Raw genomic sequence first — 217,748 nt, 5'->3', positions numbered from 1 at the left:
CGGCAGCATGTGACCGTGGCCGGACAGTTCGCGGATTGTCGCCCCGACATAGGGAGCGGCGGTCGCTTGCAAGGTGGCGGTGGAAAACACCCGGTCGTCGCTGCCGCCCAGGCACAGCACCGGACAGCGGACCGCCGCCACGTCAACCGCCGAGGCGGCCGTGGGGTCCAACATCCAAAAGAACAGTTCGAACAGGGCGCGCCCTGATTCCGGGCCGAAACGGTCGAACAGCGCACGTTGCTGCGCGGGCGGGATCTTGTTCAGCGAATCGTGGGCGGCGATTTCGAAATTGGGGTGGATGGCGTCTTGCCAGAACGCCCCCAGAGACATCAGCCCTTGTGCCGCCGCCTTTTCCGCCGTGCTGGTCGGCAGGATGCCGGCGCGCGGCGCCGGGCTGACCAGGACCAGCCCTCGCGCCAGTCCCTCGGCGGCCAGTTGTTGGGCCAGCACCGCCCCCATGGAATGACCGAGCAGCAGGGGAGGAGCCGGCAAGGCGCGGATAAACGTGGCCAGTTCGGCGCGATAATCGGCAAGGCCGACGCCGCGCAGGCCGTCCTTGGCGTCCCGGCGGCCGCCGTGGCCGATCAGGTCGGGGGTGTGGCAGGTCCAGTCTTGGGCCGCAAAGGTCTCGCGGAACACGTCGAAGCACCAGCCGCCGGCAAAGGCGCCGTGGATCATCACCACGATCGGTCGCGGCGCGGCCATGGCCTGTCCTTTCGTCCAAATGAACGCCGATGTCGCCGTCAGTGCCGTACGCCGGCTGATGCCGTTCCGTGCCATGGGCGGTCGCCGTTCCGGTGAAAACCCGGCCAGGGTAAGCGCCAGGGCGATCCGGTTCAATGCTCGAACGGTGCCAGCATCTCAGGGGGGATGCGGTGTGGGCGCAAGGTGGTGGCATCCACCAGACACCAGTCGGTCACCCCTTGGGCGCATAAATTGCCTTCGCCGTCCTCGATACGGACATAGCGTTTGAAGCGCGGGCCCTGGGGATCGCCGACCCAGGTCACCGCGCGGACACCGGCGGCGTCGGGGCGGATGGGGCGGAAATAGTCGATCTCGTGACGCAATGCCACCCACGACCACGGAGCCCGCTGGTCGGTCTCGAAATTGGCCGCCCAATGGGCGGTGCCGACCTCTTGCAGCCATCCCACATAGACTACGTTGTTGACGTGGCCGTTCTCGTCGATGTGTTCGGGGCGGATGGTCAAGGGCAAGACGAAAACCGCGCGGTCTTCGCGCGGTTCCAGAATGACGCGGGCCATGGCTTGCCATTCCCCTTTCCTGGCGATATGTGCAAACGCAACCATAGCGGCTTTAGCGCGCTTTGGCAGCACCGTCGTCTTACCCAGGGTGGAAGGGTTATTCGTCTTGGATGATGACGCCGTACCAGCCCAGGCCGGCATAGGTTTCGTAGCCGGGGGTCAGGGCATAGCCCACCGTCGAACCGAACCCGTCGATGTAATAGCCGCGCTCACCGCTCCGGGTGCTGAGCTGGAAGTGCTCGCTGAGATCGCCGCAACCGGCGGAATCGGCGATGATGCGATGGTTGCGGTCGATGATCAGACAGCGGCTCTTGGCCTTTTCCTCGGGGGACAGGCGCACGCCTTCGACGATGCTGCGGCCCTGGGCTTCCCAGTCGAAAAAGATGCCCAACGCGCCGATCGGGGCGCCGTTGGTTTCGCCGCCCTCGCGGATGGCGGTGGCGTAGGTGGCGACCACGGCGTTATCCAGGCTGCGGTTGCGGGTGATGTCGGCGACCGCGAACTCGCCGCCATCACGGGTGGCCATGGCGTCCTTGAACCATTGCTCGTCGGAAACATCGGTGCCGATGACGTTGGGATAACGCCCCGGCCGGCCGTTGGCGATGACCCGTCCCGAGGCATCGGCCACCCACAGGTCCAGATAAACGGTGTAGGAGGCGAGGATCACCCCCAGCCGCTTCGACGCGTGGCGGGAATGACCCTGATCGGCCGGGTTGGCGGCGCAATCCACCACCGCCTGGTCGGTGGCCCACCAGCGTACGTCGCACGACCGTTCGTAAAGGTTGCGGTCGGCGATCTCGACCGCGTTGTGGGCCAGATCGGCCAGACGTTCGCCACGCACGCGGGCGACTTCGTTGGCCAGCGAGCGTCCGAAATCGGACAAGGTGGCAAGCTTGCCCTTGAGTTCGCCGCGCAAGGAATCGGTGACTTGGGAAATTTCGGCCGAGATGGCCTTGACTTCGTCCGCGACAACGGCAAAACCGCGCCCCATCTGGCCGACGCGCTGGGCCTCGATCGAGGCGTTGAGCGCCAGCATACGCGACCGCCGGGTGATGCCGTGGATGCGGTCGATCTTTTGATCGGTCTCCACCGCGACGGTGTTGGTGATTTCCAAAAGGTGGGCGACGGAAGCCATTGGACCTCTCATAAGGTCGGTTAAAACTACGTTACCTACCGTATAGAGGGCTGTGCGTATGGGCACCATTGCGTTAGACGCATGGCTGCCTGCCTAAGAGGCATGCCATAAGAATGAAATGCGCTGCTTAATTTTTAGGCTGATCGCGGTCTCTTGGCGATGGCGACCCCGGAAGTCGGGGGGACGGGGACAGGGGGAGATGCCCGAGCAAACCGAGGTGCCAAACGCCAAGAGCGCCGCGATGATGGCATCGCGGCGCTCTTGCGCAATTGACTTTGGTCAGACCTTGTTGCTCTCTCGCCAAAAAAATGGCGGGGGAGGGTAGAGGAGTCTTTCCAAGGGCCGCCGACAATCGCGGGCGGCTGTCGCCTTAGAAGCCCTCACGCTCCAAGCGCTTGCGCTCCAGCTTGCGGGCGCGGCGCACGGCCTCGGCCTTTTCGCGGGCGCGGCGCTCCGAGGGCTTCTCGTAGTTGCGGCGCAGCTTCATCTCACGGAACACGCCCTCGCGCTGCATCTTCTTCTTGAGCGCCTTCAGGGCCTGGTCGACGTTGTTGTCACGAACGAGAACTTGCACGTTGTGTCTCAGCTCCTCTACGCTGAATAGAACCCCGTCGCACGACACGGGTGCCGTCCGGGAAGGACGCTCAGATAGCATACTCCCGCCGCCAGCTCAAGAGGAGTCGAACGGGGACATGGCGATTTTGAAAATTGCCCGCATGGGACACCCGATTCTGGCCCGCCCGGCCGAGGCGGTGGACGACCCGTCGGCCCCCGAGATACAGCGCCTGATCGACGACATGATCGAGACCATGCAAGACGCCAACGCCGCCGGTTTGGCCGCTCCCCAGGTACATGCGCCGTTGCGGGTGGTGGTGTTCCACGTCCCCGCCGCCCGTGCCGAAAGCGAGGAGGGAGTGGTACCGGTGTCGGTGTTGCTGAACCCGGTGATCCAGCCTCTCGACGCCGGCACCCAAGTCGGGTACGAAGGCTGCCTGTCGTTGCCGGGGTTGACCGGGGCGGTGCCGCGCTGGTGCCGCATCCGCTATGCCGGGCTTGACCGTGACGGCCGTCCGGTCGATTGCTTGGCCGAGGGGTTCCACGCCCGCGTGGTTCAGCATGAATGCGACCATCTGGACGGCATTTTGTATCCCCAGCGCATGCCCGATCTCGGCCGCTTCGGCTTTGTCGAGGAAATGCGGCGCGGCCTGGACCGGGAAGGATGAGGACGAACATGGATTTCCAAGAGATTCGCGACCGTCTGGTTTTGGCGGCCTTGCCCCATGTGGTGTTCGAGGGCTGGTCGCTGCGGGTTCTGGCTGAAGCCGCCGTCGCCGAAGGTCTGGACCCGTCGTTGGCCGAGCGCGCCTTCATGGGCGGCGCGGCCGAAGCGGTGGCCCATTTCGCCGCCTTGGCCGACCGCATGATGGAGGAAGACCTTGCCGGCCGGGATCTGGTGGCGTTGCGTGTGCCGGAACGGGTGTTGGCCGTGCTTGACGCCCGCTTCACCCGCTGGGCGCCGCACCGCGAGGCGATCCGCCGGGGATTGGCGGTGATGGCGCTTGATCCGGTGCGGGCGGCGCGTGCCACCGCCGCCACCGTCGAGGCGACATGGCGGCTGGCCGGCGAACGTTCGAACGATTTCTCCTGGTACACCAAGCGCCTGACTTTGGGGGCGATCTATTCGGCGACGATGCTGTTCTGGCTGGACGACCCGTCCGAGGATTGCGCCGACACCCGCGCCTTCCTGCGCCGCCGTCTGGCCGATGTCGGCCGTGTCACCGCCTTGCGCAAACAGGCCGGCGGCTGGTTGGGGAAGCTGCCGCGCGGTGTTGGGTTGCCGCGCGGGTTGTGATTACTCGCTGACCGAAGGGACGTCGGCCGAAGCGGCGGATGTGTCGCTCTCGGCCCGTTCCTTGGCCTCGAGCGCCCGCAGCTTGCGCTTTTGCTTGAGGTAGCCGATGGCGCCGACCAGCAATGCCAGGGCGAAGAACCCCAACAGCGCATACCACTTGTTCTCGCCTAGCCAGTGTTCCAGCGCCTTGCCCAGCCAATAGCCGCCCCAGGCGAAGCTGTGGGCCCACACCATGGCGGCGATGAAGTTCAGGACCATGTAGCGCAGCCGCGGCACGCCCGAGATGCCGATGACGAACGGGGCGATGTTGCGGATGCCGTAGATGAAGCGGAACGACAGGATGAATAGGGTCGGATGATCCTTGACCAGTTGGAACGCCCACTCGATCTTGTGCCCCAGGGTCGGCCAGCGATTCAGCAATGGCGCCCCGTAGCGCCGGCCGATCAGGTAGTAAAGCTGGTCGCCGCAGAAGCTGCCGGCAAAGGCGGCCAGGGCCAGAAGCTCCACGTTGATGGGCAATTCGCCCGCCGAACTGGCCGCACCCATCAAGATGACGATGGTCTCGCCTTCGATGAAGGTGGCCACCAGCACCAGCGGGTAGGTCAGGTAATGGTATTCGGCGGCAAGCCGAAGGATGAACTCTTCCAAAGGTCCCTGCCCGCTGAAGTCCCGACAAGGACGCGGCGGTCCCTTGGGAAGGGGCGGTGCGTCCGGCGATGATCTCGGTCAACGTCTTCCGTTTTTCAACGGCGGCCGTTTTGTTTTTTGCAAAATCCCGCATTGGCGGCGGGGGCGTCAATGACCAATCTTGCACGTCTCCGAACCGTCATGCCCGGAATGCGGCGGTTACAGCTTGCGCGGGCTCAAGTGGGTGACGTGTCCCATCTTGCGGCCTTCGCGCGCTTCGGCCTTGCCGTACAGGTGCAGTTTGGCCACCGGGTCGGTGAGGATGTTCGGCCAATCGTTCACGCTGTCGCCGATCAGGTTCTTCATAATGGCGTCGGAATGGCGCTCGGGGCTGCCCAGCGGCAGGCCACACACCGCGCGCACGAATTGCTCGAATTGGTCGGTGACGCAGGCGTCGATGGTCCAGTGGCCGGAATTGTGCGGCCTGGGCGCCATTTCGTTGGCCAACAGGTGGCCGTCCTTGGTCACGAACATCTCGACCGCCAACAGGCCGACCAGATCCAGCGCATCGGCCACCTTGTGGGCGGCGGCCATGGCCGCCTCGGCCTGGGAGCGGGGAATGGGGGCGGGGACGGTGGTGGTGTCGAGGATGTGGTTGGTGTGCACGTTCCACGCCGGGTCGAAGGTCGCGGACGTGCCGTCGAGACCGCGGGCCACGATCACCGATATCTCGCCGGCGAAGTCGATGAATCCTTCCACGATGGCCGGGGCGCCCTTGAGCGTCGCCCATGCCTGATCCAGGTCGGTGTCGGCGGTGATCTTGACCTGTCCCTTGCCGTCATAGCCGAAGCGCGTGGTCTTGAGGACGGCGGGGCGGCCCAGTCTGGCGACCGCGTCCTTCAATTCGGCGGCGCTGTTCACCTGGGCCCAGGGGGCGGTTTCGATGCCGATGGAATTGAAGAAGCTTTTTTCCGCCACCCGGTCCTGGGCGACCTCGAGAACTTTCCAGCCGGGGCGCACGGGAACGCGCTCGGACAGCACGCGCACGCTTTCGGCGGGGATGTTCTCGAATTCGAAGGTGACAACGTCGACGGCGCGGGCGAAGCCGTCAAGGGCGGCAAGGTCGGTGTATTCCGCCACGGTCGCCGCCGCCACCACCTGTTCGGTGGGGCTGTCGGCCTCGGGGCAGAAGACGTGGACGCGATAGCCCAGGCGGGCCGCCGCCAGCGCGGCCATGCGGCCCAACTGGCCGCCGCCGATGATGCCGATGGTGGATCCCGGAGGGAGCGGAGTGGGCGTGGTCATGGCCGGGCCTCAGACGATCAGGTCGGGATGTTCGGAATCGACGGGTTTTTCCGCCACGCTTTCGGTTTGGCGGGTGCGCCAAGCCTCGAGCCGTTCGGCCAGGGCCTCGTCGGAAAGCGCCAGGATCGACGCCGCCATCAGGCCGGCGTTGGTGGCCCCCGCCTTGCCGATGGCCAGGGTGCCGACCGGCACGCCGCCCGGCATCTGGACGATGGAATAAAGCGAGTCGATGCCCTTCATGGTGCGGCTTTCCACCGGCACGCCCAGCACCGGCAGCGCGGTCATCGAGGCGGTCATGCCCGGCAGGTGGGCGGCGCCGCCGGCGCCGGCGATCACCACCTTGAGCCCGCGTCCCTTGGCCGAACTGGCGTAATCCACCAGACGCTTGGGGGTGCGGTGGGCGGAAACCACGCGGGTTTCGTAGGCGACGCCCAATTCGGCCAGGACTTGCGCGGCATGGCGCATGGTTTCCCAGTCGGACTGGCTGCCCATGATGATGCCAACCTGCGGCACGGCGTTCGTCATCGTGTCTGTCCTCCCCCCGCCGGGGGCATTCGAGGAAAGGGCGGATTATAGGAATCACGCGCCACTGTGCAAGTGGCCTGTGGATCGTGCTATGATCCTTTTGGAAACACGGAAGAATTCCATGGCCAATGAATATCGCACAGAACGTGTCGAGCCGTCATTGCGCACCCAGGGCTACGCATCCGGGCGCGAGGGGGCTTCACGCCGCCACAACCAACCGTTCCACGCCTATGAACAGGCCGCCCGCGCCTCGCCGCCGCCCGAGGCGTCGGACGTCGCTTCGGTGCTGGGCCTGCCGGCCGAAGCGGTGACGCCGGCCCTGTTGACGGCGATCACGCCGATCCTGGCGGAAATCGAGCGTCTGCACTGGCTGTCCGATCAGGCCGAGCGCCGGTCGTCGTGGCTGGAACAGCAAAGCGACCGTCACTCGGTGGTGCCGTGCCTGACGCGCCGGGCCTTTGTCCGCGAGCTCGAATCGTTCCTTGTCTCGGGCGAAAGCTCCGGCACCGTCGCCCTGGTCCAGGTGGCGGGGATCGAGGCGTTGCGTCAAATTTACGGTCTGGCGGCGGGCGAGGGCGCCTTGCGTCATGTGGCGGCGGTGGTGGTGGGGGCGCTTCGGGCCAGCGACATGGTCGGGTGTCTGGGCGGTTCCGACTTCGCCATCTTGCTGCCCGGCACGTCCGAGGACCAGGCCCGCCCCAAGGTCGAGGCCATCTGCGCCCGCATTCCCGATCCGCCCTTCACCTGGCTGGGTCACCGTATCCCGCTGTTGCCGGCCATGGGAACCCACCAACTGGCGCCCGGCGAGAACGCCGAAGCAGCCATCGCCGCCGCCGATCGCCAGCGGCGGGGTTTGGAATAGGGCTTGCGGTAAACCGGGGCTTGACCGTGAACCGGGGGTTCGGACATGATCCGCGCCTCCCGCAGGAGAGAGAGGCCGTCAGACGGCCTCCGCCGAAGGCGCAAACTCCCATAATCGCTCAGGCTCATGGACTGCGGGATTGCAATGCCGACTGGAGAGCGGCCGCATGCGCGGCCCACCGAAGGGGCAGGTCCGCGCGTGCGGGTCGAACTCTCAGGTACAAAGGACAGGGGGAGAGGCGCCGCGACACCCGACATAAGGGGCCGCGTCTCGTGGGAGTCCCATCCGTGCTGCACACCATCTATCTGATCGCCATTGCCGCCGAGGCCATGTCCGGAGCCCTGGCCGCCGGCCGGCGCAATCTCGACGTGTTCGGCGTTGCCGTCATCGCCTTCGTCACCGCGCTGGGCGGCGGTACCATTCGCGACCTCATGCTGGGGCATTTCCCCATCGGCTGGACCCAGCATCCCGAATACGTCTATCTGGTGGTCGGCTGCGGTCTGGCGACCGTGGCTGTCGCCCGTTTCATGCACCGGCTGCGGCTGGTGTTCCTGGTGCTCGACGCCATGGGGCTGGTGGCGTTCTCGCTGATCGGCTGCGAGGTGGCGCTGTCCATGGGCTATGCCACCGCCATCGTGGTCATGGCCGGCATGGTCACCGGCATTTCGGGGGGCATCTTGCGCGACGTGCTGTGCAACCGGGTGCCCCTGGTGTTCCGCAAGGAAATCTATGCCAGCGTGTCGTTGGTGGTGTGCGGGCTTTACCTGGCCCTGCGCCAATGGGGGATCGACCACGATCTGGTGGTGCTGGCCGCCTTCGCCGCCGGTTTCGCGCTGCGTCTCCTGGCGATCTGGCGCGGCTGGGGCTTGCCGACCTTTTCCTATCAGCAGCGTTGGGACTGATCGCGCTTCCACGAATTTCCGACCACGGGTCGGAAATTTCTGAAACGGGCATGAACCGCGGGGATCAGGCGATGATGTCGGGGACCAGTTGGTTTTCGAGCGAGGATATCTGGTCCTTCAGCATCAGCTTGCGTTTCTTCAGGCGCTGAAGACGCAACTGATCCATGAACGGATCGTCCGCCATGCGGGCGATGACATCGTCCAGATCTCTGTGTTCGGTTGTCAGCTCCGCCAGTTTTCGGCGTATTTCTTCGATGGTGTCGTCGATCATGACGGAGTAAAGACACTTGGGCCGGTGTTCCTGGTTGACAGTAGCAGAACTCGGGCGGAAACGGTATGGGTAAGGTCGTCTTGCCCACAGGAGGTTTCATGGCGGAAAAGCGTATCGGCATTCTTACCAGCGGCGGCGATTGCGCCGGTTTGAATGCGGCCCTGCGTGCGGTTGTCCATCGGGCCATCCGTGGTTACGGCTGGCGTGTGTTTGGTATCCGTGACGGCAGCCTGGGCCTGATGAACCGGCCGCTGTCCTATGTGGAGTTCGACCTTTCCGTCGCCTCGGGCGAGATGCTGCGCCAGGGGGGGACCATCCTGGGCACCATCAACAAGGGCGATCCCTTCGCCTATCCCATGCCCGACGGCAGCAAGAAGGACCGTTCCCAGGACTTTGTCGAGGGATACAGGGAACTGGGGCTGGACGCCCTGATCGTCATCGGTGGCGACGGGTCCATGCGTATCCTCAACAAGCTGTGCAAGATGGGCTGCGTTCCCATGGTCGGCATTCCCAAGACCATCGACAACGACGTCGCCCACACCGACTATGCCATCGGCTATGTCACCGCCCTGGGCGTGGCGACCGAGGCCATCGACCGTTTGGCTCCGACCGCGGCCAGCCATCACCGCGTGATGATCCTCGAGGTCATGGGCCGCGACGTCGGCCACATCGCCTTGTCCTCGGGGATCGGCGGTGGTGCCGACGTCATCCTGATTCCCGAGATTCCTTATAATCTCGAAGGCATTGCCGCAAAGATCGAGGAAGTGCGCGAGGAAGGCCGCAACCACGCCCTGGTGGTGGTGGCCGAAGGCTGCAAGACCGAGGACGGCCGTCCGGTGTCGCAGGTGCAGACCGGCGGCGAGGTGCGCTACGGCGGCATCGGCCAGTATCTGGCGGCCAAGCTGGCGCCCATGGTGGACGCGGAAACCCGTGTCACCGTGTTGGGCCACGTTCAGCGCGGCGGTACGCCCAACATGCGCGACCGTCTGATCGCCTCGGCCTTCGGCGTGCACGCCGTGGACCTGATCGCCCAGGGCAAGATGGACCGCATGGTGGCGTGGCAGCATGGTTCGGTGGTCGACGTGCCGCTGGCCGAGATCGCCGGCATCACCCGCGCCGTCGATCCCTATGGCGCCCTGGCCCATACCGCGCGGGGTCTGGGCATCTATATCGGTGAGATGAACTCCTGCGCCGTGTGATCGACGCAGGTCCGGTCAAAGCCCCCTCGGTCGCCGAGGGGGCTTTTTCTTATTCCCCCCAGCGCCGGACCAAGTCGGTCTCGATGCCGAACAGGTCCAGCATGCGGCCGACGCTGTGGTCGATCATGGCCTCCAGGCTGTCGGGCCGGGCGTAGAAGGCGGGGACGGGGGGGGCCACCACCGCGCCCATTTCCGACAATTGCAGCATGGTGCGAAGGTGGCCGGTGTGCAGCGGCGTCTCGCGGACCATCAGCACCAGCCGGCGGCGTTCCTTGAGGCAGACGTCGGCGGCGCGGGTCAACAGGCTGGTGGTGACGCCGCTGGCGATCTCGCTCATGGAGCGCACCGAGCACGGCGCCACGATCATGCCCAGCGTGCGGAACGAGCCCGAGGCCGGGGCGGCGCCGATGTCCTCGGTCTTGTGCCAGACCGAGGCCAAGGCCCGCACCTCGGCCAGCTTCATGTGGCTTTCGTGGGCCAGGGTCACCTCGGCCGCCTTGCTCATCACCAGATGGGTCTCGATCCCCAGGGGGCGTAGCGCCTGGAGCGCCCGGATGCCGTAGACCACGCCAGAGGCGCCGCTGATGCCCACCACCAGGCGGCGGGGAGGGGTGGTCGTGCCGTCGTTCGTCAAAGTTCACCCATTCGCAAGAAATTATGTTGCTTTCGCGCCAGCAATAAGAGATACAAACCGATTTCCATGCTGACAGCGGGGGGCGGGCGGCATACACTTCCTTCCTCACCCCATTTCGTAGGGAGGATAGTAATGAGCCTTCAGGACCGGATCGAGTCTTTGAAAGCCAAGCATGCCGCCTTGGAAACCGCCATTGCCACGGAAACCCGGCGTCCCTATCCCAACGAGCCGCAAATCGCCGTGCTGAAGCGCCAGAAACTGGCGATCAAGGACGAGTTGGCGCGGCTTGGTCCTCCGTTGACACATTAGCGCCGAGCGTCAAATCCGGCGCATGGCACACCTGCGGCCGTTGAGGCCGCGGCCAAGCGTGCGGAGGCACGCGCCCGGTGAGGGCTGAACTAAAAACTAGACCGCGACGGTCCGCACGGGGCCGTCCGTCCTATCGCCGCCATGGCGGGCCAAAGGCCCCAGGCGCGACGGACGGGCGGCCCCGAAGCATTTGTCATCGGCATGAAACGAGTCATTTCCTGACCCGAGCGGGCTGTCAAGCGGCGAAAAGTTTCGTTTGCAACGATTGGCCCTTTGCAAAAATTTCCGGCTTGTTGCATCTTGGGCCCGCCATAAGGGGGAGGCTCTGCTCAACCCCCGGGATTCGCTGTTAGAAGAGGGAACGGCCGCAAATGACCAATGCTTATCAACAGGCCTACGACGCATCGTTGCAGGACCCCGAGGCTTTCTGGGGCGAGGCTGCCAAGGAAATCAGCTGGTACAAGACCTGGGACAAGGTCCTGGACGACTCGCGCAAGCCGTTCTACCGCTGGTTCGCCGGTGCCGAGGTCAACACCTGTTACAATGCCATCGACCGTCACGTCGAAGGGGGACGTGGTGATCAGGCCGCCATCATCTATGACAGCCCGGTCACCAACAGCAAGCGCACCATCACCTACGCCGAACTGAAGGACGAGGTGTCCAAGTTCGCCGGCGCGCTGCGGTCCTTGGGTGTGGAAAAGGGCGACCGCGTCATCGTCTACATGCCGATGGTGCCGGAAGCGGTGGTCGCCATGCTGGCTTGCGCGCGCTTGGGCGCGGTGCATTCGGTGGTGTTCGGCGGCTTCGCCTCGAACGAGCTGGCGACCCGCATCAACGACGCCCAGCCCAAGGTGATCGTCTCTGCCACCTGCGGCATCGAGACCACCAAGGTCATTCCCTACAAGCCGCTGCTGGATCACGCCATCGAACTGGCCGACCACAAGCCGGCGGCGACCATCATCCTGAAGCGTCCGCAGGCCGAGGCTGAACTGATCGCCGGCCGCGACCACGACTGGGCCGAGATCGCCGCCAAGGCTCAGCCGGCCGAATGCGTGCCGGTCGCCGCCACCGACCCGCTCTACATCCTTTACACGTCGGGCACCACCGGCCAGCCCAAGGGCGTGGTCCGTGACAATGGCGGCCATCTGGTCGCGCTCAAGTGGACCATGAAGAACGTCTACAACATCGAGCCGGGCCAGGTGTTCTGGGCCGCGTCCGACGTGGGTTGGGTGGTCGGCCATTCCTACATCTGCTATGCGCCGCTGTTCCATGGCGCGACCACCGTGGTCTACGAAGGCAAGCCGGTCGGCACTCCCGATGCCGGCGCCTTCTGGCGCATGATCTCGGAACACAACATCACCGCGCTGTTCACCGCGCCCACCGCCTTCCGCGCCATCAAGCGCGAGGACCCCGAGGGCGCGCTGCTCAAGAACTACGACCTGTCGTGCCTGAAGACCCTGTTCCTGGCCGGTGAACGTTCGGACCCCGACACCATCAAGTGGGCGCAGACCAATCTCGGCGTGCCGGTGGTCGACCACTGGTGGCAGACCGAGACCGGCTGGGCCATCGCCGCCAATTGCGTCGGCCTGCACCTGTTCCCGGTCAAACCCGGTTCGCCGACCAAGGCCGTTCCCGGCTGGGACCTTCAGGTCCTGGACGAAGGCCATCATCCGTGCAAGCCCGGCCAGACCGGCTCGCTGGTGGTCAAGCTGCCGTTGCCTCCCGGCACCTTCTACACCCTGTGGAACGCCGAGCAGCGCTTCTTCGACAGCTACATGGCCGAGTTCCCCGGCTACTACAAGACCGCCGACGCCGGCATGATCGACGAGGACGGCTATGCCTACGTCATGAGCCGCACCGACGACATCATTAACGTCGCCGGCCACCGTCTGTCCACCGGCCAGATGGAAGAAGTGCTGGCCAGCCACCCGGACGTGGCGGAATGCGCGGTGATCGGTGTCGCCGATCAGCTCAAGGGCCAGTTGCCGCTGGGCTTCGTCTGCCTCAAGGCCGGCGTGACCAAGCCGAATGACCAGATCCTCAAGGAAATCGTCGCCCTGGTGCGCGAAACCATCGGCCCGGTCGCCGCGTTCAAGAGCTGTACCATCGTCAAGCGTCTGCCCAAGACCCGCTCTGGCAAGATCCTGCGCGGCACCATGCAAAAGATCGCCGACAACCAGGATTACAAGATGCCGGCGACCATCGACGATCCCGCCATCCTGGAGGAAATCGACGAGTCGTTGCAGGAAATCGGCTATTCCAAGGCCCGCAAGGAAGCGGTGGAATAAGCGTTTTCCTTTGTTTCGGACAGGGAAAGGCCCCGGAGTGATCCGGGGCCTTTTTCGTTATTCAGGGTGAACCACGCTTGCCCGCCATTCGGTTGCCTGGGGCACGGGCAATTTGCCCCGTTCAATCCAACGGCCATCCCGGCCCAACTCGTAAGCATTTCCATCGGAAAACGCGAAACGTAGGGGAATGGTGCCCCCCTTGCTTACCAGATTCCACCATTTTTCCGCGATGTCGTGGGGGGCGTCCCGCAACAGGGAACGGAAGCTGTCGCCGCCGTCTGCTGCCAGCCAGCAAAGGAAGACGGCGATGGCGGCATCGGGACTGTTCAGCAACGTGGTGACCGTCTGCGCATCCTGTCGGGTTGCCAGCCATGGCTGTATTGTCGCGTCGATGTCGGGCGGAAGGGCCTGGACCAGGGGGTGGTTGACGTTGAGGTATTCTTCAGAGCCCGTCACGGTGATGACGTCATTCCATTCGGGGGGGAACGGAACCGCGTTCAGGGGGGAATGGTTCAGGGGAAGGCTTTCCCACAGGGGAATGACAGAGGTTATCTGTTCGCCGATGACGACGGCGAGCAGACGTGACGGGGGATAGCCGGACGCCCATGCGCGAGGAAAATCGGAAGCGTGGGTCGTGCTGGTGAGGTCCTGACCACACCACTGAAGTGTCCTCCAGTGTCCTTGCGGCTTTACAGGAAAGGGCAGGGTGTCGAAGCACACTTTACCTTTGCGATAATGTGGCCAGTGATCTCCGGGGGGCAGTGCCTGTACGAAGGGGGAGCGGAAGCCTCTTTCCTTCAGAAGGACACGGCTGATTTCGTGGTATTTGCGGCCCTGGATGGCGGATTGGAATAGCTGTTCCGTCAGGTCGCCGTATCGCGCCAGGATGGGGGCCAGGCATCGGATGGTTTCCCGCGACAGCAACACGGTGTTGCGGTCGACCATGACCTTGTTGCCGTTGTTGGTGGTCAGGTCGATTTCGATCAGACGGCCATAGCCGCCCCGTTGTGGCAAATCATCCGTGGCGTCGGGATGTGGCTTGGCCTGGAAGGCGATCCCTTTCCAGCAAAATTGCGCATGGTCCTTGAGCGTTGACACGGCGAAGTCGGTGTCTCTGAGGTGGAGTGAGACAAGACTGGCGCCGTCTGGAAACTGGAAATAGGGCATCAGGATGCGATAGCGGCCGACGATTGTGCCGGCCGCGGTGCGCAACAGGTCCTTTTCTTCGTGGAAAAGGGCGACATGCCGGCAATCCTCGGCATGCCAGCGTTCGACGCGCTCCTCCTCCTGCTGTTTTTTTCGGCTGTGTTCGTTTGAGATGAAATTGCTGGAAGGAGGGGAATGCGTGTCGATCTTGCCGACCAGATCCGGGACGTAATGCGACAGGGTCCGGGTCCATCCCGGTGCCATGCTCAGTCGGTCGCCGCCGGTTCCGGTGTAATCCAGGTGACAGGGGGAAAAGACCACTTCCTGGATCAGGGCGTCCCGGATGGCCGCCGACAGGGTGGTGACGTCGCGGTCCTTGAGGCGCAGGCGGATGGAGGTGCCTTCGTCGCAATGGGGATCCTTGCGCAATTCACCGAAGGTGCCGATGCCGTCGGTTTCGAAACGCCAGCCGCCGCCCTTGGCCGCCGGATCGCCGCCACGGCGCTTGGTGACGATCTCGACCCGGTCGGCCAGCATGAAATAGCTGAGCATGCCGATGCCGAATTGGGCGGTGACCTCGGAGGAAAAGCCGGCTTTCTGGCACCGCGCTTCCAGCATCTTCAATTCGCCGCGCTGGCTGTTGCCGCTGACCAGCACCTGGGTTTCGATCACCCGTTTGGTCATGCCGCGCCCGTCGTCGCGGCATTCCAGCCACCAGCGCTTTTCCCTGTCCTGTTCCAGGCGCAGGCTGACGCGGTGGGTGTCGCCGAAGCGCAGCCGCGCGCTTTCCGGGTCAAGGGCCGGGTCGCGCTCGTGCTCCTTCAACAGGCGGTCGGCGACGCACCAGCGGACGGCGTCGAACGCGTTCTGGATCAATTCGCGCACGGCGGCGAAGCGGTCGCCGTAAAGGTTGGTGCCCGACAGAAGCTCCAGCACCTTGCGGGTGTTGGGGCGGAAGCTGCCGTTGATGTATTCGTAGGTGTCGGGCAACGCCTCGATCAGCGAATGAACGCGATAGGGCAGGTCCCATTTGCACCGTTCCGTCTCGCCGATGTTGCCCTTGGCGAACCAGCCTTCGTCCGCCAGGGTGCGGGCCAGGGCCAGTTCGGCGTCGATCTGGGCGGCGGTTTGCTCGAGGGCATGGTGCAGCCGCGCCCGTGGCGGTGTCGCCTCGAAACGGATGATGCGGCCGCCCTGGGTCTGTTCGATGTTCACCGCCGGCCACAGGTCCTTCAGCCAGTAATCCATGCTGGTGCGTGACACCTCGCGATGTTCGCGGATGCATTCCGGGACCCGTTCCGGGTCGACCTCGATCACGTCGGCGACGCGCAACAGCATGGACAGATAGCGAAGGTTGACCGGCTCGCTGGTTCCGGGAACGTGGCGGAACACCAGCTTGTCCAGATCGTCCCGCGACCAGTGGTGGCTTTGGCACAAGGCGATGAGATCGGTGTTCCAAGCGGCGTAAGGCTGGTTTCCTGTCAGGTGGCGGGTGATCCAGTCGCCGCTCCAGTCGTTGTGGCGGTGGCGGCAGTAATAGGCCGTCAGATAGGCCGCGCAATCGGTGACCTGATCGTGTTCCTGAAGCTGGTCGGGGGTCAGCGGGATGGTGTAATTGGGGTCGAATTCGGCCAGCCATCCGCTCATGGCGGCGGCGTCCGTGTCGGAAATGCGATTGTCGCCGGTTTCACCATTCAGAAGATAGTTGAAATGGCGCCAGACCAAGCCGATGCTCGGCGACATGCCGATGTCGTGAAGATGGGCCGACAGCAGCAGCAGCCCCAGTTCATGGACGGAAAGTCTGGAAAACGTCTCTTCGGGCGGCAACCGCTCCATCCATTTGACCACGCGGGCGGAATGGTCCGCGTCGTGCAGGGTGAAGTCGCTCAGCCCATGCGGGGTGCCCCCGCTATTCAGGATATTGACGATGTCCGGCAGGGAGCCTTCGACAAAGGTCGCCACCTTCTCGGCGGCGGGATCGCCTGCGGCGCGTCTGGTCTCGATCTCTCGCCACAACCTGGATTGTTTCCATGCCTCGTCGCCCATCTGATTCCCCACCATTCATGCAGTGGGGACATCTTATACGAGAAGCGTGGTGTGGAAACAGCCGGCCGCTCACCCCTCTTGTGCCGCTTCGATCCAGCATTTGAATTCCTGGTCGTGGCGGATGATGTGTTCAACCAGCAACAGACGGGCGGTGGCGGCGGCAAGCGACGGCGTGTCGGCGATCGGGTGCAGCATCAGGCTTTCCAGGCCGGCCAGGATGCCCAGGTGTTGGCGCACATGGGTTTGGCGGTCAGTATAGCCGATCAGCGGGAACAGCGCTTCCTCGCTTTCGAAATGCACTTCGGCCAGGACGATCAGTTCGCGGCCGGCACGGCGCAACAGGGCGGTCGGAACCGATGCCGATGCCTGGGAACACAATTCGTTGGCGCATTCCACCAGGGCCCGGTGTTCGCCGTCGATGCGCGGGTCGCCCACGTCGAACGACGGGAACCACGGAAGGCTGTGCGCCGGAGTGAGCGAAGATAGATCGGACAGCATGGGGCCTCCGCGGAAAGTTCCGTTCTGGATGCAGCTTTCCCTTAAGCTGACGTTCAAGGGGGGGCTTTACAATCAGGTGACACCCCCATCCCTACCGAGGTCATAGCCGCCATTGCCGTTCGCCAGGGACAAGGTGTCACCCCTTCCAGAAGGGCTTGCGCGATTCCATTCGGGCGGTGGCATGGTCAACGCCGATGTCGGCCAGCATCCGTTCGTCCAGCGTCGCCAACATTCTTCGCCCGTGTGCGCGTTCCAGCCATGTCAGAAGGTGATCGGTCACCCGGATCAGCAGCGAGGTGGCAGAGGGGGCGTCACAGGTGCGGGATGAAATTGAACCCATCCAATTTTGCGATATCATGATTCAATCCCCGTAAAAAGGGTTCAATTGAATCAGTCATTGACGGGCCATAGGTGTCAATGACAACATTGACACCATGTCAAACTGGATTCCCGATCTGTCGCGCGGCGGCGTTCCCAAATATCGAGCCATTGTCGAGGCCATCGCCGCCGATCTGGCCGCCGGTCGGCTGGTGGCCGGCACGCGTCTTCCCACCCATCGCGACCTGGCGTGGCGGCTGGGAGTCACCGTCGGCACCGTGGCCCGCGCCTATGCCGAGGCCGAGCGTCAGGGGCTGTTGTCGGGCGAGGTGGGACGCGGCACTTTCGTCCGCGATCCAGACCATGGCGACCGCGCGCTGGCGCAATATCTGAACGAAGCGGCCGACCTGCGATCCGGCCTGATCAACATGGCGGTCAACCGCCCGGACGGCGACCAGGGGGCATGGGCGGTCGGTCCGGTGCTGGCCCGTCTGGCGCGACGAAACGACTTGTCCGCCTTGTTGTCCTATCGTTTCGAATCATTGAGCGTGCGCCAGCGCACCGCCGGTGCGGCATGGCTGTCGGGCATGGACGGGGTGCGGGTGGCCCCTGACTTTGTGGCGGTCACCGCCGGCAGCCAACAGGCGATCCTGGCGGCGTTGTCGGTGATGACCGTTCCCGGCGACGGCGTCGCGGTCGAGGAATACACCTATCCCGGCATCAAGTCGGCGGTCAGCCTGATGGCCCGGACGTTGATGCCGGTGTCCATGGACGAACAGGGATTGCTTCCCGACGAGGTCGAGCGCGCTTTCGCCAAGGGGGCCAAGGTCCTTTACACCACGGCGGCGGTGCAGAACCCGTTGACCATGACCTTGCCCGACGACCGCCGCCGCGCCATCGCCGCCGCCGCCCGCCGCCATGGCGCCTTCATCATCGAGGACGGGGTGCACCGCTTCCTTGATCCCGAGGCGCCGCCGCCGATCCTGGCCCACGCCCCGGAACGCTCGGTCTATCTCAGCACCTTGTCGAAAAGTGTCTGTCCCGGTCTGCGAACCGCCTTCGCCGCCGTGCCGCCGGCATTGCGCGGACATTTCGATTCCGCCGTTGGCGCCTTGACGCTGTCGCTGCCGGCGGTTCTGATTGAAGCCGCGTGTGTCCTGATCGAGGACGGACAAGCCTTCGAGATCGCCACCGGCCAGCGTGACGAGGCGCGTGCCCGCGCCGAATTGGCGGTGGCGGCTTTGGGGGAACAGGTTCGTCCCCATTCGCCGTCCTTCAATGTCTGGCTGCCTCTGGCGCCGCCGTGGCGCAGCGCCGACCTGATCGCCGAGGCCGCGCGACGCGGCGTCGCCATTGCCCCCACCGAAACCTTCGCCGTGGGCCGTCCGGCTCGCGACGGGGTGCGGCTGTCGGTGTCGTGCCCGCCCGACCGCGAGCAATTGCGGACGGGTCTTGCCATCGTCGCCGATATTTTGGCAACGCCGCCGGCTTTGCCGCGGTTGACCGTCTAAAGCGCGGTTCTTTGCCGGAACAGGTAGAACGCCGCCACCGCCATCAAGGCGGAAAGTCCGGTCATGACGAAGAAGGCGTGACCGTGCAGCGTCTCGTACAGATGGCCGGTGACGGGGCTCATCAGGCCGGGAACGACGCCCATCGCCACCGCCGCATAGATGCCCTGGGCGCGGGCGGCAAGGCCGGCCGGCACGGTGCGCAACAGATGCATGGCGCCAAGATGGGTGCAGCCGAAGGTCGCCGCGTGCAAAATCTGGGCGGCGGCCAGCGCCGGCACCTCGCAGGTCAGGCCAAGCACGCTCCAGCGTACGATCCCGGCGATGGCGGCGATCAGCAACAATCCGGTGGCGCCGAAGCGCCGAACCACCCGGCCCGACAATGCGAACAACATGATTTCGGCCACCACGCCTTCGGACCACAGCAAGCCGATGGTGTCGTCGGCGATGCCGGCGGCTTTCCAGTGGATGGTCGAGAAGGCGTAATAAACGGTGTGTCCGGCGGCATTCAGGCTGCCGGCGGCCAGGAACAGCAAAAACGCTGAACTGGTGATCAACGGTCGCAGGGGCGGCGCGGCGCCCCGTTCGGCCACGGCGACACGGGTGTCGGGCAAGGCGGCACAGGACAGGGCGGTCAACGCCAGCGCGGCGGCGATCATCCACACCAGCACATCCGGCGAATGCCCGACCAGCAAGCGTCCGCACAAGGTGGCGGTGGCGATGAAGGCCAGCGATCCCCACAGCCGCACGCGCCCGTAATCGATGCCGTGGCGGTGGGTGGTCATCAGCGCCAGGGCTTCGCCGACCGGCATGATGCCGCTCCACAATCCCACCGACACCATGGTCAACAGCAAAATCGGCCAGAAACCATCGGCGACGGTGAAGCCCAGCCATGTGACGGTGGCGGCAACCGCCAGCCACACCATCGGGCGGCGGCGCTCGCCGCGCCGGTCGACCAGATGGCCAACCAGCGGGTTGACGATGCATTTGACCAGATAGGTTGAGGCCAGCACCAAACCGATCTGCGACGGGTCGAGTCCGTGATGCTTGAGCCACAGCGGCCAGAATGGCAATTGAATGCCGACCGCCATGAACAGCGCGGAATAATAGGCCCCCAGGCGCAGCGCCGCGTTCCACGCCTCGGACCGGTTGACGGTCATGGAAACAATCGGCGAAGGGTGATCTTGCGCTCGGCCAGCGAGAAGGCGCAGGAATCCGAGGCCAGGAAGGCGAATTCCACCTCGCGCTGGCGGGTCAGGGTGTCGGCGGCGCGCAAGGCGTCGTCCACCTTGCCCGGATGGACCATCATCAGCGTCCGCTCGCCCGGTGCGTCGGTGAAGCGGCGGAACAATCGGTCAAAGGGAACGCGGCCGGAAAAATCGTAGACGCCGCGAAACGAGGTGTTGTGTGGGATGCCCAACGCCCGCAGCCGGCGGCGAAAGCCAAGCCCCAGCGAGGAGATCACCAAAGCACGCACGGGATCGACACCGCGACGCAGGATGGCCGGGAGCGGTTCGACACAGGATCGGATCCAGCCGCGTTCCCCCAATCGCCGTCGCCACAAATCCACCACCACCTCGCCGATGACGGGCAATTGGTGCACATGGTGGTGTCCGTCCAGGAAATCCGGGGGGCGTCCGAAATGCCGCTCGAAGCTGTCGATCTGGCGCTCCAGTTCGGCGGCGATTTCAGCGCGGTCAAGCCGCCGGGTGAGCGCGCGTTTCAACAAGACCGGCAATGACGGGAAACGGCCGTTGGGCGCCAGGTCGGGCATGGTTCCCAACGGCGTCTGATCGGTCAGCGTCAGGTGGACGCCCACGTCCGCCTTGTGTTCCAGGACGCGCAGCATGGGGGCCGCGCTGGGCCAGTATGGGCTGCCGGTCATGCAGCCGGTGGCTTGCAGCCGGCCGCGTTCGATCAGCGCCAGGATGGCTTGGGATACGCCGGGGGCCAGGCCGTAATCGTCGGCGCACAGGGTGATGGAGGACAGGGGGGCTGTCATGATGGGGCTTTCGTTGACCCGCTGGGGGCTTTCTTTCACACTGCCGACCAGTTCCGGTCCCCCCCCTCCGAGGCTGTCGCCATGACCAATTCGTCCGCTTCTCCGTTTTCCCCGCCGATTCTGTCCCTGGTGGTGCCCATGTTCAACGAAGCGGGCAATTTGGACGGGCTGTTCGACCGTCTGGCCCAGGTGTTGGGCGGGTTGGATGCAAGCTACGAAATCGTCTGCGTCGACGACGGCAGCAGCGACGACACTGTGGCGCGGGTGGTGGACCATCATGGCCGCGACCCCAGGATAAAGCTGGTGGAACTGTCGCGCAACTTCGGCAAGGAACTGGCGTTGACCGCCGGGCTCAAGCACGCGCGCGGCCGCTGTGTGGTGATGATCGACGCCGATTTACAGCATCCCCCCGAAGTGATCGGCGAAATGCTGGAAAAATGGCGCGAAGGCTATGAAATGGTCATCGCCGTGCGGCGTGGCCGCGACGACGAGAGTGCTTTCAAGCGCAGTGCCGCCAAAGTTTTCTACGAGTTGTTCGGGCGGGTGTCCGAGGTCCAGTTGCCGCGCGGGGCAGGTGATTTCCGTCTGTTGGACCGCAAGGTGGTGGACGTGTTGAACGCCATGCCCGAACACACCCGGTTCATGAAAGGGCTTTATGCCTGGGTGGGATTCCGCCAAGTCACCATTCCCTATGACGTGGCGCCGCGCGCCGCCGGACAGACCAAGTTCAACGCCTTCCGCCTGTGGCGGTTGGCCATCGACGGCATCACGTCGTTTACTTCGGTGCCGCTCAAGGTGTGGACGTTCGCCGGTATGCTGGTCGCGGCCTTCGCCCTTTTGTACGGTCTTTTGTTCATAGTGAAGACCTTGATCCTGGGCATTGATGTTCCCGGCTACCCGTCCTTGATCGTCGCCATCACCTTCTTTTCCGGCGTCCAACTGATCAGCCTGGGGGTCATCGGCGAGTATCTGGGGCGGGTGTTTTCCGAGGTCAAGCAGCGGCCGCTGTTCGTGGTCCGCCAAGCGGTCGGTTTCGAGGCCGAGACCAAGGACGAACCGCGCTGACGATGAAAGCCTGACCGGCGGCGCTTTATCGAAACACTGCCCAGGGTGCCTCTCCGTGCGGAGGGGGCATGGGCATGAATAACATAAAAAATGTGTTATTATATAAAATATCACGTTTTGTAGTGATGAAATTGTTGACCATTGCGCTTGCGCGGCGGTAAATGAGTGTTGTTTGTATCGGGTCAGGAGGGCATATGCCCAGTTTCATCGATGATGAGTGGTTGTATCTCGGCCGGGTGGTGTTGTTCGTGGTCGCTTTCGCGGCCTTCGCCGCCTCGTTGCTTCCCGGCGCCTGACGCCGTTGTCTGGAGTGTGTTTGCCATGAACATGATCTTGTCCGACCTTGCGCCGTCCTGGGTTTCGCCGGTCGCCGATAATTCCATGTCGGCCGATGCCTCGCCGATGATCGTGGCCGACGGGGTGAGTAAGCGCTTCGGCGCCTTCACCGCGCTGGATCATGTGTCGCTGTCGGTGCCGCGCGGCAAGTTGGTTGCCTTGCTGGGGCCATCGGGGTCGGGCAAGACCACGCTTTTGCGCATTCTGGCCGGGTTGGATTTCGCTGATCAGGGGCGGATCGTGCTGGATGGCGCCGACGCCACCACCTTGCCCACCCGCGACCGTGGTGTCGGTTTCGTCTTTCAGCATTACGCCCTGTTTCGCCACATGACCGTGGCGGAAAACGTCGCGTTCGGCCTGAGTGTGCGCAAGGGGCGGGCTCGCCCCTCCAAAACGGCCATCGCGGCCAAGGTCGAGGAATTGCTGGGGTTGGTGCAATTGTCCGGTCTGGGCAGGCGTTATCCCGCTCAATTGTCGGGTGGACAGCGCCAGCGCGTCGCCCTGGCCCGCGCCCTGGCGGTGGAACCGCGTCTGTTGTTGCTGGACGAACCGTTCGGTGCACTTGATGCCCAGGTGCGCAAGGATCTGCGGCGGTGGCTGCGCAGTCTGCACGAAGACATGGGGCTGACCGGCGTGTTCGTCACCCACGACCAGGAAGAGGCGTTGGAAGTCGCCGACGAGGTGGTGGTGATGAACAAGGGACGGATCGAGCAGGTGGGAACCCCTTCCGACATTTACGACCGGCCCGCCACCCCCTTCGTTTACCGCTTTCTGGGCAACGTCAACGCGTTGCCTGTCATCCTTGACCATGGCCGGGCCGAGATCGCGGGATTGGTTCTGACGTCGTCATGCGGGATGGGGCACAGCGGACCGGGAACCGCCTTCATCCGTCCCCACGACGTGGACGTTCGCCCGGCCTCTTCCGAAGGGGGCGTGGGACATGTTCGCCACTTGAATGTTCTGGGGCCGGTGGTCCGTGCCGAACTGGTCGTCGGGGGCGTCACCCTTGAGGCGGAATTGACCCGAGAGCAGCATGAACGTTTGGCGTTGGCGCCAGGTGCCGAGGTTCGGGTGATGGTCCGGGCCGCCAAACTGTTCCCCGTGGACGTGGAGTAGATATCTCTAATACTACTTTCGTCTTGCGATTCTCCCTCCATGGAACTATATCTTCTGGGTGTGTTTTTGTGTGCGCATTGTGCCGGGAGGGCGTATGCCCCGTGAAGTTCTCTCCTCGCCACTCCGGGTGTCGCAACGCTCGTTTCTTGAGTCTTTGCCGTTTCCTGCGTTCGTCCAGGACCGGTCGGGGCATTATGTCGCCTGCAACGGCTTGTTCGAAAGTTTGGTTGGCAAGCCCGTCGGCGAGATTGTGGGGGCAACCGTCGCCGACCTGATCGCTCCGGGGCATGCGGATTTGTGCCGGAACCAAAGCGCCGAGGTGTGGGCACAACAATTGCCGACCTGTCATGAGATGGAAGTGCGCCGCATCGACGGCGTGATGCGGCGGGTTCGCATCCACCGCTCCATCCTTCGCTCCGAAGCTGACGATGTCATTGAAATCCTGGGAATCGTCCAGGATGTTACGAAAGAGTACGCGGCCATCGCTTCGCTGACGGCCAGCGAGGAACGTTTCGCCCGGTTGGCGGAATTGTCCAGCGAGGGCATGGTGCTTCATGCCTATGGCACCATCGTTGACGTCAACGACGCCCTGTTGCGCATGGTCGGGCGCCGTCGTGACGAGGTGGTGGGGCAGCATTACCTGAGCTTGTTGCCGGCCGAAGAACACGGCGTTGTCAGCTTGCACGTCGAGGAACGCTGTTCCGAACGCTATCGCGTTTCGTTGAAACGGGCGGATGGCAGTACCTTTCCGGTGGAAATGCGCGGCAACGCCATTTCCATCGACGGCCAAGACATCCGTGTCACCACCGTGACCGACATTTCCGCGCGTATCGCCGCCGAACAGGCCATGCGCGAGCGTGAACTGCTTTATCGTCAGATGTTTGAAAACAACCGGGCGGTCAAGTTGCTGATTGATCCGCTCAACGGGCAGATCGTGGACGCCAATCCGGCGGCGGCGGCGTTCTATGGTTGGACGCTTGACGAATTGCGACGGATGAACATCGCCCAGATCAACGCGTTGCCGCCCGAGCAGATAAAATCCGAAATGGATCGGGCGCGAAGCGAAAGCCGACTGTTTTTCCGTTTTCCCCATCGCACCAAGCATGACGAGATCAAACAGGTCGAGGTCTATTCCGGCCCCTGTACCTTTCACGGGCGGGCCTTGCTGCATTCCATCATCGTCGATGTTACCGACCGTGACCGGGCCGTGGCCGAATTGCGCGACAAGACCGACGCGCTGGCACAATCCAACGCCGACCTTCAGCAATTCGCCTATGTCGCCTCGCACGACCTGCAAGAGCCGTTGCGGTCGGTGGTCAGCTATCTGCAATTGCTGGAAAAACGTTATCGCGGCCATTTGGACGAAGAAGCCGACACCTTCATCCGCTATGCGGTGGACGGTGCCAAACGCATGGGGGCGTTGATCCAGGATTTGCTGAGCTATTCCCGTGTCGACAGCCAAGGTGGCGACTTCGAGCCGTTGGATTGCGACCGGGTTCTGTCCAACAGCATGGCCAACCTGCATTCCTTGTTGGGCAGTCTTGACGCCAAGGTGACGATTGACCATTTGCCCTGGGTGTTGGGCGACGGGCCGCAATTGTCCAGCGTGTTCCAGAACCTGATCGGCAACGCGGTCAAATACCGCCACCGTGCACGGGCTCCCGAGATCCATATTTCCGCCCAGCCGGGACAGGGCGGGGAATGGGTCTTTTGTGTCCGCGACAACGGCATCGGCATCGGCGAGGAATTTCAGGAGCGCATTTTCGGCATCTTCCAACGCCTGCATACTCAAGCAGCCTATCCGGGAACCGGAATCGGCTTGGCCCTGGTCCGCCGCATCATCAATCGTCACGGCGGCCGCATCTGGGTGGAATCCAAGGAAGGAGAGGGCTGCGCTTTCTTCTTCACCCTGAGGGAGGCACCGCCGCTGGAACGTCGGGCCGCGGCAGCGTCCTAATCTCGCGGCAACGTCATGCGGAACAAGGCACCGCCGCCGGGGCGGTTCTCCGCCTCAAGCATGCCGCCGTGGTCGCGCACGATGCCGTAGGAAATCCACAATCCCAATCCGGTTCCCTGTCCCACCGGCTTGGTGGTGAAGAACGGGTCGAACACCTTGGACAAGTCGGCCTCGGCGATGCCGGAGCCGTTGTCGGCGACCTCGATTACCGCCATGGCTTTCGTTTGCTGCCCTCTGACCTCTACCCGGCCGGTGGGGAGGTCGGCCACCGCGTCCAGCGCGTTCTCCACCAGATTGACCAGGACTTGATGAATCTGGCCGGCTCGGCCCAAGGCCTCCAGATCGTCGGGAATCTCCTGGACGATGGTGGAGGCGCTGTTGCGTCCCTTGACGGCCCATTGCACCGCCTTGCGCGTCAGTTCCGCCAACGGTACCGGTTGGGCCGCCCCGGCGTCCGAGAAAGAAAGCCGCTTCAAGGATTTGACGATGTCGGCGACGCGCTGCGCGCCCTCTCGCGTGCCTTCGATCAGGTCGGGCAGGTCGTCCATCATGGCGTCGATGCGCAAGGTGCCGCGCGCCGCCTCGCGTTCGGCGGCGCTGGCGCCGCCATGCACAGCCGCCAGATAGGTTTCCAGGCGCTCACGATACTTGGACAACACATGGACATTGCCGACGATGAAGCTGATGGGGTTGTTGAGTTCGTGGGCGACCCCGGCGATCAGCCGGCCCAATGACGCCATCTTCTCTTGTTGCACCAACTGTGCCTGGGCACGTTTCAACGCCTCGTAGGCGCGGCGCAACTCGCCCACCGGCCGCCCGGTCAGCACCATGCCCGCCGGCAACCCGCGGTGGTCCAGAAGCGTGGCGCAGGTCAGCGCCACCGGCTCGGAAACGCCGCCGTCGCGAAGCTTGAAGCGGACTTCGCGGTCGTTGCCGGGACCGGCCTCCAGCCAATAGCTGAGGGGGCCGACCTCCTCGGCCAACAGGTCGTCCACCGGCTGGCCCAGCAGATCCACTTCGGCGATGTCGGTGAGCCGCAGGAAGGCCAGATTGACTTGCTGGATGGCGCCGCGCTGGTCGCAGACCACCAGGATGTCGGACACCGACGACAGTACCGAGGTGATGAAGCGTTGCGCCTCCTCAAGCGCCGAGTTCTTTTCTTCCAACTCGACTTCATAGGAGATGAGGTCGGAATAGACCTCCTCCATCTTCTTGATCACCTCGATCCAGGCGATCTCCTGGGCTGCGGCGAAGTCCTGGTCGCTCACCCGGTGCGCTCCAGTCCGTAGCGGTTCAGCTTGGCGCGCAAACCGACGCGCGACAGTCCCAATTCGTCGGCCACTCGGCTGATGTTCCAGCGATGCCGGGTCAGCGCGTCGCCCAAAATCTGGGCTTCCAGCGCTTCGACCTGATCCTTGAGCGTTCGGCGCTGGTGGGATTCGGCGATGGCGCGGCCTCCGGGACAAGCGCGGGCCCGGATACGTGGGCTGACCAGCTCCAGTTCCAGCATGTCGGTTTCGGCCAGGGCCACCATGCGCTGGATTTCGTTTTGCAACTCGCGCACGTTGCCCGGCCAGTCGTAGGATTTCAACACCGCCAGCGCGTCGTCGGAAAAGGCGCGGACGGGCTTGCCAAAACCCTTGCGGGTTTCCGCCAACAGCCGTTCCGCCAACAGGTGGATGTCCATGGGCCGTTCGCGCAACGGCGGGATATGCAGCGGAAAAGCCGCCAGACGGTAATAGAGGTCGCGGCGGAAATGCTTTTCGCGCACTTCGTCCTCAAGGGTGCGGTTGGTGGCGGCGATAACGCGCACGTCCACCTTGCGGGTCAGGCGGGCGCCCAAGGGGCGGATTTCACCTTCTTGCAGCACGCGCAACAGCTTGACCTGGAAGGCGGGCGAGGTCTCGCCGATCTCGTCCAGGAAGATGGTGCCGCCGTTGGCCTGTTCGAACAGGCCGATACGGTCTTCATAGGCGCCGGTGAAAGCCCCTTTCTTACAGCCGAAAAGCTCGGATTCCAGCAATTGGTCGGGCAGGGCGCCACAGTTTTCCACCACGAACGGCTTGTCGCCGCGCGGTGAGTTGTAGTGGATGGCGCGGGCCAGCAATTCCTTGCCGGTGCCCGATTCGCCGGTGATCAGCACCGAGATGTCGAAGGCCGCCACCCGCCCGGCCATGTCGATGATGTCGGCCAGCGGGCTTTTGGCATGGTGGACGATGCGGTCGAAATGATGGGCGCGCCTGAGCGAGGTGGTCTTGGTCGCGACGGCGGTTTCCAGGGCGGCCGGCGCCATCTTGAGGTCGAGCGAGGCGCTGGCGTTGGCCTGTTGCAGTTCAAGAAGGGTCAGGGCCTCCTTGATGGTGCGTACCAGATCGTCCGGTTCCCACGGCTTGGTGATGTATTGGTAGATGCCGGCTTCGTTGATGCCGGCGATGATGTCTTCGGATGCGGTGTAACCCGAGATGATCATGCGCACCGGGTCGGGCCAGCGTTCGCGCACCGATTTCAGGAACTCGACCCCCTGGGTGCCGGGCATGCGCTGGTCGCACAGGATGGCGTGCACCATCTCGCTGGACAGCACGGTTTCCGCCTCGCTGGCGTTGGACGCGGTCAGCACCCGGAATTCGTCGGAAAGAACGCGGCGAAGGGCCTCTTGCGACTGTCGTTCATCGTCGACGACCAAGATGATGGGCAGTGAGCTCACGGCGGTCCTTTGCGGCCGGAAGGGAATGCAAGGGTCCATTCTGGCCGCACAGATGGAAAGGAATCAACCACCGTGGAAGGAGGCTAAGCCGCTTGCCGCCCTGCCGCCGCCCGTGCCAGAAACGTGTCGAGCCGGTCGGCGCAGGGTTTGTCGAAGGACAGGTGGGTGTTTCCGTCATCCAGCGAACAGATTGTGGCTTGCAGGGGAGGTATTCCCTCAAGGATCAATTCGACCCGGCTGGCGATGGCGCAGTCGGCGAACAACCCCTGGATTTCGGCTCCGCCGGTTCCCAGGTTGATGGTCCGGCATGCCGTCTCGCCATGGGAATGGCGCAGACGGGCGGCAAGCTTGATTGCTTGGCGAGGGGCGGATCGTCGGTCGACGTCGTCGGTGGCGGTGCGTACGACGCGGATCAAGGTCTGGCTTAGGTCGGCGACGCTGGCGGCCACTTCGGTGGAATGGCCGTTGACTTCTTCGGCCTGTTGGCCGGCGATCGCCGCTTCGGACGACACGATTTCGATGCGCAAGGCCACTTCTCGGGCGGCGTCCGAGGTCTGCGCCACGTTGCGGGCGATTTCACCGGTGGCGGCCCCTTGCTGTTCGATGGCACCGGCGACCGCCGTCGAAACCACCTCCACGCCACGGATGGCATGGGCGATCTGGCGGACCGCGCCCACCGCCTGGGTGGTGGTGCTTTGAATCTCGGCGATCAGGGTGGAAATGTCTTCGGTGGCCCGTGCCGTTTGGGTGGCAAGGCTTTTGACTTCGCCGGCGACCACGGCGAAGCCCTTGCCGGCTTCGCCGGCACGGGCGGCCTCGATGGTGGCGTTCAGGGCCAACAAATTGGTTTGGCTGGCGATGGCGCGGATCAGTTCGGTGACCTCGCCGATCCGGCCGACGGTGGCGTTCAGCGCGCTGATGGTATTACCGGCCTGTTCGCTGGCTTCCACCGCTTCGGCGGTGGCCGCCTGGGCGGTGCCGATCTGACCCGCGATTTCGCCGATCGAGGCCGACAATTGTTCGGACGCGGCGGCCACGGCTTGGGCGTTGGCCAGGGCTTGGGCGGCGGCGGCGGCGACGCTTTGGCTGCTGCTGGTGACCGAGGCGGCGGCGCGGGCCATTCCGGCGGCGTTGGCGGCCATGGCGCGGCTGCGTTCGGCCACGTTCTCGACAGCGGCTCGGGTCTGGTGTTCGACCGTGTCGGCCATGGTCGCCAGTGCGGTGCGCTTGTCCCGTTCGGCGCGGGCGCGGTCATCTTCCTGTTGCCGGCGCATGGCTTCGGTTGCCAGGGCGTTGTCCTTGAACACCTGGATCGCGGCGGCCATGTCGCCGACCTCGTCGTGCCGGTTGGCGGCGGGAACGGCAATTTGGGTGTCGCCGGCCGCTAAGCGCTTCATGACCGCCGTCATGGTGGCCATGGGGCCGACGACACCGCGCAACAACAGCCCGACACCACCCGCCACCACCGCCAGGGCGGCCAAGACCACCACCCACATGGCGGCGACGAACTGGCGGTCGTCGCCGGCCGCTTGCTGTTCGATGTCTTGGTTCAAGGCGTTGGCTTCGGCGACGATGACGTCGATCACCGCCCGATGCGCGGCATAGGCGGCACTGATCTTGGCGTAGCTGGTGGCGGCGGCCTCGTGGTCGCCGGCGGCCAAGGCGGGCAGGAACCGTTTTTCCACTTCGTCATAAAAGCGGATGGCGGGGGCGTGTGCCTCCTGGACCAGCTTGTCGCGCAGTTGTTGGGGCAGCGGTGCCTCCAGCCAGAAGGCGTGGCGCTCGTCGTATTCCTTGCGCAGTTGGAGCAGACGGGCACGGCGGCTGGCGAAACCGGTGGGATCGTTCAGCGCCAGGGTCGCTTCCAGGTAGGATTCGATGATGTATTCCGGCGGCGGCAGGATGTCGGCCACCAGATCCTTGCCAAGAATGATGCGCTGATAAAGTGCCCCCCCTACCTTGAGTTGGGAGAGGGCCATGCCTCCCATGCCCCCGACCAGCAGCATGCAACCAATCACCGCTACGCCGAACACCGCAGCGAGCGTTGAAATCCGCAGGCGCGCCATATGCCCCTCTCCTTGCGTGCAACTTTTGTAATCATCCTATCATGAGTGCCTTTGATTTGTGCATAAGGAAAAGGCTGGGATGCGCACACATTTTGTTCGGGCCGGGGCGCAAGAGTGTTCCTGACTTCCGAAAGGGGGCGGCTTTAGAGCATCGCGCGCGAAACCTGAATCGAAAGGGATTCCCCAAACGCCTGAGATGTGATTCACCATTCTTGGAGGTGGATCATGGGCAAAGGCTTATCGGCCGACCTTCGGGTCCGGGTTTATGGGGAAATTGAGCGTGGTGAGACGCGGCGGGCGGCAGCCCGGCGTTTTGGGGTAAGCGCGGCCACCAGTGTGCGCCTCGCGCAACGAATGGCGGCAACTGGATCTCTGGAACCCTCACGGCAAGGCCGCCCTCCTGGGGGCGGCAAACTTGCGCCTTACGGTGACGATCTGATCCGGTGGGTCGAGGCGCAAGAGGACATTACCATGCCGGAACTGGCGGCGAAGCTGCGTGCCGAGCGGGGCGTCGAGGTCCATCCCGCATCGCTATCGCGTTTCTTGAAGGCCCGCGGTTTCACCGTCAAAAAAAACGCTGCTGGCCACCGAAGCCGCGCGCGCCGAAGTGGCGGATGAACGCCAGGTCTGGCGGAAGTGCCGTCAGCCCAGGATGCGCGAAAGCCCTCAGCGCTCTATGGGACGCCGTCGGCAGCATCTGCGATCTCGACACACCCGAGGAATGCCAGAACTATCTCAGGCACGCCGGACATGTTTCAGATTAAAGGCGCGATGATCTGGTCGGAAACCGCTTGGCCTTCCTTGCCGGGCGCGATCACTCGACCGCCGCCGCCGCGGCAAGAGAGCGGTCAACACGTCAATCGCAAGCTCGGCCGGGATCAGCAGGCCAGTTGGAAGCGCACCGGCTTGCCCGAGGGTTCGCCGTTCAATTGGCCGTCCATCATCACCGGATTGCCGCGCACGATGGTTCCCACCGGCCAGCCGGTGACGCGGGCGCCGTCGAACGGGGTCCAACCGCAGCGGCTGACGATCCACTGGTTGGTGATGGTGCGCTCGGCCTTCATGTCCACCAAGGTGAAGTCGGCGTCATAGCCCAGCGCGATGCGGCCCTTGCCCGCCAGATTGTAGATGCGGGCCGGTCCGGCCGAGGTCAGGTCGACGAAGCGTTCCAGGCTGAGCCGGCCGGAATTGACATGGTCCAGCATCAGCGGCACCAGGGTCTGCACCCCGGTCATGCCCGACGGCGACTGCGGATAGGGCTTGCTCTTTTCCTCGCGGGTGTGGGGGGCGTGGTCGCTGCCCAGCACATCGACGACGCCATCGGCGATGGCTTTCCACAACGCGGCGCGGTGGTGGGATTCGCGGATCGGCGGGTTCATCTGGGCATAGGTGCCCAGGCGTTCGTAGCATTCTGGCGCGGCCAGCGTCAGGTGTTGCGGCGTGGTTTCCACCGTCACCAGATCCTTGTGTTCGGAAAGGTACGCCATTTCCTCGGCGGTGGTGACGTGCAGGACGTGCACCCGGCGCTTGGCCGCCTCGGCCAGCCGCACCAGCCGCTGGGTGGCGCGCAGCGCGGTCTCGGCGTCGCGCCAGACATGGTGGGCACGGGGATGGCCGGCGTCCTCGGCGATCTGCTTGCGCTCGATCAGGCGGTATTCGTCCTCGCAATGGACGGCGACGCGGCGGAAACCTTGGGCCAGCACGCGGGCCAGGGTCTCGTCGTCGCTGACCAACAAATTGCCGGTGCTGGAGCCCATGAACACCTTGATGCCGGCACAGCCGGGGATGCGTTCCCATTCGGCCAGATGGTCGACATTGTCGGCGGCGGCGCCCAGGAAAAAGGCGTGATCGGTCCAGGTGCGGCCCTGGGCGCGCGTCAGCTTGTCCTTCAACTCGACGTCGGTGGTGGTGCCGGGCTTGGTGTTGGGCATCTCGAACACCGCGACCACGCCGCCCATGGCGGCGGCGGCGGTGCCGGTCGCCAGGTCTTCCTTGTGTTCAAGGCCGGGCTCGCGGAAATGCACCTGGGTGTCGATGACGCCGGGCAGGACGTGCAGACCGCCGGCGTCGATCTCGGTTTCGGCCGAGGCGCCGGACAGCCCGCCCAAGGCGGCGATACGGCCGTCCCGAACACCGATGTCGGTCTGTTCGCGGCCGTTGGGCGTGACGACGGTACCGCCCTTGAGGATCAGGTCATAGGTCTGGGACATGGAAATTCTCCGTCACGCCGACAGCATCTCGAACACATTGCCCTCGGGTGCGGTTCCGTCAACATGGATCCGATGCCACAGGGCATAGAACAGCAAGGTCCAACAGGCGAAGCCGGTTCGCTTGTCGCAGGATTGGAACAAGTTTCGCACCGCCGCCGGGTCGGCGACGGCCTCGACCGCCGGCTGGCGGGACACCAGTTCGGCCAGTTCGGGGCGGGTGGCGATCCATTCCGCCACCGGCACGGTGAAGCCGCGTTTCTTGTCGAACGGGCGGGCGGCGGGCAGGGCGCGTTCCAGCCAGCGCCGCAACAGCCATTTGCCGGTGTTTCCCCGCACCTTCCACTTGTCGGGCAAGGCGAAGGCGAAGCGGGCCATTTCCAGGTCGAGGAACGGCACGCGGCCTTCGACGCCGTTGTGCATCAGGCAGCGGTCGGCCTTGACCAGCAGGTCGTTGGGCAGCCAGTCGGCGCAATCGGTGGCCTGGGCGACCTGAAGGCGCGAGCGGTGGTGGGGGCGCCGCGCGGCGCGCTCGGCGGCGGCGAAACGGGTTCGCCAGCCGGCGGGGACCGGGCGCAGCACGTTCAGGCCGTCGAAGGTGCCGCTGCGCCGCATGGCCTTGGCGAACGGCCACGGCCGCATGGCGCCGCGATAGCGGCCATAGCCGCCGAACAATTCGTCGCCGCCTTCACCGGCCAGGATGACCTTGACCTCGGCCCGGGCCCGTTCGGCCAGAAGATAGGTGGGAAGACAGGCGTAATCGGCCGCCGGATCGTCCATGGCCGCAGCCACCTTCGGCAGCAATCGCCAGAAGTCGTCGTCGGCGAACTCCACCTCGACATGGCGGGCGCCCATCGCCTGGGCCAGCGTGCGGGCGTGTTCGCGTTCGTCATGCACCCCGGTTCCGGGAAAGCCGGCGGTGAAGGCCAGCACCGGACGGGGATTGAGTCGGGTCATCATGGCGAGCAGGGCCGAGGAATCGATGCCGCCGGAAAGAAACATGCCATAGGGCACGTCGGCCCGCTGGTGCAGGTCCACCGAATCCATCAGCACCCGATCCAGCCGCTCCAACAGACTTTCGCCGTCCCCGCGTTCGGCACCGTTCTCGGGCAAGGCCGGCAAGGTGCGCGATTCCACCACCCGTCCGTCCTCGACCACCAGGGTCTCGCCCGGCAGCACCCGGCGGATGCCGGCGAAGATGGTGTCGGCGCCACAGGTGAACTGAAGCTGGAGCAGTTCGCCCAGCGCCTGGGGATCGACCCGCGCGGTCACCAGCCCGGCGCGCACCAGCGCCGCCGGTTCCGAGGCGAAGGCCAGTCCGAAGGGGCCTTCGGCCACATAAAGCGGCTTGATGCCGAAGGGGTCGCGGGCCAGCACCACCCGGCCCTGTTCAGGGTCGTGGATGGCCATGGCGTACATGCCGCGCAGATGGCGGACGAAGGCCAGCCCCTCGCGGGCATAAAGGTGCAGCGGCGGCTCGCAATCCGATCCGGTGGCGAAGCGGATGTGCGCAAGCTCGGCACGCAGTTCCAGATAATTGTAGATTTCGCCGTTGGCGACGATGGCGCGGCCGCCGTCATCGACAATCGGTTGGCGACCACCCTCAAGGTCGATGATGGCCAGCCGGGTCTGGACCATGCCGACGTTGTCGCGCAGGTATTCGCCGCGCCCGTCGGGACCGCGATGGCCCAGCGCGTCGGCCAGCCGCGCCAGCAAGGCCGGGTCCGGGCTCTGGCCCTTGGGGGCGACGATGCCGGCGATGCCGCACATCAGCGGCGGACCCGTTCGAAGAACTCGACGTAGCGGGCGACCACGGCGGCTTCGGTGAACTGTTCCTCATAGGCCTGGCGTCCGGCGGCGCCCACATGGGCGGCCACCAGGCGGTCCTCGATCAGCCGGTTGATGGCGCAGGCCATGGCCGCCGAATCCTCGATGGGAACCAGCATGCCGTCGATGCCGTCCTCGATCAGTTGGCTGGGACCTTCCGAGGCGGCGGCGACCACCGGCAGACCCTGGGCCCAGGCTTCGATCACCACGTTGCCCAACGGTTCATGGCGAGACGGACAGACGAAGATGTCGGCGGCTCCGAACAGGCTGGCGACGTCCTCGCGCCAGCCGAGAAAGCGGACACGCGACACCACGCCGGCACGGGCCGCCAGGGTTTCCAATTCGGCGCGCAACGGTCCTTCGCCGGCCAGCCACAGATAGGCCTCGGGCACGCTGGCCAGGGCCTTGATCAGCACGTCGAACGCCTTGTTGGGATGCAGCCGGCCCAACGCCAGGATCAGCGGCGCCGCCTCGGGCGTGGAGAATGTCTTGCGGCTGACCGCCTTGGCCTTGGTCTCGGTGACGAAGTTGGGGACGTAATGCACCCTGTCCTCGGGCCATCCCTGGGCGGCGATCCAATCGACGATGTCCGGCGTGTTGCCGATCAGATGGTCGGCGCCGCGGTAATATTTCAGGTCGTAATAGCCGCCCAGCCGGCCGACGCGGACGAAGTCGCCGCGCGGGCAAAAGCGCGAGGCGCGGTTCATCCAGGTCAGCACGATGTTGGGCTTGAACTCGGCCACCGCCTTTCTGAAACCCAGATGGGTCCTGACGTCGAGAAGGCCGCCGAAGGGCAGTTCGGTCACCACCACGCCGGCCTCCCGCAGCATTTGGGCGCGGCGCGGGTTGGCCCGGATCAGCACGTGTTGTTCGATGCCGGCCCGTTGCAGGGCGGGCGCCAGGCGCTCGAAGAACGCTTCGGCGCCTCCCCGGTCGGCACCGGCCATGGCTTGCAGCAAACGTGTCATGACAGCAACGCCTCGAGTTCTTGGGCGGCCGCGTCCCACGAACGGCCGGTGTAAAGGGAACGCGCCTCGGCGCCCATGCTGGCGGCCATGGCGGAATCGGACAGCAACATGATGGTCAGGTTGGCGAAGGCGTCGTCGTCGGGCGCCACGAAGGCGGAACGGCCGTTGGCCACCCGCTCGGGCGCGGCCCCCAATGGCCGCAGCACCGCCGGTCGGCCGGCGGCCTGGGATTCCATCAAGGTGAAGGCGGTGGTGTCGCCGGCATGGCCGGGATAAAGGTGGACATGGGCCTCGCGGTAGGCCTGGGCCATGACCGGGTCGCCGCCGGGGCGCATGACGACCACGCCCGCGTCGCGCGCCGCCAGCACCCGTTCGGCCAGGGGGCGCAGGGGTTCCTCGACTTCCGCGCCTTCGACCGCCCGCGTCAGGGCGGCGGAATAAACGTGCAGTTCAGCCTCGGGCACCGCCGGGCGGATGCGCTCCAGCCACAGATCCAACAGCCGGTCCAGGCCGTGGCTGGGATGGGTGGTGACCACGGCGCGCGGCGGCACCGCCAGGGCGGTGGCGGCGTCGGCCAGGAAATCGGATCGCGCGGCCGGCGGCAGTACCGCCAGCGGCAGCCCACGCGGATTCCAGCCTTGCGCCTGGGCGGCCGAACACAACAGCATCAAGGGCTTGATGTCCTTGACCGGGCCGGCGGCGGCGGCGCGTTCCATCTGGCGGGCGGTGGCGGTGGTCCACAGCACCCGCCGCTTGGCCTGGCGGACGAATTCCAGCAACGCCGGCTTGCGGAACGCCACCAGCACGTCGGTCATCAACGGCTTGCCGGTTCCTTCGATCGGATGCCACTGGCAGCCTTCGATGAACAGGCTCCAGCGGCAGCGGTTGAAGACGGTGACCGTGTGGCCGCGCCGGGCCAGCGCGCCGGGAAGCGCGGCAAAGGCCTTTTCCGCGCCGCCAAGCGCGCGGGCCGAGGCGGTGAAGCCGTCGAAAGGAATGGAATCGTCGACCAGGGTGATATGCATCGCCTCCTTATAGTGCCCCGACGGCTTCTCGCCAAGGCGCGATGGAGATCGGGCGGGGTTGCCAAGTGGGGCGCCATGGCCCACCTTTGACGGGTCCGCCGCGCCCATGGAGTTGTTTTGGTCATGCCATCCCGTTTCATCCGTCTGGACCGTGCCGTGTTGTCGCTGTCTGGCGACGACCGTTTCAGCTTTCTTCAGGGGTTGGTTTCCAACGACGTCAACAAGGCGGCGGAGCGGGCCATCTGGGCGGCGTTCCTGACGCCCCAGGGCAAGTTCCTCTATGACCTGTTCGTGGTCGCCCAGGGCGACACCTTGCTGGTGGACGTCGAAGCCGGCCGGGCCGAGGAATTCCGCAAGAAACTTTCGCTCTATAAGCTGCGGGCCAAGGTGGCCATCGCGCCGACCGGGCTTTCGGTGTTCGCGGTGACCGACGCTGGCGCTTTGGGCCTTGCCGGAACGCCCGGCCTGTCGCAATCTTTCGGCGACGGGATCGCCTATGTCGATCCGCGTTTGACGGATTTGGGAGCGCGTGTTGTGCTTTCGTCCGACCAGGCGTTGGTTGCCGCCGGTTTGGAAGCCGGCGAACCTGCTCTTTGGGACGCGGCCCGCATCGCCGCCGGAATCCCGGACGGCAGCCGCGATATGGCGGTGGACAAGGCGTTGCTGCTGGAGAACGGTTTCGACGAACTGGGCGGCGTCGATTTCGAAAAAGGCTGCTACATGGGGCAGGAGCTGACCGCCCGCACCAAATATCGCGGTCTGGTCAAGAAGCGCCTGCTGCCGGTGACCGTCGAGGGGGCGGTGCCGCCGCCCGGCACGGTTCTGACGGTCGGCGGGGCCGAGGCGGGCGAAATGCGTTCGTCCTGCGGCCAGGAGGGGGTGGCGCTGGTGCGCCTTGAGCATCTGAACGACACGCTGCTCGCGGACGGCGCCACCATCAGGGCGCGGGTGCCGCATTGGGTCAAGCTGCCCGAGGGGTGACGCCGTCACCTCTTTAAAGGCGCCGGGAAGCTGGCCATGTGAAGAACCAACAAGACGAATTCGTCGCAAGGGGGGAACATGGCGTTCACGATATCCCGCAAGCTGTTCTTCAATGTCGGGTTGACGGTGGTCGGCTTCGCTTTGGTGCTGGCCGTGACCTACGCCAACCTTCAGTCGTTGCGCGTCACCCAGGATAACGGGGCGAAGATGGCGGAAGGCGCGACCTTCGCCGTCGAAGCGTCGTTGATGGGGTACAAGGCCTACGACGTCATCGCCGACGCCATCATCAACCGCGACCTCGACAACAGCCGCCAGGGTTGGGCGGACATGCGCCGCGAAATGGTCGCGGACATGACCAAGCTGGAACAGATGGCGGAAACCGCTGACGAACGTGCCGCCGCCGCCCAGGGACGTACCGCCCTGGAAGGGGTGATGAAGCTGTTCGAGGGCGAGTTGTTGCCGTTGCTGACCACCAAGGGCGAGCAGATCTCGTGGGAGGAAATCCGCGACATCGATGGTCGCATCGACGACCAGAAACGCATCGCCGCCACCGCCTATGGCCAACTGGCGGCATCGCTGCGCGACCGCGCCATGGCGGCGGACGGCGTCTTCGACACGCTGGCGGCGCGGCTGGTCAACCTGACGGCGTTGATCATGCTGGGGGCCATCGTGGTGTTGGCGCTGACGCAGACGTTGATTGGCCGCTCGATCCTGAAGCCGGTCAAGGCGCTGACCGCCACCATGAAGGAACTGGCGTCGGGATCGCGCGACATCCAGGTTCCCGCCACGACCCAGGCCGACGAAATCGGCGAGATGGCCCGCTCGGTCGAGTTCTTCAAGCAAAGCATCGTCGAGATGGATCGTCTTCAGGCCGAACAGGTCCGTCAGGAAGAGGTGGCGCGGACCCAGCGGCGCCAGGAAATGCTGGGCATGGCCGACACGCTGGAGACACGGCTGGGCGGGGTGATCGCCTCGATCGGGCGCTCGGCCGGGGAATTGGGAAGTGCGGCCAACACCTTGTCGGACAACGCCGAACAGACCAAGCAGCAAAGCACGGCGGTCGCCACCGCGTCGCAACAGGCGACAGCCAATGTCGAGACGGTGTCGGCCGCCAGCACCGAGTTGATGGCTTCGATCAACGAAATCTCGCGTCAGGTCCAGCAATCGGCCGAAGCGTCGGCGTCGGCCGTGCGTCAGGCCAACGACACCAGCGAGCGCATCACCCAATTGTCGGCCACGGCCAACAAGATCGGCGAGATCGTCGGACTGATCAATTCCATCGCCAGCCAAACCAACCTGCTGGCGTTGAACGCCACCATCGAATCGGCCCGCGCCGGCGAAGCGGGAAAGGGCTTTGCCGTGGTGGCGCACGAGGTCAAGAATCTGGCCGGACAGACGGCGCGGGCCACCGAGGAGATCGCCGCCCAGATCGCCGCGGTTCAGGACGGCACGCGCGAGGCGGTGGCGGCGATCCAGGCCATTTCGGGGGTCATTGACCGTCTGAACGAGATGTCGACCACCATCGCCAGCGCGGTCGAACAACAAGGGGCGGCCACCGCCGAGATCGCCCGTAACGTCGATCAGGCGGCGGCGGGCACGCGGGAGGTGTCGATCACCATCACCGGCGTCGCCCAGGCCGCGGCCGAAACCGGTGACATGGCGCACGGGTTGTTGCAGGTGTCGGTGGCGTTCAACCGGGAAAGCGACACCCTGCGTCACGAGATCGATACCTTCCTGGCCGAGATTCGCAAGGAATAGCGGGCAGGGTCATTCCAGCTCCGTGCCGATGCGGGCAAGGTCGTTCGACCAGAACAGGAACAGCGCCTTGCCGGTCAGGGCCTCCTCTGGGATGAAACCGACCTCGTCCAGGAAACGGCTGTCGGCCGAGTTCTCGCGGTTGTCGCCCAAGACGAAATAATGTCCGGCGGGCACTGTGTAGACCGGGGTGTTTTCTGAAAAATGCCCCCGGTTGTCGATCTGGACGCGATAGGACCGACCATTGGGCATGGTCTCGACGAAGACGTTTTCCGCGTCGGGGGTTTGGGGCAGCGCGAAATCGTTCAGGTACAGACGGCCGTCACGCAGTTGTATGCGGTCGCCGGGCAATCCGACCAGCCGTTTGACATAGGGGATGACGGGAGTTCCCTTCTTGTTGAAGACCACGATGTCGCCACGTTGCGGCGGGCTTTGCTCCCGAAAGGTTGTCCTGGACACCAGATAGTCGCCCGGCAACAGGGTGGGGGCCATGGAATTGGCTGGGATGCTGAAATTGGCCATCTGTTTCGCGTTTTCCTGGGCGAAGCCGGCGACCTGTGTGGCCACGCTCCAGGCCAGCACGATGCCAATATAGATTACGGCTCGGTTCCATGCCCCGAGAAATGCCTCCTTTTCGCGGCGGGCGCATAGGACGGCGTCGATGACGGCGAAAGCGTAGAAGCCAAGATACAAGGCCGCCACGGTCATCACCGCGACGAATAGCGGCTTGGTTGGCGATTGTACGCTTATCACCAGGCCGATTCCTTGCAGCACGGCGGCGACGGCCATGGTCTTGAGGCCCCGTGGCACCCGCGTCGCGTAAATTTGTCCCAAGCCTGGGCACAGCAGCGACCAGAGGGCGGCCCAGTACCATCGGCGCGGACTGGAATTCGGCAGGATGTCGGCAATGGCAGAGGACATGACGCGATGATCCGTTTCAACCGGAACGGATGCTAATCTTTGGCCTGTGTTCTGTAAATGGTGGGGCTTGAGGGCTTCAGTCCTCGAACCCTTCGACCGGATGGCCGTGGGCGGCGAAGAACGAGAAGCCGTTGCGGCCGGCGTGTTTGACCCGGTACATGGCGATGTCGGCGGCCTTGCACACCTCTTCCATGGTGTTGCCGTCGTCGGGGAAGACGGCGACGCCGATCGAGGCGCCGACCTGACAGGGATGGCCGTCGTAATCCACCGGCCGGGACAGGGATTCGACGATCTTGCGAGCCACCAGCGCCGCCTCGTTGGGGCGGGTGATTTCCTCGATCACCACCACGAATTCGTCGCCGCCGACGCGCGCCACGGTGTCCGAGGATCGCACGCAGGCGGCCAGACGGTCCGACACCGCCCGCAGGACGTGGTCGCCGGCCTCGTGCCCCAGGCTGTCGTTGACCGGCTTGAACTTGTCCAGATCCACATACAGCACCGCCATGCGGCCGCCATGGCGCTTGGCGCGAGCCAGGGCGTGGTTCATGCGGTCGTTGAGCAGGTTGCGGTTGGGCAGGCCAGTCAGCGTGTCGTGGTGGGCCAGACGGCGGATGCGGTCCTCGTTCTCCTTGCGCTCGGAAATGTCGCGCAAGATGGCGGTGAACAGCCGGTGCTTGCCGTGGCGCAGCTCGGATACCGAGATTTCCATGGGGAAGGTCGATCCGTCCACCCGCAACCCGACCCCTTCCACCAGCCGTCCCATCAGGGTGGGGAACAGGCCCGACATGTAGGCATCGAAAAAGCGCTGGTGATGGTCGCGCATGTCGGGGGGCATCAATTCGCCCAGTTCGATGCCTGCCATGCGGCCGCGCTTGTAGCCGAACATCAACTCGGCCGCCGGGTTGGCCGATTCCACCTTGCACGAATCGTTGATGGTGACGATGCCTTCGGCCACCGAGGCCAGGATGCCCTGAAGCCGTTCCTCGCGGTCGCGCAGCGCCTCGGCCGACTTGACGAATTTCGAGATGTCGCGGCCTTCGATGAAATAGACGTCGTCGGTGGGGACGCGGCGCACCCTCAGCTCGGCCTCGAACAGCGTGCCATCGGCACGCGCCAGCTTGAGCGGCAGGAAGTCCTCTTCGGCCAGCAAATCCCAGCCGGCTTCCATCAGGAAGCGGTAGTCGTCGACCACCCAATCCTCGAACGGACAGCCGATGGCGTCGTCGGACGAGGCGAGGCCCAACATGCGCACGCCGGCATTGTTGAGAAAGATGATCTGGTTGTCGCGCAACAGGCAAACCAATGACGACGCGAGTTCCAACAACTCACGGTCGAGAACGACGGTCGCGGTACGTGTGGCCACGGAAGCCGTCACCTCTTGTTTGCCCTCCACCGGTTTGCGCAATGGTCCGCCCAAAGATGGGCCAAAGTCAACCATGCAGTCAGTCTGGATATGGCGCTTAAAAAATGTGCAATCTTTCCCGCAATTGGGCCAGCCGGCCAAACGGCGATATGCCATCGGCCAGGGTCAGGTCGCCGGCCCGGCGCACTCCCTCGCGGCCCCAGCGTTCGCGCACCGCTTCCTCCAGCCAGTTCTCGGCCTGGGCGTGGCGGGCGGCGGCCAGCCGACCCTCCTGGGCGAGGAAGGCGCCGTGTTCGTCGATGGCCGTCACCAGGTCGTCGATGCCGTCGCGGCGCGCCGACGACACCATCAGCACCGGCACGGTCCAGCCGCCGCCATCGTCTCCGGCTCCACCCAGCGACAGCGCGCCCAACACGTCGGCCCGCGCGCGGCGGGCCTCTTTTTCCATGTCGGCCTTGGTCACCACCACCACATGGGGAATCTCGGCGATGCCGGCCTTCATGAACTGAAGCGAATCGCCCGATCCCGGCTGGACACAGAACAGCACGGTGTCGGCGACGCCGACCACGTCGGTCTCGCTTTGGCCGACGCCGACGGTCTCGATCAGCACCACGTCATAGAGTGCCCGCATCAGCACCATGGACGACACCGTCAGCGCCGCCAGCCCGCCCAAGCGGTCGCGTGCCGCCATGGAGCGGACGAAGATGCCCTGATCCTCGGGGTCGGTGGAAAGGCGGGTACGGTCGCCCAGAAGCGCGCCGCCCGACCGGCGCGACGACGGATCGACGGCGATGCAGGCCACGCGGCGCCCGCGGCCGCGCCAATTGGCGATCAGCGCGTTCATCAACGTCGACTTGCCGACGCCGGGCGGGCCGGTCATGCCCACCACCTGGGCGGTGGGGGCGTCGTAGGCGGCGTCCAACAGCGCCACCGTCTCGGGGGCGTCGGGGGATTGTTCCAACCGGGCCAGGGCGCGGGCCAGGGCGGCCTTGCCGCCGGCGCGGATGGAATCCAGGGTGATGGCACTATTCATGGCGGGATCATCACCGCCCCGGCCGATGTGGTCAAGGCGCCTGCCGTTTGCTATGGTTCGCAGCCATGACGACCATGCTTTCGCGGCTGTTGCCGCCTTTCGTGCTGGTGGTCAGCGCCCTGGCGCTGGCGGCCGCCTTCACCGCCCAGTACGGCTTCGGCCTCAAGCCGTGCGAATTGTGCATCACCCAGCGCGTGCCCTTCGCCGTGGCCGGTGCCTTGGCAATGCTGGCGCTGGTCGGGCGGCTGGCGCCGTGGCGGCGTGGGCTGATGGCATTGGCCGGGCTGGCCTTCCTGGTCAATTCCGCCATCGCCGTCTACCATGTCGGCGTGGAACAGAAATGGTGGCAGGCGTCGTGTGCTCCGGCGCGTTCGGACGCGGTGGCGGTCTCGGACCTTGCCGCCATGATGTCCACGCCGGCCGAGGCGCGTTGCGACGAACCGGCCTGGGAATGGCACGGCATCACCATGGCGACCATGAACATCGCCTTTTCCGGCGCCCTGGCCGTCGTGGTTCTGATGGTGGTGGCCCGGCGATGGGAGAACAAGGCATGAGCGTGCCCGGCAGCATGAGCAAGGACGACAGGGTCGCCCGCTTCCTCAGGGTCAACCAGGCCGGCGAACTGGGGGCGGTGCGCATCTATCAGGGCCAGCGGGCGGTGCTGGGCAAGGGGCGGCACGGTCCGCTTCTGGCTCATATGGCCAAACAGGAAGAACATCATCTGACGACCTTCGGCAAGATGATCGCCGAACGCCGGGTTCGTCCCACCGCGCTCAGTCCGTTGTGGCATGTGGCCGGCTTCGTGCTGGGGGCGGGAACCGCGTTGATGGGCGAGCGCGCCGCCATGGCCTGCACCGTGGCGGTCGAGGAAGCGATCGACGAACATTACGTCGCCCAGGCCGCCGCCCTGGACGGGGACGAGGCCGAGCTCAAGGCCACCATCGAACAGTTCCGCGCCGAGGAATTGGAGCACCGCGACATCGGTCTGGCCAACGGCGCCGAACAGGCGCCGGCCTATCCGCTGCTGTCCACCGCCATCAAGACCGGCTGCAAGATCGCCATCTGGCTGAGCGAGAGGGTGTGATGAAAAAGCCCGCGCTCGATCCCGCCACCGTCGAAGGCCGTTCCGGCAGCATCTATCCGGCGCCGTTCCAGGCGGCGGTGGCCGGGCGGGTCAAGCGGCGGCTGGGCGATGCCCTGGGGCTTTCCGATTTCGGCGTCAATCTGGTGGAGCTGGCACCCGGCGCCGCCTCGGCGCTCAGGCATTGGCACAGCGCCGAGGACGAGTTCATCCATGTTCTGTCGGGCGAGCTGACCCTGGTCACCGACGCCGGCGAACAGGTACTGTCGGCCGGGATGTGCGCTGGCTTCCCAAAGAATTCCGGCGACGGCCATTGTCTGGTGAACAGGACCGACGTTCCCGCCAGCTATCTTGAGATCGGCACCCGCGCCCCCGACACCGACCGCGTGGTCTATCCCGACGTGGATCTGCTGGTGGAGCCAGGGCGCAGGATCGTGCACCGCGACGGCAGCCCTTACTGACCGCAAATTCCCTTGATCGCCGCCCATTGTTCCGGTTCCAGCGCCGGGCGGGTGGCGGCTGGTGCCTGCCTTTCGCCCCCCTGCGTTTCGACCGCCTGGGCGCGCGCGCGGCTGTCGGGATGGGTGGACAACCAGCCCGTCAGCCCGGGCGGGCCGTCGTCCAGGCGGCGGAAAAAGGCGGCCAGCCCTTGGGTGCCGATACCGGCCTGGGTCAACAAGGTGACGGCGCCGGCGTCGGCCGCCGACTCGTCGTCGCGCGAATAGGCGCCGGCCATGGCCATGGCGGCGCCCGAGGCCGCCAGCCCCGAGGCGTCGCCGGTCACCAGCATCACCGCCATGCCGATGCCGGCGGCACGGATCATCGCCACGGTGGGATGACGCAGGCGCAGATGGGTGAACTCGTGCGCCAGGACCCCGGCCAGTTCGTCGCTGCTTTCCGCCTGGGCCAACAGGCCCGAGAACACCAGTACCGATCCGCCCGGCAGGGCCAGGGCGTTGTTTTCCGTCCGGCGCACCACCACCAGCCGGTTCAGGTGCAGGTCGGGGGCGATGCCGGCGCCCAGACGCGCGGCCAGCAATTGCAGGGCGGCGTCGCCCGCCGGCTGGCGGCAGGTCCCCCAGCGCCTCTCCAACTCGTCGGCCAGGGTGTCGCCCCAGCCTTTTTCCCACGCGGATGGCACCATTATCGCCAGGGCGCGGGCACCGGCCGGGATGCCCAGCCACAGTGCAGCCAGCACGCCAAGGGCGCCGGCGAAGGTTCCGGCCAGCTTCAGCCAGGGAAAACGCGGAGGCTTCGGCAGCAGCGGGCGGATGAACTCGGCCTGGGCCAAACTCAGGCGGGCGTCGGGATCGGCGGCACAGCGCAGCCGGACCCCGGCGCCATCGGGCAATTCGCCGTCGGCCCTCAGGTCGGCGGTCTTCCAGAACGCCACCATCAGTCCGTCCTCGCCGCGGATGTCGAGGCCGTTGGTGCCGGGGGTCACGGTCACCTGGCGGCTGGCGGCGGTGCGGCCGTCGTTGAAGCGGCCGGGCAGGGCGGTCATCAGAACTCTCCGGCGCCATCGAACACCGCCGCCAGACCTTCGCCCAGGCGGGGGGCGGCGGCGGCGGACTGACGGACCGAGGACCAGTCGGGTTCACAATCGGCGCTCAGGTTGGCGCAGACGAAGCGGAATTCCCGCAGCGCGGCCCACGGCCTGAGGATACCCAGGGACAAGACGCCGATCAGCCAGTTGCCCAGACCCAGCCGCAACAGCGGCGCGGTTCGCGCGTCAAGGTGAAAGGTGGTGCCGGCGAAACGGGTGGCGGCCACCAATTGCCGCAGCACGGCGGCACGATACCATGCGTAGGGCAGGGCCAGCACCAGGACTACCCCGCCGGCCAAAAGCAAGCCGATGATGAACAACAATGCGGGTTCGGCGCTTTCCAGAATCCCGTCGCCGGACAAATAGAGGCCAAGAACGGTGACCAGCGGCAGGCACAGCACCAGCGCCGCCACCCCCCACATCACCGCGAAGCGGCGGTAAAGGCCCCGCGCCCTGGCGGTGCAGACGAAGCGTTCGTCGCCGAAACGGGTGTTGCCCAGGCGATAGCGGGCCAGCGTCATCTCGGTCCACGGCCATGTCCAACCCAGGCTGAGAACGTTGACCAGCCCGCAGCCCAGCACCATCAGGCCATAGCGCCATGCCTCGCCATCCTGGCCGGCGCGGATGCCGCGCCACAGGGTGCGCGACAATTGATAGCGCCGCGCCCGGTACAAGCCGGCGAAGGCCAGGAAGACGGCCACCGCCTGGATCAGCAGGACGAAGGCGTTGCCCCACGGGTTGCCGGCCTCGACCGCCATCTGGGCGGCGGTCAGGGCGACCAGGATCGGCATGAACACCGACACCATCACCACCACGAAGCCCAGGAACAGTTCGCCGCCGCGTCCGGTATATTCGGCGTGGTCGCCCCAGGCGGCGGTGCCGCTCCACAACAGGCGGCGCACCCGTGTCTTGGCCCAGAACCGCCACAGGCTGAGGGTGAGGACGTTGAGCAGGAAGTTCAGCAACGCCAGCCGCAGCATGCTGCCGGTGCCCGCGACATGGGCGAAGGGACGCTCTCCGTGGCGGGCTCCGTGGCGGGTTGGAGAAAGATGCTCGGGCACGGGGATGCTCCTGCGGGCGGTTGTTCCGCCGCCAGCCTACGCGCGGGGGTGGTTTCTGGCAACGCCAGCACCTAAGTAAAGGGCGGACGGCACCGGCGCGGCCTCGACCGCGTCTGGCTCCCGGCGTAGGCTTGAACGACCATGGAACAGGGAAAGGAGACGGGACGTGGACGATTTCCGCGCGCTGCTGTTGAACGAGAACGAAGGCAAGGTCTCGGCGTCGGTGGAAACCCTGAGCGCGGATCGTCTGCCGCCGGGCGACGTCACCGTGCGGGTGGACTATTCCACCCTGAACTACAAGGACGGCATGGTTCTCAAAGGCTTGGGCCGTCTGGTGCGCTCCTATCCCCACGTTCCCGGCATCGACTTCGTCGGCACGGTCGAGGCGTCGGACCACCCAGACTGGAAGGCGGGCGACAAGGTCATCCTGACCGGCTGGCGGGTCGGCGAGGTGTGGTGGGGCGGTTACGCCCAATACGCGCGGGTCAGGGGGGAATGGCTGGTGCCGTTGCCCAAAGGACTGAGCGCGCGGCGGGCCATGGCCCTGGGCACCGCCGGACTGACCGCCATGTTGGCGGTGATGGCGCTTGAAGACCATGGCTTGACCCGCGAAAGCGAAGGCGAGGTCCTGGTCACCGGCGCCGCCGGCGGCCTGGGCTCGGTCGCCACCGCCATCCTGGCCCGTCGCGGCTATCGTGTCGCCGCGTCCACCGGCCGGCCGGAACAGCACGCCTATCTCAAGGATTTGGGCGCCTCGGTGCTGGTGGACCGCGCGGAACTGGCCGGCGGTGCCGCCAAGCCGTTGCTGGCCGAACGCTGGGCGGGCTGTGTCGACAGTGTCGGCGGCGCCACCTTGGCCCATGTGCTGGCGTCGTTGCGGCTGCATGGCGCGGTGGCCTCGTGCGGCAATGCCGGCGGGGTGGAGTTGAACACGACCGTCCTGCCGCTGTTGCTGCGCGGTATTTCCGTTCTGGGCATCGACAGCGCGCAATGTCCGACGCCGCGCCGCGTCGCCGCCTGGAACCGTCTGGCGGCCGAGATGCCGCTGGATCTGCTCGACGCCATGACGGTGGAGGCCGGGTTGTCCGACCTGCCGGCCCTGGGCGGCGACATCCTGAAGGGTCAGGTACGCGGCCGCGTGGTGGTCGACGTCAACCGCTGAACGATGGGAACGCCAACATGCTGATTCGCCCCGCCCCCGATTTGCGTGAATGCGACGTCACCGACCGCGCCCTGTATCTGGACCGCCGTCGTTTTCTTGCCTTGGCGGCGGCGGCATTGTTTCCGGTGGGGCGGGCCGGCGCGGCGCCCCTGGATTACGCCAGGGGGGTGGTGACCCTGGACGACAAGCCGACGTCGTTCGAGGCGGCCAGCACCTACAACAATTACTACGAATTCGGCACCGACAAGGCCGATCCGGCCCGCACCGCCCCCGGCCGGCTCAAGACGCGGCCATGGAGCGTGGTGGTCGAAGGCGAGTGCGCCCGTCCGGGAACAATCGCCTTCGAGGATCTGGTCAAGCCGCACCGGCTCGAGGAGCGGGTCTACCGCATGCGCTGCGTCGAGGGCTGGTCCATGGTGATCCCGTGGGTGGGGGTGCCGTTGGGCGAGCTTCTCAAGCGGTTTGAACCGACATCCAAGGCCAAATTCGTGGAATTCGTCTCGCTGGCCGACCGCGATCAGATGCCGGGGCTGCGCGTGCCCATCCTCAACTGGCCTTATACCGAGGGCTTGCGCATGGACGAAGCCATGCATCCCCTGACCATTCTGGCGGTGGGTATGTACGGCCAGGAACTGCCGGCCCAGAACGGTGCCCCCCTGCGGTTGGTGGTGCCGTGGAAATACGGCTTCAAATCCATCAAGTCGATCGTGCGCATCCGCTTCAGCGAAACCCGGCCGGCCACCGCCTGGAACGATTACGCACCCCGCGAATACGGCTTTTATTCCAACGTCAACCCCGAGGTCGACCACCCGCGCTGGAGCCAGGCCACCGAGCGCCGGATCGGCGAGTTTCGCCGCCGCCCCACCTTGCCCTTCAACGGCTATGCGGAACAGGTGGCGGGGTTGTATGCCGGCATGGACCTCAGGGTCGAATACTGATGGCGCGCTGGCTGAAACCGGGTGTCTTCGCCCTGTCGTTGATGCCGCTGGCGTGGTTGGCGTGGCGGGCCTTTTCCGACGACCTGGGGGTCAACCCGGTCGAGACCATTAACCGGACCACCGGCGACTGGGCGTTGCGTTTCCTGTTGCTGGCCCTGGCGGTGACGCCGCTACGCCGCGTGACCGGCTGGGCGCCGTTGGCGCGGCTGCGGCGGATGGTCGGGCTGTTCGCCTTTTTCTATGTCTGCCTGCACCTCGCCTCCTATGTGGGGCTGGACCTGTTCTTCGACTGGCAGGCGTTGTTGAAGGACGTGGCGAAGCGCACCTACATCACGCTGGGAATGGGCTGTTTCGTGCTGTTGCTGCCTTTGGCCGTCACTTCCACCGACGGCATGATCCGCCGCCTGGGCGGACGGGCATGGCGGCGGCTGCATCGGCTGGTGTTTCCGGCGTCGGTGCTGGCGGTGGCCCATTTCTGGCTGATGGTCAAGGCCGACATTCGCGAACCGCTTCTGTACGCGGTGATTTTGTCGCTGCTGCTGGGCTCTCGCCTGTGGCGGCGGGGGCGGGCATAATGGCCGAACCACGTTGTCGTCGCGGGAAACGCGCCATGAGGTTCTTGTCCGTCGCCGTTCTTGCCGCCTTGGCGCTGTCCGTGCCGGTTGGCGCCCTGGCGCAGGTGAAGTTCAAGCGCTGCCTGAGCTCGGCCGAAATCCAGACCGAGCAATTGGTGCGTCACGGCGTGTTCCTGCGCGAGGCCGGCAACCGCTGCGACGAGATGCTGCCCGGCACCGCCGCGAAATGGAAGAAGTTCGACGAACGCTTTGGTCCCCGCCTCAAGTCCCAGACCGACCGGCGGGCCAAGATGTTCACGCGCGAGTTCAAGAAGGACGCGCTCAAGGTGCGGACCTATTTTGACGGACGGTTGGTGACCTATCACCGCAACGTGCCGCTGACCACCGCCTATTGCGCCCAGGCCGACAAGATGCTGGACGACGTCAACCGCCGGGGCTGGGGCGGTTTCACCGAACAGGCCAAGGTGGTTCAGAACGAGGTGCTGTTGGACTACAAGGCCTGTTCCGGCGGTTGACCGGAAAAAAACAACGCCCCGATTTCCCAAGGAAACCGGGGCGTTCGTCTTTCGCGAACAGCGGAAACGATCAGGCTTCGTCGCCGCCGGTCGAGGCCAGGTACATGATGGTGCACAGGAACAAGGCGGTCAGCGCCAAGCCGATGTACACGAAGAAGCCGGTCGGGCTGGCGCTCGACGGAGCGGCATTGCCGCCAACCAATGCGCCGACGATCGACGGCAACAGGTACAGCACGATCACCAGCACGCCGGCCACGGTCAGGCCAAGAACCTTGGGAAGGACGCTCATCGAACACGCTCCTTGAATCTTCACTGCCGGTCACCTATCGACCGGTCCCCTCGGGGGAAACCTCTACCAGATTTGGGAATAGCGTGAAAGCCGAAAGCTGAAAACTTTGATTTGGATCAACTACAAATCGGCTTTTTTTGTTCGGAAGCGGGGACGTGGCCGTTTGGCAAGCCCCATCCCCTGGGACGGGGCGCGCGGGAGACCCGATGAAGGGTAATTTGTCTTTCCAAGGGAAGCTGGTACATGGTGCAGTGAAGGGTGAAACGCAAGGAAGAGATCCCATGGCTAAAACTTCATCCGCATTGGTGGCCGGGTCCGACGCCGAAACCATCGTCGCCGGCACCCATGGCGATCCCTTCGCCGTCCTAGGCCCGCATGGCGACAAGATCGTCGCCTTTCAGCCGCATGCCGCCCGCGTGTGGGCGACCGGCGCCGCCGGCGAGGTCGAGTTGGCGCGCATCCATCCGCACGGCCTGTTCGCGGCCAAGGTGCCGCAGGCCTTGGCCGGCGATTACCGTCTGAGGCTGGAAACCGCCGACGGCCAGGATCTGGTGGTCGAGGACCCCTATCGCTTCCCGCCGGTTCTGGGCGAGTTGGACATCCATCTGCTGGTCGAAGGCAATCACCTGCGCACCTTCGAAAAGATGGGATCGCATTGCGTCACCGTCGATGGCGTGGCCGGCGTTCAGTTCGCGGTGTGGGCGCCCAATGCCCGGCGTGTGTCGGTGGTCGGCGACTTCAACGGTTGGGACGGCCGCCGCCATCCCATGCGCAAGCGGGTCGAGGCCGGGGTGTGGGAAATCTTCATTCCCGGCCTGGGCAACGGCACCGTCTACAAATATGAACTGATCGGGCCGCACGGCAATCTGTTGCCGCTCAAGGCCGACCCCTACGGCCATTACGCCGAGGTGCCGCCCAAGACCGCCTCGATCGTGTGGGAACTGGCCGAGCGCGACTGGCAGGACGGCGACTGGATGGAGCGCCGCCACAGCCGCAACGACCGCCACGCGCCGGTGTCCATTTATGAAGTGCATCTGGGGTCGTGGCGCCGCGTGCCGGACGAGGACAGCCGTTCGCTCACCTATCTGGAACTGGCCGACCAATTGTCGGAATACGTGCGCGACCTGGGTTTCACCCATGTCGAACTGTTGCCGGTCAACGAGCATCCGTTCTCGGGGTCGTGGGGCTATCAGCCGGTGGGGCTGTTCGCTCCCACCTCGCGTTTCGGCAATCCCGAGGAGTTCCGCGCCTTCGTCGAACGCATGCACCAGAACGGCGTGGGCGTGCTGATCGACTGGGTGGCGGGGCATTTCCCCACCGACTCGCATGGCTTGGCCCAGTTCGACGGCACCTGCCTTTACGAGCACGAAGACCCGCGCCTGGGATTCCACAAGGACTGGAACACCCTGATCTACAATTACGGCCGCCGCGAGGTTCAGAATTATCTGGTGGCCAACGCCGTTTATTGGGTCGAGCAATACCACATCGACGGCCTGCGGGTGGACGCGGTTGCCTCCATGCTCTACCTGGATTACTCACGCGAAGAGGGCGAGTGGATTCCCAATTGCTATGGTGGCCGCGAGAACCTGGCGGCCATCGATTTCCTGCGCCGCATGAACGAAGTGGTGTTCGGCGAACATCCCGGCGCCACCACCATCGCCGAGGAATCCACCGCTTGGCCCATGGTGTCGCGGCCGGTCTATCTGGGCGGCTTGGGTTTTGGCTTCAAGTGGAACATGGGGTGGATGAACGACACCCTTCGCTATATTTCCAAGGAACCGATCCATCGCCGCTACCATCACGACGACCTGACGTTCGGCCTGCTTTACGCGTTCCACGAAAACTTCGTGCTGCCGCTGTCCCATGACGAGGTGGTGCACGGCAAGGGATCGCTGTTGGCCCGCATGCCGGGCGACGACTGGCAGCGTTTCGCCAATCTGCGCGCCTATTTCGCCTTCATGTGGACCCATCCCGGCAAGAAGCTGCTGTTCATGGGCTGTGAGTTCGCGCAAGGGCGTGAATGGAATTGCGAGGAATCGCTGGATTGGCACTTGCTGGAATATACCCCCCACCAGGGGGTGCAGCGGCTGATCCGCGATCTTAACCACCTGTACCGGGTCGAGCCGTGTTTCTATGAACTCGACACCGATCCGCACGGCTTTTCCTGGATCGACTGCAACGACCGCGACAATTCGGTGTTGACCTATCTGCGCCGGGCCAAGGTTCAGGACGACATCGCGGTGGTGGCGTGCAGCTTTACCCCGGTGGTGCGAGAGGGTTACCGGGTCGGCGTTCCCTATCCCGGCTTCTATCACGAGGTGCTGAACACCGATTCCGAATGGTACGGCGGCGGCAACGTCCACAACGGCGGCGGCCATCAGGCCGAGGAAGTGCCGTGGCACGGCCATCCCTATTCGCTGAACCTGACCTTGCCGCCCTTGGCGGTGGTGGTGTTCAAGCGCGAACGCTGAGCCGGCAGCAGGGGAGGGGGGCGATGGGCAGGATGGCGCGCATGTTGGCGACGATGGTGGCCCTGGTATGGCCGGCGGTCGCGGATGCGGTCGAGTTGCGTCTGCACACCGCCGACTTCCCGCCTTTCGCCATCGCCGATTCGGCGGAACGGCCGGGCATCGTGGTCGAATTGGGGCGAGAACTGGCCCGTCGCGCCGGGATCGGCTTTTCCGTGTCGTTCGAACCCTGGGCCCGTGCCCAGGCCGAGGTGCGTGACGGCCATGACGCGGCCATCATGCCGTTGGGACGGACGCCCGAACGCGAGGATCGCTATACCTGGGTGGCCGAGGTCCTGGTCTATGGCGTCAATTTCGTGTCGGCCGACGGTCGCCGCCATGATCTGGACGGCGCTCGCCGTCTGGGCTCGGTGCGGGTTCAGGACGGCACTTCGTTTCTCGAGGACCTGCGCGCCAAGGGCTTCGCCAACCTGAAAACCGCCACCGACACTGCCGACAACGCCCGTATCCTGGCCGCCGGCCGGGCAGACGCCTGGTATGTCCCCGAGATCGAGGCACGTTGGTTGTGGCATCGGCATGGACTTGCCGGAACGCCGACCATCGGCCCACGCGTCGGGGTCGAGCAGGCATGGCTGGCCTTGTCTCCGGGGGCCGACCCCGATCTGGTGGCCGCGCTGCGGCACCATTTCCAAACCATGGTCGATGACGGCACGCGGGATCGTGTCGTCGCGTCCTATTCCCCCCCGCTTTTCAAGTAAGAGGCCTTTCGTCATGACCTCGCGCCGCCGCATCTGGCCCGGATCGCCCTATCCCCTGGGAGCCACCTGGGATGGCCATGGCGTCAACTTCGCGCTGTTCTCGGCACATGCGGAAAAGGTCGAGTTGTGCCTGTTCGACCATCGTGGCCGCGAGATCGAGCGGGTCGTCCTGCCCGAATATACCGACGAGGTGTGGCACGGATATCTGCCCGACGTGCGGCCGGGACAGCTTTATGGGTACCGCGTGCACGGTCCTTACGACCCGCTGCACGGGCATCGCTTCAACGCTCACAAGCTGCTGATCGACCCTTACACCAAGGCGCTGTCCGGCAACATCATCTGGTCGGACACCCATTTCGGTTTCCGGCTGGGCAGTCCCAAGCAGGATCTGGTCATGGACAAGCGCGACAACGCGCGTTACCAGGCCAAGTGCAAGGTGGTGGACACCGCGTTCACCTGGGGGGACGACCGCCGGCCGAACGTGGCGTGGAACGACACCGTCGCCTACGAAATGCATGTGCGCGGCTTCACCATGCGTCATCCCGACGTGCCGCCGCAATATCGCGGCACCTTTCTCGGGTTGGCCCAACCCCAGGTGATCGACCACCTGGTCAAGCTGGGAATCACCTCGGTCGAACTGTTGCCGGTCCAGGCCTATGTGGACGAACGCCACCTGACGGAAAAGGGCCTGCGCAATTACTGGGGGTACAACCCCATCGCCTATTTCGCGCCCGACATCCGCTATTACGGCGCCAGTCCCCAAGGCGACTTCAAAAGCATGGTCCAGCGCCTGCACGAGGCGGGGATCGAGGTGATCCTGGACGTGGTCTACAACCACACCGCCGAGGGCAACCAGCTAGGCCCGACGCTGTCGTTCAAGGGCATCGACAACGTCAGCTACTACCGCCTGGTTTCCGGCTCGGAACGCTGGTACGAGAATTATTCCGGCTGCGGCAACACGCTCAAGCTCAGCCATCCGCGCGTGTTGCAGATGGTGATGGACAGCCTGCGCTATTGGGTCGAGGAAATGCACGTCGACGGCTTCCGCTTCGACCTGGCGGCCAGTCTGGCGCGTGAGAAATCGGGCTTCGACGGGGGCTCGGGCTTTCTCGACGCGGTGCGTCAGGACCCGGTGCTGTCCAAGGCCAAGATGATCGCCGAACCGTGGGACATCGGCGGCGACGGCTATCGCCTGGGCGGCTTTCCGCCCGGCTGGTCGGAATGGAACGGCCATTATCGCGACACCGTGCGCCGGTTCTGGCGCGGCGACGGCGGCTTGATCGGCGACCTTGCCTCGCGCATCACCGGTTCGTCGGACATGTTCGGCTGGGGCGGCCGGCGGCCGTGGGCCAGCTTGAACTTCGTCACCTGCCACGACGGCTTCACCCTGGCCGATCTGGTCAGCTACAACGCCAAGCACAACGATTCCAACGGCGAGAACAACCGCGACGGCACCGACGCCAATTATTCCTGGAATTGCGGACAGGAAGGCCCGTGTTCCAACCGGCGCATTCACGCCCTGCGTCGGCAACAGATGCGCAACCTGATGGCGACGTTGCTGCTCAGCCAGGGTGTTCCCATGCTGTTGGCCGGCGACGAATTCGGCCGCAGCCAGGGCGGCAACAACAACGCCTATTGCCAGGACAACGAGCTTAGCTGGATCGACTGGGAAAACCTGGATGCCGACATGCTGGCTTTTACCCAGGCGCTGATCCGGCTGAGGCGAGAGCATCCGGTATTCCGCCGGCCGCACTTCTTCCAGGGGCGGCGCATGGCCGGCGACCTGTTGAAGGACATTACTTGGGTGACGCCGGACGGCTTCGAGATGGCCCAGGCCGACTGGATGCTGCCTTACGCCCGGTCGCTGGGCTTCATCCTGGGCGGCGAATCCTGCGTGGTGGATTCGCGCACCGGGCACGAGGAGGCCGACGACACCTTCATGGTGCTGTGCAACGCCTATACCGAGATCATCTTCTACACCCTGCCGCCGCCCAAGGCCGGCAAGACGTGGGAGGTGGTGATCGATACCGCCCGGCCGGAATCGGTTCTGAAGGGCGAGTATTGCGCCGCCGGCACGCGGTTTCCGTTGAAGCCCCATTCCCTGGCCGTCCTGCGTCGCCGCAACGGAAACCATTGATGCGTCGCAGCCACGTCATGCCGTTCGGGGCCACGGTCGAAGGCGGCGGCGTCCGCTTCCGGCTGTGGGCGCCCGATTGCGGACCGGTGGCATTGCACCTGCCCGGCCGGCCGGACCTGCCCATGGACAAGTCCGGCGACGGTTGGGCCGAGGCGTTCGTGCCCGACCTGGGCGCCGGCGCCCGCTATGGTTTTCGTGTCGGTGGCCATGTGGTGCCCGATCCGGCGTCGCGCCATCAACCCGACGACGTGCACGGCCTTTCGGCGGTGGTCGATCCCCTGGGCTATGACTGGAACGACGGCGGTTGGATGGGGCGGCCGTGGGAACAGGCCGTCCTTTATGAGTTGCATGTGGGGGCCTTTACCCCCGAGGGCACTTTCTCCGCCGCGCGGGACAAGCTGGCGTATCTGGCGGATCTGGGCGTTACCGCGCTGTCGTTGATGCCGCTGGCCGATTTCGCCGGCGGGCGCGGCTGGGGCTATGACGGCGTGTTGCCCTATGCCCCCGATTCCGCTTATGGGACGCCGGACGAGTTCAAGGCGCTGGTGGACGAAGCCCATCGCTTGGGGCTGATGGTCCTGCTGGACGTGGTCTACAACCACCTTGGGCCAGAAGGGAACTACCTGCACGCCACCGCCAAGCGCTTCTTCACCCATCGTCACCACACGCCGTGGGGACAGGCGGTGAACTATGACGGCGACGACGCGGGGCCGGTGCGCGCCTTCTTCATCCATAACGCCCTTTACTGGCTGGTCGAATTCCATCTGGACGGGCTCAGGCTGGATGCCGTGCACACCATCCGCGACGACGGCGCCCGGCATGTCCTGGACGAACTGGCCGAGCGGGCGCGCAGCCTGTGCGCCGGGCGCGAGATCCATCTGGTGGTGGAGAACGACGCCAACGCCGCCCGGCTTCTGGAGCGGGGCCGAACCGGGCGTCCGCGTCTTTATTCCGCCCAATGGAACGACGATTTCCACCATGCCCTGCATCGGCTGCTGACCGGCGAGGCGGGGGGCTATTACCGCGACTATGCGCCCGATCCGTTGGACCACCTGTTGCGTTGTCTGGCCGAGGGATTTGCTTTTCAAGGTGAACAATCCGACCATCGCGGCGGCTTGGCGCGTGGCGAGCCGTCCTCCCATCTGCCGCCGGCCGCCTTCGTGTCGTTTTTGCAAAACCACGACCATGTGGGCAACCGGGCGTTGGGCGAACGCATCGACGCCTTGGCCGCGCCCGAGGCGGTGCGCGCCGCCTGCGCGCTGGTTCTGATGGCGCCGCAAGTGCCCATGCTGTTCCAGGGCGAGGAATGGGGGGCGACGACACCGTTCCTGTATTTCTGCGACCTTGCCCCCGAACTGGCGCGCAAGGTGCGCCAGGGACGGCTGCACGAATTCGTTCATTGCCCGGAATTCCATGGCGACGGCGTCCATCGCGTGCCGGACCCGGCGGCGGTGGACACTTTCGCCCGGTCCAAGCTGGATTGGGCCGAACCCGCGCGGGCGCCCCACGACCGGCGTCTGGCCGAGGTCCGGCATTTGCTGGCCTTGCGCCATCGCGAGGTGGTGCCGCGTCTGGCCGGGACGGCCGGTGGCGCCCAGGTTGAACGGCTGGGCGGCGGCGCTTTCGTCGCGCGTTGGCGGTTGGGTGACGACAGTGTTCTTTCAGTCGTCTCTAATCTATCATCCGTGCCCTACGCGGGAAGCGTTCCCGGCGGCGGCAGACTTTTGTACTCTACCCCGGCAACGGATAGTGACGCGCTTCCGGGGTGGGGATTGCTCTGGTACCTGGACGACGGGGGAAATCGATGAACGCGGCGGAAGCTCTCGACCGGTTGGCGCAACTGGCCGGTATCGAGGACGGATGGTGGGATTTCTTCGGCCAGTGGCGGCCGGTCTCGGTCGAGACGAAAAAGGCGTTCCTGGCCGCCATGGGGTTCGCCGTGGCCACCGACGACGACGTCGCGGCAAGTCTTGCCGAATTGGAAACCCGCCCGTGGCGTCGCTGGCTGGAACCGGTGGCGGTGTTCGACACCACCTGGGGCGAACCGGCGGTGACGCTGAGTGTTCCGGCGGCGCGCGACACACAGCTTCTGACCTGGGAGATCGAGGACGAACTGGGCGGCCGTCATGGCGGCTCGTTCCAGGTCGATAGCCTGACTTGGGTCGACGAACGTTGGCTGGATGGCGTGCTGGTCAAACGCTGGCGGTTGGTGCTGCCGGCCCTGCCAGCGGTCGGTTACCACACCTTGCGCGTCAGCGCGTCCGATGGCGAGAGCGCGTCCATGACCATCGCCGTCGCTCCCGCCCATGCCCATGTCCCGGCGGCGATAAGCCAAGGCGACGGGGTCTGGGGGCTGGCGACCCAGGTCTATGCCCTGCGGACTGAATCCGATTGGGGCGTGGGCACTTACAAGGCGTTGGAACAACTGGCGGCCGGCGCCGCCAAGATGGGCGCCGCCACCGTCGGCATCAACCCGCTGCATGCCTTGTTCCCGGCCCAGCCGCAGAAGTTCAGCCCCTATGCCCCGTCTTCGCGCCGGTTCCTCAACCTCGCTTATCTGGATGTTGAATCGGTGCCGGAATTCGCCGAATGCCGCGAGGCCAAGCGGATGTTCGCCTCGCCGGGGTTCCAGGCCAACCTGTCGCGGGTGCGCGGCTATCCCATGGTCGAATATGACGACGTGGCGCGTCTGGCGCTGCCCATGCTCGAGGTGCTGTACCGCTGGTTCCGGGCCGAGCATCTGGAACCGGGCGACGGGCGTGGCGCGGCGTTCCGCGCGTTCCAGCAAGAGGGTGGCCGGGCGGCCGAACTGTTCTTCACCTTCGAGGCGCTGCACGAACGTTTCGTCACCGAAGGCCGCCCCTATTGGCGCCATTGGCCCGAGGAATTCCGCCACCCGGCCAACCCGGCGGTGATGAAATGGGCCGATCTCAACCGCGAGCGGGTCGAATTCTTCTGGTGGCTGGAATTCCTGGCCGACCAGCAATTGGCGGCGGCGCATCGGGCGGCACTGGACAACGGCGCCAGCATCGGCCTTTACCGCGATTTGGGCGTCGGTATCGCCGGCGACGGTGCCGAAGCCTGGCTGGAACAGGACAATCTGTCGCTGGGCGTGTCGGTGGGGGCGCCGCCCGACCCGCTGGCCCTCAAGGGCCAGGATTGGGGGCTGATCCCGTTCAATCCGCTGGCCTTGAGCGAGGCGGCCTATGCTCCCTTCATCGGCGTCATGCGCGCCAACATGCGTCATGCCGGCGCGTTGCGTCTGGACCACGCCATGTCGCTCCAGCGGCTTTATTGGGTGCCGCCGGGCGCCAGTGCCGACCAGGGCGCCTATGTGCGCTATCCGGTGGACGACCTGTTCCGGCTTGTCGCCCTGGAATCCGTGCGCAACCGCTGCATGGTGATCGGCGAGGATTTGGGCACCGTGCCCGATGGGTTCCGTGAGCGCATGGCGCGGACCGCGCTGTTCGCCTATCGCGTGATGGTGTTCGAACAGCGTGACGGACGCTTCAAGCGGCCCGACGAATTCGACGAGAACGCGCTGGCCATTTTCGCCACGCACGATTTGCCCAGCGCGCGGGGCTGGTGGAACGGCACCGACATCGGCCGGCGGGAAAAGCTGGACCTCTACCCCCGTCCCGGCATGGCCGAGGAGGAGCGGGCGGCGCGTCAGGGCGACCGCGAGAAACTGGTCCGCGCCTTTGTCGAACAGGATTTGCTGCCGCCAGACTTCCCCAGCCACGGCCCCTTGTCCGATGCCGATGCCGAACGTCTGGCCGAGGCGGCGCATGCTTATCTGTCCCGTGCCCGCTCGCGGTTGATGATGGTGCAGATCGAGGACGTGCTGGCGCTCGACAGTCAGATGAACCTGCCCGGCACCACCGATCAGCACCCCAACTGGCGCCGTCGTTTCCCGGTGGACGTGCCCGGCGTGCTGGGTGATCCCAGGATGGCGGCGCTGGCCGCGTGGCTGGAACCGGAGCGGGGGAACCGCCCGGTGGAAAAGCTTCCGCCTGTGTGACGGCAAGACGTTGCGTGGTGTGTTTCCGAATTGTTGCGGGTCGGGGAAAGATGCGCACAATTCGGCGCACGCAGTGGCAATATTCCGTCAACGCATGGGCTTTACCTCCATTTCGTGCATGAAACGCCTTGACTTGGCGTCCGTGTCCGGGACACTCCCTACAAGGTATTCTTTAGGCGGAAGGACGAAGTATGCGCCGTGTCGGCCCCCCCGTGGTCAGGCTCCTCGACGACGATGTGGAGAGCATCCGCTACAGCCTCGCCAGCCATCTTTTGTATTCGGTGGGCAAGGATCCGGTGAACGCCACCGCCCGCGATTGGTTCATGGCTGCGGCCTACACCGTGCGCGACCGCGTTTCCGAACGCTGGATGCCGACGCTGAACCGCTATTACGACCAGGATCAGAAGCGCGTCTATTACATGTCCATGGAGTTCCTGATCGGGCGGACGCTGTCCAACGCCATGATCTCCCTGGGCATCTATGATCAGGTCAAGACCGCCATCGAGGAAATGAACCTCGATTTCGACGAAATCGTCGGTTGGGAGGTCGAGGCTGCGCTGGGCAACGGCGGCCTGGGCCGTCTGGCGGCCTGTCTTTTGGATTCCATGGCGTCGTTGGACGTGGCCGGTTTCGGGTACGGTATCCGCTACGATTACGGCATGTTCACCCAGCATGTGGAGCACGGCTGGCAGGTGGAAAGCCCGGAAAACTGGCTGCGCTACGGCAATCCGTGGGAATTCCCGCGTCCCGGCGTGATCTATCCGGTGCGGTTCGGCGGCCGCGTGGTTCATTACAAGGACGTGCTGGGCCAGACCCGCGCCCAATGGATGGACACCGAGGAAGTCATGGCCATGGCCTATGACGTGCCGGTGCCGGGCTATGGCGGCAAGACCGTCAACCATCTGCGCCTGTGGTCGGCCAAGTCCACCCGCGAATTCGACCTCAAGTACTTCAACGCCGGCAATTACATCGAGGCCGTGCGCGACAAGAACGAGTCCGAAACCCTGTCCAAGGTGCTGTATCCGTCCGACATCACCTCGCGCGGCAAGGAACTGCGCTTCAAACAGGAATATTTCTTCGTCGCCGCCTCGATCCAGGACATCCTGGCCCGCTTCCGCAAGGCGCACAGCGACTGGAACAAGCTTCCCGAGCGTGTGGCGGTCCAACTCAACGACACCCACCCGGCGCTGGTGGTGGCCGAATTGATGCGGGTGCTGGTGGACGAACACCACCTGGAATGGAACCACGCCTGGGACCTGACCCGGCGGTCGTGCGCCTACACCAACCACACGCTGTTGCCCGAGGCGCTGGAAACCTGGCCGGTGGACATGTTCGAGCGCATCCTGCCGCGCCATCTGGAAATCATCTTCCGCATCAATCATGAGTTCCTGCAAGAGGTCCGTCATCGCCACCCCGGCGATTCCGACCTGTTGCGACGGGTGTCGCTGGTCGGCGAGGATGGCGAACGCCGGGTGCGCATGGCCCATCTGGCGGTGGTCGGAAGCCACAAGGTCAATGGCGTCGCCGCCATCCATACCGGGCTGATGAAGTCGACCATCTTTTCCGACTTCGAGCATCTGAGCCCCGGCAAGATCAACAACAAGACCAACGGCGTCACCCCGCGCCGCTGGGTGCTGGCCGCCAATCCCGGTCTGTCCAAGTTGATCACCGAAGCGGTGGGAGAGGGCTGGGTGACCCATCTCGACCGTCTGAAGGGCCTGGAGAAGCTGGCCGACGACAAGGATTTCCACGCCCGTTTCGCCGCCGTCAAGCGTGCCAACAAACAGCACCTGGCCCAGGTGATCGGCCAGCGGCTGGGGGTGGACGTGTCGGTCGATTCCTTGTTCGACGTCCAGATCAAGCGCATTCACGAATACAAGCGCCAGCTTCTGAACGTGTTGCATGTGGTGACCCGCTACGCCCGTATCCGCGCCAACCCGACGGTGGACGTGGTGCCGCGCACGGTGATCATCGGCGGCAAGGCGGCGCCCGGCTACATCCTGGCCAAGCTGATCATCAAGCTGATCAACGACGTGGCCGACGTGGTCAACAACGACCCCTTGGTCGGCGACAAGCTGAAGGTGGTGTTCGTTCCCAACTACAACGTCTCGACCGCCGAATTGGTGATGCCGGCGGCCGAGCTGTCGGAACAGATTTCCACCGCCGGCACCGAGGCCTCGGGCACCGGCAACATGAAGATGAGCATGAACGGGGCGCTGACCATCGGCACCTGGGACGGCGCCAACGTGGAAATCTGCGAGGAGGTGGGAGAGGACAACATGTTCCTGTTCGGCCTGACCGCACAGGAGGTGGCGCGGCGGCGGATCGACGGCTACGACCCGCAGATCGCCATCAACGCCAACGACGAACTGAAGCGGGCGTTGGACATGATCGGGTCGGGCTATTTCTCGCCGGATCAGACCGACCGCTATCGCTCGCTGGTCGAGGCGCTGACCAATGGCGACACCTATTTGCTGACCGCCGATTATCCGCTCTACATCGCCGCTCAGGAACGGGTGGACGCCCTGTATCGCGATCCCGACGAATGGACCCGCAAGGCCATCTTGAACGTGGCGCGCATGGGCAAGTTCTCGTCCGACCGGACGGTCGCGGAATATGCCCGCGACATTTGGGGGGTGGCGACCAATAACTGAGACCCGCCTCAAGGCCAGCCTGTACTGGTGATGGGGTGTCTGGGGACGGGTGACGGCGCGTAACGCTTGAGGTTGAGGGAACAGCCACTTGTGCCCGTGCACAGGTGGCTGTTTTCGTTGGATGCTCAGGCGGTGCGAACCGCCCCCAGAAAGCGTGTCACCTCGTCACGCAGGTCGCCGGCTTGACGGCTCAGGGCACGGGCCGAGGCCAGGACCTGGGTCGCGGACGAGCCGGTTTCCCCCGCGGCCTGGGTCACCGAGGCGATGGTGACGCTGACTTCCTGGGTGCCGCGTGCCGCCTGTTGGACGTTGCGGGCGATTTCCTGGGTTGCGGCGCCTTGTTCCTCGACCGCGCTGGCGATGGCCGACGAGATTTGGTTGATCTCGTCAATGCGGCCGACGATGGTGGTGATGGCCTCGACCGCGTCCTTGGTGGCGCTTTGCACACCGCCGATCTGGTTGCCGATCTCCTCGGTGGCGCGGGCTGTCTGGTTGGCCAGATTCTTGACCTCCTGCGCCACCACGGCGAACCCCTTGCCGGCTTCGCCGGCCCGCGCCGCCTCGATGGTGGCATTCAGGGCCAACAGGTTGGTCTGGTTGGCGATGTCGTTGATCAACTGGATCACTTCGCCGATACGGGCCGACGAATCCGCCAGACCGAGGACGGTCTGGTTGCTGCGGGCGGCCTCTTCGGCGGCGCGGCGGGCGACGTCGCTGGATTGGGCGACCTGACGGGTGATCTCGGTGATCGAGGCCGACAATTCCTCGGCGGCGGTCGCCACCGTCTGGACGTTGCTGGAAGCCTGTTCGGTGGCGGTGGCGACGCTGGTCGCCTGTCGCGAGGTTTGTTCGGCATTGGCGGCCATGGATTGCGCGGTCTGTTCCATGTCGCCGGCCGCCGAGCTGACCGATTGCAGAACCGAACTGACGGTCTGGTCGAACTGGCCGGTCAAATGCTCGATGGCCTGGGCGCGGGCTTCGCGTTGTGCGCGTTCCGTCGCCTGTTCGGACGCCAGACGGTCGGCCCGAATCATGTTGTCCTTGAAGACCTGCACGGCCTTGCCCATGGCGCCCAGTTCGTCGCGGCGGTCCTGGGCGGGAATGGCGGTTGTCGTGTCGCCGTTGGCCAAGGTGGTCATGGCCAAGGTCATGCCCTTGATCGGCGTGGCGATCAACCGGCTCAGCCCCATCGCCATGGCGACAGCCACCACCACGGACAGCATGCCGCCCAGAATGGTGGCCCACAAGGCGACGCTGTAGGCGGCGTTGCGTTCGGCGTCGCGTGTGGCCAACAGCTCGGTTTCTGCCCCTTTGATTTCATTGGCCTTGGCGCGCAGGGCGTCCATGGCCTGCTTTCCCGCCTCGGTCGCCTCGAACGTACGGGCTTCCTCGATCCGGCCGGCCCGGACCATGGCGATTTCCTTTTCCGCCACGTCGTTCTTCCATGTGATGGCGAAACGGTGCAGTTCGTCCAGGCGGGCCTGTTGTGCCGGATTGTCCGAGGTCTGTTCCTTGGCCTTGGTCCAGGCCTCCGTGTAGGCGACCTCTCCCCGGCGATACGGGCCCAGGAAGGCGTCTTTGCCCGACACCAAAAGGCCGCGCAGGCCGGTCTCCTGGTTGACCATGGCGGCGACCACGGCGTCCATGGTCGCCAAGACCTCATATGTGTGGACGGTCCATTGATTGTTGGTCCGCATGTTTTGCACGCGGGTCAGGGTGATGACGGCCACCACGGTCATCAGCACCACCATGCACAGGAAACTGAGGGCAAGCTTCCGCGCGATCGGCAAATTTGCCATTGCAGACATTTTTCCCTCCGTAGATTGTGAGGGGTATCTGCGATTCTATTATCACTTTTGCGGTGTGATCAGGAATTCATATTAAGGTTATAATTTGGATGATTTGAAATATATGGCGTACGTATTTAGTGCGTTCTTTGAATTTTTTGTATTTATGTTTACGCTAGTATCATTTTAGTTGTTCATGGGGCTCGAAACTGTACGACTACCCTTACTCGAAAGGGTAAGGATATGTCACCAAAGAGTCCGTTGCGGTGCAGCATGAGGCGGGCCATAGTCGAGGCGATAGTTGGGAGCAATCGCCATGGACTACCGACTGCACGAAATCCATCAATTGGTCGAACTGCTGGAGCACGAGGCCTTGGGGCGGCCGTTCGACCGCGCCCATGCGCAACGTCTGGCGGCGACCTTGGCCGAGCATCAGCCGGAAATCGGCAATTCGATGCGCTTGATTTGCGAACGCCTGAAGAACGGCGACCTTCGTTCCTGAGCGTCGCCTCAGGACCGCGTGTCGGTCAGCGCCGAACCGGTGTCGGGGCCGGAACAAATCCGATCAGGCGGTCGTTGCCTTCGTTGTAGGGCTGGGCGTAGCAACTGGGCTTGGCCAGTGAGGCATAACAATAGACCTGTTGCGGCGGCGCCGGCGGCGCCGGCCAATCGACGCACCATGCCCCCTCGCGCTGGGCGCGGATGGTGGAGCAATCCTTGCCGGTGACCCAGGTCGCCACATGGTCCGGCAGCGTCTTCTTGGTGTTGACGACGCTCAGCACCTCAAGGATGGCGAGTTGCGTCGCCACGCGCCCTTCCGCACTCAGGCCATGGGTGGAATAGGGCAGATGGCCGCCGGAACCGTTGGAACATCCGGCTACCAGTGCACTGGACAGCAGGGCGGCAGCCATCAGAATTCTTGGCGCCAGGGGGGCGAGTTGCCTGATCATGTTCTATGACCCCTTGTGACGATGCGCTATATTGTCCGGCCAAAGCCGCCGCCGGGTCAAAAGAATTCTCTGCGACCGGGCGGCGCTTTCCTTCCTTGATACGAATGGGGACGGCGATGGCGGTCGAAACACCTCTGTGCAATTTCGGATGGCCGGCCCCGGACTTCCGCTTGCCGGGCATCGACGGCGTGACCCATGCCCTCAAGGACGTCCGGGGGCCGCGTGGCACCTTGGTCATGTTCATCTGCAACCATTGCCCCTATGTTCAGGCGGTGGCGGATCGTCTGGTCCGTGATGTCCGCGAGCTTCAGGGCATGGGGATCGGCGTCGCCGCCATCATGTCCAACGACACCGTGGCCTATCCCGAAGATTCCTTCGACAACATGAAGCTGTTCGCCGCCCGTCACGGCTTCACCTTTCCTTATCTGTTCGATGAAGGACAGGATGTGGCGCGGGCCTATGATGCGGTCTGTACGCCGGATTTCTTTGGTTTCGACGCGGACATGGGGTTGCAGTATCGTGGCCGTCTCGACGCGTCGCGGCGCGAGGCGGGGCCGGCGGATGCCCGCCGCGAGCTGTTCGAGGCCATGGTGCAGGTGGCCTTGACCGGCCGCGGACCGCTTGAGCAGGTTCCCTCGATGGGGTGCTCGATCAAGTGGAAAGAGCCATAGGTGAAGCGCGGGGTTTGCCTCTGCCCGCGCCTCGGACTATGTTACGCCCGTTCGATTTTCGGAGAACCTTTCCTTGACCACCAAGAATGACGACGCAGCCGCAGAGCTTCTGATCCGCGAGGTCGATGAAGAACTGAAGCAGGAACAACTCCAGGTGCTGTGGAAAAAGCACGGCAACCTGTTGGTGGCCGCCGTGACCGCGCTGGTTCTTGGCGTTGCCGGTTGGCAGGCATGGAAAGCCTGGGACACCAGCCAGCGGGCCAAGGCCGGCGATGCGTTCTCGGCTGCCATGACCTCCCTGCAACAGGGCAAGCGCGACGAAGCCTTGGCCCAACTCGGCAAGGTCGCCACGGAAGGGACCGCCGGTTATCAGGTGCTGGCGGACTTCAAGCTGGCCGACCTTAAGTTGGCGTCGGGCGACCGCGAGGGGGCGATCGCCTTGTTCGAGCGCGTGGCCGTGGGCAAGGGCGACGAAATCTATCGCGACATGGCCCGCCTCAAGGTGGCCTATCTGCAATTGGACGGTGGTGATCCGGCGGCGGTGTCGGCTTCGGTGGCGCAGCTGGCGGTGGAAACCAGCCCCTGGCGGCATTCGGCGCGCGAGATTCAGGCGTTGGCCGCGGTCAAGGCTGGCGATGTCGCCGCCGCCGAGGAATTGTTCCGCAAGCTGGCCGACGATCCGGCCGCGCCCCAAGGGGTGCGGGCGCGTGCCGCCGAAATGCTGAATGCCGGCGGCAAGGCCAAGGGCTAGTCTTCTCGATCTGGGGTGTTGTCCATGATGCGTCGTCTGGCTTTGGGGATGGTGGCCGTGCTGGGGCTGAGTGCTTGTTCCAGTTGGATGGGTGATAATGCCGCGCCGCCTTTGCCGGGCAAGCGCATCTCGGTTCTGTCGCGTGAAAAGGCGCTGGAGCCCGAGGTCAAGGACGCCGAGATCAAGCTGCCGCCGCCTGAACCCAACAGCGAATGGCCGCAGGCCGGCGGCTTCGCCAATCACGCCATGCACCACATGGAAGTGGGCGACCGCTTGGAACGGCAATGGCGGACCGGTATCGGCGAAGGCGCGGGCAAGCGTGCCCGCCTGCTGGCCCAGCCGGTGGTGGCCGAAGGCTTGGCCTTCACCATGGACGCCGAGGCTTCGGTGCGCGCCATCAACGCCAATACCGGCGACGTGGTGTGGGATCTGGACCTGACCCCGGACGACGAGGATTCCACCTTCGCCAGCGGCGGCGTCGCCTACGAGGATGGCCTGCTGTTCGCAACCACCGGCTTCGCCCAGGTGGTGGCCATCGAGGCCAAGACCGGCAAGGTGGTGTGGCGTCAAAGCCTGTCGGGTCCCATGCGTGGCGCGCCCACCGTGCGGGCCGGCCGCGTGTTCGTCGTCACGGTCGACAACCAGACCCATTGTCTGGCGGCCGAGGACGGTGCCGTGTTGTGGACCCACCAGGGCATCTCGGAAGGTGCCAGCCTGTTGGCCGGCACCAGCCCGGCGGTCGATGGCAACGTGGTGGTGGTTCCCTATTCCTCGGGCGAGCTGTTCGCGCTGCGCATCGACAACGGTTCGGTGCTGTGGCAGGACCAGTTGACCACCCTGCGCCGCACCGACAACGTCGCCACCCTGTCCGATATCCGCGGGCGGCCCATCATCGACCGTGGACGTGTCTACGCCATCGGCCATGCCGACATGCTGGTGGCCATCGACCTGCGGACCGGCCGCCGGCTGTGGGAACGCGAAGTGGGCGGCATCCAAAGCCCGTGGGTGGCCGGCGACTATCTGTTCCTGGTCACCAACAGCAACGAGGCGTTGGCGGTCGAGGCCAAGACCGGGCGTTTGTTGTGGGTGACCCAATTGCGCATCTGGGAAGACGAGGAAGACAAGGAGGGGCGGGTCATCTGGGCTGGTCCGGTGCTGGCTTCAGACCGTCTGATCGTCGGCAGCTCCGACGGGTATCTGGTGGCGCTGTCGCCCTATACCGGCGAGGTGCTGGGCAAGGTGTCGGTTTCCGATGGCGTGACCATCCAGCCGGCGGTGGCCAACGGCACCTTGTATTTCGTCACCAACGACGCCGACCTCGTGGCTTATCGCTGACATGGGATTCACCGTCGCCATCGTCGGCCGACCCAATGTCGGCAAGTCCACGCTCTTCAACCGTCTGGTCGGCAAGCGTGTCGCCATCGTGCACGACATGCCCGGCGTCACCCGTGACCGGCGTGCTGGTGCGGCCACGCTTCTGGGCATGGATTTCACCGTCATCGACACCGCCGGCTACGAGGACGCCACCGACGATTCGGTGGAGGCCCGCATGCGCCGCCAGACCGACCAGGCGGTCGAGGAAGCCGACGTCGCCCTGTTGCTGATCGATTCGCGGGCCGGGGTGACGCCGCTGGACCGCCACTTCGCCGACCTGTTGCGCAAGGCGAAGACGCCGGTGATCCTGGTGGCCAACAAATGCGAAGGCCGCGCCGGCGAGCCCGGTCTGTACGAAGCCTATGGCCTGGGGCTGGGCGAGCCGGTGCCGGTGTCGGCGGAACATGGCGAAGGGTTGTCCGACCTGTTCTTCGCGCTTCAGCCCTATGCCGAGGCGGCGGGGGCGTTGAACGACGACGAGGACGAGGACGCCGTCGAACAATCCGCCGAAGACCAGGACGAGGAAGCCGCCAACGCCGCCGAGGAAGCCAAGGCCGCGGCCCGGCCCCTGCAATTGGTGATCGCCGGCCGCCCCAATGTCGGCAAGTCCACGCTGGTCAACCGTCTGTTGGGCGAGGACCGCATGTTGACCGGTCCCGAGGCCGGCCTGACGCGCGACGCCATCACCAGCGAATGGGAACACAAGGAACGCCGGATCCGGCTGGTGGACACCGCCGGGCTTCGCAAACGGGCCAACATCGACGATCCGGTCGAGAAGCTGTCGGTGTCCAACACGCTCGAGGCCATCCGCATGGCCGAGGTGGTGGTGCTGGTGATGGATGCCGCCGCCATCCTCGACAAGCAGGATCTGACCATCGCCCGCATGGTGATCGAGGAAGGGCGTGCCCTGGTCATCGCCATCAACAAGTGGGACGTGGTGGAAAAGCCCGACGAGGCGATGGCCCGGCTGCGCGACCGGCTGGAAACCTCGATGCCGCAGGTGCGCGGCGTGCCCTGCGTCACCATGAGTGCCCTGGCCGGCAAAGGCCTGGGCAAGCTGATGGACGCGGTGATCGAACAGCACAAGACCTGGAACCGCCGCATTTCGACGGCCAAGCTGAACCAGTGGCTCGAGGAAGTGGTGGCGCACCATCCGCCGCCGGCGCTGGCCGGTGGCCGGCGGTTGAAGATCCGCTACATGACCCAGGCCAAGGCGCGGCCGCCGACCTTCATCATTTTCGCCTCCAAGCCCGAGGAATTGCCCGAGGCTTATACACGCTATCTGGTCAACGGTCTGCGCGAGGCGTTCAAGTTGCCCGGCGTGCCGCTCAGGCTGTTCGTGCGCGGCGGCAAGAATCCCTACGCCAAGAACAAGAAGAAGTGAATTCCGGGGTGCGCTTCGGCGACATCCCGTTTCACTTGTGTTTGGAAAACAGGTCGATGGTCTTGCAGATCAGCGACCCGATGGGGCGTGGCTTCGGGGGGATGGTGGTGTCGGCCAGCAAGGCCCGCACCGCCGTCACGGGGTCGCTTTCGGCGGTCAGAACCGGGCGGATGCCGCGCTGTTCCATGTTCTTGAGGAAGCCGTCCCCGGCCGATTGGGCGATCAGCGCGTCGACGCCGTCAAGCACATGCGGCCGCCCGTCCTCGGCGTAATGGAACACTTCGTCGCTGCTCAGTTCGACGCGGACCGGTTCGCCCAGGGTGCCGTCGGCTGCCACCTCGAACACCAGCCATTTGCGGGCACGGCCGGCATGGCCGGTGACGGTGGCAAAATCGGAGCTGGCAACGGCGACCTTCATTGCTTAAAAATCCCGCAATCGACATCTTTGCACATGAAACACTCATTTTCCGGTGAAGGGCAAGTGATTGCGTGGTCGATGGTGCCGGCTCTCGATTTTCGCGTGAAATTGAGGCATGGTGGCGCTGGCCCCTATTCATGCCGGTTGAGCAATCGTAGGAGGACATTCGCGTGCCCATTCGTATCCTGATCGCCGAGGACCAACAACTCGTGCGCCAGGGTCTGGCCGCCCTTTTAAAGGCGGAGGACGTGGAAGTCGTTGGAGAGGCCGAAGATGGCGAAGCGGCCGTAAGCATGGCCCGTTCGCTTCGGCCCGATATCGTGTTGATGGACCTGTCCATGCCTGTGCTGGACGGGGTCGAGGCGACACGCCGCATCAAGCGGATGGCGTCGCAGATCAAGGTTCTGATCCTGACCGTGGCCAATTGCGAACGCCGCGTGGCCGAGGCCCTGGCCGCCGGCGCCGACGGTTACGCACTCAAGAAACTGGGGCACGACGAATTGATGGCCGCCATCGGTTCGGTGCGATCCGGCCGCCATTATCTGGGGCCGGGCCTGAACGAGGAGGCCGTCCGCGAATATCTCGATGGCGCCGACACCGTGGCGGTGGCGCTGACCGCGCGTGAGCGCGAGGTGCTGCGTCTGATCGCCCAGGGGCTCAAGAACCGCGAGATCGCCGAAACCTTGTCCATCGCCATCAAGACGGTGGAAACCCATCGCACCAAGATCATGCAGAAGCTGGACCTGCATAATTCCGCGGAACTCGCCACTTACGCCATGCGGCGCGGATTGATCGAATAGTTCCTTGGAACTATCTGGATCGTTCCTGTGGTGGGCTCGCTTAACCCGACCGAGCCGTCTATAACCTCAAGTAGGGGGTGTGTGTCGCCAAGGATTGCCTTGGCGGCGAGGCTTGGCTGTGGGAGTGGTGCGGTTGGACGACGGGCGGTTGACCTCGGCGGTATCGACGCGACCGGTCATCGGGTCCGGCGCCGTGGCCGGGTTCGGTCTGCTTGGCGTGCTGCTGTGCGCTTTGTGGGCCGCCAATTTCGCGGTTTTCCACACCCTGGCGGAAACGTTCTCGATTGTCGTCGCCTTCGCCGCCGCCGTGGTGGCGTGGTCGTCACGCGACTGGATCGGCCGTAATTATCTGCTGCTCCTGGGGGTGGGCCAGCTTTTCGTTGGTGGATTCGACCTGCTGCACACCTTTTCCTACAAGGGTGTCGGTATCATCGACTCCCGTGGCGGCAACCTGCCGACCCAGTTCTGGTTGGCTGGGCGGTTGTTCGAGGCGGTATGTTTCCTGGTGGCGGTATGGGCACCGCAACGTCGCTATGGCGACCGCCTCCTGATGGTCGTGCTGGGGGGGGGATTCTGTCTCCTGGTCGGCGCCATCTTCGCCGATTGGCTGCCGGCCGCTTTCGTGCCGGGGGTGGGGGTCACCACCTTCAAGGTTTCCATCGAAGTGGTGGTGGTGGCGGTTTTCCTGGCGGTGCTGATGCTTTTCCGCCGCCGCTCGGGTGGTTTCGACCCTGCCATCTACACCTTGCTGACCCTGTCGGTGGGCGCCAAGCTTCTGACCGAGCTGTGCTTCCTTTGGTACACCGATGTCTTCGGCCTGACCCATCTGGTTGGCCATGCCCTCAAGATATTCAGTGCCTGGGCCTTTCTCAAGGCGGTGGTCGACAGTGGCCTCAAGCGGCCGCAATCCCTGATCTTCGGCGCCTTGGAGCGCGAGCGAGCCTTGTCCGGCGAGGTGGCGCAGCATGCCAGGATGCTGGATGCCGTGTTGGACGCCACGTTGGATCCGGTGTTGATGCTTGACGGGCCGGGGCGCGTCCTGTTCGCCAGCCGCGCCGCCCAGGCATTCCTGGAACGCGGAGCCCGCGAACTTGGGGGACGGACTTGGCGCGAGGCGGGAATGGATCCGGCGCTGATGGCTCCTGTCGAGGATCTGGCGCTTGAGGTTCTCGGGGACGGGGTCGCCCGAACCCGTGAAATCTGCCTGTCATGGCATGGTGACCGCTTATGTCTGGAACTACAGGTGTCGCCGGCCGGCAGCAGCAATTCGGTGGTGGTGGTATTGCGGGACATCACCGCGCGCACCGCCATGGAAGAAGACCTTAAGGCGTCGCTGACGGAAAACCGGCTGTTGGTGCAAGAGGTTCACCATCGGGTCAAAAACAATCTCCAGATCGTTTCGTCGATCCTTCAGATGCAGGGCTGGCAGATCACCGACTTGGCCTTGCGCGGGCATTTCGACGAAGCTTGCGGCAGAATTTTGTCGTTGGCCAAGGTTCACGAGCTGATTTACAAGCAAAAGAACTTGGCCGCCCTTGATTTCACCCAATACGCCCGGACCTTGTGCGGGGAACTGTTTCGGGCCTCGGCTCCGCGCGATGACCGGATCAAGCTCACGGTCGCGGGTGACGCCTTGGTGTTGGGCGTGGACAAGGCCGAGCCTTTGGCGCTGATCGTCCACGAATTGGTCGCCAACGCCTTGAAATCGGGCTTTGGCGAGGCTGGTGGCCATTTGTCGGTTCGCACCTTCGTTCCCCATCCGGGCGAGGGGATGCTGGTGGTCGCCGCCGATGGCGGCATCGCCGATCGTCCGTTGGATTTTGACGGAACCAGCACGGCGCTGGGCCTGCGCATGGTCGGCGCCCTGGTTCGCCAGATGCATGGCGACATCGCGGTCCGCCGGGCTGACGGCATCGCGGTGGAAATCCGCTTTCCCCTGACGGAAAACCAACTGGTCGAGGTCTGATCCCTATGGGGCAAGGCCGCTGATTGCCAGCGCCAGGATGCGTATGCCCTGGCCTTTCAGGTCGAAACCCTGTTTCGCTACCGCCCAGCGCAAGGCGGTTCCCTGGATCACCGCCAACACCAATTGGGCCGCGTCTTCGGGCGTTGTCCGGCCGCTCAGGCGGCCGGCGGTCTGGTCCAAACGGATCGCGCGGGACAGGGCGGCCATGAACGCCGCCATCAGGTGCTCCGTCTCCTCGGCCAGGGCGGCGCAGTCGCGGCGCAGTTCCGGCGACAATAGCACCAGCGGCAGGGCGGGAAGTCGTGACACGAAGTCCAGATGGGCGGCGACCACCGCGCCCAGGGCGTCGTGGGCGGGCGCGGTCAGTGCGTCTTCCCATCGTGCCGACAATTGTTCCCTCAGCCACGCCATGACCGCCAGCCACATGTCGTCCTTGCGTGGGAAATGGCGAAAAATGGCGGGTTGGGTCAGGCCGATGCGGGTGGCGACGGCTTCGGTGGTGACCTTGTGCGGCCCCATCTCGCCGGCCAGGGCCAACGCCGTGGCGACGATTTCGGCGCGACGGTCGGCGGCGCTTTTGCGGCGGGGGGTCACGTCCTCTCCTCGGGGGACTGCAAGACACCTTCGCGCAGCCGGTGGATGACGTCCAGGCGGTTCATGATCTTGTCGTCGTGGGTAACCACCACCACCGCCGCCCCTTGGTCGGCGGCGACCTTGCGCAACAGGTCCATGACGATGGCGGCGCGTTCGGAATCCAGGGCCGCCGTCGGTTCGTCGGCCAGGATGATGCGGGGATTATTGGCCAGGGCGCGGGCTATGGCGATCCGTTGGGCCTGGCCGCCGGACAATTGCGCCGGCTTGGCCTGGGCCTTGTCGCCGACCTGGAGATAGTCGAGCAGGGATTGAGCGCGTTCGCGTCGTTTGGCGGCGGGCCAGCCGGCAAGGTCCAGCACCACCTCGACATTCTCGCGTGCCGACAAGAACGGCATCAAATTGTGGAACTGGAAGATGAAGCCGATCTTTTCCAGCCGCAGCCGGCGCAGGTCGCGGCGCAGCCAGCGGCCGTCATAGACCGTTTCGCCATCCAGGATCATGTGCCCGCCGCTGGGGTCGGTGATGGCGCCGATCAGGTTGAGCAAGGTGCTCTTGCCCGACCCGGACGGTCCCAGCAAGCCGACCACGCTGCCGGCGTGGATGTCCATGTCCACCGCCCGCAAGGCATCGACGCGGGTGGCGCCCTCGCCGTAATGCTTCGCCATTCCGCGCAATCGGATCAAGGGATGTGTCATGGCTCAACCTCCCAGCGCGCGGGCGGGATCGACGCGCAAGGCGTAACGCACCCCGAACAGGCTGGCGACGACGCAGATCGTCAGGACGACCAAGGACAAGGCGGCCACGTCGGCGGGCAGGATCAGCACCCGGCGGGGAAAGACCCCGGCGGCCAGGGTGACAAGGGTCGTTCCGGTGACGAAGGCCAGCCCGCCCAGGGCCAGGGATTGCTGCAAGATCAGGCCGGCGATGGTGCGGTCTGGGGCGCCGATCAGCTTCAATGTCGCGATCTCGCGCATCTTGTCCATGGTCATGGTGTAGATGATCAAGGCGATGATCACCGTGGACACCGCCAACAAGACGGCGGTGAACAGGCCGATCTGGCGGCGGGCCTTTTCCACCACCGACGTCAGCAACAGGCTTTCCTGTTGATCCTGGGACAACGCGGCGAGGTGTTTCCAGCGGCGCACCGATTGCGCCAGTTCGTCGGGGTCATGGCCGGGTTTGACCCGCGCCACCACCGCGTTGACTTGTTGCCGGTTCGGACTTTCTCCTCGTGCCGCCTGGTTGCGGGCGGCGGCGCCTTCCAGCGTGAATTGCAGTTTCTGGGCATCGGACAAGGTCATATAGGCGACGGCGTTGCCGGCGGAATCCACCTGCCCCTTGGTGCGTCCGACCACGGTGAAGGTGTCGGTTCCCAGACGCAGCCGTTCCCCCAGCTTAAGCCCGGTGCGGCGGTCCACCACCAGTTCGAAATGGCTGCGCTCGATGGCGCGGCCATCGGCGATGGCGGTCGGGCCGCCGGGGCGGTCCAGTTCGTGTCCGACCACGAACAGGCGCAACGGCCGGCCGTCCACGCTCACCTGAAGCGATTGGTAGGTTACCGCGCCGGCGGCGGCCACCCCGTCAAGACGGGCGATGGCGGCACGGGTGTCGCGGGGGATGCGCGATGCTTCGGCGAAGGGGCCTCGGGTTCCCCCTTCGACCACCCAAAGCTCGGCCGCCGGGGCACGCGCCAGCGCCAAGGCGTCGTCGACCAGACCGCGATAGATGCCGATCATGGACATCACCACCCCCAGCAACAGCGAGAGTCCCACCGCGGTCAGCACGAAGCGGCCGGCCCGGTGGCGGATGTCGCGAAGCGCCAGGTTCATGGCGTGGCGCCGTCGGTGGAGACCAGGATTTCGGCCTGTTCCCCCAGGTGGAAGTCGGCAAGCGGAGAATCGAAGGCGACGTGGACCCGGCGTTCCTCGGAGACGCGGTCGCTTTCGATGCCGATGCGGACCACGGTGCCGGCATGGACGCGGCCGGGTAGCGAGCGCAAGGTGATGGTGGCCTTTTGTCCGACCTTCAACGGGCCGGCGCGGGATTCGTCGACGAAGGCCTGAACCCAGACGGTGCCTGGATCGACAATGGTGAACAGCGGCGTGCCGGCGGTCAGTGCGGCGCCCAGTTCCCGGCTGCGTTCGACCACGATCGCGTCGTAAGGGGCGACCAACTGATGGCGGTCCAAGGTGGTGCGGGACAATCGCAAGGTCGCCTGCGCCGCTTCGATCGCGCCGCGCGCGGCCTCGACGTCGGCTTGGGCGACGGCGACGTCGGCGGCGGCCATTTCCGCGGTGGATTGGGCATCCTCGGCGGCTTCCACCGACACGGTGCCGTTACGGACCAGACTTTGACGGCGCTGGTTGACGTTGCGGCGGTGCGATTGCTGGGCGCGGGCGCGTTCCAGCCGCGCCTGGGCCTGGTTCAGCGCGGCGGCGGCTTGACGCAGACCGGCCTCGTCCTGGGCGACGCGGGCGGTTTGTTCGCGGCTGTCCAAGCGGGCCATCACCTGGCCGCGCTTCACCAACTCGCCATGGTCGGCGTTCAGTTCCACAACCGTTCCGGCCAGATCGAAGCCGACACGGGACAGCACGCGGGCCTCGACCGTGCCCAGGCCATAGATGTCCTCGGCCGCCACCGGCTGGGCAAGGAGCAGGAGAAAGGCAAGGGCCGTGGCGGCGGCACGGAAACCGGAAAGCGGCATGGCACGGCATCCAGATTTGATTAGTTAGTAATAACTAACTATCTTCGGGGCCGTTTGTCAATGTCGGGAACGAAGGTCTCCGTTCCCGACGGACGTGGACTCAAACGTGTTGCAGGGATTTGCGGCCGGAGACGCCAGCCAACAGGGCGACGCGGGCCGCTTCGGTCCGGTTGGCGACCGTCAGCTTGCGAAACATGTTGCGCAAGTGGGCCTTGACGGTGACTTCCTGGAGGTTGAGTTCGCGGGCGATGACCTTGTTGGGGGCGCCGTCAACGATCATTTCCAGGATGTCGCGCTCTCTCGGGGTCAGGTGCGCCAGGGGCGATCCGGTGGCCGGCGGCTGTGCCGGGGAGTGCGCGGGGCCGCCCTCGCGATAGTCGAACAGGAAAGGCGGAATGTATTTCTCGCCCGACAGCACCAGCCGCAGCACGCCCAGGATGGTCTCGCCGCGCATGGTCTTTGGAACGAAGCCGTTGGCCCCCGATTCGATGGCCTGAAGCGCGTCCTCGGGCTTGGTCGATCCCGACAGGATGACGATGGGCAGGGTCGGGAACTCAGACCTCAGGCTCAGCAAACCCTCCAGTCCGTTCATGCCGGGCATGTAGAGGTCAAGGATGGCCAGTCCGAAATCGCCATGGGTCCGCGCCGCGCTTTGCGCGTCGGGGAAGGTTCCGGCCTCGACCACGCTGGCGCCGGGTTCCAGGCGTTCGAGGAACGGCACCAAACCGTCGCGTACCATGGCGTGGTCGTCGGCAAGCAGAATCCGCATGGGGTTAAACTCCCTCTTCTTGGGGGTTGTGGGGATGATGTTCCAGCCGCAACAGGTGCTCGCGCAAGTCCTGTAACTGGAACGGCTTGGCCAACAGGGCGACCACGTTGGCGCCCAGATCGGCGGCGTTGTTTTCCTTGAGATGGCCGGTGACCACGATGACCGGGGTTCCCGGTTGCAGTTCCTCAAGCTTGACGATCAGTTCGCGGCCGGTCATGCGCGGCATGCGGATGTCGGTGATGACGGCGTGGTAGACGTGGGTCTGGCACAATTCATAGGCTTCCAGCCCGTCATAGGCGGTGTCGACCTCGTAACCGTGCCGCTTGAGGAATTCGGCCAGCATCATCACCGACAACGCTTCGTCGTCCACCAGAAGCACACGTTGCCCGGCGCAGAAATCGTCCTCGTCCTCGTCTTCGCCTTCCAGCTTGTCCTCGCTCCGGGAGGAGGTCGGCAGCGGAGGGGGGGCGGGGGCGCAGAGCGGCGGCGGGGTGTCGGACGGAGCCAACGGCAGGTCGATGGTGAACTCGGCGCCGTTCTCGACGTTGCCGAAGCTCAGGCAACCGCCCATCTCGGAACAGATGCCCCGGCTGATGGACAGGCCGAGGCCAAGGCCGTTGCCGCCATCCTTTGTGGTGACGAAGGGCTCGAAGATGTGGTCGCCGATCGCCTTGGCGATGCCGGTGCCGTCGTCGCGCACCCGAATCCGCAGGCGCCGCGTCTCGGGATCGGTCTCGCAGGTGATGGTGATGGTGCCGCCGCTGTTGCCATGCGCACGGAAACGGTCACGGATGGCGTCGCGGCCGTTGTTGAGCAGGTTGAGCAGAACCTGTTCCAGGCGGACCTGGTGCCCCAGGACCAGCAGCTTTTCCAGGCAGCCCTGGCGGATCACCCGGATGCCGTCGGCCTTGAGCAGGGGCTCGACCATGCGCAGCGCGGAATCCACCGCCGCCTGGGGACGGAAGGGTTTGCGGTCCTGGTTTTCCCGGCGGCTGATGGCGCGCATGTGGGTGACCATCTCGGTCAGGCGGTCCACTTGGTCCAGGATGTTGCCGGTGCGCGTGCGCAGTCGCTCGATGTTCAAATGGCCGTCGCCGATGTCCATCTGTACCGCTTCCGAGGCGAGGCGGATAACGTGCAGACATTGGTTGAACTCGTGCGCGATGCTGGCGGCCATTTCGCCCAAGGTGGCCAGCCGCGCCGAATGCATGAGTTGAAGGTCAAGGGCGCGCCGTGGCGTGAGGTCGGCGACCACCAGGATCGTTCCCTCGGGGAGAACCGATTCCGTGCTCAGCTTCGAGACATGGACCTGGGCGGGAAAGACCGTGCCGGACCACGTGGTTCCCTCGGTTTCGAGTTCCTTGCCGTCGTCGGCGTTCAGGACCGAGGTCCCCAACAGCCGCTCCACCGGGGTTCCGGGCAACACCTGTTCGCTCCATTGGAACAAGGCACAGACCGAGCGGTTGCCATGGACGACGCGGCCGCTCTTGTCTACGGCCAGGACCGCCAGTTCGATCCGGTCCAGGATCGCCGCCTGGAGCCGCAGCCGTTCCTCGCTTTCCCAACGGCCGCCGACGTCTTCCAGTGTCACCAAGGTTCCGCCGGGGGTGTCGCTCAGGGGGTCCACCAAATTCTGGACGCTGATCTGGACACGGACGGTTTCGCCATCGGCCGTCACCATGCGGCGGGCGCCCGCCGCCCAGGGAAGGGTGTTCCGGTTCTCGTCCTCGGCCAGCAGGCCAAGCCATCCCAGCCGGGCGGCGGCATCGGAATCGTATCCCATCAACGCCAGGAAGGCGTTGTTGACGGCGGTCGGACGCTGTTGCGCATCCAGCATCAGCTTGGCGTTGGGAGCCTGTTCGAACGCAAGGCGAAAGGTGTCGGCGCCGACCATGCCATCGCGAGAACGGTAAAGTTCTGAGATGTTGGTGTAGACGCTGGCCAGACGACCGTGGCCCAGGTCGATGGTGCGTGCCAGGAAGCTTTGGCCGTCGCACATGCGCAATTCACGCAGTCCCGGTATCCGGCTGCGCAGGTGGCAATACACTTCGATGGTCTGGGCGCGGTTCAGACCGGGTGGCGGAAGCATGTGCCCGCCGTCCACCATGGCGGTGATCAACTGTCGAACCGTCGGGGTGCGCCAATCGGCGAGCTGTGGCAGATAGCGGCCAAGAAAACCGCTGAAATCAACCAGACGCCCCTCGGAATCCCACAGGGCGTGGCCGTCGATGACTTTTTCCTCGCGCAGGGCGCGCCACGCCGACAAAGGGTCGCTGTCCAGATTTGACAGCGCCAGGGCGATGCCTTGCAATTGCCGGTCGCTGCTGTCGCGGCCCAGGTCGAGCATCCGGCGCTGATGGGCCAGCACCACCACGGTCGCGGTCACGATCATGCCGGCCATCACGGCCGCGAGAAGGGCGGGAGAACGCCACCAGATCAGCGAAGTCTCGGAACCGGCGGGTACGATGTCGACGAAACGGACGAATTCGATGGCGAGGACGCACAACGCCAAAGTGACGCACAGACCAAGAAGAAACCACGGCCACAGACCGGGCCGCAGCGGTGACGGCCCCCTTTGTCCCGGGTTGCCTTCATCCTGGGCCGGCCTAGGACGGTCGGCACGATCGTGCACGGAACAGCCCCCACTGCCTGTTCAGGTGGGGAGTATGACACCGGAAAGATAGGGCGAACAGACATCGAAAGGTATAGGGCAGAAAATTAGAAAGGTTCGCTGTCCACTAAAAGTTTCATTGCCTGAAGGCGGTTCTGAACACCTAATTTGCGAAAGACGTTGCCCAAATGAGATTTGACGGTCACTTCGCTGACGTCCAGGCGGTTGGCGATAACCTTGTTAGGGTGCCCCTCGCGCAAAAGACGAAGAATGTCGCGTTCACGCGGCGTCAGGCGGCCGATCAACGCGCCCGAGTTCTGATCCTTGGCGTTGCCGGACGCGCCGGCGCTATCGACCAGCATGGCGGGAATGAAACGCTCCCCCGACAGCACCAGTTGCAGCGCCGATACCATGGCCGCTCCCGACAGGTGCTTGGGGATGAAACCGTGCGCCCCCAGGCGAATGGCCTCGAGCACGTGTTCGCGGTCGGCCATGGCCGACAACATGACGCAACGGATGGCCGGATAGTCGCGGCGCAGGTTCACCAATCCCTGAAAGCCGTTCATCCCCGGCATCTTGAGGTCAAGGATGATGAGGTCGACGCTTTGGGTTTTGAGAAGCTCGACAATCTCAGGAAAGCTGCCCGCCTCCAAAACTTCCGTTCCGGGAGAGACTTTTTCAACGAAAGGCCGCAAGCCTTCACGGATCATGACGTGATCGTCGGCAAGGATGATGCGCATGGACACTTCTCCCCCTACACCCTTTTCTTTCGTAACTTTATTTTGGGTCTTTGTTCAAGGCGTATATCGGTTCCGCGTGATGTAAACATGTCTGGTGCTACCAGATTCCCTGCCGCAATTCGGTCAGCTCCCGTGCCAAGGCGGCGGCGGTCACGGGTTTTTGCAACGTCAGGCTTGCCCCGGCTGTCACCGCTTGGCGTGTTTCGTCGTCGTCGGCGGCGGTCATGACGACGATGGGCATGTCGGCGGTCAGGGTCCGCAATTGCCGGATCAGGGTCCAACCATCGCCGCCGGGCATGTGAAGGTCGGTGACGACGGCGTCGGTGGGCGCGGCGATGAACATCGACAAGGCGGTGTTGCCGCCATTGGCGACACGGACGTCCCATCCCCGAAATGTCATGTTCTCGGCCAGACCGGTCAATGCGTCGGCGTCGTCGTCCACCAAAAGCAGCGATTGCCGATAGGCGGGAAGGCGCAGGCTGATCCGTGTGCCGGGGGCGGCAGGGTCGATGGACAGCGCGCCGCCCATTTCCGCCACCACTCCGGCGACGATGGTCAGACCCAACCCACAGCCCTTGCCCCGGCCCGAGGCGGGAGGAGTGGGGGTGCTCAGGCTTTCCAGAACCGCGGGGGGAAAGCCGGGGCCGTCGTCGGCGATCGAAATCTCGACGCCGTCGCCCTGGCGGCGGCATTCCACCGCCACCGTTCCCGAATGTCCGTCCAGGCATTGCGAGACCAGCGCTTCGACGGCGTTGGTCAGCAGGTGGCGCAACGCGGCGGCAAAACGTGGGCCATGGCCAAGAACGGTGGGAACGGCGGTGTCCGTGTGCCATTTGAGGTGAATGCCGGTCCGTCGAAAAACCGGAATCTGTTCCGCCAGGGCGGCCCGGACACAGTCGCGGGGGCACAGGGGGCCGGCCGTTTCGATCGGGCGGCGGCTGGCGGCGATCACCGTCTCGAACATGGCCCGCGCACGGGTGGTCTGTTCCGCCATGGCGTCCAATGCCCGTTGCAGTCGGGCTTCGTCCAGGCGCCCGCCAGCCATGGCGTCGCCCACGGCTTCGGCGTTCAGGCGGATGACGTTCAACGGCTGCCCGAGGTCGTGCGCCAGGGTCGCCGCCATTTCGCCCAGGTGCCACAGCCGGTCCCGATGGATCTGAGACGGAAACGGGGCGTCGGAAACAGGATCGGGACGTGTGGCGACGACGGTCGGGGCGGGCGGTGGGCGGCGGTGAAAGGCCAGGGTCATGGCCGCGGCCGCCAGCACGATGGCCAGGGGAAGCGGAAGGGCTGCTCCCAGCCAGTCCGCCCAACTGGGCGAGGTGTAGGCCACGGTGAAATTCAGTGGCCCCAGTTCGATCTCGGAAAAGGTCGCTGTCGGGCCGTCGTTCTGGTCATGCGGCCATTGGCCGATGGTTTGGCCGGCGTACAAAAGACGCATGGGATGTGTTCGGTGGCCGTGGGCGCGCAAGCTGTCGTCCAGCAACCCATCGGGATCGACCAGTGCCAGCAAGGTGCCGCCGCCGCCGCCGGCGTCGGTCGGGCCGAACGCCAGCGCCAGGGTCGCCGCGTCGCGATAGGTGCGGGGGACCGTCGCCGCCATGCCGCCCGTGGCGACGTTTCTTACGATGGCAAGGATGTTGTCGTCGTCGCGTTGGTCGAAGCCGCGGGTGGTGGCCGAGGCCAGGATGACGGTGGGGCGCGTCTGCGGCGATGACACCAGTCCAAGCCAGCGTACGGGAACAAAGGCTTCCCGACGGGCGTTCAGATAATCGTTGGTTTCGCGTGGGGCGTGGTCTGGGCTGCCCTCGGCCAGATGCGCCACGGTGACCAGGTCGCGGTGCAGGCTGGACAATCCCTCTTGGATTTCGCGGGTGATATAGGCGCGTTCCTGGGTCAGGTCGGACTGGAACGTGGTCACCTGATGCCAGCCGATCGTCACCGCCAGGATTCCAGACGCCAGAAACGGCAACAGATGCTTCAGCTTTCGCATGGCTGTCTCCGTGCGGCGAGAAGGCGCTCGGCCTGGTCCAGCACCTCTCGCAACGCCAGCGGCTTGCCCAGGACGACGGTGTTTTCCGAGGCGAGGTCTCCGGGGATCGGGCCGCCGGTCATCAGGATCGCGGGGAACGCCCCCAACTCATTGCGCAATCGTGTGACCAAGGCCGCCCCGGAAATGCCCGGCAAGCGCAAGTCACAGATCACCAGATCGGGTTTGCCGGCGCGGGCCTGCGCCAGGGCCTGATCAGGGGCGGTGGCGCCGTTGGCATCGAAGCCGCGTGCCGCCAGGAAATCGACGATGCATTCCACCGAAAGTTCCTCGTCGTCGATCACCAGAACGCGCGGCCGGGGCCCGTCGCTTTGATGCGGCGGGGACGGAGGGAGCGCGTTTTGTTCGGCGGTGTCTGCGGTTTCTTGCGGCAACATCTGGTGGGCGGGAACGGTAATGGTGAACACCGCGCCGCCGTCGCGGTTGCATCCTTGGATGGTTCCGCCCATCTGGGTGACGATGTTGACGCTGATGGACAGGCCCAGGCCGGTACCGGCACCGTCCGCCTTGGTGGTGAAGAACGGGTCGAAGATGTGCGGCCACATGGCCTCGGGGACGCCGCCGCCGTTGTCGCTCACTTCCAAGGTCACCATGTCGCCTTGAGTGGAAAGCGAAATCCCGACCCAGCCGCCCTTTGGCGGGCGCGCCGTCCGCACCGCGTCGCGGCCGTTGCCCAGCAGGTTCAGGACAACCTGTTCCAGTTGGTTGGGGCGTCCCAGGATGTCGGGGCAGCTTTCGTCGATGCGTTGCCGAAGTTCGATGTCGTCCAACAGGAATTGCGGCGCCAACAGGCTGGCGGCGGTGGATGCCACCTGCGCGGGGGAAAACGCGACCGGTTCACCCTTTTCCAGACGACTGAAGGAACGCAGGTGGTCGACCATTTCCGCCATGCGGCCCACTTGGCTGACGATGGTGGTCATGCGCCGCGCCAAGGTGTCGTCGTCGGAAATCCCGGTCTGAAGGCAATGTTCGGCCGACATGCGGATGATGGAAAGCGGCTGGTTGAGCTCGTGCGCCACCTCGGAGGCGATCTGACCCAAGGTCGCCAGCTTGGCGGTTTGAACCAATTGTTCCTCGGCCCGCTTTTGCGGGGTGACGTCGATCATCGAACCGATGATGCCCGCCACCTGTCCGTCGCCGTCGGTGAACAGGCCCTTGACCAGAATCATGTGGTGGATGGAACCGTCGTGAAGTTCCAAGGTCAGGTCGCGGACCTGAAGGCCCTGATCGTCCAGAAGTTCCTGGTCATAGCGGGCGTAAAGCCGGGCCTTGGCGGGAGAGACGAAATCGGCCACGGTGCTGCCGACGATGTCGGCGATGGGGCGGCCGACGACATCGGCGAACTTGGTGTTGCAACCGAGGTAACGTCCCTGGCGATCCTTGTAATAGACCGGGAATGGCAAGGCGTCGATCAGCGTCTGTTTGAACGCCAGCTCCCGTCGCAAGGCTTCTTCGACCGTCTTGCGGGCGGTGACGTCGCGGCGGATGGCGACGCGGCCACCGTCCATGGTCGCGCGTTCGACGATTTCCAGGTAACGGCCATCGGCCAGTTGCTGTTCGAAAAAGCCGAGCGCGTTCTGGTGATGGGCCATGCGTTCGGCCAGCCATTGCGGGATGCCATCGGCATCCACGCCTCGGTATTGGCCCCGTTCGGCGCTGACCAGCAGCAATTCGGCGAACGAAACGCCGGGGCGGATCATGTCGGCGATGCTTTGATAAAATTCCTTGTAGCGGCTGTTGAAGGCCACCAGACGGTCTTGCGGGTCGAACAGCGAAAAGGCGTCGCCACTGCTTTCCAGCGCGTCGGTCAACAGGGCTTGCGCCGCGCGCACCTGCGCTTCGCTGGCGGCCAGGGCCTGTTCGGAATGGCGGCGGTCGGTGATGTCCAGCCACGACCCCACCACCTCGGCCGGTTCTCCGCGGGCGTCAAGCTTGACGCGGGCTTCGTCGCGCACCCAACGCCAGCCGCCTTCCACATGGCGGACCCGGTAATCCAGGGCGAAGCGGCCGTGCTCCGGCAGGCGTTCCAATGCTTTGGCATAGGACATGCGGTCGTCGCCGTGGATGGCGGCCAGCCAGCGTCTGGGGTTGGTCAGGATGCTTTCGGCGGTCAGGCCGGTGAAGCGTTCGACGTTGGCGCTGACGTAAAGCGGCTGGTGGTCGGGCGTCCAGCGCAGGACATAAAGCACCATGGGCGCCGCCGACAGCATCCGTTCCAGCCGCTCGGTTCCCATGCAGTCCGGCGCGCAACTGCCGCGTAATGTCCGCGAGAATGCGTCGATGGCGTTTGGAAGGCGGCGCAACCAGCCTTGGGCCATTCTGTCTCCTGCTCGGCCGGGCGAAGGAGATCATTCTTACCCGCGGCATGCATGTCCGCAACAGGGAAGCTTGGATCAGCCCTTGACCGCCGCCGGCAGACGCAGGCAGACCCGCAGACCGGGGGCGTTGTCGCCCAGGCTCAGTGCGCCGCCGTGCAGGCGGGCCACCGCCTTGACCAGCGACAGTCCCAGCCCGTTGCCGGGGGTGGTGCGGGTGGAGTCCAGCCGCACGAAACGGTCGAGCACGCGCTCGCGCGCGTCCTCGGGGATGCCGGGGCCGGAATCGGCCACCGTAATCTCGGTGCCGCCGTCTTCGGTGCCGGCGACCGTCACCGCGACCCGGCCCCCGGCCGGGGTATATTTGACGGCGTTGTCCACCAGGTTGGCCAAGGCCTGGAACATCAGGTGGCGGTCGCCATCCACCGTCAGGTCACGGTCGGTATGACACGAGATGGCGACGCCCGCTTCCTCGGCCAGGGGCTCGTAAAGCTCGACCACGTCGGCCGTTATCTGTGCCGGGTCCAAAGGCTCGAAGCTGTGCAGGCGTTGGCCCGATTCGGCGTTGCCGATGGCCAGCAGCGCCTTGAACGTGGCCAGCAAATTGTCGGCCTCGACCACCGTTTCCTCAAGCACCCGGCGCAGATCATCGGCGCTGCCTTCGCCCAACAGCGCGACCTCGATGCGCGAGCGCAACCGGTTCAGCGGCGTGCGCAGGTCATGGGCGATGTTGTCGGTGACCATGCGCATGCCGTCCACCAGCCGCTCGATCTCGTCCATCATCTCGTTGAAGCTGGTGGCGAGCTGGTCGAATTCGTCGTGGGTGCCGGAAAGCTTCATACGGCTGGTCATGTCGCCGCCGACGATGCGCCGTGCCGTGCGGCTCATGGCTTCGACGCGGGTCAGCATGTGCCGGCTGGTGAAATAGCCGCCGACGATGCCCAACAGCACGGTCAGCGCCAACCCCCAGCCCAGCGCCCGGTTGATGGCCGATTTGACCCGCATGGTGTCGTGCAGCGACCGGCCGACCAACAGGCGGTAATCCTGGGGCATGACGTAGGTGCGTGCCAGAACCTCGGTGGACAGCCGTCCGTCGCCGACCCGTTCGATGGGAAAACGCACCCAGCCCGAGGCGTCGCTGTCATCCTTGGGCCAGCCGAACAGGTTGCCGGCGATGCGCGACCCGTCCGGGGCCATCAACAGATAGACGGCGCGGCGTTCGATGTCCTGGCTGGCGCGGTTGCCGATGATTTCGGCCAGACCCTGAATGCCGCGTTCCTTGTATTGTTCCGACAGGCCGGTGGCTTCGACCTCGACGGTCTCCTGAACCTGCCATTCGATGAAGACCGAGGTGCTCCACGACACCAGCGCCAACAGCGCCACGGCCGAGACGGTGAAGATGCCGAGATACGACAGCGCCAGCCGAAAGGTGGTGGCGCGCAGCAGCGGCGGCAGGGCCAGATTAGCGGGTCGCACGGAGGGAATATCCGGCGCCGCGCACGGTATGGATCAGGGCCTGGTCGAAATCCTTGTCCACCTTCTGCCGCAGGCGGCTGATGTGGACGTCGATCAGGTTGGTCTGGGGGTCGAAATGGTATTCCCAGACGTTTTCCAGCAGCATGGTGCGGGTCACCACCTGACCGGCGTGGCGCATCAGGTATTCCAGCAGGCGGAATTCGCGTGGTTGCAGGTCCACCGATTGTCCGGCGCGGGTCACCGTGCGGGCCAGCAGATCCATCTCGAGGTCTTCGACCTTCAGCTTGGTGTCGGGCTGGCTGGCGGTGCCGCGCCGGCCCAGCGCCTCGATGCGGGCCAGAAGCTCGGCGAAGGCGTAGGGCTTGACCAGATAGTCGTCGCCGCCGGCCTTGAGCCCCTTGACCCGGTCATCGACCTTGCCCAGCGCCGACAGGATCAGCACCGGCGTGTCGTTGCCGCCGGCTCGGATGGCCTGGATGATGGCCAACCCGTCCAAACCCGGCAGCATGCGGTCCACCACCATCACGTCGTAACGTTCCGACGTGGCGAGGAACAGGCCGTCCGTGCCGTTGGCGGCATGGTCGACGGTGTTGCCGGCCTCGCGCAGACCTTTGGCCAGATAGGCGGCCGCCTCTTGATCGTCTTCGATAAGCAAGATACGCATGTGTCGGACCTTACCTTGCTTGGCCTTCCAAAGAAAAGCCCCCGCAGCCAGGGGGACAGCTGCGGGGGCGGTTTTCATCTTCCGATGCCGGCTTGGGGGGAAAGGGCCGGCGATCGTTCTGAACTGAGGCGCCGTCCCGGGGGAAAGGCCGGCGCTTCCGGTCGGCGGGGAGTTCGGGTCCGCCGGGTTGGGAGACGACAGGGAGCGCTGAATTCCGTCGTTTTCCCGTACCTGATGATGAGAAGATGCCATCCGCGACCTTACAGCCACCTTTCACCGGCATTAATGATTGGTAATGTCCTGGGGCCGCTGTTGGTTCGGTTGTCTTGACGCCGTCCCGGCGATGCTTAAATCCATAGAACCAGGGTGCCTGGAAAGGGGCCTTGGCGTGACGCGTGCCGCCGGTCGGGCGCGGACGGGTTTTCGACGTTCCTGGTTGCGCAGGGCCGCATGCGGCGGCCCCGGTTCCGCTGTCCCGCCGGCCATTTGGAGAACGGACGACCATGCGCAGCCCTTACGACATCCTGGGGGTCAAGCCCGGCGCCAGCGAAAGCGAGATTCGCAAGGCCTATCACAAGCTGGCCAAAAAGCTGCATCCCGACGTCAATCCCGGCGACGCGCGGGCGGAAAGCCGCTTCAAGGACGTCAACGCCGCCTACGACCTGTTGTCGGACCCGGCCAAGCGGGCGCGTTTCGACCGGGGAGAGATCGACGCGGAAGGACACGAGACGTTCGCTCATGCCGGCGCTCATGCCGGCGCCCACGGCTTCGCCGGCAATCCGTTCCACCAAGGCGGCGATCCCGGTTCCTTTCACTTTTCGTTCGGCGGCGGCGCCGATTCCGTGTTCGAGGATCTGTTCGCCCATGGTTTCGGCGGTGCACGGCCACGGCGCGGCCAGGATGTCCGCGTCACCCTGGCGGTGGACTTCACCGACGCCGCCTTGGGGGCGGTCAAGCGCGTCGCCATTGGCGGGCGGTCGCTGGACGTGACCATTCCCGCCGGTCTTGCCGACGGTCAGGTGTTGCGTCTCAAGGGACAGGGACAACCCGCCCCGGCGGCCGGCGGCACGGCCGGCGACCTGTTGGTCGAGGTGACCGTGCGGCCGCATCCGCTGTTCACCCGCCAGGGCGACCATGTCCACCTTGAGGTTCCGGTGACCCTGGCCGAAGCGGTTCTGGGGGCGAAGATCACCGTGCCGACCCTGTCCGGCAAGGTGGCGCTGGCGGTTCCGGCCGGTTCCAACACTGGCACCCGGTTGCGTCTGCGTGGCAAGGGGATCAAGGGCGGCGACCTTTACGTGACCCTGCGGCTGGTGCTGCCCGACCATCCCGACCAGGATTTGACCGCTTTCGTCCGCGACTGGAGCGCACGACACCCTTACGATCCGCGTGCCGGCTGGTAAGAACGGAGGCCATCCATGTTCGTCCGCTTCCATCGCCCCTTGGCCGCCGCCGGTGTCGATCGGCAGATTTTGAGCCGCCACCGTCGCCACAACCATCTGCGCTCGGCCTTGCTGTTGGGCGGCATCGTCGGCTGGATGGCGCTGGTGGGATGGCTGGTGGCCGGCGACGTCGGCATCTTGTGGGCGGCCGGCGGCACGGCAGTTCTGATGTTGGCGCAACCGGTGCGCTCCACCACCCTGTTGCGGGCGCTTTACGGCGCGGTGCCGCTGGGGCCGTCCCAGGCCCCGGACCTTTTCGCCGCCACGGCGGAACTGGCGCGGCGGGCGGAATTGCCGCGCGTGCCGCAGATCCTCTATATCCCCCGACCCGAGATGATCGCGCTTTCCACCGGCTGGGGCAGCGATGGCGCGGTGGCGGTGTCGGACGGCATGTTGCGGCGCATGGGCGCCCGCGAACTGGTGGCGGTGCTGGCACACGAGATCAGCCATCTTCGGGCCGGCGACCTGCGTCTGTTGCGGCTGGCCGAGGCGGCTGGGCGGCTGACCCGTGCCCTGGCCTTCGCCGGGGTGCTGCTGACGGCGTTCTATTTGCCGGGCATGACCGATGGCGGCGAGGACGTGCCGTGGCTGGCCATTTTGGCGGTGGTAGTGGCCCCCTTGGTCGCCGACCTGTTGACCCTGACGCTGTCGCGGACCCGCGAGTTCGAGGCCGATTCCGGCGCGGCCGAGCTGACCGGCGACCCCGGTGCCCTGATTTCCGCCCTGATGCGGCTCGATACGATCCAAGGGGGCGGTTGGGAGCGGTTGCGGCGGCAATCGGCACCCGCATGGCTGCGGCTGATCCGTACCCATCCCACCACCGCCGAGCGGGTGGCGCGTCTGGCCGAACTGGCGCCGCCACGTCCGCGGCCTTCGCTGGTGCTGCCCGATATCCTGTTGCCGTCCGATGTGGCGGGAACCCCCGTCGTGCGGCGCTGGTGGCGCTGAGTCTTGTTTCCGACGCGGTTTCCCGCTATCTCTAGCGGCCGGAATTTCCGGCCGAGCAAAAGGAGCCCGTCGATGCAGGTTCGTATCTACCGTCCCGCCCAGACCACCATGCAGTCGGGCAAGGGCAATTCCCAGGCTTGGGTGCTGGAATACGAGCCGATCGACGCCAAGAAGGCCGACCCGCTGATGGGCTGGCTGGGCTCCAGCGACATGACCCAGCAAATCCGCCTCAAGTTCGCCAGCAAGGAAGAGGCCGTGGCCTACGCCACCCGCAAGGGCCTGGAGTTCGAGGTGATCGAGCCGGCGACCAAGAAGCCGGTTCCGCCCAAGAACTATTCCGACAATTTCCGCTTCGACAAGCTGGAATTCGGCCGCTTCTAGTCGCTTTCCGACCCGGCGCCCTTAGCTCAGTTGGATAGAGCACCCGCCTTCTAAGCGGACGGTCGCTGGTTCGAATCCAGCAGGGCGCGCCACTACCCCGCTACACTCCAGGAAATCCGTCAAGTGTAGCATTCTTGCGCTTTCCATGAACCTCGGTTGGGCTACAAGATTAGGTTGCAATCGGGGGTCATGGAAATGACCTCAGTACCTGAAGCGCGACGGTGCTTACTTCAAGCTCCAGCAGCGCATTCCCACCGACATCATGGAAACTGTGTGTCGCCCGAAGACCGGAAAGCGGCTTTGGGAACCGCATCGGCCATCTTGAAAAACACCTGGCACGGACCTTCTAACCGCCACAAGACAGGAAGCGCCAGCCAACGAACGGCTGCGGGTGCTTATCGACGACATGTTGGTCCTGGCGAACAGATTACGCCGTCTGGCGGACCTTTAGCGGGCTTGACCAAGGTTGTTTCGCCGCATGGCGGGCTGGCGTATGGTGACGTCATGACGATCTGTGCGCGATTGCGGGTATTGCTGGCCATCCTGGCTCTGGTGCTGGTGCCTCTGTGGGCGCCGGCCCGTCCGGCTGTGGCCATGGCGGCCATGCCCATGACCGACATCGCCGATTGCGACCATCATGCCTGTGACGGCGATGGCGTTCCCGTGGCCCGTCATGCCGACGCCGCCTGCGCCTTGGGCTGCCTTCAAGCCAGCTTGCCGCCCTTGCTGATGTCGGCGCCGTTCGGGTTGCGGCCCGTGACGTCGTCGTCGCGGGTGGCTTTGCCGGTGCTGGCGTTCCTGCCGTCGCGCCATCCGTCACCACTGGAACGCCCGCCTCGTACCTGATCCGACCATCTTCGCCTTATCGCGTTCATCGAATCAGGAAAATACTCACATGAACCATCGCATTGTTTTCGCGGCGGCGGTTTTGGCCGTCGCGTCGGCGGCCGTGCCGGCTGTCTCCGGCGAAACCATGACCGTTTACCGCTCGCCCAGTTGCGGCTGTTGCGGCGGCTGGATCGACTATATCAAGGCCAAGGGCTACGCCGCCAAGGTGGTGATGCTGGACGACATGGAACCGGTCAAGGAACGCCTCAAGGTGCCGGAAGAGATGCAGTCGTGCCATACCGCCGTGATCGACGGCTACGTCATCGAAGGCCACGTTCCGGCCGAAGCCGTCGACAAGCTGTTGAAGGACCGGCCCAAGGTGACCGGTCTTTCGGCGCCGGGCATGCCGCAGGGATCGCCCGGCATGTCCGGGGCGCCCGAGCCCTTTACCGTCTACGCTTTTGGTCCTGACGGCGCCAAACCGTTCATGCGCTTCAACGTCAAATGACGGGTGGGGGTAAGTGACGGGCGGGTGTTCCGCGGGCGGGGATCATCGCTCGCGGAACGCTTCGTGACGCAGTTTGAGCACCGGTTTCACCAGATATTCCATGACCGTGCGGGTGCCGGTGTGGATGTCCACCGTCGCCTGCATGCCGGCGGTGATCGGCTGTTTTCCCTTTTCGTCGCCCAGATAGGCGCGCTCGGTCTGCACGACCACGCGATAGAACGGCTGGTTGTCGGGTCCCATGGTGGTGTCCGGCGCCACCAGGATGACCGTGCCCTCAAGCCCGCCATAAGTGGTGTAGTCATAGGCCGACAGCTTGACCGTGGCGCTTTGTCCCACCAGGACATAACCGCGGTCGGCGGGGTTCAGCTTGGCGTCGATCTGAAGACGTTCGTGCAAGGGCACGATTTCCATGATCGGTTCGCCCGGTTTGACCACGCCGCCGATGGTGTTGGCCCGCAGGTTCTTGACGATGCCGTCGATGGGGCTGGTGATCTGGGTGCGGCGCTGCTGGTCCGACGCCTGGGACAGCAATTCGCGGGTCCGGGCCACGTTCAACTCGGCTTCGGCCAATTCGCCTTGGGCGGTGCGGACGAAGCGGGCTTCTTCCTCGGCGATGCGGCTTTTGGCTTCCTCGGCGCCGGCCTGGGCGCGGGGAATCGAGGCTCGCAAGCTCTCCAACTGGCCGCCCAGTTCCTCGACCTGACCTTGCAGGGCGACATGTTCCATGCGCGCGGTCAGCCCGGATTTCATCAATTCGCTGGACATGGCGAAGCGTTCGCGGGCCAGCCGCAGATTCGAGGCGATGGCCCGCTGGCGGGTGTCCAGTTCCTGGACCTCCAGCGATTTTTGTCGGGCCTGGTCGTGCAGCACCGCCAGCGTCGCCCGCAAGGCTTGGCGCCGGCTGTCGAAATTGCGGGTTTCCGCCGCCACCAGAACCGGCCGGCGTGCAGCCTCTTCGGCCGGGAAATCCACATCGGCCGCGCCCGTCACTTCGGCGCGCAGCCGGGCGCGTTGCAGCATCAGACCATCCAGACGGACCTGCAATTCGTCGCGGTTCAGGGAACTGGCCGACAGGTCCAGTTGCATCAGCGGCGTGCCCTCCTTGACCTCGGTGCCGTCGGCGACCGAAATCTCGCGCACGATGCCGCCCTCCAGATGCTGGATGACCTTGACCTTGCCCTCGGGCACCACTTCGCCGGTGGCGATGGTCACCTCGTCCAGCCGGGCGAACAGCGTCCACACCACAAAGGCCGACAGCGCCACCATCACCAGCCGCGCCAGGGGGCGCCAACTGGGCAGCGGATAGGAATGGGACAGTTCCTGGAGGCGGCCACCGTGTTCGGTGGTCAGGTGACGTCCCTCGGCCGCCGGCAACAGCACCGGACCACCCGGCAGCAGCCAGCGCCAAAAGGCGGTCAGCAGCGCGCGGGGATGGTAGCCCTTGGCGCCCGGCTGCGGTCCCAGCCAGCGCAGCACGGCGATGACGGCGGCCAATATCTGGCGACCGCCGTCTTCCTTTTTTTCCGGTTCCGCGGGTTCCGGGGCCGGGGCGGCGGTGAGTTCGGGCGGAACTTGGGGCAGTTGTTGTTCGGTCATGGCGTCACTCGCGCCTGCATCTGGTGGGGCGGCACGGCGGCGGCGGGGTTGGGTTTGGGTGGCTGTTGCGGCGCGGCGGCCGGGCGCGTGCCGAACAATCGGGGCAGAACCTCGGCCGCCGGTCCGGCGGCCAACAGGTGGCCGCGATCCAGCACCACCACGTCGCGGCACGCCGGCAACAGCACCGGCGAATGGGTCACCACCACGACGGTACGGGTCTTGGCCAGTTCGGCCATGGTGGCGCGCAAATCCTCTTCGGCCTGACGGTCCAGGCTGGCTGAGGGCTCGTCCAGCAACAGCACCGGCGGGTTGCCCACCAGGGCGCGGGCGATGGCGATGCGCTGGCGCTGGCCGGCCGACAGCTTGGACCCGGCCTCGCCGATGCCGGTGGCGTACCCTTTGGGCATGTCGGCGATGACGTCGTGCACCCCGGCGGCACGGGCCGCCGCCAAGATCTGTTCGTCGGAGCACCCTGGCGCGCCATAGGCGATGTTGTCGCGCACCGAGGCGTTGAACAACAGCGTGTCCTGGGGCACATAGCCGATCCACGACGCCAGTTCGCCGCGGCTGAACTGGGCGATGTCGGCACCGTCCAACAGCACGCGCCCCTTGGCCGGCGGATAAAGTCCCATCAACACCTTGAGCAGCGTGGTCTTGCCGCTGCCGTTCTTGCCCAGGATGGCGGTTACGCCGCCGGGCACGATGTCCAGGCGTTCGATGCCCAGGCTGGGCGGCGCGTCCTCTTCATAGGCGAAGTTCAGGTTCTCGATGGTCAGGCGTCCATTGGGCCGCGGCAAGCGCATGGTGGCTTCGGAACGGTCTTCGCTTTCCGCGAACAGTTCCGACAGCCGGTCCACCGACTGACGGAAGCCGCCGAAACTTTTCCAGGCGCCGACCAACTGGTTGATGGGGCCGTAAAGACGGGCCGACAGCATGTTGCACGCCACCAGCGCGCCCATGCTGAGTTCGTGGTCGATGATGTAGATTGCGCCCACCGTGGTCAGCAGGATGCTGGCCATCTGGGTCAGTTCGGTGCCGATGGTCACGTAGCCGTCGGCGACCGCGCCGCGTTGGATGGCGTGCTCGATGGCGCCGGCCTGACGTTCCTCCCACAATGGGCGGACGGCGCGGTCCAGGCCGACCGACTTGACGATGCCGCGCCCGGCGACGATTTCCGCCACCAGGGCGTCGCGCGACGCGGTGACGTTCTTTTCGCGTTGGGCGCTGTCGGCCAGCGCCCGGCCCGACCGCCACGCCAACAGGATGAACAGCAGGAACATCACCAGGAACACCGCCGCCAGCGGCTTGCCGATGACGAAGATGACACCCAGGAACACGAACACGAAAGGCAGGTCGGCCAGCAAGATGGCCGAAGCGCCCGACAGCGTGTTGCGCAACGCGTCGACGTCGCGGAACAATTGCTGCCAGAACGCGGTGGGCCGCCCCTCCAGCGTGCGCAGGGGCAGGCGCATCAGCTTGTCGAACAGCCGCGTTCCCACCTCGACGTCGATGCGCAGGGCGACCATCTGCATGACGCGGCCGCGCGACTGGCGCATGACGTAGTCGAAGGCCAGAACCAGCACCATGCCGATCACCAGCCCCTTCAGGGTTTCCAGGCCGGAATGGCCGATGACCCGGTCATAGACCTGCATCACGAAGATTGGCGCCGCCAGGGCTAACAGGTTGACGAACAGCGACGCGGCCAGCAGCTCGCGGGCCACCGGGCGCAAGGGATCGACGATGGTTCTGAGCCACGCGCGTTTGTCGGGTTGGGTATCCGTGTCCATGGCATGACATTTGGGCGAGGGCGGCCCGGTGTGGCAAATGAAAAATATCGCGCATCGCGTGCTGCATAGGTAATTTCACCTAGGACACCCGTGTTGTCTGTTGGCCGACCGGGGGGCATAGTGCGCCCTGGAATGGACACATTCAGTCCCAACACTCAGGGGCGCCGCACCACCACTGGAGGCACAATGATGACCCGTCCCAACCGCTATCTCCTGCGCATGGCCGCCTTCCTGGCCGTGGTCGCCGCCGTGGCGGTGTTGCTGGCACCCGGCGTGACGCGGGCGTTCATGGCCAATCCGGGGCTGAACGGGCTGATCGTCGGCGTGTTCCTGGTGGGCATCGTGTTGAATTTCCGCCAGGTGATGTTGCTGAAGCCCGAGGTGGCGTGGCTGGAGACCTGGCGGCGCGGCCAGCCACAGCTTTCCGGCGGCAAGCTGCGGCTGTTGACGCCCATGGCCACCATGCTGGGCGAGCGTCAGGGCCGCATGAGCCTGTCCGCCATGGGCTTGCGGTCGTTGCTTGATTCCATTGGCGCACGCCTGGACGAAGGCCGCGAACTGGCGCGTTATTTCGTCGGCCTGTTGATCTTCCTTGGCCTGCTCGGCACCTTCTGGGGGTTGTCGCGGACCATCGGTTCGGTCAGCGACGTGATCTCGTCCTTGTCGGTGGGAACGGGGGCGGACGCGGCGGCCATGTTCGAGCGTCTGAAGACCGGGCTGGAATTGCCGCTGGGCGGCATGGGCACGGCGTTTTCCACTTCGTTGTTCGGTCTGGCCGGATCGTTGGTGCTGGGGTTCCTCGATCTTCAGGCCAGCCAGGCGCAGAACGCTTTCTACAACGAGCTCGAGGAATGGCTGGCCGGTCAGACCCGGTTGGGCGGCGGCATCGGCGGCGGTGACGGCGACCAGCCGGTTCCCGCCTATATCCAGGCGCTTCTGGAACAGACCGCCGACAGTCTGGACGGCTTGCAGCGGGTGATCGCGCGCGGCGAGGAAAGCCGCATCTCGACCAACAACAACATTCGCGCCCTGACCGACAAACTGTCCACGCTGACCGACCACATGCGCATGGAACAGGCGTTGATGATCAAGCTGGGCGAGGCGCAGCTTGAGATGAAGCCGCTGATGGCCAAGCTGGCGGAAGGTTCGGGCAGTGGCGGTCTGGACGACACGGCGCGGCTGCATCTGCGCAACATGGATGTGGCGCTGGGCCGGCTGGTCGAGGACGGCGCGCGTGGCCACGAGGAACTGATCAACCAGTTGCGTTCCGAGTTCAAGTTCCTGGCCCGCACCATCGCCGCCTTGGCCGACGAGGCGGAGAACGGCCAATGATCGGCCGCCGGCGCAGTCGCGGCGTCGACATCTGGCCGGGCTTCGTCGATGCCCTGTCGGGGCTGGTCATGGTCATGGTGTTCATGCTGCTGGTGTTCGTGCTGGCCCAGTATTTCCTGGGCACCGCGTTGAGCGGCAGCGAGGCGGCGCGCGACCGCCTGAGCAAGGAAATGGCCGCCCTGGTCGAGCAATTGTCCATCGAGAAGAAAGCCAGCGAAGGCTTGCGCGCCGATCTGGCACGGCTGAACGGGCAATTGGCCGAGAACAGTGCCGAACGCGACAAGCTGAGCCATGACATCGCAGCACTTGAGGCGCTCAAGACCGAGCTCGAGGCCAAGCTGGCCGAGATGGGCGACGCGCTGGAGGGCGAGAAGTCCACATCGATGGCGGCGCGGGCCGAGGTGGCGTTGCTGAACCAACAACTCGAAACCATCCGTAAGGAAATGGCCCGGTTGGCGGCGGCGTTGGACGCCTCGGAAAAGTTGGCGGCCGACCAGAAGGTGCAGATCGTCGATCTGGGCAAGCGCCTGAACGTCGCCTTGGCCGGCAAGGTCGAGGAACTGCAACGCTATCGCTCGGAATTCTTCGGCAAGCTGCGCGAGGTGCTGGGCAATCGTCCCGGCATCCGGGTCGAAGGCGACCGTTTCGTCTTTCAGTCCGAGGTGTTGTTCGATTCCGGCTCGGCCGAGATGGGCATCGACGGCATCGAACAGATCCGGGCCTTGGCCAAGACCTTGAACGACATCGCCAAACAGGTTCCCAAGGACGTGCCCTGGGTGCTGCGGGTCGATGGCCACACCGACAAACGGCCCATCGCCTCGGGCCGGTTCCCGTCCAATTGGGAATTGTCCACGGCGCGCGCCATCACCGTCATCAAGACCCTGATCGCCAACGGCGTTCCCGCCGACCGTCTGGCCGCCGCCGGTTTCGGCGAATACCAGCCATTGGAAAAAGGTGACAGCGACGAAGCCCTGGCCAGGAACCGCCGTATCGAAATCCGTTTCGACGCGCGGTAAGTTTATCCCGTCAGTACCGGCGCGCCGCCCTGAAGCGATCCCAGCATCAGGGTGATTCCCAACAACATGATGACGGCGGCGCCGGCCAGAGACAGCGCCTTGCGCAACAGGTCTCCATGGCGCGACCGGGCGGCGCCGCGGTCCAGAAGACGATTGAGGCCCAGCGCCGACAACCCGATTCCCGACACCGTCAGGCCGACGCCGGCGGCCATGGCGAAGGTGGCGGCGATGCCCACCAGCATCAGGCCGTTGGCCAGGGTGAACAGCAGCACCAGGATGGCGCCGGAACAGGGACGAAAGCCGATGGCGGCGGCCATGGCCCATAGGGTGCGGGCGTCCTCGGGCGGGGGGGGGTGATGGCCGCAACAGGCATGCCCATGGTCATGCCCGTGGTCGTGTTCATCGTGGCCGTGGTCGTGACCACAGGCGGCACGGTCGCGCAAGGTGTTCCAGGCCATCACCGCGCCCATGACGGCGATCAGCCCATAGGACGCCACCTCAAGCCACGCCGCCTGGACCAGGATGTCCTTGGGCGCCAATGCCGCCAGTCCGGCCAGGACCAGCACGACGACGATCGCGGTGGTGCCTTGGACGGCGGCGGACAGGAAACAGGCGGACAGGCCCCAACTCAGACGGGCGCGGCGGCTGACCAGCCAGGACCCGATCACCACCTTGCCGTGGCCGGGGCCGATGGCGTGGAACACGCCGTAGACGAAGGCGGCGAAGATCAGTCCCAAGGCCGGGCGCAGGCTTTCCCCTTGCTTGAGTTCGGCCAGATGCGCCCGCATTTCGCCGTTCAGTTCGCGTTGCAGGGCGAAGCCCCATTGCGCCAGCGACCGCAACGGCTCGGGCAGATCGGCGCCGGGAAGGGCTTGTGGCGGCGGCACCAGTCCGGCATGGGCCAGGACAGGAAGCGACAGGGCGAGCAACAGCACGGCCAAGCCTAGGGGGCGCATGTGATTTCCACCTTGTTGGGGACGACGATGCCGCCATAAAGCTTGTTGTCGGAATCGGGCGACATGATGGCGCGGCATCCGTCGGAACCGTCGCCGATCAGGCGCACGGCCGTCTCATTGGCGAAGTCGATGTCGATGTAATAGGTCTCTTCATAGGTGGACAGGCTGAACGTCTGTTTGCGCGGGTCCACCGGCTCGGGCAGGCGCAGGCGAAAGCCGTACAACAGGCTGTCTTGCACCACCATCACCGTGAACCCTTCGGCGCGGGGCCATTGGACCGGCTTGTCGTCCACCTTGGCATAGGTGAAATAGCTGTAGGGCTGGGTGTCCTGGAACGCCTCGCGCTCCATGTCGGCGATCTCTTTGGCCGACAGCGACCCGCTCTTGTCCTTGTCGTAATCCTGGACCAGCGAACTGGAATAGACCGGGTCGAACTTCCACCCCATCTGAAGACCGGTGATGCGCCCCGCCTCGAAGATCACCACCATATGCGAATCGATCAGCACATGGGGATGGGCCAGGACGGGAAGGGGCGCCAGCATCATCGCCAGCGCCGCCAGCCAACGCCGCATCAGCCTGCCGCCCGCAGCCGGTCGAAGCCGGCTTCCAGGTCGGCCAACAGGTCGTCCGCGTCCTCCAGCCCGGCATGGAACCGCAAGCTCGGGCCGGGTGGAGCCCAGGCGGTGGCGGTGCGCACGATGGAATGGCCGGAGGTGGGGATCACCAGACTTTCGAAACCGCCCCACGAGAAACCAAGATTGAAATAGCGGTAGCCGTCCAGCATGGCGTCCACCGCTGGTTTGGAAGCGGGGTTCAGGATCACCCCGAACAGGCCGCAGGCGCCGTCGAAATCGCGTTTCCACAGCTCGTGGTGGGCGTCGCCGGGCAAGGGGGGATACAGCACCTGCGCCACCTCGGGGCGGTCGCGCAGCCACGTCGTCAGCTTGAGTGCCGTTTGCGCATGATGACGCAGCCGGACCCCCAGGGTGCGCAGGCCGCGCAGGCCCAGGAACATTTCCTCGGTGCCCGGCGAATGGCCGAAGGCGGCGACCGAGGTCTTGAGGCGCAGCCACAAATCCTCGTCGGCGACGGTGATCGAGCCCAGCATGGCGTCGGCATGGCCGACCACGTATTTGGTGCAGGCCTGGATCGACACGTCCACGCCATGGGCAAAAGGCTGGAACGTCAGGATGCCCCAGGTGTTGTCCATGGCCACCAGGGCGCCATGGGCGTGGGCGATCGCGGCGATGGCCGGAACGTCCTGAACCTCGAATGTCAGCGAACCGGGCGATTCAGTGAACACCAGCCGGGTGTTGGGGCGTATCAGGCTTTCGATGCCGGCTCCGACCGTGGGATCGTAATAGGTGGTCTCGATCCCCAAGCCCGACAACACCGAATCGCAGAACTTGCGGGTCGGGAAATAGGCGGTGTCCACCATCAACAGATGGTCGCCGGATTTCAGCAAGGCCATCAGCGTCGCGGTGATGGCCGCCAGTCCCGACGGCATGGCGATGGCGCGCACGCCCCCTTCGACCGCTGCCACCGCTTCCTCGAAGGCGAAAGTGGTCGGCGTGCCGTAGCGGCCGTAGCGCACGCCCTCGAACGGAGTCTTTCCGGTGGCCTCCATCACCGCCACCGACGGGTGCAGGATGGTCGAGGCGCGGTAGACCGGCGGGTTGACGGCGCCGTGATAGCGTTCGGAATGACGGCCGGCGTGGACGAAAAGGCTGTCTTTGCCGCTCATGCTTCCTTGGGGGCTTGGGTGTTGGGCAGGGGGCGATGGTGGCACCGCCCCGCCCCCCAAGCCAAGGAGATTCAGTCGGCCACCGCCACCGCGTCGGGGTGCGTGCCCCATTCGGCCCACGATCCGTCATAGACGGCGACGTCGTCTTTGCCCAACAGGTAAAGGGCCAGCGCCAGGGTGCAGGCGGTGATACCCGATCCACAGGATGTCACCGCCGGACGGGTGAAGTCGAAGCCGGCGGCCTCGAACCGGGCGCGCAGTTCGGCGGCCGGTTTCATGGTCCTGGTGGTTTCGTCCACCAACTCGCCAAAGGGTACGTTCAGCGCGCCGGGCATGTGCCCCACGTGCCGGGTCGGCCACGGTTCGGGGGCGGTGGCGGCGAAACGTTCCGCCGAACGGGCGTCCACCACCTGTTCGCGCCGGCTGTCGAGGTTGGCCCGCATCTGGTCGAAACTGCGCACCAGGGTCGCGTTGACATAGGGCATGAAATGGCGGTCGCGCGGCATGGGCGGCAAATCCTCGATGGCGTGGCCCTCGGCCACCCATTTCGACAAACCGCCGTCCAGCACCGCCACGTCACGATGGCCGAATACCCGGAACGTCCACCACACCCGCGCGGCGCCCAATCCGGCAGTGTCGTAGACCACGATCTTGTGGCCGTTGCCCAGGCCCAGCCGGCGAACCTTGCTGGCGAACAGTTCGGGACGCGGCAACATGTGCGGCAATTGTACCGAGGTGTCGGCGATTTCATCGATGTCGAAGAACACCGCGCCGGGAATGTGGCTGGCTTCGTATTCCTGACGGGCATTCCGGCCCGCGGCGGGCATGTGCCAACTGGCGTCGACCACGCGCACGTCGGGCGCGGACAGGTGCGCCGCCAGCCACTCGGTGGTGACCAGGGCGTCCGGGTTGGGATAGGTCATGCTTCCCTCGGAATGATTGGCTGGGGTGCCGCCCTAGGCCAGCCATTCCGGAACGGGCAGGTCGCGCTCTTTCAGGAAGGCCGGATTGAACAGCTTGCTTTGGTAGCGCGTACCATAATCGCAAAGCACTGTCACCACCGTATGGCCCGGCCCCAGCTTGCGGGCCACCTGGATGGCGGCGGCGACGTTGACGCCCGATGATCCGCCCAGCACCAGCCCTTCCTTCTGGACCAGTTCGAAGATGACACCCAGCGCTTCGGGGTCGGTGACCTGAACCTGGTCGTCGATGGGGGCGCCCACCAGGTTCTTGGTGATGCGGCCCTGGCCGATGCCTTCGGTGATCGAACCGCCCTCGGCCTTGAGCTCGCCATGGGCATAATGGTGGTAAAGGGCCGAGCCCATGGGATCGGCCAGGACGATGCGGATGTCCTTGTCGTGCTCCTTGAGCGCCATGCCGGTGCCGGCCAGCGTGCCGCCGGTGCCCACCGCGCAGGTGAAGGCGTCCACCTTGCCCCCGGTCTGGCGCCAGATTTCCTGGCCGGTGGTGCGATAGTGGCCCAGGCGGTTGGCGACGTTGTCGAACTGGTTGGCCCACAGCACGCCGTTGGCTTCGGTCTTGGCCAACTCGCCGGCCAGGGCTTCGGAATAGCGGACGTAATTGCCGGGGTTGGAATAGGGCACGGCCGGCACCAGACGCAGGTCGGCGCCGATCAGCCGCAGCATGTCCTTCTTTTCCTGGCTTTGCGTCTCGGGCATGACGATGACCGTCCGATAGCCCAAGGCGTTGCCCACCAATGTCAGGCCGATGCCGGTGTTGCCGGCGGTGCCTTCGACGATGACGCCGCCGGGCTTCAGCAAGCCCTTTTCCTCGGCGTCCTGGATGATGGCCAGCGCCGCGCGGTCCTTGACCGAACCGCCGGGGTTCAGGAACTCCGCCTTGCCCAGGATGGTGCAGCCGGTGGCCGCCGACGGCCCGTGCAGCTTGATCAGCGGGGTACGGCCGATGGTGTCGAGGAAGCCGTCGCGGACGTCGGTCATTCAGTCTCTCATTCGTGTGTATGATTCACTTCATACACAATATTAAATGTGTATATTGATATCAATACAAAATTGTGATGTTAAATATGACATCGAGAAAGGCCCCCATTCGCGAAGGAAGGGGGCCTTGCCGCTTCAGCGCTGCCAGCGGCGGCGCAATTCCTGTCGTTCCAGCATCAGCCATTGCACGGCGATCACCGCCATGGAATTGGCGACGCGGCCGTCCTTGACCATGGCATAGGCTTCCTCGACCGGCACGGTGAAGACGCGGATATCCTCGCCCTCGTGCTCCAGTCCGTGCAGGCCGTCGATGGTCGATGTGTCCACCTTGGCGACGAACAGCTCGACCGTTTCGCTGGAACCGCCGGGGGTGATGATGAACTTGCCGACATGCTCTATGTGCTCGGGGGTGGCGCCGGCCTCTTCTTCGGCTTCGCGCAAGGCCACCTGTTCGGGTGTCTCGCCGTCCTCGATGATGCCGGCGACGCATTCGATCAGCCACGGATACTGGCCGGCGGCCAGGGCGCCCATGCGGAACTGTTCGATCAGGGCGATGGCATCGCGTTCGGGGTCGTACAGGATGACCACCACGGCGTGACCGCGTTCGAAGATTTCACGGGTGATCTCTCCGGTCCAGCCGCCGGCGAAGGTGCGATGGCGGACCCGATAGCGATCAATCGCGAAATAGCCTTGGAACTCGCGCGTCCTGGCGACGATCTGCACGTCGTCGTCGGTGAAGCGGTGGGCGGTCATCCTGGTCTCCGTTCGCGGGGGGGCGAGAGACCAGGAGTACCCCGCGGCCCGGTCTATGGCAAGGCGGCGATCAGCGCCAGCGCGTCGGCGCTGGGCCGGCGTTCCTGGCGCTGATAGACGGCGCCGTCGCGGGTGCGCTTCAGCCATCCGCCGTCCACCAGTTCGCGGCGCAACAGGGCATGGTCGCCAAACAGGTGTTGTGCGGCCAACGCCTCGTTGACCTGTTTTTCCGTCATGGTGTGGCGGGCGGGCAGGCGCGACCACAAGACCCACAGGCACAATTGCCGCTCGGTGTGCTTGCCGGGCCAGCGCACCATGCGGCCCTTGTCGTCGAAATGACGAAGGGTGCGCCGAACGCGCAGGTAATCGGGCGGCGGGGCCGGTTCGGTTGGTTGCTCCAGGGCGGCGCGGGCGGCATCCTGGGCGCGGAAATGCTGGAAATTGCGCCAGCCGGCGCCGCGCGCCAGAATGTTCAGCAGTTCGACGTGGCCGGGCTGATGGTCAAGGCGGGCCAGTTCACCCTTGAGGGTGCGGGCCAAGGCCGAAATGTCCTCGGCGTGATAGGGAAGATGGGTGCGCGACATCGCTTATCCTCACGACGTGCCGGAAATCCAAGTGGGATTGTCGGTGGTCGCCGGCTTCCGACGCGGCACGGGACAAGGTGTCGGGTCGAAGAAAACAAGGACAAGCGGCAGGTTTAGCTCCCCTCGCGGGGCGGCGACGCCTGGGTGAACTGCCGACCGGGGACGCTTATACGCCCGGTCGGCATCCGGGATCAATAGCCGACGAAAGTGCCGGCGGCGCCGATGAAGGTGGTGAACAGTCCCAGCAACAGGTTGACCAGGATGATGGCGCGGATGCGGCCTTGCTGTACCGCCGCTGCGCCCAGGTCGTTGATGGCCAGTGCCCGGCGGAACAGGACGAAGGGCACGACAAGCATGTAGAGGAACAGCGCGATCATCACCGCGCCGACGATCTGCATGACGTCGATATGCAGGTTGCCGCCGGTGATGCCGCCGCGATAGCCGGTCAGCAACACACCGTAACCGGTGACCAGAAGCACAGCCACCGACACCCCCACCCAGGCGAAGAAACGCGGCAGCACCCGGCTCCACAGCGTCAGGCGCAACGAAACCGACATCTCGGTGACCGCCGGCCGCAACACCATGTGGGCATAGAACATGCCGCCCACCCAGATGACGGCGGCAAGGGTGTGCAGGCCGATGGCCGCGGCGAAACTGTAGTCCATGATTTTCCTTTAAAATCCCAGCTTGCCGGCGATTTCGTCGGCAAGCGCCTTGATTTCCTTGGTGGCGGTATGGCGCGGGTTGCTTTCGGCGACGCCCTTGCCTTCCATCATCGACGCGGCGAAGGCGACGCGGTTGCCCAGGACGGTGGCGGCCACCGGCATGTCGGCCTCGACGATCTTGCGGCGAACCGCGTCCACCAGTTTGCCCTTCGGCGGCGTGCGGTTGAACACCACCAAGGCCGTCGACTTCTCCTTCTTCGCCATGTCCAGCGTCGGCTGGGTCGCCCACAAATCCATGGGCGACGGCTGCATGGGCACCATGATCAGGTCGGCGGCGCGCACCGCGATGCGCACGTCCGTTTCCGCATGTGGCGGCGAATCCACCAAGATCAGGTCGGTGTCGCGCTTCATGCGGTCCAGTTCGTTGGTCAGGCGCCAGCCCGAGGCCTGGACGAAAGAGATGCCGGCCCCGTCGGGGGCCACCAGCGCCTTGCGCACTTCGTACCATGTGGCCAACGACCCCTGGGGGTCGATGTCGATCAGACCGACGCGCTTGCCGGCACGGGCATAGCTCACCGCCAATTGGGCGGCCATGGTGGTCTTGCCCGCGCCGCCCTTTTGCTGGGCGATGGTGACGATCTTGGCCGGCATGGCTTCCCCCTTTGGGTGCGGCTTTTTAGAGTACTTGGAAAAGGCTAGCCGGTTCGTGCGGTTTTGCAAGTGCGAATGGTCACGGGACCGCAACCGGGACGCGGCTGCCGTCGCATTTCACGCCTTTGGTGAACAAGGTTTCCTCGCCCATGTCGCAGCGGTCGTCGAACACGAAGCCGGGAATCTGCCGGTTGGCGTAAGGGGCGACCGTCCAATGCTGGTTGCCCCGCCACACGGCGCAGCCGTGACGGTCGAGGATATCCGCCAGGGTGACGGGCTTCAGCCACTGCATCAGGCCGTTTTTCCAATAGGTGTGGTCGTTGGTGAACCAGGTGTATTCGTCGTTCGGGAACAGCGGCGCCAGCTTGGCGGAATAACGGCCTTGCGCGTTCATGTCGCCGCGCTGGAAGGCATAGGATTGGGCCGAGGCGGCGTCGTAGTAGATCTTGGCGCAACCGGGAAAGCGGGCGCCCAGGTCGATGGCCATCTGTTCCTCGGTCCAGCCCCGCAATTCTGCGTTCTGTTTGGCCATTTGCGGAATCTGCAACGCCACCAGCACCACCAGCACCGTTCCCCAGAAACGGGTATGGATGTGTGGCATCAGGGGCCGGCTCAGGCTCCACAATGCCGCCAGCAACGGCCCGGTCAGCACCAGTGCTGGCATCAGGTAATGGGCGGCGGGCTGTTTCGCCACCGACAGAACCACCAGCACCTGGGCGGCGACGATGCCGGCCGCAAGGCGGGCGAAACGGTCTTGTTCCATCAGGCCGCGGCGGCGCAGCCGGAAATAGGCGGTCAACAGCAAGACCGTGCCGACCACGCCCAGGGACATGAATAGCTTCGACGAAAACAGCTTGAGCACGGCACGGGGATAACGGCCGGTGTCGATCACCGTGGCGGCCCCTTCGCCATAGGCCCCCGAATGCATCACCATGCGGCCGATCCAATCCACCCAGATGGACCACGAGGGAAGGGCCGGGGCGACGAACACCACCAGGGCGGCGGCACCGACACCCGCGTAGATCAGGAAGCGACGGCGGTCCACCAGCAGCAGCGGCAACACCCCCAGCACGGCGAAATGCACCTTGCACGCGATTCCCAGCGCCATGGCGACGCCGGCCAAGGCGGCGGCACGGTCCCATTTGCCATCGTCGCGGGGACGGATCAGCGGCATGACGGCCGCCACCAGCAGGGCGACGGCGATGACAAGAAACGGTTCGGGTTTGGGATGCAGGGCGAATTTGGGAACGATGCGCGACAAAAGGGGCGCTGTCTGGGCCAATAGCGCCGGCAGCAATGCCCCGGTGGCCCCCCATACCGCGCGCCCCATCCACCACAGCGACAGGCCGATCAACACGTAGATGACGCTGGTGGCGGCGACCAGCACGTCCTCGGCGTCGCGCAGGACCGCGTCCACCGTCGCCTCGGTCGAGGTCAGGGGATGCAACGCCTTGATGGTGGCGGCGATCAGAACCTGGACTGGTGTTCCGGGATGGGAAATGTCGGTGGGAGCCAATCCCTCGACGATGCGCAGGCCGTTCAGCAGGTAGTAATAGTCGGGGTCCAGGTTGAAGCTTTGCCAGAACGGCAAGCTGGAGGCCCGCATGACAAAGAGAACCGCGACGAAGGCGAGAGGCAGCAGCCACAGGGCGGCGCGTGACATGAAATCGTTCTTGTTCATCGAGGAACCAGCATGCCGTAGAAGTTGGCGCTCCACAAAGGGGGCGGGGTCAAAAGGGCCCAGGACAGGAAACGATGCACCAGGGCGTCGGTCACCATGCGCCGACGCGAGCCCTGGCGCTGGGGCCAGACGGCGGCAAGGTCGTAGCCGGCAAAGCCCGCCAACTGTTTCAACGACAAGGGGTTGAACGCGGTGCGGTGGGTCAGGTCGCCGAATTGCCATTGCAGCGCCCATGGCGAAGACACGTTGGGAACCTTGACGATCACCCGCGCTTGCGGCTCCAGACGCGGCCGCAGAGCGGTCAAAAGGCGGGCGGCGTCTTCAGGGGAGAAATGTTCCAACACGTCCAGGATTACCACCCGGTCAAAGCGCCCCAAGCCGTCGTCGGCCAGGGTCTCCCAGACGTCGCGGCAGGTGAAGCGTTCGCGCACGTTTTCCGGGATCACCTGTGCCAGCGCCGGGTCATGGTCGATGCCGTGGAAACGTCCGACATTCTTGCCGGCGAGGTATGCCAGGAAGGCCCCGGTGCCGCAACCGAGCTCAAGAAAGGAATGGCTTGCCAGGCATTGTGCCGGCCGCCAAATCTCGGCGTCGAAGCGGGCGACCTGCTTGCGCCCCACATTGGGGGGGCGATAGCCCTTGTAGTCGGCATAGGAAGCGTAGAAACCATCGCAGCTTGTGGATGTCACGGCATGTCCTCCCTGGGGGCAGGTGTAACGGAAGGCGACCTTAGGGGCAAGTTTCGCCGTCCGGGGTTCACCTTGCGTATTGCGCCGCCGGAACCGCCGGAGCATGATCCGCCCCGCATTCCATCCCCCCCGAAGGTGTCCTCTCATGGAATTGTTCCTGCAAGCCCTGCTGCTCGGCGTTGTCGAGGGGCTGACCGAGTTCCTGCCGGTGTCGTCCACCGGCCACCTGATCTTGTTGGGCGACATGCTGGGATTTCAGGGCCCCCCCGGAAAGACGTTCGAGATCGTCATCCAGCTGGGGGCCATCCTGGCCGTCTGCGTGGTCTATTGGCAGCGCCTGTGGGGGGCGGCGAGCGGGCTTGGTTCCGATCCGGCGGCGCGGGCGTTCGTGCGCAACATCCTGATCGGCTTCTTGCCGGCCATGGCCATCGGCGCCGTGGCGTACAAGGCCATCCGCGCGCTGCTGGATTCGCCCGTGGTGGTGGCGGTCGCCCTGGTGGTCGGCGGTTTCGTCATCCTGGCTATCGAGCGGCTGGTCAAGAGCCCCAAGGTGCACAGCGTCGAAACCATGCCCATGCCCACCGCGCTCAAGATCGGCCTGTTTCAATGCGTGGCGATGATCCCCGGCGTGTCGCGATCGGGCGCCACCATCATGGGGTCCTTGCTGTTGGGGGTCGATCGCAAGGCGGCGGCGGAGTTCTCGTTCTTCCTGGCCATTCCGACCATGATCGCCGCCACCGTGTTCAAGATGTACAAGGACTGGTCGGCGCTGTCTTTCGACAATATGGCGTTGATCGCGGTCGGTTTCGTCGCCGCCTTCGTCGCGGCGCTGGTGGTGGTGCGTGCCGCCATCGCCTTCATCAGCCGGCACGGTTTCGCTCCCTTCGCCTGGTATCGCATCGTCTTCGGTTCGGTGATGCTGGCCATGCTGTTGACCCGCTGACGTTACCAAGCGTTACCGTTCCGTCGTTGACAGTAAAACCTGCGGGCGCAATGTGTGAGGCATGCGAAACGCCCGTCTTTTCATAATGCTTGCCGTCGCCGTCACCCTGGGCGGCGGCTGGTACGTGTTCAGCCACCGCGACACCGGAAACGGTTCCCAGACGACCGAGAAAACGGCGCGGCCGGTGGTCACCCACACCGTGGTTCCCCGCGCCATGCCCGTTCGGATCACCGCCGTCGGCAACGTGCAGTCGCCGTCGGTGGTCGCGGTGCGTCCCCGCGTCGAAGGCGAGATCATCAAGGTGCACATCGTCGAGGGCCAGGAGGTCAACGAGGGCGCCCCGCTGTTTACCCTGGATTTCCGCTCAGCCGAAGCCTCGCGCAAGCAGGCCGAGGCGAGTCTTGCCCGCGACCGGGCGCAACTGGACCGGGCCCGGCGCGACCTTGACCGCTATACCACCTTGCTGAAATCGGGTTCCGCCACCCGACAGAAGGTCGAACAACTGACGTCCGACGTCGGTGTCTATCAGGCGGCGATCAAGGCCGATCTGGCGGCTATCGACAACGCCAAGCTGGCTTTGGATTACGCCTTCATCAAGGCGCCGGTGGCCGGTCGGATCGGGGTCATCGACGGCAAGCTGGGGGCGCTGGCCAAGCCGGGCGACGCCCAGCCCTTGGTCACCATCACCCAATTGCGGCCGGTCACCGTGGCCTTCGCCGTGCCCGAGAACCATCTGGGGCGCATCCGCGCCGCCATGGCCGCCGGTCCGGTCGAAGTGGCGGTCACCGCCGGGGCCGATCCGTCCTCGCGTTCGGTCGGGCGTCTGACGTTCATGGATTCGGCCATCGACATCGCCACCGCCACCATCACGCTCAAGGCGACCTTCGCCAACGACGACACCCGGCTGTGGCCCGGCCAGTACGTCAACGTCACCTTGGTTCTGGGCACCGAGGCCGACGCCCTGAGCGTGCCGTCCGAGGCGGTGCAGACCGGGCAGAACGGCCAATACGTCTTTGTCGTCGATGCCGCGTCCAAGGTTCGCCTTGTCCCGGTGACGGTAGACCGCGAGGTTGACGGCCAGACCGTGGTGAAAAGCGGGGTCAGTCCTGGCGACAAGGTGGTGATCGAAGGCCAGATGCGGCTGGCGCCTGGGGTCGAGGTGGTGGAAAAAAGCCGGACGGCATCGTGATGGGCATCTCGGAAATCTTCATCCGCCGGCCGATCGCCACCTTGTTGCTGACGTTGGCTTTGGTGTTCGCCGGTCTGGCCGGCTGGCGGCAATTGCCGGTGGCGGCGCTGCCCAACGTGGATTTCCCGACCATCAGCGTTTCCGCCTCATTGCCGGGGGCCAGTCCCGAAACCATGGCGTCGTCGGTGGCGTCGCCGCTGGAGCGCGAGTTTTCGACCATCGCCGGGGTCGAGACCATCACCTCGTCTTCGGGCCAGGGCACGACGTCCATCACCTTGTCCTTCGTCCTGGACCGCGACATCGACGCCGCCGCCCAGGACGTTCAGGCGGCCATCGCCCGCGCCGAACGGCGCCTTCCCGACGAGATGACCACGCCGCCCAGTTTCCGCAAGGTCAACCCGGCGGACAGTCCGGTGGTGTTGCTGGCGTTGTCGTCCGAGACGCTGTCGCTGGCGACGCTGGACCGCTATGCCCAGACCATCTTGTCGCCCAAGATCTCGCGCCTGTCGGGTGTGGCCCAAGTGCTGATCTATGGCAGCCAGAAATACGCCGTCAGGATCCACCTTGATCCCGACGCGCTGGCGGCGCGCGGACTGGCGGTGGACGAGGTGTCGAGCGCCATCACCAACGCCAACACCAATTCACCGCTTGGCGTGCTGAACGGTCCGAAACAACAGGTGACCCTTCAGGCCAATCCGCAATTGCCCGATGCCGCAGCCTTCAACCAGTTGGTGGTGGCGTGGCGCGACGGCGCGCCGGTGCGGCTCAGGGATGTGGGACAGGCCTTCGACGGCGTCGAGAACGACCGTACCGCCAGTTGGTTCAATGGCACCCGCGCCATCGTGGTGGCGATCCAGCGCCAGCCCGACGCCAACACGGTCGAGGTGGTGGATTCGGTGCGCTCGCTGCTGCCCTCGATCCGCGACAGCCTGCCGCCGACCGCCAAGATCGACGTGATGAACGACCGCTCGCGCTCGATCCGCGACGCCATCGAGGATGTCCAGCTGACCTTCGCCGTCACCGTGGCGTTGGTGGTGATGGTCATCTTCCTGTTCCTGCGCCGCCTGTCCGCCACCATCATTCCCGCCGTCGCCATGCCGGTGTCGCTGGTGGCGACGCTGGGGGTGATGGAGATGTTGGGCTATTCGCTCGACAACATCTCGCTGTTGGGGCTGACGCTGTCGGTGGGCTTGGTGGTGGACGACGCCATCGTCATGCTGGAAAACATCCAGCGCCATGTGGACGAGGGCATGAAACCCTTTGACGCGGCCCTGAAAGGCGCACGCGAAATCGCCTTCACCATCGTTTCCATCACCGTGTCGCTGATTGCCGTGTTCATTCCCATCCTGGCCATGGGCGGCGTCATCGGCCGGCTGTTCCACGAATTCGCCATGGTGGTCAGCATCGCCATCGTGCTGTCGGCGGTGGTGTCCCTAACCCTGACGCCGGCCATGTGCGCCCGTTGGCTGCGGCCGGAACACGGCACGGCCTCGGGTTCGGTGGAACGATGGCTGGAACGCGGTTTCGACCGTTTGCTGGCGCTTTATCGTACTGCGCTCGACTGGGTGCTGGACCACAGCGCCAGCATGGGTGTCCTGACCCTGGCGACCATCGTGGCCACGGGGTGGCTGTTCGTGTCGGTGCCCAAGGGGTTCTTCCCCACCGAGGATACCGGCCAGATCACCATCCAGACCGAGGCGTCCCAGGACATCAGCTTCGCCGCCATGGCGGAAATGCAAAAACGGGTGGCCGACGTGGTGCTGTCCGATCCGCATGTGGCCACCGTGACCTCGGCGGTGGGCGTTTCCGGCATGTCCAACGCCACCAACGCCGGGCGCATGTTCGTCAATCTGGTGGACCGCACCGAACGCCCGCCGGTGACCGAGGTCATCCAGCGTTTGCGCAAGAAACTGGGGCCCATAGCCGGCCTGAACGTCTACATGACGCCGGTGCAGAACCTGAGTGTCGGCGGCCGTATGTCCAAGGCCATGTACCAATACACCCTGGAAGGCATCGACCAGGACGAGCTTTATGCCTTCGCCGAAAGCATGAAAGCGGCCATGGCCGCCAACCCGTTGTTTCAGGACGTCAACTCGGACCTTCAGATCAAGAGCTTGCAAGCCATGGTCGACGTCGACCGCGACAAGGCGGCGGCGCTGGGGGTGAAGCTCGAGGCGGTGCGGTCGACGTTGTATTCGGCCTATGGCACGCGACAGATTTCCACCATCTTCAAACCCGAGGACGATTATCAGGTGGTGATCGAGATGGCGCCCCGCTATCAGGCCGACACCAATGCCCTGTCGCGGCTCAAGGTGCGGTCGTCGGGCGGGCAACTGGTGTCGTTGGACGCCGTCGCCTCCATCGAACGTCAGGTGGGACCGCTGACCGTCAACCACCAATCGCAATTGCCGGCGGTGACCATTTCCTTCAACGTCGCCCCCGGTCATTCCCTGGGCGAGGCGGTCGAGGCCATTCACCAGCTTCAGGGGCGCTCGGCCATGCCGCCGGGCATCACCCCCACCTTCGCCGGCAATGCCAAGGTGTTCCAGGATTCGTTGCAGAACCAGGGGCTCTTGCTGTTGGGTGCGGTGGTGGTGATCTACATTGTGTTGGGCGTCTTGTACGAAAGCCTGATCCATCCGGTCACGATTCTGTCTGGTTTGCCGTCGGCGGCGGTGGGGGCGTTGGCAACGCTGTCGCTGTTCGGTCAGGAATTGTCGGTGATCGCCATGATCGGCATCCTGATGCTGATCGGCATCGTCAAGAAGAACGCCATCATGATGATCGACTTCGCGCTCGAGGCGCAGCGGCACCAGAACCTGCCAGCGCGTGAGGCGATCCGTCAGGCCTGTCTGTTGCGTTTCCGCCCCATCATGATGACCACCATGGCGGCGATCATGGGGACGTTGCCCATCGCGCTGGGCATCGGCGCGGCGGCGGAACTGCGTCAGCCACTGGGGCTGTCGGTGGTCGGCGGATTGCTGGTCAGCCAGTTGCTGACGCTGTTCATCACGCCGGTCATCTATCTATGGTTCGAACGTCTGAGCGACATGGTCCGGCGGCGCGGCAGCTCCGCCACGCCGTAGTTCATCAAAGCTTCGCTTGAGATCGAGAGGGGGCGGGGCTATTTGCCTGTCCATCATGTCAGGGACGAAAACCATGCATTCCCCATCCGGCGCCTTTCAGAACGGCGACGAATTCCACCACTGCCCCGCCTGTGGTCGCCGCACCCGCCATCGCGTCAGCCGCGAGCGTAAGTTGGCGCCGGTGCTGTGGTGCCAGAGTTGTTTCCATGTCCATGTGGAAACAGCTCCGATTGCCCGGTCCCCCCAATCCGAGGAACGGGCCGCCTGAGATATTCCGGGCGTTGCTCGGGCGGTGACGATGGTCCATCATCGTCACCCTGATGAAATACCTTCTTTTTCCCGTCTTGGCCGTTTCGGCCCTGTTGTCTGGCTTTCCGGCTGGGGCCGAGATGTTGGTCGAGGCGGAGATGCCGGCCGCTGCTCCTGTCCAAAGGGAAGGGTGGCTGGAGGTCGCCGACGCGGTCGAGGTCGCCAACATCCAATCCCTGGCCGGAGCGGCCGATCCGTTGACGACGCCGATGGGGCTTTGTGAACAGCGCGGCTGCACTGCCTTTGCCTTTCAGCGCCTCGGCGAAGAGGAAGGGGAGCAGCTTCGCGGCCTTTTCGCCCAGTCCCGCAATGCCGAGGACGAGCGACTGTCGATCGGCCGGGCCATCGCCCTTCTGGAACGGTTCATGGGCGCTCGCAATGGCACTTGGCGCGACCGTGCCGCCAATGAACGCGAGGGTGAGGACGAACCTGGCCAGTTGGATTGTATCGCCGAATCCATCAATACCCGGACCTATCTTGATCGTCTGGCTTTGGCCGGTCTGATGCGTTTCCACGTTCGGGGCGACTTCATCCACCGTTATACGGTGGTCCTGCAACATGTGGCATTGGAGATCGTTCCCATCGACGGGCAACGTCGCTTCGCCGTGGATTCGTGGGTCGGGGCCAATGGCGAGGAACCCGAGATCGTTCCCTATGACCAATGGCGTTGGGAATGGGGGGTATGAATCGAAAAGGGCGGTCCCGGTGGACCGCCCTTTCGGTTAATTCCCAGAGGCTTCGACCATTGGCCGCATGCGGCTCATCATGGCCGATGGCGACCCGTCAGGCAGGTCGTCGCCAAAGGCCGAGGCGGTCACCGGAATGTAAGGAGAGACCGGGGCCGGGACGGCCGCTTGCTGCGGCTCGGCAACCGGAACGGCGACGGGCTGAGGGACCTCGGGCGCGGCGGCACTGGTGCGCGGCTGGGTCATGTCCTGAGGCGCACTCGACTTGGCCGGTGCCGGTGGCACCTGGCGGATGCCGTCCACTTCCAGGCGCCCCATGGCGGCCAGCAATTCATAGGAATGCTGGATCATGTCGTAATAGGCGCTGGTGAAGTTGATCCGCGCGTCGTTGATGCGGGTTTCTTCGTCCAGCACGTCCTGGACGGTGGCCTTGCCGGCGTCGCGACGCTTTTTCTGTGCGGCCCACACTTCCTCGGCCAGGACAGCGGCGTTTTCCAACAGGCTGATGCGCTCGCGCGCGGTCTTCAGCTTGTGCCAGGCGATCTTGACCGTTTCGGTGACCTTGCGGCTGGCGTAAAGCTGGTTGTCCTTGGACGCGGCATGGTCATAGCTGGCCTGGGCGACCTGGGCGTCGGTCTTGAAACCCGAGAACAATTCCCAGGTGGCGGTCAACAGCAACGACCAGTCGCGGCGCACGCCTATTTCGGCGTTCTTGTCGTTTTCGTAATTGGCACGGCCGACAAGGTCGATGTTGGGGTAATAGCCCGCCTCGGCCACACGTTGCCGCTCGCTGGTCAGCGAAATGGTCTTGGTGGCGGTTCGCAGTGTCGGGTTGTCGTCCTGGGCCGAGCGTACCGCGTCTTCCAATTGCGGCGGGATCAACGCCGCCGGAACCGGCGGGTCGGTCAGCGCAGCCACGTCGGGGGCGTGTCCGAAGACCTGGGAATATTTGGCGACGGCGGCTTCGAAATTACCTTCGAAGTTGACGCGCCGTTCCTTGGCGACCTGAAGCCGCTGCTTGGCGGCCAGCACGTCGGAAGCGATACCCGAACCTTTCTGGACGCGCTCGTCCTCAAGGTTGAGCTGTTCTTGAATCTTGCGTTCGTTGTCGCGGGCCAACTGGATCAGGCGGATCTGGCGCAGCACGTCGATATAGGCCAGCGTCCCCTCGAGGAGGGCGTTCTGGCGGGTGGCGCGCAGATCGGCGTCGGAAATCTCGTGGCTGACCTTCGCGGCTTCGACTTGGGCATCGGTGGCGAAGCCGTCGAACAGGCGCTGGGTCACCACCAGACCCGTGGTTTCGCGTCCCTTGTAGAAACGCTCTCCCTCGGTCTGTCGGCGGGCCGGGCTGTCGACGTATTCGGGGCCACTGTCGCCGGTCAGCTTGACTGTCGGAAGGTAGCCGGAACGGGCTGCGCGGATGCCTTCTTCGGCCGAGGAAACACTTTTTTCCTTGGAACGGATTTGCGGGTGGCTTTCGACCAGGCTCTGCAACTCATCGATCAGGTTCTGAGCTACGGCTGGCGCCGACCAAACCGTTACCAAAGCGGTGCAGCCCGCCAAGGCATGAAGTCGCCATTTCCGGAAAGTCAAGATTCCGATCCCCCTATGTCCACGCAAGACACCCCCGAACATAATTAATCGACCTTATACACCGATTGGTGCGGTGGTGCCTAGTCTTTGCCGTTATTGATCGGCTTGATTTTCGAGCTGTTCGCGGGGGTGAACTCAACCACAGATTGTTCAATCGTAAACTGATTGCGTTGGTTGGTGTGGTGGCTGGATCGAAGAATTTTCTTTTAATGTGCTACTCTTAGGGGAATTTGTGTGCTAATGATGCCCTTATATATCTTGTCTCTCCTGACGATGACGGAAACGGGATGCTCCACCAGACTCCTCGCTTTGACACCGCTTCCATGACCCGTGCCGAGCGGGTCCGGCTGCAACTGGCGACGGAAATCGTCGCGGGTGACTTTCGCCCCGGCACACGTCTGGACGAAGTGGCGCAGTCAAGCCGCATGGGGGTTTCACGCACTCCGCTGCGTGAAGCCGTTCGACAATTGGCGACTTTGGGACTGGTGGAAAATCGTCCCCATCGCGGGGTGGTGGTCGGCGATGGCGTCGGCCAAGCCTTGTTCGAGACCTTGGCGGAGATGGAAGTGGTTTGCGTCGGCCTTGCCAACGCTCGCATGGGGGATCAGGAGCGGGGCGAGGTGGCACGGCTGGCCGCATCGGGCGGCGATTGGCTGGCCGCTTTGCATCGTGGCTGCGGCAACCCGGTGTTGGTCGGCCTGGTGGAAACCTTGTGGCAGCCGATCCGTGGCGGTCAGGCACCGCGTGGCATGGCCGTGACCGAAGTGGAGCGGAGCCTGGGGGTGCGCGTCGCGGCGGCTGTCGCCGCCGGCGACCTTGAACAAGCGGAATGCGGCATCCGGGAATTCGTCCGGGCGGCGGCCGCCGCGTTTTACATGCGTTCGCCGGAGATGACGGTCAAGGTCGGCTAAGGGCGTTTGGGGATCAAAGGGTGTCGGCGTATGCCATGAGCTCGTGGCTGCCGTCCCAGACCATGCGCAAGGCGACATACAAAATGATCAGCAAGCCCACATAGGCGATCCAGCGGTAACGGTTCAGCAGGCCGGCGACGAAGTTGGCGGCGACTCCCATCAGTGCCACCGACAGCGCCAGGCCGGCCACCAACACCCATTGGTGATGGCGCGCAGCCCCCGCGACCGCCAACACGTTGTCGAGCGACATGGACACGTCGGCGACGATGATCTGCCACACCGCCTGGGCAAAGCTTTTGTCCTGCCCGGTGCCATCGGAACTGGCCGCGGCCTGGCTTTCCTCGCGCTCCAACTCGGCGTTGCCCGACAATTCCCGCCACAGCTTCCACGCCACCCACAGCAGCAACAGGCCACCGGCCAGCAACAGCCCGACCACTTCCAGCAATTGCATGGTGAAGCTGGCGAAGACGATTCGCAGGACGGCGGCGGCAAGGATGCCGATCAGGATGGCACGGCCACGGTGTATCGCCGGCAATCCGGCGGCGGCCATGCCGACGACAATGGCGTTGTCGCCGGCCAAGGCGACGTCGATGGCCACCACCTGAACCAGGGCAGTAAGGGTTTCCCACATCATGGCGTCCGGTATACCCCGTCGCCGGTCACGGGTAAAGCAGGCGGCATAGGACAATTGCCGCCACCAGACCGGCAAGGTCGGCGATCAGTCCGGCGGCCAGGGCATGGCGGATGCGGCGAATTCCGACCGCGCCGAAATAGACGGCGATGACGTAGAAGGTGGTCTCGCTCGACCCGTATATGGTGCCGAGCAGGACAGAGGCGGCGGAATCGATGCCAATGGCCGGGTCCTTGAGATAGGAGGCCAGCAACGCGAACGACCCCGATCCCGACAGCGAGCGCATGCCGGCCATGGCCATGGCTTCCGGAGGAACGCCCAGCGGCGCCAGAAGACGCCCCAGCGGCGCCAGGACGGCATCCATGGCGCCCGAGGCGCGGAACATGGCGATGGCCGCCAGGATGGCTACCAGATAGGGAATGATGCGCACGGCGACGGTGAATCCTTCGCGGGCGCCCTCGACGAAGGTTTCGTAGATCGCTACCCGGCGGATCAGGCCGAAACCCAGGAAGCCGACCATCAGCGCCGGCACGATCCACGGTCCCAGGATCGCCCCCCACACCGCCATCGTCGGAATGATCGCCAGAACCGACAGGCCAGCCAGCCAGCACGCCCAGGCCGGAGCCGGCGGAAGCGGGTCCGCTTCCTCGCAATCGTCGGTCTTGGCGGTTGGCGCGGGGGAAAAACGTTGCAACAGGCGCGCGGCGACGATGGCGACCATGGTGGCGAACAAGGTGGCGGCCAGGGTGGGGGCCACGACCGCCGCCGGATCGGCGGCCCCCAGGGTGGCGCGCAAGGCGATGACCGACGTGGGCAGGACGGTCACCCCGGCGGTGTTGATGGCCAGGAACAGGACCTGGGCGTTGCTGGCGGTTCCCTTGTCGGCGTTCAGGCGGTCCAGGTGCTCCATGGCGCGGATGCCGAACGGCGTGGCGGCGTTGCCCAGCCCCAGGACGTTGGCCGACACGTTCATCACCATGGCGCCCATGGCCGGATGGTTGGCGGGAACTTCGGGAAACAGCCGGGTCAGTCCCGGTGCCAGAAGACGGGCCAGTCCACGGACCATGCCGGCGGCTTCGGCCACCTTCATCAATCCCAGGAACAGCGCCATGACGCCGACCAGTCCCAGCGCCAGCGGCACCGCTCCCTCGGCGGCCTTCAGCACCGCCTCGGCCAATCCGGCCATGGCTCCCGGGGCGACGGTCAGCTCGCGCCAGCCGGCCAAGGCCACCGCCGACGCCACCAGCAGGAAAAAGACCAAATTCACGTGTTCCTCCCCCGAAGTGCCGCACAGCCTAGCAAACCCGTCCTGTGTGCGCACGCTTGCCGCAATCGGGGGGCGTTGTTAATGTTCGTCGCAATGAGTTTTCCAAAAGGAACAGGCGATGGGGTGGTCGGCCAGACTGTGTGGGGGAGCGTTGGCGGTGGTTGTCGCGGCGACGCCGGTTTGGGCCGCCGACACGGTGCAGGCGCAGATCGACGCGGCGCGTGCCGCCTATCAGAAGAACGACCTGCCCCGGACCGCCCAGGCGCTTGAGGCGGCGATGGCCGAAGTTCTGGATCGTTTGGGCAAGGCGCTGGCCGAAACCATGCCGCCGGCGACCGGCGGCTGGCAGGCGGAAGCCCCGGAGATCCAGGGATTGGGTCAGGTCGGTGGCGGCGTGGCGGTGACCCGCGCTTATGGCAAGGGCGAATCCTCGCTCAACGTCTCGCTGTTCCTGGACAGCTCGGCGGTGGCCGATGCCGCTTCCCAGCTTGCCAATTCCGATGCCGCCGGTGGTGCGAGCAATACCCGGCGCGTCAAGGTGGGGAACGAGGACGCGGTCTTGCGCTTCGACGCGGCCAACGCCTCGGGCGAGGTCACCATGGTTCTGGGGACTCGCGTCCTGTTGTCGGTCGAAGGCGACAACATCGCCAGTGGCGACATTCTGGTCGAGGCGGCCAAGGGTTGGAACCTCGCCCGGATCCGCCAGATCGTCGGCCCGTAGACCTGACGGTCTTTCATCACGCTCACGCCCTAACCGAAAAAAGCCCGGACCAGCAGCGGCACCACGACGGTGGTGACCAGTGCCGCCAATCCCATGGCAAGGCCGGAAAAGGCTCCGGTGATCTCGCCCAACTGGATGGCGCGGGCTGTTCCGATGCCGTGCGCGGCGGTGCCCATGGCCAGGCCTCGCGCGGCCTCGTTCTTGACACGCACGGCATCCAGGACCCACACCGCGATGGTCGATCCCACGATGCCGGTCAGGATGGCCATCACCGCCGTCAGTGACGGCAATCCGCCGATGCCTTCCGACACCGCCATGGCGATGGGAGAGGTGGCGGATTTCGGCGCCAGCGACAGGACGGTACGGTGCGACGCTCCCAACGCCCAGGCCAGTCCCATGGCCGAGGCGGCGGCGACGGTGGCGCCGGCGACCAGCCCCACCACCACCGCCAGCGCCGAACGCAGCAGCAACCTGATCTGACGGTAAAGCGGAATGGCCAGGGCCACTGTCGCCGGTCCCAACAGGAAGTGCACGAACTGGGCGCCATCGAAATAAACGCGATATTCAATGCCGGTGAAGGTCAGGAAGCCGCCGATCAACACGATCGACACCAGAACGGGGTTCAAAAGCGGCGTCATGTGGGTCTTGCGCCACAGCCAATGGGCGGCCTGATAGGCGACCAGGGTCGCGGTCAGTCCCAACAGGGGAGAGGTCGACAGGTAAACCCAGATGGCCTGGAGGTCGCCGCCCTTCATGACCGCCGTTTCCCGCGTGCCAGGGCCTGCATCACCATGCCGGTGACCGCGATGGTCAGCGCGGTGCTGACCACCAGGGCCACGGTGATCGGCAGCCATTCGCCGGCGATCAGTTTCAGGTGAACCATGACCCCCACGCCGGCCGGGATGAACAGCAACGACAGGTGGGACAGCAAGGCGGTGGCGGTTCTGTCCAGGCTGTCGGGCACGCCGCGCCGGATCACCAGACCCGCGAACAGCAAGAGCATGCCGACCACCGGGCCGGGAACGGGCAGGCCGGAAAGGCGGGCCAGCACCTCGCCGGCCAGTTGGCACAACAATAAAACGGTGATGGAAGACAGCACCCGAATGAACCTTCTGTTTGGATCGGACCACTAAGGGGCGATCATAGCCGCGATTCGGGCGGGGGTGCCAAGCGGGAAAAGAGAAGGGGGCCATAAGGCCCCCTGGGATGTCAGTCGATGACCGCCGCCGGGTCGGGGTCTTCCGCCCAGTCGGCGGTCGGCCGGGGGACCTTGGTCAGCCATTCCTCGAGTTCCTTGACGTGTTCGGCCTCTTCCTCGGCGAAGGCTCCGGCCAGGCTGCGCACGTCAGGGTCGGGCGAATCGGCGGCCATGTTGTTGTAGTACTCCCATCCCCGCCGTTCGTTGGCCAGGGCGAATTGCAAGGCATGAAACGGCGTCATCAGGTAATGGGTGCCGGTAAAGTCACCCACTTCCGGCGGTTCCGGGGCGTTCCAGCGGTATTCCCAGCTTTTCAGCTCGGGCAGCGGCTGGAAGGCTTCGGCGCGTTCCTGCACCGATTGGGCGTGTTTGCGGGAAAAGTCGCTCATCTGACGGAACAGAACGGCCACTTCGGGATTGTTGTGGACCTCCATTACGTCGGCCAATTCCTCGTAGCGGTCTCCCGCCTCCACCTCCAGGGCGATGGAATGGGCCAGGAACAGGGCAACCTTGGTCGTCGGCATCGGCTTGTCCTCCTTCTCTGGCGCCGGGTGGCGGGCCGGCGTTGATGGTGACCAGTATGCAGCAAGCATCCGGATCAAGCCATAGTCCCTTCGCAACCAGGGGGCATTAACCGGCGCACATACCGTAGGGGGATGCAAAACGTGTGGCTTCGTGCGAGAATCGGTGCCGTTTACGCAAGAGGCCCGGACATGGACCACGTCGAACTGTTCCAACGGTTGGGATTGGCTTTGGCCATCGGCCTGTTGATGGGGGTCGAGCGTGGCTGGCAGGCGCGCGAGGCGGCCCATGGCGGTCCTCTGGCCGGCATTCGCACCTTCGCCTTGATCGGTTTGCTGGGCGGGATCTGCGGTTGGTTGGGACATAGCTTGGGAGCGTTGGCGCTGGCGGCCGGTTTCGTCGCCCTGGCGGCCATCGTCGTCGCCGCCCATGTGGTCCGTGCCCAAAGCGGCGAACAGAACGTCGGTGTCACCACCCAGGTCGCCGAGATCATCGCGTTTGGCCTGGGCGCCATGGCGGTCATGGGAGAGGGGGCGGCGGCGGCGGCCGGCGGCGTGGTCGCCACCGCCATGCTGGGAGCCAAGGAAACCCTGCACGCCTGGCTCAAACGCCTGGAAAAACTGGAATTGCGCGCCGCCATCAAGCTGTTGCTGATCTCGGTGGTGTTGCTGCCGGTATTGCCCAACCAGGGCTATGGGCCGGAACAGATGCTCAATCCCTACACCATGTGGCTGTTGGTGGTGATGGTGGCCGGCATCTCGTTTCTCGGCTATTTCGCCATCAAACTGGCCGGGCCGCGTATCGGCAGCCTGTTGACCGGCTTTTTCGGCGGCGTCGCCTCCAGTACCGCGTTGACCGTGTCGTTCGCCCGCATGGGACGCGAGAGCCCCGGCATGCAGCCGTTGCTGGCCGCCGGCGTCGCCTTGGCCAACGCCACCATGTTCGTGCGTCTGTGGCTGATCGTGTTCGTGCTCAACCCCGACATGGGGCAGAAGATGCTGGTGCCGCTGGGATGCATGGCGGCGGCCGGTTTCGTCGCCGCCTGGCTGTTGTGGCGCCGGCGCGAGGAAGAGGGAAAGCCCGGCGCCATGACCCTGTCCAATCCGTTCGAGTTGGGTATGGCCATCAAGTTCGCCATTTTGTTGACCTTGGTGATGTTGGCCTCCAAGGCCATTCAGACCTGGGGCGGTTCGGCGGGGCTTTATCTGCTGTCGGCGGGCGCCGGTCTGGCCGACGTCGACGCGGTGGCGCTGTCGATGATCCAGATGGCCGGCAAATCGGTGGCGTTGACGGTGGCGGCGACGGCGGTCACCATTGCCGCGTTCGTCAACACCGGGGTCAAGGCGGCGCTGGTGTGGGGGCTGTGCGGTGGCCTGATGGCCCGCCGGATCGCGCTTTCCATGTTGGCGATGGTGGTGGCCGGTGCGCTCGGCCTGTCGCTCAGGTGGTTGGGGGTCTAGATGGATAGGGATGCGGCCAAGGGGTTGGAGGCGGAGATCGTCGGCTATTTCCGTTGTCCCGACGCGGAGCGGATGGTCGCCTGTTTCGCCGCCGAGCCGGTGGACGAGGCGTGGCGGGCGCAGACGGTTCTGACGCTTCCGGTGTTTCTGGCGCTGGTGCTGGATCAAGCGCCCGATGTCGCTTCCGCTTTGGTCGAGGCGATCAAGGGCGGCGACCCGGTCAAGGTCGAGGTGACGGCCCAGGCGCTCAACTATTCCCACCACCCCGAACGCCGCCGTCTGATGGAGGCATTGGTCGGTGAGGCGGCGGCCGGGTCGATGGATGCCGCCGGAGCCGATTTCAAAGGGTTCGCCCTGACCCACCCGGTGCATGTGGATATGCTGTGGGCGGCGTTCTTCGCCACTGGCGACGGGGTTTACGTCCGGCGCATCGCCGAGTTGCTGGATGGTTGGATGCCGGAGGGCCAGATGCAGCCGCTGCTGGCGGTGGCCGCGCGCGACGAGGACGCGGCGAAACGGGCCATGGCCGGCGTCCTGGCCGCCGCCGCCCAAGGCAGCCTTGCGGCCCATGCCCGCGAGTTTTCCGAGGTTCGCACCGCCCTTGCCGCCGCCGCGTCACGTCGCGACGGTCTGGGGTCTGCGTTGGCGGCCAAGATATTGGCCGGGGCGATGAACTGACCGGAAACGACGACCACCGGTCGTCGTGTAATCAGCCGAACGCCTTGAAGGCGATCAGGGTGAAGGTGTCCTTGACGCCGGGCAGTGTCTGGATGGTGTCGACCACGAACTGGCCCAGATCCTGGTCGTCGTCCAGATAGCATTTCAGCATCAGGTCGTACTGGCCGGAAATGGAATGGACCTCGGACACCTGTTCCAGTTCCACCGCTTCGTCGGCGACCTCGTACGCGCGACCCAGGTCGCATTTCACCTGTACGAAGATGGTCTGCATGAGGGTTACTCCTCTGCTTCGTCCTTGTCGGCTTCTGCCTCGTCCTTGGCGCTGCGCGGGGCGACCTTGGGCACCTCGCGCAGCATGAAGTCCGGCATGTGGTCGCCAAAGCCGATCACGTCGTCGCGGTGGGTCATCTCGCCGATGCCCAATTCATCGATGCGGCCACGGCGGCGGCCGTCACGGCCACGGCGGTCGTCGCGCCGATCATCGCGGCGGTTCTCATCACGACGGCTATCGTCGCGGCGGCTGTCGTCACGGCGGGGGCGGCTGCGTTCGCGCGGCTGTTGCTGCGGTTGCGGCTGTTCCGCGATCTCGGGTGCGACGGTGGTTTCGACGGCTTCGGCTGGCGCCTCGGCGACCGGCCCCGTTCGGCGGCCGCGGCTTCTGCGGTCGTCGCGGGTTTTCGTCTCGCCGTCCTTGCGGTCCTGGTCGCGACCGCCACGACCCCGGCGTCTGGGCTCGAGGTTCAGTTCCAAGGCGGGCACGCCCTCGACCTCGAGACGGGGTATTTCCTTGCCGATCAGCTTTTCGATAGCGACGACGAACTTGCCGTCGTCGGGAGTGGCGATGGTGAAGGCGCGTCCCGTCTCGCCGGCGCGGCCGGTACGGCCGATGCGGTGGACGTAATCCTCGGAATGGATGGGGACGTCAAAGTTGAAGACGTGGCTGACCGCCTTGATGTCGATGCCGCGTGCCGCGACGTCGGAACACACCAAAAGCTTGGCCTCGCCCGACTTGAACTTACCCAGTGCCTCGAGCCGGGCCGGCTGGGCCATGTCGCCGTGCATCTGCACCACCTCGAAATGGTGCTTCTGAAGCGAGCGATAGAGGATGTCCACGTCGCGCTTGCGGTTGCAGAAGACGAAGGCGTTCTTGATGTTCTCGACGCGGATCAGGTGGCGCAGGGTCTCGCGCTTGTCCTGTCCCTCGACCACGGCCAGGAACTGTTCGATGGTGGTCGCCGCGGACGACGCTGCCGCCACGGTGATTTCCTTCGGGTTCATCAGGAACTCGTCGGCCAGCTTGCGGATTTCCGGGCCCAGCGTGGCCGAGAAGAACAGCGTCTGGCGGATCTTGGGCAACAGCGACACGATGCGTTGGACGTCGGGAATGAACCCCATGTCCAGCATGCGGTCGGCTTCGTCGATCACCAGGATCTTGATGTCGTTGAGCAGGATGCGGCCGCGTTCGAACATGTCGAGCAGGCGGCCCGGCGTGGCGATCAGCACATCGACGCCGCGATCCAGGATGGCGACCTGGTCGCTCATGGATTCGCCGCCGATGATCAGCGCCTTGGCCAGTTTGTGGTACTTGCCGTACTTGTCGAAGTTCTCGGCCACCTGGGCGGCCAGTTCGCGGGTTGGTGCCAGGATCAGCGAGCGTGGCATGCGCGCCTTGGCCCGGCCACCGGCCAGGATCTCGATCATCGGCAAGGTGAAGCCGGCGGTCTTTCCCGTGCCTGTCTGGGCACAGCCCAGCACATCGCGGTTCATCAGCACGACGGGGATGGCCTGTTCCTGAATCGGTGTTGGCTTGGTGTAGCCCGATTCCTCGACGGCCTTAAGAAGCTCGGGGCTCAAGCCCAGATCAGCGAAAGTCATGGGATTTGTGGAGCCGTCCAGGCGGCTGGAGTCTATGGTCTCAGTCATATGCGGCGGGATAATAGAAGTTCAAACGATCCTGTCAATGTCGGAACGCTGGAGTTGGCGGCGAAGCTTGGCTGAGCTAGGGTTCAAAACCGACATCGCCGGAGGAAAACATGCTGATCGACGCCAGCCGTTCCCTGTTTTTGTTGGTCGACGTCCAAGAGGGGCTGGGCCCCGTGATGGCCGAACCGCGTCAGGTCTACCGCAATTGCGCGTTGCTGTTGCGGGCGGCGGCGCGGCTGGACGTACCGGTGTTGGCGTCCGAGCAATACCCCAAGGGACTGGGCGCCACCATGGGCGAATTGCGCGGTCTTCTGCCCGAAGGGGCGGCGATGGAAAAATTGCATTTTTCCTGTGCCGCCGACCCGGCCATCGCCGAACGGGTGCGGCAATCGGGCCGCGACCAGATCGTCGTCGCCGGGATCGAGGCCCATGTCTGCGTCACCCAGACGGCGTTGGGCTTCAAGGCCGCCGGTTTTCAGGTGTTCGTGGCTCACGACGCCTGTTCGTCGCGGTTGGCGGTCAACCACGCCGTGGCCATGGCCCGGCTTGCGGCCAACGGCATTGATGTCATGCCCACGGAAAGCGTGGTGTTCGAATGGCTGCACCGGGCGGGTACGGCCGAATTCAAGGATCTCATCGCCCTGATCAAGTAGGAGATGTCGCCATGACCCCGACGGTGGTGCTGTTGCCCGGACTGCTGAACGACTACCGCCTGTGGGCGGCGCAAACCGAGGCGTTGAGCCCGAGAGCCCGTGTCGTCGTGGCCGACCTGACCCTGGACGACAGCTTGGCGGCCATGTCGGAAAGGGTGCTGTCCACCGTGCCCGGCCGTTTCGCCCTGGCCGGGTTGTCCATGGGCGGCTATGTGGCCATGGACATCTTGCGCCGGGCTCCCGATCGGGTCGAGCGGCTGGCGCTTGTGGACACCACGGCGCGGCCCGATGCCCCGGAACAGACCCAGCGGCGCAAGGACGCTGTCGAAATCGCCCGCTCCGGTGGATTCGAGAAGATCATGCCCAGCATGTTGCCCATGCTGGTCCATCCCGACCATCTGGCGCTGGCCCGTGTCGGCGGCTTGGCCAAGGATATGGCCCGCGCGGTGGGGGCCGAAGCCTTCGCCCGCCAGCAAAACGCCATCATGCACCGCCCCGACGCTCGCCCCGGCCTGTCGCGCGTCGCCTGTCCGACCCTGGTGGTGGTGGGCGCCGACGACGCCTTGACGCCGCTTGACCGGGCCGAGGAAATGGCAGACCTGATTCCCGATGCCCGGCTTGAGGTGGTCGAAAATTGTGGACATCTGTCGCCGCTTGAACAACCCGACGCGGTTTCGCTTTTGCTGAAGCAATGGTTGTTCGAAGACTAAAGAATAATGCCCATAAAAATGTGAGTATTTGTCGCCGTCACTCTATTGGATGCGGTGCGTAACTCGATTATGATGATGCAAGGGCAGGGGGCGCGGCCGTGGAACGTCTGGCGTCCGGGGAGGAAGACATGGGCTCGCGTGGACCGAAGCTGTTGCGCCGGACGACCAACGTCGTCCTTGACGCCCTGCTACAGGCGGCAGAGGGGGCCTATCGCGACAAGCCGCTCAGCCGTGACGTATTGCACGACATCGTCGACGGATTGAAGATTTCCTCGCATTTCGACGATTTCTATCGCCGCGTCTATCGCGAGTTGATGGAGGTGGTGGACGAGGAAAAGCTGGAACAGCGCCGTCAGAACGCCTTCGGCCGCTTGATGGTCCACCCCATGAGCGAGTTGTTCCACAAGGAAATCCTAAGTCGCGACATCCTGCCCAACGTGTTTTCGTTCTTCCATTTGGTGCTTGGCGACGAGGCCGAGATTTACGGCGAGCGGTGTCTGCGCCGGGTGCGCGACCTGCGCGAGGAAATGGGCGAGAACTTTTCCTGGGACGACTTCTACAACGACCGTCAGGCCAAATCCGTTCTGTGGCACACCCTGGTCCGCATCGCCGATTCCTTCAAGCGCTGGGACGTGCGCAAGGATTGGTTCATGAAGCTGATGCAGTACACACCCAGCACCGTCAGCCTGGGCCAAAGCGCCTTCATGGTGCGCGAACATGCCAACCACGACGAACCGCACATCTTCAACAACCACCACTTCTGCGCCTTCTTCCAGGCGCTGTTTTCACCGCTCACCGACATGGACAAGGCGGACGAGAAACAGTTCCACGAGGAATTCGGCGCCGACCCCCATCATTTGATTGGCCAGTTTTTGGTGCATCTGGCTGCGTGCAATGTGTGATTTTTGTATGTGAATGCTTGGTTGTGGTTTCCCTCTCTGTCGTCATTAATCGCTTTCTGGTGGGGGTCGTGATTGTGGAAAGGGGAAAATCAAAATTAGATAATGAATTATTGTTATTAGAAAATAAATTATCGGAGCTGGGAGATTTGCGATTTCTTCTTCTGTTTCCTTTGATTCTCACGGCTTTTTTTTCTGCAATGTATTTAATAGCTATATTTAATGAAGGTTTTAATATGGATGACATTGTGTTTTTCTCTCCATTTATTGTTACTGGTGTATTGTATCTTCTTGTTGATGCGAAATTTTCTTTCTTTCGGGAAGAGGCTATAAAGCTTGAACGCAGAAAGCAGAAAGAATGGTTGTCTTCCGAAGCGGGAATTGCTTGGCAAAAAAAGCAGAAACGAGCCGAAGCTGAAAAAGCACGTAAAGAAGAATGGGAGAGAACGCGTCCGCGGTCATGTGCGCGGGATGGGCATGAATGGCGTCTCAGTCATCAAGGGGTCGATAAGAAATGGCCGCGCCAGCATTACAAATGTTTCCGTTGCGGTGCCACTAAGGTTGACGAGAACTAAACAGGGTGGGCGTCTGGGGCGGTTCCGAAGAGCGGGATCGTGGTGTCAGTCCCAACCGGCCAAGGAAATGTGGGGGTTTTCGGCCGTCGCGTTGCCGCTTTGCGAGAAAATCGGGGGCGGGGCGAAGCGGAACAATCTGCTTCGGGCCGCGTCGTATTCCAGGAAAAACGGCATGCTTGCGGTCTGCGTGGCGTATTCCTCGGCGGAGAGGAAGGCGGCGTAGCCGAAGCAGATGTATTTTTCCGGCAGTCTCAGTTTGGCGGCGGCGGCGCGAATTTGCGCCGGGGTGTAACGGGGCGTGCTGCCATAGGAACGCAGCAACTGGCCGGGCAATTGCCGGGCGTAGCGTTTGACGATGCGGTTTTCCAGGAATCCGAACATCGTCGTGTTTCCTATGGTCCCGGTGCGCGGGACGGCCGGGGGCGCAGCCAATAGATCGCCGCCAGCGTCGCCACCCAGGCGGGGGCCATCAGGACGGCCAGCGACATGCCCGGCGTCTCGTACATGATCACCAACACGCCGGCCATGAATGCCAGGCACAGATAGTTGGTATAGGGTGCCGCCGGGCTGCGGAAAGCGGCCAAGCGTCCCTTCGTTTTCATGTGGGCGCGGAATTTCAGGTGGGTCAGGCTGATCATGCTCCAGTTGATGACCAGGGCGGCGACCACCAGGGTCATCAGCAATTCGAACGCCTTGCCCGGCGCCAGATAGTTGACCAGCACGCAAATTCCCGTGGCGCCGGCCGACACCGCCAGCGTCGCCACCGGCACGCCGCGACGGTTGACCCGTGTCAGCAGGCGCGGCGCGTTGCCCTGTCGCGCCAGACCAAGCAGCATGCGGCTGTTGCAGTAGACGCCGCTGTTGCATACCGACAACGCGGCGGTCAGCACGATGACGTTGAGCGCGTTGGCCACCCAACCGTTGTCGAGCGACTGGAAGATCATCACGAAGGGGCTGCCGCCTTGCCGCACCTCGGTCCAGGGGTAGAGGGACAAAAGCACGGCCAGTGCCCCGACATAGAAGATCAGGATGCGGTAGATGACCTGGTTGGTGGCCTTGGGGATGGTGCGGCCGGGGTCGTCGGCCTCGGCGGCGGTGATGCCGATCAGTTCCAGGCCGCCGAACGAGAACATGATGGCCGCCATGGCCATCACCATGCCGCCGATTCCATTGGGAAAGAACCCGCCCAACGCCCACAGGTTGGTCACCGAGACCTGACGCTGTCCGCTGTCGGTCAGCAGCAGCCACAGGCCGAAGGCGATCATGCCGACGATGGCGACGATCTTGACGATGGCCAGCCAGAACTCCAGTTCGCCGAACATTTTCACATGGTTCAGGTTGATGGCGTTGATCAGCACGAAAAAGGCCAGCGCCGACGCCCAGGTCGGAATTTCGGGCCACCAATATTGCACGTAGATGCCGACCGCCGTCAGTTCCGCCATGCTGACCAGGACATAGAGAACCCAATAGTTCCATCCCGACAGGAAACCGGCGAATTCGTTCCAGTGATGGTGGGCGAAATGGCTGAACGACCCGGCGACCGGTTCCTCGACCACCATCTCGCCAAGCTGGCGCATGATCAGAAAGGCGATCACGCCCCCCAGCGCGTAGCCCAAAAGCACCGACGGGCCAGCCAGCTTGATGGTCTGGGCGACGCCGAGAAACAGGCCCGTGCCGATGGCGCCGCCCAGCGCGATCAACTGGATGTGGCGGTTTTTCAATCCCCGGCTCAGGGTGTGCCCGTGTTCTTCGCTCATTGTTTCCGACCTGAGGGGTTTCCGACCTGAGGGTGACGTCTGGTTCATGTTGTAGCGCGGGTGGCACGCTGCAAGCGGTGCTGGAAACGAAGGACGGGCGGAAAGCTGCCTTTCCGCCCGTCCTGACCGGTTCCGCCTGAGCGGTTTTATTCGGCGCGGCCGCCGTGCAGCTTGGACCACTGCACCGGGTCGTGCAGGAAGTTGCGCACTTCCTCGATGGTGCGGCGGTCGAACAGGTTTTCCTGTTCCGCCACTTCCAGGACGTCCCACCAATTGCACAGATAGCCCAGGTGCACGCCCATCTCGTTCAGGTGCTTGAGCGCGCCGGGGAACACGCCATAGAAGAACACCACGAAGGAATTGGCGCATTCGGCGCCGGCATCGCGCAGGGCGTTGATGAAGTTGACCTTGGATGCGCCGTCCGAGGCCAGGTCCTCGACCAGCACCACGCGGGCGCCGGGCTGGAAGTCGCCTTCGATCTGGGCGTTGCGACCAAAACCCTTGGGCTTCTTGCGCACGTACAGCATGGGCAGCTTCAGGCGGTCGGAAATCCACGCGGCATAGGGAATGCCCGCGGTCTCGCCACCGGCCACCGCGTCCACGCTTTCATAGCCGACATCGCGCAGGATGGCTTCGGTCGCCAGTTCGGAAATCTTGGCCCGCGCGCGCGGGAAGCTGATCACCTTGCGGCAATCCACATAGACCGGGCTGGCCCAACCCGAGGTCAGGATGTAGGGCTCCTCGGGGCGGAAGTTGACGGCCTTGATCTCCAGCAAGATACGGGCGGTGGTGAGCGCCGCCTGCTTCTGCTCGGGGGTTCGGGAAGCGGTTTGCATGAGGAATCACCTAACTACTGGGGTCGAGTCGCCTTGCCGGCTGAAGGGTCTATAGGCACAATCGCCGTTTCCTGCAAGCAGGCAAACAAGGGAGAGAATATGTCCGAGTTGATCCAGGTGCAAAGGGAAGGTCTTGTCGCCACCGTGGTGCTGAACCGTCCCGAGCGCATGAACGCGCTGAACCTGCCCATGTGGCAAGGTCTGGCCGAGGCGTTCGAACAGCTTTCGGCCGATCACACGGTGCGGGCTGTCATCTTGCGCGGCGCCGGCACCAAGGCTTTCGCTCCCGGTGCCGATATCGACGAGTTCGACACCCTGCGTGCCACCCCGCGACAGGCCAAGGAATACGACAAGGTGTTGCGCCGGGCGCTTTCCGCTTTGTCCGATTGTCCGGCGCCGGTGATCGCCATGATCCACGGCCCCTGTGTCGGTGGCGGGCTGGAACTGGCGTGCTGCTGCGATTTGCGCATTTCCGGCCGGTCGGGCAAGTTCGGCGTGCCCATCAACAAGATTTCGGTGGTCATGGCCTATCCCGAGTTGGCGGCGATCGCCCGTGTCGCCGGCCCGGCGGTGGCATCGGAAATCCTGTTGGAAGCGCGGATCATGGATGCCGAGGAAGCCTATGGCAAAGGCCTGTTGACCCGCGTGGTCGATGACGAGGCGTTGGAGGCCGAGGTGGCCGCCACCGCGCGCCGCGTCGCGTCGGGGGCGCCTTTGGCCAATCGCTGGCACAAGCGTTTCATCCGCCGTCTGGCCTGCGACCCGTCGCCGGTCACCGAGGCGGAACTGGACGAATGCTACGCTTTCCTGGATACCAAGGACTACGCCGAGGGCGTCGCCGCCTTCCGTGAAAAGCGGCGACCGGACTTCGTGGGGGAATGAGCTCAGCCGTCCTCGTCCCAGCCGGGTTCGTCCGTACGCAGAACGTCGCACAGATGATCGACCACGGACAGCCGCAAGGAATCGGGGACGGTGCGTTTTTCGCCGACGCTCCAGCGCTTGGCTTCCTGCAATTCGGCGGGAGAGGCGCCAGAGGCAAGGATTTCAGCCAGCTTCAGATCATCGAGCCGGCCCATGATTTCTTCGACGGAGCGGCGGTCGAGGGCGGTCGAGGACAACATGGCGGACCTCCTGGGCTGGATAACCAAGGGTTTATTATCATACCCCATGTCTGATGAAGCCAGCCGGCGGAAGCCTGCGGGGCGGGGTTGCAAACATGGCGGCTTTGGCCGAAAGGATGCAAGATTGGCAGAAGTGGCGGACAAGCACGACGAGGCGGCCCCCGAGGTCTGGGTGCTGGCCGATGACCGTGCCGGCAATGTCGGGCAATGCCTGGGCGTGGCCGAGGCGTTGGGGCGGTCGTTCGTGGTCAAGTCCATCCGTTACACCCGGTTGGCGCGATTGCCCAATGTGCTGCGTGGCGCCAGCCTGATGGGAGTGACGGCGGAAAGTCGGGCGTCCCTGGCCGCGCCCTGGCCCCGGCTGGTGATCGCCGCCGGCCGCCGCACCGCGCCGGTGGCGCGCTGGATCAAGCGCCGCTGTGGGGCTCGGCTGGTACAGATCATGGACCCTGGTTTCGGCGGCCGCGGCGATTTCGACCTGATCGCCGTTCCGGCCCATGACGGCAAGGGACTGACGGGGGGCAAGGTTTTGACCGTGACCGGGGCGCCGCACCGCGTGAACTCGGCTAAACTGACGGCGGCGGCCGAGGAATGGCGGGCCCGTTTCGCCCATCTGCCGAGGCCTTGGGTCGGCCTGATCGTCGGCGGGACGACCAAGGATCGTGTTTTCGACGCTGGCATGGCGCGGCAATTGGGAGAGCGGGTGGCGGTGCTGGCGGCCGGAGGGTCCGTGCTGGTCACCACCAGCCGCCGTACCGACGAGGCGGCCGAGGCGGCGTTGCTGGCGACGCTGCCGGAACCGCGCTTCGTTCATTCCTGGCGGGCGGGGGGCGACAATCCCTATTTCGGGTTGCTGGGGCTGTGCGACGCCCTGGTGGTCACCGGCGATTCGGTGTCCATGGCGTGCGAGGCCTGTGCCAGCCCGGCGCCGGTCTATCTGTTCGCGCCGCCCGGTTTCGTGGTGCCGAAACACGCCCGGCTGCATGCTCAGCTTTACCAACGCGGCCTGGCCCGCCCATTGGAAGACGGTATCCATCTCAAGGCGTGGACCCATCCGCCGCTCAACGCCGCCGCCGACATCGTCGCGGCCATCCGCGAGCGTGGGTTATGAGGTGGCTTTGCATCCTGGCGGCGGCATTGTTGCTGCCGTTCCCCGCCTGGGCCGGCGACCAAAGCCAGCGGCTGGCGCGCGAATTGCGGGGGCTCAAGGGCGACGACGACCGGTTGGCGGTGGTGGCCGCGCAATATCCGTGGAGCGCCATGGGGCGGCTCAACAATGGTCTGGGCGGCCATTGCAGCGCCGTACTGGTGGGACCGCGGCTGGTGGCCACCGCGGCCCATTGCCTGTGGAACCGCCGGACCCGCGCCCCTATTCCGGTTTCCAGCCTGACCTTCGTCGCCGGCTATGATCGCGGCGACTATTTGCGGGCGTCCAAGGTGGCGGTCATGCATGCGTCGCCGGGATGGAATCTCTTTACCAATAATCAGGGCGCCGGACTGGCCACCCGCGCCGACGACTGGGCGCTGTTGGAACTGGTCGAGCCGGTGGGCGAAGCGGTGGGCTGGGTCGGTCTGGGCGCCGATCCGGCGGCCGGGGAACGGGTCACCGCCGCCGGTTACGGCAAGGACAAGGCGCATGTGCCCATGGCCCATCTGGGGTGCCGGGTGCTGGAACGGCGTGGCCCCCTGGTGGTCAACGATTGCGACGCCGTTCAGGGCGATTCCGGCGGCCCGTTGTTGCTGTGGCGCGATGGCCGGCCGTTGCTGGCCGGTCTCAACGTGGCGGTGATGGTCGGCCGGGGCGATTTGGGCGTGGCGGTGGGGGTCAGCACCTTCAAGGCCGAAGCCGAGCGTTTGGGAGCCGTTTCCGGGCGTGCCGGCAGCCAAAGCCAACCGTTGGACGAGGCCGTGCGGACACGGGTCACGCAGCCGTGACGCTGGTTGCCTTGTCCGGCCTGCCGGGGGTGGGAAAAAGCACCCTGGCCCGCGCCCTGGCGACACGCTTGCGGGCGGTGTGGCTGCGCATCGACAGCATCGAACAGGCCATGGCCGACGCCACCGGGCGGGTGGTGGAAGACGACCAGGGCTATCGCGTCGCCCATGCGGTGGCGGCCGACAACTTGCGTCTGGGGCTTTGTGTGGTCGCCGATTCGGTCAACCCGCTGGCGGTAAGCCGGGCCGGTTGGCGAGCGGTGGCGACAGCGGCCGGCGTGCCTTGTCTCGACGTGTGGGTGGTGTGTTCCGATCCGGCGGAACATCGGCGCCGGGTCGAAGGGCGCCCAACAGAGGTGGCCGGGCTGGTACTGCCCACCTGGGACAAGGTGATGGCACGGCGGTTCGAGCAATGGGACCGGCCGCCCCTGGTGGTGGACACCGCCCAAGCCGATGTCGAAACCTGCGTGGACATGGTGGCGGCGGCATTGGAAGCCGCCGCCACCCTTTGTCCCAAGATGGACTGACCGGAACCGGGCAACGGCGCTCAGGCTTGGCGCACACCGCGCAGGAAGTCGTCCACGGTGGTTTTCAGGCCGCTGGCTTCCTGCGACAGGGTACGGGCGCTGGACAGAACCTGATCGGCGGCGGTGCCGGTCTCGGACGCCGCCTGGGATACTTCGCCGATGGTACTGGACACTTCCTGGGCGCCGGTGGCGGCCTGTTGGATGTTGCGGGCGATTTCGGCGGTGGCGGCCGATTGCTCCTCGACTGCCGCGGCGATGGCGGTCGAGATGTCGCGGATTTCGCCGATACGGCTGACGATGGCGGCGATGGCGCTTACCGCCTGTTGCGAGGCCCCCTGAACGGCGGAAATCTGGGTGCCGATTTCCTCGGTGGCGCGTGCGGTCTGGTTGGCGAGGCTTTTCACCTCGCCGGCGACCACGGCGAAACCCTTGCCGGCTTCGCCGGCGCGGGCCGCCTCGATGGTGGCGTTGAGCGCCAACAGATTGGTCTGCGACGCGATGTCGTTGATCAGCCCGACCACTTCGCCGATACGGGCCGAACTGTCGGCCAGACTTTGCACGGTGGCGTTGGTGGCGTCCGCCTCGGCCGAGGCCGACCGCGACGCCTGTGACGCCATGTCCACCTGTTGGCCGATCTCGACGATCGACTTCGAGAGTTCCTCGGCTGCGCTGGCCACGGTTTGCAGGCTGGCGGAGGTCTGTTCGGTGGCGCTGGCCACCGAGGCGGCGCGTTGGTTGGTCTGGCCGGCGGTGGCGGTCATGGCTTGGGCGGTGGCTTCCATTTCGGTACTTGCCCCCGACACCACCGCCAACACGCCGGTTACCGCCTGATCGAAACGGCTGGTTAGTGCCTCGATGGTTCGGGCGCGCTGTTCACGAGCGGCCTGTTCGGCCTGTTGTTCGGCCGCCAGTTGGTCGGCACGGATCATGTTGTCCTTGAACACCTGCACCGCCGAGGCCATCGAGCCGATTTCGTCGCCACGACCGCAGCCAGGAATCTCGGTGCCTTTGTCGCCGTTGGCCAAACGGGTCATGGCGTCGGTCATGGCGGTGATGGGAGACCCGATACCACGCCGGGCCAACAGCGAGAACGCCAGCGACAGCACCAGGGCGACACCGATCGCGCCACCAACCATGTTGCGTGACGAGACATAGGTGCTGATCACCGTGTCGCGGCCGGCGGCGGCGCCGTGGTCGTTGAAGGCGATGGCCTTGTCCAGGGCGACGCGCACCGCCTTGTTGCGGGGGCGTCCCTCCTTGATCTGCACCTGGCGGGCGTCGTCGTCGTTGTTGCCGCGCGACAGCGCCAGCATGCGATCCGACATTTCCACATAGGATGCCCAGGCCCGGTCGATCTCGTCGGCCATGGCCTGTTCCTCGGGGCCGGCCACCAGCTTGCCGTAGTTTTCGCGCAACTGGGCGATCTTGGCGCGGGTGGCGCGGATGCGGTCGTCCATTTCCGCGATGTCGGTTTCCGTGGTGGCCAGCATGTGGCCGATCTCGAACATGCGGTGTTCCATCACCGCCGCATCCAGGTTGGCCAGGGTGCGCACGCTGGGGAGCCAATTGTCGGTGATCGCCATCACATGTCCGTTGGTGTCGGTCATGCGTACCAGCGACAGCACGCCGGTTCCCAGGGTCAGCAAGGCAAGGACGATGAAAGCCACGGTTAACTTTGTGGGAATCTTAATGTCGCTCAGGGTGCGCATGCTACTTCTCCCGACGCGCGCTTTTCGCGCTGCAAAACTCTCCCCGTTTACGGAGCGTCAGAAGCCGTGTCCATGCAAATGCAAGCGTATCCCGCGCAAGAGGGATGCATGTCCCATACTAATGGAACAGGAGAAACCGCTTAAAGTTTAGAATCTTTCTACTAAATTCGTATTGCGTGCAAAGTCCCGACTCGACGTTTTACAACTCGGCCAAAGCCCGCAGATGCAAGTCGGCGCTTTCCTGGTCGAAACAGCAGAATTGTACGCTTTGGAAGAACGTGTCGCCGGCCAGCGCCTGGGCCACGGTCTCCACCGCGATACGGGCGGCGCGGTCCTTGGGAAAGCGGTAGGCGCCGGTGGAGATGGCGGGAAAGGCCAGCGTTCGTGCGGGCAGGCGCCGGGCCAAGCCGATGGCGCTGGTGTAACAGGCCGCCAGCATGGAATCGTCGTGGGGGGCGCCGGTCCATACCGGCCCCACGGTATGGATCACCCATTTCGCGGACAAGGCATAGCCGGCCGTGACCTTGGCCTCACCCGGCAGGCATCCGCCCAGGCGACGGCACTCGGCCAGAAGTTCGGGGCCGGCGGCGCGATGGATGGCGCCGTCCACGCCGCCGCCGCCCAGCAGCGAGGAATTGGCGGCGTTGACGATGGCGTCCACCGTCAAGCGGGTGATGTCGCCCTGAATCACCACCATGCGCGAATCGTTCATGGAGCCTCCGGTCAGCCGAAACTGGGAGTGGCTGTGTATTCCGCCAGCTCGACGATGGTGCCGTCGGGGTCGTGGACATAGGCCATGCGTTTCCCCGAAGGCACGATGTGGTGGGGCACGGCGATGATCAAGGGCGGGTCGTCCAGGCCGGACAGACAAGCCTCGATGTTGTCCACCCTGACGGCGAAGTGGCGCAATCCCGGTGTCGCGGGCCGTGAGTTCACCGGCAGTGGCGTGCCGTCGTGATCGAGATAAGCCAACAATTCCACGCGGCACCCCCCGCCCGGCGCGTCCAGGATGATGCAGCGGGCGCGGGCGCCGGCGATGCCGGTGACGTCCTCGAACCACACGCCCTCCAGCATCCGGTCCATGACCACGGTCAGACTGAGCAGGTGGGTATAAAAGGCGACCGAGCGGTCGGGGTCGCCGACCACCACGTTGACGTGGTCGAGATGGGGCATGGCGGAACTCAGCGCGGCAGATCGTTGAAGAATTGAATGAGCAAAGGCGCCTTGCGGTTGCGCTCCATTTCGCTGCGCCCCAGGCTTTGGATCAGCATCTTGAGAAACATGCGGTCCACCTTGGGCAGGTCGTAGAATGCGCGGATCACCAGCAGGTCGCCGGCATGGTTGTCCAATTTCTCGATGGCCGACAAGATCGCGTCGCGAAAAGCACCCTGGCGGGCTTGGTCGTTCTTCGACGTGGGGGCGAATTCCTGTTGGTAGATCTGGGCGATGCGCTGCCACGCTTCGGCGATTTCGTCGCCGTCATAGCGAATCAGGCGCTGCAACATCGGGATGTCGGTGTAATAGGGCGGGATGTATTCGTGGGCGGTTCCATCTTCCTTGAAGATGTCCCATGGATTGTCCTCGGGGCGGATGGTGCCCTTGCCCTTGGCGGTCGCCCGCGCCGGGTCGAACCCCTGCCAGCGCAGGTCCCAGTAATACAGGATGGGGTTCTGGTCCTGGTCGGCCAGGATCATGGACAACAGCCGGTTGGCGCTGCCCTTTTGCTGCCAGTTGCGGCTGGCCGCCATTTCCTTGATCCGCCGCGTCGAACGGATGGATTTCAGCACGTAATCACGAATGACCCGTTCGAAGACCGGGGCGAAATGGGGGGACACCACGAAGGGGTGTGGGATGTGCGGGCGCGTCCCGGTGCAGGCCAGGGCGTTCAGCGTCCGCCGGGTATGGCGGGCGATGGTTTCGTCGAACAAGGTGGCGAAGTCGCCGGAATCGATCGGCGTCTCGTCGGCGGCCAGTTCCTCCATCACCGCGTCGGTGGTGTTCTCGTCCTCGGTTTTCACGCCCGCGAGCATGGCTCGCGACAGGTCGAACAGCATCCAGCGTTCCTGGTCGCGGACCGCATCGTCTCCCGGCGGCAACATGGAATCGAACTGATCCAGGCTGGCGGCGTGGACGACGTCACTGCCGGTGCGTTCCAACGCCTTTTCCAGGATGACGCTGAAGATCAGCTCCAATTGTCGCTGGTTGGCCCATTTCAGGGTCTCTGGATCGTGCAGGGTCATGCGCCGCACCATCAGGATACGCGGCACGTCCAGCCGTTGGGTGACGGCGACCAATTCTGCGACCTTGGATTCGAACCCCTTGGCGTCCATCCTGTGCTGGGCCCCGTCCCTCGTTCTTTCGGCTATGCTTCCTATACCGATGGGATACCTCAGGCTAGGCGTCGCCGCAAGACCTCCAAAGGTCTCAGCCGCTGAGGTTTTGTACAAAAATGCTCAGATAGGGGGCGTTGCGCCGCCGCTCGTTCTCGGAACGCCCGAAATTGGTGATCAGCCGGCGCAGGAAATGGCCGTCGATGCGTGGGAACATGAAATAGGACTTGATGGCGAAAAATTCGCCCACATGGTCCGGCAACTTGCTTGCCCATTTCATCAGGCCGTCGCGGAACGCACCCTCGCGCGCCTGTTCCTGACGGGCGTTGGGGGTGAACTCCTGTTCGTACAACTGCCCGATCTCGCGCCATGCCTTGGCGAAGGACTCGAGTTCATAGCGCAACAGATCCTTGAGAACGTCGATGTCGTCCTCGTCAGGGGGCAGGTAGTCGCTTTTGGTGGCGTCCTCGCGGAACAGCGGCCAGGGGTTGTCCTCGGGCTTCGGCTTCTTGCCCTTGGCGCCGCGGAACGCCGTCCAGCGGTTGTCCCAATGGTGCAGAACGGGGTTGTTGACCTCGCCCGACTGGATGATGTCGATCAGCTTGGCGCCGCCCACCTCGGCCCAATTGTAGTTCAGGCCCAATTGCTGGATATGGCGCGAGGTGCGCATGGGCGGCAGCACCATGCGGCGCAGCACGTCCTCGTAACAGGCGGCGAATTGCGGCGCCATCAGGAACGGCAAGCGGTCGGGGCGGTCGCTGCCGCGCACCTGGAACAGACTCAGCATCTTGCGGGAAAACGAGCAGATGGTGTCGTCGAACAGGGTCGGGAAGTCGGTGAAGGGCTTGTCTTCATCCAGTCCCTCCGCTCCGCCGCGCAGGTTTCCGGGCAGCACCATGCGTTCGAGGTCGGGCCCAAGCTGGGCGGCGAACAGCGGCGGCGGTTCCTTGATGGGCGAGGTCTGGCGGACGGTGCGGGCCGGGGCACGGGCCGGGCCGATGGACAGCAGCTTTTCCAGCGCCGCCTCGTGCTCGGACATGGGCGATTGCGGGTTGCCCAGCATCTGCGCCGCCACGTCGGTCAGCACCTTCAGGTCGTCTTCACGGGCGATGCCGCTGGCCGGCGGCAGCAGGGGGGCGAAATCCTTGTCGCGCGCCTCGCGCAGACGGTCCAGGCCGATCCGTTCGATGGCCTTGGCGACGATGACCGAGAATACCACCTGCAACTGCCGCATGGTGGCCCACCGCCGGCTTTCCGGGTCGGCCATGGTCATGCGGCGCAACAACAGGATTTGTGGAACATCCAGGTGCCGGGTCGCCGCGATCAGGTTCGCGACCTTGGCTTCGAATGTCTTGTTGACCTCAGGGTTGCTGCTCATCCCGCCCTCGTCGGCGCGTCTGTCGGCGCTCGGCCTTCCTCCGCGCGTTGACCCCAGCGCCCACCGCTCGCGCGGCGGGCAACGCTCCGTACCCGTCCGTGTAGCATGAGCCAGTGCCGGGATACGGTCAACCGGCCTTCGCCCGATGCTTTAGCGCGCCGGAACGGTTTCACCGTGACGGGTGCAGTCCGGATCGGCCAGTTCGACGAAGATGTCGGTGATCTGGTCGGGCTTGATCAGCTTGCTTTTGTCTTCGCCGGGAAAGGCGATGTCGCGCAGGCGGGTATCGACGGTTCCGGGATCGATCAGATTGATCCGCAGATTGCTGATGCGCTCGACCTCGGCCGCCCAGGTCTTGACGAACACTTCCATGGCCGCCTTGCCGGCGGCGTAGACGCCCCAGAACGGCTGGGCGCCGTGTGCCAGATTGTCGGTGACGAACATGGCGCGGCCCGTATCCGACATGCGCAACAGCGGGTCCAACGCCCGGATCAGCCGGTAGGTGGCGGTGATGTTGACGTCGACCGCTTCCTGGAAATGCTTCTGGTCCACATGGCCGATGGGGGCCAGGCCGCCGCCGATGTCGGCGGCGTTGCCGACCAGGATGTCGAGCTTGCCGAAACGCTGGTAAAGCGCGGCGGCCATCTGGTCGATTTCGTCGAAGCGGCGCAGGTCGAGGGGCACCAGCACCGCCTTGCCCGCGCCTTGGGCGTTGATCTCGTCGTCCAGTTCCTCAAGCGCGCCGATGGTGCGGGCCAGACAGATGACGGTGGCGCCTTCGGCGGCGAAGCGCTTGGCGACAGCATAGCCGATGCCGCGTGACGCGCCGGTGACCAGGGCCAAACGGCCGTCCAGACGTCCCATCAGGCTTCTTCCTTGTCCATGTAATCGGTGGGTTCCACCGGATAGTCGCCGGTAAAGCAGGCGTCGCAATATTGCGGGGCGCCGTTGTTGCGGGCGTCGTCGCCGACCGCCTTGTAAAGGCCGTCGATGGAGATGAAGGCCAAGGAGTCGACGCCGATCAGCTTGGCCATGCCCTCGACGTCGTAGCGTGCCGCCAACAGCTTGTCGCGTTCGGGGGTGTCGATGCCGAAATAGCATGGGAAGCTGGTGGGCGGCGACGAAATGCGCATGTGCACCTCGGTGGCGCCGGCCTGACGCACCAGTTCGACGATCTTGCGGCTGGTGGTGCCGCGCACGATGGAATCGTCCACCAGGACCACCCTTTTCCCGGCGATTATGGCGCGGTTGGGGTTGTGCTTCATCTTGACGCCGGCATGACGGGTGCGGTCGGTCGGCTGGATGAAGGTGCGGCCCACATAATGGTTGCGGATGATGCCCAATTCGAAGGGGATGCCCGATTCGGTGGCGAAGCCGATGGCCGCCGGCACGCCGGAATCGGGCACCGGCACGATCACGTCGGCGGCGATGCCGCTTTCGCGGGCCAGTTGGGCGCCGATGCGCTTGCGCGCGTCGTAGACGCTGGTGCCTTCCATGATCGAGTCGGGGCGGGCGAAGTAGATGTACTCGAAGATGCAGAAACGGCTGGTGCGGCCGCCGAACGGCTTGAGCGAGCGGATGCCTTCGTCGGTGATGATGACGATCTCGCCCGGTTCGACGTCGCGCACGAATTCGGCGCCGATGATGTCCAGCGCGCAGGTCTCGGACGCCAGCACCCAGCACGAGCCCAGCTTGCCGATCACCAGCGGCCGGATGCCCAGGGGGTCGCGCACGCCGACCAGGCCGTTCTTGGTCAGGCACACCAGCGAATAGGCCCCTTCGATCTGGCGCAACGCGTCGATCAGCCGGTCCTCGACGGTGGAATAAAGGCTGATGGCGATCAGGTGGACGATCACCTCGGTATCGGTGGTGCTTTGGAACAGGCAACCGCGCTTGACCAACTGGCGACGCAACGCGGCGGCGTTGGTCAGGTTGCCGTTGTGGGCCAGGGCCAGACCGCCGAACTCCATTTCCGCGAACAAGGGCTGGACGTTGCGCAGCAACGTCTCGCCGGTGGTGGAATAGCGCACATGGCCGATGGCGTTGTTGCCCTTGAGTTTGCGGATCACCGCCTCGTTGCCGAAGCAATCCTCCACATGGCCCAGGTCGCGGTGGTTGTGGAAATGCTCGCCGTCATACGAGACGATGCCGGCCGCTTCCTGGCCGCGATGTTGCAGCGCGTGCAGGCCCAGCGCCACCAGGGCGGCCGCCTCGGCATGGCCGTGAATGCCGAAGACGCCGCATTCCTCGCGCAGATGGTCGTCGTCGAAGGGATTGGTGGTGAGCATGGGTGCCGCCGTTCGCATCATTGGTTGGTCTGGAACAGCCGGTCCATCTGGCCCCGACTTTCCTTGTCATAGCCTTTCGCCGGCTTCTTGGCCGGCGGTTCGCCCGGTTTCGCCTGGGCGGGGGCGTCCTCGGCCGGCGCGGGGGCTGGGGCCGGAGAAACGATCTGGCGGAACTGTTGTTCCGCCTCCATCAGGTCACGGGCTTGACCCGTGATTTCGTTGGTCTTGTGTTCGGCAGAGCCGAAATTCTCGGGCGCTACGCCACGGATCATGCCGGCGCCACGTTCCAGCCACGGTCGGGTCTTGGCGTTGGCCAGCCAGTCGGGCAGGTCGGTCCCCGCCACCATGGTCAGCAACAGGAACGCCAAGCTCAGCAAGCCGGCCCCCAGACACAACCCGAACACGAAGCCCAGCGACGAATCCACGCTGTTGAGCGCGCTACGCCGTACCCGGTCGGACACCGCCTTGGTCAGGATGGACAGCGCCAAAAGGGACACCAGGAACAAGACGATGCCGGTGGCGAGGTCCGCGCCCAGCGCTGAATCGATATGGGAACGAAAGAACGGCCGCACCAGGGGGAAGCCGTAGAAGGTGGCTGCTATCGCGCCGATCCAGGCGCCGATGGCCAGCACCTGATGGACGAATCCACGGAAGAACGAGAATGCCGCCAATCCCAGCATGACGACGGCGACAATGATGTCAACGGCAGTGAAATTGCCCATGATGGCAGGCAGCTCTTTCGTCGTCTTCCGGTCGTCCTTAGCGGGCCAGTCGGCCCACCAACCTTATCACTGGCCGGGGCGGAACAGCCCCAACAGGTCCTGTAAATGCCCGATCGGGCGAATCGCCAGCGGGCCTGCGGCCCCAGCCTTTCCCTTGCGCGGGCTCGCCGGCACCAGGCCTTGCGCGAACCCCAGCTTCGCCGCCTCCTTCAGGCGGGCGTCGCCCTGGGCCACGGCGCGGACCTCGCCGGAAAGACCGATCTCGCCGAACACCACCATGTCGGCGGGAACGGGAACGTCTGTGGCCGAAGAGACCAGCGCGGCCGCGACCGCAAGATCGGCGGCGGGCTCGGTGATGCGAAGGCCGCCGGCGACGTTCAGATAAACGTCATTGCCCGACAAAGCAAGCCCGCATCGCGCGTCCAGCACCGCCAACACCATCGACAGGCGGTTGGAATCCCATCCCACCACTGCGCGCCGGGGGCTGGAAAGGGTGCTTGGGGCCACCAGCGCCTGGATTTCCACCAGCATGGGCCGCGTGCCTTCGACCCCGGCATAGACGCACGATCCCGAGACGTTGCCGCGCCGTTCGGCCAGGAACAGTGCCGACGGGTTCAGCACTTCGGTCAGGCCGCCGTCGGTCATCTCGAACACGCCGATTTCGTCGGTGGCGCCGAAGCGGTTCTTGACCGCGCGCAGGATGCGGAACTGGTGGCCGCGGTCGCCTTCGAAATACAGCACGGTGTCCACCATGTGCTCCAGCACGCGCGGGCCGGCGATGGTGCCTTCCTTGGTGACGTGGCCGACCAGGAACAGGATGAAGCCGCGCCGTTTGGCCAGCCGGATCAATTCGTGGGCACAGATGCGCACCTGGCTGACGGTGCCGGGTGCCGCCTCGACGTTGTCGGCGTACATGGTCTGGATGGAATCGATCACCACCACCGCCGGCGCGTCGGCGCTGTCCAAGGTCTGGACGATGTCGCGCAACGAGGTGGCCGAGGCCAATTGCACCGGTGCCTTGGCCAATCCCAGCCGGCGGGCGCGCAGGCGAACCTGGTCCACCGCTTCTTCGCCCGAGATATAGACCACCGGCACCTGCGCCGACAGCGCCGCCGTGGCCTGGGTCAAGAGCGTGGACTTGCCGATGCCGGGATCGCCCCCCACCAGCAATGCCGACCCGGCGACCAGACCGCCGCCGCACACCCGATCCAATTCGCCGATACCGGTCGACAGGCGGGGGCGGTCGGCCACCGTGGCGCCGTCCAGACCGACGAATTCAATCTTGCGGCCGGGTTTTCCGCCCAATCCCTTGGGCGTGCTTTCACGGGCTTTTTCCTCGGCGATGGAGTTCCAGGCGCCGCAGGCGTCGCATTTGCCGGCCCAGCGGACGGTGACGGCACCGCATTCCTGGCAGACGAAGCGGGGAGCGGATTTGGACACTTACGCCCTGAGTTCCATCTTGATCGGACCATCGGCCCGGCCATGAATGAACTGGTCGACGAATTCGTTGCCGGAATGGTCGATGTCCTTGGCCGGTCCCACCCAGATCAGGCGGCCTTTGTACAGCATGGCGATGCGGTCGGCGATCTTGCGCGCCGAGGCCATGTCGTGGGTGATCGACAGCGCCGTCGCCCCCAATTCCTTGGTGCACTTGACGATCAGGTCGTTGATGACGTCGGCCATGATCGGGTCAAGGCCGGTGGTCGGCTCGTCGAAGAAGATGATCTCGGGGCTCGACGCGATGGCGCGGGCCAGCCCGACGCGCTTTTGCATGCCGCCCGACAGTTCCGACGGGAAAAGATCGCCGGCCGATTCGGCCAATCCCACGGCCGCCAGCTTTTCGATGGCGATGTCCTTGGCCTGCTGGCGCGGCATGTTGCGGCCCTGGATCAGGCCGAAGGCGACGTTTTCCCAGACCTTCAGGCTGTCGAACAGAGCCGAGCCCTGGAACAGCATGCCGAACTGGTTGAGCACGCGCTCGCGGCTCTTGCCGCGCAGGCCCACCACTTCCTCGCCGTCGATGCGGATCGACCCGCGCTCGGGCCTAAGCAGGCCCAGGATGCATTTCAGCAGCACCGACTTGCCGGTGCCGGAGCCGCCGATGATGACCACCGATTCGCCTCGGGCCACGGAAAGGTCGATGCCGTCCAGGACCACCTTGGGGCCGAAGGCCTTGTGGACGTCGTTCAGTTGGATTTTCGGCTGGGGGGCGTCGGTCATGGCACTCACTTGCCGAAGAACAGGGCGGTGATGACGTAATTGAACACCAGGATCAGGATTGCCGCAGACACCACCGAATTGGTGGTGGCCGCACCCACGCCCTGGGCGCCGCCACGCGAATAATAGCCGTGGTAGCAGCCCATCAGCGAGATCAGGAAGCCGAACACCGCGGCCTTGGTCAGGCCCGAGATGACGTCCAGCGGTTCCAGGTATTCCCAGGTGCGGCTGATGTACGAAGAGGGGTTGAAGCCCAGCTTGTAGACGCCGACGATGTAGCCGCCGAACACGCCGATGATGTCGGCCACCAGCACCAGACACGGCACCATCAGGAAGCCGGCCAGCAGGCGTGGCGCCACCAGATATTTGAACGGGTTGGTGGACAGCGTGCTCAGCGCGTCGATCTGCTCGGTCACGCGCATGGTGCCGATCTCGGCGGCCATCGAGGCGCCGATGCGGCCCGCCACCATCAGGCCGGCCAGCACGGGCGCCAATTCGCGGGTCACCGACAACACCACCACGGTCGCTACCGCGCCCTCGGCGGCGAAGCGGGAAAAACCGGAATAGGATTGCAGCGCCAGCACCATGCCGGTGAATACCGCGGTCAGCCCCACCACCGGCAGCGAGTAATAGCCGATCTCGACCATCGAACGCATGATCAGGCGCGGATAAAAGGGCGGACGGACGATGTGCGATACGGCGGTGCCGGTGAACGCCGACAGGCGCCCCACATGGGACAGGAAGGCCAGGAAGACGCGGCCGACGGTGGCGACGAACTCCATTACACGACCTCGCCCTGGTATGTTCTGAGATAACGCCGGCCCAAGGCGGTCAACACCTCGTACCCGATGGTTCCGCCCTGGGCGGCCAGATCGTCGGCGGCTTGGTGCGGGCCGATGATTTCGATCAGCGCGCCGGGGCGCGCCTGTTCGGGCGCCAGCGCGCTGACGTCAAAGGTGGTCAGATCCATTGAAATCCGTCCCACGACCGGCACGCGCTCCCCTTCGATCACGCCGAAACCACTGTTTCCCAGCGAACGGAAAACGCCGTCGGCGTAGCCCAAGGCGGCCACCGCAACGCGTCCCTTGCCCCGAACAGAGTGGGTGGCACCATAGCCAACGGTCATGGGGGAGTCAACGTCACGGACCTGTAAGATACGGGCGTGCAGGGCGACCACGGCGGCCATGGGATTGGCTTGGTCGGGGGTAGGGTTCAGGCCGTACAGCACCGCGCCGGGACGGACCAGGTCGAAATGGTAGTCGGGTCCCAGGAAAATCGTGGACGACGCCCCCAGGCTGCGCCGCGCGGGCAGGCCCAACTGTCCCGACAACGTCTGGAAAGCGGTCAATTGCTGGCGGTTCTTGGGGTGTCCCGTCTCGTCGGCGCAGGCCATGTGGCTCATCACCAGGATCGGATCGATGCCGTTCAGCAAGGCGGGATCGGCGGCCAGCATGGCGACGGCCGGAGCGTCGAGGCCCAATCGGCTCATGCCGGTGTCGAGGTGCAGCGCGGCCTTGAGCCGGCTTCCGGTGGCGGCGGCGTAGCCGGCCCACAATCCGATCTGGTCCAGACTGTTGAGCACCGGCGTCAGCGCGTGTTCGGCCAAGTCGGCGGCGGCACCGGGCAGCGGCCCGCCCAGTATGGCGACGGTCACCTCGCGCGGCAGCACCTTGCGGATGGCGATGCCTTCGTCGATGGTGGCGACGAAGAAGGTCCGGCAGCCGGCGGCGGCCAAACCGGGGACGATGCGTTCGGCGCCCAGGCCGTAGCAATCGGCCTTGACCACGGCGGCGGCTTCACAGCCGGGGCCGACCCGGTCGCGGATCAGGCGCCAATTGGCGACCACGGCGCCGACGTCGATGGTCAGGAAAGCGGGGGCACGGTCGTAAGCGGTCATCAGAAGCCGGGCTCGTCGTGGCTGTGGTGGGTGTCCAGGTTGCCGAACTTGGTGAACTCGCCCTGGAACGACAGACGGACGGTGCCGACCGGGCCGTGACGCTGCTTGGCGATGATCACTTCGGCGGTGTTGACCACTTCCATCAGTCGCTTGTGCCACGAATCGTAGCGTTCGTTGAACTTTTCCTCGGATTCCTCGGGCCGGCGGCCTGGCTCGCCGCGTTCCAGGTAATATTGTTCGCGATAGACGAACATCACCACGTCGGCGTCCTGTTCGATCGAGCCCGATTCGCGCAGGTCCGAAAGCTGTGGGCGTTTGTCCTCGCGCTGTTCGACGGCGCGCGACAGCTGCGACAGGGCGATGACCGGGACGTCCAGTTCCTTGGCCAGCGCCTTCAGGCCGCGGGTGATTTCCGACACTTCCTGGACGCGGTTCTCCGAATGGCTTGCGCTGCCGCGCAGCAATTGCAGGTAGTCCACCACCACCAGCCCGAGGCCGTGCTGACGCTTGAGCCGGCGGGAGCGAGTCCGAACCGCCGAAATGGTTAGCGCCGGGGTGTCGTCGATATAAAGCGGCAGCTTGTTCAATTCCTGGGCGGCGACCACCAGACGCTCGAACTCTTCGTTGCTCATCTCGCCTTGGCGAATCTTGTGCGACGAGATTTCCGCCTGTTCGGCGAGGATACGGCCGGCCAGTTGTTCCGACGACATTTCCAGCGAGAAGAAGGCGACCACCGCACCGTCCACCGCCTTCTTGTTGCCCACCGCGTCGATTTCCTCGCGATAGGCCTTGGCGGCGTTGAAGGCGATGTTGGTGGCCAGCGAGGTCTTGCCCATGGACGGACGGCCGGCCAGGATCAGCAGATCCGACGGATGCAGGCCGCCCAGGCGTTGGTCCATGTCAACCAGCCCAGTGGGCACGCCCGACAGCTTGCCGGCGCGCTTGTGCGCCGCCTCGGCCTGTTTGACGGTTTCGATCAGCACGGCGCCGAAGGCTTCGAAGCCGCCTTCGGTCTCGCCGGTGGTGGCCAGTTCGTAAAGCTTGGCCTCGGCGGTGCCGATCTGCTCCATGGCCGGGCGCTCGATCTGAACGTCGAACGCCTCGTTGACCATGTCCTGGCCCATGGCGATCAGTTCGCGCCTGAGGTGCAGGTCGTGGATCAGCTTGCCGTAATCCGCGGCGTTGATGATCGACACCACCGATTCGGCCAATTGCGCCAGATATTGCGGACCGCCGATCTCGGCCAGGCCGCCGTCATGGTCGAAATAGGTCTTGAGCGTCACCGGGTCGGCGATCTGGCCGCGTTCGACCAGCTTGCCGCAGGCGGCGTAGATGCGGCCATGAACCGGATCGGCGAAATGTTCGGCACGCAGGAATTCGGACACCCGCTCGAAAGCGCGGTTGTTGAGCAAGATGGCGCCCAGCAGCGACTGTTCCGCCTCGTAATTATGGGGCGGCGTGCGAAAGCCGGGGGTTTCTCCGGTGGCGTCGGGAATCTGGGCGGACATGGGGCGGCACGTTAGCAGACGGCGCCGCGACAGCCTAGCCCCTCTCGGGGGCATGGCTGAGCTCAGGAAAACAGATGTTCAGGGCTTAGGGGATGGGGCGCCATGCGGACGCGCGAAGGCGCCGGAGGGGGAATGCCCCTCCGGCGCCTGGCGAAACAAGTCCTGAACCGACGAGGTCCGAAGCCTTAGGCCTCGGGGGTCTCTTCGGCTTCGGTCGCCTCGACCTCGTCCTCGGCTTCGATCTCGGCGACCTCTTCGGTGGCTTCGACTTCGACTTCGGCTTCGGCTTCGGTTTCGACGGCGGCCGCGGCGGCGCGCTCGGCTTCTTCCTGCGAACGGGCGACGGTCACGGTGACCAGGACCGACACTTCCGGGTGCAGGGCGACGCGGACCGGGTAGGACCCCAGGGTCTTGATCGGGCTCTCCAGGTTGACCTGGTTGCGCTCGATGGTGTAGCCGGCGGCCTTGACCGCCTCGGCCACGTCGCGGCCGGACACCGAACCATAGAGCTGACCGCCTTCGCCGGCCTGGCGGACCATCAGAACCTTCAGGCCTTCCATCTTGGCGGCGACGGCCTGAGCCTCGTCACGGCGCTTGAGGTTGATGGCCTCAAGCTGGGTGCGCTGCTTTTCGAAGAAGGCCAGATTGTCCTTGTTGGCGCGCAGCGCCTTCTTCTGGGGCAGCAGGAAATTACGGGCGAAGCCAGGCTTGACCTTGACCACGTCGCCCATCTGACCGAGCTTCTCGATCCTCTCGAGCAGGATGACTTCCATTTATTCCTCCATACCGCCGCCGCTTCGCGGGCGGCGGAACCTCATCGTCCAGAACCTTGCCAGCCCCAGCCCGACCACCGCCGGAGCGGCAAAGCCGAAAGCCAGGAGCAACAACCCGTATGCCGTCGCGAGCACCAGTCCCGCGTTGGTCCGCCCCTTGGCCCAGCGGTGGATGGCCGCCAGCCCCAGGAACAGGAAGGGGAGCAACAGCACCGCCGCGGCGCTGGCCGCGACATATGCCAAGTCCCCGTCCGCCAGGATGGCCAGCACCGCCATGATCACCAAGCCCATTACCGGCCAGTCGGGGAGCCACAGCTCCCGATAGGCCGGCGACGGCCGGCGCGCATGGCCCATGCGGACCAGCAAACCCTGCGCCCCGCAGGCGTTGACCGCCGACATCACCAACCACGATCCGACGATCATGGCGGGAAACAGCGGCGTCCACAGCGCCACCGCCGCTTCCCGCTGGTTGGCGGGAAGATGGGCGGCCATCAGGTCAAGGGCTGCGGTCAAGATACTCGACACGCTGCCTTCGACCCCTTCGGGGCGGCCAGCCAACAACGCAGAGCCGCAAAGCATCAGCGTCAGACCGGCTGCGGTCAGCCACGCCAGGACAAGTCCCGGCGGGTACCAGTGCACGGAACCGTCGTCGGCTTGACGCCACAACAGCCCCCTGTTGGTCACGATCGCGGCCGGCAGAACCGCCGCGATGGCGTAAGGCAGGGCGGAAAAAGGCCCGACCACCGCCGCCACCGCGACCATTGCCGCCAGCCCGGCGGCGACCAAAGCTCCCGTGCCCAACCCCAATCCCGCCATCATCAGCGGAAGCGGCGCGGCATAGGACAGCACGGCACCCAAAGCGATGCCTTTCGCCAGCGACAGGAATAGGGTTGCTGAAAGCAATCCCGCCGCCAGTCCAAGGCCGAGTTGCCGATTCACCGGCAGAACACCATCGGACCGGGTCTTACTTCACCACGTAGGGCAGCAGACCCAGGAAGCGGGCGCGCTTGATGGCCTGGGCCAGTTCGCGCTGCTTCTTGGCCGAAACCGCGGTGATGCGGCTCGGCACGATCTTGCCGCGCTCGGAGATGAAGCGGCTCAGCAGCTTGGTGTCCTTATAGTCGATCTTCGGCGCGTTGGCGCCGGAGAACGGGCAGGTCTTCCGACGACGGAAGAACGGACGGCGGGCGCCGGCGGCGGCACGCGGACGTTCGGTCTTGATCTCGCTCATCACTCACCTCCCTCGGCGCGACGCGGACGGTCTTCACGGGGGCGATCCTCGCGCGGGCCGCGTTCTTCGCGGCGCGGACGGTCGTCGCGGCTGTTCTTGGCCTGCATCATGGCCGACGGGCCTTCCTCGAGTTCCTCGACGCGGACGGTCAGGTAACGCAGGACGTCTTCGTTCAAAGACATCTGGCGCTCCATCTCCTTGACGGCGGCGGAGGGCGAATCGATGTTCAGCAGGACGTAGTGCGCCTTGCGGTTCTTCTTGACCCGGTAGGCGATGTTGCGCAGGCCCCAGAATTCCTTCTTGGCGACGGAACCGCCGCCCTGAGCCAGCACATTGGAGAATTCCTCGACCAGGGCTTCGACCTGCGGGGCCGAAACTTCCTGACGTGCGAGGAGCACGCATTCATACAAAGGCATTCGTCTGAACCCTTCTGGCTTTTCTCTTCCCACGCCCCACCATGGGGAATGGGCATAGCCGACCCTCCCGAGGGGAGTGCCGGCAAGGGATGAAGCGGCGGAATATACATGAAAAGTCCGCCGACGCAAGCGTTTCGCGGCTCTGTTCGGGATCAGCTGGCCGTTGGGATGCCGGCATAGCTCCAGACGTTGGTGTTCTGGCTCAGCAATTGCTCGTACATGGGCGGAAAATGCTGCACGCACAGTTCTCGGCCCCAGTCGGTGCCGGAAGCGGGCTGCAGGCCGACGAGCCTGGTCGTGGTCGCCGCCGACTGGGCGTAGGTGCATTGCGAGAGCGTCAGCGCGTCGTTGATTCCGGCGAAGGCCAGCTTCTCGGCATCGTTCATGGTGATGTTGTCCCACAGCGTCGGGATGCCGGCCATGTTCTGGAAAGCGTTGGGGACGATATCCAGCGTGTTCCACCACAGGAAGCTGCGCGTATCGAAGGTGGCGTCGTAAAGGGTGGCGAAGGCCTGGTTGCCCGGGGTCGGTGGCGCCCAGGGCTGCGAGACCAGGACGGGTGAGCCGGCCACAGTCTGTGCCAGGTACTGGGCCAGCACGATGGTCTGGCAGCCGCCTAACGAGTGGCCGGTGACCACCACTGGGACGCCAGAATTGTTGTTGATGAAGTGCTGAACCCATGTGGCGATGGTGGAGCCGTCGGAGGCTGGCATCGACAGAATTTTTTGCAGGCCCCGCGCGGTGCCCAAGGCGATGGCCGGGTGGTCATAAGGCTGATCGACCGCCGACGGCAGATCGGTGTCGGTGCTCAGCGCCGAAACCGTGGCGCCCCAGTCCAGTTGTTTGTCGCAACGCAAATCCTCGCAGATCTGCTTGAATACGCCGGGGTCGTCGGTGCCCACGTCGGTGCCGCGCAGCACGACGACGGCGAATTGCGGGATTCCGGCCGTGCTCTTGCAACTGACGGCGAAGGCCAGATTGGCGTCCAGTTCGGAGGCGGCGCCCCATTCATAGGTCAGTGTGCCCGACTGGTCGGCGTTGCCCGGAACCGTCACGGACGGCAGCGTGGGAATTGCCTGTGTCACGGCCTTCAGTGCGGCGGTGCCGAACACCGCTTTTTCGTCGCTGTAGGCGATGGCGGCGAGTTTGAGATAGGTGGCGGCCAAGTATGGACCCTGGGCGGCGACGGTCAGGGTCATGTCGGTGGTGGCGGTGGATTGAGTGGTCATGGGAACTCCCTCTCCAACGTGAATGTCTCGCAAAACGCGTTGTTATTGCGAATCATAACAATGTAAAAGAGTGGGTGGCTGGCGTAAATCAAAGATTGTGTGATTTCAAATTTTTCACATCATTAGGGGTGTATCGGGGTGCGGTGCTTCTCTGGACGCGGTCGCGCGGGGGCGGTGGAGACCATATTGTGCCGCTGTGCTGGCCAGAGCGTGCTGTGCCCTTATCCGCTTGACAGGGGGAGGGGAAGTCCCTTTTCCTTCCGCCAGTTTCCGTTAGCCGAAGGATATTCCCATGTCGCGCGCATTCGTCTTTCCGGGCCAGGGTTCTCAGGCGGTCGGCATGGGCCGCGAGTTGGCCGAGGCTTTCGCCGAGGCCCGTCACGTTTTCCAAGAGGTGGACGAGGCGCTTAAGCAGAACCTCAGCAAGCTGATGTTCGAAGGCCCCGACGACGAGCTGACGCTGACCGAGAACGCCCAGCCGGCGCTGATGGCGGTATCCATGGCGGTGGTCCGCATCCTCGAAGGTCAGGGCAAGCTGGACCTGTCCCAGGCGGCCACCTTCGTCGCCGGCCATTCCTTGGGCGAATATTCCGCCCTGGCCGCCGCCGGCACCTTCTCGCTGTCCGACACCGCGCGCTTGTTGAAGCTGCGCGGTCAGAGCATGCAAAAGGCGGTTCCGGTGGGTGTCGGCGCCATGGCCGCGTTGCTGGGCGCCGAATTCCAGCAGGCCAAGGAAATCGCCGCCGAGGCGGCAGGGGGCCAGGTGTGCGAGGCGGCCAACGACAACGGTGCCGGCCAGGTGGTGGTGTCGGGTCACAAGGAAGCGGTCGAGCGCGCCATCAAGATCGCCCAGGAAAAGGGCATCAAGCGCGCCGTGCTGTTGCCGGTGTCCGCCCCCTTCCATTGCGCCCTGATGCAGCCGGCCGCCGATGCCATGGCCGAGGCCCTGGCCAAGGTCGATATGAAGGCGCCCAAGGTGCCGGTGGTGGCCAACGTGGTGGCGTCCGCCGTGTCGGAGCCCGAGACCATCCGCGATCTGCTGGTGCGTCAGGTCACCGGCACCGTGCGCTGGCGCGAAGGCGTCCTTTATATGAAGGAGCAGGGCGTCACCCAGTTGGTCGAACTGGGCTCGGGCAAGGTGCTGTCGGGGCTGGCCAAGCGCATCGACAAGGAATTGTCCGGCGTCGCCGTGGGCACGCCGGCCGACATCGAAGCCTTCCTGGCTTCTCAGTAAGGGGGATCATCACATGTTCGATCTGACCGGCAAGACCGCTTTGGTCACCGGCGCCTCGGGCGGCATCGGCGGCGCCATCGCCAAGGCCCTGCATGGCGCCGGCGCTACCGTCGCCATCCACGGCACCCGTCGCGAGGCGTTGGACACCCTGGCCGCCGAATTGGGGAGCCGCGTCCACGTGCTGCCCGCCAACCTGTCCAAGCCGGAAGAGGTAGAGCAGTTGGCCAAGGACGCCGAGGCGGCCATGGGCTCGCTCGACATCCTGGTCAACAACGCCGGCATCACCAAGGACGGCCTGATCCTGCGCATGAAGGACGAAGACTGGGATGCGGTGATCAACGTCAACCTGACCGCCGCCTTCCGTCTGTGTCGCGCCGCCGTCAAGGGCATGATGAAGCGCCGGTCGGGCCGTATCGTCAACATCACCTCGATCGTCGGCGTCACCGGCAATCCCGGCCAGGCCAATTACTGCGCCTCCAAGGCCGGCATGATCGGCCTGACCAAGTCGTTGGCCCAGGAAGTCGCCAGCCGCAACATCACCGTCAACGCCGTGGCGCCGGGCTTCATCGCCACCGCCATGACCGACGAGTTGAACGACGACCAGAAGGCCCGCATCAACGCCTCGATCCCGGCGGGCCGCATGGGCACGTCCGAAGAAATTGCCGCGGCCGTGCTGTATCTGGCTTCGGCCGAGGCGGCCTATGTCACCGGCCAGACCCTGCACGTCAACGGCGGCATGGCCATGATCTGAGGAAACCTGCGGGGAGCAAGGCGGTTCGGCCGTCTTGCTCCCCACATGTTGCGGCCTAAACCCCAGGACTGGTGTTCCAGTGCTGGTCACGGGCAAAAAAGTATGTTAGGTACGGGCCACTTTCCGCCGGTTCGGGGGCTTTGCGCCACCGGTCGCGGGACCCTGGTTCACAAACTGGCACCATAAGACTTCCGAGGGAATTCACAATGAGCGACGTCGCCGAGCGGGTTAAGAAGATTGTTGTCGAGCACCTGGGCGTGGAAGAGGCCAAGGTGACCGAGAACGCCAGCTTCATCGACGACCTGGGCGCCGACAGCCTCGACACTGTCGAGCTGGTCATGGCTTTCGAGGAAGAATTCGGCTGCGAAATCCCCGATGACGCTGCCGAGAAGATCCTGACCGTCAAGGACGCGATCGACTTCATCTCGAAGGCCGCGTAAAGGTTGGCTTGGGGCGCCGCACCCGCAGGGGACGGCGCCCTTTTTCTAAGTACAGAAACGGGACCTTCGCATGAGACGTGTTGTCGTCACCGGCCTCGGCATCGTCAGCCCGCTGGGCTGCGGCGTCGAACACACCTGGAAGCGCCTCATCAATGGCGAATCGGGTATCCGCGCCATCGAGCATTTTGACGTTTCCGATCTGGCAGCCAAGGTTGCCGGCGTCATCCCGCGCGGCACCGGCGAGGGTGAACTGGATCTGGACAAGGTCGTCCCGGCGAAGGAACGTCGCCGCATGGACGACTTCATCGTTTACGGCCTCGCCGCCGCTCAGGAAGCCATCGCCGATTCCGGCTGGACTCCCGAGGACGACGAAGGACGCGAACGCACCGGCGTCATGATCGGTTCCGGCATCGGTGGCCTTCCGGCCATTGCCGAGGGCGCCCTGACGCTGAAGGACAACGGCCCGCGCCGTGTTTCGCCCTTCTTCATCCCGTCGGCCCTGATCAATCTGGTGTCGGGCCACGTTTCCATTCAATACGGCTTCAAGGGCCCGAACCACGCGGTGGTCACGGCCTGCGCCACCGGTGCCCACGCCATCGGCGATGCCGCCCGTCTGATCATGTTCGGCGACGCCGACGTCATGGTCGCCGGCGGTGCCGAAGCCGCGGTGTGCCGTCTGGGCATCGCCGGCTTCGCCTCCTGCAAGGCGTTGTCCACCGTCCGCAACGACGAGCCCCAGGCCGCGTCGCGGCCGTGGGACAAGGATCGTGACGGCTTCGTCATGGGCGAGGGCGCCGGCGTCCTGGTCCTTGAGGAACTGGAGCATGCCCGTGCCCGCGGCGCCAAGATTTATGGCGAAGTGATCGGCTATGGCATGTCCGGCGACGCCTATCACATCACCGCCCCGGCCGAGGACGGCAATGGCGCGTTCCGCGCCATGCAGGCGGCGCTCAAGCGCGCCGAGCTGCAACCGGGCGATATCGACTACATCAACGCCCACGGCACGGCCACCATGGGCGACGTCATCGAACTGGGCGCGGTCAAGCGTCTGTTCGGCAACGCCGTCAACACCGTGTCCATGAGCTCGACCAAGTCGGCCATCGGCCATCTGTTGGGGGCCGCCGGTGCGGTCGAGGCGATCTTCTCGCTGTTGGCCATTCGCGATCAGGTGGCGCCGCCCACCCTCAACCTGGACAACCCGGACGAGGGCTGCGACATCGACCTGGTGGCCAAGGTCGCCAAGAAGCGCGAGATCAACTACGCCATGTCGAATTCCTTCGGCTTTGGCGGGACCAACGCTTCGCTGATCTTCGGCAAGGCTCCGTAAGGTCCGCGTTGACAGGTATCGGAAGGGCCCCCGGCGTCGTCGCTTGGGGGCCTTTCTTCTTTTGTGGGATGCAACCATGCGCGTCTTGTTGAGGATGGTGTTCGTGCTGGCGGTGCTGGGTGTCGCCGTCGGAACCTGGGCCGGGCTTGAGGGGCATCGCCGTTTCACCGGGCCCGGCCCGTTGGCCGAGGACGTCAATCTGGTGGTCGCCAAGGGAGCCGGGCTGGAGACCATCGCCCGGCAACTGGCGGCGGCGGGGGTGGTTCCCGATCCCTACACCTTCATGATCGGCGCCCGCCTGCGCCAAGTGTCGCTGAGAGCCGGCGAATACGCCTTTCCCGCCCATGTCCGCCCGATCGACGCCATGACCATGATGGCCGAGGGACGAACCGTGGTGCATAAGCTGACCATCGCCGAGGGACTGACCGTCCGCCAAGTGTTGGCCGAGGTGGAGGGGGCGGAATATTTGGCCGGCACCGTCACCCGCAAGCCGGCCGAGGGCGGCCTGTTGCCCGAGACGTGGCACCTGACCCGCGGCGACGCCCGCGACGACGTGGTGGCGCGCATGGAAAAGTCCATGCGCCAGACCCTGGACCAGGCGTGGAACGGCCGGGTCGCCGGTCTGCCGCTCAAGACCAAGGAAGAGGCGCTGGTGCTGGCCTCGATCGTCGAACGCGAGACCGCGATCGCCTCGGAACGGCCGCTGGTGGCCGCCGTCTTCCTCAACCGTTTGCGATTGGGCATGCGGCTACAATCCGATCCCACGGTAATCTATGGCGTGTCCGGGCGTCTGGGCGTTCTGGACCGGCCGTTGACCCGTTCCGACCTCGACAACCCGCATCCTTGGAACACCTATGTTCACGACGGTTTGCCGCCCACTCCCATCGCCAATCCCGGCCGCGCCAGCATCGAGGCGGTGCTGAACCCGGCGCAAAGCGACGCCCTTTATTTTGTCGCCGACGGCTCGGGCGGGCATGTTTTCGCCCGCACCCTGGACGACCACAATCGCAACGTCGCCAAATGGCGCAAGGTGGAAAAGGCACGGCAGGGGCGCTGATTCCCCCCCCAGGCCAATGGACTGCCCGTCGGGTCGGCTCAGGCCGCCGAGCGGGCGGTGATGACGCGGGTCAAGGCCCTGGCCAACTGGTCGCGGCCGAACGGCTTGGTCAGGAAGGCGGCGACGCCGGCCGCCACCGAATGGCTGATGGTTTGCGGTGTCTGTTCGCCGCTCATCATGATGAACGGGGTCGATGCCAGGGCCGGGTCGGAGCGCATGGTTTGCAGAAGTTGCAGGCCGTTCATGGGCTGCATGTTCCAATCCGACAGCACGACGTCCACCCGTTGCCGGGTCAGGACGTCCAGGGCCTCGGCGCCGTTGGCGGCCTCGATCACTGTGAGGTGTTGGACCGGGCGCAACATGTCACGGATGAGGGAACGCATCAGCGTGCTGTCCTCGACCAGCAAGATGGTGAACGTTTCGGTCATGGCGCGGCCCCCAACGCAGGCGGAATGTGCCTTATTGTGATCCCATGTTTCACCCCGCGCCGTCAGCCATCCAGAGAGAGGGGGGGGCTGGGCATTGGAAAGGTCGCTCGGCGCACCGCTTATACCAAAGGCCAAAATCCAGTTTCGCCGGGCGTACGTCGAAACTGTAAGCCGGGCGCTAAGGGCGTAGGTTCAGCACGCGGGTCAGTTGCCGTTCCAGCCTGTCCGCCCCGAACGGCTTGACCAGATATCCCGAAACCCCGGCGGCGCGGGCGCGGGCGAAATGCTCGGTGCTGTGCTGGCCGGTGATCATGATGAACGGCAGGTGGCGGTGTTCCGGCTCCTCGCGCACCGCCATCAGCAATTGCAGGCCGGTCATGGGAATCATGTTCCAGTCGGACAGGATGGCGTCCACCGGTTGCTCACGAAGGATGTGGAGGGCGGATGAACCGTCTGATGCTTCGAAGACCTGTTCGATGCCCAGTTTGCGCAGCATCTGGCGAATGAGGAGACGCATGGCTGCGATGTCCTCTACCAAAAGAATGCGCGGGATCTGTATTTTTTCTCTCATAACGGTTGCATTTTATGGTGCTGACTGTGTGCGTAACTAAATTTATGATGAATCTTTGTTGTATTGAATATGGCTTAAGCATTCGGGTGTTCTTTGTATGAGGTCGGGTGTGCGCCCTATAGAGCCTGTTTTCATTTCATCGAATGTGGGGTGTCGGCCTTATATTTGTGCCGTGTTCTTGCGGAAACGTTGCCGGAAACGGTGTGATAGATGCGTCTTGATCCAAGAAGCGGGGGGAATTATGGTCGGGACCCTCATGTCCACCCGAGGGGTTCCCTTATGAGCGACGACCAGAACAACAGCCAGATCGGTGGGATCGCCGCCGAGGCGCTGCGCCAGTTCATCGAGCGCATCGAGCGCCTTGAGGAAGAGAAGAAGGCGCTGGCTGCGGACATCAAGGATGTCTATTCCCAGGCCAAGTCCCAGGGCTTCGACACCAAGATCATGCGCAAGATCGTGTCCCTGCGCCGCATGGAAGAGCAGGAACGCGAGGAGACCGAGCAGTTGCTCGATCTTTACAAGGCCGCGCTGGGCATGGTGTAAGCGCCAGGATCGCCGCGCCGCGTGGGATCAAGGGGTCGCGACAGCGGCCCCTTCTTCGTTTTCGGTCGTCGGCGGAATGGCCGGAATACTGAAGCGGAAGGTGCAGCCTTGTCCTTCGCCGGCGGAATCCACCCAGATGCGGCCGCCATGGCGTTCCAGGATGCGGCGGCATACGGCAAGGCCGACGCCGGAGCCTTCATAGGCGTCGCGGGGGTTGAGACGCTGAAAAACCTGGAACAGGCGGCCGGTCGCCGCCGGGTCGATGCCGATGCCGTCATCGGCCACGGAAACCACCCATTGGCCATCGTCCTGGGCAGCGGTGATGGTGACGGTGGGTGACGTGTTCGGGCGGCGGTATTTGATGGCGTTGCCGACCAGATTCTGGAATACCCGCATCAACTGGCTGGCGTCGCCCTGTACGGTGGGAAGCGGCTGGTGTTCGACATGGGCGCCGCTTTCGGCGATGGCGGTGGACAGGTTGGCCAGGGCGTCGCTCAAGGCGTCGTTCAGATCAACAGAGCCAAGCGGGTTGCCGCGCCGATGCACACGGGAATATTCCAACAGGTCAGAGATCATCCGGCTCATGCGTTGGGCGCCGTCGACAGCGAAGCCGATGAATTCGTGGGCGTCGGAATCCAGTTGGTCCCGGTAACGCCGTTCAAGCAGCGCCAGATAGCTGGAAACCATGCGCAACGGTTCCTGAAGGTCGTGCGACACCGCATAGGAGAACTGTTCCAGATCGCGGTTCGAACGGGCGAAATCCTCTTCCAGCCGCTTGCGTTCGGTGATGTCCAACACGGCGGTCAGCACCAGCGCTTCCCCGCCAAGGGTGACGGTTGCCGCCGACAACAACGCGGTGAAGGCTTCGCCGTTTCCGCGCTTCAGGAGAGCTTCCTGGTTGCGGATCAGGCCCTGGGCGGTCAGCGTGTCGATCATGTGGGCGCGGTCGGCGGCGTGAACCCAGAAGTTCGGGGCCACCTTGTCCGCAGCCTGGTTCTGGGGGACGCCGAAGGTTTCCGAGGCGCGTTCGTTGATGTAGACCACGCCGTTGTCCGCGCGCCGGGTCAGCACCAGAGGAAACGGCGAAATGTCGACGATGCGGCGAAACCGTTCCTCGTTCTCGGCCAAGGCCGCCAACGAGGTGTTGAGTTCGGCGGTGCGTTCCTTGACCGCGCGTTCGAGCAACTCCACATGGGCGCGCTCGTTGGCCAGCAATTGGCTGGAGACCTTGCGCCGCCGCCGTTCCGAGCGCGACAGACGGAAAGCCAACGCGAAAATGATGCCGGCGAACAGGGATTGGATGCCGCCATGGACCCACAATTCCCGCTGCCAACGGTCAAGCACCTTGGCGCGTGCGATGCCGACGGCGGCGACGACGTCGTAGCCGGGGACCGGAGTGAAGGCGACGATGCGTTCGATGCCGTCAGAGAAGCTGACGGCACGGCGTTCGGTGCCGGCGGTTCCCGACGACGCGGTATAAGCACGGAAAAGACCGCTGTCGCGGATGCTGCGGCCGGTAAAGCGTTTGTCCACGGGAAAGCGGGAGAACAGGACGCCGTCCGGGGAAAAGGCCCCTGCCGCGTCGCCCGCCTTGGGCACGACCGAGGCCAGGGCGGCATCGATGAAGTCGGTCTTGACGGCAAGGCCGGCGCTGCCGTGGAAAATCCCTTGGGAATCGACCAAGGGACGGGTCAACAGAATGACCGGGGTCAGGGTGAAAAGCTCGGGCACCGGCGGCGACAAAAACAGCCGGCCTTCGCGCCAGGTTTCTTGCATGGCACGGATATGCGGCGTGTCGGCGATGTGCACCGGCACCATCCGCTTGGGGCCGTCGCGATAAATGATCTGGCGCAGCCAACCTTGCTCGTCCACCAGGCCGATGCTGTCCAGTTCAGGGAACACGTCCAGCTTGGTCCGCAAGGTGGTGGACAGGTCGGAGGGGAGGGTGGCGGGGTCCTTGACCTTTTCCGTCACCTCGGTCAGCAGCATGTCCATGCTGCGCAAGGAAACGGCGATGCGCTGGGCCGCCGCGTTCGACAGCGACAGGGCCAGTTGTTCGGCTGCGTGGAGATGAGCTTCACGGCTGGCATGGAGTTGCCATATGGATGCCGTGCTGCATGCCAGGGCCAGCAAGACCGCCGCCGCCCAAATCCTGAATTCCGCGCGCTGTACCACCATCATCCGTTCCGTTCGTGCCGACGGATCAGAGTGGCAGCAAGTATTTATGGCGGCAAGAGGGGGTTGCGGGTTTCCTTGCCGGGTCAGTCGCGGCGGCGTTCGATCTCGATACCGACCGAGGCCGCTTCGGCGTAGACGTCCAGCTTTTCCACCCTGACCCGGACCGAGGCGACGCGGGGATCGGCCATGCACAATTCGGCGACCTTTTCCGCCAGTGTTTCCACCAGGTTGATGTGGCCATGCGCCAGCATGCGCTTGATGCCCTCGATGACGTCCTCGTAGGAAACCACGTTGGCGATGTCGTCCGACAGCGGGCCGGCCTGTTCCAACACCCCCATGTCGACGTTGATGCGGACCCTTTGCGGGGCCAGCAATTCATGGGCGTGGATGCCGATCAGGCATTTCAGCACCAGATCGCGGACCAGGATGCGGTACAGCTTGGCGTCGGGATCGGTGGCGAACATGGCGGGTCCTCGATTGGAAAAGGTCAGTCCAGGGTGACGGCCGACGGCAACACGTCGTCGGTGGAAGGCAGTGCCGCCAGCAGATCGGCGACATTGCGTCCCAGCACCGGATGGGCGTGGTCCGCGGCGATGTCGGCCAGCGGCACCAGGGCGAAACGGCGTTCATGCAGGCGGGGATGGGGAATGGTCAGGTCGGAATCGTCCATCACCACGCCATCATAAAGCAGGATGTCGAGGTCGATCAGACGCGGCCCGTAACGCACCGACGCGACACGGCCCAACTCGTTCTCCAGCGCCTTGAGCTCGATCAGCAAGTCGCGCGGAGAGAGGGGGGTGGTGACGCGGACCGCCATGTTGAGGAAGGCTGGCTGGTCAAGCACGTAAAGCGGCGCGGTTTCATAGATCGCGGAAACCGCGTCGATCCGGGCCAAGTCGCTGAGCGCGGTCAGCGCCGTGCGCAGGTTGGCGGCACGGTCGCCCAGATTGGTCCCCAAACCAAGAAAAACGGTGGCCATCGCCCCTGTCCGAAACGTGGAAGGGCGCAACAATCCTCCGAAATGACCGTCAAGGCAAGGGGAGCTTGCCACAGGGGAAGTCTGCGCCGGAAACATGGCCCGGTGCCGGGGCCATGTCAGGCGGCGCCGGCCGGCACCCAGCCAGAGGACATGGCGATCCGCACCGCTTGGGCGCGGTTGGCGGCACCGATCTTGCGGTACACGTTGCGCAGGTGGACCTTGATGGTGATTTCCTGAAGATCCAGGCACAAGGCGATTTCCTTGTTGGTGCGTCCTTCCACCAACAGGGCCAGTATCTCGGCCTCGCGGCGCGACAGCTTGTCGAACGGCGCGGGCACGCCTGTCGGTCGAATCGTCATCGACGAAGGCATGCTCATTTGGCTGCCCGGTTCCTCGAAGAAGGTCGAGGAGGGAAGATACTTCTCGCCCGACAGCACCAGCCGCAGGGCGTTGACCATGGCGGTGCCGCTGACGGTCTTGGGAATGAAGCCGGCGGCACCGGCCTGGACGGCGGCTACCACGTGGTCGCGGCTGGAGAAGCCGGAAACGATCACCACCGGGACGTCGGGGCATTTGGCGCGCAGAAGCTCAAGCCCCTTGAGCCCGTCCATGCCGGGCATCATCAGGTCCAGCAGCACCAGACCAAGACCTTCGGCACCGGCGACGGCGGCCAGCGCTTCGTCCATGTTGGCGGCGTCAAGCACTTCAACGTCGGGGGCGAGTTCCTGAAGAAAGGGCTTCAATCCGTCCCGAACCAGCTTGTGGTCGTCGGCGACCAGGATTTTCATCGGTCTTCTCCCCTGCGTGGACCTTCGGTCTGCCGTGCGTGGAAAGTATAGCCAGACCGGGAGTGTGGTCCACCGAAAACCGTTCTGAATTGCCCCTAATCGGCTGGGGGCTTGAGGAAAGTGGCGATGATGTCCGCCAGCCGGCCAAGCGGCACCGGCTTCTTCAGGACGGCGCAGCGGTCGTCTTGCAGGTTCTCCGCCAGCCGTTCGGTGGCGCCCAGGTGGCCGGTGACGATGACGATGGGCATCAGCGGGTCGAAGTCCCGCAATTTTTCCACCAATTGCTCGCCGCCTCCGGCCGGCATGCGCAAATCGGTGATGACCACGTCCGCGGGGTCGGCCATGAAGCTTTCATAGGCTTGGTTGCCGCTGGTGCAGACGGTGACGCGGTATCCCAGTTCCTGAAGATAGCGGGCCAGGGTTTCCCCGGCCGTCAGTTCGTCCTCGACCACCATGATGTGGCCGTCGATTTCCGCTGTTGCCGTCAGGGAGCGGTCTTTCAGCTCTTCGGACACCAGGGTTCCTTCTTCGTCGATGGGCAAGGTGATGGCGAAACACGCGCCCGGTCCCTGGTCGAGCACCTCGAGGCGGCCGCCCATGGCGGCGATGATGCCGAAGCTGACCGACAGGCCCAGCCCGGTGCCGCGCCCGGCCTCCTTGGTGGTGAAGAACGGTTCGAAGACACGGGCCCGCACGGTCGGTGGGATGCCGGGGCCGGTGTCGGAGACGGTAACCACCAGATTGTGTCCCGACAGGCGGGCCGAGATGGTGATGCTGGCGCACCAGTTGCTGTCCGGGGTCTCGCGTTCGCGTTTTTCCTTGAGCGCGTGGTGGGCATTGGACAACAGGTTCATGACCACCTGTTCCAACTGCACCGGACGGCCCCGGACCAGCACCGGATGCGGGGGAAGGTCGGTGACCAGGGTGATCTCGTCGGGCCGTAATTGCCCCGCGAGCACGCCGAGCGCCGAGGACACCGCCGCCAGCGCGTCGAATACCAGGACCGGGCTGGTGTCGCGACGCGAGAAAATGCGGATGTCATCGATGATCTCGGCGGTGCGTTGGGCCTGGTCGGCGATCTGCTGGAACTGTTCGGCCTGCCATTCCGGCGTCGCCTTGCCGCGCTCGATGAACAGCAGGGCGCCTTCGGCGGTGAGGCGCATGATATTCAAAGGCTGCGACAATTCGTGCACCAATCCGGCCGCCATCTCGCCCAGGGTCGCCAGTTTGGCGGTCTGGACCAGTTGCTGGTGCACCTGTTTGCGGTCGGTGACGTCGCGGATCACCAGGATACGGGCGGGAAGGCCGTGGAAGGTGATGGTGGTGGCGGCGATCTCGGCCTCGAACTCGCTGCCGTCCAGCCGCTTCATGCGGTATTCGCTGACGCGACGCTGGGTCGGCGGCCGTTTGATCAGGCGCCCGACTTCCTCGCGGGCTTCCTCGTGCAGCAATTCCAGCAACGGCAGGCCGAGCAGCCGTTTTCCCGGCGCCGCGAACACCTTGGCCGCGGCATGGTTGGCGAACACGATGGTCCCTTGGCTATGGACCAGGATAGGGTCCGGGGTCAGTTCCACCAGCGAACGGTAGCGTTCCTCGGATTCCGCGAGATCGCGCACGGCCCGTTCGTGTTCGGCCTTCATCCGCAATGCGCCGATGCCGTAGGTGAGGTTGCGGGCCACGTCTTCCATCAGGCGGATGACGTCGGGGTCGAAGGCGTCGGGTTCGGCGGCGTAGATGGTCAGCGCGCCGAGGCGCTCGTTCTCCTGGCCCAGCGGCAGGGCCAAGGCCGAACGCAAGGCGTAGGCGCGGGCGTTGTCCCGCCATGGGGCGAAACGGGGGTCGGTCTCCATGTCGTGCACCACCTGGGCCATCCCGGTACGGATGGCGCTGCCGGTGGGGCCGTGGCCCAAATTGTGGTCGGCCCAGGACACCGAGATTTCGTCCAGATAGGCACGGCCGCGGCCGGCCACGGCGACTGGGGTGACGCTGAGCGGCGCGTCGTGGCGGGCATAGCCGACCCAGGCCAGACGGTAGCCGGCGACGTCGACGGCGACGCGGCAGATGTCCTCGAGCAGCGAGTTCTCGTCGGTCGCCCGCAACAAAGCCTCGGTCGAGCGGGTGAGGGTGATGACGGCACGGTCGATCAACCGCAATTGATCGGCGACGCTGTGGGCGATCATGTCCGTCCGCTCGTCCTTCTTGGCTGTGGTCCTGTTTTTCATGCTAGCGTCTGTGTTTCTTTGCCGATAGCGATTTTAGGGGTTAATACCGGCCTTATCCCCGCCATGATGCCGAGGTTGAATGGGCGGTGGCGACAACCGCGCGACAGGGAGGAAACGGATGCTGCGCAAGGGTCTGATGGCGGTGGTGGCCGTGGGATTGACCATGATGTTCGCGCCTTTGCCGGCACCGGCGGCCGAGCGTGCGATCGACCTGTTGGATGTTCCGGTGTCTTATGCCGCCGATTTCGTGGTGCGTGGAGACAAAGGCACCTATCGCGGGTCGGTGTGGCATGCGCCAGGGCGGGAACGGCGCGATTTCGGGACTTCGGGCGGGGGACAAAGCGTCCTTTTGCGCCGCGACACCAATTCGGCCTATCTGATGAAGCCGTCAGGACGATGGTACGTGGGCTTGGGCTTTCAGGCGGTGGGAGCCTTGGCCGGCGGGATCGACACCCTGACGGTGGACCGTCGCCGCCTGCGTGAAGAGAGCGTCGGGAGCATCCGCGCCACCCGCTACAAGGTGGCGGCCACTGGTCCCAAAGGTGCGCGTTTCGACGGTGACGCCTGGTTCACGCGCGAGGACATCCTGGTGCGGGCGTTGGGTGTGTTGACCGAAGGCAACGGCAAGGCCTCTGAGGTCGAGATGACCTTGTCCGACCTCAAGGTCGGTCCCGTCGAGGAACGGATGTTCGAGTTGCCGGCCGGATGGCTGGGCATGGACCTGCGTTCGGTGCCGGCGGAAAAAATCGCCCAGGCGGTCGAGGGGCTCAAGCCGCTGTTGGAGCGCGGTCGGCCTTAAGCCCGCCTACCAGGAACGGACGCGGCCGGTGTCGATGTGGACGAAGTTGGACGACGGATAGGTGCCGACGCCGCCGGCGCGCAACGACTTGGCGGCGCGGCCGACGATATTGCAGCTTTGGCCGGGGATGCGGATGTCCACCGCCTTTCCCGCCATGTGCAGGCTGTTGTGGGCGACGCCGTCGGTCTGGGACACCAGCAGCGCGTTGGACGCCGGCGAGCGATAGCCGGAGATGATATGGATGGCGCCCTTGCCGCTGAACTTCTTGTGCACGGCCAGCATCAGGTCCAGCAACCGGGGGTCCATCTGCGCCACGTCGCCCGAGCGGTGGTCGCGCAGGAAGCGGTTGATCTGAACCAGCGACTTGGTGAGATAGCGGCCCTGGGACCAATAGACGGTCTTGAGGGTCTCGCCGGTGTGGACGTTGTAAAGGTGCAGTCCGCGTTCGGGCAAGGCGCGCACGGCGGCCTCGACCGGCGACGTGGCCAAGGTCGTGGCGGTAGCGGCGGCGGCCCCAAGGCCGAAAGTCAGAAACGACCGGCGCGACAGCGTTTCGCGCGGTTTTGCGTCGTCACTACGATGCATGCGCTCCCCCTCTGGAGACCCAGACTCATACCACCGGGCAAGGGGCCGGAGTCAACCACCGGAATCGCGATTGTGTCATTTTGTTACGGTAAGAACCCGAGGGGTGGATAGGGTGAACACCCTATGCGCGTTTTGGGCGCCGCCGGTCGGTCACAAGGTGCCGCGCGGGTGGTCCTGGGCCATCTGGGCGGTACTGGGGCGTTCGCGCTTCAGCGCCGCCTCAAGCCGACCGTCATGACCGTACAGGTCGTCGCGGAACTGGATGGTTCCGTCTTCCTCGGCCCAGGCGGTCATGTACATGAGATAGACCGTAAGGGGGCGTTCCAGGCGCAAGGTCTTGGTGTCGCTGTCGGCGATCAAACCTTCGACCTTGCTGACGTAATCGGCCGGCACCAGGGCCTGGGCCAGGGCCACCGGGCGTTCGAGGCGCACGCAGCCATGCGACAGCGCCCGGAAGATGCGGCCGAAATATTGCCGTTTCGGGGTGTCGTGCAGGTAGATGTCGTCGTTGTTGGACAGGTTGAACTTGACCTGTCCCAATGCGTTGTCGGCACCCGGCGCCTGACGGATGCGCCAGGGGAACTTGGAATACTTGCCCCAGTCGATGCCCAGTCCCTGGGACTTGACCGGGTCTTCGGGGAACGCGTCCAGGATTTGCATGTTGTTGTTGACCAGGTAATTGGGTTCCTTGCGCAGCTTGGGCAGGATTTCCCTGGTCGCGATGGACGGCGGCACCGTCCAGGTGGGGTTCAGCACCACCGAGGTCATGGTGGTCTGCATGGTCGGGGTCTGGTGGCGGACGTCGCCCACCACCACGCGCATGGCCAGGGTGATCTCGCCGTTGCGCACCAGCTCCAGATGCGCCGCCGGCAGGTTGACGGCGATATGCGTGGGGTCGAGGCGGCGGGGCATCCAGCGCCAGCGTTCCATGTTGACCATGATCTGGCGCAGCCGGCTCTCGGCGCTGACGTTCAGCGCGGCCAACGTCGCCTTGCCGACGGTGCCGTCGGCCTCGATACCGTGGCGGTGCTGAAAGCTGCGGATGGCGGCAACCACGGTCTGGTCCAGTTGCGTGCCCTGGTCCTGATCGGCGGGCAACTCGCCGGTGACGATCAACCGCTTGCGGATGGCGGGAACGCGCTCGTCCTCCATGCCCAGGCGGATCGACGGCCCTTCGGGGATCACGCTCCAGCCGCCGGCCTGCACCAAGTCGCGATAGCGGGCCAAAGCCCGCTTGAGGCGGTGGTAGCCGGCATAGCTGGGTTGCAGGTTGCCGAGCGCGGTGCCCAAGTCCTTGCCGGCGGCCAGATCGCGCAAGGCGCGGGTGCCGTCGAAGACCGGCCGGCTTTCCGGTCCCATGCCGCCGACCGTGCGGGTGGGGGAGACGCGGCCGATAGCCAGATCGCGGGCGAAACGCCACAGCGCGTCCGAAACCAGGATGTCGTGCTCGATCTCGTCGCCCAGGCCGGCGGGGACGCCGTAAAAGTCGGGGTTCAGTCCCTCGGCGGGGGCGATGACCTGGATGTCGGCCAACAATCGTTCCGCCGTGGCGCGGGCGTCGCCGTTCCACGCCAATTTCCAGCCGCGTTCGCGATAGAACGCGCGCAGCGGCGTCAGGGTCGCCGTGTGGTTGCCGATGGTCGCCGTACCGGCGCTGTCTTCCAGGTGCTTTTGCACCTCGGCCGGTGTGGCGGCCCAACTGGGGGCGGACATCCCGCCACCGGCGATGGCCAGGGCCAGGGAAAACAGCAAAGGACGGGTGAACGACACAGCAAGAACCCTAACGCTGACGCACGGGGGCCAAGAAACCATCATGACCAGCCGCATATGCTCCTGCCCTGATTGGCCCCCTTATGGGTATCGGGTCCCGGCACGCCAGAGTCAACGGCAATCGACATTTTGCCGCGCCGCGCGTTGTGACGGGGGCGTGATGGGCGGCCGTCAGCCTTGGACCCAGGGCAGTCCCGATGCCTTCCAGCCATTGGCGGTTCCACGGTGGCGGTCGCCGTCAAGCGGCCCCTCGAACCCGTCGGAGACGTTGTAGGCGGCGGCGAAGCCCAGGCCGGTCAGCAATTCCGCCGCCGCCCGCGAGCGCACGCCCGAGCGGCACAGCAACAATACGACGTCGCCTTCGGTTACGCCCTGGCCGCGCAGTTGTTCGGCGAATGCCTCGTTACGGGCCATGGCGGGGAAAGTCTGCCACTGCACCAGGATCGGCTGTTTGTCGAGCAGCGCCAGGTCGGGCACGCCCACATAGACCCATTCTGCCTGGGTGCGGACGTCCACCAGTTTGGCGTTGGGGGTGGACCGCAGCTTTTCCCAGGCTTCAAGCGGAGTGATGTCGCCAGCGTAGGTGGTCATGGATGTTCCTTATGTACCGTCAATGTGTGTTCAATAAAAACATTCTACACAAAATGCGTTGACCGCGCAGCCTGTTTTGTGTGTATGTGTATTAAGAATTTAACGCACACAATAATATGTGTGAAATAGAGGAAGGTAGCCGTCATGCTTGATGCCAGCCCGGTGCAGCCAAGCCATTCCGAGCCGTTGGTGCGTTTGAGCGACCTGGACGAGTACCGCCAGGGGTTGGAAAAGCATCTGGATGGCCAGTGGGACGATGAACGCTGGACCGCCTATCGCGTCCGTTTCGGCGTGTACGGTCAGAAACAGCCGGGCGTGCAGATGGTGCGCATCAAGATTCCCGGCGGCATCCTGCCTATCGCCTGGGCTCGCACCATCGCCCAGGCCAACCGGCGTTTCGCCGTCGGCGACGCCCATTTCACCACCCGCCAGGACGTTCAGATCTATCACGTGCCGCTGGCGCGTTCGGCCGACCTGTTGGAGTTCCTTTACTCCAACGGCGTCACCACCCGCGAAGCGTGCGGCAACACCCTGCGCAACATGAACGCCTGTGCCCTGGCCGGCGCCTGCCCGCGCGAACTGGTGGACGCGGGCCGTGTCGCCGAACAGCTGGCGCGGGCCTGGATTCGCCATCCGCTGGTTCAGCATATGCCGCGCAAGGCCAAGTTCACCGTGTCGGGCTGTGCCACCGATTGCGGCGCCAGTTCCATCCATGACCTGGGTTTCATCGCGGTGGAACGGGACGGCCAACCCGGCTTCCGGGTTCTGGCCGGTGGCGGTCTGGGCGGCCAGCCGCGCGCCGCCGTCGAGGTCTTGCCCTTCGTGACCGAAGCCGAATTGCCGACGGTGGTCGAAGCCTTCGCCCGCCTGCACCAGAAATATTCCAACCGCCGCGACCGGTCGCTGGCCCGCATCAAGTTCGTGGTCAAGCGCTTCGGCGAAGAGAAGTTCGTCGCCCTGTTCCAGGAAGAGTTCGAGCGTGTCAAAGGACTGCCCCAGCGCCCGTGGGCGCCCTTGTCCTGGCGTCGGGCCAGCGAGGCGGCGGTGGCGCGTTCGCCGGTCGGCGTGGTCGACGCCCATGACGGCACCAAGGCGGTGGTGGTGTCGGTGCCGCTGGGCATCGTTTCCTCGGATCAGCTTGAGCGGCTGGCCGACATCGCCGATCAGGCCGGGGCGCGTGAGCTGCGCATCACCCGTGATCAGAACGTGGCGCTGTTGGGGGTGGCCGGCGACAAGGTGGCGTTGGTCGCCGCCGCCGTGCGCGCCATCGGTTTCGACGTGCCGGCTTCGGCCGAGGCGGTGCCCGACGTGGTGTCGTGCCCCGGCACCACCACCTGCCGCATCGGCATCACCAATTCCCAGAACTTCGCCCGCGAGGCGTTGGCCCAGGCCAATTCCGATCCGGCGGCCAAGGGTTTGTCGCTGCACGTCTCGGGCTGCCAGAACTCGTGCGGTCTGCACCATGTGGCCGATTTCGGCCTGCACGGCATGGCGAAAAAGATCGACGGCCGCTCGGCGCCCCATTACCAACTGCATTTCGGCGGTGACGCCCGGACCGGCGAAATCGCCCTTTCCGGCCCGATCGTTCCGGCCAAGCTGGCCGACCGGGCGCTTTCGCTGTTGCGCTCCGCCTACGCTTCCGCCCGCGCCGAGGGCGAAAGCGTGCGGGCCTGGGCCGAACGCCAGGGCAAGGCCGGTCTGGGCGCGGTGCTGGCGCCGTTGGATCCCGATCAGGCGGACGCGGTGTTCGTCGATTGGGGCGACGCCGCCGACTTCGCCGGTGCGCCGACCACCCGCGGCGAATGCGCGGCACCCTTCGCCATGGACGATTTGTTCGCCGACCTGGCCGACGACGCGTTGATCAGCCTGGATCGTTATCAGGCGGTGGGACAGGAGGACGCGGCCCGTGCCGCCGGCCGGGTGGGCGTGCTTTATGCCGCCCGTCGCGTCTTGCATGCCCAGGCCGTTCCCACCGATGACGACATCACGCTGGACGCCGCCTTGGCTTCGGTGCGCGGCACCTTCGGCGGCAATGCCGATTTGTTGGCCGCCTTCGCCGCCGCCGAGGCGTCCTGGGGCGGCATTCTGGCGACGTTCCGCGAGGCGCTGGCCGTCCTGATCGACACCGTCCGCGAGGTGGTCGAGGCTCCGCCAGTCGTGGCCGAGGCGGCGGCGGTGGGCGACCTGTCGGCCATTCTGGGGATGGGCGAATGATCCTCGACACCTTGGCGCGACTGGATGGCAAGGCGTTGATCGCCGCGACCGTCCACGCCTTTCCCGGCCGTGTCGCCGTGACCTCGTCGTTCGGGGCGGAATCGGCGGTGTTGCTGGATCTGGTGGCTCAGGTCGATCCGGCCTTGCCGGTGATCTTCCTCGACACCGGCGAGTTGTTCGACGAGACCCTGGATTATCGCTACGCCCTGGAACGGCGTCTGGGGCTGTCGCATGTGGTGGTGGTGCGCCCGACCGAAAGCGAGCGGACAGAGGCCGGGGATTTGTGGCGTACCGACCCCGACCGCTGCTGCCATCTGCGCAAGGTGCTGCCGCTGGCCCGCGCGGTCGCCGGTTACGACGTCCTGATCGATGGCCGCAAGCGGGCCCACGGCTTCGGCCGCGACGCCTTGCCCACCGTCCAGGTGTCGGGCGCCGTGATCAAGGTCAGCCCGCTCGCCACCTGGAGCGAGCAACAGGTCGAGGCCGCCTTCGCCGCCCGTTCCCTGCCGCGCCATCCGCTGGTGGGACAGGGTTACCGCTCTGTCGGCTGTTGGCCGTGCACGCGGCCGACCAAGCCCGGCGAACCCGCCCGCGCCGGCCGCTGGGCCGGCAGCGCCAAGACCGAATGCGGCATTCATACCGTCCCCTTGGGGACTGCCAAGGACCAGTGAGATGAACGACCTTGATGTTCTGGAAAGCGAGTCGATCTACATCTTCCGCGAGGCATTCAACCGTCTCGACAAGATCGCCATGCTGTGGTCGATCGGCAAGGATTCCAACGTGATGCTGTGGCTGGCGCGCAAGGCCTTCTTCGGCCATGTGCCGTTTCCGGTGCTGCACGTCGATACCAATTACAAGATCCCCGAGATGATCGAGTTCCGCGACCGGGTCGCCAAGGAATGGAGCCTGCCGCTGATCGTCGGCCAGAACACGGAAGCGCTGGCCGCCGGCATGAGCCCGGCCCAGGGCCGCGTCAACTGCTGCTCGGCGCTGAAGACCGAGGGGCTGAAGGCGTTGTTGGCCGAACACGGCTTTACCGGCGTCATCGCCGGCATCCGCCGCGACGAGGAGGGGACGCGGGCCAAGGAGCGCGTGTTCAGCCCGCGCAACGAAACCAACGAATGGGATTTCAAGGACCAGCCGCCCGAGTTCTGGGGCCAGTTCAAGACCGATTTCGCGCCGGGCACCCATCTGCGCATCCATCCGTTGCTGGCGTGGACCGAATTGGACGTGTGGCGCTACATCGCCCGCGAGGGCATTCCGGTGGTGGACCTTTATTTCGCCAAGAACGGGCGGCGTTACCGTTCGCTGGGCTGCGCCCCGTGCACCGGCTCCATCTCCTCCACCGCCTCGACGGTCGAGGAGATCATCGAGGAACTGGAGACCACCAAGACGTCCGAGCGCGCCGGCCGCGCCCAGGACAAGGAATCCGAGGATGCCTTCGAGCGGCTGCGCGCCGCCGGCTACATGTAAGGGGAAGGGGGCATGAGCGTGATCCAGAAAACCGATACCGCGCCGTTGCGCATCGTCGTCGTCGGCCATGTCGATCATGGCAAGTCCACCCTGGTCGGCCGCCTTCTGCATGAAACCGGCGCGCTTCCCGACGGCAAGGTCGAATACCTGAAAGAGGTGTGCGACAAGCGCGGCATGCCGTTCGAATGGGCCTTCGTCATGGATGCCCTTCAGGCCGAGCGCGACCAGGGCATCACCATCGACACCTCGCAATTGCGCTTCCATTCCGGCAAGCGTCCGGTGCTGATCATCGACGCCCCCGGCCACAAGGAATTCCTGAAGAACATGATCACCGGCGCCGCCTCGGCCGAGGCCGCGCTGCTGATCGTCGATGCCGCCGAGGGTGTGCAGGAGCAGACCCGCCGCCACGGTTATCTGCTGCACCTGCTGGGCCTGACCCAGATCGCCGTCGCCGTCAACAAGATGGATCTGGTGGCGTGGAGCGAGTCCCGCTTCCACGAGGTCGAGGCCGAGATCCGCGCCTATCTGGGTGAGATCGGCGTTACCCCCACCCAGATCATCCCGGTATCGGCGCGCGGCGGCGACAATGTGCGCGACCGCTCCGCCGCCGCCCAATGGTATCAGGGACCGACCATCGTCGACGCCCTCGACGGTTTCCAGAGCGCCGCTTCGGCCACCGATCTGGATCTGCGCCTGCCGGTTCAGGACGTCTACAAGTTCGACACCCGCCGCATCATCGCCGGACGCATCGAATCGGGGCGTCTCAAGGTCGGCGACCGGCTGGTGTTTTCACCCAGCGGCAAGGCAGCGCGTGTCGCCAGTGTCGAGGGCTGGGCCGGCGACCATGTCAGCACGCTGGCCGCCGGTGCCGGCCAGGCGGTGGGGGTGACGCTGGATGAACCGATCTTCGTCGAACGCGGCCAGATCGCCCATCTTGGCGACGCGGCGCCGATCATTGCCTATGCCCTTCGTGCCCGCGTGTTCTGGCTGGGGCGTGAGGCGCTGACAGTGGGGGCGCGGCTCAAGCTCAAGCTGGCTACCGCCGAATATCCGGTGGAAGTGTCGGCCATCGAGCGGGTGGTGGACGTCGAGGACCTCAAGAACCACGCCGGCACCGAGGTCGGCCGCAACGCGGTGGCCGAGATCGTGCTGCGTTCGCGCGCTCCCATGGCCATCGATCCCTTCGCCGACAATGCCCGCCTGGGGCGTTTCGTGCTGGTTCAGGGTTACGACATCGTCGGCGGCGGCATCGTCGCCGACGCGGTGGGCGAAAGCGCCAACCTGACCGAGGTCGAGCACAAGGTGACGCTTGAGGCGCGGGCGCGGGCCAACGGCCACCAGGGCGGCGTGCTGTGGCTGACCGGCCTGTCGGGTGCGGGAAAGTCCACCATAGCCATGGAACTGGAACGCCGCCTGTTCCTGCGCGGCTGGCAGGTCACGGTGCTGGACGGCGACAACGTGCGCACCGGGCTCAACGCCGATCTGGGTTTCGCCGAGGCCGACCGGGCCGAGAACATCCGTCGTGTCGGCGAGGTGGCGCATCTGTTCGCCAAGGCCGGCATGCTGGTGATCGCGTCCTTCATCAGCCCCTATGCCGCCGACCGCGAGCGGGTACGGGCCATCGATCCCGACGCTTTCCACGAAATCCACATCGCCACCGATCTGGCGGAATGCGAACGCCGCGATCCCAAGGGGCTGTACAAGAAGGCGCGGGCCGGGGCCATTCCCGACTTCACCGGCATCTCGGCGCCCTATGAGGAACCGGCCGAGCCGGATTTGCGCCTGCGCACCGCCGGCCGCACGGTGGACGAGGCGGTCGCCGAACTTCAGGCCTATGTGGAACGGGAACTCGGCCTGTCTTCGCGTGAGCGGGCGGCCGGCTGACACGTTTTGCCGGCTGACACGTTTTGTCTGTGTCTGAACCGCGACGGGCGCCCCTGGAGGGTGCCCGTTCAGCCGACATGGTAGGACCATGCGTTATCGGAAGATAATCCATGCGCTGCAATCTTTGGTGATCTTCTGGAATTAGGGATTTTCCCTTCTTCGAGAGTCTTTCTAAATTTATGGGTGTCACTTTATTAACATCAACATCTGAAAGTTGATTTGGCCTTTTTTCTTGTGTGGTGGCTTCTCCTGAAAAGTATTAGAACATATGGCATATGATAAATGCCTATAAAGCCGGCGTGCAAGATGCCGGGGATGGAGACCGTCATGCGCTTTGATCCGCTCGCATCGCTGTCGATTGGTCGGAAACTCTTGGTCAGTTTCACCGCCCTTTTGATCTTCGTCGTTGTTCTTGGTGGAATCGCATGGCGTGAGTTGTCCGTGATCGGCGGCCTGTCCGACGAGATCGCCGAACATCGGCTGCCCTCGACGCGGGTGGTCGGTAAGATGGATTCGTTGGTGGCTCGACGTCTGTCGCTGGAATTCGGCCATATCCTGTCGTCCGATTCCGCCGGACGCGACTTTTTCGAAAAGCTGATTGCCACCGACGACCAGCGCATGGTCGAACTGCAACAGGAATACCTGACGTATTCCCCGAGCAGCGACGAGCGTTCCCTGTTCGATGAGTTCGTCGCGGCCCGCACCGCCTATTTGCGCGAGGTGGACAAGGCGGTGGCGTTGTCGCGGCAGGATCGTGACGACGAAGCCTATGCTCTGATGATGGACGACGTCCGCAAGTTCTATCGGGCGACCACCACGGCGCTGACCAAACTGGTCGAGACCAACACCCAACGCACGCGAATCACCAGCGATCAGGCTGACGCCGAGTTCACTTCCGCCTTGCGCATCATGGCGGCCGTGGTGGCGGTGGTGGTGGCGGTGACCTTGTGGCTGGGGCTGTTGCTGCGGGGCGGCATCGCCGTGCCGATCATCGGCATGACCCAGGCCATGCGCCGGCTGGCCGACAAGGATTTGACGGTCGAGATTCCGGCGGTCGGCCGTCGGGACGAAGTGGGCGCCATGGCCGGTGCGGTGCAGGTGTTCAAGGACAGCCTGGCCGAGGGTGAGCGACTGGCCGCCGCCCAAGCGGCGGAACGTGCCGCCCGCGATCAACGCAGCGCCCGCATCGAAAGCTTGACCGCCGAGTTCGAAGGCGTTGTCACCCGCGTCTTGGGCAGTATCCACGGGGCCGTGGACCAGATGGAAAACACCGCCCAGGTCATGAACGCCAACGCTACCCAGACCGAATCCCAGGTCACCGCGGTGGCAGCCGCCACCGAACAGGCGTCGGCGAGTGTTCAGACGGTGGCCTCGGCCGCCGAGGAACTGGCTGCGTCGATTCAGGAAATCGGCCGTCAGGTCGCGCAATCGGCCACCGCCACCCAGGCGGCGGCGGACGAGGCTGAACGCACCAACGGCATCGTGTCCGATCTGGCGCAGAGTTCGGGCCGGATCGGCGAAGTGGTCGGGCTGATCAACGACATCGCGTCCCAGACCAACCTGTTGGCGCTGAACGCCACCATCGAGGCGGCCCGTGCCGGAGAGGCCGGCAAGGGCTTCGCCGTCGTCGCCAACGAGGTCAAGAGCCTGGCCAACCAGACCGCGCGCGCGACCGAGGAGATTTCGCAGCAGATTTCCTCGGTACAGACCCAGACCCAGAGCGCGGTCACGGCCATTTCCGCCATCGTCACCCGTATTCGCGAGGTAAACCAGATCGCCGCCGGCATCGCCAGTGCCGTCGAGGAACAGACCGCCGCCACCGGCGAGATCGCCCGCAACGTCCAGCAGGCCTCGGCCGGGACGCAGCAGGTGGCGCAAAATATCGGTGCCGTCACCCAGGCGGCGGCGGAAACCGGTGCGGTTGCCGGTCAAGTGCTGTCGGCCGCCCAGGCATTGGGGTCGGAATCCGATGGGTTGTCGCAGGCGGTGGACACTTTCTTGTCGGGCGTGCGTAGCGCCTGACCTTTAACCGGCGGCTCCGCGTTGCTACCTTGGAGGCAACGCGGAGGAAGCCAGATGAGCCAATACGATTTCGACCTGATCACCCTGGGCGCCGGTTCGGGGGGCGTGCGCGCCTCGCGTCTTACGGCGCAATTGGGCCGGCGTGTGGCGGTGGTCGAAGAAAGCCGGGTCGGCGGCACCTGTGTCATGCGCGGCTGCGTGCCCAAGAAGCTGTTGGTTCAGGCCGCCCATTTCGCCGAGGATTTCGCTGACGCCGAGGGGTTCGGCTGGAACGTCGAGGGCGTGTCCTTCGACTGGCCCCGTCTGATCGTCGCCAAGAATACCGAGCTCAACCGCCTGGAAGGCGTCTACCAGCGCATCTTGCGCGACAACGGCGTCACGCTGTTGTCGGGGCGCGGGGTGGTGGTCGATCCCCACACCGTCGAGGTGGAGGGCAAGCGCTTCACCTGTGAACGCATCCTGGTGGCGACCGGCGGTCGGCCGTCCTTGCCCGACATTCCCGGAATCCAATATGCCATCACCTCGAACGAGGCGTTGGACCTGATGCAGTTGCCGACGCGCATGGCCATCGTCGGCGGCGGTTACATCGCGGTCGAGTTCGCCGGCATCTTCAACGCGCTGGGCGTCAAGGTGACGCAGGTGCTGCGCGGCGACACCGTGCTGCGCGGCTTTGACGAAGACATCCGCGCCGCCTTGGCGGAAGAGATGTCCAAGCGCGGCATCGATCTGCGGTGCGAAACCGTGGTGGAATCCATCGAACGTGCTCCCGGTGGCGGCTATTGCCTGCGGCTTGGCGACGACGAGACGCTGGAGACCGATCTGGTGATGTATGCCACCGGGCGGCGCCCCAACACCGACGGGCTGGGACTCGAGGCCGCGGGGGTGGAACTGGACCGCAGCGGCGCCATCAAGGTGGACGAATATTCGGCGACAGCAATCGCCTCGATCTTCGCGGTCGGCGACGTCACCGACCGCATGAACCTGACCCCGGTCGCCATCGCCGAGGCCCGCGCCCTGGTCGACACCCTGTATCTGGAGCGGCCGACCCGGCCCGATTACGACAACGTGCCGACGGCGGTGTTCTCCAACCCGCCGGTGGGGACCGTCGGGTTGACCGAGGCCCAGGCCCGCCAGCGATGCGGCTGCGGGATCGACGTCTACCTGTCGCGGTTCAAGCCCATGCGCAACACCCTGTCTGGGCGTGACGAACGCACCATGATGAAGGTGATCGTCGAACGGGGCAGCGACCGGGTCCTGGGCTTGCATGTGGTCGGTCCCGACGCCCCCGAGATGGTCCAGGGCTTTGCCGTGGCGTTGAAATGCGGGGTGACCAAGGCTGTGCTGGATTCGACCATCGGCATTCATCCCACGGCGGCCGAGGAATTGGTGACCCTGCGTGAAAAGCGTCCCGATCCCAGCCCCGAATGCCAGGAGTAAAGGGGGCTACTGGGGCGTTTCCGGCGGAAGGGTACGCAGGTGCACCACCCGCTGGGGGTAGGGGATGCCGATGCCGGCCTCGCCCAGGGCGCCCTCGATCATGAAACGCAGATCGCTGGCCACCTGCATGGCATCGGTGCCACGCCCGTAATCGATCCAGTATTGCAGGTTGAACATCAGGGCGTCGGCGCCGAAATCCTCGAACAGCACGCGGGGCGGCGGGTCGGTCAGCACATGGCCATGCTGCGACGCCACCTTCAGCAGCAGATCGCGGACCTTGGTCGGTTCCGCGCTGTAATCCACCCCGATCTTCACCGACCGGCGGACCTTGGCGTTGGAATAGGTCCAGTTGGTGACGTTGTTCTCGATAAAGGTCGAGTTGGGCACCAAAATCTCGATACCGTCGCCGGTGCGCACCGTGGACGAGCGGATGTCGATGTTGGTGACGGTGCCGACGATGCTGCCCACTTCGATCAGGTCGCCCACTTTCAGCGGCCGTTCCACCAGCAGCATGATGCCCGCCACCAGATTCTTGAGCAGGACCTGGGTGCCGAAGCCCAGGCCGATGGCCAGCGCGCCCCCCAGGAAGGCGAACATGGTCAGCGGAATGTTGACCATGTACAAGGCGATCAGCAGCAAGGTGCACAGCAACACCACATGCAGCCAACGTGAAATTGTCCTGGCATGGCCGGACACCGCGCCCAGGCGCTGCACCGCGAACTGTCCCGCCCGGTATGACAGCCACCGGCTGATGACATAGCCGATGCCCAGGAACAGCAAGGCATTCAACGCCTTGCCCAGGGTGACGCTGCGCGCCGCGACCACCGTTCGGCCGTCGATGTTCAGGGTGTCCTCGACCGACAGGATCTCGAACTGCCAGACCGCCCGCAATCCCTGCCACACCATGTCCAACGTGTCGTTGGCGATGCTGCTGGCCGAGCGGTCGGCACCGCGCGCCAGGAAATCCTCGCGCCAGATGCCAAGGGTGCGTTGCAAACCGGCCACCGCCTGTTGGACGTCGCGCAGCAGATCCAGGCGGGTTCTTTGGGCGGCATCGATCTGTTGCGCCAGGGCCGCCTGTTCACGGCTCAGTCCGGCCAGCCGCTCCTGGGTGGAATTCTCACCCCCTGACGGGCGGGCAAGCTCGCTTTCCAGATAGGTGTTCCAGGTCCGCAGCTGTTGCAGCAACTGCTCCAGATTGTCCAACCCCTCGCGCAGCTTGTCTGTTTCATGGGAATTGACCAACAGGCCGCGATATTGCCAGCCGGTTCTCTCCCATGCTTGCAGATCCAGCATCCGCTTGCTCAAATCGGCCGCCAGGACGTCGTTGTCGGCCTGCATGCGCCGTAATTCGACCGTCCGTTCCAGGATGTCGCGCCGTTTCGCCGTTTCGGGGTCGGCCGGATTGTTCTGCTCGGCGCGAAACCGGGCCAGGGCTTGCTGGGCCTGGATCAGGGCTCCCTGCGATTTCTGCCCGGCGGCTTGGGCGGAGGCTTGACGCTTTTCCAGGGTGGCGCGTCGGCGGTCGAGATCGGCCAGGACGGCATTCAGGTCCTCCTGGGTCAATCGGGAATCGCGGCGCGCCACCGCCACTTGCCGTTCGCTCAACGCCAGCAACTCGCGTTTCTCGGCGGCCTGAAGTTCCGCCAGCTTGCGGGAGCGGCGGGTCTGTTCCAGTCCCGCCGCCGCAGCCCGCGCTTCCAGGGCGGCCAGATCGCGCAGCCATGCCTGACGGTTGCGTTGCTCTTGGGTGGTGGCGGCGGCCAGATGTTCTTCGCTTTGGCGGCGGTCGATCTCGGACGCGCGCAGTTCCTGTTCGTGGACGGTGGCTTCCTGGTCCAGCAAGGTGACGCGGGCGGTGGCCGACTGGGCGGCGAAGCGCGCGTCATCCTGGGTCTTGCGCAATTTGTCCAACAGCAGTACGGAATAGGGGGGCGGCGTGGCGAAGCCGGTCCATTCGCGGGCGGCGGTTCGCTGTTCCTCGACACGGCGCTGGCTGTCCGGCAGGCGCAGGGCCATGTCCAGACTTTGCTCCAGATTGGTGACCAGTTCTCTTTGCAGGTGATTGCGGGCCAGCAATTCTTCCTGGGTGGCGCCCGGCGGCAGGGTGCTGTCGGCCATGGTCTGGCGATAGGCGTCGCGGGCGGCGTCCAGCGATTGGCGCAGGGGTTCCAGATCGTTGTCGGCGGCGGCGGGTGCGGCGGTCGTCGTTTGATGTGACGGGGCAAGGGAGAAAACGGACTGTGCGGTTGCCGCCGGTACGGCCGACAGGATTACGGCCACCGCGTACGCCGCCAGACGCAGCCGGCATGACAGGATTTTTTCCACGAAATCACCGTTTTCCGACAGAAAGGCTCCGATCATAGCACCGCAGCCTGTGGTGTTGCATGGTCGTCTCGGGCTAGGCTGGGCCCCGCTTCATCAACGGAATGCCTGTTCGTCATGCTGGCTTACGATTTCCCGCTGTGGCGCCCGCCGTCGGAAGGCGACAATTTGATCATCCAGGCGACGTTGGGCTGTGGCTTCAACGGCTGCACCTTCTGTTCCATGTACAAGGTCAAGGAATACCAGGAACGGCCGCTGGCGGCGGTGTTCGCCGACATCGAACAGGCGGCCCGTGTCTGGCCCCAGGCCAGCCGCGTTTTCCTGGCCGATGGCGACGCCTATGGTCTGCCGACCGAAGCGTTGCTGGCTATCTGCGGCAAGCTTCAGCAATGCTTCCCCGCCCTGACCCGGGTGTCGGCCTATGCCACGCCATTCAACCTGTTGAAGAAAAGCGTGGACGAGATCCAATCCCTCAAGGCTGCCAGGCTGTCCTTGGTCTATGTGGGCATCGAAAGCGGGTCCGACCTGATCTTGAAGAAGATCGCCAAGGGCACGTCGAAGGTGATGGCGCAAGGATTGGCCCATGCCGCCGAGGCCGGGCTCAAGGTGTCGGCCACGGTGATCACCGGCCTGGGCGGCAAGACCCATTGGCAGGAGCATGTCGATGCCACCGCCGACCTGTTGAACCGGGTGCCGGTGACCTATCTCTCGACCTTGCAACTGGGGCTCGAGGAAGAGGTGGCGCCGCGCTTTTTCGAGCGTTTCGGCGAACCTTTCGTCTGGCAGGACGATGCCGGCGTGCTTGAGGAACTGGCCCGGCTGGTGGAGCGTCTTGATCCGCCGCGTCCGGTGATCTTTCGCTCGAACCACGCCAGCAACGCCTTGCCGCTGGCCGGGACGCTGCCCAAGGATCGCGACAAGGTGCTGGCCCAGATCGAACTGGCGCGCAACGGCGGGCGCGGCCTGCGGCCGGAATGGCTGCGGGGGCTGTGATGGCGGCCAACTTTTGACGAAACCGTTGGCCGGTTGGGACGCTCAGCGTCCGGCCAGCCGCAACATCTCTTCCAGGGTCATGGCCAGAAACGGCGCGCGGGCCCGTTCCTCCAGACTGTCCAACAACCGGTTGACCGCCTGGGCCTCCTTGCCCAGTGTCGAAGGCGGGGTGTCCACCGGTTCGAACAGCGCCGCCACTTCCAAAAGCGTGGTGCGATGGGCGTCGCCGACGAAACGGTAGCCGCCGCCGGCGCCGCGTGCCGCCTCGACCAGACCCGACCGTGCCAGTTCGGTCAGCACCTTGGCCAGATGGTTGAGGGACAATCCGTATTTGCCGGCGATCTGGCCGGCGGAAACCGCCCGGCGCGGTTCGGCCGCCAGCTCCGCCAGGGCGAACACCGCGCACCGTGTCGCCTTGTGCAGCTGCATCCGGGCTTCTCCTTCATGTCGGGGGCGGACCCGATTCTATCCTGAAAGCGGGGTCTGCGCGACCACGTCGTCGACCGCCTTGCGCCACAACTTGCTCAGGATAAGCTGCACCTGGATCATCTGCTGCGGTGAATATTCTTCCCAGCGATCCAGCAACAGGCCGGAATCCACTTCCGCCATCTGGCCGATGCGCAACAGGCGTATCAAGTTCGCAACCAAACCCTACCGAATATCGATGATGACCACCCGCGACACGCGCGGGCCTGCCTGGGGATGACATGCCTCCGGGCGCACCACGCCCTGCGTCCTCATCCCCAGGCGAACGCGGCTACACCACTTGATGGGACGTGATACGGAATATTCGAATGATCTAGTGTTTTTGCCGGGGCTATTTTGAAGGTTTCCTGTACCTTAGCGCCAGTAAGGATGCCGGATTCGGCAAGACAAATGGTTTCCGATATTTTCATGACCTACCCGTTCCGATAGGGCGGGTGGGCATGCCGACGCTCTGTATGGCTGTAATATCCCTGTTCGACGAAGGCGGAATTCCGGCGGGTTGTGGCAAAAATACGGCTGGCACGGGCTTGTCCGCTTGACAGCCTAGCCCCCCTGGATTACACCACGCCTACCCACGCGGGTGGCCGCGGAGGGGGTGTAGCTCAGTCGGTTAGAGCGCCGGCCTGTCACGCCGGAGGTCGCGGGTTCGAGCCCCGTCACTCCCGCCATGCCGCCACTTCCGTCCGTCCCTTGGTTGGGGTGGTCGGGGTGTCGGTTCGCCGTGGTTTGAGGCTTGTGTCTTACAGGGAGGATTTCCGCCGGTTTCGCCCTTCGTCATCCCCTGAAATCCTTCGTTCGGTCCGTCGCTCGGCGTGCGGGTCATGTAGGTCAGGGCAAGGCGGAAGCAAGTGCCGGAGGAAAGTTTCCCGTGTCGGACCTGAAACACTTAGGGCAGGAACGATGGAAGCTTGGCTGCTCGAATATCTGCCGATCCTGATTTTCCTCGGTATCGCCATCGCCGTCGCCGCCGTGTGCGTCGGCGCGTCGTGGCTGGTCGGCCACCAGAAGCCGGACCCCGAGAAGAACTCGGCTTACGAGTGCGGTTTCGAGGCGTTCGGTGACGCGCGCTCGAAGTTCGACGTGCGGTTCTATCTGGTCGCCATTCTGTTCATCATCTTCGACCTCGAGGTCGCCTTCCTGTTTCCGTGGGCGGTGGCGCTTGGCAAGATCGGCCTGTTCGGCTTCTGGTCGATGATGGTGTTCTTGGGCGTGCTGACCATCGGCTTCATCTACGAATGGCGAAAGGGAGCCTTGGAATGGGAGTGACCAATTCCGGACTGGTGACGCCCACGCATGCGGCGCCGCTGCCTTCTGGCGCGGCGCAAGACGGCGTGATGCAGATGGTCACCGACCAGCTTCAGGACAAAGGGTTCGTGCTGGCCAGCGTCGACAAGCTGGTCAACTGGGCCCGCACCGGCTCCATGTGGCCGATGACCTTCGGTCTGGCCTGCTGTGCCGTGGAAATGATGCATGCCGGCTGTTCGCGCTACGATATGGACCGCTTCGGCGTCGTCTTCCGTCCCAGCCCGCGCCAGTCGGACCTGATGATCGTCGCTGGCACGCTGACCAACAAGATGGCCCCGGCGCTGCGCCGCGTGTACGACCAAATGGCCGAGCCGCGCTACGTGCTGTCCATGGGGTCGTGCGCCAACGGCGGTGGCTACTACCACTATTCCTATTCCGTGGTGCGTGGTTGTGATCGCATCGTTCCGGTGGACGTCTACGTTCCCGGTTGCCCGCCGACCGCCGAGGCTCTTCTGTACGGCATCTTGCAGTTGCAGAAGAAGATTCGCCGTACCGGCACCATCCTTCGTTAGTGACATCAGGGACGGCCGACCACCATGACGCAAGCGCTGAAGGATTTGGGCGACTACATCGCCGCCGCCCTGCCGAACGACGTTCTCGAGACCGAGGTCAACCGCGTGGGCGAGTTGACCATTCTCGTGCGAACCGCCTCGATCGTGAAGGTGATGAGTTTCCTCCGCGACGACACCACGTGCCTGTTCAAGCAGGTGGTTGACGTCTGCGGCGTGGATTATCCCGCCCGCGAACTGCGGTTCGACGTCGTCTATCATTTGCTGTCGATGAAGCACAACCAGCGCGTCCGCGTCAAAGTGCACACCGACGAGGATACCGCCGTGCCGTCCATTACCGGGGTGTTCAGCGCCGCCGGCTGGTTCGAGCGCGAGACCTGGGACATGTACGGGGTGATGTTCTCGGACCATCCCGACCTGCGCCGCATCCTGACCGATTATGGTTTCGAGGGGCATCCGCTGCGCAAGGACTTCCCGCTCACCGGGTACGTGGAAGTGCGTTACGACGAAGAGCAGAAGCGCTGCGTCTACGAACCGGTCAAGCTGACCCAGGATTTCCGCAACTTCGACTTCCTGTCGCCGTGGGAGGGCCAAGGGCCGCTGCCGGGTGACGAGAAGGCGGAAGGGAGCCGCTGACATGGCCGAATCCCAGATCAAGAGCTACAACATCAACTTTGGTCCGCAGCACCCGGCCGCGCACGGCGTGTTGCGTCTGATCCTCGAGATGTCGGGCGAGGTGGTCGAACGCGCCGATCCGCATATCGGCCTGTTGCACCGCGGCACCGAGAAGTTGATCGAGCATAAGGCCTATCAGCAGTCGATTCCCTATTTCGACCGTCTCGACTATGTCGGCACCATGGCCCAGGAACACCCCTACGTGCTGGCGGCGGAACGGCTGCTGGGCGTCGAGGTGCCGCTACGCGGTCAGTACGTCCGCACGCTTTATGCCGAGATCAGCCGCATCCTCAACCACCTGCTCAACGTCTGCGCCTTCGTCTTCGACGTCGGCGGCATGACGCCCATGCTGTGGGGCTTCGAGGAACGCGAGAAATTGATGGAGTTCTACGAGCGCGCTTGCGGCGCTCGTCTGCATGCCAATTACTTCCGCGTCGGCGGCGTCGCCATGGACCTGCCTCCGGGCCTGCTGGAAGACATCGCCGCGTGGTGCGAGACTTTCCCCAAAGTGCTCGACGACATCGAGACCTTGGTGACCGAGAACCGTATCTTCAAGCAGCGGACGGTCGACATCGGCACGGTCAACGCCGAACAGGCGCTGGACTGGGGCTTCACCGGTCCCAACCTGCGCGCCTCGGGCATCGCCTGGGACCTGCGCAAGAGCCAGCCCTACGACGTCTACGACCGCATGGATTTCGACATCCCCATCGGCAAGCATGGCGATTGCTATGATCGCTACCTGATCCGTGTGGTCGAGATGCGCGAATCCATCAAGATCATGAAGCAGTGCGTCAAGGAGATGCCGGAAGGTCCGGTGCGCGCCGAGAACCGCAAGGTCACGCCGCCGCCGCGCGCCGAGATGAAGCGCTCGATGGAAGCGCTGATTCATCACTTCAAGCTGTTCTCCGAGGGCTTCCACGTGCCGGCCGGCGAGGTTTACGCCGCGGTCGAGGCGCCCAAGGGCGAGTTCGCGGTCTATCTGGTCTCGGACGGCACCAACAAGCCGTACCGCTGTAAGATCCGTCCGCCGGGTTACGTCCATCTTCAGGCGCTGGACATGATGTCCAAGGGACACATGCTGGCCGACGTGGTGGCCAATATCGGCTCCATCGACATCGTTTTCGGCGAGATCGACCGATGAGCAACGACGAAATGCAAAGCTTCGCCTTCACCCCCGAAAACCTGGAAAAGGCGAAGAAGATCATCGCCAAGTACCCGGCGGGAAAGCAGCAATCGGCGGTGATGCCGCTGTTGGACCTGGCTCAGCGCCAGGTCGGCTGGACCAGCCAGGCGGTGATGGAATATGTCGCCGAGATGTTGGACATGGCCCCCATCCGGGTGCAGGAGGTGGTGACCTTCTACACCATGTACAACCAGAAGCCCGTGGGTAAGTTCCACGTCCAGGTGTGCACCAACATCTGCTGTCTGCTGCGCGGCTGCGACGGTGTCGCCGAAACCGCCAAGCAGGTGCTGGGCGTCGAATGGGGCGAGACCTCGGCCGACGGCCTGTTCACCTTGTCCGAGGTGGAATGCCTGGGGGCGTGCACCAACGCCCCCATGATGCAGGTCAACGACGACTATTACGAGGATCTGACCCCCGAGACCACCCAGGCGGTGCTCGAAGCGCTCAAGCGCGGCGAGACGCCCAAGACCGGTCCTCAGAACGGCCGTCAGTTCTCGGCCCCCGAGGGTGGCCCGACCACGCTCACCGAGCTCACCTTCGTGCCCGCGCCGTTAGGCGCTTCGAACTCCAAGGGGGAGAAGGCCTGATGCTGCGCGACCAGGATCGTATCTTCACCAACCTGTACGGTCTGCACGACTGGGGCCTCAAGGGCGCCCAGGCACGCGGCGACTGGGACAACACCAAGGCCATCCTTGAACGTGGCCGCGACGCCATCATCGAGGAAGTCAAGAATTCCGGCCTGCGCGGCCGTGGCGGCGCCGGTTTCGGCACCGGCATGAAGTGGTCCTTCATGCCCAAGACCGAGGGCGTGCGCCCGCATTATCTGGTGATCAACGCCGACGAAGGCGAGCCCGGTACCTGCAAGGACCGCGAGATCATGCGTTTCGACCCGCACAAGCTGGTCGAGGGCGCGCTGATCGCCTCTTTCGCCATCGGCGCGCACGCCTCCTACATCTACATCCGCGGCGAGTTCGTGCGCGAGGCCGAGCACCTTCAGGCCGCCATCGACCAAGCCTATGACGCCGGGCTGATCGGCAAGAACGCCTGTGGTTCGGGATGGGATTTCGATCTCTATGTCCATCGCGGCGCCGGCGCCTACGTCTGCGGCGAGGAATCGGCGCTGATCGAAAGCCTTGAAGGCAAGAAGGGCCAGCCGCGCCTGAAGCCGCCGTTCCCGGCCGGTGTCGGTCTGTACGGTTGCCCGACAACGGTGAACAACGTCGAATCCATCGCCGTGGTGCCGACCATCATGCGCCGTTCGGCGTCGTGGTTTACCGGTCTGGGCCGGCCGAAGAACTCGGGCACCAAGCTGTTCTGCATCTCGGGCCATGTGAACAAGCCGTGCAACGTCGAAGAGGAAATGGGCATTCCGCTCAAGGAACTCTTGGAAAAGCATGCCGGCGGCGTGCGTGGCGGCTGGGACAACCTGTTGGCCGTCATTCCCGGCGGTTCGTCGGTGCCGGCGCTGCCCAAGTCGATCTGCGACGAAGTGCTGATGGATTTCGACAGCCTGCGTGACGTGCGCTCGGGTCTGGGTACGGCGGCGGTGATCGTGATGGACAAGTCCACCGACATCGTCCGCGCCATCGCCCGGCTGTCGCGCTTCTACAAGCACGAATCCTGTGGTCAATGCACGCCTTGCCGCGAAGGCACCGGCTGGATGTGGCGCCTGATGGAAAAGCTGGTCCGGGGCGAATCCTCGATGGAAGAGGTCGAGCTTCTGGAACAGGTCACCCGTCAGGTGGAAGGCCATACCATTTGCGCCCTTGGCGACGCCGCGGCGTGGCCGATCCAGGGTCTGATCCGCAACTTCCGCTCCGAGGTCGAGAAGAAGATCGCGGGACGGTCCCAGAGCGCGGCCTGAGGAGAGAAGACGCCAAATGCCCAAACTGACCATCGACGGACGCGAGATCGAAGTCGAGGCCGGGGTAACCATCCTCCAGGCCGCCGAGGAACTCGGGATCGAGATTCCGCGTTTTTGCTATCACGAACGCTTGGCCGTCGCCGGCAATTGCCGCATGTGCCTGGTCGAAGTGGAAAAGATGCCGAAAATGGTGTCGTCCTGCTCTCAGCCGGTGGGCGAGGGCATGGTGGTCCACACCAACAACGCCAAGGTGCGCAAGGCGCGCCAGGGTGTCATGGAATTCCTGCTGATCAACCATCCCCTGGATTGCCCGATCTGCGACCAGGGCGGCGAGTGTGATCTTCAGGATCAGGCCATGACCTATGGCGGCGACCGCGGTCGCTACCAGGAGGAAAAGCGGGCGGTCGAGGACAAGACCTATGGCCCGCTGGTCCAGACCTGGATGACCCGCTGCATCCAGTGCACCCGCTGCGTCCGCTTCATCACCGAGATCGCCGGCACCCCGGTCCTCGGCGGTCTGCATCGCGGCGAGCACATGGAAATCTCCAAATACGTGGACGCCGCGCTGTCCTCGGAGCTGTCGGGCAACCTGATCGACCTGTGCCCGGTGGGGGCGCTGACCAACAAGCCGGCGGCCTACACCTACCGTGCGTGGGAACTGAAGAAGACCGAAAGCGTTGACGCCATGGACGCGCTTGGCGCCGCCATCCGCGTCGATACGCGCGGCAACGAGGTGGTGCGCATCCTTCCGCGCGTCAACGACGACATCAACGAGGAATGGCTGGGTGACCGTTCGCGCTTCGCCGTGGACGGCCTCAAGCGTCAGCGCCTGGACCGTCCCTATGTCCGCAAGGATGGCAAGCTGGTTCCCGCCAGCTGGGGCGAGGCATTCGCCGCCATCGCCGACAGGCTGAAGGGCCTGCCCGGTTCCAAGATCGCCGCCATCGCCGGTGACCAGACCGATTGCGAGACCATGGTGGCGGTCAAGGATCTGCTGGCCGCTCTCGGCTCGGCCAATATCGACTGCCGCCAGGACGGCGCCAAGCTGGATGCTTCCGTCCGCGCCTCGTACCTGTTCAACAGCACCATCGCCGGCATCGAGGATGCCGACGCGCTGCTGGTGATCGGTTCGAACCCGCGCAAGGAAGCTCCGGTCCTCAACGCCCGCATCCGCAAGCGTTACCTTGAGGGCGGATTCAAGGCGGCGGTTGTCGGCCCCAAGGCCGACCTGACCTTCAAGCACGAATGGCTGGGCGACAGCGCCGCCGTTCTGGCCGACATCGCCAGCGGCAAGCATCCCTTCCTCGAAGTACTGAAGGCGGCCAAGAAGCCGGCCATCATCCTTGGTCAGGGGGCGCTTTCCCGCGATGACGGCGCCGCGATCCTGGCCCTGGCCAAGAAGATCGCCGACGCCGCCGGCGTGGTGGCGGAAGGCTGGAACGGTTTCAACGTGCTGCACACCGCCGCCGCCCGTGTCGGCGGCCTTGACCTTGGTTTCGTGCCGGGGCAGGGCGGTCGCGACGTCGCCGGCATCGTTGCCGGCGCCGCCTCGGGTGACATCTCGGCCGTGTTCCTGTTGGGTGCCGACGAGATCGACACCCAGGGCTTGGGCAACGCCTTCGTGGTCTATCTCGGGTCTCATGGCGATTCCGGTGCCCAGCGTGCCGACGTGGTGTTGCCGGGTGCCGCCTATACCGAGAAGTCGGCGACCTTCGTCAACACCGAAGGTCGCGTCCAGCGGACCCAACTGGCGATCTTCCCGCCGGGCGAGGCCAAGGAAGACTGGCGCGTGGTGCGTGCCCTGTCCGACGTGCTGGGTCAGGCGTTGCCCTATGACACGCCCGCCCAGGTGCGGGCGCGCATGGCGGCGGTGAACGCCGTGTTCGCCACCCAGAACGTTCTGGCCTCGGCCGCCTGGGGTTCGGCTTTCGGTTCCGAAGGTCCGCTCTCGGACAAGCCGCTGGCTTCCGCCATCGACAACTACTACATGACCGACCCGATCAGCCGCGCCTCCAAGACCATGGCGGAATGCACGGCCGCGTTCGGCGAAGGCTGTGGCTGCAACCAAAAGAAGACGGGGACCCATGGTTGATCTGCTCTCTGGGCTGCTGCCCGCCGAGATCTGGCGTCTGGTCGTCATCGTCCTCCAGATTCTCGCCATCGTCCTGCCGCTCTTGGTGGCGGTCGCCTATCTGACCTATGCCGAGCGCAAGGTCATCGGCGCCATCCAACTGCGCAAGGGCCCGAACGTGGTCGGCCCCCTGGGCCTGCTGCAACCGCTGGCCGACGGCGCCAAGCTGTTCCTCAAGGAAACCATCCTGCCGACCGGCGCCAACAAGGTGGTGTTCCTGGTCGCGCCGATGCTGACCTTCATCCTGGCGTTGATCGCCTGGGCGGTCATTCCGTTCGATGAAGGTTGGGTGCTGGCCGACATCAATGTCGGCGTGCTGTATCTGTTCGCCATCTCGTCGTTGGGCGTCTACGGCATCATCATGTCGGGCTGGGCCTCCAACTCGAAATACGCCTTCCTGGGCGGCCTGCGTTCGGCGGCGCAGATGGTGTCGTACGAAGTTTCCATGGGTCTGGTGATGATCTCGGTGCTGATCAGCGCCGGCTCGCTGAACCTGTCGGACATCGTGCTCAGGCAGAAGGAAACCATCTGGTACGTCATTCCGCACTTCCCGATGTTCATCATCTACGTGGTGTCGATCCTGGCGGAAACCAACCGCGCGCCGTTCGACTTGCCCGAGTCGGAATCGGAACTGGTGGCCGGCTACAACGTGGAATACTCGGCGATGACCTTCGCCCTGTTCTTCCTCGGTGAGTACGCCAACATGATCCTGATGAGCGGCATCTGCGTGGTGCTGTTCCTGGGCGGCTGGCTGGCGGTGCCGGGGCTGGAATGGCTGCCCATTCCGGGGGTGATCTGGTTCGCGCTCAAGATCTGCGCCATCCTGTTCATCTTCCTGTGGGTGCGCGCCACCTTCCCGCGCTATCGCTATGACCAACTGATGCGCTTGGGCTGGAAGATATTCCTGCCGTTCTCGCTGCTGTGGCTGGTGCTGACCTCGGGCGTGCTGGTCGCGTTCGGTTGGCTGCCGGGTCAGGGTTAAGGAGTAAGAGATGGCTTTCATCGACCGCACCGCGCGGGCGTTCCTGCTGGTAGAGCTCGTGCAGGGCTTGGCCATGACGCTGCGCTACATGTTCAAGTCTCCGGTGACCATCAACTACCCCTATGAAAAGGGGCCGCTGTCGACCCGCTTCCGCGGCGAGCACGCGTTGCGCCGTTATGCCAACGGCGAGGAACGCTGCATCGCCTGCAAGCTGTGCGAGGCGGTGTGTCCGGCCCAGGCCATCACCATCGAGGCGGAACCCCGCGACGATGGTTCCCGCCGGGCCCGGCGCTACGACATCGACATGACCAAGTGCATCTATTGCGGCCTGTGCCAGGAGGCATGCCCGGTCGACGCCATCGTCGAGGGGCCGAACTTCGAGTTCGCCACCGAGACCCGCGCCGAGTTGATGTACAACAAGGCCAAACTGCTCGCTAACGGCGACCGCTGGGAGGCCGAACTGGCCCTCCGCGCCGCCACCGACGCGCCTTACCGGTGATCAGGGGGACGGCATGATCGCGGCTCTTATTTTCTACATGTTCGCGGCTTTGACCGTGGGTAGCGCGGTGATGGTGATCTCCGCCCGCAACCCGGTCAATTCCGTGCTGTTCCTCATCTTGTGCTTCTTCAACGCGGCCGGGCTGTTCCTGCTGCTCGGCGCCGAATTCCTCGCCATGGTTCTGGTGGTGGTTTACGTCGGCGCGGTGGCGGTGCTGTTCCTGTTCGTGGTGATGATGCTCGACATCAACTTCCTCAAGCTGCGCGAGGGCTTCTTGCAGTACCTGCCCACCGGCGCGGTGGTCGGTCTGGTGCTGCTGGTCGAACTGGCCACCTTGTTCGGCGGCTGGGCCTTCGCCCCCGACGTCGAGGCGCTGGTGCGTTCGCCCATGCCGCCGGTGGCCGAGGTCTCCAATACCGAGGCCCTGGGCCGGCTGCTCTACACCACCTACGCCTATCTGTTCCAGGCCTCGGGTCTGGTGCTGCTGGTGGCCATGGTGGGCACCATCCTGCTGACGCTGCGCCGCCGCGAAGGTGTCCGCAAGCAGGTGATCGCCGATCAGGTCGCGCGCACCGCCAAGAACAGCGTCGAAATCGTCAAGGTTCCCACTGGGGGAGGCATCTGATGTTCGAGATCGGTCTCGCCCATTATCTGACCGTCGCCGCCATGCTGTTCACGCTGGGCGTGTTCGGCATCTTCCTGAACCGCAAGAACGTCATCATCATCATGATGAGCGTCGAGCTGATGCTGTTGGCGGTGAACCTCAACATGGTGGCGTTCTCCTCCTACCTGAACGATCTGGTGGGACAGGTGTTCGCCATGTTCATCCTGACCGTCGCCGCCGCTGAGGCGGCCATCGGTCTGGCCATCGTCGTCGTCTTCTTCCGCAACCGCGGCACCATCGCGGTCGAGGAAATCAGCCAGCTCAAGGGGTAATCAGCGATGCAATTTGTCGCCGCCGTTTTCCTGCCGCTGCTGGGCTCGATCGTTGCCGGCTTTTTCGGCCGCTTCATCGGTGACCGCGGGGCGCAGCTTGTCACCTGCACGTTGTTGGGCATCTCGGCCGCCTGTTCGGCCCTGATCTTCAAGGACGTCGCCATCGACGGCAACGCCGTGACCATCACGCTGCTGCACTGGATTCAGTCGGGCAGCCTGGACGTGTCGTGGGCGTTGAAGTTCGACACGCTGACCGCGGTCATGCTGATCGTGGTGACCTGGGTTTCGTTCATGGTCCACGTCTATTCCGTGGGCTACATGAGCCACGACCCGGCCATTCCGCGCTTCATGTCGTACCTGTCGCTGTTCACCTTCGCCATGCTGATGCTGGTGACCGCCGACAATCTGATCCAGTTGTTCTTCGGTTGGGAAGGCGTGGGTCTGGCGTCCTACCTGCTGATCGGCTTCTGGTTCGAGAAGCCGTCGGCCTCGGCCGCCGCCATCAAGGCCTTCGTGGTCAACCGCGTCGGCGACTTCGGTTTCGCGCTCGGCATCTTCGGCGTGTTCTTCCTGTTCGACAGCGTGTCGTTCGACGCCATCTTCGCCGCCGCCCCGGACAAGGCCGCCGCCACGGTGACCTTCTTCGGCCTGGAAGCCAACGCCATCACCATCTGCTGCCTGCTGCTGTTCGTCGGCGCCATGGGCAAGTCGGCCCAGCTCGGCCTGCACACCTGGCTGCCCGACGCCATGGAAGGACCGACCCCGGTGTCGGCGCTGATCCACGCAGCCACCATGGTGACCGCCGGCGTCTTCATGGTCGCCCGCATGAGCCCGCTGTTCGAGTATTCGGACACCGCGCTGACCGTGGTGACCCTGGTCGGTGCCGCCACCGCGTTCTTCGCCGCCACCGTCGGCTGCGTCCAGAACGACATCAAGCGGGTGATCGCGTATTCCACCTGTTCGCAGTTGGGCTACATGTTCTTCGCCATCGGCGTGTCGGCCTATCAGGCCGCCGTGTTCCACCTGATGACCCACGCCTTCTTCAAGGCGTTGCTGTTCCTCGGTGCCGGCTCGGTGATCCACGCCATGAGCGACGAACAGGATATCCGCCGCATGGGCGGCATCTGGAAGCACGTGAAGGTGACCTGGGTGCTGATGTGGATCGGCTCGCTGGCCCTGGCCGGCATCCCGTTCTTCGCCGGCTACTACTCCAAGGACATGATCCTGGAGGCCGCCTTCGCCTCGCACTCCCTGGTCGGCCAACTGGCCTACTGGATGGGTATCGGCGCCGCCTTCCTGACCGCCTTCTATTCCTGGCGTCTGCTGATCCTGACCTTCCACGGCAAGCCGCGCGCCGACGAACATGTGATGGCGCATGTGCACGAAAGCCCGGCGGTGATGATCCTGCCGTTGTTCGTGCTGGCCGCCGGCGCGGTGTTCGGCGGTTGGCTGGGTTACGACATGTTCGTCGGCCACGCCCAGGAACATTTCTGGCGCGACGCCATCAAGGACCTGCATCAGACCATCGAGCACGCCCACCATGTGGAAGAGTGGGTGGCGCTGGCTCCGACCGTGGTCGGCGTGGCGGGTATCTTCCTGGCCTACGTGCTCTACATGTTCGTGCCGTCCATTCCGGGCGCGCTGGCCAACACCTTCAACGGCCTGTACCGCTTCTTGTTGAACAAGTGGTACTTCGATGAGCTCTACGACTTCCTGTTCGTCCGTCCGGCCTTCCGTATCGGCCGTGGCCTGTGGCAGGGCGGTGACGGGGCGCTGATCGACGGCGTCGGTCCCGACGGCGTGGCCGCCGCGACCGGCGTGATCGCCAGGAAGGTCGGCAAGTTCCAGTCCGGTTACCTCTACCACTACGCGTTCGCGATGTTGATCGGCGTGGCGGTGTTCGTGACCTGGTACATGTTCAACGCGCGCTAAAGCCTGGGGATAGAAATGACCGACTGGCCTCTGCTCTCGCTGACGACGTTCCTGCCGCTGGTAGGCGCGTTGTTCATCCTGGCGATCCGCGGCGAAGCCCAGGTGGTGGCGCGCAACGCCCGCAACGTGGCGTTGCTCACCTCGCTGGCGACCTTCGTGGTGTCGCTGTTCATCCTGGCTAATTTCGACGGCGCTTCGGCTGAGTTCCAGCTGAAGGAAACGGCGGTGTGGCTGCCCGGCACGGCCATCTCGTATTCGATGGGCGTGGACGGCATCTCGCTGTGGTTCGTGCTGCTGTCGACCTTCCTGACCCCCATCTGCATCCTGTCGACCATCGGCGCGGTGGAGAAGCGGGTGAAGGAGTACATGGTCGCCTTCCTGGTCCTCGAGACCTTGATGGTCGGCATGTTCTGCGCCACCGACATGGTGTTGTTCTACGTCTTCTTCGAAGGCGTGCTGATCCCCATGTTCATCATCATCGGCGTGTGGGGCGGCCAGCGCCGCGTCTACGCCGCCTTCAAGTTCTTCCTCTACACCCTGGCGGGTTCGGTGCTGATGCTGGTCGCCATGCTGGCGATGTACTATCAGGCGCACACCACCGACATCCCGACGCTGATGGCCCACACCTTCCCGCAGAGCATGCAACTGTGGCTGTGGCTGGCGTTCTTCGCCTCCTTCGCGGTCAAGGTGCCCATGTGGCCGGTGCACACCTGGTTGCCCGACGCCCACGTCGAGGCGCCGACGGCGGGCTCGGTGATCCTGGCTGGCGTGCTGCTGAAGATGGGCGGTTACGGCCTGCTGCGCTTCTCGGTGCCGATGTTCCCGCTGGCCAGCGAGTTCTTCACTCCGCTGGTGTTCACCCTGTCCATCGTCGCCGTGGTTTACACCTCGCTGGTGGCGCTGGTTCAGGAGGACATGAAGAAGCTGATCGCCTATTCCTCTGTCGCGCACATGGGTTACGTCACCATCGGCACCTTCGCCATGACCACCCAGGGCGTCGAGGGCGCCATCTACCAGATGCTGTCGCACGGCGTGGTGTCGGGCGCGCTGTTCCTTTGCGTCGGCGTGGTCTACGACCGCATGCATACGCGTGAGATCGCCCGTTACGGCGGCCTTGCCACCCGCATGCCGAAATACGCGCTGGTGTTCATGTTCATGACCATGGCCTCGGTCGGCCTGCCCGGAACCGGCGGCTTCGTCGGCGAGTTCCTGGTGCTGCTGGGGGTGTTCCAGATGAACACCTGGGTGGCGCTGTTCGCCGCCAGCGGTATGGTCCTGGGGGCGTGCTACGCGCTCTATCTCTATCGCCGCGTCATGTTCGGCAAGCTGACCCGCGAGGATCTCAAGGACATCTTGGATATGAGCCCGCGCGAGGTGGCGATGTTCGTGCCGCTGATCGTCGTCGTGATCTGGATGGGTGTTTATCCCAACACCTTCCTTGAGCCGATGCACGCCTCGGTGGCCAAGCTGATCGACAATTTCGAGCTGGCGAAGGCTGCCGCCCACGGCGTCTCCGTCGCTGCTCGATAAGGGGGACTGGACATGACCGAGACCTTGGACCTTTTCCCGGTCCTTCCGGAAATCTTCGCCGTCGTGGCGACCGTCGCCCTGTTGATGTTGGGCGTCTTCAAGAAGGAGGATGCCACACGCGGCATCTCGGGCCTGGCCATCGCCGTGATGGCGGTGGCGGCACTGCTGGTGGTGGCCACCGGCGGAGAGCCCCACACCGCCTTCGGCGGCATGTTCCTGTCCGACGGCTTCACCGCCTTCGCCAAGGTGCTGATCCTGGCGGCCTCGGCGCTGACCGCGGCCATGAGCCTTCAGTACCTGGACCGCGAGAAGCTGGGCCGTTTCGAGTACCCGGTGCTGATCCTGTTCGCCACCATCGGCATGATGATGATGGTGTCGGCCAACGACTTCATCGCGCTCTATCTGGGTCTTGAGTTGCAGTCGCTGGCGCTTTACGTGCTGGCTGCCTATCACCGCGACAGCGCGCGCGCCACCGAAGCCGGCCTCAAGTACTTCGTGCTCGGCTCCATGGCCTCGGGTCTGCTGCTCTATGGCGCCTCGCTGGTCTACGGTTTCTCGGGCACCACCTCGTTCGACAGCCTGGTCAAGATCTTCGGCGAGCACGGCGCGCATCCCCATCTGGGCTTCATCGCCGGTCTGGTGTTCATCATGGCGGGCCTGTGCTTCAAGATTTCGGCGGTGCCGTTCCACATGTGGACGCCGGACGTGTACGAAGGCGCGCCGACCCCGGTGACCTCGTTCTTCGCGGTGGCGCCCAAGATCGCAGCGCTGATCCTGTTGATCCGCGTGCTGATGGGTCCCTTCGCCGACCTCATCGACCAGTGGCGTCAGGTGATCGTCGCGGTGTCGCTGTTGTCCATGTTCGTCGGCGCCTTCGCCGCCATCGTCCAGACCAACATCAAGCGTCTGATGGCCTATTCGTCCATCGGCCATGTGGGCTTCATCCTGGTCGGTCTGGCGGCGGGTTCCGCCGATGGCGTCCAGGGCATGCTGATCTATCTGGCGATCTATCTGTTCATGAACGTCGGCACCTTCGCGGTGATCCTGTGCATGCGCTCCAAGGGCCGCTTGGTGGAAGGCATCGACGATCTGGCCGGTCTTTCCAAGACCAACCCGGCCATGGCGGCGGTGATGGCCGCCCTGATGTTCTCCATGGCGGGCATTCCGCCCATGGCCGGCTTCTGGGGCAAGTTCTACGTGTTCATGGCGGCGGTCAACGCCGGCCTCTATACCCTGGCCATCGTCGGCATGCTGACCAGCGTGGTGAGCGCGTTCTACTATATCCGCATCGTCAAGGTGATGTACTTCGACGAAGCGGGAGAGGCCTTCGACCGCGCCGGCAGCTCGGCGCTGTCGCTGGTCATGGTGGTCTCGACCCTGGTGGTGCTGGTCTTCACCTTCGTTCCCGCTCCGCTGATCAACAGCGCCAAGGCGGCGGCCCTGGTGTTGTTCCCGGCGGCGGCCGGGTGAGGACCGAAAACGGACTGTCGGCGCCGTTCAGTCTGATCCGTCTGGACCGCGTCGACAGCACCAACGACGAAGCGCGGCGGCTGGCCCTTTCCGGGGCGGCCGCCGATCTTCTTGTGGTGTCGGCCATCGAACAAAGCCAGGGCAGGGGGCGCCGCGCCCGTCCATGGCTCAGCCCGTCCGGCAATCTGCATTGTTCGGTTCTGGTTCGCATCGACGGTGATTTGGGCCGCGCCGCCCAGCTTGGCTTTGCCGCGTCGGTGGCGTTGGTCGATGCCTTCCATGCGCTGGCACCGGGGGCGCATTTCACCTGCAAATGGCCCAACGACGTGTTGGCCAACGGGCGCAAGTGCTGCGGCATGCTGCTTGAACCCGTGGGATGCGACTGGCTGATCGTCGGCATCGGCGTCGACGTGGTCGCGGCGCCGCCGCCCGGCGAATTGCTGTATCCGGTGGCGTCCCTGGCGGAGTTCGGCTTCGATGGCTCCGACCTTGATGTCCTGGCGGCGTTCACCCATGGCTTCGGCCCTTTGGTCGGCGAATGGCGGCGTGACGGTTTCGTTCCCATCCGCGAAGCCTGGCTGCATCGCGCACGCGGCCTGGGGGAACCGGTGGTGGTGCGCTTGCAAGACGAAACCCTGACTGGACTGTTCGCCGGACTTGACGCCGAGGGCGCTCTGCTTTTGGATCAGCCGACCCAGGGTCTTCGCCGTATCCTGGCCGGAGACGTGTATTTCCCCGAGGGTTCGGGCCGCCCCCTTCCATCCGCCCCTCTCGGACAAGGAGACTGACAGCCATGCTTCTTGCCATTGACGCTGGCAACACCAACATCGTCTTCGCCGTGTTCGACGGTGACCGGGTGCGTGGTGAATGGCGTGCGTCCACCGATACCGACCGTACCGCCGACGAATTGGGCGTATGGCTGATGCAATTGCTGACCATCGAGGGGATGCGGCGCGAGGACATCCAATCGGCCATCATCGCTTCCGTGGTGCCGGCCATGGTGTTCAGCCTGAAGACCCTGTGCCGGCGGTATTTCGGCTGCGATCCGGTGGTGGTGGGCAGCGAGGGCGTGAATCTTGGCATCAACGTTTTGCTGGACCGTCCCGAGGAAGTGGGCGCCGATCGTCTGGTCAACGCGGTGGCCGCCCATGGGTGCTATCCGGGGCCGATGATCGTCATCGATTTTGGCACCGCCACCACTTTCGACGTAATCGACGCCGAGGGCAATTATTGTGGCGGCGCCATTTCCCCTGGCATCAACCTGTCGCTCGAGGCATTGCACATGGCCGCCGCCAAATTGCCGCGCGTCGCCATCGGCCGGCCGCGTACGGTGATCGGCAAGGCCACGGTGCCGGCCATGCAATCGGGCATCTTTTGGGGCTATGTCGGCCTGATCGAAGGGCTGGTGAAGCGCATCCAGGAAGAATATGGCTCGCCCATGCTGGTGGTCGCCACCGGTGGGCTTGCCCCGTTGTTCGCCGAGGCGACCAAGGTGATCGACAAACTTGATCCCGACCTGACCCTTCGGGGCTTGCTCGAGATTCACCGGCGCAACGCGCGGAAGGACTGAGCGTGAGTAAGAAAATCAACCCGTCTGGTGCGGGTGAGTTGTATTTCGTGCCGCTGGGCGGCAGCGGTGAAATCGGCATGAACCTGAACCTTTACGGGTTCGGGGGAAAGTGGCTGATGGTGGATCTGGGTGTCACCTTCGGCGACGATTCCATGCCCATGATCGACGTGGTGATGCCCGATCCCGCCTGGATCGAGGAACGCGCCGACAATCTGGTGGGGTTGGTGCTGACCCATGCCCACGAAGACCATCTGGGCGCCGTGCAGTACCTGTGGCCGCGGCTGCGCTGTCCGGTCTATGCGACGCCGTTCGCCGCCGCTCTGCTTCGCGACAAGTTGCGCGAGGTGGGGTTGCAAAGCGTGGTGCCGGTGCATGTGATGCCGGCCGGGTCGCGATTCGACGTTGGACCGTTCAACGTCGAATCGGTGCACATGACCCATTCCATTCCCGAACCAACTTCTTTGGTCATCCGCACCCCGGCCGGGACGGTGGTGCATACCGGCGACTGGAAGCTGGACCCCGATCCCTTGCTGTCCGGTCCCGCCGACCTTGAAACATTGCGCTGCGTCGGCAACGAAGGTGTCCTGGCGGTGGTGGGCGATTCCACCAACGTTTTCACCAAAGGCCATTCCGGTTCGGAAGCCGAGGTGCGGGCCAATCTGATCGAGTTGCTGGGCCGTTATCCGGGGCGGATCGCCATCGGCTGTTTCGCCACCAACGTCGCTCGTGTCGAAAGCATCGCCCTGGCCGCCGAAGCCAACGGCCGTTCGGTGGCGTTGGTTGGACGCAGCCTGTGGCGGCTTGAGCGTGCGGCGCGGGAAACCGGCTATCTCAAGGACATCGCGCCGTTCCTGACCGAACACGACGCCCAACATGTGCCGGCCGACAAGATCGTCTATGTCTGCACCGGCAGCCAGGGCGAGCCGCGTGCCGCCCTGTCCCGCATCGCCGCCAACGATCACCCCTTCGTCAAGTTGGGCAAGGGCGACACCGTGCTGTTTTCGTCCCGCGTCATTCCCGGCAACGAAAAGGCCATCTTCAAGGTCCAGAACGCCTTGGTGCGGCTGGGGTGCGAGGTGATCACCGACCGTGACGAGTTCATCCATGTCTCGGGCCATCCGGGGCGCGAGGAACTGGAAACCTTTCTGAAGCTGGTGCGGCCCAAGATGGTGGTGCCGGTGCACGGAGAGGCCCGCCATGTGCGCGAGCACGCGGCCCTGGCCCAGTCGCTGGGGATCGACCGCACGGTGACCATCGAGGACGGCGCCATGGTGCGCCTGTCCCCAGAGGGACCCGAGGTGGTCGACCATGTGCCGACCGGACGGTTGGCCCAGGACGGGCCGCGTCTGATCCGGCTTGATTCGGAAATCCTGCGCGATCGCCGCCGCATGGTGTTCAACGGCTCGGCGGTGTGTACGGTGGTAGCGGATCGCAAGGGCAAGCTGGTGACAGACCCGCTGGTGACGGCGCTGGGCTTGCTGGACGCCGAGCATTTCTCCGACGAACACGACGCGGTGGTCGAGGCGGCGCGCGACGCCTTCGAGGATTTGCCGCTGGCGGCCCGTCAGGACGACGATGTGGCACAAGAAGCAGTGCGGCGGGCGGTGCGGCGAACGCTCAAGGACATGTTGGGCCACAAGCCGGTGACCACGGTGCATCTGGTTCGGGTGTGAAAAAGGGGGCGAAAGCCCCCTTCGTCATTTTCCGGTGAACAAGGACCGGTATTGCATGTCCTCTTCCAGGATATGCTCGATCAGCCAGGATTTCAGGAACTTGGCCATGTCCTCGGTCAGGGCGTCGGCCTTTTGTCCGGCGATGTGGCGGCCGCGAAAGGCGTGGACCAACTCGCGCAGCCGCTCGTGGGCGGCGTGATGGCGGCCAAGGTCAGAATATTCACGGTCGGCCAGCTTGGATTCCTCGCGGGCGAAATGGCCGTCGGTATAGTCCATCAACTGGTCGAACAACTTCTCCAGCAACTCAACCGACGTATTGTGTTCGGTCCAGGCGTCGTAAATCTGGTTCAGAATGTCGATCAGCTTGCGATGGTCGGCATCCAATACGGCGTTCCCGACGCTGAAGGAGGGACTCCATTGGATGAAGGGCATTGGTGCACTCTATTGTCACAGGTTTCTTAGGGTATTAGGCGCCGGGCATGCCTGTTTGCAAGTTTTCCTTCTGGAAAACCCGCGCAACCCAGGCATACCGGCTACAGGTGCTGCAATTCGATACCGTGTTTTTTGAGGGCGTAGCCGATCTGTCGCGGCGTCAGCCCCAACAGCCGGGCCGCCTTGGCCTGAACCCAGCCGCACCGTTCCATGGCCTGGATCAGCCGGTCGCGTTCGGACAGGTCGCCGGACAACGGTTCAAGCTCGGCATTGTCGTCTTCGGCGACAGTGGCGGGGGGGATTGGGGGAACGGCCGCCGGTGCGGGCTGCGGTGCGACCGAGGCCACGGGCGGCGGCGTGAACGGTGTCGCTGCCGGCGGCACGGCGGCGGGGTGGCCGGCGGGAACGGCCGGCCGGTTGGTGTTCCACAGCACCGACGACAGACAGGTGTCGCGCTTGCACGACAAATCCATCTCGGTGATCACCGCGTTCTTGCACATGGTGGCGGAACGGGTGACGCAGTTTTCCAGTTCGCGCACGTTGCCGGGGAAGTAGCACCGTTGCAGCGCCAGCAAAGCCGGTTCCGAGAAGGTCATCTGACGGCCGTTCTCGTCGTTGAAACGCTTGAGGAAATACATGGACAACAGCGGAATGTCGCCGGAGCGTTCGCGGAGCGGCGGCAGGAAAATCGGCACCACGTTCAGCCGGTAATAAAGGTCGGCGCGGAACTCGCCCTTTGCCACCGCTTCTTCCAGGTTGCGGTTGGTGGCGGCCACCAGGCGCACGTCAACCTTGATGGTGCGGCCACCGCCAACCCGTTCGAACTCGCCCTCTTGCAGCACGCGCAACAGCTTGGCCTGGAAGGAAGAGGAAATTTCACCAATCTCGTCCAGGAACAAGGTGCCGCCGTTGGCCAATTCGAAACGGCCCTTGCGTTCGCTCACCGCGCCGGTGAACGCGCCCTTTTCGTGGCCGAACAATTCGGATTCGAGAACGCTTTCGGCCAAGGCTGCGCAGTTGACCTTGATGAAGGCCTTGCGGGCGCGGGGGCTGAGAACGTGGACGGCGCGGGCGATCATTTCCTTGCCGGTGCCGCTTTCGCCGCGCAACAGGATGGTCGCCTTGGTCGGCGCCGCCTGTTGCACATGGCTGAACACCCGCGACATGGCTTCGGAATTGCCGACGATGTCCTCGAGCCCCTGGACCGGCACCGCCGGCTTGATCTCTTCCATCTGCTTTTGCAGGCGGGCGTTGTGTTCCATCAGCCGCGACCGGTCGGCGGCCACCTTGTGGTGAAGGCTGACGGTCTGCCCGACCAGGGTGGCGACCATGGTCAGGAAGCGCAGGTCGTGTTCGAAGACGTGGCGCGCCCCGTCTTCCCAACTGCGTTCGACGGACAAGGCGCCCAACGGCTTGCCAGTGGTCTTGATGGGAACGCAGAAGAACGACACCGTCTCGTCGTCGAGACCGTCGCTTTGCTCCAGGTAACGGGCCAGCAACGGTTCGTCGTTGGTGTCGGGGACCAGCATGGGAATGCCGGTCTGGACCACCTTGGACACCGCTTCCATGGGGTAATGCAGGTCGCCCGAGCGCGCCAGTTTCAGTGACATGCCGGCGACGGCGGCGATTTCCAGCCGCTCGGTTTCCGGCTGAACCAGAACCACCGCGCCATGGCGCATGTGCAGATAGGAGGAAAGAATGTTGAGAACGTCGTGCAGGGCCTGTTCCAGATCCAGGGTCGAGCCCAGCACCTTGCTGATTTCATAAATGCCGATCAACGGCAGCGCGCTATCCGGTCCCGCGTCGCGAAGCATGCGTGTTTCGTCCCGCCTCATGTCAGTACCCTCCGTGGCCCTGTGCCCCGGTTCCCGGCCATCCTCCCCCTCAGCCGTCGGTTCTTATGCTCTATACATAGAGCACAGACCCAGGGGGCGCTACTGCCTTGGTGGGTGGGTTTGCCTATTTTTTCGACTTGCCTTATTTTTGAGCTATTGTCGGGTGTGAAAAACGCCCCTGGGATGAATAATCGTCGCTATTGCGACAGGGCGTGTTCCATTTCCTTGACGAAAGCGCTCGAACGGCTGTCCAACTCGCGGCCAAGGGTGTTGATCTGTTCGCTGGCCGCGACCACGTCGTCGGCGCGGCCGATGATGATGGCCGCTGAATTGCCGGTGGAACGCACATGGCTTCCCACTTCCTCGGCATGGGCGGCGACTTGGCCGACCATGGTTTCCATCGAGGCGGCGGTTTGTCCCTGGGTGCGGGCGGTCTCGTTGACCGCGCTGACGGCCGAGCGCAATTCGCCGACGGTTGCGGCCACGTCGTGGATGGCTGTTTCCGTGGTTCCCACCAGGGACCGGATATGTGCCACGTTCTCTTCGACTTCGGCGGTGGCGTCGGCGGTCTGGGCGGCCAGTCCCTTGACCTCGTTGGCGACCACGGCGAAACCCTTGCCGGCCTCGCCGGCGCGGGCCGCTTCGATGGTGGCGTTGAGCGCCAGCAGGTTGGTCTTGGCGGCGATGGCGGCGATCATGCGGGCGATGTCGTCGATGCGGGTGGCGGCGTCGCTCAGTTCAGTGATGCGGCCGGCGGAGTGGCCGGCGCGTTCGACCGCCTCTTCGGCCAGTTTGACCGAGCGGGCCGCCTCGGTCTCGATGCCGCGGGCGCTTTCGGCCATGTTGGCGACGGTGCCGGCTACGGCGGTGATGCCATCGACGATGTCCTGGACCTCGGCGACGGCCGTGCGGATGCGTTCGTCCGAGGACCGGGCCTCGCTTTCGCATACTTCCGACGCCTTTTGCAGGGCGTCGCCCAGGCGCAACAACTCTTCTATGGCCGTTCCCAGCGAGGAATGGAACTCGGCATTGAATTGGCGCTGGCGCTCGGCGCGTTTGGCGACGCGGGCGGCGTTTTCCTGTTCCTGACGTTCCGCCAACTGGGCGATGGTCCGCTCGTCCTCGATGGCGCGGGCCAGCGAGCGTGCCAAATCGCCGATTTCGTCCTCGCGGGTGGTGAAGGGAACCTTGCGGCCATCCTGGGCCGCCTCGCGCAGGTGGGCGGCGACGGTGGCGGTCTGACGAATCGGCTCCAGCACGAAGCGGTGCAGCAACAGCATGCCGCCAACGCCGAACGCCGCCATCAATCCCAGCATCAGCGCGGCTTGGGTCATGACGTCGCGCCGTTCCTCGGCCAGGGCGGCGGAATGGTCGGCGACGATCGCCATGTGGGCCGGCGGCTGTCCGTCGATCGTGGCCAGCGGCAGGCCAAGATGCAGGTCGCCGCCGACCAATCCCACCTGGGCGTCGTCCAGTTTCCCCGCCGTGATCGTGACGTCGTCGCCGTGATGCATGCTGGACAGCCGCGCCAGGAACGGTTCGACGTTGAAATCCACCGCCACCGTCAGCGCGACCACGTTCTCGAAGGTGGACATATCCAACCGTTGAACGTGAAGGTAGCTGCGGAAAACTCCGCCGGTCGGCGTGGCGACGAATCCAAAGGCCGGTTGTGTGGTGGCGTCGGCGGCGTTGCGGGCCAGGGATGCCCGGACCCCGGCCGCGTCGCAGGCGCGCGGGTCTGGGGTGTCGCTGCCGGCACCGCGCAAGGCGGTCACCGGCTTCATCTCGCGGTCGCACAATGTCAACCCGGCCAACAAATTGCCGGTGGTCTTGTTCCATTCGGTGAAGGTGGCGCGTAAGACGGTGTTCAACGCCTCGCCGGAAAGGCCGCGATCCAACACGGCGGTCACCGCCGGGCTGTCGGGGCCAAGCGGGCCGCGCCAACTGAGGTTCAGCACCGCCAGCGACCGCTCGACCAGGTCGGACACGGCCATTTCGCTGATTTCGGTCAGGCGTTGCAGTTCCGCCGTCCGGGCCTTGTCGCGCAAATGCAATTGCAGGGCGACCACCGCACCGGACACCAACAGGCCGGTGGCGACCACACCGGCCACCACCTTCCCGAGGATGCTATGTCGTTTGCTCATCAGTCAGGGCGTCCCCCGTTCACGCCGTCGCTCCCCCGAAGAGGACGGCGTTTCCGCCGATCAGGTCACGGGACCGGCTTGTCGCCCTGGACCACCGGACCGTTGACCGATCCCCAGCCATTGGCGCCCATGCCGGTCCAGAAATAATGGATCGGACCGCCATAGCCCCAGCCCTGCGCCATCTGGCAGGCGACGAAGCTGTTGGGGCAGTACTCGCCATTGCAGTAGATGACGATCGGCTTGGCCGCGCCGCCGGTGGCGGCGGTCAGCGCCTCCTTGGTGAAGGCCTTGTCGGGGACCGACATGTTCACCGCGCCGGGAATGTGTCCCTTGGCGTAAAGCGCCGGGGTCCGGGTGTCGATGAACAGGTTGACCATCTCGGTCGATTTGCCGCCGGCCTTGAGGGCTGGCAGATTGGCCTGGAACAGCGCCTTCGCCTCGGCCGGAGAAATCGACTTGGCACCAGGGCATTCCTTGGCCGACATGCCCGGAAGGCAGCCGTCGCCACGGCAGACGTTGGCGCCCTGGTCGTCCGCCAGGGCGGTTCCCGCGGTCAAGGCCATGCTCATCGCCGCCGCCAGTGTCAGGGCGCGTTTGCTGTGCGTCGTATCACGGAAAACGATCATCCGTCTTTCCCCCTTCGTACCGTCCACTGCCTCGGCCGCGCCGCGCCTCGGGGACCACCCCGTCCTATACCGTGGCGCGCGTTGCTTCGTTGGCCGAAACTACCTGCAAGATAGCGTGTTTTGGCCGTATCCCGAAAGAAAACTTATCCGAAAGGAGGAGGGTGGGGGGAGGGCTCAATCCTTCGTGGCGGGTTGACCGGGATCGGTCAGCAGGGCCAGGAAGGGATTGGTGCGGGCCAGTGCCATCCATGGAGCCATCATGGATTGTGCGGCCTGGTTCCACCACGCCAGCGGCGAGACGTTGGGCGAGGATTGCGCCAGCATCAGCGGCAACTGGGCCATGCCGGCGACCAGCGGCAGAGCCGAGCGAAAATCGGGGGTGGCGTTAAGTTGGATGGTTACCGCTTCGCCGCGCCCGTCGGGAGTGGCGCGGTGGACGATTTCCACACTCATGGTGGGAAGGTCGGCGGTCAGCTTGGTCTCGTCCATGGCATCCTCCGCGTTTTGCGATCGCGAAAGGATGCCATGGCCCGAGCCGTCATGAAAGCGAAAGGGGTGTGACCCTTATTCCGCGTAAGTGTACTTGCCGTCCTTCCAGACGTAGACGACATAGGTCGGGCCGACCACGTCGCCCTTGGCGTCGAAACCGACGGTGCCGATGACCGTGTCGAACTTGGCACCGGACTTCAGCGTCGCCATGACCTTGACGGGATCGACGCTCTTGGCCTTTTCCGCCGCCAGCGCCCAGGATTGCAGCGCGGCATAGCTGTAAAGGGTGTAGGTCTCGGGCTCGTACTTGTGGTCGCGGAAGTACTTCACCAATTGGGCGTTCTGCGGCAGCAGGCGCGGATCGGGGCTGAAGGTGACCAAGGTGCCCTGGCCGGCCGGACCGGTGATGGCCCAGTATTCCTCGACCAGAAGGGCGTCACCGCCAACCAGGGTGGTGGCCACGCCCTGGTCGCGCATCTGGCGCACGATCAGGCCGCCCTCGGTCTTGTAACCGCCGAGGAACAGGTAATCGACCCTGGCCGCCTTGATCTTGGTGACCAGGGCGGAATAATCCTTCTCGCCGGCGGTGATGGCTTCGTAGAAGACTTCCTCGACGCCCTTGGCGTTCAGCGCCTTCTTGAACTCGTCGGCCAGACCTTTGCCGTAGGCGGATTTGTCGTGGATGATGGCGACCGTCTTACCCTTGAACTTGCTCAGGTAGTCGGCGGCGACACCGCCTTGCTGGTCGTCGCGGCCACAGACGCGGAACACGTTGTCCATGCCGCGTTCGGTGTATTTCGGGCTGGTGGAACCGGGTGAGATCTGCGGAATGCCGTTTTCCTGGTAGACCTCGGACGCCGGGATCGACGAGCCGGAACAGAAGTGGCCGATCACCACCGCGACCTTCTTGGCCGACAGGTCCTCGGCCACCGAACGGGCCTGTTTGGGGTCGCAGGCGTCGTCGCCGATGACCAGCTCGATCTTCTGGCCCAGCACGCCGCCCTTGGCGTTGATGTCCTCGACCGCCTTCATGGCGCCGCGCTTGAACTGTTCGCCGAACTGAGCCTCGGGGCCGGTCATCGGGCCGGCAAGGCCGACCGGGATTTCGGCGCGGGCGGCACCGGTCGCCAGGGCCAGTCCCAAGGTCACGCCGAAGGTTGCTTTCGCCAGGGTGCTCACCACTTTCATCCCGTTCTCCTTTACGGATAGCCAGCCTGTGGGGCGGGATGCCCCTTGTCCCGTCGCAAGAGTGTACCAGCGGGGGGGGGCGGGTCCACGCCTGTTTTTTGATCTTGCCTTTCGAATGGGCAGACTATTCCTCGGCCCCGCCCACCGGACGCCAGCCGAACAGCCCGGCCCGACGGTACAGCCACGGATATTGCGTCACCATGCGCCGCGCCTGGGTCATGCGATAGGTCCCCAAGGTCACCGCCGTCAGTTCGGCGGCGTCGGCCAGGAAACCGGGCAGCGACAAAAGCGGCGCCTCGAACAGGGCGAAGCACAGGAAACGGTCGGCCAGGGCCAGGCCGATGGCGTAGGGGAAGACCTGCCACATGGGGCGCCATGTGTTGGCCAGCGCCTGACCGGCCATGAACGCGCAGCCCCCCATGAAGATGACGGTGACGCCGATGAAGACGGGAAGGGATTCCATCATTGCTCGATCACCCCGCCTTCCAGGTAATGGGCCCGGATTTCCTTGTTCTCCAGCAACTCGGCGCCGCTTCCCGACAAGGTTACCCGGCCGTTGACCATGACATAGCCGCGATGGGCCAGTTTCAGCGCGTGATAGGCGTTTTGTTCCACCAGGAAGACGGTGACGCCCTGGTCGCGGTTGATCTGTTCGATCAACTGGAAGATATGGCGGACCACCAGGGGCGCCAGCCCCAGGCTGGGTTCGTCCAGCAACAGCACGCGCGGCCGGCTCATCAGGGCGCGGCCGATGGCCAGCATCTGCTGTTCGCCGCCGGAAAGCGTTCCGCCGCGCTGGGTCAAGCGTTCTTTGAGACGCGGGAACAGCGTCAGGACGCGGTCCAGGTCGTCGGCGAAATGGCGGGGATCGGCCACCACCGCGCCCATTTGCAGGTTTTCGAGCACGCTCATGCGGGCGAAGATACGCCGCCCCTCGGGGCTGTGGGCCAAGCCCAGACGGGCGATTTCGTGCATGGGGCGCTGGGTGATGTCCTGGCCGTCCAGCAACACGCGGCCGGCGCTGGCGCGCGGCTTGCCGCAGATGGTCATCAACAGCGTGGTCTTGCCGGCGCCGTTGGCGCCGATCAGGGTGACGATCTCACCTTGGCCCACATGGACGTCGACGCCGTGCAACGCCTGGATACGGCCATAGCCGGAATGCAGGTTCTCGACCGCCAGCATCAGGAATCCTCCTCGACGTCGCGGGCCACTTCGGGCGGCAAATCCTCGTTCTCCTCTTCGCCCAGATAGGCGCGGATCACCGCCGGGTCGCGACGGACCCGTTCGGGGGTGTCCTCGGCGATCTTGCGGCCGTAATCCAACACCACCACCCAATCCGAGATGCCCATGACCACGCTCATGTCGTGCTCGATCAGCAACAGGCCGATGCCGTGCTCGTCGCGGATGCCGGTCAGCAGGCCGTTGAGTTCGTGCGATTCGCGAGGGTTGAGCCCGGCCGCCGGTTCGTCCAGGCACAACAGCACCGGATCGGTGCACATGGCGCGGGCGATTTCCAGGCGACGTTGCGACCCGTAAGGCAGCGATCCCGCCTCGTCGTCGGCATGGTCCAGCAATCCCACCTTGTCCAGCCAATAGCGGGCACGTTCCAGCGCCTTTTTCTCGGCCTTGTGATAGCGGGCAAGCCCCAACAGGCCGGCCAGCGAGAACGCGCTGGCCTTCATCAGGTCCTGGTGCTGGGCGACGATCAGGTTCTCCAGCACGCTCATGCGGGCGAACAGGCGGATGTTCTGAAAGGTGCGCGCCACCCGCGCCCGGCTGGCGATCCGGTGGTCGTCGAGGCGTTCCAGCAGCACCGGGCCGTCGTCATGGTGGAGCGCCATGCGTCCCACCTGCGGCTTGTAGAAGCCGGTGATGCAGTTGAACAGCGTGGTCTTGCCGGCGCCGTTGGGGCCGATGACCGCGGTGATCTGTTTCCGGGCGGCGGAGAAGGACAGGTCGTTGACGGCGAACAGGCCGCCGAAGCGCATGGTGACGTGCTCGACCTCCAGCAGCGGCGGGCGGGTTGCGGTCATTTGCCGCCTCCCAGGCTGATGGTCGGGCTGCGGCTGGACAACAATCCCGATGGCCGCCACAGCATGATCAGCACCATGGCGCCGCCAAAGGCCAGCATGCGGTATTGCTGAAGCTCACGGAACCATTCCGGCAGGCCGACCAGCAACAGTGCCGCCAGCACCACCCCCACCTGGCTGCCCATGCCGCCCAGCACGACGATGGCCAGGATCACCGCCGATTCGATGAAGGTAAAGCTTTCCGGGCTGATGAAGCCCTGGCGGGTGGCGAAGAACGAACCGGCGAAGCCGGCGAACATGGCGCCGGTGGCGAAAGCCGACAGCTTGATGGTGGTGGGGTTCAGCCCCAGCGAGCGGCAGGCGATCTCGTCCTCGCGCAGCGCTTCCCAGGCGCGGCCGACCGGCAGCCGGCGGATGCGCAGCGTGAACAGGTTGGTCAACAGCGCCAGCATCAGGATGACGAAATACAGGAAGATGACGCGATGGTCGCCCGAGAACTTGAGGCCGAAGAATTCGGCGAAGGTCTGTCCCCCCTCGGGGGCGCGGGCCAGGAACGGCAGGCCGAACAGGGTGGGGCGGGGGATGCCGCTGATGCCGGCCGGACCGCCGGTGAGGTCCTGCCAGTTCTGAAGGATGACGCGGATGATTTCGCCGAAGCCCAAGGTGACGATGGCCAGATAGTCGCCGCGCAGCCGCAACACCGGAAAGCCCAGCGCCACGCCGAAACCGGCGGCGAACAGCCCGGCCAGTGGCAGGCACACCCAAAAAGACCACCCGAAGGTGGTCGAAAGCAGAGCGTAGGAATAGGCGCCGACGGCGTAGAAGGCGACGAAACCAAGATCCAGCAGGCCGGCCAGCCCGACCACGATGTTGAGCCCCCAGCCCAGCATGACGTAGATCAGCACCATGGTCGCCTTGTCCACCAGGCTGCGGTCGGAAAACGGCAGGAACGGCAGCACGGTGGCAAAGCCGATCATGGCCCAACTGGCCCAGTGCCGGGTATTGCCCATGCGGGCACTCAGCCGTTCCCCCAGGCGCAGGTCGGGCAAGCCGCCGGTCATGCGCAGCAGGTTGAGCGCCAGACGTCCGGCGAAGACCACCAGCGCCGCCCACAACACCCAATCCAGGCGAAACCCCACGCTTAGGGCCAGGGCCGAATCGACCAGCCGGAATCCCAGCATGGGCAGCGCCAGGGCGGCGGCCACCAGACCACCGACGAAAGCGTCGGTCAGGGCGCCGCGCCAAGTGATGGAACGTGTCGCCGCCATCTCAGATCTTCTCCACTTCCGGCCGGCCCAGCAATCCGGTGGGGCGGAACAAAAGCACCAGCACGAGGATGGAGAAGGCCGCGACGTCCTTGTATTCGATGGAGAAGTAGCCGGACCACAAGGCCTCGATCAGGCCGATCAGCAAGCCCCCCAGCATGGCGCCGGGCAAGCTGCCGATGCCGCCCAGAACGGCGGCGGTGAAGGCTTTGATGCCAGCCAGGAAGCCGATGTAGAAATCGATGACGCCGTAATAGAGCGTCACCATCAATCCCGCCACCGCCGCCAGCGCCGCGCCGATGACGAAGGTGGTCGACACCACCCGGTCGACGTTCACTCCAAGCAGCGCAGCCATCTTCATGTCCTGTTCGGTGGCGCGCTGGGCGCGGCCCAGCGGCGTGCGGGTGATGACCCAGGTGAACGCCGCCATCAGAGCCACCGTCAACAACACGATGGCGATCTGAAGGTAGGACAGGCTGACGGTGAAATGCTCGGATTGCATCAAGGTGACGCCGCCCTTGATCACCGGCGGCAGCGGCTTGACTCGCGCGCCCTGGCTGATCTGGGTGAAATTCTGCAACACGATGGACATGCCGATGGCGGAAATCAGGGGCGCCAACTTGGGAGCGCCACGCAACGGCCGATAGGCGATGCGCTCGACCGCCCATCCCCACAACGCGGTGAAGACCATGGTCACCGCCAACGCCACCAACAGGCCGATGGCCACCGAACCGCCGCCGATGGTGGTGGTGATCAGATACGCAATCAGGGATATGAATGCCCCCAGCATGTAGATTTCGCCATGGGCGAAATTGATCATGCCAATAATTCCGTAAACCATCGTATAGCCAATGGCGATCAAGCCGTAGATCGCGCCAAGGGTGATCCCGTTGATCAATTGCTGGAGGAAGTACTCCATTCGTCCATCCCTGCTGTGCCCGTTTGTTTGGGGGCGGGCTGGAAAAAGCTACTCGACAAGGCGGACATGTCAACAAAACATCGCCTAAATGTGTGCGAAAGACGATGTCTGGGGTGGGGTTGTCTGCTAAAGTGATCGTATCGGGTGTAAACGCAACGGGGCGCTTCAAGGCGCGGGGATAATGTCGGCGGAAACGAACTGCGACACTTCTGCCTGCGACGACGTGATCCGAATTCGGATCGACGCCGCCATGGCGGTGCAGGACTTCAATGATCTTCTTGCCGCCCAGGCGGCCGAGGGAGAGACGTGCGCGCCCGCCAATCCCGCCAACCGCGCGGTGTTCCGCGAATTGGCGCCGTTCCGTCTGGTGGAATATTCCTATGTCGATGACGCCGTTGGCACCATCGACGGGGCCTATCTTGGCTTTCCCGACGGTTCCATCTATGCCGTCGCCGACGAGGTGCCGGAAGCCGAGGTGGATTCCCTGGTGGCGTCCGACGTCGCCGACATGGCTCCAGTCTATTTGTACCTGTTGTTGGCCGAACCTCGCCCGTCCATGACCATCGGCCGTTTCCTCGACGCGCTTGCGCAACATCTGGGGAAACCTGTGGTCGGTGTCTATCGGGACGCCCATGGCGGCATGGGGGCGCATGTGCATGGCGTCGACCTGGCCAATGGCGACGCCACGCGACGCGCACGCCTGGATGGCGCGGTGGTGGCAAGTGTGCTTGAGGCCAACCGCCATCTGTCACGCCAGCGGGTGTTGGATCGCTATGCCGCCCGTTCGGAAAGCCCCGATGGCCGCGCCTGGGCTCAGTTGAGCTACAATTACGCGCCGCATGTGATCGAGTTCGCTTCGGCCGCCGACCGTAACGATTTCGTCGATTGGACCCACACCTTGTGCGAATGGATCTATGCCCGTTGGTGCAGTTGGGAAGAACTGGGGTTCTCGGAAATTCTGCGTCCGGCCGAGGTGGCGCCGGCCCCCAAGGGGGAAATCCAGGCGGTCAAGCTGTTGCCGCCGGCCAAGTCGCAGGGGGGGCGGCCGTGGCGGGCCTTTGGCGGCACCAGCGCCGCCACCGCCAAGCATTTCGTGGAATCCGAGGCGGCTGCCGACGAGCAGGCCATGTCCAGTTCTCTGGCGATGGCGCGGGAATACTGGACCTATTGTATCCAGACCATTGACAGTGCCGAGTTCATGGCACGCAAGACCGCGGAAGCCCAGGCCCGCCGTCAGATCAAGGTCTGATTCCCGTCTGCGGCCCGATTGGCGTCAGGCCATTGGCGTCAGGCCAGGGCCGCATCCACGGCGGTCAGCAAGGTGTCCACCTCGAACGGCTTTTCCAGCACGGCGACGGCGCCCAGACGGCGGGCCGTCTCGAGCCCCTGGGCCTTTTCCATGCGGGCGCTGCCGCCGGAAATGGCGATGATGCGGGCGTGGGGCTGCATGCTCTGGATTTCCATGATGGCTTGAATGCCATCCATCTCGGGCATGATGATGTCGGTGATGATGGCGTCGAATTCGGCGCCGTCGGCGATCATTTCGACCGCGTTCAGGCCGTTGTCGGCGGTGGTCACCTCGTGCCCGCTGGCGGTCAGCACGTCCACCAGGGAATCGCGCATCAGGGGGGTGTCTTCGACGATCAAGATCCGACTCATGGGGGCCTCTGTTGCGGTCCTGGTCCTAGCGGTGATACCCCTAAAGCTCGGGGCGGGCAAGATGGCTTGCGTCTATCTCTGTTTCGACCAGGGGCAAGACGATGCGGAATTCGCTGCCCTGGCCGGGGGTCGAAGTGACACCGATGGCGCCGCCCATGCCCTTGATGATGCCTTGCACCACCGAAAGTCCCAGACCCGTTCCCTGGCCAACCGGCTTGGTGGTGAAGAACGGGTCGAAAATCTTGGCGGCCACTTCCGGCAGCATGCCGCAGCCGGTGTCGCGGATGCGGATGTCTACAAACGTGAGGGTGTGGTCCAAATTGGCGAAGGGGGATCTTTTCCCACCGTTCCGGCCACCGGGTGTGGAACCCGAGGTCAGTGCGCAGCCAGCCACCAAGTTGAGCGACAGGGTCAGGGTGCCTTCGCCATCCATGGCGTCGCGGGCGTTGTTCGCGAGGTTGAGCAGGACCTGAGTGATCTGGCCGCCGTCGCCCACCACCATGGCCCGTTCCGGGCCGATCTGGTTCGAAACCTTGACCGAAGGCGGCAGGATCGACGCCACCAAGCCCGAGAATTGCTGGAACACCGCGACGATGTCCAGGTGCGACAGGACCTTTTGTTCCTTGCGGCAATAGGCCAGAACGTTGCGCACGATGTCGCGGCCGTGTTTGGCCGCCTCGATGATGCGACCACAGCGTTCGGTGTTCTTGGCGTCAAGTTCGGCGGTGCGGGTGACCATTTCCGCCGCCATCAGGATCGGTCCCAGCATGTTGTTGAGTTCATGGGCGACGCCGCCGGCCAGCCGGCCCAAGGCTTCGAGTTTCTGGCCTTCGGTCAGCGCCATTTCCATTTGCCGGCGTTCCTCGGCGGCTTGGATGCGTTCGGTGACGTCATCGATGCTGACCAGCAGCGACGGCGCCTGATCGGTCGAGGCGGCCGAGAACGAGGTGCCGCTGACCCGCCAATGGCGCAAACTGCCGTCAGGCAACATCTGGTCATGTTCGAACTGGAACGACTGGCCCGGCGATTGGGGGTGGCCGGCGTCGGGCAGGTGCTCGCTGTCCAGGAAAAAACGGATGTTGAAACCGGCCAGCGACACGCCTTCGCTGCCGACGATGCGGGAAAAGGCGGGGTTGACCTGACGGATGGTTCCATCCGCGGCGACCACCGCGACCCCTTGCAACGAGGCGTCGAACGCCATGCGGAAGCGTTCCTCGCTTTCGCGGACAGCCAGTTCGGCCCGCAGCCGTTCCTCGACCTCGTCGGTGACGTCGAGGATCAGCCCATCCCACACAATGGACTCGCCGCGCCGTCGTGGTCGCGACTGGCCCGACAGCCAGTGGGTGCGGGCGTCGGCGCCGACCACCCGGACGTCCTCGTCCACCGGTTCCAAGGTGTCGGCCGACACCAGGAGGTCATGCAGCAGCCGCTCGCGGTCGGCATCCAGCATGGCGTCGAACAGGATCGACGAATCGAACACGATGTCGGCCGCCTCGCAGCCCAGGATTTCCTCGATGCCCTCGGAAACATAGGGGTAGGCGAAGGTTCCGTCGGGATCGAGGACGCGCTGGAACACCACGCCCGGCAGGTTCGAGGCGATCGAGCGCAGCCGCCGCTCGGTTTCCTCGAGCATCAGTTCGGTGGCCTTGCGCCGGGTGATGTCGCGGCCGATGACGATCAGCGACAGGCGGCCGTCGGAGCGCACTTCGGAAACCGTCATCTCGAACGGAAACGTGGTGCCATCCTTGCGCCGAACCATGGTTTCCTGGGTGCCGCGCGGGAAGCATTGAACCACGTCGCTTTGGGCGCATTCCGCCAGATGGGTGGTGCTGGAGCCGCAGGGCGTGGCCAGAAGGTGGCTGAGGCACAACCCCAGCATTTCGTCCAGTCGCCACCCGAACAGCCGTTCGGCGGCGGAATTGGCCCAGTCGATGCCGTTTCTGGCGTCCAGCGTCAGGATCACGTCTTCGGCGTGGTCCATGACCGTCTGGAACTGGTGTTCGGCCCGCATCCACGGGCTGATGTCGATCCAGGCGCCGTCCCAGACGATGGTGCCGTCTTCCAGCCGCAGCGGCGAGGACGAGCCGCGAAGCCAGCGGGTTTCTCCGGCGGCGGTGACGGCGCGAAAGGCTTCCTGGCATCGGCTCATGGCGAAGCCGGAGCGCAGCACGGCGGCGACGTGGGCGTCGCGGTCGGCCCAGTGGATGGCGTTCAGCGCGCCCTTGCTGGTTACCGTCATCTCGCTGGCGTCGTAGCCGAAGATGTCGCGGACGTTGGGCGATATCCAGGGATAACGGATCACGCCGTCCGGCGAAAGTTCGCGGCGAAACAGCACGCATGACAGATCCGCCATGACCTCGGCCAGACGTTCGGAAAAAAGCGGGCTGGCTTCGGAGGCGGCGGACGAGGAAAACGGCATGCGGACCGGAACTCGCGCGATGGAGGAATGGTAAGGGGCCGAAGATAGTGTAGCATGCCGACGGCAAAGGGATAGAGCGGACGGATCGGTCATGGCCGGGCATGGCGCCCATATCATCGTCATCGGCAACGAAAAGGGTGGCTCGGGCAAGACTACGGTCGCCATGCATCTGGCGGTGGGGTTGTTGCGCATGGGCTTCAAGGTCGGATGCCTGGACCTGGATCATCGCCAGCAATCCTTGGGGCGCTATGTCACCAACCGTCAAGCCTGGGTGGACCGAACCAAGGTGGGGTTGCCCATGCCGCGCTTCGGGGTGGTGATGCCGTCTGCGGCGGAATTGAAGGCTCAGGCGGTGGCCGAGGAACGGGCCGCCTTCGATTCGCAACTGGCCGAGTTCATGGATAGCTGTGATTTCGTGGTGGTCGACTGTCCCGGCTCCGACGTGGCGTTGGCGCGTCACGCCCACACCGTGGCCGACACCTTGGTCACCCCCATCAACGACAGCCTGCTCGACCTTGACCTGTTGGGGCAGTTGGACCCGGTGACCTGGGAACTGAAACAGGCCGGGGTCTATTCCAAGCTGGTGTGGGAACTGCGCCAGGAACGCCGCCGGACTCACAAGGCGGGGATCGACTGGCTGGTGACCCGTTCGCGTCTTTCGGCCCTGGCCGACCGCAACAAGAAGAAGATGGCCGAGGTTCTGCCCAAGATGCAGAAGGTGTTGGGGTTCCGTCTGGCCGAGGGATTCGGCGAGCGTGTGATCTACCGCTATCTGTTCCTGTGGGGCTTGACCGTGCTTGATCTGCGCCAGTCGGGGATCGACCTGGAACTGACCAAATCGCACGAGGCGGCGCGGGCCGAGGTCACCTCGTTGCTGGCCAATCTGTGGCTGCCACGGGTCAACGACCGGCTGGACCGTTTGTAGGTCCTCATGCCGCCGGTTGCTCGGCCGCGAGTTTGGCGACGCGGTCGTGGAAAGTTTGGGCGGCGGCTTGGTCCAGGGCGAAATGCAAGTGGGCGTGGCCGTCTTCCACCGCCACCACCTCGGCCGGCAAGTCGCCGCCCAGGCCGGGGACGGACAGGGTCAGGCGCTGACCGGTGGTGATCGTATCGGCGCCGTTCAGGGCGATTGTGGCCCCACCTTCCGAACAATCCTCGACATGAATGTCGATGGCGCCGCTTTCCAGCGTCAGCACCGCCGGCATGTCCAGCCGGTAGCGGGGAAGGGCACGGCGGTCCACCTCGCGGGTGGCGGTACGGACGGTACGGACCAGGGTGTGACGCAAGTGTTCGATGGCTTCCGCCATCTCCTCGGATACGGATCTGACCTGACCGGCGCGTTGGCCCGACGCCGCGGCTTCGTCGGAGACGCTGGTGATGCGAAGCGAAACCTCTTGGGCGGCGTCCGAGGTTTGGGTGACGTTGCGGGCGATTTCAAGGGTTGCCGCGCCTTGCTGCTCGATGGCGGCGGCGATGCCCTGGGAAATGCCGTCAACGTCGCGGATGGCGGCGACGATGCTTGAGACCGCCTGAACCGCCTCGGTCGTGGTGGTCTGGATGGCAACGATCTGGGTGCCGATGTCCTCGGTCGCGCGGGTGGTCTGGGTGGCCAGACTTTTGACTTCGCCGGCAACCACGGCGAAGCCCTTGCCGGCGTCGCCGGCGCGGGCCGCCTCGATGGTGGCGTTCAGCGCCAACAGGTTGGTCTGGTTGGCGATGTCGCCGATCATCTGGGCCATTTCGCCGATATGGGCGACGGCGTCGGCCAGGCGGGAGATGGTGTTCTGGGCGGTTTCCGCCGAATTGACGGCGCGGCGGGTGATGGTGCCGGCCGATTCCACCTGGTTGCCGATCTCGGCGATGGAAGAGGACAGTTCTTCCGACGCCGAAGCGACGTTTTGGACGTTGGCCAGGGCTTGGGCGGCGGCGGCGGCGACGCTTTGCGAGCTGACGCTGACCATCTGGGCGGAATGGGCCATCTCGCCGGCGTTGTTCCGCATGGCGCCGGTGTGGTCGGCCACCCGGTCCACCGCCGCGCGGGTTTCATGTTCGACCGTGTCGGCCATGGCGCGCAACGCCGCCAGTTTCTCGGCTTCGGCGCGCGCGCGTTCCTGTTCCTGGGCGGCGCGGATCAGTTCGGCTTGCTGGGCGTTGATCTTGAAGACCTGGACGGCGTGGGCCATGGTCCCCACTTCGTCGGCGCGGTCGCGCGACGGCACCTCGACTTCCAGTTCGCCTTCAGCCAACCGCTCCATCACCTTGGCCATGCGCGCTAAGGGAGTGTAGATGCCGTGGGCGATGGCCGCGCCCAGCACGGCCAGCGCCAAGGTTCCCAGGCCCAGCGCCACGGCAAGGCCGCGACGGGCGATGGCGTCGATCCGTGTCTTTTCGTTTTCGGCGGCGCGGGCGGTGTCGGTGGCCTGGATGGTCAAGGTCTCGACCAGGGGCTCCATCCGGCTGTACAGCCCGGACAGGTCCGAGATCAGGTCGCTCAGCCTCAGGGTCGCTTGGACTAGAGCGGCGAAATCCTGGTGGTAGACAGCCATCTTGGCGGTGATGTCGTCGCGGATGGCGAGCGGCAGGGACGAAGAGGCCAGGGCGGTGGCGAATTCGGCCGCTCGTTTGTTCATTTCAGCCTGATATTTGGGATCGCGGCGGGCCAGGAAGTCTTTTTCGTGCCGGCGCATCTGGAGCATCAGTACGGCCAGCGATAATTCGTTGTGGGCTTTCAGCGCTTCTTCCACTTGGTGGACCGAGCCGCGCAGGCTTCCCATCAAGCCGTCGTTTTCGCTGAAGCCGATGCGGCGCTGTTCCGTTACCGTGGTCGCGAAAGTGGCAGCGTAGGATTCCAGCAAGGGCCGAATGGCGGTGACGCTGTCGGGGGCGGCGGCGGCGATGGCGTCCAGGCGGGAGCGCGCGTCATCCAGGCTGTGGCCGTGGTTGGCCACTTCCTTGTCGGTGCGCCGTGCCAGGAAGTCCTTTTCCCGGCGGCGGGCATCCAGCAAGGCAAAGGCGAGGGCGCCGGATTCATCCTTGAGGCGGGTGGCGGCACCAGCCTGATCCGCCAGATCGGCCTGGAGCGAGGAACTGAAGAATACTCCTGCCGCGACCACGGCGAAAATGAGGATGGCCGTGGTGACGATGGCGCCGATTTGAAATTTCAGTGGAAAACGCGCCAAAATCCTCTGCATCGGTCCCCCCTCCCAAGGCGGCTGCGAGAATCGCTCTTTGGAAGGGGAGCTTATAGTTTGAAGGTATAATGCTATAATTACAGTAATGTTACATATTTATCACATGCGCGCATATTGCTGTGTTGGTTATGGTATGTTTATTTTAGAATAACTCGTCTTCGTCCGCTGCGGGGGCGATGGGTGACGGTGCTCTGCCGTGCAGGGCGTCCACCAGGCGGCGGCGCCAGTCCGCCAGATTGACGTTGCTGGCCATGGAGTCGATCCAGGCATTCAGCATGTGCTCGGTTTCCGGCACATGGGCGGTGTCGCGGGTGGCGCTCACCAATTCGGCGTGCTGGTTGCGCAAGGTGTGCAGCACCGACGCCACCTGTTCCAGGCCCTGGCGCGAGCGGTCGGCCGACTGAAGTTTCTGCACCACCTGAAAGGTTTCCGCTTGCAGGTCGCCGGCGGCGCTTTCCCCAGCGAACTGGCCGATACGGGTCAGGACCGAGGTCGCGCCATCGGTGGAATGTTCGAATTCCTGCCCTGTCGCCACGGCCTCGGCCGCCAGGAATTCGAAGGCGCGTTGCTGCAACTCGGAAAACGCCTGCCAACGGGCCAGCAATTCCAACAGGCGGGTACAGGTGCTGTCGTTCATCTATTCATGTCCTCGTCACGTCGGCGTGGCACAGCCTAAGGATTTCCTCGGCGATGCGCGAGAGGGGAAGTTCGCGTTCCACCGCCCCCAACTCGCGCGCCGATTTCGGCATGCCGTAAACCACACAACTTGTTTCGTCCTGGCCAATGGTGGCGGCGCCAGCCCGGCGCATGGCCAGCAATCCGTCAGCGCCATCGCGGCCCATGCCGGTCAGGATGACGCCAACCGCCTTTGATCCGCAGGCCTCGGCCACCGAACGGAACAGCACGTCGACACTGGGCTTGTGCCCGGTGACCAGCGGGCCATCGTGCAGGTGGATCACCAGGGCGGCGCCGGAGCGGCGAACCTCCATGTGTTGATCGCCCGGCGCGATGTAGACGTGGCCGGCCACGACGCGGTCGCCGTCGGCGGCTTCCTTGACCCGCACCGCCGCCATGCCGTTCAGCCGCTCGGCAAAACTGGCCGAGAATTTCGGGGGGATATGCTGGGTGCAGACCACGGGCGGCGAGTCGGGCGGCAGCGCCAGGACGATGTCGCGCAAGGCTTCGACCCCGCCGGTGCTTGAGCCGATGGCCACCAGACGGTCGGTGGACTTGTAGATGGTGGTCACCGACAGGCGCGGCGCCGTCGCGACCGGACGGCGGTCGCTGAGCGCCCGCACGCGGGCATGGGCGGCGGCGCGCACCTTGTCGATCAGTTCGCGGCCATGGGCCTGAAGTCCGCCGGTCGCGGAATCGGTGGGTTTGCAAAATACGTCGACCGCGCCCAGTTCCATGGCCTTCATGGTGACTTCGGCGCCCTTTTCGGTCAGCGAAGACACCATCACCACCGGCATGGGGCGAAGCGTCATCAGCTTTTCCAGGAACGCCAGCCCATCCATGCGTGGCATTTCCACATCCAGCGTCAGGACGTCGGGGTTGAGCGCCTTGATCTTCTCGCGGGCGACGATGGGGTCGGGGGCGGTGCCCACCACCTCGACGGCCGGATCGGACGACAGGATGGCGTTCAGCATTTGCCGCATCAGGGCGGAATCGTCGATGATAAGGACGCGGACGCGCGGCGTGGTCATGGCGCGTCCCCTCAGGTGAACAATTCGACGTCGCCCTCGACCTCGACGGTCTGGAGGCGGGTGCGATACGAGATTTCGCGGTTGACCACCGCGCGTTCCACGTCCTTCTTGAGGAACAGCCGGATCACCTTGCCCAGGCGTGGGAAGAAGTGGATACGCCGGGGGTGGGGGCCTCCCAAATCCTCGGCGGCGATGCGGTAGCCTTCCTCGCGCAGATAACGGCGGACGAAATTGGCGTTGCGGTCGCCGACCGAGGCCGTGGCGGTGCCCACGCCGGGCAAGACGTTGCCGGCGCCGAACACCTTGATTTCCATGGAATCGCGCCGCCCGCCACGGCGCAGAACGTCATTGATCAACTCTTCCATGGCGAAGTTGCCGAAGCGCATGGCCTTGTCCACCGGCACATCGGACCCCGAATCGGGCAACATGAAATGGTTCATGCCGCCGATCTTGAGCCGGGTGTCCCAGACGCAGGCGGCGACGCAGGAACCAAGGACGGTGACGATCATCTCCTGTCCGGCGGTCGAGACATAATGCTCGCCCGGCAGCACCTTGATCGCCATGATCTTGAAAGTGGGATCAAACCAGCGTCGGCGTTCCGCCTCGTCGGCTTGGGCCCCCCAGACCCCGTTCCCGTTCATTTGATCCGCCTGTAAACGGTCTTGTCCGCCACCTCGAACCGGTCGGTGACACCGATCAAGGACTCGGCATGGCCAAGATACAGCATTCCACCAATGTTCAGATAGTCCGCGTAACGGTTGAACAGTTTCCTCTGCGTCGGCTTGTCGAAATAAATGGCGACGTTGCGGCAAAAGATGACGTCGAACAGGCCTTTCATCGGCCAGTCGTCGTGCAGGTTCAATCGCCGGAAACGAATAAGTGTGCGTAATTCCTCGGCCATCTGAATCTTGTCGTGGTCTCCGGGGACACGACGGACAAAGCGTTTGCGATAGCTCTCAGGAATATGTTTGAGCGCTTCGGCCGGATAGAGGCCGGCTTCGGCCCGACGCAGGACATTGGTGTCGATGTCGGTGGCGAGAATCAGCGCGTCCCAGCCGTCGTTTGGTTTCAGGACGTCGGCCATGGTCATGGCGATGGAATAGGGTTCCTCGCCCGAGGAACAGCCCGCCGACCAGATGCGGACACGCGGCCGGCGGGGCCTTTCGGCGACGCGCGATGCCAAGATGTGGTCATGCAGGAAATGAAAATGATGCGGTTCGCGGAAGAAGTTGGTGATGTTGGTGGTGATGGCGTTGACCAGATTCTCGATCTCGGCGTTTGCCCCCGGTCCCTGCAACAACTCCACGTATTCCGCGAAAGACCGCAGGTGAAGGGCCCGCAGGCGTTTCACCAGTCTGCCGCAAACCATCTGGCGCTTGTGATCGGAAAGTACAATTCCGGTCTCGCGCGACATGAAGCCGGCAAGAAAACGGAATTCGTCGTCGCCCAGCTCGAATTCCCGGCGATGGCCGTTCTCAGCCACTGCGTCGGCCCGTTGCTGCACGCATTCACCCCCCAATAATGGGGCACCCCCCAATAATTGGGCACCCCTCAATAATGGGCCCCGCCGACGATGCCGGCAGGGCCCAACCATTCTTAGCAGAAATTATTAAGATTTCAAAACTCGGCCCAATCCTCTCCCGACGTCCCGTTGGTTGCGGCGGTTGCCGAAGGTGCTGGGGTCGCGGCTTGGGTTTGTTTGGAATGCAGCTTGGCCAGATGGCTGCGCTGTGCCGGTGCCGCCTTGGCCGCCGGTTTCACCGCCGCCGGCTTGGTCGAAGCGGTTGGCTTCGCCGCGTCGGCCTTGGCGGTCGGCTTGCGCGTCTCCGTCTTGGTGGAGGCCACGGCACGGGATTGCTCGCCCACCTGGAAGAAGCCCATCAAGGTGTTCAGTTCGCGC

Annotated in this window: 206 protein-coding genes, 2 tRNA genes and 1 riboswitch; of the genes, 92 read left to right on the top strand and 116 right to left on the bottom strand. The window is 64.8% G+C overall.

Translation table 11 applies throughout. The features are described from left to right. The 4 genes from G4223_RS09230 to rpsU form a co-directional block, all read right to left on the bottom strand. A partial coding sequence (locus G4223_RS09230; protein ID WP_163678230.1) for an alpha/beta hydrolase occupies positions 1 to 705 on the bottom strand: 705 nt, incomplete at its 3' end. Between the two features lie 131 nt (positions 706 to 836). Next, entirely contained in the window at positions 837 to 1,262 is a 426-nt protein-coding gene (locus G4223_RS09225) for an acyl-CoA thioesterase (RefSeq protein WP_163678228.1), read from the bottom strand. Positions 1,263 to 1,359: 97 nt separating this feature from the next. Further along, positions 1,360 to 2,397, bottom strand: coding sequence for a methyl-accepting chemotaxis protein (locus G4223_RS09220; protein WP_163678225.1), 1,038 nt, complete (start codon positions 2,395 to 2,397; stop codon positions 1,360 to 1,362). Positions 2,398 to 2,767: 370 nt separating this feature from the next. Further along, complete coding sequence (rpsU, locus tag G4223_RS09215) at positions 2,768 to 2,971, bottom strand: 30S ribosomal protein S21 (RefSeq protein ID WP_002726599.1); 204 nt, start codon at positions 2,969 to 2,971, stop codon at positions 2,768 to 2,770. 118 nt (positions 2,972 to 3,089) lie between these two features. Between rpsU and def the strand changes: the two genes are divergently transcribed. Together def and G4223_RS09205 are read left to right on the top strand one after the other, a co-directional pair. Continuing rightward, entirely contained in the window at positions 3,090 to 3,620 is a 531-nt protein-coding gene (gene def, locus G4223_RS09210; protein ID WP_163678224.1) for a peptide deformylase, read from the top strand. An 8-nt stretch (positions 3,621 to 3,628) separates the two neighbouring features. After that, a complete protein-coding gene (locus tag G4223_RS09205; protein WP_163678221.1) occupies positions 3,629 to 4,249 on the top strand; it encodes a COQ9 family protein in 621 nt (206 codons plus the stop codon). Here G4223_RS09205 and G4223_RS09200 read toward each other — a convergent pair whose 3' ends face one another. The 3 genes from G4223_RS09200 to purE form a co-directional block, all read right to left on the bottom strand. Beyond that, positions 4,250 to 4,897 carry a DedA family protein gene (locus tag G4223_RS09200; RefSeq protein ID WP_205762441.1) on the bottom strand — a complete coding sequence of 216 codons (648 nt, stop codon included), beginning with the start codon at positions 4,895 to 4,897 and terminating at the stop codon, positions 4,250 to 4,252. Between the two features lie 198 nt (positions 4,898 to 5,095). Then, a complete protein-coding gene (locus G4223_RS09195; protein WP_163678218.1) occupies positions 5,096 to 6,181 on the bottom strand; it encodes a 5-(carboxyamino)imidazole ribonucleotide synthase in 1,086 nt (361 codons plus the stop codon). A 9-nt stretch (positions 6,182 to 6,190) separates the two neighbouring features. Beyond that, on the bottom strand, positions 6,191 to 6,706 hold the full coding sequence (gene purE, locus G4223_RS09190; RefSeq protein ID WP_163678215.1) for a 5-(carboxyamino)imidazole ribonucleotide mutase: 516 nt from the start codon (positions 6,704 to 6,706) through the stop codon (positions 6,191 to 6,193). Between the two features lie 121 nt (positions 6,707 to 6,827). On the opposite strand from purE, the gene G4223_RS09185 reads away from it, so the two are divergent. Then, on the top strand, positions 6,828 to 7,568 hold the full coding sequence (locus tag G4223_RS09185; protein WP_163678211.1) for a GGDEF domain-containing protein: 741 nt from the start codon (positions 6,828 to 6,830) through the stop codon (positions 7,566 to 7,568). 52 nt (positions 7,569 to 7,620) lie between these two features. Beyond that, positions 7,621 to 7,712: riboswitch (glycine riboswitch) on the top strand. A 128-nt stretch (positions 7,713 to 7,840) separates the two neighbouring features. Beyond that, the gene (locus G4223_RS09180) at positions 7,841 to 8,470 is read left to right on the top strand and encodes a trimeric intracellular cation channel family protein (RefSeq protein ID WP_338086850.1); all 630 of its coding nucleotides are present in this window, start codon (positions 7,841 to 7,843) and stop codon (positions 8,468 to 8,470) included. A 64-nt stretch (positions 8,471 to 8,534) separates the two neighbouring features. Here the strand turns inward: G4223_RS09180 and G4223_RS09175 are convergent, their stop codons facing one another. Continuing rightward, on the bottom strand, positions 8,535 to 8,741 hold the full coding sequence (locus G4223_RS09175; protein WP_163678190.1) for a YdcH family protein: 207 nt from the start codon (positions 8,739 to 8,741) through the stop codon (positions 8,535 to 8,537). Between the two features lie 98 nt (positions 8,742 to 8,839). On the opposite strand from G4223_RS09175, the gene G4223_RS09170 reads away from it, so the two are divergent. Beyond that, complete coding sequence (locus tag G4223_RS09170; RefSeq protein WP_163678277.1) at positions 8,840 to 9,940, top strand: ATP-dependent 6-phosphofructokinase; 1,101 nt, start codon at positions 8,840 to 8,842, stop codon at positions 9,938 to 9,940. A 49-nt stretch (positions 9,941 to 9,989) separates the two neighbouring features. Here the strand turns inward: G4223_RS09170 and G4223_RS09165 are convergent, their stop codons facing one another. Then, positions 9,990 to 10,574 carry a UbiX family flavin prenyltransferase gene (locus tag G4223_RS09165; protein WP_163678186.1) on the bottom strand — a complete coding sequence of 195 codons (585 nt, stop codon included), beginning with the start codon at positions 10,572 to 10,574 and terminating at the stop codon, positions 9,990 to 9,992. A 132-nt stretch (positions 10,575 to 10,706) separates the two neighbouring features. Between G4223_RS09165 and G4223_RS09160 the strand changes: the two genes are divergently transcribed. Both G4223_RS09160 and G4223_RS09155 read left to right on the top strand, forming a co-directional pair. After that, a complete protein-coding gene (locus G4223_RS09160) occupies positions 10,707 to 10,883 on the top strand; it encodes a YdcH family protein (protein WP_163678183.1) in 177 nt (58 codons plus the stop codon). 371 nt (positions 10,884 to 11,254) lie between these two features. Next, on the top strand, positions 11,255 to 13,171 hold the full coding sequence (locus tag G4223_RS09155) for a propionyl-CoA synthetase (protein WP_163678180.1): 1,917 nt from the start codon (positions 11,255 to 11,257) through the stop codon (positions 13,169 to 13,171). Between the two features lie 57 nt (positions 13,172 to 13,228). Here the strand turns inward: G4223_RS09155 and G4223_RS09150 are convergent, their stop codons facing one another. From G4223_RS09150 to G4223_RS20215, 3 genes are all read right to left on the bottom strand, one after another. Beyond that, entirely contained in the window at positions 13,229 to 16,363 is a 3,135-nt protein-coding gene (locus tag G4223_RS09150) for an HD domain-containing protein (RefSeq protein WP_163678178.1), read from the bottom strand. Between the two features lie 69 nt (positions 16,364 to 16,432). Next, complete coding sequence (locus G4223_RS09145) at positions 16,433 to 16,861, bottom strand: bacteriohemerythrin (RefSeq protein ID WP_163678175.1); 429 nt, start codon at positions 16,859 to 16,861, stop codon at positions 16,433 to 16,435. Positions 16,862 to 16,997: 136 nt separating this feature from the next. Further along, complete coding sequence (locus tag G4223_RS20215; RefSeq protein WP_277395029.1) at positions 16,998 to 17,201, bottom strand: DUF1127 domain-containing protein; 204 nt, start codon at positions 17,199 to 17,201, stop codon at positions 16,998 to 17,000. A gap of 94 nt (positions 17,202 to 17,295) precedes the next feature. On the opposite strand from G4223_RS20215, the gene G4223_RS09135 reads away from it, so the two are divergent. Next, a complete protein-coding gene (locus tag G4223_RS09135; protein ID WP_163678171.1) occupies positions 17,296 to 18,690 on the top strand; it encodes an aminotransferase-like domain-containing protein in 1,395 nt (464 codons plus the stop codon). Here the strand turns inward: G4223_RS09135 and G4223_RS09130 are convergent. Beyond that, complete coding sequence (locus tag G4223_RS09130; protein WP_163678169.1) at positions 18,687 to 19,847, bottom strand: 3-phenylpropionate MFS transporter; 1,161 nt, start codon at positions 19,845 to 19,847, stop codon at positions 18,687 to 18,689. The genes G4223_RS09135 and G4223_RS09130 overlap by 4 nt on opposite strands. Then, the gene (locus tag G4223_RS09125) at positions 19,844 to 20,689 is read right to left on the bottom strand and encodes a ChbG/HpnK family deacetylase (RefSeq protein WP_163678167.1); all 846 of its coding nucleotides are present in this window, start codon (positions 20,687 to 20,689) and stop codon (positions 19,844 to 19,846) included. The genes G4223_RS09130 and G4223_RS09125 overlap by 4 nt, the downstream gene beginning before the upstream one ends. An 81-nt stretch (positions 20,690 to 20,770) precedes the next feature. Here G4223_RS09125 and G4223_RS09120 point away from each other — a divergent pair, with 81 nt between their 5' ends. The 3 genes from G4223_RS09120 (at position 20,771) to G4223_RS09110 (ending at position 25,163) form a co-directional block, all read left to right on the top strand. Further along, positions 20,771 to 21,754 (top strand): glycosyltransferase family 2 protein, encoded by a 984-nt coding sequence (locus G4223_RS09120; RefSeq protein WP_163678165.1) that lies wholly within the window; start codon positions 20,771 to 20,773, stop codon positions 21,752 to 21,754. A 402-nt stretch (positions 21,755 to 22,156) separates the two neighbouring features. Beyond that, complete coding sequence (locus G4223_RS09115; protein WP_163678274.1) at positions 22,157 to 23,206, top strand: sulfate/molybdate ABC transporter ATP-binding protein; 1,050 nt, start codon at positions 22,157 to 22,159, stop codon at positions 23,204 to 23,206. Between the two features lie 94 nt (positions 23,207 to 23,300). Next, positions 23,301 to 25,163: a PAS domain S-box protein gene (locus G4223_RS09110; RefSeq protein ID WP_163678162.1), complete on the top strand. Its 1,863-nt coding sequence runs from the start codon at positions 23,301 to 23,303 to the stop codon at positions 25,161 to 25,163. On the opposite strand, the gene G4223_RS09105 is transcribed toward G4223_RS09110, so the two are convergent. The 7 genes from G4223_RS09105 to G4223_RS09075 all read right to left on the bottom strand — a co-directional run bounded on the left by G4223_RS09105 (position 25,160) and on the right by G4223_RS09075 (position 35,960). Further along, complete coding sequence (locus tag G4223_RS09105; RefSeq protein ID WP_338086849.1) at positions 25,160 to 26,431, bottom strand: sensor histidine kinase; 1,272 nt, start codon at positions 26,429 to 26,431, stop codon at positions 25,160 to 25,162. The two genes, G4223_RS09110 and G4223_RS09105, sit on opposite strands and share 4 nt — an antisense overlap. Further along, positions 26,428 to 27,867, bottom strand: a complete 1,440-nt coding sequence (locus tag G4223_RS09100; protein WP_338086848.1) for a sigma-54-dependent transcriptional regulator — start codon at positions 27,865 to 27,867, stop codon at positions 26,428 to 26,430. Before G4223_RS09100 ends, G4223_RS09105 begins: the two co-directional genes overlap by 4 nt. 83 nt (positions 27,868 to 27,950) lie before the next feature. Further along, positions 27,951 to 29,933 carry a methyl-accepting chemotaxis protein gene (locus tag G4223_RS09095; protein WP_163678155.1) on the bottom strand — a complete coding sequence of 661 codons (1,983 nt, stop codon included), beginning with the start codon at positions 29,931 to 29,933 and terminating at the stop codon, positions 27,951 to 27,953. Positions 29,934 to 30,811: 878 nt separating this feature from the next. After that, entirely contained in the window at positions 30,812 to 32,143 is a 1,332-nt protein-coding gene (locus tag G4223_RS09090) for a dihydroorotase (protein WP_163678152.1), read from the bottom strand. Between the two features lie 12 nt (positions 32,144 to 32,155). Next, positions 32,156 to 33,910 (bottom strand): asparagine synthase (glutamine-hydrolyzing), encoded by a 1,755-nt coding sequence (asnB, locus tag G4223_RS09085; protein ID WP_163678149.1) that lies wholly within the window; start codon positions 33,908 to 33,910, stop codon positions 32,156 to 32,158. Next, the gene (locus G4223_RS09080; protein WP_163678146.1) at positions 33,910 to 34,935 is read right to left on the bottom strand and encodes a glycosyltransferase; all 1,026 of its coding nucleotides are present in this window, start codon (positions 34,933 to 34,935) and stop codon (positions 33,910 to 33,912) included. Before G4223_RS09080 ends, asnB begins: the two co-directional genes overlap by 1 nt. Next, on the bottom strand, positions 34,932 to 35,960 hold the full coding sequence (locus G4223_RS09075; RefSeq protein WP_163678143.1) for a glycosyltransferase: 1,029 nt from the start codon (positions 35,958 to 35,960) through the stop codon (positions 34,932 to 34,934). The genes G4223_RS09080 and G4223_RS09075 overlap by 4 nt, the downstream gene beginning before the upstream one ends. A 123-nt stretch (positions 35,961 to 36,083) precedes the next feature. On the opposite strand from G4223_RS09075, the gene ygfZ reads away from it, so the two are divergent. Together ygfZ and G4223_RS09065 are read left to right on the top strand one after the other, a co-directional pair. Continuing rightward, positions 36,084 to 36,941, top strand: coding sequence for a CAF17-like 4Fe-4S cluster assembly/insertion protein YgfZ (gene ygfZ, locus G4223_RS09070; protein WP_163678139.1), 858 nt, complete (start codon positions 36,084 to 36,086; stop codon positions 36,939 to 36,941). A gap of 78 nt (positions 36,942 to 37,019) precedes the next feature. Then, positions 37,020 to 38,699, top strand: a complete 1,680-nt coding sequence (locus G4223_RS09065; RefSeq protein ID WP_163678135.1) for a methyl-accepting chemotaxis protein — start codon at positions 37,020 to 37,022, stop codon at positions 38,697 to 38,699. Positions 38,700 to 38,708: 9 nt separating this feature from the next. Here the strand turns inward: G4223_RS09065 and lepB are convergent, their stop codons facing one another. The 3 genes from lepB to meaB all read right to left on the bottom strand — a co-directional run bounded on the left by lepB (position 38,709) and on the right by meaB (position 42,001). Then, complete coding sequence (gene lepB, locus G4223_RS09060; protein WP_163678132.1) at positions 38,709 to 39,617, bottom strand: signal peptidase I; 909 nt, start codon at positions 39,615 to 39,617, stop codon at positions 38,709 to 38,711. 76 nt (positions 39,618 to 39,693) lie between these two features. Then, positions 39,694 to 40,980, bottom strand: a complete 1,287-nt coding sequence (locus G4223_RS09055) for a diguanylate cyclase domain-containing protein (protein ID WP_338086847.1) — start codon at positions 40,978 to 40,980, stop codon at positions 39,694 to 39,696. Between the two features lie 97 nt (positions 40,981 to 41,077). Continuing rightward, on the bottom strand, positions 41,078 to 42,001 hold the full coding sequence (meaB, locus tag G4223_RS09050) for a methylmalonyl Co-A mutase-associated GTPase MeaB (RefSeq protein ID WP_338086855.1): 924 nt from the start codon (positions 41,999 to 42,001) through the stop codon (positions 41,078 to 41,080). Positions 42,002 to 42,078: 77 nt separating this feature from the next. Here meaB and G4223_RS09045 point away from each other — a divergent pair, with 77 nt between their 5' ends. From G4223_RS09045 to G4223_RS09035, 3 genes are read left to right on the top strand one after another with little or no spacing between them, the layout of a single operon-like run. Further along, complete coding sequence (locus G4223_RS09045; RefSeq protein WP_241004041.1) at positions 42,079 to 42,567, top strand: disulfide bond formation protein B; 489 nt, start codon at positions 42,079 to 42,081, stop codon at positions 42,565 to 42,567. After that, entirely contained in the window at positions 42,564 to 43,097 is a 534-nt protein-coding gene (locus G4223_RS09040) for a demethoxyubiquinone hydroxylase family protein (RefSeq protein WP_241004040.1), read from the top strand. The genes G4223_RS09045 and G4223_RS09040 overlap by 4 nt, the downstream gene beginning before the upstream one ends. Beyond that, positions 43,097 to 43,555 carry a cupin domain-containing protein gene (locus G4223_RS09035; RefSeq protein ID WP_163678107.1) on the top strand — a complete coding sequence of 153 codons (459 nt, stop codon included), beginning with the start codon at positions 43,097 to 43,099 and terminating at the stop codon, positions 43,553 to 43,555. Before G4223_RS09040 ends, G4223_RS09035 begins: the two co-directional genes overlap by 1 nt. Here the strand turns inward: G4223_RS09035 and G4223_RS09030 are convergent. Both G4223_RS09030 and G4223_RS09025 read right to left on the bottom strand, forming a co-directional pair. Beyond that, the gene (locus tag G4223_RS09030; RefSeq protein ID WP_163678104.1) at positions 43,549 to 44,598 is read right to left on the bottom strand and encodes a M48 family metallopeptidase; all 1,050 of its coding nucleotides are present in this window, start codon (positions 44,596 to 44,598) and stop codon (positions 43,549 to 43,551) included. The genes G4223_RS09035 and G4223_RS09030 overlap by 7 nt on opposite strands. After that, positions 44,598 to 45,701 carry a DUF898 family protein gene (locus tag G4223_RS09025; RefSeq protein WP_338086846.1) on the bottom strand — a complete coding sequence of 368 codons (1,104 nt, stop codon included), beginning with the start codon at positions 45,699 to 45,701 and terminating at the stop codon, positions 44,598 to 44,600. The genes G4223_RS09030 and G4223_RS09025 overlap by 1 nt, the downstream gene beginning before the upstream one ends. A gap of 166 nt (positions 45,702 to 45,867) precedes the next feature. Between G4223_RS09025 and G4223_RS09020 the strand changes: the two genes are divergently transcribed. From G4223_RS09020 to G4223_RS09005, 4 genes are read left to right on the top strand one after another with little or no spacing between them, the layout of a single operon-like run. Next, positions 45,868 to 46,863: an acrylyl-CoA reductase family protein gene (locus tag G4223_RS09020; protein WP_163678101.1), complete on the top strand. Its 996-nt coding sequence runs from the start codon at positions 45,868 to 45,870 to the stop codon at positions 46,861 to 46,863. 17 nt (positions 46,864 to 46,880) lie between these two features. After that, positions 46,881 to 47,801, top strand: a complete 921-nt coding sequence (gene msrP / locus G4223_RS09015; RefSeq protein WP_163678097.1) for a protein-methionine-sulfoxide reductase catalytic subunit MsrP — start codon at positions 46,881 to 46,883, stop codon at positions 47,799 to 47,801. Next, the gene (locus tag G4223_RS09010) at positions 47,801 to 48,376 is read left to right on the top strand and encodes a protein-methionine-sulfoxide reductase heme-binding subunit MsrQ (RefSeq protein ID WP_163678095.1); all 576 of its coding nucleotides are present in this window, start codon (positions 47,801 to 47,803) and stop codon (positions 48,374 to 48,376) included. Before msrP ends, G4223_RS09010 begins: the two co-directional genes overlap by 1 nt. A 35-nt stretch (positions 48,377 to 48,411) precedes the next feature. After that, the gene (locus G4223_RS09005) at positions 48,412 to 48,891 is read left to right on the top strand and encodes a hypothetical protein (protein ID WP_163678092.1); all 480 of its coding nucleotides are present in this window, start codon (positions 48,412 to 48,414) and stop codon (positions 48,889 to 48,891) included. Positions 48,892 to 48,961: 70 nt separating this feature from the next. Here G4223_RS09005 and G4223_RS09000 read toward each other — a convergent pair whose 3' ends face one another. Beyond that, positions 48,962 to 49,180: a hypothetical protein gene (locus G4223_RS09000; RefSeq protein WP_163678087.1), complete on the bottom strand. Its 219-nt coding sequence runs from the start codon at positions 49,178 to 49,180 to the stop codon at positions 48,962 to 48,964. 281 nt (positions 49,181 to 49,461) lie between these two features. On the opposite strand from G4223_RS09000, the gene glgB reads away from it, so the two are divergent. The 6 genes from glgB (at position 49,462) to G4223_RS08970 (ending at position 61,218) form a co-directional block, all read left to right on the top strand. Further along, a complete protein-coding gene (gene glgB / locus G4223_RS08995) occupies positions 49,462 to 51,651 on the top strand; it encodes a 1,4-alpha-glucan branching protein GlgB (protein ID WP_163678085.1) in 2,190 nt (729 codons plus the stop codon). Between the two features lie 41 nt (positions 51,652 to 51,692). Next, positions 51,693 to 52,406: a substrate-binding periplasmic protein gene (locus G4223_RS08990; protein WP_163678082.1), complete on the top strand. Its 714-nt coding sequence runs from the start codon at positions 51,693 to 51,695 to the stop codon at positions 52,404 to 52,406. Between the two features lie 13 nt (positions 52,407 to 52,419). Further along, positions 52,420 to 54,543 (top strand): glycogen debranching protein GlgX, encoded by a 2,124-nt coding sequence (gene glgX, locus G4223_RS08985; RefSeq protein WP_163678079.1) that lies wholly within the window; start codon positions 52,420 to 52,422, stop codon positions 54,541 to 54,543. Beyond that, positions 54,543 to 56,351 carry a malto-oligosyltrehalose trehalohydrolase gene (gene treZ, locus G4223_RS08980; protein WP_163678076.1) on the top strand — a complete coding sequence of 603 codons (1,809 nt, stop codon included), beginning with the start codon at positions 54,543 to 54,545 and terminating at the stop codon, positions 56,349 to 56,351. Before glgX ends, treZ begins: the two co-directional genes overlap by 1 nt. Next, positions 56,348 to 58,564, top strand: a complete 2,217-nt coding sequence (gene malQ / locus G4223_RS08975) for a 4-alpha-glucanotransferase (RefSeq protein WP_163678074.1) — start codon at positions 56,348 to 56,350, stop codon at positions 58,562 to 58,564. The genes treZ and malQ overlap by 4 nt, the downstream gene beginning before the upstream one ends. Positions 58,565 to 58,755: 191 nt before the next feature. Further along, positions 58,756 to 61,218: a glycogen/starch/alpha-glucan phosphorylase gene (locus G4223_RS08970; protein ID WP_163678071.1), complete on the top strand. Its 2,463-nt coding sequence runs from the start codon at positions 58,756 to 58,758 to the stop codon at positions 61,216 to 61,218. Between the two features lie 125 nt (positions 61,219 to 61,343). Here the strand turns inward: G4223_RS08970 and G4223_RS08965 are convergent, their stop codons facing one another. Further along, positions 61,344 to 63,026, bottom strand: a complete 1,683-nt coding sequence (locus G4223_RS08965; protein ID WP_163678068.1) for a methyl-accepting chemotaxis protein — start codon at positions 63,024 to 63,026, stop codon at positions 61,344 to 61,346. A 295-nt stretch (positions 63,027 to 63,321) separates the two neighbouring features. Here G4223_RS08965 and G4223_RS08960 point away from each other — a divergent pair, with 295 nt between their 5' ends. Next, positions 63,322 to 63,507 carry a hypothetical protein gene (locus G4223_RS08960; RefSeq protein ID WP_163678065.1) on the top strand — a complete coding sequence of 62 codons (186 nt, stop codon included), beginning with the start codon at positions 63,322 to 63,324 and terminating at the stop codon, positions 63,505 to 63,507. Positions 63,508 to 63,532: 25 nt separating this feature from the next. Here G4223_RS08960 and G4223_RS08955 read toward each other — a convergent pair whose 3' ends face one another. Next, complete coding sequence (locus G4223_RS08955) at positions 63,533 to 63,955, bottom strand: hypothetical protein (protein WP_163678032.1); 423 nt, start codon at positions 63,953 to 63,955, stop codon at positions 63,533 to 63,535. Positions 63,956 to 64,071: 116 nt separating this feature from the next. On the opposite strand from G4223_RS08955, the gene G4223_RS08950 reads away from it, so the two are divergent. From G4223_RS08950 to der, 4 genes are all read left to right on the top strand, one after another. Continuing rightward, the gene (locus tag G4223_RS08950) at positions 64,072 to 64,626 is read left to right on the top strand and encodes a thioredoxin family protein (RefSeq protein WP_163678029.1); all 555 of its coding nucleotides are present in this window, start codon (positions 64,072 to 64,074) and stop codon (positions 64,624 to 64,626) included. Between the two features lie 73 nt (positions 64,627 to 64,699). Further along, on the top strand, positions 64,700 to 65,377 hold the full coding sequence (locus G4223_RS08945; RefSeq protein ID WP_163678028.1) for a tetratricopeptide repeat protein: 678 nt from the start codon (positions 64,700 to 64,702) through the stop codon (positions 65,375 to 65,377). A gap of 24 nt (positions 65,378 to 65,401) precedes the next feature. After that, the gene (locus G4223_RS08940; protein WP_163678026.1) at positions 65,402 to 66,712 is read left to right on the top strand and encodes a PQQ-binding-like beta-propeller repeat protein; all 1,311 of its coding nucleotides are present in this window, start codon (positions 65,402 to 65,404) and stop codon (positions 66,710 to 66,712) included. A 1-nt stretch (position 66,713) separates the two neighbouring features. Continuing rightward, positions 66,714 to 68,135, top strand: coding sequence for a ribosome biogenesis GTPase Der (der, locus tag G4223_RS08935; RefSeq protein WP_163678023.1), 1,422 nt, complete (start codon positions 66,714 to 66,716; stop codon positions 68,133 to 68,135). A 31-nt stretch (positions 68,136 to 68,166) separates the two neighbouring features. On the opposite strand, the gene G4223_RS08930 is transcribed toward der, so the two are convergent. After that, positions 68,167 to 68,553, bottom strand: coding sequence for a NifB/NifX family molybdenum-iron cluster-binding protein (locus G4223_RS08930; protein WP_163678020.1), 387 nt, complete (start codon positions 68,551 to 68,553; stop codon positions 68,167 to 68,169). Between the two features lie 170 nt (positions 68,554 to 68,723). Here G4223_RS08930 and G4223_RS08925 point away from each other — a divergent pair, with 170 nt between their 5' ends. Both G4223_RS08925 and G4223_RS08920 read left to right on the top strand, forming a co-directional pair. Continuing rightward, positions 68,724 to 69,353 carry a response regulator gene (locus G4223_RS08925; protein ID WP_163678017.1) on the top strand — a complete coding sequence of 210 codons (630 nt, stop codon included), beginning with the start codon at positions 68,724 to 68,726 and terminating at the stop codon, positions 69,351 to 69,353. A 118-nt stretch (positions 69,354 to 69,471) separates the two neighbouring features. Further along, the gene (locus G4223_RS08920; RefSeq protein ID WP_338086852.1) at positions 69,472 to 71,319 is read left to right on the top strand and encodes an MASE3 domain-containing protein; all 1,848 of its coding nucleotides are present in this window, start codon (positions 69,472 to 69,474) and stop codon (positions 71,317 to 71,319) included. 3 nt (positions 71,320 to 71,322) lie between these two features. On the opposite strand, the gene G4223_RS08915 is transcribed toward G4223_RS08920, so the two are convergent. The 11 genes from G4223_RS08915 to G4223_RS08865 form a co-directional block, all read right to left on the bottom strand. Continuing rightward, positions 71,323 to 71,913: a TetR family transcriptional regulator gene (locus G4223_RS08915; protein ID WP_163678011.1), complete on the bottom strand. Its 591-nt coding sequence runs from the start codon at positions 71,911 to 71,913 to the stop codon at positions 71,323 to 71,325. After that, positions 71,910 to 72,608: an ABC transporter ATP-binding protein gene (locus G4223_RS08910; RefSeq protein ID WP_163678008.1), complete on the bottom strand. Its 699-nt coding sequence runs from the start codon at positions 72,606 to 72,608 to the stop codon at positions 71,910 to 71,912. The genes G4223_RS08915 and G4223_RS08910 overlap by 4 nt, the downstream gene beginning before the upstream one ends. 3 nt (positions 72,609 to 72,611) lie before the next feature. Further along, on the bottom strand, positions 72,612 to 73,742 hold the full coding sequence (locus G4223_RS08905; protein ID WP_163678005.1) for an ABC transporter permease: 1,131 nt from the start codon (positions 73,740 to 73,742) through the stop codon (positions 72,612 to 72,614). Further along, a complete protein-coding gene (locus G4223_RS08900; RefSeq protein ID WP_163678002.1) occupies positions 73,739 to 74,617 on the bottom strand; it encodes an efflux RND transporter periplasmic adaptor subunit in 879 nt (292 codons plus the stop codon). Before G4223_RS08900 ends, G4223_RS08905 begins: the two co-directional genes overlap by 4 nt. 100 nt (positions 74,618 to 74,717) lie before the next feature. Further along, positions 74,718 to 75,386 carry a LuxR C-terminal-related transcriptional regulator gene (locus G4223_RS08895; protein WP_163678001.1) on the bottom strand — a complete coding sequence of 223 codons (669 nt, stop codon included), beginning with the start codon at positions 75,384 to 75,386 and terminating at the stop codon, positions 74,718 to 74,720. Between the two features lie 4 nt (positions 75,387 to 75,390). Continuing rightward, positions 75,391 to 78,018, bottom strand: a complete 2,628-nt coding sequence (locus tag G4223_RS20370; protein WP_163677998.1) for a response regulator — start codon at positions 78,016 to 78,018, stop codon at positions 75,391 to 75,393. An 86-nt stretch (positions 78,019 to 78,104) separates the two neighbouring features. Continuing rightward, on the bottom strand, positions 78,105 to 78,737 hold the full coding sequence (locus G4223_RS08885) for a response regulator (protein WP_163677995.1): 633 nt from the start codon (positions 78,735 to 78,737) through the stop codon (positions 78,105 to 78,107). A gap of 97 nt (positions 78,738 to 78,834) precedes the next feature. After that, positions 78,835 to 80,730 carry a hybrid sensor histidine kinase/response regulator gene (locus G4223_RS08880; RefSeq protein WP_163677992.1) on the bottom strand — a complete coding sequence of 632 codons (1,896 nt, stop codon included), beginning with the start codon at positions 80,728 to 80,730 and terminating at the stop codon, positions 78,835 to 78,837. Beyond that, entirely contained in the window at positions 80,718 to 83,105 is a 2,388-nt protein-coding gene (locus tag G4223_RS08875) for a PAS domain S-box protein (RefSeq protein ID WP_163677989.1), read from the bottom strand. Before G4223_RS08875 ends, G4223_RS08880 begins: the two co-directional genes overlap by 13 nt. 75 nt (positions 83,106 to 83,180) lie before the next feature. Then, a complete protein-coding gene (locus tag G4223_RS08870) occupies positions 83,181 to 84,578 on the bottom strand; it encodes an ATP-binding protein (protein ID WP_163677987.1) in 1,398 nt (465 codons plus the stop codon). Next, complete coding sequence (locus tag G4223_RS08865) at positions 84,565 to 85,242, bottom strand: response regulator transcription factor (RefSeq protein WP_163677984.1); 678 nt, start codon at positions 85,240 to 85,242, stop codon at positions 84,565 to 84,567. The genes G4223_RS08870 and G4223_RS08865 overlap by 14 nt, the downstream gene beginning before the upstream one ends. A gap of 503 nt (positions 85,243 to 85,745) precedes the next feature. Here G4223_RS08865 and G4223_RS08860 point away from each other — a divergent pair. From G4223_RS08860 to G4223_RS08835, 6 genes are all read left to right on the top strand, one after another. Next, complete coding sequence (locus G4223_RS08860; protein ID WP_163677980.1) at positions 85,746 to 86,645, top strand: DnaJ C-terminal domain-containing protein; 900 nt, start codon at positions 85,746 to 85,748, stop codon at positions 86,643 to 86,645. A gap of 15 nt (positions 86,646 to 86,660) precedes the next feature. After that, on the top strand, positions 86,661 to 87,632 hold the full coding sequence (locus tag G4223_RS08855) for a zinc metalloprotease HtpX (RefSeq protein ID WP_163677977.1): 972 nt from the start codon (positions 86,661 to 86,663) through the stop codon (positions 87,630 to 87,632). A gap of 72 nt (positions 87,633 to 87,704) precedes the next feature. After that, entirely contained in the window at positions 87,705 to 88,013 is a 309-nt protein-coding gene (locus G4223_RS08850; protein ID WP_163677974.1) for an ETC complex I subunit, read from the top strand. 15 nt (positions 88,014 to 88,028) lie between these two features. Continuing rightward, a tRNA-Arg gene (locus tag G4223_RS08845) sits at positions 88,029 to 88,105 on the top strand. 412 nt (positions 88,106 to 88,517) lie between these two features. Further along, positions 88,518 to 88,859: a hypothetical protein gene (locus G4223_RS08840; RefSeq protein ID WP_163677971.1), complete on the top strand. Its 342-nt coding sequence runs from the start codon at positions 88,518 to 88,520 to the stop codon at positions 88,857 to 88,859. Positions 88,860 to 88,908: 49 nt separating this feature from the next. Next, positions 88,909 to 89,349, top strand: coding sequence for a DUF411 domain-containing protein (locus G4223_RS08835; RefSeq protein ID WP_163677968.1), 441 nt, complete (start codon positions 88,909 to 88,911; stop codon positions 89,347 to 89,349). A gap of 42 nt (positions 89,350 to 89,391) precedes the next feature. On the opposite strand, the gene G4223_RS08830 is transcribed toward G4223_RS08835, so the two are convergent. Then, positions 89,392 to 90,945 (bottom strand): HlyD family type I secretion periplasmic adaptor subunit, encoded by a 1,554-nt coding sequence (locus tag G4223_RS08830; protein WP_163677964.1) that lies wholly within the window; start codon positions 90,943 to 90,945, stop codon positions 89,392 to 89,394. Then, positions 90,942 to 92,732, bottom strand: a complete 1,791-nt coding sequence (locus G4223_RS08825; RefSeq protein WP_163677962.1) for a peptidase domain-containing ABC transporter — start codon at positions 92,730 to 92,732, stop codon at positions 90,942 to 90,944. Before G4223_RS08825 ends, G4223_RS08830 begins: the two co-directional genes overlap by 4 nt. Positions 92,733 to 92,921: 189 nt before the next feature. Here G4223_RS08825 and G4223_RS08820 point away from each other — a divergent pair, with 189 nt between their 5' ends. Then, positions 92,922 to 94,064 (top strand): flagellar motor protein MotA, encoded by a 1,143-nt coding sequence (locus G4223_RS08820; protein ID WP_163678265.1) that lies wholly within the window; start codon positions 92,922 to 92,924, stop codon positions 94,062 to 94,064. Continuing rightward, on the top strand, positions 94,061 to 95,080 hold the full coding sequence (locus tag G4223_RS08815; RefSeq protein ID WP_163677958.1) for a peptidoglycan -binding protein: 1,020 nt from the start codon (positions 94,061 to 94,063) through the stop codon (positions 95,078 to 95,080). Before G4223_RS08820 ends, G4223_RS08815 begins: the two co-directional genes overlap by 4 nt. A 2-nt stretch (positions 95,081 to 95,082) precedes the next feature. On the opposite strand, the gene G4223_RS08810 is transcribed toward G4223_RS08815, so the two are convergent. The 11 genes from G4223_RS08810 to G4223_RS08760 form a co-directional block, all read right to left on the bottom strand. Beyond that, positions 95,083 to 96,036 (bottom strand): nickel/cobalt transporter, encoded by a 954-nt coding sequence (locus tag G4223_RS08810; RefSeq protein WP_241004039.1) that lies wholly within the window; start codon positions 96,034 to 96,036, stop codon positions 95,083 to 95,085. Beyond that, positions 96,024 to 96,608, bottom strand: coding sequence for a DUF1007 family protein (locus G4223_RS08805; RefSeq protein WP_163677955.1), 585 nt, complete (start codon positions 96,606 to 96,608; stop codon positions 96,024 to 96,026). The genes G4223_RS08810 and G4223_RS08805 overlap by 13 nt, the downstream gene beginning before the upstream one ends. Continuing rightward, complete coding sequence (gene metC, locus G4223_RS08800) at positions 96,608 to 97,780, bottom strand: cystathionine beta-lyase (RefSeq protein ID WP_163677951.1); 1,173 nt, start codon at positions 97,778 to 97,780, stop codon at positions 96,608 to 96,610. The genes G4223_RS08805 and metC overlap by 1 nt, the downstream gene beginning before the upstream one ends. Positions 97,781 to 97,851: 71 nt before the next feature. Beyond that, a complete protein-coding gene (sseA, locus tag G4223_RS08795) occupies positions 97,852 to 98,703 on the bottom strand; it encodes a 3-mercaptopyruvate sulfurtransferase (protein ID WP_163677946.1) in 852 nt (283 codons plus the stop codon). A 33-nt stretch (positions 98,704 to 98,736) separates the two neighbouring features. After that, positions 98,737 to 99,741, bottom strand: coding sequence for a cysteine synthase A (locus tag G4223_RS08790; RefSeq protein ID WP_163677943.1), 1,005 nt, complete (start codon positions 99,739 to 99,741; stop codon positions 98,737 to 98,739). A 135-nt stretch (positions 99,742 to 99,876) separates the two neighbouring features. Further along, positions 99,877 to 100,494 (bottom strand): NUDIX domain-containing protein, encoded by a 618-nt coding sequence (locus G4223_RS08785; RefSeq protein WP_163677940.1) that lies wholly within the window; start codon positions 100,492 to 100,494, stop codon positions 99,877 to 99,879. 53 nt (positions 100,495 to 100,547) lie between these two features. Then, on the bottom strand, positions 100,548 to 101,078 hold the full coding sequence (locus tag G4223_RS08780) for a DUF2087 domain-containing protein (RefSeq protein WP_163677937.1): 531 nt from the start codon (positions 101,076 to 101,078) through the stop codon (positions 100,548 to 100,550). Positions 101,079 to 101,269: 191 nt separating this feature from the next. Beyond that, positions 101,270 to 101,743 carry a hypothetical protein gene (locus G4223_RS08775; RefSeq protein ID WP_163677934.1) on the bottom strand — a complete coding sequence of 158 codons (474 nt, stop codon included), beginning with the start codon at positions 101,741 to 101,743 and terminating at the stop codon, positions 101,270 to 101,272. A gap of 9 nt (positions 101,744 to 101,752) precedes the next feature. After that, positions 101,753 to 102,394, bottom strand: a complete 642-nt coding sequence (parA, locus tag G4223_RS08770; RefSeq protein WP_163677931.1) for a ParA family partition ATPase — start codon at positions 102,392 to 102,394, stop codon at positions 101,753 to 101,755. A 79-nt stretch (positions 102,395 to 102,473) separates the two neighbouring features. Beyond that, positions 102,474 to 104,057, bottom strand: coding sequence for a hypothetical protein (locus G4223_RS08765; protein ID WP_241004038.1), 1,584 nt, complete (start codon positions 104,055 to 104,057; stop codon positions 102,474 to 102,476). Between the two features lie 14 nt (positions 104,058 to 104,071). After that, positions 104,072 to 104,764 (bottom strand): methyltransferase domain-containing protein, encoded by a 693-nt coding sequence (locus G4223_RS08760; protein WP_163677925.1) that lies wholly within the window; start codon positions 104,762 to 104,764, stop codon positions 104,072 to 104,074. 145 nt (positions 104,765 to 104,909) lie between these two features. Here G4223_RS08760 and G4223_RS08755 point away from each other — a divergent pair, with 145 nt between their 5' ends. The 5 genes from G4223_RS08755 (at position 104,910) to G4223_RS08735 (ending at position 110,977) form a co-directional block, all read left to right on the top strand. Further along, positions 104,910 to 105,707, top strand: coding sequence for an undecaprenyl-diphosphate phosphatase (locus G4223_RS08755; RefSeq protein WP_163677922.1), 798 nt, complete (start codon positions 104,910 to 104,912; stop codon positions 105,705 to 105,707). A gap of 61 nt (positions 105,708 to 105,768) precedes the next feature. After that, positions 105,769 to 106,896, top strand: a complete 1,128-nt coding sequence (locus G4223_RS08750) for an efflux RND transporter periplasmic adaptor subunit (RefSeq protein ID WP_163677919.1) — start codon at positions 105,769 to 105,771, stop codon at positions 106,894 to 106,896. After that, the gene (locus tag G4223_RS08745; protein WP_163678259.1) at positions 106,896 to 109,982 is read left to right on the top strand and encodes an efflux RND transporter permease subunit; all 3,087 of its coding nucleotides are present in this window, start codon (positions 106,896 to 106,898) and stop codon (positions 109,980 to 109,982) included. The genes G4223_RS08750 and G4223_RS08745 overlap by 1 nt, the downstream gene beginning before the upstream one ends. A gap of 73 nt (positions 109,983 to 110,055) precedes the next feature. Beyond that, positions 110,056 to 110,250, top strand: coding sequence for a hypothetical protein (locus G4223_RS08740; protein ID WP_163677657.1), 195 nt, complete (start codon positions 110,056 to 110,058; stop codon positions 110,248 to 110,250). A gap of 52 nt (positions 110,251 to 110,302) precedes the next feature. Next, a complete protein-coding gene (locus G4223_RS08735; RefSeq protein ID WP_163677915.1) occupies positions 110,303 to 110,977 on the top strand; it encodes a hypothetical protein in 675 nt (224 codons plus the stop codon). 36 nt (positions 110,978 to 111,013) lie between these two features. Here G4223_RS08735 and G4223_RS08730 read toward each other — a convergent pair whose 3' ends face one another. Next, positions 111,014 to 112,570, bottom strand: coding sequence for a TolC family outer membrane protein (locus G4223_RS08730; protein ID WP_241004036.1), 1,557 nt, complete (start codon positions 112,568 to 112,570; stop codon positions 111,014 to 111,016). Between the two features lie 287 nt (positions 112,571 to 112,857). Here G4223_RS08730 and G4223_RS08725 point away from each other — a divergent pair, with 287 nt between their 5' ends. After that, positions 112,858 to 113,481 (top strand): GntR family transcriptional regulator, encoded by a 624-nt coding sequence (locus tag G4223_RS08725; RefSeq protein WP_163677912.1) that lies wholly within the window; start codon positions 112,858 to 112,860, stop codon positions 113,479 to 113,481. Positions 113,482 to 113,494: 13 nt separating this feature from the next. On the opposite strand, the gene G4223_RS08720 is transcribed toward G4223_RS08725, so the two are convergent. Then, positions 113,495 to 114,115, bottom strand: coding sequence for a YjbE family putative metal transport protein (locus tag G4223_RS08720; RefSeq protein ID WP_163677910.1), 621 nt, complete (start codon positions 114,113 to 114,115; stop codon positions 113,495 to 113,497). A gap of 25 nt (positions 114,116 to 114,140) precedes the next feature. Then, entirely contained in the window at positions 114,141 to 115,379 is a 1,239-nt protein-coding gene (locus G4223_RS08715; RefSeq protein WP_163677907.1) for a nucleoside recognition domain-containing protein, read from the bottom strand. Between the two features lie 118 nt (positions 115,380 to 115,497). Between G4223_RS08715 and G4223_RS08710 the strand changes: the two genes are divergently transcribed. Continuing rightward, positions 115,498 to 116,100 (top strand): hypothetical protein, encoded by a 603-nt coding sequence (locus G4223_RS08710; RefSeq protein WP_241004035.1) that lies wholly within the window; start codon positions 115,498 to 115,500, stop codon positions 116,098 to 116,100. Between the two features lie 29 nt (positions 116,101 to 116,129). On the opposite strand, the gene G4223_RS08705 is transcribed toward G4223_RS08710, so the two are convergent. The 3 genes from G4223_RS08705 to G4223_RS08695 all read right to left on the bottom strand — a co-directional run bounded on the left by G4223_RS08705 (position 116,130) and on the right by G4223_RS08695 (position 117,822). Beyond that, positions 116,130 to 116,855: an LrgB family protein gene (locus G4223_RS08705; protein ID WP_163677905.1), complete on the bottom strand. Its 726-nt coding sequence runs from the start codon at positions 116,853 to 116,855 to the stop codon at positions 116,130 to 116,132. After that, on the bottom strand, positions 116,852 to 117,199 hold the full coding sequence (locus G4223_RS08700; RefSeq protein WP_338086845.1) for a CidA/LrgA family protein: 348 nt from the start codon (positions 117,197 to 117,199) through the stop codon (positions 116,852 to 116,854). Before G4223_RS08700 ends, G4223_RS08705 begins: the two co-directional genes overlap by 4 nt. A gap of 110 nt (positions 117,200 to 117,309) precedes the next feature. Then, positions 117,310 to 117,822, bottom strand: coding sequence for a ferritin-like domain-containing protein (locus G4223_RS08695; protein ID WP_163677902.1), 513 nt, complete (start codon positions 117,820 to 117,822; stop codon positions 117,310 to 117,312). 189 nt (positions 117,823 to 118,011) lie between these two features. On the opposite strand from G4223_RS08695, the gene G4223_RS08690 reads away from it, so the two are divergent. Next, positions 118,012 to 119,280: an MgtC/SapB family protein gene (locus G4223_RS08690; protein ID WP_163677899.1), complete on the top strand. Its 1,269-nt coding sequence runs from the start codon at positions 118,012 to 118,014 to the stop codon at positions 119,278 to 119,280. Then, positions 119,281 to 119,958, top strand: coding sequence for a hypothetical protein (locus tag G4223_RS08685; protein ID WP_163677896.1), 678 nt, complete (start codon positions 119,281 to 119,283; stop codon positions 119,956 to 119,958). A gap of 31 nt (positions 119,959 to 119,989) precedes the next feature. On the opposite strand, the gene G4223_RS08680 is transcribed toward G4223_RS08685, so the two are convergent. Continuing rightward, entirely contained in the window at positions 119,990 to 120,229 is a 240-nt protein-coding gene (locus G4223_RS08680; RefSeq protein WP_163677894.1) for an Lrp/AsnC ligand binding domain-containing protein, read from the bottom strand. Positions 120,230 to 120,234: 5 nt separating this feature from the next. After that, the gene (locus G4223_RS08675) at positions 120,235 to 121,833 is read right to left on the bottom strand and encodes a DEAD/DEAH box helicase (RefSeq protein ID WP_163677892.1); all 1,599 of its coding nucleotides are present in this window, start codon (positions 121,831 to 121,833) and stop codon (positions 120,235 to 120,237) included. 158 nt (positions 121,834 to 121,991) lie between these two features. Here G4223_RS08675 and G4223_RS08670 point away from each other — a divergent pair, with 158 nt between their 5' ends. From G4223_RS08670 to G4223_RS08655, 4 genes are all read left to right on the top strand, one after another. Then, entirely contained in the window at positions 121,992 to 122,534 is a 543-nt protein-coding gene (locus G4223_RS08670; RefSeq protein ID WP_163677890.1) for a hydrolase, read from the top strand. Between the two features lie 11 nt (positions 122,535 to 122,545). After that, a complete protein-coding gene (locus G4223_RS08665) occupies positions 122,546 to 123,244 on the top strand; it encodes an alpha/beta fold hydrolase (protein WP_163677888.1) in 699 nt (232 codons plus the stop codon). Positions 123,245 to 123,342: 98 nt separating this feature from the next. Continuing rightward, on the top strand, positions 123,343 to 124,146 hold the full coding sequence (locus tag G4223_RS08660) for a hypothetical protein (protein WP_338086844.1): 804 nt from the start codon (positions 123,343 to 123,345) through the stop codon (positions 124,144 to 124,146). A 17-nt stretch (positions 124,147 to 124,163) separates the two neighbouring features. Next, positions 124,164 to 124,718 (top strand): hypothetical protein, encoded by a 555-nt coding sequence (locus G4223_RS08655; protein ID WP_163677886.1) that lies wholly within the window; start codon positions 124,164 to 124,166, stop codon positions 124,716 to 124,718. A 45-nt stretch (positions 124,719 to 124,763) separates the two neighbouring features. On the opposite strand, the gene G4223_RS08650 is transcribed toward G4223_RS08655, so the two are convergent. The 3 genes from G4223_RS08650 to G4223_RS08640 form a co-directional block, all read right to left on the bottom strand. Continuing rightward, a complete protein-coding gene (locus tag G4223_RS08650; protein ID WP_163677884.1) occupies positions 124,764 to 125,099 on the bottom strand; it encodes a DUF6559 family protein in 336 nt (111 codons plus the stop codon). A gap of 11 nt (positions 125,100 to 125,110) precedes the next feature. Next, the gene (locus G4223_RS08645; protein ID WP_163677882.1) at positions 125,111 to 126,475 is read right to left on the bottom strand and encodes an amino acid permease; all 1,365 of its coding nucleotides are present in this window, start codon (positions 126,473 to 126,475) and stop codon (positions 125,111 to 125,113) included. A gap of 146 nt (positions 126,476 to 126,621) precedes the next feature. After that, a complete protein-coding gene (locus G4223_RS08640; protein WP_163677881.1) occupies positions 126,622 to 127,311 on the bottom strand; it encodes an orotate phosphoribosyltransferase in 690 nt (229 codons plus the stop codon). A 99-nt stretch (positions 127,312 to 127,410) separates the two neighbouring features. Here G4223_RS08640 and G4223_RS08635 point away from each other — a divergent pair, with 99 nt between their 5' ends. Beyond that, the gene (locus G4223_RS08635; RefSeq protein ID WP_163677878.1) at positions 127,411 to 128,193 is read left to right on the top strand and encodes an enoyl-CoA hydratase/isomerase family protein; all 783 of its coding nucleotides are present in this window, start codon (positions 127,411 to 127,413) and stop codon (positions 128,191 to 128,193) included. 2 nt (positions 128,194 to 128,195) lie between these two features. On the opposite strand, the gene G4223_RS08630 is transcribed toward G4223_RS08635, so the two are convergent. Beyond that, positions 128,196 to 128,432 carry a hypothetical protein gene (locus tag G4223_RS08630; protein ID WP_163677875.1) on the bottom strand — a complete coding sequence of 79 codons (237 nt, stop codon included), beginning with the start codon at positions 128,430 to 128,432 and terminating at the stop codon, positions 128,196 to 128,198. A gap of 133 nt (positions 128,433 to 128,565) precedes the next feature. Here G4223_RS08630 and G4223_RS08625 point away from each other — a divergent pair, with 133 nt between their 5' ends. From G4223_RS08625 to G4223_RS08615, 3 genes are read left to right on the top strand one after another with little or no spacing between them, the layout of a single operon-like run. Beyond that, positions 128,566 to 129,543 (top strand): mitochondrial fission ELM1 family protein, encoded by a 978-nt coding sequence (locus tag G4223_RS08625; RefSeq protein ID WP_338086851.1) that lies wholly within the window; start codon positions 128,566 to 128,568, stop codon positions 129,541 to 129,543. Beyond that, positions 129,540 to 130,367 (top strand): trypsin-like serine peptidase, encoded by an 828-nt coding sequence (locus G4223_RS08620; protein ID WP_163677869.1) that lies wholly within the window; start codon positions 129,540 to 129,542, stop codon positions 130,365 to 130,367. The genes G4223_RS08625 and G4223_RS08620 overlap by 4 nt, the downstream gene beginning before the upstream one ends. Then, positions 130,364 to 130,891 carry a P-loop nucleotide/nucleoside kinase family protein gene (locus G4223_RS08615; RefSeq protein WP_338086843.1) on the top strand — a complete coding sequence of 176 codons (528 nt, stop codon included), beginning with the start codon at positions 130,364 to 130,366 and terminating at the stop codon, positions 130,889 to 130,891. Before G4223_RS08620 ends, G4223_RS08615 begins: the two co-directional genes overlap by 4 nt. 20 nt (positions 130,892 to 130,911) lie before the next feature. On the opposite strand, the gene G4223_RS08610 is transcribed toward G4223_RS08615, so the two are convergent. From G4223_RS08610 to G4223_RS08525, 18 genes are all read right to left on the bottom strand, one after another. Then, a complete protein-coding gene (locus tag G4223_RS08610) occupies positions 130,912 to 132,600 on the bottom strand; it encodes a methyl-accepting chemotaxis protein (protein WP_163677867.1) in 1,689 nt (562 codons plus the stop codon). A 199-nt stretch (positions 132,601 to 132,799) separates the two neighbouring features. Then, entirely contained in the window at positions 132,800 to 133,312 is a 513-nt protein-coding gene (locus G4223_RS08605) for an O-acetyl-ADP-ribose deacetylase (RefSeq protein ID WP_163677864.1), read from the bottom strand. An 11-nt stretch (positions 133,313 to 133,323) separates the two neighbouring features. Continuing rightward, a complete protein-coding gene (locus G4223_RS08600) occupies positions 133,324 to 133,773 on the bottom strand; it encodes a VOC family protein (protein WP_163677861.1) in 450 nt (149 codons plus the stop codon). A gap of 8 nt (positions 133,774 to 133,781) precedes the next feature. After that, positions 133,782 to 134,930, bottom strand: a complete 1,149-nt coding sequence (locus tag G4223_RS08595) for a hypothetical protein (protein ID WP_163677858.1) — start codon at positions 134,928 to 134,930, stop codon at positions 133,782 to 133,784. Between the two features lie 94 nt (positions 134,931 to 135,024). After that, positions 135,025 to 136,308 (bottom strand): hypothetical protein, encoded by a 1,284-nt coding sequence (locus G4223_RS08590; protein ID WP_163677855.1) that lies wholly within the window; start codon positions 136,306 to 136,308, stop codon positions 135,025 to 135,027. A 150-nt stretch (positions 136,309 to 136,458) separates the two neighbouring features. Then, positions 136,459 to 137,172 (bottom strand): SDR family NAD(P)-dependent oxidoreductase, encoded by a 714-nt coding sequence (locus G4223_RS08585; RefSeq protein ID WP_163677853.1) that lies wholly within the window; start codon positions 137,170 to 137,172, stop codon positions 136,459 to 136,461. Further along, entirely contained in the window at positions 137,172 to 138,596 is a 1,425-nt protein-coding gene (gene purF / locus G4223_RS08580) for an amidophosphoribosyltransferase (protein WP_163677849.1), read from the bottom strand. The genes G4223_RS08585 and purF overlap by 1 nt, the downstream gene beginning before the upstream one ends. A gap of 17 nt (positions 138,597 to 138,613) precedes the next feature. Further along, positions 138,614 to 139,318: a CvpA family protein gene (locus G4223_RS08575; RefSeq protein ID WP_163677847.1), complete on the bottom strand. Its 705-nt coding sequence runs from the start codon at positions 139,316 to 139,318 to the stop codon at positions 138,614 to 138,616. Between the two features lie 66 nt (positions 139,319 to 139,384). Beyond that, the gene (gene radA, locus G4223_RS08570; protein ID WP_163677845.1) at positions 139,385 to 140,758 is read right to left on the bottom strand and encodes a DNA repair protein RadA; all 1,374 of its coding nucleotides are present in this window, start codon (positions 140,756 to 140,758) and stop codon (positions 139,385 to 139,387) included. Continuing rightward, the gene (locus G4223_RS08565) at positions 140,759 to 141,538 is read right to left on the bottom strand and encodes an ABC transporter ATP-binding protein (protein ID WP_163677843.1); all 780 of its coding nucleotides are present in this window, start codon (positions 141,536 to 141,538) and stop codon (positions 140,759 to 140,761) included. 5 nt (positions 141,539 to 141,543) lie between these two features. Then, positions 141,544 to 142,317 (bottom strand): MlaE family ABC transporter permease, encoded by a 774-nt coding sequence (locus G4223_RS08560; protein WP_163677841.1) that lies wholly within the window; start codon positions 142,315 to 142,317, stop codon positions 141,544 to 141,546. After that, positions 142,317 to 143,432 (bottom strand): alanine racemase, encoded by a 1,116-nt coding sequence (gene alr, locus G4223_RS08555; protein WP_163677839.1) that lies wholly within the window; start codon positions 143,430 to 143,432, stop codon positions 142,317 to 142,319. The genes G4223_RS08560 and alr overlap by 1 nt, the downstream gene beginning before the upstream one ends. After that, a complete protein-coding gene (locus G4223_RS08550; protein ID WP_163677837.1) occupies positions 143,432 to 144,940 on the bottom strand; it encodes a replicative DNA helicase in 1,509 nt (502 codons plus the stop codon). Before G4223_RS08550 ends, alr begins: the two co-directional genes overlap by 1 nt. Positions 144,941 to 145,125: 185 nt before the next feature. Further along, positions 145,126 to 145,713: a 50S ribosomal protein L9 gene (rplI, locus tag G4223_RS08545; protein ID WP_163677835.1), complete on the bottom strand. Its 588-nt coding sequence runs from the start codon at positions 145,711 to 145,713 to the stop codon at positions 145,126 to 145,128. Beyond that, positions 145,714 to 146,652 (bottom strand): DUF2232 domain-containing protein, encoded by a 939-nt coding sequence (locus G4223_RS08540; RefSeq protein ID WP_338086842.1) that lies wholly within the window; start codon positions 146,650 to 146,652, stop codon positions 145,714 to 145,716. Positions 146,653 to 146,677: 25 nt separating this feature from the next. After that, positions 146,678 to 146,944 (bottom strand): 30S ribosomal protein S18, encoded by a 267-nt coding sequence (gene rpsR / locus G4223_RS08535; protein WP_163677833.1) that lies wholly within the window; start codon positions 146,942 to 146,944, stop codon positions 146,678 to 146,680. Next, complete coding sequence (gene rpsF / locus G4223_RS08530) at positions 146,944 to 147,360, bottom strand: 30S ribosomal protein S6 (protein ID WP_163677831.1); 417 nt, start codon at positions 147,358 to 147,360, stop codon at positions 146,944 to 146,946. Before rpsF ends, rpsR begins: the two co-directional genes overlap by 1 nt. Before the next feature lie 152 nt (positions 147,361 to 147,512). Beyond that, a complete protein-coding gene (locus G4223_RS08525; protein WP_163677829.1) occupies positions 147,513 to 148,589 on the bottom strand; it encodes a lipase family protein in 1,077 nt (358 codons plus the stop codon). Positions 148,590 to 148,881: 292 nt separating this feature from the next. Here G4223_RS08525 and fabD point away from each other — a divergent pair, with 292 nt between their 5' ends. The 5 genes from fabD (at position 148,882) to mltG (ending at position 153,398) form a co-directional block, all read left to right on the top strand. After that, positions 148,882 to 149,823 carry an ACP S-malonyltransferase gene (fabD, locus tag G4223_RS08520; protein WP_163677827.1) on the top strand — a complete coding sequence of 314 codons (942 nt, stop codon included), beginning with the start codon at positions 148,882 to 148,884 and terminating at the stop codon, positions 149,821 to 149,823. A gap of 13 nt (positions 149,824 to 149,836) precedes the next feature. Then, positions 149,837 to 150,574, top strand: a complete 738-nt coding sequence (gene fabG, locus G4223_RS08515) for a 3-oxoacyl-[acyl-carrier-protein] reductase (protein WP_163677825.1) — start codon at positions 149,837 to 149,839, stop codon at positions 150,572 to 150,574. A gap of 206 nt (positions 150,575 to 150,780) precedes the next feature. Further along, entirely contained in the window at positions 150,781 to 151,014 is a 234-nt protein-coding gene (locus tag G4223_RS08510) for an acyl carrier protein (RefSeq protein WP_024079722.1), read from the top strand. Positions 151,015 to 151,084: 70 nt separating this feature from the next. Beyond that, entirely contained in the window at positions 151,085 to 152,341 is a 1,257-nt protein-coding gene (fabF, locus tag G4223_RS08505) for a beta-ketoacyl-ACP synthase II (protein ID WP_163677823.1), read from the top strand. A 76-nt stretch (positions 152,342 to 152,417) separates the two neighbouring features. Next, complete coding sequence (mltG, locus tag G4223_RS08500; protein ID WP_163677821.1) at positions 152,418 to 153,398, top strand: endolytic transglycosylase MltG; 981 nt, start codon at positions 152,418 to 152,420, stop codon at positions 153,396 to 153,398. Positions 153,399 to 153,436: 38 nt separating this feature from the next. On the opposite strand, the gene G4223_RS08495 is transcribed toward mltG, so the two are convergent. Continuing rightward, positions 153,437 to 153,826, bottom strand: a complete 390-nt coding sequence (locus tag G4223_RS08495) for a response regulator (RefSeq protein ID WP_163677819.1) — start codon at positions 153,824 to 153,826, stop codon at positions 153,437 to 153,439. A 178-nt stretch (positions 153,827 to 154,004) separates the two neighbouring features. Continuing rightward, positions 154,005 to 154,397 (bottom strand): response regulator, encoded by a 393-nt coding sequence (locus G4223_RS08490; protein ID WP_163677817.1) that lies wholly within the window; start codon positions 154,395 to 154,397, stop codon positions 154,005 to 154,007. Between the two features lie 279 nt (positions 154,398 to 154,676). On the opposite strand from G4223_RS08490, the gene G4223_RS08485 reads away from it, so the two are divergent. Next, complete coding sequence (locus G4223_RS08485; RefSeq protein ID WP_163677814.1) at positions 154,677 to 154,940, top strand: DUF2312 domain-containing protein; 264 nt, start codon at positions 154,677 to 154,679, stop codon at positions 154,938 to 154,940. Between the two features lie 27 nt (positions 154,941 to 154,967). On the opposite strand, the gene G4223_RS08480 is transcribed toward G4223_RS08485, so the two are convergent. The 5 genes from G4223_RS08480 to G4223_RS08460 form a co-directional block, all read right to left on the bottom strand. Continuing rightward, positions 154,968 to 157,121: a sensor histidine kinase gene (locus G4223_RS08480; protein WP_163677811.1), complete on the bottom strand. Its 2,154-nt coding sequence runs from the start codon at positions 157,119 to 157,121 to the stop codon at positions 154,968 to 154,970. 80 nt (positions 157,122 to 157,201) lie between these two features. Beyond that, the gene (locus G4223_RS08475; RefSeq protein WP_163677810.1) at positions 157,202 to 157,582 is read right to left on the bottom strand and encodes a dihydroneopterin aldolase; all 381 of its coding nucleotides are present in this window, start codon (positions 157,580 to 157,582) and stop codon (positions 157,202 to 157,204) included. Positions 157,583 to 157,605: 23 nt separating this feature from the next. Beyond that, positions 157,606 to 158,097 carry a 2-amino-4-hydroxy-6-hydroxymethyldihydropteridine diphosphokinase gene (gene folK / locus G4223_RS08470; RefSeq protein WP_163677807.1) on the bottom strand — a complete coding sequence of 164 codons (492 nt, stop codon included), beginning with the start codon at positions 158,095 to 158,097 and terminating at the stop codon, positions 157,606 to 157,608. 116 nt (positions 158,098 to 158,213) lie between these two features. Beyond that, a complete protein-coding gene (locus G4223_RS08465; RefSeq protein ID WP_163677804.1) occupies positions 158,214 to 158,885 on the bottom strand; it encodes a response regulator transcription factor in 672 nt (223 codons plus the stop codon). Between the two features lie 95 nt (positions 158,886 to 158,980). Next, positions 158,981 to 161,107 (bottom strand): ATP-binding protein, encoded by a 2,127-nt coding sequence (locus G4223_RS08460; RefSeq protein ID WP_163677801.1) that lies wholly within the window; start codon positions 161,105 to 161,107, stop codon positions 158,981 to 158,983. 118 nt (positions 161,108 to 161,225) lie between these two features. Here G4223_RS08460 and G4223_RS08455 point away from each other — a divergent pair, with 118 nt between their 5' ends. Continuing rightward, on the top strand, positions 161,226 to 161,906 hold the full coding sequence (locus G4223_RS08455) for a hypothetical protein (protein ID WP_241004032.1): 681 nt from the start codon (positions 161,226 to 161,228) through the stop codon (positions 161,904 to 161,906). A 6-nt stretch (positions 161,907 to 161,912) separates the two neighbouring features. Here the strand turns inward: G4223_RS08455 and mepK are convergent, their stop codons facing one another. From mepK to G4223_RS08440, 3 genes are all read right to left on the bottom strand, one after another. Next, complete coding sequence (gene mepK, locus G4223_RS08450) at positions 161,913 to 162,491, bottom strand: peptidoglycan L,D-endopeptidase MepK (RefSeq protein ID WP_163677799.1); 579 nt, start codon at positions 162,489 to 162,491, stop codon at positions 161,913 to 161,915. Positions 162,492 to 162,641: 150 nt separating this feature from the next. Beyond that, positions 162,642 to 164,261, bottom strand: coding sequence for a L,D-transpeptidase family protein (locus G4223_RS08445; protein WP_163677797.1), 1,620 nt, complete (start codon positions 164,259 to 164,261; stop codon positions 162,642 to 162,644). Between the two features lie 171 nt (positions 164,262 to 164,432). Then, on the bottom strand, positions 164,433 to 164,852 hold the full coding sequence (locus G4223_RS08440; protein ID WP_163677795.1) for a rhodanese-like domain-containing protein: 420 nt from the start codon (positions 164,850 to 164,852) through the stop codon (positions 164,433 to 164,435). Positions 164,853 to 164,996: 144 nt separating this feature from the next. On the opposite strand from G4223_RS08440, the gene G4223_RS08435 reads away from it, so the two are divergent. The 6 genes from G4223_RS08435 (at position 164,997) to gor (ending at position 173,882) form a co-directional block, all read left to right on the top strand. Then, entirely contained in the window at positions 164,997 to 167,066 is a 2,070-nt protein-coding gene (locus tag G4223_RS08435; protein ID WP_163677793.1) for a nitrite/sulfite reductase, read from the top strand. Then, positions 167,063 to 167,737: a phosphoadenylyl-sulfate reductase gene (locus G4223_RS08430; protein WP_163677790.1), complete on the top strand. Its 675-nt coding sequence runs from the start codon at positions 167,063 to 167,065 to the stop codon at positions 167,735 to 167,737. Before G4223_RS08435 ends, G4223_RS08430 begins: the two co-directional genes overlap by 4 nt. A 1-nt stretch (position 167,738) precedes the next feature. Next, positions 167,739 to 168,539 carry a sulfate adenylyltransferase subunit CysD gene (cysD, locus tag G4223_RS08425; protein ID WP_163677789.1) on the top strand — a complete coding sequence of 267 codons (801 nt, stop codon included), beginning with the start codon at positions 167,739 to 167,741 and terminating at the stop codon, positions 168,537 to 168,539. 12 nt (positions 168,540 to 168,551) lie between these two features. After that, entirely contained in the window at positions 168,552 to 170,423 is a 1,872-nt protein-coding gene (gene cysC / locus G4223_RS08420; RefSeq protein ID WP_163677787.1) for an adenylyl-sulfate kinase, read from the top strand. 327 nt (positions 170,424 to 170,750) lie between these two features. Then, on the top strand, positions 170,751 to 172,445 hold the full coding sequence (locus G4223_RS08415) for a methyl-accepting chemotaxis protein (protein ID WP_163677784.1): 1,695 nt from the start codon (positions 170,751 to 170,753) through the stop codon (positions 172,443 to 172,445). A 54-nt stretch (positions 172,446 to 172,499) separates the two neighbouring features. Next, complete coding sequence (gene gor, locus G4223_RS08410) at positions 172,500 to 173,882, top strand: glutathione-disulfide reductase (RefSeq protein ID WP_163677781.1); 1,383 nt, start codon at positions 172,500 to 172,502, stop codon at positions 173,880 to 173,882. Positions 173,883 to 173,888: 6 nt separating this feature from the next. On the opposite strand, the gene G4223_RS08405 is transcribed toward gor, so the two are convergent. Continuing rightward, positions 173,889 to 176,246 carry a mechanosensitive ion channel domain-containing protein gene (locus G4223_RS08405; protein WP_163677778.1) on the bottom strand — a complete coding sequence of 786 codons (2,358 nt, stop codon included), beginning with the start codon at positions 176,244 to 176,246 and terminating at the stop codon, positions 173,889 to 173,891. 78 nt (positions 176,247 to 176,324) lie between these two features. On the opposite strand from G4223_RS08405, the gene G4223_RS08400 reads away from it, so the two are divergent. Then, a complete protein-coding gene (locus tag G4223_RS08400; RefSeq protein WP_163677774.1) occupies positions 176,325 to 177,200 on the top strand; it encodes a radical SAM protein in 876 nt (291 codons plus the stop codon). Between the two features lie 42 nt (positions 177,201 to 177,242). Here the strand turns inward: G4223_RS08400 and G4223_RS08395 are convergent, their stop codons facing one another. Beyond that, on the bottom strand, positions 177,243 to 177,629 hold the full coding sequence (locus G4223_RS08395; protein WP_163677771.1) for an Rrf2 family transcriptional regulator: 387 nt from the start codon (positions 177,627 to 177,629) through the stop codon (positions 177,243 to 177,245). 36 nt (positions 177,630 to 177,665) lie between these two features. Beyond that, positions 177,666 to 177,836: a hypothetical protein gene (locus G4223_RS08390; RefSeq protein WP_163677768.1), complete on the bottom strand. Its 171-nt coding sequence runs from the start codon at positions 177,834 to 177,836 to the stop codon at positions 177,666 to 177,668. 441 nt (positions 177,837 to 178,277) lie between these two features. On the opposite strand from G4223_RS08390, the gene G4223_RS08385 reads away from it, so the two are divergent. The 18 genes from G4223_RS08385 (at position 178,278) to G4223_RS08300 (ending at position 195,945) form a co-directional block, all read left to right on the top strand. After that, positions 178,278 to 178,354, top strand: a tRNA-Asp gene (locus tag G4223_RS08385). Between the two features lie 232 nt (positions 178,355 to 178,586). Then, positions 178,587 to 178,952 carry an NADH-quinone oxidoreductase subunit A gene (locus G4223_RS08380; RefSeq protein ID WP_163677765.1) on the top strand — a complete coding sequence of 122 codons (366 nt, stop codon included), beginning with the start codon at positions 178,587 to 178,589 and terminating at the stop codon, positions 178,950 to 178,952. Then, positions 178,943 to 179,503: a NuoB/complex I 20 kDa subunit family protein gene (locus G4223_RS08375; RefSeq protein WP_205762439.1), complete on the top strand. Its 561-nt coding sequence runs from the start codon at positions 178,943 to 178,945 to the stop codon at positions 179,501 to 179,503. The genes G4223_RS08380 and G4223_RS08375 overlap by 10 nt, the downstream gene beginning before the upstream one ends. A gap of 24 nt (positions 179,504 to 179,527) precedes the next feature. After that, positions 179,528 to 180,136 carry an NADH-quinone oxidoreductase subunit C gene (locus tag G4223_RS08370; protein ID WP_163677759.1) on the top strand — a complete coding sequence of 203 codons (609 nt, stop codon included), beginning with the start codon at positions 179,528 to 179,530 and terminating at the stop codon, positions 180,134 to 180,136. Position 180,137: 1 nt separating this feature from the next. Next, complete coding sequence (locus G4223_RS08365; protein WP_163677755.1) at positions 180,138 to 181,316, top strand: NADH-quinone oxidoreductase subunit D; 1,179 nt, start codon at positions 180,138 to 180,140, stop codon at positions 181,314 to 181,316. Then, a complete protein-coding gene (nuoE, locus tag G4223_RS08360; protein ID WP_163677753.1) occupies positions 181,313 to 181,945 on the top strand; it encodes an NADH-quinone oxidoreductase subunit NuoE in 633 nt (210 codons plus the stop codon). The genes G4223_RS08365 and nuoE overlap by 4 nt, the downstream gene beginning before the upstream one ends. After that, positions 181,945 to 183,222 (top strand): NADH-quinone oxidoreductase subunit NuoF, encoded by a 1,278-nt coding sequence (gene nuoF / locus G4223_RS08355; RefSeq protein WP_163677750.1) that lies wholly within the window; start codon positions 181,945 to 181,947, stop codon positions 183,220 to 183,222. The genes nuoE and nuoF overlap by 1 nt, the downstream gene beginning before the upstream one ends. A 16-nt stretch (positions 183,223 to 183,238) precedes the next feature. Then, positions 183,239 to 185,314, top strand: a complete 2,076-nt coding sequence (gene nuoG, locus G4223_RS08350) for an NADH-quinone oxidoreductase subunit NuoG (RefSeq protein ID WP_163677747.1) — start codon at positions 183,239 to 183,241, stop codon at positions 185,312 to 185,314. Next, complete coding sequence (gene nuoH, locus G4223_RS08345) at positions 185,307 to 186,335, top strand: NADH-quinone oxidoreductase subunit NuoH (protein ID WP_163677744.1); 1,029 nt, start codon at positions 185,307 to 185,309, stop codon at positions 186,333 to 186,335. Before nuoG ends, nuoH begins: the two co-directional genes overlap by 8 nt. A gap of 10 nt (positions 186,336 to 186,345) precedes the next feature. Beyond that, on the top strand, positions 186,346 to 186,834 hold the full coding sequence (gene nuoI / locus G4223_RS08340; RefSeq protein WP_163677741.1) for an NADH-quinone oxidoreductase subunit NuoI: 489 nt from the start codon (positions 186,346 to 186,348) through the stop codon (positions 186,832 to 186,834). A gap of 13 nt (positions 186,835 to 186,847) precedes the next feature. Further along, positions 186,848 to 187,459, top strand: coding sequence for an NADH-quinone oxidoreductase subunit J (locus tag G4223_RS08335; RefSeq protein WP_163677738.1), 612 nt, complete (start codon positions 186,848 to 186,850; stop codon positions 187,457 to 187,459). Next, a complete protein-coding gene (gene nuoK / locus G4223_RS08330) occupies positions 187,459 to 187,770 on the top strand; it encodes an NADH-quinone oxidoreductase subunit NuoK (protein ID WP_163677735.1) in 312 nt (103 codons plus the stop codon). The genes G4223_RS08335 and nuoK overlap by 1 nt, the downstream gene beginning before the upstream one ends. A gap of 6 nt (positions 187,771 to 187,776) precedes the next feature. Then, a complete protein-coding gene (gene nuoL / locus G4223_RS08325; protein WP_163677732.1) occupies positions 187,777 to 189,702 on the top strand; it encodes an NADH-quinone oxidoreductase subunit L in 1,926 nt (641 codons plus the stop codon). A 15-nt stretch (positions 189,703 to 189,717) separates the two neighbouring features. Continuing rightward, positions 189,718 to 191,232 carry an NADH-quinone oxidoreductase subunit M gene (locus G4223_RS08320; protein WP_163677729.1) on the top strand — a complete coding sequence of 505 codons (1,515 nt, stop codon included), beginning with the start codon at positions 189,718 to 189,720 and terminating at the stop codon, positions 191,230 to 191,232. Positions 191,233 to 191,244: 12 nt separating this feature from the next. Beyond that, positions 191,245 to 192,702 carry an NADH-quinone oxidoreductase subunit NuoN gene (gene nuoN / locus G4223_RS08315; RefSeq protein ID WP_163677726.1) on the top strand — a complete coding sequence of 486 codons (1,458 nt, stop codon included), beginning with the start codon at positions 191,245 to 191,247 and terminating at the stop codon, positions 192,700 to 192,702. After that, the gene (locus G4223_RS08310) at positions 192,699 to 193,490 is read left to right on the top strand and encodes a biotin--[acetyl-CoA-carboxylase] ligase (protein ID WP_163677723.1); all 792 of its coding nucleotides are present in this window, start codon (positions 192,699 to 192,701) and stop codon (positions 193,488 to 193,490) included. Before nuoN ends, G4223_RS08310 begins: the two co-directional genes overlap by 4 nt. Positions 193,491 to 193,495: 5 nt before the next feature. Further along, positions 193,496 to 194,272, top strand: coding sequence for a type III pantothenate kinase (locus G4223_RS08305; RefSeq protein ID WP_163677720.1), 777 nt, complete (start codon positions 193,496 to 193,498; stop codon positions 194,270 to 194,272). A 77-nt stretch (positions 194,273 to 194,349) separates the two neighbouring features. Next, on the top strand, positions 194,350 to 195,945 hold the full coding sequence (locus G4223_RS08300; RefSeq protein ID WP_163678233.1) for a ribonuclease J: 1,596 nt from the start codon (positions 194,350 to 194,352) through the stop codon (positions 195,943 to 195,945). A 24-nt stretch (positions 195,946 to 195,969) separates the two neighbouring features. Here G4223_RS08300 and G4223_RS08295 read toward each other — a convergent pair whose 3' ends face one another. From G4223_RS08295 to G4223_RS08245, 11 genes are all read right to left on the bottom strand, one after another. Then, the gene (locus G4223_RS08295; protein WP_163677717.1) at positions 195,970 to 196,377 is read right to left on the bottom strand and encodes a bacteriohemerythrin; all 408 of its coding nucleotides are present in this window, start codon (positions 196,375 to 196,377) and stop codon (positions 195,970 to 195,972) included. Positions 196,378 to 196,478: 101 nt separating this feature from the next. Then, complete coding sequence (nifA, locus tag G4223_RS08290) at positions 196,479 to 198,212, bottom strand: nif-specific transcriptional activator NifA (RefSeq protein WP_163677714.1); 1,734 nt, start codon at positions 198,210 to 198,212, stop codon at positions 196,479 to 196,481. 197 nt (positions 198,213 to 198,409) lie between these two features. Further along, positions 198,410 to 200,356 (bottom strand): methyl-accepting chemotaxis protein, encoded by a 1,947-nt coding sequence (locus G4223_RS08285; protein ID WP_163677711.1) that lies wholly within the window; start codon positions 200,354 to 200,356, stop codon positions 198,410 to 198,412. A gap of 65 nt (positions 200,357 to 200,421) precedes the next feature. Beyond that, positions 200,422 to 200,982, bottom strand: a complete 561-nt coding sequence (locus G4223_RS08280; RefSeq protein WP_163677708.1) for a rhodanese-like domain-containing protein — start codon at positions 200,980 to 200,982, stop codon at positions 200,422 to 200,424. Between the two features lie 174 nt (positions 200,983 to 201,156). After that, entirely contained in the window at positions 201,157 to 201,471 is a 315-nt protein-coding gene (locus G4223_RS08275; RefSeq protein ID WP_163677705.1) for a hypothetical protein, read from the bottom strand. 75 nt (positions 201,472 to 201,546) lie between these two features. After that, positions 201,547 to 202,659, bottom strand: coding sequence for a branched-chain amino acid ABC transporter substrate-binding protein (locus G4223_RS08270; protein ID WP_163677702.1), 1,113 nt, complete (start codon positions 202,657 to 202,659; stop codon positions 201,547 to 201,549). Between the two features lie 124 nt (positions 202,660 to 202,783). Continuing rightward, positions 202,784 to 203,125, bottom strand: coding sequence for a DUF6867 family protein (locus G4223_RS08265; protein WP_163677699.1), 342 nt, complete (start codon positions 203,123 to 203,125; stop codon positions 202,784 to 202,786). Continuing rightward, positions 203,122 to 203,841, bottom strand: a complete 720-nt coding sequence (locus G4223_RS08260; RefSeq protein ID WP_163677697.1) for an ABC transporter ATP-binding protein — start codon at positions 203,839 to 203,841, stop codon at positions 203,122 to 203,124. Before G4223_RS08260 ends, G4223_RS08265 begins: the two co-directional genes overlap by 4 nt. Then, positions 203,841 to 204,692, bottom strand: a complete 852-nt coding sequence (locus G4223_RS08255; protein WP_163677693.1) for an ABC transporter ATP-binding protein — start codon at positions 204,690 to 204,692, stop codon at positions 203,841 to 203,843. Before G4223_RS08255 ends, G4223_RS08260 begins: the two co-directional genes overlap by 1 nt. Next, complete coding sequence (gene livM, locus G4223_RS08250) at positions 204,689 to 205,957, bottom strand: high-affinity branched-chain amino acid ABC transporter permease LivM (protein WP_163677690.1); 1,269 nt, start codon at positions 205,955 to 205,957, stop codon at positions 204,689 to 204,691. Before livM ends, G4223_RS08255 begins: the two co-directional genes overlap by 4 nt. A 1-nt stretch (position 205,958) precedes the next feature. Further along, positions 205,959 to 206,873: an ABC transporter permease subunit gene (locus tag G4223_RS08245; RefSeq protein ID WP_163677686.1), complete on the bottom strand. Its 915-nt coding sequence runs from the start codon at positions 206,871 to 206,873 to the stop codon at positions 205,959 to 205,961. Positions 206,874 to 207,054: 181 nt separating this feature from the next. Here G4223_RS08245 and G4223_RS08240 point away from each other — a divergent pair, with 181 nt between their 5' ends. After that, positions 207,055 to 208,122, top strand: coding sequence for a hypothetical protein (locus G4223_RS08240; RefSeq protein WP_163677683.1), 1,068 nt, complete (start codon positions 207,055 to 207,057; stop codon positions 208,120 to 208,122). Positions 208,123 to 208,160: 38 nt separating this feature from the next. On the opposite strand, the gene G4223_RS08235 is transcribed toward G4223_RS08240, so the two are convergent. Further along, positions 208,161 to 208,532, bottom strand: coding sequence for a response regulator transcription factor (locus G4223_RS08235; protein WP_163677680.1), 372 nt, complete (start codon positions 208,530 to 208,532; stop codon positions 208,161 to 208,163). Between the two features lie 40 nt (positions 208,533 to 208,572). Next, positions 208,573 to 210,951, bottom strand: coding sequence for a PAS domain S-box protein (locus G4223_RS08230; RefSeq protein ID WP_163677677.1), 2,379 nt, complete (start codon positions 210,949 to 210,951; stop codon positions 208,573 to 208,575). A 91-nt stretch (positions 210,952 to 211,042) separates the two neighbouring features. Between G4223_RS08230 and G4223_RS08225 the strand changes: the two genes are divergently transcribed. After that, positions 211,043 to 211,876: a division plane positioning ATPase MipZ gene (locus G4223_RS08225; protein WP_163677674.1), complete on the top strand. Its 834-nt coding sequence runs from the start codon at positions 211,043 to 211,045 to the stop codon at positions 211,874 to 211,876. Between the two features lie 4 nt (positions 211,877 to 211,880). On the opposite strand, the gene G4223_RS08220 is transcribed toward G4223_RS08225, so the two are convergent. The 6 genes from G4223_RS08220 to G4223_RS08195 form a co-directional block, all read right to left on the bottom strand. Next, positions 211,881 to 214,142, bottom strand: coding sequence for a methyl-accepting chemotaxis protein (locus G4223_RS08220; protein WP_163677671.1), 2,262 nt, complete (start codon positions 214,140 to 214,142; stop codon positions 211,881 to 211,883). Positions 214,143 to 214,284: 142 nt separating this feature from the next. Then, a complete protein-coding gene (locus G4223_RS08215; protein ID WP_163677668.1) occupies positions 214,285 to 214,779 on the bottom strand; it encodes a hypothetical protein in 495 nt (164 codons plus the stop codon). Positions 214,780 to 214,783: 4 nt separating this feature from the next. After that, positions 214,784 to 215,848, bottom strand: coding sequence for a protein-glutamate methylesterase/protein-glutamine glutaminase (locus G4223_RS08210; RefSeq protein WP_163677666.1), 1,065 nt, complete (start codon positions 215,846 to 215,848; stop codon positions 214,784 to 214,786). 11 nt (positions 215,849 to 215,859) lie between these two features. Continuing rightward, positions 215,860 to 216,489: a chemoreceptor glutamine deamidase CheD gene (gene cheD, locus G4223_RS08205; protein WP_163677663.1), complete on the bottom strand. Its 630-nt coding sequence runs from the start codon at positions 216,487 to 216,489 to the stop codon at positions 215,860 to 215,862. Further along, positions 216,486 to 217,442, bottom strand: a complete 957-nt coding sequence (locus G4223_RS08200) for a CheR family methyltransferase (protein ID WP_163677660.1) — start codon at positions 217,440 to 217,442, stop codon at positions 216,486 to 216,488. The genes cheD and G4223_RS08200 overlap by 4 nt, the downstream gene beginning before the upstream one ends. A 23-nt stretch (positions 217,443 to 217,465) precedes the next feature. Further along, the coding region (locus G4223_RS08195; protein ID WP_420844440.1) for a hypothetical protein at positions 217,466 to 217,748 on the bottom strand (283 nt) is incomplete at its 5' end.

This window comes from Magnetospirillum aberrantis SpK (assembly GCF_011022235.1).
In the GTDB taxonomy this organism is placed as follows: Bacteria; Pseudomonadota; Alphaproteobacteria; order Rhodospirillales; family Magnetospirillaceae; genus Magnetospirillum; species Magnetospirillum aberrantis.
The sequence above is the reverse complement of the archived record's forward strand: the minus strand, read 5'-3'. Positions and strand labels throughout refer to the sequence as shown.

Coding starts and splice junctions, on each gene's coding strand:
- G4223_RS08375 (WP_205762439.1), top strand. CDS start 178,943: ATGGGAGTGACCAATTCCGGACTGGTGACGCCCACGCATGCGGCGCCG.
- G4223_RS08875 (WP_163677989.1), bottom strand. CDS start 83,105: ATGGCCCAAGGCTGGTTGCGCCGCCTTCCAAACGCCATCGACGCATTC.
- G4223_RS08940 (WP_163678026.1), top strand. CDS start 65,402: ATGATGCGTCGTCTGGCTTTGGGGATGGTGGCCGTGCTGGGGCTGAGT.
- G4223_RS08880 (WP_163677992.1), bottom strand. CDS start 80,730: ATGCGAAAGCTGAAGCATCTGTTGCCGTTTCTGGCGTCTGGAATCCTG.
- treZ (WP_163678076.1), top strand. CDS start 54,543: ATGCGTCGCAGCCACGTCATGCCGTTCGGGGCCACGGTCGAAGGCGGC.
- G4223_RS08415 (WP_163677784.1), top strand. CDS start 170,751: ATGCGCTTTGATCCGCTCGCATCGCTGTCGATTGGTCGGAAACTCTTG.
- alr (WP_163677839.1), bottom strand. CDS start 143,432: ATGACCGCTTACGACCGTGCCCCCGCTTTCCTGACCATCGACGTCGGC.
- lepB (WP_163678132.1), bottom strand. CDS start 39,617: ATGTCCTCTGCCATTGCCGACATCCTGCCGAATTCCAGTCCGCGCCGA.
- nuoK (WP_163677735.1), top strand. CDS start 187,459: ATGTTCGAGATCGGTCTCGCCCATTATCTGACCGTCGCCGCCATGCTG.
- fabG (WP_163677825.1), top strand. CDS start 149,837: ATGTTCGATCTGACCGGCAAGACCGCTTTGGTCACCGGCGCCTCGGGC.
- G4223_RS08575 (WP_163677847.1), bottom strand. CDS start 139,318: ATGGGCAATTTCACTGCCGTTGACATCATTGTCGCCGTCGTCATGCTG.
- G4223_RS08635 (WP_163677878.1), top strand. CDS start 127,411: ATGTCCGAGTTGATCCAGGTGCAAAGGGAAGGTCTTGTCGCCACCGTG.
- G4223_RS08990 (WP_163678082.1), top strand. CDS start 51,693: ATGTTGGCGACGATGGTGGCCCTGGTATGGCCGGCGGTCGCGGATGCG.
- G4223_RS08220 (WP_163677671.1), bottom strand. CDS start 214,142: ATGCAGAGGATTTTGGCGCGTTTTCCACTGAAATTTCAAATCGGCGCC.
- G4223_RS08235 (WP_163677680.1), bottom strand. CDS start 208,532: ATGAGTCGGATCTTGATCGTCGAAGACACCCCCCTGATGCGCGATTCC.
- G4223_RS08830 (WP_163677964.1), bottom strand. CDS start 90,945: ATGACCGAACAACAACTGCCCCAAGTTCCGCCCGAACTCACCGCCGCC.
- nuoG (WP_163677747.1), top strand. CDS start 183,239: ATGCCCAAACTGACCATCGACGGACGCGAGATCGAAGTCGAGGCCGGG.
- G4223_RS08710 (WP_241004035.1), top strand. CDS start 115,498: ATGGGGTGGTCGGCCAGACTGTGTGGGGGAGCGTTGGCGGTGGTTGTC.
- folK (WP_163677807.1), bottom strand. CDS start 158,097: ATGGCCACCGTTTTTCTTGGTTTGGGGACCAATCTGGGCGACCGTGCC.
- G4223_RS08295 (WP_163677717.1), bottom strand. CDS start 196,377: ATGCCCTTCATCCAATGGAGTCCCTCCTTCAGCGTCGGGAACGCCGTA.
- G4223_RS08270 (WP_163677702.1), bottom strand. CDS start 202,659: ATGAAAGTGGTGAGCACCCTGGCGAAAGCAACCTTCGGCGTGACCTTG.
- msrP (WP_163678097.1), top strand. CDS start 46,881: ATGCTGATTCGCCCCGCCCCCGATTTGCGTGAATGCGACGTCACCGAC.
- G4223_RS08630 (WP_163677875.1), bottom strand. CDS start 128,432: ATGTTGTCCTCGACCGCCCTCGACCGCCGCTCCGTCGAAGAAATCATG.
- der (WP_163678023.1), top strand. CDS start 66,714: ATGGGATTCACCGTCGCCATCGTCGGCCGACCCAATGTCGGCAAGTCC.
- G4223_RS09005 (WP_163678092.1), top strand. CDS start 48,412: ATGAGGTTCTTGTCCGTCGCCGTTCTTGCCGCCTTGGCGCTGTCCGTG.
- G4223_RS08605 (WP_163677864.1), bottom strand. CDS start 133,312: ATGAACGATTCGCGCATGGTGGTGATTCAGGGCGACATCACCCGCTTG.
- G4223_RS08785 (WP_163677940.1), bottom strand. CDS start 100,494: ATGACCGCCCACCGCTTCACCGACGACGACGTGCAGATCGTCGCCAGG.
- purF (WP_163677849.1), bottom strand. CDS start 138,596: ATGCTCACCACCAATCCCTTCGACGACGACCATCTGCGCGAGGAATGC.
- G4223_RS09130 (WP_163678169.1), bottom strand. CDS start 19,847: ATGACCGTCAACCGGTCCGAGGCGTGGAACGCGGCGCTGCGCCTGGGG.
- fabD (WP_163677827.1), top strand. CDS start 148,882: ATGTCGCGCGCATTCGTCTTTCCGGGCCAGGGTTCTCAGGCGGTCGGC.
- G4223_RS08775 (WP_163677934.1), bottom strand. CDS start 101,743: ATGGACTACAGTTTCGCCGCGGCCATCGGCCTGCACACCCTTGCCGCC.
- G4223_RS08755 (WP_163677922.1), top strand. CDS start 104,910: ATGGAATTGTTCCTGCAAGCCCTGCTGCTCGGCGTTGTCGAGGGGCTG.
- G4223_RS08855 (WP_163677977.1), top strand. CDS start 86,661: ATGTTCGTCCGCTTCCATCGCCCCTTGGCCGCCGCCGGTGTCGATCGG.
- G4223_RS09160 (WP_163678183.1), top strand. CDS start 10,707: ATGAGCCTTCAGGACCGGATCGAGTCTTTGAAAGCCAAGCATGCCGCC.
- def (WP_163678224.1), top strand. CDS start 3,090: ATGGCGATTTTGAAAATTGCCCGCATGGGACACCCGATTCTGGCCCGC.
- malQ (WP_163678074.1), top strand. CDS start 56,348: ATGAACGCGGCGGAAGCTCTCGACCGGTTGGCGCAACTGGCCGGTATC.
- ygfZ (WP_163678139.1), top strand. CDS start 36,084: ATGCCATCCCGTTTCATCCGTCTGGACCGTGCCGTGTTGTCGCTGTCT.
- G4223_RS08550 (WP_163677837.1), bottom strand. CDS start 144,940: ATGTCCGCCCAGATTCCCGACGCCACCGGAGAAACCCCCGGCTTTCGC.
- G4223_RS08790 (WP_163677943.1), bottom strand. CDS start 99,741: ATGACCGACGTCCGCGACGGCTTCCTCGACACCATCGGCCGTACCCCG.
- G4223_RS09010 (WP_163678095.1), top strand. CDS start 47,801: ATGGCGCGCTGGCTGAAACCGGGTGTCTTCGCCCTGTCGTTGATGCCG.
- asnB (WP_163678149.1), bottom strand. CDS start 33,910: ATGTGCGGCATCGCCGGCATCGTCGCCCCCAAGGGCCAGAGCCCGGAC.
- G4223_RS09110 (WP_163678162.1), top strand. CDS start 23,301: ATGCCCCGTGAAGTTCTCTCCTCGCCACTCCGGGTGTCGCAACGCTCG.
- G4223_RS09225 (WP_163678228.1), bottom strand. CDS start 1,262: ATGGCCCGCGTCATTCTGGAACCGCGCGAAGACCGCGCGGTTTTCGTC.
- G4223_RS09000 (WP_163678087.1), bottom strand. CDS start 49,180: ATGAGCGTCCTTCCCAAGGTTCTTGGCCTGACCGTGGCCGGCGTGCTG.
- G4223_RS08815 (WP_163677958.1), top strand. CDS start 94,061: ATGATCGGCCGCCGGCGCAGTCGCGGCGTCGACATCTGGCCGGGCTTC.
- G4223_RS08750 (WP_163677919.1), top strand. CDS start 105,769: ATGCGAAACGCCCGTCTTTTCATAATGCTTGCCGTCGCCGTCACCCTG.
- nuoI (WP_163677741.1), top strand. CDS start 186,346: ATGGCTTTCATCGACCGCACCGCGCGGGCGTTCCTGCTGGTAGAGCTC.
- G4223_RS08670 (WP_163677890.1), top strand. CDS start 121,992: ATGCTGATCGACGCCAGCCGTTCCCTGTTTTTGTTGGTCGACGTCCAA.
- G4223_RS20215 (WP_277395029.1), bottom strand. CDS start 17,201: ATGGGTTCAATTTCATCCCGCACCTGTGACGCCCCCTCTGCCACCTCG.
- G4223_RS08465 (WP_163677804.1), bottom strand. CDS start 158,885: ATGAAAATCCTGGTCGCCGACGACCACAAGCTGGTTCGGGACGGATTG.
- G4223_RS08320 (WP_163677729.1), top strand. CDS start 189,718: ATGACCGACTGGCCTCTGCTCTCGCTGACGACGTTCCTGCCGCTGGTA.
- sseA (WP_163677946.1), bottom strand. CDS start 98,703: ATGACCTATCCCAACCCGGACGCCCTGGTCACCACCGAGTGGCTGGCG.
- G4223_RS08765 (WP_241004038.1), bottom strand. CDS start 104,057: ATGTCACGCGCCGCCCTGTGGCTGCTGCCTCTCGCCTTCGTCGCGGTT.
- G4223_RS08705 (WP_163677905.1), bottom strand. CDS start 116,855: ATGAAGGGCGGCGACCTCCAGGCCATCTGGGTTTACCTGTCGACCTCT.
- G4223_RS08365 (WP_163677755.1), top strand. CDS start 180,138: ATGGCCGAATCCCAGATCAAGAGCTACAACATCAACTTTGGTCCGCAG.
- rplI (WP_163677835.1), bottom strand. CDS start 145,713: ATGGAAGTCATCCTGCTCGAGAGGATCGAGAAGCTCGGTCAGATGGGC.
- G4223_RS08950 (WP_163678029.1), top strand. CDS start 64,072: ATGGCGGTCGAAACACCTCTGTGCAATTTCGGATGGCCGGCCCCGGAC.
- G4223_RS08930 (WP_163678020.1), bottom strand. CDS start 68,553: ATGAAGGTCGCCGTTGCCAGCTCCGATTTTGCCACCGTCACCGGCCAT.
- G4223_RS08335 (WP_163677738.1), top strand. CDS start 186,848: ATGATCGCGGCTCTTATTTTCTACATGTTCGCGGCTTTGACCGTGGGT.
- rpsF (WP_163677831.1), bottom strand. CDS start 147,360: ATGCCTTTGTATGAATGCGTGCTCCTCGCACGTCAGGAAGTTTCGGCC.
- G4223_RS08510 (WP_024079722.1), top strand. CDS start 150,781: ATGAGCGACGTCGCCGAGCGGGTTAAGAAGATTGTTGTCGAGCACCTG.
- livM (WP_163677690.1), bottom strand. CDS start 205,957: ATGGCGGCGACACGTTCCATCACTTGGCGCGGCGCCCTGACCGACGCT.
- G4223_RS08405 (WP_163677778.1), bottom strand. CDS start 176,246: ATGATCGGAGCCTTTCTGTCGGAAAACGGTGATTTCGTGGAAAAAATC.
- cheD (WP_163677663.1), bottom strand. CDS start 216,489: ATGAACGGGAACGGGGTCTGGGGGGCCCAAGCCGACGAGGCGGAACGC.
- G4223_RS09090 (WP_163678152.1), bottom strand. CDS start 32,143: ATGTCCCAGACCTATGACCTGATCCTCAAGGGCGGTACCGTCGTCACG.
- G4223_RS08240 (WP_163677683.1), top strand. CDS start 207,055: ATGTCGGCGGAAACGAACTGCGACACTTCTGCCTGCGACGACGTGATC.
- nuoL (WP_163677732.1), top strand. CDS start 187,777: ATGCAATTTGTCGCCGCCGTTTTCCTGCCGCTGCTGGGCTCGATCGTT.
- G4223_RS08610 (WP_163677867.1), bottom strand. CDS start 132,600: ATGCGCACCCTGAGCGACATTAAGATTCCCACAAAGTTAACCGTGGCT.
- nuoF (WP_163677750.1), top strand. CDS start 181,945: ATGCTGCGCGACCAGGATCGTATCTTCACCAACCTGTACGGTCTGCAC.
- G4223_RS08370 (WP_163677759.1), top strand. CDS start 179,528: ATGACGCAAGCGCTGAAGGATTTGGGCGACTACATCGCCGCCGCCCTG.
- G4223_RS09150 (WP_163678178.1), bottom strand. CDS start 16,363: ATGGGCGACGAGGCATGGAAACAATCCAGGTTGTGGCGAGAGATCGAG.
- G4223_RS08745 (WP_163678259.1), top strand. CDS start 106,896: ATGGGCATCTCGGAAATCTTCATCCGCCGGCCGATCGCCACCTTGTTG.
- G4223_RS09095 (WP_163678155.1), bottom strand. CDS start 29,933: ATGGCGCGCCTGCGGATTTCAACGCTCGCTGCGGTGTTCGGCGTAGCG.
- G4223_RS09115 (WP_163678274.1), top strand. CDS start 22,157: ATGATCGTGGCCGACGGGGTGAGTAAGCGCTTCGGCGCCTTCACCGCG.
- G4223_RS08305 (WP_163677720.1), top strand. CDS start 193,496: ATGCTTCTTGCCATTGACGCTGGCAACACCAACATCGTCTTCGCCGTG.
- G4223_RS08275 (WP_163677705.1), bottom strand. CDS start 201,471: ATGGACGAGACCAAGCTGACCGCCGACCTTCCCACCATGAGTGTGGAA.
- G4223_RS08300 (WP_163678233.1), top strand. CDS start 194,350: ATGAACCTGAACCTTTACGGGTTCGGGGGAAAGTGGCTGATGGTGGAT.
- G4223_RS08430 (WP_163677790.1), top strand. CDS start 167,063: ATGATCCTCGACACCTTGGCGCGACTGGATGGCAAGGCGTTGATCGCC.
- parA (WP_163677931.1), bottom strand. CDS start 102,394: ATGCCGGCCAAGATCGTCACCATCGCCCAGCAAAAGGGCGGCGCGGGC.
- G4223_RS08590 (WP_163677855.1), bottom strand. CDS start 136,308: ATGAGCAGCAACCCTGAGGTCAACAAGACATTCGAAGCCAAGGTCGCG.
- G4223_RS08900 (WP_163678002.1), bottom strand. CDS start 74,617: ATGCCGCTTTCCGGTTTCCGTGCCGCCGCCACGGCCCTTGCCTTTCTC.
- G4223_RS08970 (WP_163678071.1), top strand. CDS start 58,756: ATGCGCCGTGTCGGCCCCCCCGTGGTCAGGCTCCTCGACGACGATGTG.
- G4223_RS08650 (WP_163677884.1), bottom strand. CDS start 125,099: ATGTTCGGATTCCTGGAAAACCGCATCGTCAAACGCTACGCCCGGCAA.
- G4223_RS08485 (WP_163677814.1), top strand. CDS start 154,677: ATGAGCGACGACCAGAACAACAGCCAGATCGGTGGGATCGCCGCCGAG.
- G4223_RS08230 (WP_163677677.1), bottom strand. CDS start 210,951: ATGCCGTTTTCCTCGTCCGCCGCCTCCGAAGCCAGCCCGCTTTTTTCC.
- G4223_RS08895 (WP_163678001.1), bottom strand. CDS start 75,386: ATGCGGATTCTGCTTGCCGACGACCACGCCATGGTACGCGACGGTTTG.
- G4223_RS09175 (WP_163678190.1), bottom strand. CDS start 8,741: ATGATCGACGACACCATCGAAGAAATACGCCGAAAACTGGCGGAGCTG.
- G4223_RS09185 (WP_163678211.1), top strand. CDS start 6,828: ATGGCCAATGAATATCGCACAGAACGTGTCGAGCCGTCATTGCGCACC.
- G4223_RS08285 (WP_163677711.1), bottom strand. CDS start 200,356: ATGAGCAAACGACATAGCATCCTCGGGAAGGTGGTGGCCGGTGTGGTC.
- cysC (WP_163677787.1), top strand. CDS start 168,552: ATGAGCGTGATCCAGAAAACCGATACCGCGCCGTTGCGCATCGTCGTC.
- G4223_RS08865 (WP_163677984.1), bottom strand. CDS start 85,242: ATGCGTATCTTGCTTATCGAAGACGATCAAGAGGCGGCCGCCTATCTG.
- G4223_RS08435 (WP_163677793.1), top strand. CDS start 164,997: ATGCTTGATGCCAGCCCGGTGCAGCCAAGCCATTCCGAGCCGTTGGTG.
- G4223_RS08455 (WP_241004032.1), top strand. CDS start 161,226: ATGCTGCGCAAGGGTCTGATGGCGGTGGTGGCCGTGGGATTGACCATG.
- G4223_RS09125 (WP_163678167.1), bottom strand. CDS start 20,689: ATGACAGCCCCCCTGTCCTCCATCACCCTGTGCGCCGACGATTACGGC.
- G4223_RS08260 (WP_163677697.1), bottom strand. CDS start 203,841: ATGCTGGCGGTCGAGAACCTGCATTCCGGCTATGGCCGTATCCAGGCG.
- G4223_RS08585 (WP_163677853.1), bottom strand. CDS start 137,172: ATGGGACGTCTGGACGGCCGTTTGGCCCTGGTCACCGGCGCGTCACGC.
- G4223_RS08780 (WP_163677937.1), bottom strand. CDS start 101,078: ATGTCGCGCACCCATCTTCCCTATCACGCCGAGGACATTTCGGCCTTG.
- G4223_RS08210 (WP_163677666.1), bottom strand. CDS start 215,848: ATGACCACGCCGCGCGTCCGCGTCCTTATCATCGACGATTCCGCCCTG.
- G4223_RS08820 (WP_163678265.1), top strand. CDS start 92,922: ATGACCCGTCCCAACCGCTATCTCCTGCGCATGGCCGCCTTCCTGGCC.
- G4223_RS09120 (WP_163678165.1), top strand. CDS start 20,771: ATGACCAATTCGTCCGCTTCTCCGTTTTCCCCGCCGATTCTGTCCCTG.
- G4223_RS08225 (WP_163677674.1), top strand. CDS start 211,043: ATGGCCGGGCATGGCGCCCATATCATCGTCATCGGCAACGAAAAGGGT.
- G4223_RS08490 (WP_163677817.1), bottom strand. CDS start 154,397: ATGAGAGAAAAAATACAGATCCCGCGCATTCTTTTGGTAGAGGACATC.
- G4223_RS08835 (WP_163677968.1), top strand. CDS start 88,909: ATGAACCATCGCATTGTTTTCGCGGCGGCGGTTTTGGCCGTCGCGTCG.
- G4223_RS08215 (WP_163677668.1), bottom strand. CDS start 214,779: ATGAACGACAGCACCTGTACCCGCCTGTTGGAATTGCTGGCCCGTTGG.
- G4223_RS08620 (WP_163677869.1), top strand. CDS start 129,540: ATGAGGTGGCTTTGCATCCTGGCGGCGGCATTGTTGCTGCCGTTCCCC.
- G4223_RS09220 (WP_163678225.1), bottom strand. CDS start 2,397: ATGGCTTCCGTCGCCCACCTTTTGGAAATCACCAACACCGTCGCGGTG.
- G4223_RS08595 (WP_163677858.1), bottom strand. CDS start 134,930: ATGGACGCCAAGGGGTTCGAATCCAAGGTCGCAGAATTGGTCGCCGTC.
- mepK (WP_163677799.1), bottom strand. CDS start 162,491: ATGCATCGTAGTGACGACGCAAAACCGCGCGAAACGCTGTCGCGCCGG.
- G4223_RS08495 (WP_163677819.1), bottom strand. CDS start 153,826: ATGACCGAAACGTTCACCATCTTGCTGGTCGAGGACAGCACGCTGATG.
- G4223_RS08905 (WP_163678005.1), bottom strand. CDS start 73,742: ATGAACCTGGCGCTTCGCGACATCCGCCACCGGGCCGGCCGCTTCGTG.
- G4223_RS08685 (WP_163677896.1), top strand. CDS start 119,281: ATGGATAGGGATGCGGCCAAGGGGTTGGAGGCGGAGATCGTCGGCTAT.
- G4223_RS08640 (WP_163677881.1), bottom strand. CDS start 127,311: ATGCAAACCGCTTCCCGAACCCCCGAGCAGAAGCAGGCGGCGCTCACC.
- purE (WP_163678215.1), bottom strand. CDS start 6,706: ATGACGAACGCCGTGCCGCAGGTTGGCATCATCATGGGCAGCCAGTCC.
- G4223_RS08565 (WP_163677843.1), bottom strand. CDS start 141,538: ATGACCGACGCCCCCCAGCCGAAAATCCAACTGAACGACGTCCACAAG.
- G4223_RS09065 (WP_163678135.1), top strand. CDS start 37,020: ATGGCGTTCACGATATCCCGCAAGCTGTTCTTCAATGTCGGGTTGACG.
- G4223_RS08805 (WP_163677955.1), bottom strand. CDS start 96,608: ATGCGGCGTTGGCTGGCGGCGCTGGCGATGATGCTGGCGCCCCTTCCC.
- cysD (WP_163677789.1), top strand. CDS start 167,739: ATGAACGACCTTGATGTTCTGGAAAGCGAGTCGATCTACATCTTCCGC.
- G4223_RS08680 (WP_163677894.1), bottom strand. CDS start 120,229: ATGCAGACCATCTTCGTACAGGTGAAATGCGACCTGGGTCGCGCGTAC.
- G4223_RS08460 (WP_163677801.1), bottom strand. CDS start 161,107: ATGAAAAACAGGACCACAGCCAAGAAGGACGAGCGGACGGACATGATC.
- G4223_RS08560 (WP_163677841.1), bottom strand. CDS start 142,317: ATGGAGTTCGTCGCCACCGTCGGCCGCGTCTTCCTGGCCTTCCTGTCC.
- G4223_RS09045 (WP_241004041.1), top strand. CDS start 42,079: ATGACGACCATGCTTTCGCGGCTGTTGCCGCCTTTCGTGCTGGTGGTC.
- G4223_RS08380 (WP_163677765.1), top strand. CDS start 178,587: ATGGAAGCTTGGCTGCTCGAATATCTGCCGATCCTGATTTTCCTCGGT.
- G4223_RS08525 (WP_163677829.1), bottom strand. CDS start 148,589: ATGACCACTCAATCCACCGCCACCACCGACATGACCCTGACCGTCGCC.
- G4223_RS08395 (WP_163677771.1), bottom strand. CDS start 177,629: ATGCAGCTGCACAAGGCGACACGGTGCGCGGTGTTCGCCCTGGCGGAG.
- G4223_RS08725 (WP_163677912.1), top strand. CDS start 112,858: ATGCTCCACCAGACTCCTCGCTTTGACACCGCTTCCATGACCCGTGCC.
- G4223_RS09155 (WP_163678180.1), top strand. CDS start 11,255: ATGACCAATGCTTATCAACAGGCCTACGACGCATCGTTGCAGGACCCC.
- metC (WP_163677951.1), bottom strand. CDS start 97,780: ATGAGCGGCAAAGACAGCCTTTTCGTCCACGCCGGCCGTCATTCCGAA.
- G4223_RS09035 (WP_163678107.1), top strand. CDS start 43,097: ATGAAAAAGCCCGCGCTCGATCCCGCCACCGTCGAAGGCCGTTCCGGC.
- glgX (WP_163678079.1), top strand. CDS start 52,420: ATGACCTCGCGCCGCCGCATCTGGCCCGGATCGCCCTATCCCCTGGGA.
- G4223_RS08695 (WP_163677902.1), bottom strand. CDS start 117,822: ATGCCGACGACCAAGGTTGCCCTGTTCCTGGCCCATTCCATCGCCCTG.
- G4223_RS08600 (WP_163677861.1), bottom strand. CDS start 133,773: ATGCCCCATCTCGACCACGTCAACGTGGTGGTCGGCGACCCCGACCGC.
- nuoE (WP_163677753.1), top strand. CDS start 181,313: ATGAGCAACGACGAAATGCAAAGCTTCGCCTTCACCCCCGAAAACCTG.
- G4223_RS09195 (WP_163678218.1), bottom strand. CDS start 6,181: ATGACCACGCCCACTCCGCTCCCTCCGGGATCCACCATCGGCATCATC.
- mltG (WP_163677821.1), top strand. CDS start 152,418: ATGCGCGTCTTGTTGAGGATGGTGTTCGTGCTGGCGGTGCTGGGTGTC.
- G4223_RS08475 (WP_163677810.1), bottom strand. CDS start 157,582: ATGTTCGCCACCGATCCCGACGCCAAGCTGTACCGCATCCTGGTCCGC.
- G4223_RS08960 (WP_163678065.1), top strand. CDS start 63,322: ATGGACTACCGACTGCACGAAATCCATCAATTGGTCGAACTGCTGGAG.
- glgB (WP_163678085.1), top strand. CDS start 49,462: ATGGCTAAAACTTCATCCGCATTGGTGGCCGGGTCCGACGCCGAAACC.
- G4223_RS08265 (WP_163677699.1), bottom strand. CDS start 203,125: ATGATGGAATCCCTTCCCGTCTTCATCGGCGTCACCGTCATCTTCATG.
- G4223_RS08280 (WP_163677708.1), bottom strand. CDS start 200,982: ATGATCGTTTTCCGTGATACGACGCACAGCAAACGCGCCCTGACACTG.
- G4223_RS08825 (WP_163677962.1), bottom strand. CDS start 92,732: ATGGACACGGATACCCAACCCGACAAACGCGCGTGGCTCAGAACCATC.
- G4223_RS08645 (WP_163677882.1), bottom strand. CDS start 126,475: ATGAGCGAAGAACACGGGCACACCCTGAGCCGGGGATTGAAAAACCGC.
- G4223_RS08440 (WP_163677795.1), bottom strand. CDS start 164,852: ATGACCACCTACGCTGGCGACATCACTCCGCTTGAAGCCTGGGAAAAG.
- G4223_RS08690 (WP_163677899.1), top strand. CDS start 118,012: ATGGACCACGTCGAACTGTTCCAACGGTTGGGATTGGCTTTGGCCATC.
- G4223_RS08200 (WP_163677660.1), bottom strand. CDS start 217,442: ATGGTTGGGCCCTGCCGGCATCGTCGGCGGGGCCCATTATTGAGGGGT.
- G4223_RS08245 (WP_163677686.1), bottom strand. CDS start 206,873: ATGGAGTACTTCCTCCAGCAATTGATCAACGGGATCACCCTTGGCGCG.
- G4223_RS08885 (WP_163677995.1), bottom strand. CDS start 78,737: ATGCGCATCATCCTTGCCGACGATCACGTCATGATCCGTGAAGGCTTG.
- G4223_RS08665 (WP_163677888.1), top strand. CDS start 122,546: ATGACCCCGACGGTGGTGCTGTTGCCCGGACTGCTGAACGACTACCGC.
- G4223_RS08480 (WP_163677811.1), bottom strand. CDS start 157,121: ATGATGGTGGTACAGCGCGCGGAATTCAGGATTTGGGCGGCGGCGGTC.
- G4223_RS08965 (WP_163678068.1), bottom strand. CDS start 63,026: ATGTCTGCAATGGCAAATTTGCCGATCGCGCGGAAGCTTGCCCTCAGT.
- G4223_RS08860 (WP_163677980.1), top strand. CDS start 85,746: ATGCGCAGCCCTTACGACATCCTGGGGGTCAAGCCCGGCGCCAGCGAA.
- nuoH (WP_163677744.1), top strand. CDS start 185,307: ATGGTTGATCTGCTCTCTGGGCTGCTGCCCGCCGAGATCTGGCGTCTG.
- G4223_RS09030 (WP_163678104.1), bottom strand. CDS start 44,598: ATGACCGCCCTGCCCGGCCGCTTCAACGACGGCCGCACCGCCGCCAGC.
- G4223_RS09170 (WP_163678277.1), top strand. CDS start 8,840: ATGGCGGAAAAGCGTATCGGCATTCTTACCAGCGGCGGCGATTGCGCC.
- G4223_RS08400 (WP_163677774.1), top strand. CDS start 176,325: ATGCTGGCTTACGATTTCCCGCTGTGGCGCCCGCCGTCGGAAGGCGAC.
- fabF (WP_163677823.1), top strand. CDS start 151,085: ATGAGACGTGTTGTCGTCACCGGCCTCGGCATCGTCAGCCCGCTGGGC.
- G4223_RS08735 (WP_163677915.1), top strand. CDS start 110,303: ATGAAATACCTTCTTTTTCCCGTCTTGGCCGTTTCGGCCCTGTTGTCT.
- G4223_RS08850 (WP_163677974.1), top strand. CDS start 87,705: ATGCAGGTTCGTATCTACCGTCCCGCCCAGACCACCATGCAGTCGGGC.
- G4223_RS09145 (WP_163678175.1), bottom strand. CDS start 16,861: ATGCTGTCCGATCTATCTTCGCTCACTCCGGCGCACAGCCTTCCGTGG.
- G4223_RS08810 (WP_241004039.1), bottom strand. CDS start 96,036: ATGCGCCCCCTAGGCTTGGCCGTGCTGTTGCTCGCCCTGTCGCTTCCT.
- G4223_RS08720 (WP_163677910.1), bottom strand. CDS start 114,115: ATGATGTGGGAAACCCTTACTGCCCTGGTTCAGGTGGTGGCCATCGAC.
- G4223_RS09075 (WP_163678143.1), bottom strand. CDS start 35,960: ATGCATATCACCCTGGTCGACGATTCCATTCCTTTCGACGGCTTCACC.
- G4223_RS08675 (WP_163677892.1), bottom strand. CDS start 121,833: ATGACTTTCGCTGATCTGGGCTTGAGCCCCGAGCTTCTTAAGGCCGTC.
- G4223_RS09040 (WP_241004040.1), top strand. CDS start 42,564: ATGAGCGTGCCCGGCAGCATGAGCAAGGACGACAGGGTCGCCCGCTTC.
- G4223_RS08255 (WP_163677693.1), bottom strand. CDS start 204,692: ATGACCGCAACCCGCCCGCCGCTGCTGGAGGTCGAGCACGTCACCATG.
- rpsR (WP_163677833.1), bottom strand. CDS start 146,944: ATGAGCGAGATCAAGACCGAACGTCCGCGTGCCGCCGCCGGCGCCCGC.
- gor (WP_163677781.1), top strand. CDS start 172,500: ATGAGCCAATACGATTTCGACCTGATCACCCTGGGCGCCGGTTCGGGG.
- G4223_RS08840 (WP_163677971.1), top strand. CDS start 88,518: ATGACGATCTGTGCGCGATTGCGGGTATTGCTGGCCATCCTGGCTCTG.
- nuoN (WP_163677726.1), top strand. CDS start 191,245: ATGACCGAGACCTTGGACCTTTTCCCGGTCCTTCCGGAAATCTTCGCC.
- G4223_RS09135 (WP_163678171.1), top strand. CDS start 17,296: ATGTCAAACTGGATTCCCGATCTGTCGCGCGGCGGCGTTCCCAAATAT.
- G4223_RS09080 (WP_163678146.1), bottom strand. CDS start 34,935: ATGACACGTTTGCTGCAAGCCATGGCCGGTGCCGACCGGGGAGGCGCC.
- nifA (WP_163677714.1), bottom strand. CDS start 198,212: ATGAGGCGGGACGAAACACGCATGCTTCGCGACGCGGGACCGGATAGC.
- G4223_RS09205 (WP_163678221.1), top strand. CDS start 3,629: ATGGATTTCCAAGAGATTCGCGACCGTCTGGTTTTGGCGGCCTTGCCC.
- G4223_RS08955 (WP_163678032.1), bottom strand. CDS start 63,955: ATGATCAGGCAACTCGCCCCCCTGGCGCCAAGAATTCTGATGGCTGCC.
- G4223_RS08910 (WP_163678008.1), bottom strand. CDS start 72,608: ATGACACATCCCTTGATCCGATTGCGCGGAATGGCGAAGCATTACGGC.
- G4223_RS08740 (WP_163677657.1), top strand. CDS start 110,056: ATGCATTCCCCATCCGGCGCCTTTCAGAACGGCGACGAATTCCACCAC.